Source organism: Brevibacillus sp. JB24b (assembly GCF_051713385.1).
Lineage (GTDB): Bacteria > Bacillota > Bacilli > Brevibacillales > Brevibacillaceae > Brevibacillus_B > Brevibacillus_B laterosporus.
The window spans coordinates 919669-1150354 of the sequence record NZ_JBNVQV010000001.1 but is presented as its reverse complement, the minus strand read 5'-3'; the positions used below and the strand labels follow the sequence as shown (position 1 = coordinate 1150354).

At 40.2% G+C, this 230686-nt stretch carries 163 protein-coding genes, 1 tRNA gene and 1 pseudogene (2 of these 165 running past the window's edge); 43 read left to right on the top strand and 122 right to left on the bottom strand.

Annotated elements, in window-relative coordinates; translation table 11 throughout:
* On the bottom strand, positions 1 to 768 hold the 5' portion of the coding sequence (locus ACQV1I_RS05765; RefSeq protein WP_116333073.1) for a Cof-type HAD-IIB family hydrolase. 15 nt of this gene lie to the left of the window's left edge; the window shows 768 of its 783 coding nt (coding positions 1-768); its start codon is at positions 766 to 768; its stop codon lies off the left edge, out of view.
* A gap of 145 nt (positions 769 to 913) precedes the next feature.
* Here ACQV1I_RS05765 and yunB point away from each other — a divergent pair, with 145 nt between their 5' ends.
* Positions 914 to 1618 (top strand): sporulation protein YunB, encoded by a 705-nt coding sequence (yunB, locus tag ACQV1I_RS05760; RefSeq protein ID WP_018671380.1) that lies wholly within the window; start codon positions 914 to 916, stop codon positions 1616 to 1618.
* A gap of 19 nt (positions 1619 to 1637) precedes the next feature.
* Here the strand turns inward: yunB and ACQV1I_RS05755 are convergent, their stop codons facing one another.
* Positions 1638 to 2201: a DUF402 domain-containing protein gene (locus tag ACQV1I_RS05755; RefSeq protein ID WP_116333072.1), complete on the bottom strand. Its 564-nt coding sequence runs from the start codon at positions 2199 to 2201 to the stop codon at positions 1638 to 1640.
* Between the two features lie 369 nt (positions 2202 to 2570).
* Here ACQV1I_RS05755 and ACQV1I_RS05750 point away from each other — a divergent pair, with 369 nt between their 5' ends.
* From ACQV1I_RS05750 to ACQV1I_RS05715, 8 genes are all read left to right on the top strand, one after another.
* On the top strand, positions 2571 to 4352 hold the full coding sequence (locus ACQV1I_RS05750) for a flavocytochrome c (protein ID WP_116333071.1): 1782 nt from the start codon (positions 2571 to 2573) through the stop codon (positions 4350 to 4352).
* A 282-nt stretch (positions 4353 to 4634) separates the two neighbouring features.
* A complete protein-coding gene (locus tag ACQV1I_RS05745; protein WP_094700579.1) occupies positions 4635 to 5645 on the top strand; it encodes a FecCD family ABC transporter permease in 1011 nt (336 codons plus the stop codon).
* Complete coding sequence (locus tag ACQV1I_RS05740; protein ID WP_116333070.1) at positions 5638 to 6696, top strand: FecCD family ABC transporter permease; 1059 nt, start codon at positions 5638 to 5640, stop codon at positions 6694 to 6696. Before ACQV1I_RS05745 ends, ACQV1I_RS05740 begins: the two co-directional genes overlap by 8 nt.
* Positions 6697 to 6826: 130 nt before the next feature.
* Positions 6827 to 7822, top strand: a complete 996-nt coding sequence (locus ACQV1I_RS05735) for an ABC transporter substrate-binding protein (protein WP_116333069.1) — start codon at positions 6827 to 6829, stop codon at positions 7820 to 7822.
* Positions 7823 to 8230: 408 nt separating this feature from the next.
* Entirely contained in the window at positions 8231 to 9805 is a 1575-nt protein-coding gene (locus tag ACQV1I_RS05730) for a spore germination protein (RefSeq protein WP_116333068.1), read from the top strand.
* Positions 9806 to 9844: 39 nt separating this feature from the next.
* Positions 9845 to 10957, top strand: a complete 1113-nt coding sequence (locus tag ACQV1I_RS05725) for a GerAB/ArcD/ProY family transporter (RefSeq protein ID WP_116333067.1) — start codon at positions 9845 to 9847, stop codon at positions 10955 to 10957.
* The gene (locus ACQV1I_RS05720) at positions 10932 to 12233 is read left to right on the top strand and encodes a Ger(x)C family spore germination protein (protein ID WP_116333066.1); all 1302 of its coding nucleotides are present in this window, start codon (positions 10932 to 10934) and stop codon (positions 12231 to 12233) included. The genes ACQV1I_RS05725 and ACQV1I_RS05720 overlap by 26 nt, the downstream gene beginning before the upstream one ends.
* Positions 12234 to 12367: 134 nt before the next feature.
* The gene (locus tag ACQV1I_RS05715) at positions 12368 to 13228 is read left to right on the top strand and encodes a DUF2087 domain-containing protein (RefSeq protein WP_116333065.1); all 861 of its coding nucleotides are present in this window, start codon (positions 12368 to 12370) and stop codon (positions 13226 to 13228) included.
* Positions 13229 to 13307: 79 nt separating this feature from the next.
* Here ACQV1I_RS05715 and ACQV1I_RS05710 read toward each other — a convergent pair whose 3' ends face one another.
* Positions 13308 to 14255: a nucleoside hydrolase gene (locus ACQV1I_RS05710; protein ID WP_116333064.1), complete on the bottom strand. Its 948-nt coding sequence runs from the start codon at positions 14253 to 14255 to the stop codon at positions 13308 to 13310.
* The gene (locus ACQV1I_RS05705; RefSeq protein ID WP_116333063.1) at positions 14252 to 15229 is read right to left on the bottom strand and encodes a nucleoside hydrolase; all 978 of its coding nucleotides are present in this window, start codon (positions 15227 to 15229) and stop codon (positions 14252 to 14254) included. The genes ACQV1I_RS05710 and ACQV1I_RS05705 overlap by 4 nt, the downstream gene beginning before the upstream one ends.
* A 237-nt stretch (positions 15230 to 15466) precedes the next feature.
* On the opposite strand from ACQV1I_RS05705, the gene ACQV1I_RS05700 reads away from it, so the two are divergent.
* Entirely contained in the window at positions 15467 to 16048 is a 582-nt protein-coding gene (locus ACQV1I_RS05700; RefSeq protein ID WP_116333062.1) for a biotin transporter BioY, read from the top strand.
* Between the two features lie 100 nt (positions 16049 to 16148).
* On the opposite strand, the gene ACQV1I_RS05695 is transcribed toward ACQV1I_RS05700, so the two are convergent.
* A complete protein-coding gene (locus tag ACQV1I_RS05695; protein WP_094700589.1) occupies positions 16149 to 18443 on the bottom strand; it encodes a thiamine pyrophosphate-dependent enzyme in 2295 nt (764 codons plus the stop codon).
* Positions 18444 to 18460: 17 nt separating this feature from the next.
* Positions 18461 to 19483: a 2-oxoacid:acceptor oxidoreductase family protein gene (locus tag ACQV1I_RS05690; RefSeq protein WP_094700590.1), complete on the bottom strand. Its 1023-nt coding sequence runs from the start codon at positions 19481 to 19483 to the stop codon at positions 18461 to 18463.
* Between the two features lie 316 nt (positions 19484 to 19799).
* On the opposite strand from ACQV1I_RS05690, the gene ACQV1I_RS05685 reads away from it, so the two are divergent.
* Entirely contained in the window at positions 19800 to 20909 is a 1110-nt protein-coding gene (locus ACQV1I_RS05685; protein WP_116333270.1) for an acyltransferase, read from the top strand.
* Positions 20910 to 21230: 321 nt separating this feature from the next.
* On the opposite strand, the gene cls is transcribed toward ACQV1I_RS05685, so the two are convergent.
* Both cls and ACQV1I_RS05675 read right to left on the bottom strand, forming a co-directional pair.
* On the bottom strand, positions 21231 to 22676 hold the full coding sequence (cls, locus tag ACQV1I_RS05680; protein ID WP_116333061.1) for a cardiolipin synthase: 1446 nt from the start codon (positions 22674 to 22676) through the stop codon (positions 21231 to 21233).
* Positions 22677 to 23554: 878 nt separating this feature from the next.
* Complete coding sequence (locus ACQV1I_RS05675; RefSeq protein ID WP_094700592.1) at positions 23555 to 24418, bottom strand: LysR family transcriptional regulator; 864 nt, start codon at positions 24416 to 24418, stop codon at positions 23555 to 23557.
* 144 nt (positions 24419 to 24562) lie between these two features.
* On the opposite strand from ACQV1I_RS05675, the gene ACQV1I_RS05670 reads away from it, so the two are divergent.
* A complete protein-coding gene (locus ACQV1I_RS05670; protein WP_094700593.1) occupies positions 24563 to 25519 on the top strand; it encodes a DMT family transporter in 957 nt (318 codons plus the stop codon).
* 119 nt (positions 25520 to 25638) lie between these two features.
* Here ACQV1I_RS05670 and ACQV1I_RS05665 read toward each other — a convergent pair whose 3' ends face one another.
* Positions 25639 to 26580, bottom strand: coding sequence for an alpha/beta fold hydrolase (locus ACQV1I_RS05665; protein ID WP_116333060.1), 942 nt, complete (start codon positions 26578 to 26580; stop codon positions 25639 to 25641).
* Positions 26581 to 26734: 154 nt separating this feature from the next.
* Between ACQV1I_RS05665 and ACQV1I_RS05660 the strand changes: the two genes are divergently transcribed.
* Positions 26735 to 27130 (top strand): hypothetical protein, encoded by a 396-nt coding sequence (locus ACQV1I_RS05660; protein ID WP_104030736.1) that lies wholly within the window; start codon positions 26735 to 26737, stop codon positions 27128 to 27130.
* Positions 27131 to 27170: 40 nt separating this feature from the next.
* Here ACQV1I_RS05660 and ACQV1I_RS05655 read toward each other — a convergent pair whose 3' ends face one another.
* The 4 genes from ACQV1I_RS05655 to ACQV1I_RS05640 form a co-directional block, all read right to left on the bottom strand.
* Positions 27171 to 27932 (bottom strand): hypothetical protein, encoded by a 762-nt coding sequence (locus ACQV1I_RS05655; protein ID WP_116333059.1) that lies wholly within the window; start codon positions 27930 to 27932, stop codon positions 27171 to 27173.
* A gap of 131 nt (positions 27933 to 28063) precedes the next feature.
* Positions 28064 to 28267, bottom strand: a complete 204-nt coding sequence (locus ACQV1I_RS05650; protein WP_018671403.1) for an aspartyl-phosphate phosphatase Spo0E family protein — start codon at positions 28265 to 28267, stop codon at positions 28064 to 28066.
* A gap of 177 nt (positions 28268 to 28444) precedes the next feature.
* The gene (locus ACQV1I_RS05645) at positions 28445 to 28666 is read right to left on the bottom strand and encodes a hypothetical protein (protein ID WP_094700597.1); all 222 of its coding nucleotides are present in this window, start codon (positions 28664 to 28666) and stop codon (positions 28445 to 28447) included.
* On the bottom strand, positions 28663 to 29982 hold the full coding sequence (locus ACQV1I_RS05640; RefSeq protein WP_094700598.1) for a helix-turn-helix domain-containing protein: 1320 nt from the start codon (positions 29980 to 29982) through the stop codon (positions 28663 to 28665). The genes ACQV1I_RS05645 and ACQV1I_RS05640 overlap by 4 nt, the downstream gene beginning before the upstream one ends.
* 214 nt (positions 29983 to 30196) lie before the next feature.
* On the opposite strand from ACQV1I_RS05640, the gene ACQV1I_RS05635 reads away from it, so the two are divergent.
* Positions 30197 to 30451, top strand: coding sequence for a YciI family protein (locus tag ACQV1I_RS05635; protein WP_018671406.1), 255 nt, complete (start codon positions 30197 to 30199; stop codon positions 30449 to 30451).
* A gap of 219 nt (positions 30452 to 30670) precedes the next feature.
* Here ACQV1I_RS05635 and ACQV1I_RS05630 read toward each other — a convergent pair whose 3' ends face one another.
* A complete protein-coding gene (locus tag ACQV1I_RS05630) occupies positions 30671 to 31150 on the bottom strand; it encodes a MarR family winged helix-turn-helix transcriptional regulator (protein ID WP_018671407.1) in 480 nt (159 codons plus the stop codon).
* 224 nt (positions 31151 to 31374) lie between these two features.
* Here ACQV1I_RS05630 and ACQV1I_RS05625 point away from each other — a divergent pair, with 224 nt between their 5' ends.
* Positions 31375 to 32802 carry an NADP-dependent glyceraldehyde-3-phosphate dehydrogenase gene (locus tag ACQV1I_RS05625; RefSeq protein ID WP_438769948.1) on the top strand — a complete coding sequence of 476 codons (1428 nt, stop codon included), beginning with the start codon at positions 31375 to 31377 and terminating at the stop codon, positions 32800 to 32802.
* A 116-nt stretch (positions 32803 to 32918) separates the two neighbouring features.
* On the opposite strand, the gene ACQV1I_RS05620 is transcribed toward ACQV1I_RS05625, so the two are convergent.
* The 16 genes from ACQV1I_RS05620 to ACQV1I_RS05545 form a co-directional block, all read right to left on the bottom strand.
* Entirely contained in the window at positions 32919 to 33749 is an 831-nt protein-coding gene (locus ACQV1I_RS05620; RefSeq protein ID WP_094700601.1) for an aldo/keto reductase, read from the bottom strand.
* A 215-nt stretch (positions 33750 to 33964) separates the two neighbouring features.
* Positions 33965 to 34561: a hypothetical protein gene (locus ACQV1I_RS05615; RefSeq protein ID WP_094700602.1), complete on the bottom strand. Its 597-nt coding sequence runs from the start codon at positions 34559 to 34561 to the stop codon at positions 33965 to 33967.
* Between the two features lie 244 nt (positions 34562 to 34805).
* Positions 34806 to 34994, bottom strand: coding sequence for a hypothetical protein (locus ACQV1I_RS05610; protein WP_161555052.1), 189 nt, complete (start codon positions 34992 to 34994; stop codon positions 34806 to 34808).
* 353 nt (positions 34995 to 35347) lie between these two features.
* Positions 35348 to 35587, bottom strand: a complete 240-nt coding sequence (locus ACQV1I_RS05605; RefSeq protein ID WP_116333056.1) for a hypothetical protein — start codon at positions 35585 to 35587, stop codon at positions 35348 to 35350.
* A gap of 248 nt (positions 35588 to 35835) precedes the next feature.
* Positions 35836 to 36435 (bottom strand): undecaprenyl-diphosphatase, encoded by a 600-nt coding sequence (locus tag ACQV1I_RS05600; RefSeq protein WP_094700605.1) that lies wholly within the window; start codon positions 36433 to 36435, stop codon positions 35836 to 35838.
* An 89-nt stretch (positions 36436 to 36524) separates the two neighbouring features.
* Complete coding sequence (locus ACQV1I_RS05595) at positions 36525 to 37259, bottom strand: ABC transporter permease (RefSeq protein ID WP_116333055.1); 735 nt, start codon at positions 37257 to 37259, stop codon at positions 36525 to 36527.
* Positions 37252 to 38172 (bottom strand): ABC transporter ATP-binding protein, encoded by a 921-nt coding sequence (locus tag ACQV1I_RS05590; protein ID WP_094700606.1) that lies wholly within the window; start codon positions 38170 to 38172, stop codon positions 37252 to 37254. Before ACQV1I_RS05590 ends, ACQV1I_RS05595 begins: the two co-directional genes overlap by 8 nt.
* A gap of 90 nt (positions 38173 to 38262) precedes the next feature.
* Positions 38263 to 39300, bottom strand: coding sequence for a sensor histidine kinase (locus ACQV1I_RS05585; protein ID WP_116333054.1), 1038 nt, complete (start codon positions 39298 to 39300; stop codon positions 38263 to 38265).
* Positions 39290 to 40003 carry a response regulator transcription factor gene (locus ACQV1I_RS05580; RefSeq protein ID WP_116333053.1) on the bottom strand — a complete coding sequence of 238 codons (714 nt, stop codon included), beginning with the start codon at positions 40001 to 40003 and terminating at the stop codon, positions 39290 to 39292. The genes ACQV1I_RS05585 and ACQV1I_RS05580 overlap by 11 nt, the downstream gene beginning before the upstream one ends.
* Positions 40004 to 40162: 159 nt before the next feature.
* Positions 40163 to 40300, bottom strand: coding sequence for a hypothetical protein (locus ACQV1I_RS05575; RefSeq protein ID WP_018673870.1), 138 nt, complete (start codon positions 40298 to 40300; stop codon positions 40163 to 40165).
* A gap of 14 nt (positions 40301 to 40314) precedes the next feature.
* Positions 40315 to 41598 (bottom strand): helix-turn-helix domain-containing protein, encoded by a 1284-nt coding sequence (locus ACQV1I_RS05570; protein WP_116333052.1) that lies wholly within the window; start codon positions 41596 to 41598, stop codon positions 40315 to 40317.
* Between the two features lie 243 nt (positions 41599 to 41841).
* The gene (locus ACQV1I_RS05565) at positions 41842 to 42048 is read right to left on the bottom strand and encodes a hypothetical protein (RefSeq protein ID WP_236645680.1); all 207 of its coding nucleotides are present in this window, start codon (positions 42046 to 42048) and stop codon (positions 41842 to 41844) included.
* Between the two features lie 548 nt (positions 42049 to 42596).
* Entirely contained in the window at positions 42597 to 43766 is a 1170-nt protein-coding gene (locus tag ACQV1I_RS05560; protein WP_116333051.1) for a hypothetical protein, read from the bottom strand.
* Positions 43767 to 44150: 384 nt separating this feature from the next.
* Complete coding sequence (locus tag ACQV1I_RS05555) at positions 44151 to 45182, bottom strand: acyltransferase family protein (protein ID WP_116333050.1); 1032 nt, start codon at positions 45180 to 45182, stop codon at positions 44151 to 44153.
* Between the two features lie 189 nt (positions 45183 to 45371).
* The gene (locus ACQV1I_RS05550; RefSeq protein ID WP_094700612.1) at positions 45372 to 46601 is read right to left on the bottom strand and encodes a cation:proton antiporter; all 1230 of its coding nucleotides are present in this window, start codon (positions 46599 to 46601) and stop codon (positions 45372 to 45374) included.
* Between the two features lie 7 nt (positions 46602 to 46608).
* The gene (locus tag ACQV1I_RS05545) at positions 46609 to 47106 is read right to left on the bottom strand and encodes a cation:proton antiporter regulatory subunit (protein ID WP_018673864.1); all 498 of its coding nucleotides are present in this window, start codon (positions 47104 to 47106) and stop codon (positions 46609 to 46611) included.
* A 316-nt stretch (positions 47107 to 47422) separates the two neighbouring features.
* Between ACQV1I_RS05545 and ACQV1I_RS05540 the strand changes: the two genes are divergently transcribed.
* Together ACQV1I_RS05540 and ACQV1I_RS05535 are read left to right on the top strand one after the other, a co-directional pair.
* Positions 47423 to 49441 carry a methyl-accepting chemotaxis protein gene (locus ACQV1I_RS05540; protein WP_236645679.1) on the top strand — a complete coding sequence of 673 codons (2019 nt, stop codon included), beginning with the start codon at positions 47423 to 47425 and terminating at the stop codon, positions 49439 to 49441.
* Between the two features lie 208 nt (positions 49442 to 49649).
* Positions 49650 to 49988, top strand: coding sequence for a TM2 domain-containing protein (locus ACQV1I_RS05535; RefSeq protein WP_094700613.1), 339 nt, complete (start codon positions 49650 to 49652; stop codon positions 49986 to 49988).
* Between the two features lie 145 nt (positions 49989 to 50133).
* Here the strand turns inward: ACQV1I_RS05535 and ACQV1I_RS05530 are convergent, their stop codons facing one another.
* A complete protein-coding gene (locus ACQV1I_RS05530) occupies positions 50134 to 51483 on the bottom strand; it encodes a methyl-accepting chemotaxis protein (RefSeq protein WP_094700614.1) in 1350 nt (449 codons plus the stop codon).
* A 280-nt stretch (positions 51484 to 51763) separates the two neighbouring features.
* On the opposite strand from ACQV1I_RS05530, the gene ACQV1I_RS05525 reads away from it, so the two are divergent.
* Positions 51764 to 51839 (top strand) — tRNA-Ala (locus ACQV1I_RS05525).
* 758 nt (positions 51840 to 52597) lie between these two features.
* The gene (locus ACQV1I_RS05520; RefSeq protein ID WP_116333049.1) at positions 52598 to 53323 is read left to right on the top strand and encodes a copper amine oxidase N-terminal domain-containing protein; all 726 of its coding nucleotides are present in this window, start codon (positions 52598 to 52600) and stop codon (positions 53321 to 53323) included.
* A 175-nt stretch (positions 53324 to 53498) separates the two neighbouring features.
* Here the strand turns inward: ACQV1I_RS05520 and ACQV1I_RS05515 are convergent, their stop codons facing one another.
* Together ACQV1I_RS05515 and ACQV1I_RS05510 are read right to left on the bottom strand one after the other, a co-directional pair.
* Entirely contained in the window at positions 53499 to 54050 is a 552-nt protein-coding gene (locus ACQV1I_RS05515) for a GNAT family N-acetyltransferase (protein WP_094701976.1), read from the bottom strand.
* A 248-nt stretch (positions 54051 to 54298) separates the two neighbouring features.
* Positions 54299 to 56323 (bottom strand): serine hydrolase, encoded by a 2025-nt coding sequence (locus tag ACQV1I_RS05510; RefSeq protein WP_438769119.1) that lies wholly within the window; start codon positions 56321 to 56323, stop codon positions 54299 to 54301.
* 539 nt (positions 56324 to 56862) lie between these two features.
* On the opposite strand from ACQV1I_RS05510, the gene ACQV1I_RS05505 reads away from it, so the two are divergent.
* Positions 56863 to 57213 (top strand): hypothetical protein, encoded by a 351-nt coding sequence (locus ACQV1I_RS05505; RefSeq protein ID WP_018673857.1) that lies wholly within the window; start codon positions 56863 to 56865, stop codon positions 57211 to 57213.
* A gap of 531 nt (positions 57214 to 57744) precedes the next feature.
* On the opposite strand, the gene ACQV1I_RS05500 is transcribed toward ACQV1I_RS05505, so the two are convergent.
* From ACQV1I_RS05500 to ACQV1I_RS05485, 4 genes are all read right to left on the bottom strand, one after another.
* Positions 57745 to 58140, bottom strand: coding sequence for a hypothetical protein (locus ACQV1I_RS05500; RefSeq protein ID WP_116333048.1), 396 nt, complete (start codon positions 58138 to 58140; stop codon positions 57745 to 57747).
* A 29-nt stretch (positions 58141 to 58169) separates the two neighbouring features.
* Positions 58170 to 58376 carry a helix-turn-helix transcriptional regulator gene (locus ACQV1I_RS05495; protein ID WP_094701970.1) on the bottom strand — a complete coding sequence of 69 codons (207 nt, stop codon included), beginning with the start codon at positions 58374 to 58376 and terminating at the stop codon, positions 58170 to 58172.
* A 222-nt stretch (positions 58377 to 58598) separates the two neighbouring features.
* Positions 58599 to 59636, bottom strand: a complete 1038-nt coding sequence (locus ACQV1I_RS05490; protein WP_116333047.1) for a methyltransferase — start codon at positions 59634 to 59636, stop codon at positions 58599 to 58601.
* Between the two features lie 213 nt (positions 59637 to 59849).
* Positions 59850 to 60872: an aminoglycoside adenylyltransferase domain-containing protein gene (locus ACQV1I_RS05485; protein ID WP_236645678.1), complete on the bottom strand. Its 1023-nt coding sequence runs from the start codon at positions 60870 to 60872 to the stop codon at positions 59850 to 59852.
* Between the two features lie 75 nt (positions 60873 to 60947).
* Here ACQV1I_RS05485 and ACQV1I_RS05480 point away from each other — a divergent pair, with 75 nt between their 5' ends.
* Together ACQV1I_RS05480 and ACQV1I_RS05475 are read left to right on the top strand one after the other, a co-directional pair.
* Complete coding sequence (locus tag ACQV1I_RS05480) at positions 60948 to 61541, top strand: YdcF family protein (protein WP_094701982.1); 594 nt, start codon at positions 60948 to 60950, stop codon at positions 61539 to 61541.
* A 495-nt stretch (positions 61542 to 62036) separates the two neighbouring features.
* A complete protein-coding gene (locus ACQV1I_RS05475; protein ID WP_116333045.1) occupies positions 62037 to 62756 on the top strand; it encodes a thioesterase II family protein in 720 nt (239 codons plus the stop codon).
* A 115-nt stretch (positions 62757 to 62871) separates the two neighbouring features.
* On the opposite strand, the gene ACQV1I_RS05470 is transcribed toward ACQV1I_RS05475, so the two are convergent.
* The 12 genes from ACQV1I_RS05470 to treP form a co-directional block, all read right to left on the bottom strand.
* Positions 62872 to 68115 (bottom strand): SDR family NAD(P)-dependent oxidoreductase, encoded by a 5244-nt coding sequence (locus tag ACQV1I_RS05470; RefSeq protein WP_438769118.1) that lies wholly within the window; start codon positions 68113 to 68115, stop codon positions 62872 to 62874.
* 87 nt (positions 68116 to 68202) lie between these two features.
* Complete coding sequence (locus ACQV1I_RS05465; RefSeq protein WP_094701960.1) at positions 68203 to 69216, bottom strand: aldo/keto reductase; 1014 nt, start codon at positions 69214 to 69216, stop codon at positions 68203 to 68205.
* Positions 69217 to 69350: 134 nt separating this feature from the next.
* Positions 69351 to 70832 (bottom strand): hypothetical protein, encoded by a 1482-nt coding sequence (locus ACQV1I_RS05460; protein ID WP_116333043.1) that lies wholly within the window; start codon positions 70830 to 70832, stop codon positions 69351 to 69353.
* Between the two features lie 19 nt (positions 70833 to 70851).
* Complete coding sequence (locus tag ACQV1I_RS05455) at positions 70852 to 71574, bottom strand: ABC transporter ATP-binding protein (protein ID WP_018673845.1); 723 nt, start codon at positions 71572 to 71574, stop codon at positions 70852 to 70854.
* Between the two features lie 61 nt (positions 71575 to 71635).
* On the bottom strand, positions 71636 to 79111 hold the full coding sequence (locus ACQV1I_RS05450) for a non-ribosomal peptide synthetase (RefSeq protein WP_116333042.1): 7476 nt from the start codon (positions 79109 to 79111) through the stop codon (positions 71636 to 71638).
* A 27-nt stretch (positions 79112 to 79138) separates the two neighbouring features.
* Entirely contained in the window at positions 79139 to 92926 is a 13788-nt protein-coding gene (locus ACQV1I_RS05445) for a non-ribosomal peptide synthetase (RefSeq protein WP_236645676.1), read from the bottom strand.
* 29 nt (positions 92927 to 92955) lie between these two features.
* Positions 92956 to 106809, bottom strand: coding sequence for a non-ribosomal peptide synthetase (locus ACQV1I_RS05440; RefSeq protein WP_116333041.1), 13854 nt, complete (start codon positions 106807 to 106809; stop codon positions 92956 to 92958).
* Between the two features lie 28 nt (positions 106810 to 106837).
* On the bottom strand, positions 106838 to 114430 hold the full coding sequence (locus ACQV1I_RS05435) for a non-ribosomal peptide synthetase (RefSeq protein WP_116333040.1): 7593 nt from the start codon (positions 114428 to 114430) through the stop codon (positions 106838 to 106840).
* Between the two features lie 2 nt (positions 114431 to 114432).
* Positions 114433 to 116358 carry a non-ribosomal peptide synthetase gene (locus ACQV1I_RS05430; protein WP_116333039.1) on the bottom strand — a complete coding sequence of 642 codons (1926 nt, stop codon included), beginning with the start codon at positions 116356 to 116358 and terminating at the stop codon, positions 114433 to 114435.
* A 681-nt stretch (positions 116359 to 117039) separates the two neighbouring features.
* Positions 117040 to 119238, bottom strand: coding sequence for a DNA topoisomerase III (locus ACQV1I_RS05425; RefSeq protein ID WP_116333038.1), 2199 nt, complete (start codon positions 119236 to 119238; stop codon positions 117040 to 117042).
* 180 nt (positions 119239 to 119418) lie between these two features.
* Entirely contained in the window at positions 119419 to 121098 is a 1680-nt protein-coding gene (gene treC / locus ACQV1I_RS05420) for an alpha,alpha-phosphotrehalase (protein WP_116333036.1), read from the bottom strand.
* Positions 121099 to 121172: 74 nt separating this feature from the next.
* Entirely contained in the window at positions 121173 to 122615 is a 1443-nt protein-coding gene (treP, locus tag ACQV1I_RS05415; protein ID WP_116333034.1) for a PTS system trehalose-specific EIIBC component, read from the bottom strand.
* Positions 122616 to 123017: 402 nt separating this feature from the next.
* Here treP and ACQV1I_RS05410 point away from each other — a divergent pair.
* Positions 123018 to 123387, top strand: a pseudogene (locus ACQV1I_RS05410) (VOC family protein).
* A gap of 7 nt (positions 123388 to 123394) precedes the next feature.
* Here ACQV1I_RS05410 and treR read toward each other — a convergent pair.
* Positions 123395 to 124105: a trehalose operon repressor gene (treR, locus tag ACQV1I_RS05405; RefSeq protein WP_094702559.1), complete on the bottom strand. Its 711-nt coding sequence runs from the start codon at positions 124103 to 124105 to the stop codon at positions 123395 to 123397.
* A gap of 198 nt (positions 124106 to 124303) precedes the next feature.
* Here treR and ACQV1I_RS05400 point away from each other — a divergent pair, with 198 nt between their 5' ends.
* Both ACQV1I_RS05400 and ACQV1I_RS05395 read left to right on the top strand, forming a co-directional pair.
* Positions 124304 to 124954: a Gfo/Idh/MocA family protein gene (locus ACQV1I_RS05400; RefSeq protein WP_116333032.1), complete on the top strand. Its 651-nt coding sequence runs from the start codon at positions 124304 to 124306 to the stop codon at positions 124952 to 124954.
* Positions 124914 to 125123, top strand: a complete 210-nt coding sequence (locus ACQV1I_RS05395) for an IS3 family transposase (protein WP_116333030.1) — start codon at positions 124914 to 124916, stop codon at positions 125121 to 125123. Before ACQV1I_RS05400 ends, ACQV1I_RS05395 begins: the two co-directional genes overlap by 41 nt.
* Positions 125124 to 125387: 264 nt before the next feature.
* On the opposite strand, the gene ACQV1I_RS05390 is transcribed toward ACQV1I_RS05395, so the two are convergent.
* The 13 genes from ACQV1I_RS05390 to nrdR form a co-directional block, all read right to left on the bottom strand.
* Positions 125388 to 126857, bottom strand: a complete 1470-nt coding sequence (locus ACQV1I_RS05390) for a lytic polysaccharide monooxygenase (protein WP_116333028.1) — start codon at positions 126855 to 126857, stop codon at positions 125388 to 125390.
* 357 nt (positions 126858 to 127214) lie between these two features.
* Complete coding sequence (locus tag ACQV1I_RS05385) at positions 127215 to 127943, bottom strand: lytic polysaccharide monooxygenase (RefSeq protein ID WP_376786100.1); 729 nt, start codon at positions 127941 to 127943, stop codon at positions 127215 to 127217.
* A gap of 394 nt (positions 127944 to 128337) precedes the next feature.
* A complete protein-coding gene (locus ACQV1I_RS05380; RefSeq protein ID WP_236645675.1) occupies positions 128338 to 129153 on the bottom strand; it encodes a glycosyl hydrolase family 8 in 816 nt (271 codons plus the stop codon).
* Positions 129154 to 129186: 33 nt separating this feature from the next.
* Positions 129187 to 130170, bottom strand: a complete 984-nt coding sequence (locus ACQV1I_RS05375) for an ABC transporter substrate-binding protein (protein ID WP_116333026.1) — start codon at positions 130168 to 130170, stop codon at positions 129187 to 129189.
* Between the two features lie 141 nt (positions 130171 to 130311).
* On the bottom strand, positions 130312 to 130587 hold the full coding sequence (locus ACQV1I_RS05370; protein ID WP_147304243.1) for a hypothetical protein: 276 nt from the start codon (positions 130585 to 130587) through the stop codon (positions 130312 to 130314).
* Between the two features lie 18 nt (positions 130588 to 130605).
* Positions 130606 to 130950: a hypothetical protein gene (locus tag ACQV1I_RS05365; protein ID WP_116333024.1), complete on the bottom strand. Its 345-nt coding sequence runs from the start codon at positions 130948 to 130950 to the stop codon at positions 130606 to 130608.
* Positions 130951 to 130995: 45 nt separating this feature from the next.
* Positions 130996 to 132609, bottom strand: coding sequence for an AraC family transcriptional regulator (locus ACQV1I_RS05360; protein WP_116333022.1), 1614 nt, complete (start codon positions 132607 to 132609; stop codon positions 130996 to 130998).
* Positions 132610 to 132714: 105 nt separating this feature from the next.
* Entirely contained in the window at positions 132715 to 133734 is a 1020-nt protein-coding gene (locus ACQV1I_RS05355; RefSeq protein WP_116333020.1) for an ABC transporter substrate-binding protein, read from the bottom strand.
* Between the two features lie 285 nt (positions 133735 to 134019).
* Positions 134020 to 134973 carry an L-threonine 3-dehydrogenase gene (locus tag ACQV1I_RS05350; RefSeq protein WP_116333018.1) on the bottom strand — a complete coding sequence of 318 codons (954 nt, stop codon included), beginning with the start codon at positions 134971 to 134973 and terminating at the stop codon, positions 134020 to 134022.
* Positions 134974 to 135018: 45 nt separating this feature from the next.
* Complete coding sequence (locus ACQV1I_RS05345; RefSeq protein WP_116333016.1) at positions 135019 to 136209, bottom strand: glycine C-acetyltransferase; 1191 nt, start codon at positions 136207 to 136209, stop codon at positions 135019 to 135021.
* Between the two features lie 571 nt (positions 136210 to 136780).
* On the bottom strand, positions 136781 to 137722 hold the full coding sequence (dnaI, locus tag ACQV1I_RS05340) for a primosomal protein DnaI (protein ID WP_104149489.1): 942 nt from the start codon (positions 137720 to 137722) through the stop codon (positions 136781 to 136783).
* Positions 137723 to 139228 carry a DnaD domain protein gene (locus ACQV1I_RS05335; RefSeq protein ID WP_116333015.1) on the bottom strand — a complete coding sequence of 502 codons (1506 nt, stop codon included), beginning with the start codon at positions 139226 to 139228 and terminating at the stop codon, positions 137723 to 137725.
* Between the two features lie 100 nt (positions 139229 to 139328).
* The gene (nrdR, locus tag ACQV1I_RS05330; protein WP_026315139.1) at positions 139329 to 139817 is read right to left on the bottom strand and encodes a transcriptional regulator NrdR; all 489 of its coding nucleotides are present in this window, start codon (positions 139815 to 139817) and stop codon (positions 139329 to 139331) included.
* 214 nt (positions 139818 to 140031) lie between these two features.
* On the opposite strand from nrdR, the gene ACQV1I_RS05325 reads away from it, so the two are divergent.
* On the top strand, positions 140032 to 141165 hold the full coding sequence (locus ACQV1I_RS05325; protein WP_116333013.1) for an HD-GYP domain-containing protein: 1134 nt from the start codon (positions 140032 to 140034) through the stop codon (positions 141163 to 141165).
* An 83-nt stretch (positions 141166 to 141248) separates the two neighbouring features.
* Here the strand turns inward: ACQV1I_RS05325 and ACQV1I_RS05320 are convergent, their stop codons facing one another.
* The 7 genes from ACQV1I_RS05320 to polA all read right to left on the bottom strand — a co-directional run bounded on the left by ACQV1I_RS05320 (position 141249) and on the right by polA (position 150290).
* Positions 141249 to 143483 carry a YcdB/YcdC domain-containing protein gene (locus ACQV1I_RS05320; protein ID WP_116333011.1) on the bottom strand — a complete coding sequence of 745 codons (2235 nt, stop codon included), beginning with the start codon at positions 143481 to 143483 and terminating at the stop codon, positions 141249 to 141251.
* Positions 143484 to 143713: 230 nt separating this feature from the next.
* On the bottom strand, positions 143714 to 144757 hold the full coding sequence (locus ACQV1I_RS05315; RefSeq protein ID WP_116333009.1) for a glyceraldehyde-3-phosphate dehydrogenase: 1044 nt from the start codon (positions 144755 to 144757) through the stop codon (positions 143714 to 143716).
* Positions 144758 to 145137: 380 nt separating this feature from the next.
* Positions 145138 to 145515, bottom strand: coding sequence for a hypothetical protein (locus tag ACQV1I_RS05310; protein WP_147304242.1), 378 nt, complete (start codon positions 145513 to 145515; stop codon positions 145138 to 145140).
* Positions 145516 to 145557: 42 nt separating this feature from the next.
* Positions 145558 to 146133 (bottom strand): lytic transglycosylase domain-containing protein, encoded by a 576-nt coding sequence (locus tag ACQV1I_RS05305; RefSeq protein WP_018671431.1) that lies wholly within the window; start codon positions 146131 to 146133, stop codon positions 145558 to 145560.
* Positions 146130 to 146732, bottom strand: coding sequence for a dephospho-CoA kinase (gene coaE, locus ACQV1I_RS05300; RefSeq protein WP_018671432.1), 603 nt, complete (start codon positions 146730 to 146732; stop codon positions 146130 to 146132). Before coaE ends, ACQV1I_RS05305 begins: the two co-directional genes overlap by 4 nt.
* Before the next feature lie 27 nt (positions 146733 to 146759).
* Positions 146760 to 147584, bottom strand: a complete 825-nt coding sequence (gene mutM / locus ACQV1I_RS05295) for a DNA-formamidopyrimidine glycosylase (protein WP_116333007.1) — start codon at positions 147582 to 147584, stop codon at positions 146760 to 146762.
* Positions 147585 to 147596: 12 nt separating this feature from the next.
* A complete protein-coding gene (polA, locus tag ACQV1I_RS05290) occupies positions 147597 to 150290 on the bottom strand; it encodes a DNA polymerase I (protein ID WP_116333005.1) in 2694 nt (897 codons plus the stop codon).
* 251 nt (positions 150291 to 150541) lie between these two features.
* Here polA and ACQV1I_RS05285 point away from each other — a divergent pair, with 251 nt between their 5' ends.
* Together ACQV1I_RS05285 and ACQV1I_RS05280 are read left to right on the top strand one after the other, a co-directional pair.
* A complete protein-coding gene (locus ACQV1I_RS05285; protein ID WP_116333003.1) occupies positions 150542 to 151450 on the top strand; it encodes a DMT family transporter in 909 nt (302 codons plus the stop codon).
* Complete coding sequence (locus tag ACQV1I_RS05280; protein ID WP_018671436.1) at positions 151437 to 151562, top strand: hypothetical protein; 126 nt, start codon at positions 151437 to 151439, stop codon at positions 151560 to 151562. Before ACQV1I_RS05285 ends, ACQV1I_RS05280 begins: the two co-directional genes overlap by 14 nt.
* Before the next feature lie 47 nt (positions 151563 to 151609).
* Here the strand turns inward: ACQV1I_RS05280 and ACQV1I_RS05275 are convergent, their stop codons facing one another.
* From ACQV1I_RS05275 to citZ, 7 genes are all read right to left on the bottom strand, one after another.
* Positions 151610 to 152476, bottom strand: a complete 867-nt coding sequence (locus ACQV1I_RS05275; RefSeq protein ID WP_094700635.1) for a YitT family protein — start codon at positions 152474 to 152476, stop codon at positions 151610 to 151612.
* Positions 152477 to 152627: 151 nt separating this feature from the next.
* Positions 152628 to 153572: a VanW family protein gene (locus ACQV1I_RS05270; protein ID WP_104067364.1), complete on the bottom strand. Its 945-nt coding sequence runs from the start codon at positions 153570 to 153572 to the stop codon at positions 152628 to 152630.
* A gap of 161 nt (positions 153573 to 153733) precedes the next feature.
* Positions 153734 to 155512: a two-component system histidine kinase PnpS gene (gene pnpS, locus ACQV1I_RS05265; protein ID WP_104032388.1), complete on the bottom strand. Its 1779-nt coding sequence runs from the start codon at positions 155510 to 155512 to the stop codon at positions 153734 to 153736.
* A 17-nt stretch (positions 155513 to 155529) separates the two neighbouring features.
* Positions 155530 to 156228, bottom strand: coding sequence for a response regulator transcription factor (locus ACQV1I_RS05260; RefSeq protein ID WP_094700636.1), 699 nt, complete (start codon positions 156226 to 156228; stop codon positions 155530 to 155532).
* A 238-nt stretch (positions 156229 to 156466) separates the two neighbouring features.
* The gene (mdh, locus tag ACQV1I_RS05255; protein ID WP_018671441.1) at positions 156467 to 157405 is read right to left on the bottom strand and encodes a malate dehydrogenase; all 939 of its coding nucleotides are present in this window, start codon (positions 157403 to 157405) and stop codon (positions 156467 to 156469) included.
* A gap of 28 nt (positions 157406 to 157433) precedes the next feature.
* Entirely contained in the window at positions 157434 to 158717 is a 1284-nt protein-coding gene (icd, locus tag ACQV1I_RS05250) for an NADP-dependent isocitrate dehydrogenase (protein WP_116333001.1), read from the bottom strand.
* Positions 158718 to 158843: 126 nt separating this feature from the next.
* Positions 158844 to 159956, bottom strand: coding sequence for a citrate synthase (gene citZ, locus ACQV1I_RS05245; protein ID WP_116332999.1), 1113 nt, complete (start codon positions 159954 to 159956; stop codon positions 158844 to 158846).
* Positions 159957 to 160299: 343 nt separating this feature from the next.
* On the opposite strand from citZ, the gene ytvI reads away from it, so the two are divergent.
* Positions 160300 to 161454 carry a sporulation integral membrane protein YtvI gene (gene ytvI / locus ACQV1I_RS05240; protein WP_116332997.1) on the top strand — a complete coding sequence of 385 codons (1155 nt, stop codon included), beginning with the start codon at positions 160300 to 160302 and terminating at the stop codon, positions 161452 to 161454.
* A gap of 199 nt (positions 161455 to 161653) precedes the next feature.
* Here the strand turns inward: ytvI and ACQV1I_RS05235 are convergent, their stop codons facing one another.
* The 10 genes from ACQV1I_RS05235 to ACQV1I_RS05190 form a co-directional block, all read right to left on the bottom strand.
* Positions 161654 to 162058 (bottom strand): FxsA family protein, encoded by a 405-nt coding sequence (locus ACQV1I_RS05235; RefSeq protein WP_018671445.1) that lies wholly within the window; start codon positions 162056 to 162058, stop codon positions 161654 to 161656.
* A 39-nt stretch (positions 162059 to 162097) separates the two neighbouring features.
* On the bottom strand, positions 162098 to 162538 hold the full coding sequence (locus ACQV1I_RS05230) for an acyl-CoA thioesterase (RefSeq protein ID WP_176452404.1): 441 nt from the start codon (positions 162536 to 162538) through the stop codon (positions 162098 to 162100).
* Between the two features lie 106 nt (positions 162539 to 162644).
* Positions 162645 to 164399, bottom strand: a complete 1755-nt coding sequence (gene pyk / locus ACQV1I_RS05225) for a pyruvate kinase (RefSeq protein WP_094700641.1) — start codon at positions 164397 to 164399, stop codon at positions 162645 to 162647.
* A gap of 110 nt (positions 164400 to 164509) precedes the next feature.
* Positions 164510 to 165469 carry a 6-phosphofructokinase gene (pfkA, locus tag ACQV1I_RS05220; RefSeq protein ID WP_018671448.1) on the bottom strand — a complete coding sequence of 320 codons (960 nt, stop codon included), beginning with the start codon at positions 165467 to 165469 and terminating at the stop codon, positions 164510 to 164512.
* Positions 165470 to 165862: 393 nt separating this feature from the next.
* Entirely contained in the window at positions 165863 to 166822 is a 960-nt protein-coding gene (gene accA / locus ACQV1I_RS05215) for an acetyl-CoA carboxylase carboxyl transferase subunit alpha (protein ID WP_094700642.1), read from the bottom strand.
* The gene (accD, locus tag ACQV1I_RS05210) at positions 166823 to 167707 is read right to left on the bottom strand and encodes an acetyl-CoA carboxylase, carboxyltransferase subunit beta (protein WP_116332995.1); all 885 of its coding nucleotides are present in this window, start codon (positions 167705 to 167707) and stop codon (positions 166823 to 166825) included.
* A 20-nt stretch (positions 167708 to 167727) separates the two neighbouring features.
* Positions 167728 to 167910 (bottom strand): hypothetical protein, encoded by a 183-nt coding sequence (locus tag ACQV1I_RS05205; RefSeq protein ID WP_003335246.1) that lies wholly within the window; start codon positions 167908 to 167910, stop codon positions 167728 to 167730.
* A 73-nt stretch (positions 167911 to 167983) separates the two neighbouring features.
* Entirely contained in the window at positions 167984 to 168655 is a 672-nt protein-coding gene (locus ACQV1I_RS05200) for a FadR/GntR family transcriptional regulator (protein ID WP_018671451.1), read from the bottom strand.
* A gap of 70 nt (positions 168656 to 168725) precedes the next feature.
* Positions 168726 to 169967 (bottom strand): NAD(P)-dependent malic enzyme, encoded by a 1242-nt coding sequence (locus ACQV1I_RS05195; RefSeq protein ID WP_104067328.1) that lies wholly within the window; start codon positions 169965 to 169967, stop codon positions 168726 to 168728.
* A gap of 147 nt (positions 169968 to 170114) precedes the next feature.
* The gene (locus tag ACQV1I_RS05190; protein WP_116332993.1) at positions 170115 to 173573 is read right to left on the bottom strand and encodes a DNA polymerase III subunit alpha; all 3459 of its coding nucleotides are present in this window, start codon (positions 173571 to 173573) and stop codon (positions 170115 to 170117) included.
* Between the two features lie 190 nt (positions 173574 to 173763).
* Here ACQV1I_RS05190 and ACQV1I_RS05185 point away from each other — a divergent pair, with 190 nt between their 5' ends.
* Together ACQV1I_RS05185 and ACQV1I_RS05180 are read left to right on the top strand one after the other, a co-directional pair.
* Entirely contained in the window at positions 173764 to 174075 is a 312-nt protein-coding gene (locus tag ACQV1I_RS05185) for a YtpI family protein (RefSeq protein ID WP_162932798.1), read from the top strand.
* Positions 174076 to 174384: 309 nt separating this feature from the next.
* Positions 174385 to 174759, top strand: a complete 375-nt coding sequence (locus ACQV1I_RS05180) for a helix-turn-helix domain-containing protein (RefSeq protein WP_018671455.1) — start codon at positions 174385 to 174387, stop codon at positions 174757 to 174759.
* Positions 174760 to 174900: 141 nt separating this feature from the next.
* On the opposite strand, the gene ACQV1I_RS05175 is transcribed toward ACQV1I_RS05180, so the two are convergent.
* The 3 genes from ACQV1I_RS05175 to mscL all read right to left on the bottom strand — a co-directional run bounded on the left by ACQV1I_RS05175 (position 174901) and on the right by mscL (position 177406).
* A complete protein-coding gene (locus ACQV1I_RS05175; RefSeq protein WP_116332991.1) occupies positions 174901 to 176211 on the bottom strand; it encodes a DRTGG domain-containing protein in 1311 nt (436 codons plus the stop codon).
* 292 nt (positions 176212 to 176503) lie between these two features.
* Positions 176504 to 176845 carry a YlbF family regulator gene (locus ACQV1I_RS05170; RefSeq protein ID WP_018671457.1) on the bottom strand — a complete coding sequence of 114 codons (342 nt, stop codon included), beginning with the start codon at positions 176843 to 176845 and terminating at the stop codon, positions 176504 to 176506.
* Positions 176846 to 176944: 99 nt separating this feature from the next.
* Positions 176945 to 177406, bottom strand: coding sequence for a large conductance mechanosensitive channel protein MscL (gene mscL / locus ACQV1I_RS05165; RefSeq protein ID WP_116332989.1), 462 nt, complete (start codon positions 177404 to 177406; stop codon positions 176945 to 176947).
* A gap of 363 nt (positions 177407 to 177769) precedes the next feature.
* Between mscL and nhaC the strand changes: the two genes are divergently transcribed.
* Positions 177770 to 179185 carry a Na+/H+ antiporter NhaC gene (nhaC, locus tag ACQV1I_RS05160; protein WP_116332987.1) on the top strand — a complete coding sequence of 472 codons (1416 nt, stop codon included), beginning with the start codon at positions 177770 to 177772 and terminating at the stop codon, positions 179183 to 179185.
* Positions 179186 to 179375: 190 nt separating this feature from the next.
* Here nhaC and ACQV1I_RS05155 read toward each other — a convergent pair whose 3' ends face one another.
* Entirely contained in the window at positions 179376 to 180533 is a 1158-nt protein-coding gene (locus ACQV1I_RS05155) for a DUF445 domain-containing protein (protein WP_116332985.1), read from the bottom strand.
* 80 nt (positions 180534 to 180613) lie between these two features.
* Between ACQV1I_RS05155 and ACQV1I_RS05150 the strand changes: the two genes are divergently transcribed.
* From ACQV1I_RS05150 to ACQV1I_RS05120, 7 genes are all read left to right on the top strand, one after another.
* Entirely contained in the window at positions 180614 to 182035 is a 1422-nt protein-coding gene (locus ACQV1I_RS05150; RefSeq protein ID WP_116332983.1) for a YheC/YheD family endospore coat-associated protein, read from the top strand.
* Positions 182036 to 182054: 19 nt separating this feature from the next.
* Positions 182055 to 183155: a YheC/YheD family endospore coat-associated protein gene (locus ACQV1I_RS05145; RefSeq protein ID WP_018671462.1), complete on the top strand. Its 1101-nt coding sequence runs from the start codon at positions 182055 to 182057 to the stop codon at positions 183153 to 183155.
* 6 nt (positions 183156 to 183161) lie between these two features.
* A complete protein-coding gene (locus tag ACQV1I_RS05140) occupies positions 183162 to 184535 on the top strand; it encodes a YheC/YheD family endospore coat-associated protein (protein ID WP_094700649.1) in 1374 nt (457 codons plus the stop codon).
* A gap of 28 nt (positions 184536 to 184563) precedes the next feature.
* The gene (locus ACQV1I_RS05135; protein ID WP_094700650.1) at positions 184564 to 185847 is read left to right on the top strand and encodes a YheC/YheD family endospore coat-associated protein; all 1284 of its coding nucleotides are present in this window, start codon (positions 184564 to 184566) and stop codon (positions 185845 to 185847) included.
* A gap of 340 nt (positions 185848 to 186187) precedes the next feature.
* A complete protein-coding gene (locus tag ACQV1I_RS05130; protein ID WP_094700651.1) occupies positions 186188 to 187687 on the top strand; it encodes a potassium/proton antiporter in 1500 nt (499 codons plus the stop codon).
* A 94-nt stretch (positions 187688 to 187781) separates the two neighbouring features.
* On the top strand, positions 187782 to 188870 hold the full coding sequence (locus ACQV1I_RS05125) for a hypothetical protein (RefSeq protein ID WP_094700652.1): 1089 nt from the start codon (positions 187782 to 187784) through the stop codon (positions 188868 to 188870).
* Between the two features lie 81 nt (positions 188871 to 188951).
* Positions 188952 to 189413 carry a hypothetical protein gene (locus ACQV1I_RS05120; RefSeq protein ID WP_094700653.1) on the top strand — a complete coding sequence of 154 codons (462 nt, stop codon included), beginning with the start codon at positions 188952 to 188954 and terminating at the stop codon, positions 189411 to 189413.
* 8 nt (positions 189414 to 189421) lie between these two features.
* On the opposite strand, the gene ACQV1I_RS05115 is transcribed toward ACQV1I_RS05120, so the two are convergent.
* The 10 genes from ACQV1I_RS05115 to trhA all read right to left on the bottom strand — a co-directional run bounded on the left by ACQV1I_RS05115 (position 189422) and on the right by trhA (position 199253).
* Positions 189422 to 189811, bottom strand: a complete 390-nt coding sequence (locus ACQV1I_RS05115; RefSeq protein ID WP_116332981.1) for a hypothetical protein — start codon at positions 189809 to 189811, stop codon at positions 189422 to 189424.
* Entirely contained in the window at positions 189808 to 190362 is a 555-nt protein-coding gene (locus ACQV1I_RS05110) for a hypothetical protein (RefSeq protein WP_094700655.1), read from the bottom strand. Before ACQV1I_RS05110 ends, ACQV1I_RS05115 begins: the two co-directional genes overlap by 4 nt.
* A 12-nt stretch (positions 190363 to 190374) precedes the next feature.
* A complete protein-coding gene (locus tag ACQV1I_RS05105; protein ID WP_094700656.1) occupies positions 190375 to 190701 on the bottom strand; it encodes a hypothetical protein in 327 nt (108 codons plus the stop codon).
* A 174-nt stretch (positions 190702 to 190875) separates the two neighbouring features.
* Complete coding sequence (locus tag ACQV1I_RS05100) at positions 190876 to 191928, bottom strand: YeiH family protein (protein WP_116332979.1); 1053 nt, start codon at positions 191926 to 191928, stop codon at positions 190876 to 190878.
* A 282-nt stretch (positions 191929 to 192210) separates the two neighbouring features.
* The gene (locus ACQV1I_RS05095; RefSeq protein WP_116332977.1) at positions 192211 to 193704 is read right to left on the bottom strand and encodes a sensor histidine kinase; all 1494 of its coding nucleotides are present in this window, start codon (positions 193702 to 193704) and stop codon (positions 192211 to 192213) included.
* Entirely contained in the window at positions 193685 to 194389 is a 705-nt protein-coding gene (locus tag ACQV1I_RS05090) for a response regulator transcription factor (protein WP_116332975.1), read from the bottom strand. The genes ACQV1I_RS05095 and ACQV1I_RS05090 overlap by 20 nt, the downstream gene beginning before the upstream one ends.
* Before the next feature lie 65 nt (positions 194390 to 194454).
* A complete protein-coding gene (locus ACQV1I_RS05085; RefSeq protein WP_116332973.1) occupies positions 194455 to 195060 on the bottom strand; it encodes a class I SAM-dependent methyltransferase in 606 nt (201 codons plus the stop codon).
* A 108-nt stretch (positions 195061 to 195168) separates the two neighbouring features.
* Positions 195169 to 196314, bottom strand: a complete 1146-nt coding sequence (locus tag ACQV1I_RS05080) for a TolC family protein (RefSeq protein WP_116332971.1) — start codon at positions 196312 to 196314, stop codon at positions 195169 to 195171.
* Positions 196315 to 196682: 368 nt separating this feature from the next.
* The gene (locus ACQV1I_RS05075; RefSeq protein ID WP_094700661.1) at positions 196683 to 198206 is read right to left on the bottom strand and encodes a DEAD/DEAH box helicase; all 1524 of its coding nucleotides are present in this window, start codon (positions 198204 to 198206) and stop codon (positions 196683 to 196685) included.
* A 396-nt stretch (positions 198207 to 198602) separates the two neighbouring features.
* Complete coding sequence (gene trhA / locus ACQV1I_RS05070) at positions 198603 to 199253, bottom strand: PAQR family membrane homeostasis protein TrhA (RefSeq protein ID WP_018671478.1); 651 nt, start codon at positions 199251 to 199253, stop codon at positions 198603 to 198605.
* Positions 199254 to 199469: 216 nt separating this feature from the next.
* Here trhA and ACQV1I_RS05065 point away from each other — a divergent pair, with 216 nt between their 5' ends.
* Together ACQV1I_RS05065 and ACQV1I_RS05060 are read left to right on the top strand one after the other, a co-directional pair.
* Positions 199470 to 199847 carry a DUF423 domain-containing protein gene (locus tag ACQV1I_RS05065; RefSeq protein WP_116332969.1) on the top strand — a complete coding sequence of 126 codons (378 nt, stop codon included), beginning with the start codon at positions 199470 to 199472 and terminating at the stop codon, positions 199845 to 199847.
* Positions 199848 to 199854: 7 nt separating this feature from the next.
* The gene (locus ACQV1I_RS05060) at positions 199855 to 200193 is read left to right on the top strand and encodes an ArsR/SmtB family transcription factor (RefSeq protein ID WP_412679147.1); all 339 of its coding nucleotides are present in this window, start codon (positions 199855 to 199857) and stop codon (positions 200191 to 200193) included.
* A gap of 130 nt (positions 200194 to 200323) precedes the next feature.
* On the opposite strand, the gene ACQV1I_RS05055 is transcribed toward ACQV1I_RS05060, so the two are convergent.
* The 15 genes from ACQV1I_RS05055 to ACQV1I_RS04985 form a co-directional block, all read right to left on the bottom strand.
* A complete protein-coding gene (locus tag ACQV1I_RS05055; RefSeq protein WP_116332967.1) occupies positions 200324 to 203140 on the bottom strand; it encodes an S-layer homology domain-containing protein in 2817 nt (938 codons plus the stop codon).
* A gap of 203 nt (positions 203141 to 203343) precedes the next feature.
* The gene (locus ACQV1I_RS05050; RefSeq protein WP_116332965.1) at positions 203344 to 204192 is read right to left on the bottom strand and encodes a sugar phosphate isomerase/epimerase family protein; all 849 of its coding nucleotides are present in this window, start codon (positions 204190 to 204192) and stop codon (positions 203344 to 203346) included.
* A gap of 5 nt (positions 204193 to 204197) precedes the next feature.
* Entirely contained in the window at positions 204198 to 205181 is a 984-nt protein-coding gene (locus ACQV1I_RS05045; RefSeq protein WP_116332963.1) for a DUF6005 family protein, read from the bottom strand.
* A 45-nt stretch (positions 205182 to 205226) separates the two neighbouring features.
* Positions 205227 to 205514, bottom strand: a complete 288-nt coding sequence (gene asbD / locus ACQV1I_RS05040) for a petrobactin biosynthesis protein AsbD (RefSeq protein WP_116332961.1) — start codon at positions 205512 to 205514, stop codon at positions 205227 to 205229.
* Positions 205504 to 206754 carry an AMP-binding protein gene (locus ACQV1I_RS05035; protein WP_116332959.1) on the bottom strand — a complete coding sequence of 417 codons (1251 nt, stop codon included), beginning with the start codon at positions 206752 to 206754 and terminating at the stop codon, positions 205504 to 205506. Before ACQV1I_RS05035 ends, asbD begins: the two co-directional genes overlap by 11 nt.
* Positions 206748 to 208607, bottom strand: coding sequence for an IucA/IucC family protein (locus ACQV1I_RS05030; RefSeq protein ID WP_116332957.1), 1860 nt, complete (start codon positions 208605 to 208607; stop codon positions 206748 to 206750). The genes ACQV1I_RS05035 and ACQV1I_RS05030 overlap by 7 nt, the downstream gene beginning before the upstream one ends.
* A gap of 40 nt (positions 208608 to 208647) precedes the next feature.
* On the bottom strand, positions 208648 to 210447 hold the full coding sequence (locus ACQV1I_RS05025; RefSeq protein WP_116332955.1) for an IucA/IucC family protein: 1800 nt from the start codon (positions 210445 to 210447) through the stop codon (positions 208648 to 208650).
* A 236-nt stretch (positions 210448 to 210683) separates the two neighbouring features.
* Entirely contained in the window at positions 210684 to 212411 is a 1728-nt protein-coding gene (ptsP, locus tag ACQV1I_RS05020; RefSeq protein ID WP_116332953.1) for a phosphoenolpyruvate--protein phosphotransferase, read from the bottom strand.
* Positions 212412 to 212428: 17 nt separating this feature from the next.
* Positions 212429 to 212689: an HPr family phosphocarrier protein gene (locus tag ACQV1I_RS05015; RefSeq protein WP_018671489.1), complete on the bottom strand. Its 261-nt coding sequence runs from the start codon at positions 212687 to 212689 to the stop codon at positions 212429 to 212431.
* A gap of 31 nt (positions 212690 to 212720) precedes the next feature.
* Positions 212721 to 214595 (bottom strand): PTS fructose transporter subunit IIABC, encoded by a 1875-nt coding sequence (locus tag ACQV1I_RS05010; protein ID WP_116332951.1) that lies wholly within the window; start codon positions 214593 to 214595, stop codon positions 212721 to 212723.
* Between the two features lie 18 nt (positions 214596 to 214613).
* Positions 214614 to 215525, bottom strand: a complete 912-nt coding sequence (gene pfkB / locus ACQV1I_RS05005) for a 1-phosphofructokinase (protein WP_018671491.1) — start codon at positions 215523 to 215525, stop codon at positions 214614 to 214616.
* Positions 215522 to 216277: a DeoR/GlpR family DNA-binding transcription regulator gene (locus ACQV1I_RS05000; protein WP_018671492.1), complete on the bottom strand. Its 756-nt coding sequence runs from the start codon at positions 216275 to 216277 to the stop codon at positions 215522 to 215524. The genes pfkB and ACQV1I_RS05000 overlap by 4 nt, the downstream gene beginning before the upstream one ends.
* Before the next feature lie 514 nt (positions 216278 to 216791).
* Positions 216792 to 218054, bottom strand: coding sequence for a PTS ascorbate transporter subunit IIC (locus tag ACQV1I_RS04995; RefSeq protein ID WP_094700673.1), 1263 nt, complete (start codon positions 218052 to 218054; stop codon positions 216792 to 216794).
* 63 nt (positions 218055 to 218117) lie between these two features.
* On the bottom strand, positions 218118 to 218384 hold the full coding sequence (locus ACQV1I_RS04990) for a PTS sugar transporter subunit IIB (protein ID WP_116332949.1): 267 nt from the start codon (positions 218382 to 218384) through the stop codon (positions 218118 to 218120).
* Between the two features lie 32 nt (positions 218385 to 218416).
* Positions 218417 to 218869: a PTS sugar transporter subunit IIA gene (locus tag ACQV1I_RS04985; protein ID WP_116332947.1), complete on the bottom strand. Its 453-nt coding sequence runs from the start codon at positions 218867 to 218869 to the stop codon at positions 218417 to 218419.
* A 403-nt stretch (positions 218870 to 219272) separates the two neighbouring features.
* Here ACQV1I_RS04985 and ACQV1I_RS04980 point away from each other — a divergent pair, with 403 nt between their 5' ends.
* On the top strand, positions 219273 to 221846 hold the full coding sequence (locus ACQV1I_RS04980; RefSeq protein ID WP_116332945.1) for a glycosyl hydrolase family 18 protein: 2574 nt from the start codon (positions 219273 to 219275) through the stop codon (positions 221844 to 221846).
* A gap of 292 nt (positions 221847 to 222138) precedes the next feature.
* On the opposite strand, the gene ACQV1I_RS04975 is transcribed toward ACQV1I_RS04980, so the two are convergent.
* Positions 222139 to 222798 carry a DJ-1/PfpI family protein gene (locus ACQV1I_RS04975; RefSeq protein WP_116332943.1) on the bottom strand — a complete coding sequence of 220 codons (660 nt, stop codon included), beginning with the start codon at positions 222796 to 222798 and terminating at the stop codon, positions 222139 to 222141.
* A 149-nt stretch (positions 222799 to 222947) separates the two neighbouring features.
* Here ACQV1I_RS04975 and ACQV1I_RS04970 point away from each other — a divergent pair, with 149 nt between their 5' ends.
* Positions 222948 to 223865, top strand: coding sequence for a LysR family transcriptional regulator (locus tag ACQV1I_RS04970; RefSeq protein ID WP_116332941.1), 918 nt, complete (start codon positions 222948 to 222950; stop codon positions 223863 to 223865).
* Between the two features lie 144 nt (positions 223866 to 224009).
* Here ACQV1I_RS04970 and ACQV1I_RS04965 read toward each other — a convergent pair whose 3' ends face one another.
* From ACQV1I_RS04965 to ACQV1I_RS04945, 5 genes are all read right to left on the bottom strand, one after another.
* Entirely contained in the window at positions 224010 to 224555 is a 546-nt protein-coding gene (locus ACQV1I_RS04965) for a GNAT family N-acetyltransferase (protein WP_116332939.1), read from the bottom strand.
* A 460-nt stretch (positions 224556 to 225015) separates the two neighbouring features.
* Positions 225016 to 226377: an FAD-binding oxidoreductase gene (locus ACQV1I_RS04960; RefSeq protein WP_094700680.1), complete on the bottom strand. Its 1362-nt coding sequence runs from the start codon at positions 226375 to 226377 to the stop codon at positions 225016 to 225018.
* Between the two features lie 149 nt (positions 226378 to 226526).
* Positions 226527 to 227600 (bottom strand): HD-GYP domain-containing protein, encoded by a 1074-nt coding sequence (locus tag ACQV1I_RS04955; protein WP_201747381.1) that lies wholly within the window; start codon positions 227598 to 227600, stop codon positions 226527 to 226529.
* Between the two features lie 340 nt (positions 227601 to 227940).
* A complete protein-coding gene (locus ACQV1I_RS04950) occupies positions 227941 to 229386 on the bottom strand; it encodes a BglG family transcription antiterminator (RefSeq protein WP_116332937.1) in 1446 nt (481 codons plus the stop codon).
* Between the two features lie 295 nt (positions 229387 to 229681).
* On the bottom strand, positions 229682 to 230686 hold the 3' portion of the coding sequence (locus ACQV1I_RS04945; RefSeq protein WP_094700682.1) for an ABC transporter permease. It continues 207 nt past the right edge of the window; 1005 of the gene's 1212 nt are visible here — the last part of the coding sequence; the start codon falls outside the window, past its right edge — the gene reads right to left on this strand; it ends in the stop codon at positions 229682 to 229684.

Sequence of the window (230686 nt, the reverse complement as noted above, 5' to 3'; positions counted from 1 at the left end):
CAATTCCCTTAAAGCATGGCTAATACCGCCCTCATCCACATGCTTCGTCACATAGTTGGCATGCGGAAATACCTCTGGATGCGCATTTCCCATCGCTACTCCCATCCCTACATAACCGATCATCTCAATGTCATTCTTACCATCACCAAATGCTACAGCTTCAGATTTGTCTACGGTAAGGTGCTGTAGCAAGGCTTCGATGCCTTTTGCCTTGGAGCCATCCTTTGGCATCACATCTAGGGACACGTTATGCCAACGGAAAAAGCGCACATTTGTCAGAGCATCGTCTTGCTCGTAGACCTCCTCTTCTCCTTCTGCGCAATGAAGCCAGCATTGGTAAATCGGCTTGTCACGGAATACCTCTGCATTCATACCAGGTGGTTCAAATAAAATAGAAGAAACAGCACTATTCACCATCTCATTTTCCTCATGTGTCGCATAAAAAGAATCGTCACTTAAATATACGAGTGCATGATTGCGTTCCATTACAAGCTGGTATAGTTTCTCGATACTTTCGACATCAATAGGGGTAGAATAAACCACTTCCCCTTTGTGCTCTACATACGCACCATTAAAGCACACCAGTGTCTCAATTCCTAAATCCTCCGCGAGTTCACGAACATGAAAGGGGGAACGCCCAGTAGCAATAACCGTATGAATCTCGCTATCCTGTAACTGACGAAGGGCTTCTCGAGTATCCTGTGGAATTTGCTTCTGTTCATTTAATAGCGTGCCATCCATATCAAAAAAGATAACCTTATAGGACATACGCTTCTCTCCTTTTCTCTGACTTATCCTTCATTATAGACGAAATATTCCTACGCATTAAGTGAAGTTCTTTGCACGAACCCTAGGCAAGCTGGCATGTTTCCCCCTCTTTGTAACATATAGTCTACAGATGGGGTGATCCAAGATGGCTATTCGCATGAGACGACGTCGCATTCGAGCGTCAAAAAAGAAAATTTTCTTTATTGCTTTCATTGTCTTTCTCGCAATAATCATCCAGAGTATCGTTTTAGTGGAGCAAAAAATTAAACCTACCTTATTAGTGATCGCCAAACAAAAATCAGAGCAAATTGCCAAAGAAGCCATTGCAGACGCGGTGACCAAAAAGATTGCTCAAATTGATATGAATACGGCTGAGGTTCTAGACATTGAAAAGGATAAAGATAATAAAATACGTGCTATTAATTTTAATTTTCAAGGGTATTCAAAAATCATGGGGGAAGCCAATCAACGCATTAAAAACAGGCTAAAAGAGTTTGAAAGTGAAAAAATTGTAGCGGGTGTCCCTCTCGGATTAGCCTCAGGTAGCTCCTTTTTGTCCGATACGGGGCCTAAATTACCTGTCACCTTTGTACCTGTTGGTTCTGCGAAAACATGGCTTGACCCTAAGCTATCGGAAGCTGGCATCAACATGGTAATGGTAACGGTCTATCTTCAAGTCGAAGTACGTTTGCAAGTGATTATACCTTTTGCAACCGATCAAACCGTCGTAACAACCTCCATCCCCATAACCAACTCTCTTGTCGTGGGAGAAGTGCCAGACTATCTGTACAACAATCCACTAGGAAAGCCAGAGGTTCCTAGAATGCAGGTAGAGCCACAAGCTAAATAACGCAAAAAGAATCCTCTCTTTATTGGGAGGATTCTTTCACTTGAAGAACGATATCTCGCCACTCGCTAGCATGAGCTAGTACCATCTGCGGCAAGGTACATGTATCATTTGCTACTTCCAGAAGTAACCGTTCCATTTCCAAAACTGCCAAATCACGCTCCCACTCACTGATCGTTTTGTTTTGTAAGGCTTCCTCCAATTCATCCTCATCCAATACTTCACTTATCCCAGTAGGAGTCATCGCTAAATCCAGATATAAATCATCGTACCAAGGAACACCATTTTCCCCCATACCATGTCGCAGGATAATATCAAAATAGAAATAGACCACGTTACCTGACTGATCCATCATTGCAGTCATAACATAATGTCGACCCGCTGGAAAACATTGAATCCAGACATACCCATCATCTGCTATACAGATTTCTTGTCCCTTAATGGTTACCCAGTATGGTTCAGCCATTTTTGTTAGAACTAGTCCAGTAATGATCCCGTCAAAGTACTCTCCCCGTTTAGCCAATGGTACAAAATGCTTGTCTAACACTGTTGTCCAACCTGTTACATCTGCATATTTCCGTTTCATGAATAAGTCCCCTTTATATCCTGTAGCAATCATTAGCTCTTATCATTGTAACAGATAGAAGTTTAGTTGGAATTTTGAGACTTATAACATAATTTTTTATCTGAAAATATCGTCAATGGCACTTCACAGATTAAACACAAACCCTTAAAACACTTGATATGAAAGCGCTTTACGATCATAGCTAAAAATTATAGGATGGTATTATCGGTAAATTGTGATTTTTTTCACTTAAGCTTTCATGAATGGTTATTACAATCATGGTGAACCGATCATGGAGTAATCCTGATTGCTATCACGCATTTATGACCTAGATTTTTTTCTAATGCCCCCCTTCTCATTACTATACATATATCCAAGGAGGTTATCATCTTGAAGGGTTTATCAAAAATTTTTATGCTTTTCTTAAGTATGGCAATCATAATAGCCATGGTTGGATGTAGTGGCCAAGGCACCACTCCAGCTAAAGGTGACTCTGTGACAGCTATCGGTCAAGCTGATGGTAAACACGGACCAATCAAGGTTGAAGTAACGTTTACAAACGAAGAGCTTTCAGATATCAAAGTTCTCGAACAAAAAGAAAACGAAGTATTATCCGAACCAGTATATAAGAAATTGCGAGACCAAATCATTGCAAAAAATAGCACGGAAGTAGACGCGATCAGTGGTTCTACCCTTACAAGCCAAGGTTACATCGGTGCTGTAAAGGACGCAGTGAGTAAGGCAGGTGTGACGTTAACTGCCAAAGGTGCAGATGCAAAGGCAACAGCTAAAGAAGAGGCTGTACAGGATTACGATGTAGTAGTCATTGGTGCAGGTGGTGCGGGCTTCGCGGCTGCTATGGAAGCGAAAAAAGCAGGAGCCTCCGTAGTCCTGTTGGAAAAAATGCCATCAATCGGTGGTAATACTCTCATCTCCGGTGCAGAAATGAACGCTGCTAACAACTGGGTACAAGAGAAAAAAGGAATCAAAGATAGCAAGGAATCTCACTACCAAGATACCTTAAAAGGTGGAGATAACGTTGGTAATCCTGCTATGGTGCGGGTGTTGACAGATAATGCAACCAACGCTGCTGAATGGTTAAGGGATGAGGTAAAGGTGGAGTTCTTACCAGATCATTTATTCCAATTCGGCGGTCACTCTGTTCCTCGTGCCCTCATTCCTAAAGGTCACACTGGGGCAGAAGTAGTCACGAAATTAAAAGCAAAAGCAGATCAAATGCAAATTCCCGTGAAAACAGAAACAAAAGCGGAAGAATTATTGAAAAATAGCGAAGGACGTGTAGTTGGCGTCAAAGCAAAAACCGCTGCTGGTCAAGAAATCACTTTTAACGCAAGTAAAGGTGTCATCGTCGCAACAGGTGGATTCGGCTCTAACGTAGAAATGCGGAAGAAATACAACCCGATTTTGGATGAAAGCTATATGTCTACCGATACTCCTGGTACAACGGGTGACGGTATCGTAATGAGTGAAAAAATCGGAGCAGCAATCACTAATATGGAAAGTATTCAAACATACCCAATCTGTAATCCTAAGACAGGGGTTATTTCTCTGGTAGCGGATACACGTTTTGATGGAGCTCTTTTAGTGAACCAAAGTGGTAAACGCTTTGTAGAGGAATTAGAGCGCCGAGACGTGATTTCTCAAGCGATTCTGGCTCAGGAGGGTAAATATGCCTATCAGGTGTGGAATCAAGCTGTAGGCGATATTGGTAAAACAGTAGACGTGCATAAAGATGAGTATGACATGCTTGTAAAAGAAGGCTTACTGATTAAAGCTGATACATTGGAAGAGGCAGCAAAACATTTTAACATCCCAGTAACAGAGTTACAAAAAACAATTGACCGTGTAAATGGATTTGCAAAGAATGGTAAAGACTTAGATTTCAATCATCGTGGAAAATTAATCGAAATGAAACAAGGACCTTGGTACATTGAAAAAGCGGTTCCTTCTGTTCATCATACCATGGGTGGACTAGTCATCGATCCAGAAACTCATGTATTAGATAACAACGGAAAAACAATTGCTGGTCTTTATGCAGCAGGCGAAGTAACCGGTGTAGTTCACGGTAAAAACCGACTAGGTGGTAACGCAATCACTGATATTTTCGTTTTCGGCCGTATTGCTGGTCAGAATGCAGCAGCACAGAAATAATACAGTTTTTTTTACCAGATTGAAAGAACACCAGAAGGCTACCGGAGATTTTTCGGTAGCTTTTTCTTTTTCCATGCACGATATATAAGATACTCTGCTCTTATCATATGCTTCAGATTGTTGATAGTAACAGATCTAGCCCTATCCCATGTAGACAACCATCATCATAGATATAAAAGTTTTCCGCATATAATTGATAACGATTTTCATTGACATTATATTCTGATTTTTTTACAATCAAAATGCCAATATGTACTATTTTTCAAGAGAGGGGTCTCTGTCATGTCCTGTTTATTGCAGAGCCGCCGAGCCAAAGTCTGGGCATTATTGACCGGTATCTTGTTGCTATTAGTCTCTATGCTGATGAGTATCTTGTTCGGCTATCATATGTTTACCTTCCACATGTTATTCGACATGCTATACCAATTTGACGGATCAAAAGAGCATCTGCTCCTCAGAGATGTTCGATTACCAGCAGCTTTTATTGCAGCCAGTGTGGGGGCGAGTTTAGCTATTGCTGGAGTTTTGATGCAAAATCTTACAAAAAATCCGTTAGCTTCACCCTCTTTGTTCGGTATTAATGCCGGTGCAGTGCTTTTTATCGTGCTGACTTTATTTTTCTTTGACTCAGACTTGACCCTCACACAGATGGTCTGGATCGCTTTTGTTGGAGCTGGTGTGACCGCAGTGCTGGTATTGATCCTGGGCACGATGGGTAAAGATGGCTTTTTACCCATCAAAGTTACATTGGCAGGAGCGGCTGCTTCGGTATTTGCTTCCTCATTTACTTCAGGGATTATGCTCATAAATAATGAATCACTAAATCAAGCGTTGTTTTGGCTAGTAGGCTCCGTAACTGGACGAAAAATGGAGCATCTCACCACGGTCTTGCCTTATATGGTGCTCGGCTGGATTATTGCTCTGTGTCTCTCTCACGCTCTCAATTTAATGGCGATGGGAGATGATATGGCAAAAGGCTTAGGTTTACACACTGCTTTTGCTAAACTTCTCATCATTCTTGTGGTCATTTTATTAGCTGGTGGCTCTGTTTCCTTAGCTGGTCCAATTGCTTTTGTGGGACTTATTATCCCCCATATCTGTCGCTATATTGTTGGAGTTGATCATAAATGGCTGATTCCATTTAGCGGAGTATTCGGGGCTATTCTATTGGTTGCTGCTGATACGGCCTCTCGATTCTTATTGATGCCAAAAGAGGTCCCCGTCGGCGTAGCCACCGCATTATTAGGTGTTCCATTCCTTATTTATATCGCTAGAAGGAGTAGTTATGAGTAAACCATCTCTTGTGCATAAATTTATAACCATTCGGAGCAACAAACCAGCCCTGTCCGCCCAGCTTTCTATTCGGGACTTGCTTGTATTCGTTATCTTATTTTTGCTATTGATTGCCTGCACGATTATCAGCATTGCCTTTGGCACAACCCGAATCCCTATTCCTGACATCCTAGCCACATTTGTAGGTGGAGATGTAACGAATCGAATCGTCATCCTGGAATTACGAATGCCAAGAACGTTAATGGCCATTATGATTGGTGCTGCTTTAGGCGTAGCCGGTGCCATCACACAAGGAGTCTTCCGCAATCCCCTAGCTTCACCCGATTTATTAGGTGTGACAGGTGGAGGTTCGGTTGCAGCTGTAGCCTTTATGACATTTAGTAATGGCCAAGCTAGCATTCATTGGCTACCACTTCTTGCGATTGGAGGTGCTTTTGCGACAGCATTAATAAACTATACGTTCGCTTGGAGAGGTGGGGTTTCCCCTTATCGACTAATATTGATTGGCATCGGAATTTCTACTGCCATGTCTGCATTGACCACTTTTTTATTAATAAGTGGCCCAGCTCATCTAGCCTCTCAGATTCTTGGATGGTTAACTGGCACGATTTACGGTACATCCATGAAACATGTGATAGCTATTTTTCCATGGATCGTCATTTTTGTACCGCTCGCTTGGTTGCTTGCTCGCAGACTGAATGTGTTAACGCTAGGTGATGGAATCGCAACCGGATTGGGTAATCCTGTACAGATAACCCGCTTTCTACTACTTATAATCAGTGTAGCCCTCGCTGGAGCTGCTGTAGGACTAGCTGGCAATATCTCATTTATTGGACTAACTGCACCCCATATTGCTCGACGTTTAGTCAGCTCGCTTTATGGAGTATTAATTCCAGCCTCTGCGTTATTAGGTGCTATTATTTTGGTGCTGGCTGATCTTGCAGGCAGAATGCTATTTTCCCCGCTCGATATACCTGCTGGTGTATTTACTGCGATTATTGGAGCACCATTTTTTCTCTACCTGCTCTATCGTGGATACGGGAAAAAGTAATAATATACAATCTGTTCTGGAAATTTTCATTGACATGTACCATTTATTGTATATAAAATATATTTGATAATGATTATTGTTATCATTTGGTGATTGCCAAATTTAGAACAATTAAGGGGAGAATCAATTCATGATTCAAAAAAAATGGTTTCAAATTCCTGTATTGATGTTACTTTGCATGGTATTTTCTCTTCTTGTAACCGGTTGTGGTGGCTCGGCTAACAATGCAACCTCAGCTCCTGCAAATACTACAACAGAACCAGCAACAACACCAGCAGGTGATTCTTACACCATAGAACACGCCATGGGGAAGACAGAGATAAAAGGTACCCCCCAACGAGTAGTTATTTTAACAAATGAAGGAACCGAAGCACTATTGGAGCTTGGGGTAAAACCAGCAGGTGCTGTTAAATCAGGTGTAGGCGATGGTTGGTATCCGCATATTAAAAGTGAAATGGATGGAGTAACCGAGCTAGGTGATGAATCGCAGCCAAACATTGAGCTAATCGCTTCCTTAAAGCCTGATTTGATCATTGGGAACAAAGGACGTCATGAAAAAATCTACGATCAATTGAAAAGCATTGCACCTACTGTCTTCTCTACAGATTTAGCAGGTCAATGGAAAGAAAACTTCAAATTGTATGCAAAAGCTTTGAATAAAGAAGAAGAGGGCAAAAAATCCATGGCTGCTTATGATAAGCACGTGGAAGAGATTAAAGCAAAACTGGGCGATAAAGCTAATATAAAAGTGTCCGTTGTTCGTTTCTTGCCAAATGCAGTACGTATCTATCAAAAAGACACGTTCTCTGGCGTAATGCTAAAAGATTTAGGTGTAGCTCGTCCTGCAGCCCAGGATAAAGATAACTTTATGGAGGTCGTTACCAAAGAACGTATTAATGATTTAGATGGTGACGTCATGTTCTTCTTTAACGCAGACTATGATGAGAAAAAAGGCGGCACAAAGAATCAGCAGGAATGGATGAACGATCCACTCTTTCAAAACCTGCATGTAGCTAAGAAAAATACGGCTTTCCAAGTAAACGAGATTATTTGGAACACGTCTGGTGGTATCAAAGCTGCGAATAAAATGCTAGATGAGTTTGTAACCTTCATTGAAAAATTGTAAGTTCGAAATAAGTGAATAGGTAGCGTTTAACTAGATACCGTTTCTAAACCGGGTGTATCCCTGTAGCTCCTAAAAATAGGAGGACAGTGGAGGCACCCTTTTTTTATTGGTACCCTTTTGGTTATAACGCTATTCGTCTTCAAACTGTATATATGACAACCATACATAGAGTTTTACTACATCCCGGGTTTCTGATAAGTGGAGCCTATTTAGGATTGCATGGAGTGGTTTTTATTATTTCGCTCTATCAATTTGGACTAAGCGCTTTGTTGCTTCTACAACCTATGTGTATATTTCCGAGTTAACCTGCATGTTTTACCTATAAAATACAAATACTTCCTACTAACTACAAGTAAACTAGGTATCTGACTACTCTTTTGTTCATTACTGATATACAAGGGGTTAATTATGTCCACTTTTTTTCAACGTGCAAAACAGTTACGCCAGAACCATTTGTCTACAAAGAACAATTCAAAAGAGAATGTTCCCTTTTCATCAGATTTATCGATATCTCTAGTTCAATTACAAGATGTTTTTGGAAAAAGCTTCGATGTCACTACACGCGGAGTTTACCTGAATCAGTTACAAAAAAAAGCGGCTATTCTCTATGTAGAAGGAATTATTGATAAACAACAATGGAAAGAGTTTCTATCTCCATTTACCTCAAATCAAAAAGAAGCAAAAGATCAATCTGCGCAGACAAACGCGGAAACAAAGTCAGCTCCTTCCATTGAACAGTTGGTTACTACTCTCGCTGTTTGTCGGAAAGTCAAAACACATGAACGGCCCGCTGATTGCGTAGAGGACATTCTTCTGGGATATACGGCACTGCTGATCGACTCGTATGCTTGTGTTTTTCTACTGGATACAGCCTATTTTCCCTCACGTCCAATGGATGAGCCGGTCACAGAATCGGTTATTCGGGGTCCACGGATTGGCTTTGTAGAAACGATCGCCGATAACGTTGCCCTATTGCGCCATCGTATACGAAATCGCAAATTGACCTTCCTCTCTCAACAAATTGGGGAGCTTGCTCCTAAAAAGGTCGTTATCTCTTATTTAGAAGATATTGCAAACCCTGCCTTAGTGGACGAGGTAATACATCGTGTGAGCAACATCAAGATTGATGATCTACAGGAATCCAGCTATTTGGAACATTTGATTGAAGATGATCCTTGGTCACCTTTTCCGTTGATTCAAAGTACGGAACGACCAGATCGTGTGGAAGCTGCCTTATTAGAAGGACGAGTAGCAATTTTGATCGATGGTTCACCATTTATCTTAATTGCTCCCGTTACCTATCCCATGCTGCTACAGTCCCCTGATGACTACTATCAAAAGTGGTATATCGGATCGATCCTGCGATTTCTACGCTTTATTTGCGTAATAATCTCGCTGTTCCTACCTTCTCTCTATGTGTCACTAGTCTCTTATCATCAAGGGCTGATTCCAATGCGGCTCGCCTTTACGATTGCTGGGACACGGGAAGGCGTACCATTTCCAACTATTATTGAGGCATTAATCATGGAGATTACTATTGAAATTTTGCGTGAAGCGGGATTGCGCCTCCCTAAACCTTTGGGGCAAACGATCGGAATTGTTGGTGGACTAGTTATTGGACAATCTGCTGTAGAGGCAGGGATTGTAAGTCCAATTATGGTCGTGGTGGTAGCTCTTACTGCCATCGCTTCATTTACTATCCCCCAATATGAAGCAGGGATTGTCGTTCGTATTTTACGTTTTGCAATGATGTTATCTGCTGCCTTTTTAGGTTTGTATGGAGTTATTTTGTTCTTTATTATTCTTACTTCTCATTTGGTAAAGCTAAAAAGCTTCGGTGTCGATTATCTAGCACCGTTAACACCGATCATGGTCAAGGATTGGAAAGATTTTATTTTACGCCTGCCTCATAAATTGCTAGTAAGGCGCCCTCAAATTCTACACCCGCTTGATACGAAAAGAATAAAGAAAAAAACTCAATAAAATTCTACCAGAAATGAACAAGAAGGAGGTACGAGAAGAATGTCACTTAATTTCCAGCCTAAATTCTCTGGTCTTGATGTGTCCTCTTTTATTGCATCTATGGTCATAGGAGTATCTATTCTGACACTACCACGTGTTGCTGTAGAAGCAGTAGGGACAGCCGATGTCTGGATTGATGCACTGGCTGGGGGAATTTTAGCAATGATAGCTGGTTATTTTTGTGCCAAATTAAGCCAACAATATCCCTCGTATCACTTTTATAAAATAGCGCAAATTCTAGCAGGGAAATGGATAGGCTCACTGCTAATCCTAATCTATTCCCTCTTTTACTTTTTTTTATGTGTCTATGAAGCACGGGTACAAGCTGAGGTCATTCGTCATTTTTTGTTAGACCAAACACCTATTCATGTGACGATCATCTGTTTTTTACTTGCGGGTTTATACTTAGTAATGGGTGGTGCTCATCCTATTGTACGTCTGTTTCTTCTCTTTTTCCCTGTTACGATCCTTATTTTATTTTCGATAACTCTACTTAATTATCAAAACTTCCAAATTGATAATTTATTGCCAGTTCTAAAGCATGGCTGGACACCATTAATTAATGGCTTGGCAGCCACTTCTCCCTCCTACATGGGCTTTGAAGTGATTATGTTTTTGACTTATATGATGAAATCTCCAGCAGATGCCTCGAAAAGTGTGGTAATTGGTCTTGGCTTTGCTACCCTGATCTACACTACCATTACCCTGATGGTTGTCGGGACCTTAACTGCCCATGAAGTCAAAACGCTTACTTGGCCCACTATGGAGTTCGTAAAGCAGATCGAATTCCCTGGAGCCTTCTTTGAGCACTATGAATTGTTTTTTATGGTCATCTGGGTATTTAGCATTTTTACTACTTTTGTCTTTTGCTTTTATTTGGTAAGTCTAGGATTAAGTCTACTTGTACCGATACGACTACGTTTACTACAAATTTTGTTGACCCCACTTCTCTATGCTTTTGCCATGGTACCTCAAAATTTAGATCAAGCATTTTCAATAGGTACAAAGCTTGGTTATGTTTCAATAATGGCATCCGGTGTCATCCCGATATTATTGCTACTCTTGTCAAAATGGAGGAAATCTGCCAATGCCCAACAAGACAAACAAACATAATTGGTTGGCATGTGCGCTCACTCTGTCGTTAACCCTATTGATATCGGGGTGTTGGGATCGTCAGGAGATTGAAGATTTGGCTATGGTCATTGGCGTTGGAATTGATTCTCCCAAGAAGGGAAGCGATTCTGATTCGGAACAAAAGGAAGACGCAGAGGAAGCTGGTTCATCTGATGCTGACTCTGAATCAACACAGCAGGGAGATGATTCCCATGCAGGCACAACAGTCAAACAAAAAGTACCCATTCTCTTAACTCATCAAAATGTTGTTCCAAAGGTTCTTACTGGTACTGCTAAAGTAACCGGTACACAGAAGCAGGCCTATTTCAATATTTCAGGTGAAGGTGACTCGTTTTTTGAAATAATCCGCAATTTTGCTACTAAAAGCTCCCGGCCCCCGTTCTTTCTGCATGTCAAAACGGTGGTAATTGGAGAAGCTATCGCTAAAAAACTAAGCTTGAACAAAATGCTAGAGTACTTTTTACGCGACACAGAACTACGGAGAACTGTACTAGTTGTGGTAGCCAAAGGTCGAGCTATTGATGTACTGAATAAAAAACCACTTAATGAAACACTTCCTGCAATTGAAATCCTTAGCATTCTAGATAATGTGAGAAAAAGTCTAGACATCGCCACCCCTACTCCACTTGGGCATATTTCAGAAAATATGACAACTAAAAGTAGCTTTATGATTCCTCGCATAGAAGTATTAAAAAAGACAATAAAGGTATCCGGAGCTTCTCTTATTAAAGGTGATACAGGGAGGATGATCGGTTGGCTAGGTGATGAAGAGGTACGCGGTGCCAATCTTATCATTGGAAGTGGAAAATCGAAATGGGAAAAGCATGCAGGTCTTATTAAAACTACCTTACCACCACAAAACAGCTTGATTATCTATGAAGTACGTACCGTTTCAAGTAAAATAATCCCTAAAGTCCAAAATGGACAGGTTTCTTTTACTGTAGAGATAAAATTAAATGGGCGGATCGGGGAAGACTGGTCTTCAACGGAAAATAGCTTTGAAGACAGCTATCTTGAGAAAGCTGGAGAGGCATTTGAGAAAAAGATCAAGGAATTAACTAGAAACACACTTAACAAGCTCCAAAAAAAATGGAAAATCGATGTTTTGGGATTTCACAAGGCTCTGTCTGTTCACTATCCAGATGTTTGGGAAAAAATGAAAGACAATTGGGATGAGGAATTTAGCAAGATTCCTATTGACGTTCAAGTAAAGGTGCATGTGAGAGAATTTGGTTTAAAAGGATCAAAACACTAACAACCCATGCTCCATCATAAAAAAGCAAAGCCCACAGGATGCTTCCCCTGTGGGTTTTTATACATAAGTCTTGACTATAATCAAACAAAGAATTAACATGTCTATAAATAAACAAACGAATGGAGAATTCATCTATGGATATTTTAGCTGACATGTTTTGGAAAGCATCTATGGAAGAAATAAAAAACGGCTATGTATACAATGAGAAACAAGAGTGTTTTACATGTCTAATTTGTGGTCAGTCCTATGAGGAAGGCATCATTTACCCAATTAGTGAAAATTGGTTTGAGGCAAAAAAAGCCATGAATCACCATATTCATGCTGCTCACACCTCGATGTTTCACTTTCTTCTATCGCTGGATAAAAAAATGACGGGTTTAACTGATGTTCAGCGTCAACTCCTTGCCCTGTTTTATGAAGGAAAAACCGATGCCCAAATTGTACAAAATGGCGAAGGGCGTAGCAATTCTACTATCCGTAACCATCGATTTATGTTGCGGGAGAAAGAAAAACAGGCCAAGATTTTTCTAGCCATCATGGAATTGCTGGGAGAAGCTAGCCAGTCTATTTCTAAATCACACATTGCTTCAGAACATTCAGCCCAATCCACATCAAATAAGAAAAAAATACGTGAAACGAAAAGCCCTTTTCTTGCTGTTCCCCCTACTATTCGGTTTCAAGACGAGCGTTTTGCTATGACGGAAGAAGAATATCAAGAAATTTTACGTACGTACTTTCCTAATGGATTAGATGGAATGATAAAGGAATTTCCACTCAAAGAGAAGCGTAAAGCAGCTATCTTGCATCATATCGTTGGTCGTTTTGAGCGCAATAAGCTCTATACGGAAAAAGAAGTAAATGCCATACTTACAACCGTGTATGACGATTACGCCATTTTACGTCGCTATCTAATTGAATACGGCTATATGGACCGCAAAGCCGATGGTAGCTCATACTGGCTCATTCCATTTACAGCGAAATCGACAACAGAGTAACAGCAAATCAGATGCTACTACCTGCTCCGACCTGCTGACGAAATAAAAGGTAATCTGTATCGCTTTTCTTCCCTTGTTATTACATTTTCGGTTGCGTAATCACCTGCTGCAAGAAATGGGAAACAAAGCGATTAACATCTACGTTCAAGCATACATCCACATTTGGCGACTGCTTTGGAGAATTCCGTCTGTCACCAATGGTTCTACCGATGGAGGCAGAGCCCTCCGTGTCCACTTGTACGTACATTGGTGTTGTTTTGACAAAGGACGGATCAATAACCACCCCTACTGCTAGTGGATCATGTAAAGCGCATCCTCCGAGGTAGGGGTTAATTTTGGCATAGGCATCCATATAGAATTCACAACAAGAGGCTAGAAACGCGCCTACTGCTGTACCCGACTCCCTCCACATCTGTGTATGTACCTTGGTCAGCAAGGTTTGCATGGTCACATCAAGTCCTACTAAGGTAATCGGTATACCTGATTGAAATACAAGCTCTGCCGCCTCTGGGTCGGTATAAATATTAGCTTCGGCTACCGGAGTTACATTTCCTGGAACCGTTACTGCACCGCCCATAATGACAACTTTCTCTACGAGTGAAACAATCTCAGGGTCCTTCATAATAGCCAATGCCAAATTGGTTTGGCTGGCAACAGTAATAAGCGTCACTTGCTTCGGGTATTTACGAACTTGTTCAATGATAAAATCAGCGGCATGCTGTTCGATTGCCTTCGCTTTTGGCTTGGGTAAATGGGTATTACCAATGCCATCCTCCCCATGTATATGTGTAGCATTCGCTTTTAGAGGGGAACGTAGTAACGGTTTGCCTGCTCCTTTTGCCACAGGGATATCCGTTGCCTCTAAAATCTCTAGCACTTTTAATGTATTTTCTGTCGTGATATCCACAACATGATTTCCAAAGCTGGTGGTTAGACCTAGTACGTGTAAAACAGGCGATTGTATCGCATAAGCAATCGCAAGCGCATCATCAATTCCCGTATCAACGTCTAAAATAACGTATTTCATCGATTAATTCCCCCGCTCGCATCCAACGTTAAGGTAGTAATCCAATGTTGTATGAAGCGCTCACTATCTACATCTACACCAGTCAGCACTTTATGTCCGACGCTTGCTGTTTGTCGCAGATCAGCGATAAGCGCTCCACGTGAGACCTCTCCCTTACATTCCACTTGAACAAAAGTCTCTTTGGTACGAATCAAAGTACTATCTAGTGCTATCCCCACAGCTAATGGACCTTGCATAGCAAATGAGTGCTTGTTCTGCTCACTATCTTCACATTGCCCAAACTGAAAAAGCGCCATCTCTTCTATAAAAGAAAGCATGCTCTCTGTCTGTTCTGTTTTCTTGTTTAACAACTCGACTAGGTGACTAGACGTAAACATCGTTGGTTGAGTTATATCTAAGCTAACTAACGTGATGGGCAAACCGGCTTCTAACACAAATAAGGCAGCCTCGGGATCTCCCCAAAAATTACATTCTGCCGCGGCCGTTACATTTCCAGCTTCACGAATCGCACCACCTGCAATGATTACCTGCTTAATTTTTTTTCCAAGAGAAGGGTCCTTGGCGACTGCATTCGCTAGATTTGTGAGGCGTCCCATGGTTATAATGATCAGCTCATTTTCGCATTCTTTCGCTTTCAAAAGAATAAAATCACTGGCTGACATACTCAAAGCTGTGTGCTTAGGTATAGGTAAATTAGCATTCCCCAGACCATTGGCATCATTATTTTTCCCATATCCAATCTCTTTACGAATCAACGGCTTGCTGGCTCCCTTTACCACTGGTACCTCATACCCTGCTTGTCCTGCTTCGACTACCTGTAAGGTATTATAAGTTGCCTGCTCTAGGCTAACCTGCCCTGCTCCAGTAATAATGCCTTCCACACGAGCCTCCCTAGATTGCAACGCATATAAAATAGCAAGTGCATCATCAATGCCGGTATCTACATCTAGTAACAACCGTTTTTGGTCTGCCATTGTCCCACTCCTGTCGTTAGAAAAAAGCTATTTTGTCCATGATTGTAAAGCCTCGTTAACTCCAAGTGTACCATATTTTCTCTCTGGCATGATCAGTGAAGAAATTGCATTTGGACTTCCTCAAGCATTCAAACTTTTCTTCTATCACATCCCATTATTTACAGCGAAATATTCTTTTGATACAATTTTAGTAAACCTAACTATACTATTCGTTTACATTAAGAATTGAGGTGCCTCATGCAACATCGCAACGAAAATTTACGAACTTATATGGTAATTGCTATTTTCACTGCTATTACTGCTGTATTTGCACAGATTACAATCCCGTTGCCAATCGTGCCTATTACAGGCCAAACTCTAGCTGTAGGCTTGGTGGCAACTGTACTTGGAAGTCGCTATGGTACCATTTCCATGATACTTTATGCCGTGCTAGGAGCGATTGGTGTACCAGTATTTGCTGGCTTCTCCGGCGGTCCACAAGTATTAATAGGACCTACCGGCGGATTTATCTTTGGCTTTATTGCTACTGCCTTTATAATGGGTTATCTTCTTGAAAAAACAAAGTATACCTTCACTATGGCACTACTTGCTAACCTACTTGGTATGGTCGTCACTTTCCTCTTTGGCGTCACCCAACTAAAGCTAGTCTTGAACCTAAGCTGGGCTGGTGCAATGGCTGCGGGGGTAACTCCCTTTATCGCTGGTGGGGTGATTAAGGCAGTCCTAGCTGCTTACGTAGGAATCATTTTGCGGAAACGTTTAATTTCAATTGGAATGCTAAAAGATAAATCTTCAGCCAATCGTCTGGTAACGAACTAAATGATTTCAATCCTGTTTGTCATAAACGATAAGAAATCCCGTCTCTGGTATCAGAACCAAAGACGGGATTTCTCTATTTATGCCCAATGATGAGCTAACTTTATAAATAAGGGCTCTCGTGCTTCGCTTTCAGCATATTCCAGCGACGCTCCACCTCAATTTCAAATTGCTTGAGAGAGGATTCATTCTCAGGACGCAACAGGTGTCTCGTCTTACCCAACAATTGAAGCCACTCCGTCACTGGTACACGTTTGTTTTTCTCTTCCGGATTGAACGTAATCTTAGTTATACCCTTCTCTACTTCATATAACGGGAAGAAGCAACTAGTAACGGCTGTTTCCACGATAGATTTCCCCTTATCCTCTGGGGCTTTCCAGTTTAGTGGACAACTAATTAAAATTTTTCCGTAAACCATACCGACATGCTGTGCATACCATTGTGCTTTTGCTGCCTTTTTAATTAAATCCTGTGGAAAAGCCTCCGTTCCTGTAAAAACGTAGGGAATGTTGGTTGCCGCCATGATTTGTACTGTATCTTTATGATGGAAGGACTTACCTTGTCGCCCTTCTCCAAGATTGGAGGTAGATGTCATATGCCCCATTGGCGTGGAGTACGACATTTGCGATCCTGTATTCATATAGCCTTCGTTATCATATTCCAAGATGATTAGCTTATGATTGCGTAAAGCTGTACCTATCGCAGGTCCCATTCCAATGTCCATGCCACCGTCACCAGAAACCATAATGAAGGTCACGTTGTTCTGATCTACCTCAATTTCTCCACGACGGATGCGTTCCCAGAACATCTCCACGACACCTGAGAGCGTAGCAGAGCCATTCTGGAATAGATTATGGATATAATTGACCTTATGAGCGGAATAGGGATAACCTGTCGTTACAACCATCGCACAGCCTGTGTGGAAAAGAACGACAATGTCACCTTCAATTCCTTTAAAGAACATTTCTAGTCCAGAAAAAATTCCACAGCCTGGGCAGGCTCCGTGACCTGGGGCGATACGCTTCGCTTTTTTGGTCAGCATGCGCATTGGAGGTACTTTTACTTTCAAGTCACCGCTCTCTTCATCTTGAGTAACTGTAATAAATCCACTGGTTTGCTCTTTAGTCAAAGGTTCAATCACACGTGTTGGACGAGCTTGTTCATCGCCAGGCGTAATGCCATGATAGTCAAAAGAAGCTACTTCCCCTCCCTGTAATTTTTGTAAGCACAGTGTAAAGAACGCTTCTGCATCTGTAGCATAAAAATCTTTGCCTCCCAAGCCAAAAATCCGCGTTAGGATAGTCGTATCAGCCTTGGCGTCCAGCATAGCTGCTTTAATTTCGTGGCTTAGATTACCCCCATGAGCTCCGTAGGAATCAGCACGCTCCCCTACTAACACTACTTTTACATGTCGCAACGCTTCCTGCACAGCCTTTTTCGGAAAAGGACGGATGATATTAGGAGAGACAACGCCTGCTTTAATTCCCTTTTTACGTAGGCTATCTACTACATCACGGGCGGTATCAGAGGCGGAGTTTAGTAGAAATAAGGCTATCTCTGCATCCTCCATCATGTATTCATCCAGCAAGCCATAGCTTCGGCCTGTTAGCTCCTCAAATTCTTTAGCCACATCAAGGAACACCTGCTCCGCCTGATACATGGCTTGAGACTGCTGAAATTTATTATTAATATAATCAGGATCATTCATATAGGGACCGATGGTAGTCGGATTTTTAACATCAGTGGAGTCAACATAGACCGTATTCTCTCCAACAAATTGGGAAACAGATTCACGATCCGTAAAATACTGCACGCGACGCTTCTGATGCGAAGTAAAAAATCCATCCGAAGCCACTATTACTGGTAAACGAACATCTTGATGTTCGGCTACACGCAGAGCAAATAGATTCATATCATACACAGCTTGTGGGTCCTTGGCTAAGAGAATCGGCCAGCCTGTGTTAAGTGCATAGTATAAATCGGAGTGATCCCCACGTATATCCAATGGTCCTGACACAGCTCGTGTTACTAGATTTAAGACCATTGGGAAACGAGTACCGGATTGAACGGGTAACTGCTCCAGCATATATAATAATCCATTTGCTGAAGTAGCATTGAATACACGTCCACCCGCCGTAGAAGCTCCATAGCAGATCCCAGCCGAACCATGCTCTCCATCTGCCGGAATCATTACGATATCGTGCTCTCCATTTGCTTTCATCTCATCCAGATATTCAGCAATTTCTGTCGATGGAGTAATCGGAAAATAACCCATTACATGATAATTGATCTGAGCGGCTGCTTTAGCAGCCATTTCATTTCCAGATCTAAAATCAACCGTCTGTGCTACACAGGCTTGGGGTTCTCGTTCTGATGACGTTGTTGTATTTACACTCATGTCCCTAGCTCCTCCCTTTACGCTCTTACCATTGCAAATGAATGTTTAACGGCATGCTCACGTGCATATTGTTCTTCTTCTCGTTCACGAGTTAGCGATCCAGTTGGACAAACCTCCACGCATTTCATACAACCCTTACAATATTGATAGTCGATACCACGTAAAAACTGTTGAGCACGACCACGTTTATCTTCGCCCTCTTCCCAAACAAAACAGTAATCAGGGCAGTGCATTTCACAGGCTGCACAATGAATACATGTCTCTTCGTTAAAATGCGGTAGATAGCCTTGACGAGAGGTACTCAAATCTTTTAACACCGAGTTACCTGGATTTGTAATAACGCCCCCGATCGGCTGTGTTAGATAGCCAAGCACGGTTCCCACGCTGCTTTGAATAGATGGCTTGCTTTCTTGAAGATTTGCTGATGGTGCAAATGTTGTGATGGTACCTTCCGCATACCCTGCATCAAATGTGCGTAGATTAGACTCGACTAGCTTAGGATACTTGGCCTCGAACGTTTCTCGAATCATCTGTTTGACAGCCTCTGGACGTAGAAAATCCACAACTCGGCATAAGGCGCCCATCATCGCTGTGTTAATACGGGTTTTTTCACGCAAAGAAATCCCCAAAGCATCCACACAGAAGATAGTTCCAGAGATTAGCCCTGTTCGTTCTTTAATTTCTTCAGGTGACTTAGTAGTATTAACGATCAGAATACCGTCTGATCCTAGCCCAGAGATACAATTTTGTGTCGTCAGCATTGCTTCATGAAATACACCTACTACGTGTGGTTCGTCGATAGGGGAAGTGGCACGTAATTTAGTTTCAGGGTTGGCAAAACGGACGAAAGCTTTTACCGGGGAACCTTTTTTCTCTGACCCGTAGGAAGAAAAATTGGAACCATTCAGCCCTAAATGAATGACGCCAGCTTCTGCCAGCATTTTACCAGCTAAATTTGCCCCTAGTCCCCCAATTGATTCCAAACGGATTTCGTATAAGCCCAACTCATTCATCTTCGTTAGCCTTGTTTGTGCATTCAATTCTTACACCCTCCCATTGTCCCTATGTAAAAATCCTTATCTATCATTACCTTGTCTTTCCTGATCTAACGTCGGTTAGGAAACTGTTTTTGTAAACACTACTTTTTATCTTTCTATCTTTCGTCATTTTAAGTTTTATTGCTAGGAAACATTGTGAAAAACATCACACAAAATACAGTTAAGCTCCATCTCCTTTTACTTATAGAAGTTAATCGGCCTTTTCTCATATTTTTATTTCCATTAGGTAGATATTGAATTGTGATAGGGGATTTATGTAAAATAGAAAAGTATGACATTTATGAAAGAGGAAACTATTGTGGAGAATCGTTTAAGAGAATATGATTTTATTCGGGTCTTGTGCGTGTTAGGCGTAATTGCCATCCATGTGACATCGCATTTTGTCACTCGAACCGATTTTGCATTTATTTGGAATCAATTGTCACGCTTTGCTGTTCCCATGTTTATGCTTTTATCCGGATTCTTTCTTTTTTATCAAGATCGTCAACTAAAGCTTCACCAACGACCTTCTATGAAAAAGAGAATGAAAAGACTGATTATTCCTTACATCTTATGGACAATCATCTATGCGCTCTATACTCAAAGTGGTTTACTTCAAAATCAAAATTATCTCATGTGGACCGATTATTTATTCAAAACATTATGGCAAGGAAAAGGCTATGTCCATCTGTATTTCATGTTAATTGTATTTCAATTTTATTTGTTGTATCCATGGCTACGCTCTTGGTACTACCGATCACCTAACAGCATGCTCTTCGTTTGCTTTATCTTGACTGTAGGCATTCAATCGCTAATCTATCTCTCACAGCATGCTAATGTAGGATTTAACTTACCAAAATTATGGTGGTCCTATAGCATTCCCATACCGGTCTGGATTTTCTTTTTCTCAGCTGGCATGTTTTTAGCCCAATCCAGAGAACGCTGGGAAAACTGGTTCAAAGGGAAAACCTTTTGGCTGATTCTTGTCTGGGTCCTTGCATCAGGCTTGATCGTGTTAGATACCATATGGTCTCGTACCTATTCCCTGTCAATTAAGCCCAGCATTATTTTGTACTGCTTCATTTGTTTTTTCCTTTTTTATAATCTGGGACGCTTGTTTTATCAGAAAAAAAATCCACTTCATTCCATCTTCAATTGGATTTCAGAGCAATCGTTTTTGATCTTTCTGTTGCATCCCTTGTTACTATCCTATTTGTCCTCACTGGCTATTGCTAATAAACTAGAATTTTTATGGAAAGGGAACCTAGGGATTGTAAATCAATATCTGATTACTGTCATTGCCACTCTGCTAATTACCTACCTATTATCCCGTTTTTCTTGGATACATTTTTTGGGTGGAGTTCCCCCAAAAAGAAGAGCGAAAAGCATATCTACAAATGTGACGACTAAGTCAGAACAAACAACCTGAACAAAACATATACGTTAGATATCAAAGAAAGATGCTTGAAAATGACTACTCTGCATTTTCAAGCATCTGTGTATTATTCTAACTAGCATGATTAGTTATGAATCGCATTGTATTCCTCAATCAGCAGATTTGAATCATAATCACGAGATATCTCCCATTGCTCGCCCTCTTTTACTACATCCATCTGTCCATTCGTTTTAATCACTTTATTCTGTTTTCCATCTGCATCAGATCTTTATTTTATCAATCATTTATATATTTTTCCATTTTTTATACAAAAAGCGTGTCCCTTTTCATCAGGTGACACGCTCATACATTTGTCTATAAAATAGGAGATAATAGCCGTCCAATCGACTCTTGAAAACGGAGTATACGTGGACGATTATGATATTCTTCTAGCGTAAGCTCAGTGCAATGAGGAATATCCTGCAGAAAAAATTTCTCTAGTTTCATTGCCGTTTGACTGTCATAGATAATCGCATTAACTTCAAAATTTAGTTTGAGACTGCGAATATCTAGGTTAGCTGTACCAACGGTTGCTAAACTGCCATCCACCATCATCGTTTTCGCATGCAAAAAACCCTTCTCATATAGATAACAACGAGCTCCTGCCCCTAATAACTCACCTATGTATGAAGAAGATGCCCATTGAACCAATCGATTATCTGAGCGTTTCGGAATCATAATCCTTACATCAATCCCCGAAAGTACCGCTATCTTCAAATCGTTTAATATGCTTTCGTCTGGTACAAAATAAGGTGTTTGTAAGTATAAGCTCTTTTTAGCAGAATGAATCATTTTTAAATAATTATATTGAATACGCTGATATCTGGACGTGGGTCCACTTGTGACTACCTGCAAGGCAACCTTTCCAGACCCCCTCCACTTAGGAAAATGCTCTTCTGTGTAGAGAATGTTTTGACCTGATGCCAAATTCCAGTCAAGTAAAAAAGTGATTTGTAAAGACGATACTGCTAACCCCTCTATTCTAAGATGCGTGTCTCGCCAATCGCCTAGCACTTGGTCCAAACCAAGATACTCATTACCTACATTAAAACCACCAACAAAACCAATTTTTCCATCAACAACAGCGATTTTTCGGTGATTACGATAATTCAAGCGAAAATTAAGATAAGGTATAGGTGAGGAGAAGAAGACTGCTACTTCGCCTCCTGCTTGCTTTAATTCATCAAAAAAATTCTTCTTGATGCCAAGCGAGCCAATATCGTCATATAGTACACGAACTTTAACCCCTTGTTTTGCTTTTTTTACCAGTAGGTCAACTAATTGAGCTCCTAAAGTATCCTGACGAAAAATATAGTACTGCAAATGGATGTGATCTGTAGCCTGTTCCAAGCTGGCAAATAACGCTTCAAACTTCTCCTTTCCACTCGTGTAAATCTCTACTTCATTATCTTGAGTAAGTAATGTCTTATTGGTAGTCACATTCATATAGACGAAATCACGATATGTCTCTACCGATACATCTTGATAAACAAGTTTATCCTGCTGGAGCTGCTGTTTTTGCCATCTGACCATATCATTGAGGGTTTTATTTTCTCGCTGATTGATACGATACAATTTGCGACCACTTAAATTCCGTCCCAAAATAACATATATGAAAAAGCCCAAACCAGGAATAAAAAATAGAACCAAAATCCAAGCCCATGTGGCCGTGGCATTACGTCGCTCTAGAAAGATGAGTGCCATCGCAAGGAAAATGTTAATGACGGATAAAACGAGATAAATTTGGCTGATGAGCCCCATGTATAGTTAACACCCCGCTGACTCATTGTGCCCCTTTATGTTCGAATAAATGAGGGTTTATATATTATTTTCATTTTATCATGTCCTTACATATCATGTATCTAAAAAAGAAGCGCCCATTCAATGAGCGCCTCTCTCTTTCTTTCTAGCAGACAATTTTACAACGACGTCTGCATCTTCTTCTGTGGTGTCTGTGGTGGCGTCTGTGGTGTTTATGGTGATGTCTACGGTGATGTCTATGGTGTCTTCTGTGTCTTCTACGTCTTCTTCTCAAATCGCGAAGAGCGCGTCTTAAGAAGCGTTTCGCTTTACGGATATTTCTTCTCGCTCTACGAACATCTCTGTTACTGACACATCTGCGTCTGCGTCTTCTTCGTCTGTGACATGATGACATAACTTGATCACCTCTACTTGTAGTTTTGGGGAACGTTGGAGATGATTACAATCTCCTAGACACTTCCAAAACTTAAACATTATCCCCAATAACATACAATGCAAGATGTATGAGCTTCGATACAGACAGATATGCTGAGTCAAAGGCCTATTTTTATTTCTACCCACTTATTTTTCAATGGTGCTCGCTAAAAAGAAAATAGGCATAGTCAAAAGCATAGATTTATAGGCTAGGCGAATGAAGATACATTTGTTTATATACATAGAAAAATTCTATTTGCCACTAGAAATAGCAAATTGTGGTATAAACCTTAAAATAACCTTAATAACATAAAGCTATTCTTAATTATTACGTTTTTTTATTGTTTTTATCTGATTTCCTTATATAATTTGCCTTAGGTTGCAATTCTGTCAAAATAAAATTTTGCATTTCTTCTCACAAATAACGTTCGCCATACGTTATTTTTTTTTATACATACATACTGCTACCGATGCTGCTCGTGGAACTGATCAATTTGATGTAAGAAACAACGCATGGTATTTGTCAGAAAGGAATCCTTCCTACGAATGAATACTGTTGTTACCTGATTATATCCTTCAGGTAATGTAAAATGACGGATGTTTCCTTCTGAATGTAGTCGTAACACCGTTGATTTTGGCACTAGCGAAACGCCGAGTCCTGATTCCACTACTGCTAAGATTGTTTCCAACGTGCCAAACTCCATTATTTTAGTGGGAGTGATCCCCTGTGTTGATAGCCACTGAGTCAATCTCGCCCGATACCCGCATCCTGATCGGAATACAAGAAGTGGCTTGCTTTTACATTCTTCTAATGAGAGGATACCCTTTGCAGCCACTAACACAAGCTCTTCCTCCATGACATGCTCCTGTACAATATCTGGATGTTGTACAGGACCGCTTACAAAAGCCCCGTCTAGCTGATATTGCAATACATCGCTTACTAGATGCTGTGTAACACCTGATACTAAGGATAAATCTACCCGCGGAAATTTTTTGTGATACGACGACAAGATAACAGGCAGTGCCGAAACCGTCTCAACCGAGCCAATCAGCAATGGTCCAGAAGGGTCCTCGCTGGTTTGAAACGACTGTTGCATTTCCTCCATTAGGGCCAACATTTTTTGCGTATAGCCTAAAAGCTTACGACCATCTTCATTTAAGGTCACTCCTCGGCGGTGTCGATAAAACAGTGATGTTCCTAGTTCCTTTTCTAGTTGTTGAATTCGAGCCGTAACATTTGATTGGACATAATTTAAGCGTTTAGCTGCCTGACTCACACTACCTTCCTCAGCTACTGTTTGAAAAATACGCAGATCACTTATCTCCATTCCCTATCTTCCTCTTCTCCATCTCACATTTGATATCAATTATAATGATGGTTAATATCAAATTCAATCATTTTACATGATATTCATTTCGACATAAGATGTTCAACGTAAGATTTTTTAGAGAGAGAAAGGTAGAGAGAGAAAATGAAAACAGACAACATCATGAGGGGAGCCTTCCTTTGCTTGGTAGCAAGTGTGGCTTGGGGAGCTATGTTTCCAGTCGCAGAAAGTGCATTTGAATTTATTGATCCGTTTTACTTCTCTGTTATTCGCTATTCTGTTGTTTCCCTCATTTTAATTGGTTTATTAGTCTGGAAAGAGGGCTTCAAAGCGTTACGTTTAGAAGGTCGTGGATGGTCCTTGTGGTTTTTTGGAACAATGGCCTTCACCTGCTATAATCTATTAGTATTCTGGGGACAAAATCAATTAGGAACCTCAGGGGTCATACTGGCCTCCGTCATGGAAGCATTAATGCCGATGCTGTCTGTACTGGTTCTATGGATTTATAAATCAAATAAACCAAAACCGTTTACGATTGGTTGTATCGCAGTGGCTTTAGTTGGAGTCTTTATGGTAATTACAAAAGGAGATGTAAAAGCCTTTTTAATTGGTGGCAGCAGTATATTCGCTGTTCTACTCATCTTTATAGGAGTGTTAGGATGGGTGATCTACACAATCGGAGGCAATCAATTTACTACATGGTCCGTTTTACGCTATTCCACACTCAGTTGCGTCCTAGGCACATTCACCTCAGGACTAGTGGTTCTATTTCTAACCATGCTAAACATTTTACATGTTCCTACTATGACCTCAATATTGGCTGCAGGCAATGAACTTGCTTTTATGATTATTTTTGCAGGTGTGATTGCTTTGATTAGTTGGAACGCTGGAATTAAGCTGTTATCACCAATTAACGGAATACTGTTTATCAACTTTGTACCTGTTACGACATTTATCATTTCCGTCCTGCAAGGGTATAACATGACAATTTATGATGTGGGTGGAACAATGCTAATCATCATAGCCTTAGTATGTAACAACATGTATCAACGTAAGCAAACAAAAGGGGTAGTACCTACTCGTGCGTCTGTAGTAAAATAACTGGGCTATTCTGCTATCATCTTTTAACCCATCTACATCTAAGAAATCCCCTCGACTGTTTTGCTGAGAATGCAAATGCTGATCGGGGGGATTTGTGTATAACCAGAAGTAATAACTGTTTAATCAAGAGTACGCTCCACCTGCTTATTAAGCCATTCTAAACAATCCTGCATGACTTCCTCGCGATTTGTATCATTTAACAACTCATGTCTACCTTGTGGATACAATTTATAGGACATTTGTTGCAATTGTAGCTCCTCATACCTTTTTACAAGCTTGTGAATTCCCTTACCACGCATTCCTACTGGGTCCTGATCACCTGCAATAATGAAGACAGGTAGGTTTTTAGGTATTCGTTGCAAGTATGGCTCCTGTTGAATCTCACGTAGCATTTTAAAAAAGTCACGGTAAAAACTGGTGGTAGATACCCCACCACAGAAAGGATCATCAATGAATTTATCCACTTCAATTGCGTCTCTGCTCAGCCAATCAAATTGTGTACGTGGTGACTTGATATGGCGATTAAATCTACCAAAAGCTAGGGAATCTATCCATGTACTTCGGTATTGTTCACCACGAATAGCTGTAATTAGTTTAGTTACCCCTAATCCAGCAAGTAATTCTATTCCGCGACTCCCATTACTTCCTGACAAAATAATACCGTCTATCAACTGGGAAAATTCATACATATATTTTTGTCCCAAAAATGAACCCATACTGTGAGCAAACAAAAACAGCGGCTGATCTGGTTGTTCATCATGAATGATCTGACTAAGCTGGGCCATATTGTTAACCATCCATACAAATCCATCTCGTCCCACATACCCCAATTTCTCTATACTATCTGCTGTTTTACCATGTCCTCGATGATCATTTGCATACACCATATAACCTGCATCTGTTAAAAATCGAGCAAATCGCTCATAACGTTCTGCTGTTTCTGTCATACCATGAGCAATTTGCACGACTCCCTTTACTTCTTCCTGATTGTCAGGAGACCAATGATAAACAAATAGGGTAAAACCTTGTTTATCTGTAAAGGTAAATGTCCTTGATTTCATATCTGATCCTCCATCCCATATATACCTCACTACAAGTAGTGTATCAGTTTTTTCCAGTAAGCGTAAATGAATGAGGTATAAGCAATAAGCTGTTATGATACGTTCAAATTTTGACCATACTGAAAAGCAAAACGGTTAAAAGGAGCTTTCCGCCATGGCACATTTTCAATTTGTCTGGGATGATCCACTTGTGAAGACCCATTCGCAAATCTGGCAGGGAAATCGCTACCAAATCACCATCGATCCTTATGAAGATCACTCCTATTTATCACTGTGGGAAAACGGACAAATCGTTCGTTGGATTGATCCATCTGGTCCTGCTTTTCATTATCAAACATTACATTTTTTGCCCTTTTCATCACAAGTATTAGCGTGGGGAGAACAAACGGTTACTAAGAGTGTTAAACGCTGTCTCCATTGCCGTAAGTATCATTTATTAGATTCACTTGCAGCGAGAAAAATGCATCCTTATCCACCACTCTGTCGTAGCTGTCGTAGTGCCTCTCTTGCAACAAAATCCTACTCTACTAATCATTACCCTTACCAATAAAGTAGAAAAAGAGAGGATGTGATCTCCTCTCTTTTTCGTTTTACTTCGTTCCTTCATGCTTATGTCCATTCTTATCTTCCCATTTTTTATTCAACATTTTTTCGATCTTACCGCTAACCTTGATCTTAATTTCATCTGCTTTTTCCTGAGAAAGATGACCATCTTCTACGGCTTTCTCAATTCGCTCCATATATGCTTTTTGCAAGAGAGCAGCCACCGCTTGTGTAGAAACTCCTTGACTTTGAGCAATCTCATTTAGAGATTTTCCACTTGTCCAAGTCATTCTTAATTGTTCCCTATCCATTTTTAGCAATGTGAGGAGCTCCTGATTCTCCCACGGTGCAAGCCTTCCTCTCCTAGTATGTTTTCTCTCATGATCACGCAAGGTACCTTCTACAAGGTGTGTCGCTCTTTTCGTAGCATGTTCCTTTACTTTTTCCGCTCGTTCTTTCGTCATACTACCATTCTTAACTGCTTCGTCGAGCTTAGCTATGTGTTGCCTTTTAATTAGTTCGATCACTTTTGTTTTCTCGACACCTCGACTATTGGCGATGTCTGCCAGACTTTTTCCTTTGTCTAATTCAGTGCGTAATTGTTCTCTAGATAGATGTAATAGGGATTGAAGTGCAGGGTTATCTATGAAGTGGTTTCGGTGCATGATCTTATTATGAAGGGGGACAGGAGCAGTAACAGAATAAATCGTACTAGTTGGTAGCATTTTTTGCCTTGCATCAGCTGAGCTTGTACTAAACAAGATCGCAGTAGCAGTAAAAATGAAACCCCATGAAGCTTTATATGGCATAAACAAAAACATCCTCTCTAAGAATAAATAATGGTAATGAGAACAATCCCATCATCTGGGTTCTTAGTTAGGAATGTGGAATTATCAACAAAAATATACGATATTTCAGTTTTGGTTTTTCATGGATGGTATCAACAATGCTCTCTCTCTTGCATTTGTCTACTCTTCTTATACTGCTGAAAGCGTTGACTCTGTAGTTGGAGGACATATTCATCCAGCTCCTTGCTTAGGGCCACAACCATTGGATGAGAAAAACTACCTTTCTCTTGAACTAGAGCAACCAACTGTTGTTGCAATGTGATGACCATATCTTTGATGGGAGGGGCATGCTTCAATATTCCGCTCACCTTATCTCACAAACCTTTCTCCAGCAATTTATAATTTTATATAATGATAAAGTAACGTGATAAGTTACAGGTATTTTCCATTTTTTTATCACTTTTTCTTAGAATAGAAGAAAAAGTGCTGCCACCCAATTTCAAGAGCGACAGCGACACCTATTTTTTACTATTCTATTTTGGTCTAGCTCCGTTATCACAAATGCTTCCCTGTTCTGTACCATTATTTTCTTGCTCTGTCTTGCTCTCTGTACAGTTGTTATCTTTCTCTGTACCGTTGTTTCCAAGCTCTGTACCGCTGCTGTAATCAATCGGCTTAGCACCATTGTCGGCTAGTGCCGCTGTAGGGGTTGTAAACGCCATTACTAGTCCAATAACGATCAACACTTTTTTCATGCGAATTCACCCTCCTTCCACTCTTTTAACAGATTCCAATAGAGATGTTGTTGTTCTTGAGTTGCATGAATTCTATGTGTTTCAAACATGTAAAGCAGCTCTCCTAGTTCTTGTTGCTTTTGAAGAGCGAGCGCTTTATTTATTGCCTGTAGCAATTGATCGATTCCCTCTTTATACAATGCTAGCTCGAAATACATCTGAGAGGCAACCTGAAAAAGATTAAAGCGATATTTGTTAATTAATATATTTTCTTCTGGGGCTAAACACTTGGCAAACATCTCAAAAATATAGCGTGCTAACAGTGCTCTATTAGCATCTAATAACTTCCTGATTACAATCGACAGACCTGATTCTCGCTGATCCTGCTGAGATAACCAACTTACATAAGTCAGAAGATTGTCCAAATCACCAGAGGTAATTTCAATCATCATCCGATTTCCATATCCGACATTTTGAAACGGCTTATACTTAGAGTACAGATCGGTTAGACGCATAGCCTCCTGATAGTCCTCTGTTTCCTTTAAAGCAAAGCTTTTAATCATCAGGCAGTGATTATAGATGTCAATGTTCTGTCCCTTCGCTAGCTTCTCTAGGATATCTGCGTAATGTAATACCTTTTCCCAATCGCTTGCAATATAAAAATACATCATTACTCGATCATACGCTTTGATCTTTTCTTGTTGGGGCAATCGATTAATGACAGATAGCAACATTACTAATTTTTCATAAGATTCTTTCACGTCAAACCGCATGATATAAAAGATTCGAAAATAGCATATGGCTAATTGCTCCGAATGGTAGTCGGCCTCATTGTTTACATAGTAATTATAGAGAAAAAGAGCTTGCTGATATTCTGACTCATTATAAGTCGGAATTCCGGGGTATTTTAGCTCAGCTTGTTCAAAAATTGACTCAGCAATCGTGTAAATAACATCGAGCTTTTTACTATCCTGCTCCAGCAACATTTCTAATAGTTGGAAGGCTATATCATACTTACCAACCTCTAGGCAACGCCGTAGAAACTTTTCGTATTTGTCCTTAATAAATACCAAATGAACACTTTTGAGCCGCTGTTCAATGCACTCTCCAAAAAACAGATGATAAAAAGCCCCTTCTTCCAATTCAAACACCATGGTCAATTTGTCTAAGCTCTCCAGCGTAAACGAATGATTGCCATTAATAGCCTTGGTAAATCCGCTTCTTTCAATGGAAATCAGCTGGGCTGTTTCCGCTTGCGTCAAGCTTTTTTGTTTCATATGCTTGCGGATCGTATCGCGTAATTCCTCACGCGTCCATTCCAGTTCGGAACGAAACACTGTTCATCCCCCCCAGCTCTCTTTTCCTCCAACATAAATCTACTAACCCAGCCTTAATTTTACAATATTTTACATGATTTTGCTACCTTTTTTGATACTTCGTGCCTGTAAACACGCTTTCCTGTATATGCGAAAATAAAGGGCTATCGCATCGCCAAATCTACTGAAATTTGATACAATAGAAAGAAACCTGTTAGCTAAAGGAGATCTCAAAATGGCTCACTTCGCTGCAATTTTACATATGAAAAATCCAGAGAAAAATCAGGAGTTTCGCCCTCACCATCTTGAATTTCTGGAAAAGCTAAAAGCAGAAGGCAAAATCTTCGCCAAAGGCCCCTTTGCCGATGGTTCAGGCGGAATGGTAATCTATATTGCTGATTCGCTAGAAGAAGCCACTCAGATAGCTGAATCTGATCCTTATGTAGTGGAAGGCGTTCGTCGTCTAGAATTGCACCAATGGAATATATAGGGAAAGATAAAAAGGAAAACCGCTCAGCAGTCTCGCTTGAGCGGTTTTTGTGTATGTAAATAAATAATCGGAAAATGCATAAATGCATGTACACATGATTGGATTACTTTTTGAATGGCATGCACAAAGAAATCTAACTGAAAAGAGCACAAAAAAGGAACAACTGTTACCAACCCAGTCACTTCTTCTTCGTGCTTCTTAGCATGTTTTCTAAACCGTTTATTCTTTGTCAGCTTCAATACAGCAGTACGTTTTGTTCTTATTTAATTCATGGATGCGTTCTAACATCGCTTGCATCTGTTCTAGTAGCGGTCCAAATTCCTCCATAGAGATCGCAGTACTTTCCACTAGGGCATTTTTAATCCCATCAGCCCTGCTTTGAAGCTGTGTCCCCTTATCGGTAATTGTAATATTGACGGTTCGCTCATCAGCGGTAGAGCGCTCCCTTTTGACTAACTCCATGGCTTCCAATCTTTTTAGCATCGGCGTCAACGTACCTGAATCCAAATAAAGAAGCTGTCCCAGCTGCTTCACCGTACAGGAGTGCTTGTCCCATAAAATTAAAAGCACTAAATATTGTGGATAGGTAAGTCCCATTTCTTCTAAATGCGGGCGATACAACCGACAAATCTCACGAGAACAGGCATAAATCGAAAAACATAGCTGTTGATCTAGCTCTAGCATTTTCTTGTTATTCATGATTTGTCTCCCCTCTTTTTACACTTCCAATTCAATTGTACGCAATTTAGTTTTTGACAAATTAATCTTATGTCAAATATAATGAACATGTCAATTGATTAACAAGCAATCGATCATGTTAATAAAGTGGTTCATTTTGTACATTAACACATTCTTGGTACCTATGTACCATATTATTCAATACATCATGGAGGGTACAGACTATGACTACAGCACCTAAACATATGCAATTACCTTATTATATCAACGGTGAGTGGAGAACAAGCTCCTCGAATGAAACCGTCAAAATATATTCCCCATATAAAGACGGAGTCGTTGGCGAGGTACAAGCCATCACTCGTGCAGAGGTAGACGAAGCCATCCAATTAGCAGCTGAAGCGCAAAAAGCTTGGGCTGAGTTAAGCATTCGTGAACGTGCTTCCTATCTCTATAAATGGATTGACGAGCTTTTGGCTATGAAGGATGAAATTGCCGACATCATGATGCAAGAAGTAGGTAAAACTTTTGCTGATGCTCAAAAAGAAGTGGAACGCTCTGCCGATCTCATTCGCTACAACATTGAAGAAGCTATTCATATGTATAACGAAAGCATGAATGGTGAGAACTTTCCTGGTGGTTCAAAACAGAAAATCGCCATTGTTGAACGTGTTCCTCTTGGTGTCATTTTGGCTATTTCGCCATTCAACTATCCGGTTAACCTGTCTTCCGCTAAAATTGCACCAGCATTGATGATGGGTAATACCGTAATCTTCAAACCAGCAACACAAGGAGCTTTGAGCGGTATCAAGATGATTGAGGCCTTACACAAAGCCGGAATTCCAAAAAATATTGTAAATGTAGTAACTGGACGTGGTTCTGTGATTGGCGATTATTTGGTCGAGCATAAAGGTATCAACATGATTACCTTTACAGGTGGAACAGAGACTGGTTATCACATTGCAGGTAAAGCAAAAATGGTACCACTTGTGATGGAGCTTGGTGGTAAAGACCCTGCTATCGTACTTCCAGATGCTGATTTGAAGTTGGCAACGGGTCAAATTATCTCAGGTGCCTTCTCTTATTCCGGTCAACGTTGCACAGCAATCAAACGCGTGCTCGTTCAAGATGAAGTAGCTGATCAACTAACTGAAATGCTAGCAGCAGAAGTGGCAAAGCTCTCCATCGGCTCACCTGAAGACAAAGCAACTGTAGTACCCGTGATCGACACTAAATCAGCTGATTACATTCAAGGCCTAATTGATGATGCGATCAATAAAGGTGCCAAAGTCCTGACTGGTAACAAGCGTGAGGGCAATCTGATTCATCCAACCTTATTAGCTGACGTAACACTTGATATGCGTGTAGCATGGGAAGAGCCATTCGGTCCTGTCTTGCCAATCATCCGGATTAAAGACGCAGCAGAAGCGATTGAGATTGCGAACAAATCTGAGTTTGGACTTCAAGCAAGTGTCTTCACGAATGACATTAACAAAGCATTCCATCTGGCGAAAAAGCTAGAAACTGGCTCTGTGCAAATCAATGGACGTACAGAACGTGGCCCAGATCACTTCCCATTCATTGGTGTAAAAGGCTCTGGTGTAGGCGTACAAGGTGTTCCAAAAAGCTTGCAATCCATGACGCGTGATAAAGTTACGGTCTTAAATTTACAGTAATATTCACTACGTTTTAGCAATCAAGTTCTCATTATATAGCATTCAAAAAAACGCCTCTTTTTGATGAAACCTTCTCATCATAAGAGGCGTTTTTCCTTTACCTAATACTGATTACATCAGACTAAAAAGAACTCGTCTGGATTGGGACCAAAACGTTGGTTTTGATTCAGATCATTGATTCTGCCCATATCTTCAGCTGTCAGTTCAAAACCAAACAAAGCTGCATTTTCCTTAATACGATTCTCATTAACCGACTTTGGAATAATAACAACACCGTTTTGCAAATGCCAACGTAGCACGATCTGGGCCGGTGTTTTTTCATATTTTTGTGCCAATTTAGCCAAAACAGGATGGTCTAAATTTCCTTGCATCAACGGACTCCAAGCTTCGACTTGGATGTTGTGCTGTTTGCAATATGTAAGCAAATCTTTCTGGGTTAAGAGCGGATGCAATTCAATCTGGTTCACCATCGGCTTCACTTCTGCTGCTTTAATCAATTCTTCCAGATGATGCTTGTGGAAATTGCAGACACCAATTGCACGAACTTTTCCATCTTTGTATAGTTTCTCTAATGCCTTCCACGTATCTACATATTTGTCGGTACCCGGCCAATGAATCAAATACAAGTCAAGGTACTCCAAACCAAGTTTTTTCAAGCTTTCATCAAAAGCAGCTAACGTCGTATCGTAGCCCTGATCGCTATTCCATACCTTAGTAGTAATAAATAATTCTTCACGGGGAACCCCAGCTTCAGCAATTGCTTGGCCAACCCCTTCTTCATTCTTGTAGATCATAGCAGTATCAATACTTCTATATCCGTGCTGAATTGCTGTTTTCACTGCGTGAACAACCTGAGCTCCATCATCTACTCTCCAAACACCAAGACCAATCCAAGGCATTTTCACTCCATTTTGGAGTACTGTACAATCTGCGAGATGTTTTACCACTGCTGTTCCCCTCCTCAGCTTTTTTAAAAGTGCTGTATGTAACAGCAACAGTTTCATTGTAGCATGTAGAGAAACCGTTTATCACCTATTGTATGTGTTATCTTCTATATTTTTCATACCTCGTAATGTTTTTAGCATATTTTCATAGAAAAAAAGAACCCATATGTCATACAAATGGGTTCCATTGATTTGTTTTTTTCGTCTAAACGATTCTATTATTTAGAAATTAATTTGGTTAATTCCTTCGTTTCAGTTAGACGAATAGGCTTGTCTGTATAGGTTTTACCATCTTCGCTATAATACATTCTGTCACTATCGTTTCCAGAAAAGATAAAGATGTCGCTCTTAGAAGTAACCTTAACAGTAGTGTTTACTTTCTTATCGCCCTGTTTTTCTTTCGCCACAATTTGATGCTCCACTGGCTGATCATATACGTATTCAATCGCTAGACCTAATTTAGTTGCTTTCTCAATACTTAGCTCCGTTTCCTGAGTAGGAACGATTTCTCCCACGATACCCATACGTTTGTTTGTCAGTTCAACAATTTTTTTAAAATCAGCATCCGTAGATTTTAATGTCTTCTTGGTCCCGTAGTTATAAACGTTAATTTGACTTGGGTCCGGTAAACCTTTACTATCCTTTATTGGTTCACCTTTAAAATCATTATTAGCTTTTGTATCAACAGCTGCTGGTGCTGGTGTTCCTTCTGGGTTTACTTTAGTAGGCTGAGCTTTTTCTCCTGAGTTATTGGAGCAAGCTGTCAACATAGCACATGCGAGTAGGACAAGCAGAGTCCCCTTCATTTTTTTCATCTTCCTCATCACCTTTCTTTGGACTGCAACTTCTACAAGAAAGCTGCTGAATGAAACATGCCTTCTATTTTAACATTATTCGCCTGTAATGTGTAACCATCCAAAAACTGCCTTCCACTTTACATACTGAAACTTCTTCCACCTTACTGGCTTGTCGATCACATTTGTCCTATTTACCACAAAAATAATCCCTTTGAATCAAAAAAGGGCTTGTTCTATAACGAAGGGTAACAACAAATTATTTTTATTTCAGTGAAATAGTTTGCAGTAGATGTCCGCTTTGCCCGGGCAATGCTACGACAGAAGGTTGACCCATAATGGGCACACCGCCACCATTGCCTCCACTTCCACCGCAGGCTCCACCTCCACCACCAACAAGGATATGGCCGGTAATACCAGCTACATTACTTCCTCCTATCCCTCCGCCTACCAACAGGCTCCCCGTAATGGTGGGCAAACTCGGGGTGATTAGGTGGATAATACCACCACCTCCGCCGCTTCCATGCTATTCGTAATGCCTATAGCCTATTCTTTCATGAGAAATACGAGCCTAAAATCATGTACAAAAAAGGCCGCTTCTAGGCGGCCCGCTACTCTCTCTATTAATTTGTTCTCGTTGCCGTTTCACAAACCGACCTGTGCCGCTTTTTTTCCCATACATCCATTTACTCTTACTACCTGTATGCATTTTTGTGCTTTACCTTCCCATGCTTGTCTTTCCTTATAGTAACTAGGAGCAACATTTTGCTTTTTGAGGAAATCTTACTGTATGCTCTTTGTTTCGGTTTAAAAATATGCTGAAATGCTACCAACGATATTTTTACCTTTTTCAGGAAACTTTGTGTTGCTTTGATGCCTTGAAGCTTGTCTGTCCCTTACACTAAGATAAGAAAGCGTTTTCGGTTTAAAACGAAGAGATGTTCCTTGGCTTTGGTCGGCGGAAGGGACCTCTCCTTTTTCATGTTCATTTGATTTCTGGGAATTCTTGTTCCTCACTGTAGGTTCATCTGCCCAAACGAGTGCCATCCTAAAATCCTCCTTCTGTCTTGTGAGTTTCGCATTCCGTTACTTTTACATACATGCCACCCTTTACTTCCTGTGAAAAATAAGGTATTTTCTATTTTATTCTAAAGAATGTTCCGCTAAGAATATATCAATTGAAAATGTTGAAACGTATGACAAATTGTGCCATTTTTCGACAATACATCAAAATAGCATACAAACATTCTTCTTTATACATAAGAAAAACCGCGGGATTATCTCCGCGGTTTTTCTTACAGGTTCTTGGACTTGTTTTTGGACGGTACTATTTTTTGTTCTATCTTTTCATAAAGAGCAAGTATTTGTTGTATAAAAGAGACCTTTGGCACTGCCCAATACACAAACAAGGCTGAGATAAAACCTAAAAGTGCCCCTGTTATGACATCAACTGGATAATGAACACCTACCCAAACACGGGAGAGTCCTACAAATACAGCGAGGACAAGCCATAGCCAGCTTGCTTTTTTGCGCATAAGCCAGAATGAAGCGCAAATGGAAAAAAACAAGATTGAATGATCACTTGGAAACGAGTTATCTATGGCATGTTCAACAAGCTGATTGACGTCTTGCAGTACCGCAAATGGCTGGTAGTGGGAATAAAAAAGACCAGCTAATTTGCCCAGAATTTCGGCAAGGATGAAGGTAATCACCGCTTGAATGACCATCATTCTATTTCTGTGGTTACGAGTAAACCAATAGACGACAAGGCCCAAACCTAAAAAATACACCATATATTCTGCAATAAAAACCACACCTGGATTTAATGCAGCATATTGTTTACCCAAATCATTAATTGATCGAAATACATCAATGTTTAACTCAGAAAAACTCATTTTTTACATTCCTCCTATTTTAAAAAACGATAATAACATAGTACCATTACCTTTTAGTCTCCTTATTTCGTTGAAAGATGGGGCAAAAATCAATGAATATCCGCCTTGTTAAAATAAATCGTGGTTACAATGAATCCAACTATCGATGTAATCAAAATAGATAGATAAGAGTACACTGGTGCATATTCAGGAACAAACCCATTAGTAGCTATTACATGTACAGCTGAATAAGGAAACAATACCCGATATTCAGAATTTGCAAGCGCTACGTTTGTCATCGTGATCATTGCAGTAAATATGATCGTTGGGACATAATTTTTAAACAGAAATGTTACAAGCATAGTTGGAGTTGACAAAAGAAAAAGTAGGAAACCACCTATGATATATTGTGTAAAGGATTGTATTAATAAAGTGGAACTCAGACCCTCGAACTGACCAATAAGTCCTAAAATCAAGGTCAGTCCCCAAACCATTATCGTTAATAGTAAAATCCAAACGAGTAGTAAAACTAATTTACTTACAATAAAGCTAGCTCTCGACACGGGAATGGTTAACAGGTTCTTTAATGTATCTTCCACATACTCACGATTAAAGAGATAAGCTGTAATTACTCCATACAGAAGTGTTCCTATTAGCAAAAGCGTATACAAATTCGTATTGTAAAAAGTAGCATGAAATTGAACTGATACATCAGGAGTTTTCATCTTCATATTTAAAAATCCGATAAATACCATGATTGGGGCCGAAGCTGCTCCTATCATGCTGACAAAAAACATCTTCGCTCGCTTCAGTTTTAAAAGCTCAATACAAAACAAATTAACCAATAGTCCCACCTCCAATTAAGTTAGTGAAGTAATCCTCTAGCTTATCTTCGCTCATCGTAATCTTACTTACTTCAATATCATTCTCTACAAACAGCTTGTTAAGCTTTCCCTGTTGACCAAGGTGTGAATACACACGAATAATCCCTTCTTCATGAACTTCGTAATCTGATATTTGAAACTGATCCTCCATGAGCATAGCTGCTTTATTATCGTTCGATACCTGAAACTCAAGATATTTACGATTTCTGACTCTAAGCTCCTCTAAGGAGATTTCCTCAAGTAGCTTCCCCTCATGAATAATTCCTATCTGATCTGCCAGTTGCTCTACTTCCGATAAAATATGACTAGAAATTAAAATCGTAATATTTCTTTCTTGTGCTAGAGATTTAATCAGTCTTCGTATTTCTTTAATGCCAATCGGATCTAAACCATTGGTTGGTTCGTCTAATAGTAACAGCTCAGGGTGATGCAAAATGGCTCTGGCTATACCTAGGCGCTGCTTCATTCCCAATGAGTATTTTCCGATCAGCTTTTTCGTTTCATTTTGAAGTCCGACGATCTCTAAGGCTTCTTCTATTGCATTTTTCTTATGAACACCCATGAGTTTTGCATTAATGAAGAGATTTTCTCTAGCTGTTAAGTTTTCATAGAATCCTGAGGACTCCACAATCGAACCAATTCTTCTTAAGATCTCTTTCCTTTTTTTAAGCAAATTTTCTCCGAATATTTCAATCTTCCCTTGGGTGGGTTTTATTAAGCCTAACAACATACGAATAGTTGTCGTCTTTCCTGCACCATTTTGACCGAGAAAACCGTAAATTTGTCCTTGCCCTACGTTCATCTGAAGGTTATTTACTGCTATCTGAGTACCATAAGTCTTAGTTACATGCGTTGTTTTAATGATTATACTCATGTTGTCCCCCTGCTATAAAAACATTGTCACTAGCCTTTCATAGTTACATGATAAGCAGACGAATTTAATTGCCTCTTAATTTGTTCTTAATTAATTCTTAAATTCCATTTCATGCCTTTGCCTGGGAATAGAAAAGCCAAAAATCGTTTTTATTTCTGGCTCGCTTTCCACCCATATTCTTCCTGAATGCTTTTCTACAAGGCTCTTAGCTATAGCAAGACCCAACCCGCTCCCTCCAAGTAAAGAGTTCCTTGCGCGATCTGTGCGATACATCCTATCAAATACATGAGGTACATCTTCTTTGGAAATCCCTGCACCCTTGTCCCATATACACAGTTGGCACTCTTTTTCGTTCTCAGTCAATTCAATGCCTAGCACTTTCCCCTTTTTCCCATACTGCACAGCATTTTTGATCATATTATTCATAATTCGTAACAGACTCAGGCGATCAGCCACGATTAGACATTTATCTTCAGGAATACAGACCTTCAGCTCCATCTGATATTTTTTTAGCTCAGGCAAAAATTCGATCAATGATTCCCTAGCCATCTCCGCAAAATCAAGCCATTCTAGCTTTAAGGGGATTTCATCCGCATCTAATTTTGCCATATGAAATATTTCATCAATTAATTGTTTCAAACCGCCCGATTTTTTCGAGATAATCTCTACATATTCCCGTCTCTCACCTTCTGAAGTAGCCACATCATCCTTTAGAGCATCAACATATCCAATCATAGATGTAAGAGGAGTACGAATATCATGGGAAATACTAGATAAAAGACTTCTTCTGGCTGTCTTTGACTTTATCGTCTGGACTTGAACTCTTTCTAGCTGGTCAATTAATTCATTAATAGAAAAAATCACTTCATTAAATAAGTGATCGTTTTTAGCCAATAATCTTGTATGAAAGTTTCCATGAATGGCACGTCTTAGCTCTACAACCATACTCTTTACTTTCCTCACGAATTTGAGCCTTATTACAAAAAGAGTTCCGGTTATAACAAATAAAACAGTAAATAACCCGCCTCTCATGAAACCTTTGGGTTGCCCATTTCCATCCATAAATAGTAAGCATACCAAGATTATGAACTGAAGGAGAAGCAGGAAGCTTATTTTGTCATACCTCATTTTTTTCACCTACAAACTTATATCCAATTCCCCATACTGTCTGAATATACTTTGGTTCGGATGGATTAGCTTCGATTTTCATTCTGAGCTTTCTGATATGTACCATCACTGTATTATCGTCTTCTAAGTATTCACTATTCCAAACATTACGAAAGAGTTGTGTCTTCGTAAAAACCTGCTCGGGATGGGAAGCAAAAAATTTCAGTAGTTCAAATTCTTTCGCTGTTAAGCTTATCTCTTCTCCAGCTAGATGTACGGTATATTTTTTAAGATCAATCGTAATACCTCTAAATGTTATCAGTGTGTTCTCATGAGAACTACTATCGCTACCTAGTATTAGAAATCTCCTCATCATTGCCTTAACTCTAGCGACTACTTCATTAATACTAAAGGGCTTGGTAATATAATCATCTGCTCCAATGCCAAGACCCAGAATTTTATCTATCTCATGATCCTTAGCAGTGAGCATTAGGATTGGAATGTTCGTTTTATTTCTAAGCCTTCTACATACCTCTATACCATCAACCTTGGGCATCATGACATCTAAGACCATGAGGCTATATTTATTTTTTTCAAACATCTGAAGAGCTTCTTCTCCATTTACTGCCACATCTACCTGATACAGCTCTCTTTCAAGATATTTTCGTAGCAAATCTCTAATTTCTTTTTCATCATCGACAATAAGTACTCGAATATCTTCCATATTTTCACCCGTTTCTTATCTCTTCTAACGCATTATACCATCTTCAAAGGCATAGACCTTCGCTTTTGGGTGGGAAAGAAGCTACTACGTGATTACTCTAGTTTTTCGCCACTAAAAAAGAGCGCATCAATGTGCGCTCTTACCGAAAACATTATGAAATTAATGACCAGGATCAACTACAGTAGGATAAGCTTTTAAAGCAGTTATGTTTGAACTTGTTGTTTTGTTTAGAGGAACTACATTCATCGCTACTAATAAAGATAAGGATAATACCGTTGCGGCAACAGCTTTTTTCACTCCATTTTCCCCCTCTAGTTACATTTTTTTCTCACAGCACCATTATACACTTCATTTAATCTTTTGACATATTCAATATCTACTGACATTAAATTTTTTGAAAAATATTCAAAGATATGTTTCATACACTCTGTTAACTCTTGGTAGGCATTTACTTTTTTAAAAGTACCTAAACTCAACAGATAGCTCTCTTTTCCTTGTTCAAGAGAACCGGTTTCCATCATGAAATTCCCTTTGAATTGGTAGAATGTTCCGATAGAAATATGCTGATAGGGTGTTTGAGGATTACTAATCATACATTCCTCTTCTAAGGTCAGCAGTTCTGCAATTGAGTTCATGTCTCTTGTTTGAAAAAATACATCAAATAGTTCATTCGCCACGTGTATTTTCAGATCCTTACTTACCTCATCTAGACACTCTTGTAACATTGGAATAGCTACATCAAACTGCTTCGTTTTCGCTTTTACAATAGCACGAGTAATTTTGGTAGCATCCGGTACAAAATGATACGGATACTGTTCGAAAACATCTAAATGATACTCTACTTCATCATAATTTTCTAAAAATAACAGGGAGTTGATCATAGCTAAGTGAGCTCTAGCCTTTAACTCGGTTCCTGGAGTTTCTTCTCTCAGGCCCATCTTACATAACTCGATGCACTCAGCAAATTTCTTCGTGTTATGGGCATGCAATGTCATTCTAAAATAAAGAGTAATTTTTTCTTCATCAGATAAAAAATCAACATAATATAATGATTCTTCTCCTACTTTAAACGATTCTTCCAAACGTTTCAAATCTTCTCTATCAATTAAGTATTTTTGATATAACCCTTTAGCAATATACATCGGTACTCCATGAACTCTGGCGTATGTAATAATGATATTATATAGGGTTAACCGAATCGCTGTATTAGTGTTCTGATTCGCAAGTTTATACAAATGTTCTAATAATGTATATGTATCCTCCTGAGGAGACTCAAGGAGCTTGTTCGCCACTTTTGTGATTAAGGAAAGGTTGGAAATTTCAATGGATTCTGATAAAAATACATCCAAAATACCAACTCGTTGTTCCATTTCAATACAACATTCAATGATCTCTTCGCAAGGGATTTCTAAAACATCTGCGATTGGTTTTAAAGTTCGTAACTCTGGACGCTTAGTCTCACCACTTTCTACTTTGGAAATAACCCCCTTACTAACCCCAGTCACTCTGGATACCTCTGATAAACTGATGCCTAACTCTGTTCTTTTTGCTCTTATCAGTTCCCCGATTGTTTGGGTAGTTTTACTGTCGACCATATGAATCCCCTTCCTATATTTATAGAACGTAGCATTTTTTATTAATTTTAACCCTTCTGTATATTTCTGTAAATAACAATAAAAAATAATGGATTGATTTATAGTATTTTATAGCATTTGGAGGGTTAAAAATAATAAAGACTGCCGATGTCCTCGACAGCCCTTTATTTTGGTAACACATTCCCACACTCGATTACATAATACGTAAGGTTACATTCGTGTTTCCTCTATGCAAGCTATTTCTCACGTATACTCAAAACAAACCACTGCTTTTTTCAAATCTCGATCATAAAACAAATACAAGCTATCTGCTCCATAGGATTGGAAAAAATAACCTGTAAGAGAACCAACATAAGGAAAAGTACGGCAATCTGGTCTTGTAGGAATGTTGATGAGATTAGTATTTTCAAAGCTTTCCATCTCTTCCATACTCACGTCATACTCTTTCATAAATTTTTGCGTTTCTTCAGATTTAAACGCTATATCATCCAAAAACCCATTGATAGCTGGATATTCCAGTCCCCAGCCCTTTTCCTGTTTATCCTGAATATCTTGAACTAATTCCTCTACATTCCGTAGCCTCCTTTAATAAAGTTTGATCCTATAATCCGATATGTACATAAACACTAAACATTTCATTTATTATAAATTCACTAGAAACCAACTAGCAATATTACTATCTAACTAAATTGTTTACAAAAAAGAGGCTTGCTCTTCCCGCAAAAAAATATCCTAAACCTGTCACAAAATCGTTCCTGGCCCTATCCTTATTCGCAATAGTTGGACGACACTTGACAAACAACTACATTTCCTTAGCGTTCCTAAAAAAGTCCTATCAAATGAATGTATTTCGCCGTTTTGAAGAGGAACATAAATATAGCGGTTCTATTCCAATCATACAGTAGTGACAAAAATGACAGAACAAAAGCCAGATGACTCCGTATAAGGGAGCCTCTGGCTTTCGATTCATTTTTGTATAAGCTATTTCCTTTTTCTTTCTACTGCTGCTTCAACTCTGGTAACTGCTTATACAAGTGATATAAAATTTCTGTTCTCGCCTTAACTAGTTCAGAATAAGCATACAGCGATTTCATTTTCGCGAACTTCTGCTGACTTTCTGATGTCGTTTCATTTTGACTAAAATCATGTAGCGTAAACATGGTAAATGTCTCTGCCCAGTCCTCTACTACGTTGGTTATGGCATATTCGGATACAAATTCTTGGTGGTAGGTATCGTAGAAAACCCGTTTAGCCGCTTCATCGGTCTCTACATTCTTCTGTTCCCATTCTTTTTCATACGTCGACCAGAATTGTTGATAAAATTTATGTAGATAGGAATCCTTTTTCGTACAGCCTTCGTTTACATGCAGGCTTTCACACTTCACTTTATTGGCTTCTTGATTCGCCTTTGCTTTCGTATTACTATGCTCGATGTAGCTATGTTCACTGCTTATCTGATCTTCGCCTAGTGAGATTAAATGAGCAGTCTCATGTATCAGTGCTTTTACTAGCTTTGGATTGTCTCTATGTACATCTAGCACATCCATCTCTAGATTCCAGTTTTTAGATTCACCCTCTGATTGAACCATATTAGCAAGGATATGTTGTCTCCCATCGGTCATAACCGTGAAATCTGTAAGCTGTTTGCGTTGGGCCTTAGGAATTAACGCCTTATAGTAGTTCCACATCTTTTGATGTAACATGGCATCGTTTTGTAATTTTTCAATCTCATCGCTATTCATGCCAGTGTTTGCATAAAACTTTTTCCGTTTTTTGGTATCTAATTTTTGTAAATGTGGATCTATTAACTCATCTTTTTCATCAATTTTGTATTTTATCAGCACGTTTGATTCAAGATCGTTTGGTTTCTTAGCGTCAATAGATAATCCTTTCGCTCTGGCTCCCGACTCTGTGTTACCATCCTTCACATACTCTTCCATCGAAAAAAGCTCAGGAATTTTTGCACTGATTTCCTGAACCAATCTATTACCTAGCTCTATACAACCTTGCTCATCGGTACAAATATTTTGTACGTCTGTTTTATTCAACGTTTCTAGCTGTTTGGGTTCAGAATGGGCTTGTTGGGCTTGGTGTTCAACAGACTGACAGCCCAGTAACAATAGGAGCAAGAACGCGGACAGACAAGCTGCCACCTCTTTTTTATTCATGAAAACCTCCATGTTTTTGTCTATGTTTTTGTCTTAGATGATGCCCCGTCTATCACAAGCTGAATGTATTCAGATACGATCCACTAGTAAAGGGGGGAAACAAAAATCACTTATCTATTATAAACGTTACTAATGAAACAAAAAAGAGACTATGAGTTTTTGATTGACATAATCGTATAGCAAGTATAAAGTCTGAATATGCATAATAAAATAACAATTAGATATAACATACCTTGAAGCCTATTTAAATGAACTAACTACGAAGGGAAACTATTTACAAAGAAAGTCTGGAATCAAGGAAAAGCTGTTCAGAACCAAACAACAACTAATGTATTATCAAAAAAAAATGGTTGATGCAGTATGAATACATGCATCAACCATTTTTTACATTTGGCCTTCTATTTGCTTAATCCTCCTCCGTTTATATGCCTCCATCAGATTCATCATTTTAGACAAAATCATAGAAATTCCAAAAGTAATGCAATAAATAATGACTAAATAAATTAGCGTATACCACGTACTTTCAAAAATCCAAGCAATATCACCTAGATAACCAATCAATGTCTTATTTACTAAAATAGTAACAGCTGAATGTGTAAGGTATATGAAAAAGGTCAAGCCTTTACGAAAGGTCACAGGAATATATTCTGCCCAATCGAACAGAAAAAGTAAGCCTGTTAGCAACGTAACAAGCGTCGCTAATACAAACCGCATATGAACCGCTACGTAGGTTGTTTCAGATAATACAAACAGTACTGCACTAAATAAGGAAATTCCAACAAAGCCTACAACAACAGGCTGATTATTCTTCAATAACAGAATGATTTTTTCACGATACCAATAAATGATATGTCCCAAGTAAAATGTGAAAATCCAGGTAGGCAACACATGCCGTGTGCTCAACCCAAGCCAAGGCTGGTGTAAGTAATTAATATACACGTATTGGAATATCATAAACACCCAGATCAACACAAGAATATTCTTTTTGTTAATAATATTCCTAAAAATGTAAGCGAATACATAATATTGGCAAAGCATGAAAATAAAATAGAGCTGCCCACCCGTTTTACCAAGTATGATGTTAAGAAAATCAATTCTGTGCGAAGGAAGCTGTTCCGTTAATAAATAGTGGTACAAAACACCAAATAATAGGAACGGTATAACGATATAAGTAATCTTTCCCGAGAAAAAGCTCCAACCACTCCCTTTTAATCGTTCCAGGGATCTGGCAGTAAAAAATCCCGTAATAATTGCTAAAAAAACAGTTCCATAACGGCTGATTTGATTTAAAGCGATAATCCAAAATGGATCTGTATAGTTGAGCACTAATGCGGTGTAATGTCCAGCAAACACTAGAAATGATGAGAGCAATTGTAGAATAAACAACGATTTTACTATTCTCGAATCCATGTACATATTAGTCTCCGATTTCTGTTTTTGTCTTCGTTTTTGTCTTCGTTTTTGTCTTCGTTTTTATCATTTTATCAAACAAACGTGGAATTCCTGTGGAAAATGAATAAAAAAATGACTTAGTCCAATATTTACTGAACTAAGTCCCAATTTTATCCTTCTATATATTATAAGCCTAAGCCTATATTCTCTTCGTTATGACTTCTCTATCTTCTTCTCTGCCCTTTTTTCTGTTTTTTGACTCCAGCCAAAAATTTTGTTCATAAACTGATAAACGAGCTTAGATTCTTTGGTGAGCAAAGGTCCGAGAATCGCAAGAATCAACACGTATAAGGCAGAAAATGGTTTTAATATAGGCATAAGCCCACCTGCAATACCAAGATTCGCTACAATAATGGTAAACTCACCGCGAGCCATTATCGTTAGCCCGATGTTACTAGACGCTTTATGAGACAATCCTGAGCGTCTGCCTGCAATCATACCGGCAACGTAATTACTCACTATGGTTAAAATAACAACACCTAACGCAAGCCAAATGGCACCGCCTAGTGTTAATGGATCAATACTGAGCCCAAAACTAAAGAAAAATATGGCTCCAAAAAAATCTCGGAATGGAATAACGAGCTTTTCAATTCGTTTACTGTGCTCTGTCTCTGATAATGCTAAGCCAAATAGTAAGGCACCGATTGCCTCTGCTACGTGAATGGTTTCAGAAAAACCAGCAACAAAGAACAAAGCTGCAAACACTACAATAATAAAAATTTCATCTGAAGCAATATTTAGTAGTTTATTTAAGATAGGGGTTCCTTTACGCGCAATCACAAAAAACAGTAACATATATCCGATTGAAATGAGAACAGATAGAATGCTTCCTCCAATCGATGTTGCTCCACCTAACAACAATCCTGACATAATAGAAAGGAATACTGCGAGGAAAATATCGTCAAAGAGAATAATTCCCAGGATAAGTTCTGTTTCTGAGTTTCCCGTCCGCCTCAAATCTACTAAGATTTTGGCTACAATCGCACTGGAGGATACCGACACAAAACCAGCAATAATCAAAGTTTCTAGCAATGGGAATCCCGTCATGTAACCGTAGATAAGTCCCAATACAAAGTTAAGAGCTACATATATGGTCCCACTAACGGCGATAGATTTCCCTGATTTGATGAGCTTACCGACTGAGAATTCTAGCCCAAGATAGAACAGTAAAAACAAAACGCCAATCCTACCCATAAAATCAATGATTTTCTGGGATTCAATAAATGTAAAATCAAAAATCCCAATCGTAGGAGCATGTGGACCTACTATCATTCCCAAGACAATTAAAAACGGAATAATCGAGAATTTTAATTTTCCCGCAATCAATGCTGCAATCGCCACCAACAAAAGCGCAGTTCCAACCTCAAATACCAAATGATCCATCTATATTTTAGTCCCCCTCGTTAGATAATAATTCACGAATCGCCGCCTTTAAATGTGTTCTTTCCCCACTTAGAACTAACGTATCCCCAGCTTCTATGATCGCTTCTGGTCCCGGATTCAGAACATTTTTCAAATTCTTCTTCATGATCGCAATCACAGTTACACTGTACTTATTGCGAATATCCACCTCTAGGATCGACCGATTAACTGCCAAAGCATTTGGTGATACCTTAAACCATTCAATTACTAAATCATGAAAAGCCATTTCAACTGTCTCAAGCGCTTTCGGCTTATAGACAACTCCACCTAGAATTTCAGCCACTTTTCTAGCTTCGGCATCGTTAAAAAGCACACTAGAGATGCTTTCGTCGTGATCTTCTGCATCGAATTGATAAATCTCTCTTCGACCATCATCGTGAATAACGATAACCACCTTCTCATTATTTCTTGTAATCATTTCGAATTTTCGACCGATCCCAGGTAGTTCAATTTCTCGAATATCCATTGTTGTAATGCCCTCCTCACTACATAAAAGTGAATTAGAATATGTAATCAGTGTACCCTTTTTCTTGCTAAACATTACTATTGGTCACTTCTTGGACTGATCACTTTTTTTGTATACGAATCAAGCACGAAAAAGTTTCATAATTCCTATAGGTTTACTTATTTATAAAATAAAAGCACTTACATAGCTTTCGTATATTTTTATTTCTGCTGTTTTTACACATCCGTAACAAATTGTCCATAAATTTTTTAATGTTAAAGTACGAAAAATGTAAAGACATGCTTGTTTTAACAAGTGTAAAAATGGAGGGATTATTTTGAAATTGAAAGGAATCTTTCAGTTTAAATCAATTAAAGGGCAGCTATTATTTATTATTTGTGGCTTGCTGATCATAACCTGCTTAGGACTTACAAGCCTTGCTTTCTTTGAAGCACAAAAGCAAATGGTCACAAGTGCAGAGGAAATGCTTTTGCCTCTTGCCCAACAAGCAGCGGGAAATTATCAGGCTCAATTGACAGATGACATAACATTTGTAGAAAGTTTAGCAGCTAGAGAAGCAGTTAAAAAATATCAAACAGATTCAGAAACAATTAAAAAGAATCTTGATACCCTAGTAAAAGAGCATGGTGCAATAGATTGGGGTATTGCAGACGCTACAGGTAAGACCGTGATTGGTAGTAATGAAGGGAAAGATGTTAGTAAAAAGGTCTATTTCCAAAAAGCATTGACCGGAGCTTCAAATACATCAGACGTATTTATCGCCAGCCAAACGAAAGAACCTATTATCGTGTTTGCTGCACCTATCCGTACGGGAAATCAGATTATTGGTGTTGTATACGTCGTTCGATCTGCTGATGAATTGGTAAAGTTTTTGTCTACGCTTAGTTTCAGTGAAACAGGACAAGGCTTTGTTGTAGATAAAACCGGAACGATTGTCGTCACTGATGATATTCCAAAAATGAAAACACAAGAAAACTTGATTGTGATGTCTCAAACCGATGACAGCTTTAAACAGCTCGCTACCATTTTGTCCGATTTGATTACGGGAAATGCTGGTTCTGGCTCTTATCATTATCAAGGAATAAAAAAATATGTTGGGTACGCCCCGATCCCTCTTACAGGCGGTGGAATTGTGATCTATATCAATTCCGATGATCTACTTAGCGGCGTTGATAGCATGCGAAATTTTTTAATACTAATCTCTATTTTCTTCTTGTTAGCATCTATTGGTATTGCCTATTGGTATGCCCATACGTTAAGTCGTTCTATCCACTCCTTTAAAGACATTCTAGGAAGAATGGCACAAGGCGAGCTAAACACATCAATCGATGCCAAGCTACTCAAGCGTAAAGACGAGTTTGGTGAGCTGTCTCACATGCTACAAAATATGAAAAACTCCTTTAGTAATTTAATTGGTGTTGTACAAAAGCAATCGACGGAAATCGATCAATCTTCTCAAAGCCTAAGTAACATTTCCAATGAAATGAGCACCGCTACGGAAAGTGTATCTATCTCCATTCAAGATGTAGCAACGGGTGTTACTTCCCAAACAGAAGATTTGATTGAGATCGGTGAGACACTCAGCTCGTATGGTACACAATTAGATGAGATGGTCCGTTCAATTGAAGAAGTAGACTCTAACGGAAAAAATATTCATGCGTTAGCAAATGAAAGTAACCAAAACCTGAATCAACTCGTCACATCGGTCGATGAAGTAAATCAGGTATTCCAGGATTTCATCGGGAATATTGTCACAGCCAACGATAACCTAAAAGATGTTCATCATATCACTACTGTCATTAATCAAATTGCTGAACAAACAAACCTGTTAGCCCTAAATGCAGCTATTGAAGCAGCCAGAGCAGGAGAATCAGGCAGAGGCTTCGCTGTCGTAGCCGATGAAGTGCGTAAATTAGCAGAGCAATCCCGACAATCTTCCCAAATGATCGCAGACATGATTAGCGCTGTGTCCGCAGATTCAGATCAAATGTTGATGAATGCAACATCAATGAAAGAAGCTATCTCTGGGCAAAAATCAGAAATGGATATAGCCACTACCTCTTTCCGTAACATCATGGCAGAAATTGATGGCATTAATCCAAAATTGGAGCAGCTTAGCCTCTCTGCTCAGCACATGCAGCAACAAAAGGAAGATATTATAGCAAAAGTGGAATCCAGCTCCAGCATCTCGCAGGAAGTCGCTGCCTCTTCTGAGGAAATTGCAGCCACATCCGAGCAAGCCTCCGCTTCTGCTCAGGAAGTACACGCTACCGCTAGCACATTAGCCAACATGACTAAGCAGATGCAGGACGAGCTGAAGCGATTTAAAGTTTAGGTGTAAAGAAATACTACTCCTTATGTAAACATGTGGTTCATTTTGCGATTTTGAATATTTTTAGACATAAACAGCAAACAAGCAAATTTGATTATCCCCCCTCATACAATAGATGCATATGCCCGAAGAATTTGACAGCCACCAGCTGTCAATTCTTTTTCATGTTAAAAAGTTTTGGGTATGTGCTCATTTTGTTGGGAGGAATGTCATGGATAATTTGACTGCAAGACGAAGCTTAACCACCAATCAACAACTCATGGTAAATGTAGAATTTGACAAACGAAAAAAGTCAAAGGTAATTGCCTATCTTCTGTTGATTTTTTTAGGTACCATAGGAGGTCACCGATTTTATAGCGGTGACACGGGGATTGCTATTGGTATGATTGTCGTCGGGATCATCAGTTGGTTTCTCTTGTTTATTCCAATTGCTGTTTGGGCAATTATTGACGTATTTCTCATCGGAAAACGCATCGATAAGCTTAATGAACAGTTGGAAACAACTATTATTCAAAAGGTAAAAATGATCAACATAGTAACAACTACATAAGGTTGTGAAGGTAATGTATAGTAAATGAAAGTAAATAATCAGTATAGCTGATAAACGAAAAGCTCTCTGGACGTTTTATAGGTCTAGAGAGCTTTTTTGATGGGTCATCAACATGTTTGATAGTAGAAATATGAAATTTTTGCTGTTACATCATTTTTTCAATAAATTGTACGACTTCACTAGAAGCGCGTTCTAGTTCCGCTTGGTAAGCTTTAGCTCGATGCTTATCCCCATTCTGAAGGGCGACAGCAATTTCTTTTGCTAAGCGATGAACATTATGGTGTGCTTTCTCAAAATCAGGCTTTAATGCTACTGGTACACGATCTTGTTCTAGCTTATACCAATTCCCTAAACGACATGCCGTATGATCTATGACTTCAGAGGGATTTAATACCTCAAACCCATAAATGGCATTGTACACCTTCCACACCCACCAAAGATGATCTTGAATTACGACCCGTTTTAACAAATCCGGATGATCATGCCATTCATGTTGCTTGCCATACTCCTCAATGTTGTACAATCTATTCTTGTTTATCTCTTGCGAAAGCGCATTCACTTCTATTCCCATATTACGTAAGGATTCACTAGATTCTGAAATCTGTTCCACGATATTATGTATATGCTCATCAATTTCCCGAGTAGCTGCGGCTTGTTCCTCCGTAATTGATGCGATATTACTAGTCTGTGTCTCGATGCTACGCATTTCGTCAATCATATGCCGCAAAGAAACCTCCGCCTCCGTAGCCTGATGAGCTCCCACTGCAACCTGCTGTTGTGTTACTTGCACCTGTTCGCGCATTGTCAGAGATGTTTTCATTACTTCTTCCATATGAGTAGAAATATCCGCCAGAGCATGCTTGGTATCCTCCGCAAGCTTCCTCACCTCTTGAGCTACGACTGCAAACCCTCGCCCATGCTCGCCTGATCTTGCTGCCTCAATCGAAGCGTTCAGCGCTAGTAAATGAGTTTGGTTAGAGATACTCTGAATGGTATCGACAATTTTATGTGTTGAAGTAATCCCTTGTTGCAAGCTATCGAAGGTATTGTTCATTGAAGAAACGGAATTTTCTACTTCACGGAAAATAGCTAGGGATTCACTGATACTCTTTCCACTTTTGTATGCCTTACTTGTTGTCTCTTCGGTAAATTGAGCCATTTTACTTGTACTTTCGGCCACGTCCACTACGGAACAAGCTAATTCTTCTGATGACTTACTCACGTGTATGGCCCGTTTCGTCGTCTCTTGTAGATCATCCAACAGCTTGCCGCTTTGACTTAGCTTCATGTTCTGTTCGTAGAGATTAATGCTTGTGAGCAAGTGATGGTATGTATCATTGTTTATAAGTGAACCTGTATGGGATGCAGAACTTATTTTTGTAGATGCTATAGCTTGTGAAGCCTTGGAAGACAGGAGACTGTCCATCTGCTTTTTATCTACTCTTGATGATTCAAGTGTTGGTGATGGGTCTTTTTTATTCCAGATTTTAAACAAGGTAATTCCTCCTTAGACTTGGGGATGATCGTTATTCGATCGTAACTCGTTTATTTTTTACTTTGGATTGGAAGTCGGAATTTTATGGTCGATTATAACAATTAAGTTAGTAAGAGGTATATTTCCGTTCCTTTCCAGTTGTCATCAATGTTATCGGAATATTTCGGTCTTATATTTATAATATGTACATGTTTGGATGATAAATGGCAAAATTTTAAGTTTCTGAGTTGCATAGAGGGGACACGCTATGCTATACTTTTTCCATAACTTCACAAAATATGGGCCCTTAGCTCAGCTGGGAGAGCGCTTGACTGGCAGTCAAGAGGTCGTCGGTTCGATCCCGATAGGGTCCACCATTTTTGATTTCTGCGTCAAACAATGTAGTACACCTATAGAAGCGATAGTAAACCGTCTTTGATCCGTTAACTTTACGGAAATGAGACGGTTTTTATTTTAGGTAAACAACCTGGACGACGTATTAAAAACAATCTAACCCACGCGAAGAACTCAGTTATTTCTAATGGAGCTATGTATACATGATCCACATATCGTGGGCAGCATTGAAACAAATGATAACTATTTGGATGAGATTCTAGATTTCTTCAAGCCATTCTCGTTCTAACTACTAGCCAAAATAGAAGATTCCCATTTGCCCATCACCGTGTACGCAGATTCCATTACTAGTAAAGTGAGATCGGATACAGGGTAGGAATATAAAAAGGAACTTGTAAATGAACTAAAAATCACTGGGCTTGCTAGACTTATCTAGCAGCCCATTTTTTTATCTCCTTAGCTGAGTTGGCTTTCTATAATCAATTAAAATACTGTTTTTCACAAACAAAAAGGGTAGCCCAAATTCACATACCAATCAATGATCGCTTCGATCTCGAAATAGTTAATTGGCATACATTTCCTAAAAAACATTTCTTTTTGACATCTACATGACTTCTTTCTTTTGTAAAATGACAGAGGTTAGCCAAGGAGTTGAAATTCTAAATTGTGAGAACCGGAAAGAATTTCAGCATTTTTCTGTTCTTAAAACAGACAGACTTCTTGCTTTGGTAAAAAGACAAAAATTCAGCATTAGAAAGAACGATAACTTGGAGGGATCCTGATGTTTAAAAAGAAGGCAATTCTAGTATTATCCTCTGCCCTATTAATTGGAGCACTACCTGCGACAACTGATGCAGCGGTTATGAAAAAAAATGTGCAAGCTACGTACAATAATGTGAAGGTAAAACATAATGGCTATGAGATTTCAACACCTACCGAACCATTTATTGTGAATGGTACAACTTACATTCCAATTCGTATGATGGCAGATGTGTTCAACAAAAATGTTGATTGGGATCAAGCAACTTACACCGTATCTGTAACAGATCGTGATGACCCAACCTTCTCTTCATTGAAATCTCAAATAGCTACCAAAGACGCTAAAATTGCTGATTTGGAAAGAGAATTACGGGATGCTCAAGATGAATTGGATAAAAAAAGCAAAAAGAATAGCAATAGCGACGATTTAGACGATCTTGAATATGATATCCAGAAAAAATATGGAGACTGGGAAGATATTGACTGGGATATTACCTTATACGGTGATGAAGATGATATCGAGATCACGATTGAGTTCGATAGAGACGAGGACGGAGACCTTTACGATGATCTAGATGAGGATGACCTCAAGGATTTTGTAACAAAGATTTGTAAGATGGTCTGGAAAGATTCTACCTTTGAAGATGCAGACATTGAAGGTACCATTACTGATACCGATGAAGATGAAGATTTGTATGATTTCAAAGGAAAAGCATCTACTGGAAAGATTACGCTTACGGAAAACTAATAAAGCTAACATTTTATGGCGACCTATTGGGGTCGCCCTTTCTCATTTTAATTTCTTATCCCCACAAAAAATTCCCCTTTAAGTAACAGGAAGGTACTTCTCTTCCTGGTTACTTAAAAGGGATCATATTAATTATTTATGATACTTTTTATATGCTACTCTCAATAGAAATCCTTTATTTCTTTTCAAGATACTCTTTTTTCAGTAACGAAAATATGTGTAAATCAACATACTTTCCTTTGGATTTTTGGTGTTCTCGTAGCAGTCCCTCGTGAACAAAGGAGAGCTTATTTAGAACCATCTTTGAGTTGACATTCTCGGGTTCGACCTTTGCCTCAATTCGATTAAGCTCATGAGCATCAAATCCATAACGAACTAGCGCCTCCAAGCCTTCTCTAGCATAGCCCTTCTTCCAAAATGGTCTACCCAAATCAAAGCCAATCTCAGCTCGATTATCTTCTCGATCTATATAATTAAACCCGCAAGTTCCAATTACCTCGTTTGTTTCCTTCAATACAATAGAATATCGGCATGCTTTGTCTTCCTTCCCTAAATCAAGTAAGAGTTGTATCATTTCCTTAGCTTGATCAACACTAGTAAAAGAAGAGACATTCATATGCTTCGTTACTTCATCATCTGACCAATAGCTGTATAAAACCTCTGCATCTTCAAGGGTCATTTCTCTTAGTAATAATCTCTCTGTTACAATACTTGTTTCTGTTTTCATGGTCTTACCTCCAATGTTTTATACGGTTAGTAAGAAAAGACCATCAGCTACCTGGCATAATTCATTCCCTTCGTAATAAAAAATGTAAAGCTACAGAAATTATTACTTATTTATACTCCTATATCAAGTTGTTTTTCCAAATTATATGATTTTTTCTGATTTTTCTCATAACCCCACTACAATTTAAAACTCCACAGAGAGTCCGTCTGCTCTCTGCGGAGTAATGTGACAAAAGAGAATATTCTCGTTTACTGTTCGTTGGAGATAAATCGTTGTGAAAATAAACTTAACAGTGCAGCCGCCTCCTGGCGAAGCATTGGCTGCTTGGATTTATAATCGATTTCTCCCCGACTATTAGGTTTTACTTCTGGACCGTACAGACCTTTTGAGACCACATACTGAACTCCATCCACAGCCCAGGGATCTGTTTGGCCAATCAAAGCCACTTTTGTAGAGACAGGTACTTGTTTTTTATTGGCAACTCGCCATATGAGCATTGCCGCCTCTTCTCGGGTAATTGCTTTATTCGGCTCAATTCGTTGATTATTGGGTTTTTCCACAAGGCCAAAATCGAGAGCACTTTGAATGTCTCCAGCGTATTGGTTACCAGTTAGATCCATAGACGCAGTCATTTTTTTAGAGGGTGGAACTCCTAAGACTCGCAGTAATTGCGCAATAAATTCTCCCCGAGTAATTGGCTCTTCTGGATGAAACTTATTGTCGGGAGTTTCTATTAGATACCCAAGCTGTTTTACATCGTAAATATATTTAGCATATTTGTGATCTTTATCGACATCACTATATCGTTTTGGCTCCAGTCTCTTTTGCGCCCAACTATCTACTTTATGGTAGTAAAAATAGTCGATCGAGCCATTCGGATTTGCTTTAAACGCTGCCTTCATTCCCTGTTCATCTTCAAACAAAAGTGGGTCCCTTTGCCGAAGCTTATGTGTGCCTAAAGGGTCTTTAATCATTAGTTGTCCGTCGTCCAATACGGTTACTCGAAATACCCAATAAGGGGATCGTAAGTCTTGATAAACACCTACAAATCTATTCAGCTGTTTTTTGGTGCTTTTTACATTTACTTTATCTTCCACTGGTTTTGGATAGTAATGATCCATGAACGCTTTGAACAGCTCTTCACGAAAATTTGCTCCATCTCCATTAAAAACGACAAATCCGCCTATCTTCTTTTCTGGTAAAAGCCACATCCAAGAATGGTATCCAGGCAAATCTCCGCCCTTGCCAATTACAACTTGATGATTATAATTGTTTTGGAAAAAAGTTTCGAATCCATATGCGCCATTTTGAATTTTTGGATGTAGGTTATGGCGAATTTGATGCATGGTTTTCGCCGTTTTTTCTTGCAAAATCTGTTTTCCTTCAAACTTACCACCATTAAGATGAGCAATCATGAACTTAGCCATGTCACTTGCAGTCGATAACATACTCCCATCTGGTGCATTCGTCGGAATTAATCCATACTCAGGAATTGGCTTTTTCTTGCTATCATACGGTGTAGCCAAATTAGCATGTATATCTGGTTTCATTATGAAACTACTACTATTCATACCTAAAGGTTTAAAAATATTATTTTCCACATACTGATGAAACGGTATACCGGTTATATTTTGGACAATGTATCCTAGCAGGACGAAAGCATAATTGTCATATCGATACACTTCTCCGGGATTGTGTACAACACTCGGTGCATTCTGTTTAACAAATTCATCCAATGAATAATATTTTTCCGGGGAACTGTTATCCATAGAAGGGAGATCGACATAATCAAAACCAGTCATATGTGCCATTAAATGATCCAAGGTGAGTTTTTTGCCTGTCTTATTGTTGATGTTGAAATCCTTCAGGTACGCTTGAACGTCCTTATTTATGTCTAATTTGTTTTGTTCCACGAGTTGCATAGCTGCTGTGGACGTGAAGACTTTGGAAATAGAAGCTATACGAAATACCGTAGAATCTGGATCTACCGGTCGTTTCTTCTCCACATCAGCGTAACCATAGCCTTTCTTGAACAATACTTGGTCATCCTTTACCACTACAAATGCAGCACCTGAGAGCTTATCTTTGATTTGTGGAAGGTTGAAAAACTGATCAGCAAACTTCTCCACTTCTTTTGAATTTGTTGGTCCTAGTGGTTTTACTTTCGTTTCTGCTGCATAAGCCATCGGTGTAGCAATAAGAGAAAAAATAAGCAGGGTCCAACCTAGTACCTTAAACATTTTTATCCGAAGTAGTACATGGATAGGCATCATAGATACTCTCCTTTTGGTTATGTCTTCATGTACATGGCCGTATCGTCCGACATTCAATTCATTCTGAGTTCGCCCTAGAAGATCACTCCTTTTGTAAGAACTGGAATGCGATACCATTTTGTGGGTTGTGAGATTTCTATCACGAAGCTACCAAAACAGCTGTCGTAATCCCGAGTGACAAAGCGTCATAACCATACAGTTCCAAGATATTGATCTACTCTAGGCAATAAATAGTCCCGTTCATAGTATGCTGATCAAAGTCGTAAAAATGTGTTTTTTCCTAAATCAATGGGTTATTTACTAGCTGACGGTGTAAGGCTTTTTCTGAGCTATCATATGGGGTATAGTCGGGGTCAAATACATTGTTTTTTGCTCCTTGCTCTGTATTATTAATCTGTTTGAGTGCGAATGAATCAGTTTCCTGCAATTGTCCGTTTGGTTATAGTGGGGTTTTACAATTTGCATGTATATATTTACAATATTTGGTTTTAAAGGTAATCTATTGTTGTAACATTCCAAATGATAGGAGGGCTTCGTTGATGAAAAAAGTTGTCTCAACATTATTCGCTTTATCTTTAGCTTTTGGAATAACAGTCACACCACTTCTACCAGTATCAAGTGCAAGTGCAACACCAGCCAAACATCCTGATAACGTCTCAGCATCACTCCGCACCTCTAATGAAACATGGAATATCGGTTCGCATATAAGAATAAGTACGAAGGATGGATGGTCACAAAAAGTGTTTCAAAGTCGTGAGGTTATAAAAGTTGAATACGACAGTAGTACCCAGTTTAATAAATTTACCGCAGTTCAACCTGGATCTGCATCCATTTATGTCTACAAATACGGTACCTTAAATTATATAAGGAATATAACTGTGCCTTATTAAATACCGTTGCCATAATGGTATCCTGATATAAGAAATTTCTGATTCTGATAGCTAGATTTCCAGTTTTCGACTTTTAAATCCGCTTTCATAAATTTTTCTCTGTCAAACGTTTCGTTATGTGGACTTATTTTTTTCTCCATTTGGCTTCGGGCTTAGTCTATTAATGGAAAATAGGTGTTCATCCAAACCCGATTACAAAGTTGAGCATATCCTCTAAGTGTAAGAGAGATAAGGGAGGTATGTGAAATGAGGCGGCGTAAGTCGGAGTGTTGTGAATGTTACTGTCCCCCTAGGCATAGAAAATATGATTATCCTATGCGTTTGGACGACATGGAAGATGATCCCCCACTAAGGGGCGGTAGAGGCTTTGGTGGAAGAGAATTTGGCCGCAGGGGGTTCCGCGAATCACCTTTCTTCCGTAGAGAGTCACCATTTTTCCGGCGGGAATCACCTTTCTTTGGTTCGCCATTTTTCTTCTAGTAAGAATCAAATATGTAGAGTCCTCTTTCGCAAATGGAGGACTCTACATGATTAACGAAATCTTCTACAAACAATATATTCAACGGCCGGTAAAATAACTGTTGATGCACAAAGTACAAGAAATAATGGCATATTTTTTATTGGCTGATTAGAGTAAAACGGAACTTCTACGAATAGGAATATAAGCAGAATAATCAACATCAGAACAAAATAACTAATCTTTGCACTTTTGAATGTAATGAACTGACCTAGTTCGTCCCGTTGGTCTTCAGCTGAATTCCAAGAAATCGTATTGAAAAAAAACATCAAAACAATCGGTATGCTGATCAGGTCACTGAACCCCAGCTGCTGACCCTGTACGTACTTGAAAAGGTTATAGCACACGATTGCAAGCACTGCGATCCCCGAAATAATTCCCCCAATAAGTTTCTTATTTGCAATTGGCATATTGCATTCCTCCTCATCACTTGATGGTGTCATAGCTCTTCATTTTTTCTAAACATAAACATTGTATCCACAGTCCCACCTAATACATAGGAAAGCTGGAAAGCAAGAACTAGGCTGGGGTCATACTTATTATTTTCAATTGCATTTATCGTCTGCCTTGATACACCACAAGCTTTAGCTAAATCATCTTGTGACAGCCCTAGCGATTTCCGACACTCTTTTATTCTATTCTCCATGAAATCCCCTCTCAAAAATGTAAAACACATTTGACATCATCTTACAAGGAGAGGTACATAAATGTCAAATATATTTTACATCCCCTCGATTTGTCTGAATACTATCCAATCATAAGATAATGAATGATGAATAAGCAAAATAAAACTGCCTGAGAACGAAAAATCCTTCGTCTCAGACAGTAGCATTAGCACCTCAACTCGTCCTATTCTATTTCGAACATTCTACATCCGATAAATCTCCAGTAAAGACATCCCCATCGATGTTTGAATCACTCTATGCAAAACCAATCCGCTTGCCTTACATAATTGAGAGTGTTCTTCCTTCGTCCGTTCCTTCCCACCCAGTAAAAGTAGCATCTGTAGATCAAGGAATTTCATCATATCTCTAGTGTTTCCTTCTTCAAGGACTGATTCAATAACTAGGAGTTTTCCACTATCACCCATTGCTTCTCTACATTGCTTGAGAATCTCAATAGCTTTATCATCATTCCAATTGTGTAGAATATGCTTCAAAATATAGAGATCTCCGCCTTTTGTAATCTCTTTGAAAAAATCACCTATTACAAATTCACAGCGATCAGATACTTGTTCCTTATCTAGGTTAGCTAGAGCCATTTCACGAGCATAAGATTGGTCAAATATGATCCCTTTACTATCTGGGTTTTCCTTTAAAATCGCAGTAAGCAGTTGTCCGTGATTACCCGCTACATCTATTATTTTAAGATAGGAGGAAAAATCGTAATTGACTAGGATTTGCTCGATCTGTCGTTGTGTATTATGATACATTGCTAGATTAAAGATATCTCCAGCTTTTTTGTTTTCTGATTGACTTAAATATTCGTAAAATGGTAGCTTGAAAGTTTTCTCGAAGGATGATTCGCCTGTTTTTACACTCGTTAGTAAATCCGGTAAAATCCTCCACATCGGTTGTCCACCTAGCATCAATACCATGGAATGCAGTGAACCCTCCACATCACTTCTTAACCATTCAGCCATTGGTGTCAGCTCGAAGATTCCCTTCTCGCCCTCATTGAAAATTTCCATGCTAGATAGTGCACGTAGTACACGATAAAGAGCTGCTTCATCTGTCTGTGTTACACGAGCTAGTTCACCAACACTTTTTGACCCATCTTTTAGATGATCGGCAAGTTGTAAATCCGCGGCTACATAGATCGCTTGAAACATGAAGGGCATAAATAGTTTCTCAAGAAGAGCCACATTTGCCGGCATTTCGGCTGTATCCTTTTCTTTTAAAAACATGAACAAGCACCTCCTATTTATTTGGATGAAACATATCATAATTATAACTACATTGGGATTAAATGTATATTTTTAAAAAACAAAAAAAAGACGAACAAGAATGAGAATAGGTAACTTCTTCATGTAAAATCCATGTTACATGTTTTTTTACATAAAGACGTTACGTTCATCATCTCTGTTACGTCTTATTATTTGTCAGATGTTTTGTTACTTTTAGTCCAATGCAAGCTTCTTCATAATCGAAACAAACTCTAGTAATTTGTCCTTTGGAGCGAGATCCGTACCAGCTTTTGCTATCTTAACAGCATCTAGTCGCTTTTCCCATACGCGTAGCGCCCTCTTGATTATGACTTTTCCAAGAGCTGGCACCCTAGACAATACAGATTCAGCAGCAGCTTGCTTGCTAACAATTTCACCGGTATGCATCGTGTGTAAAATCCGACACAGCGTTAGCACTACAAAAACCTGGTCATTCAGACCTTTATGAAAATAATGCTCCATATTTAATTCAAAATAAAGCAAGTTTCCCATCATGTTATTGGCTAACTCCTGAGATGAGACCTCTGGTATTATTTCAGATGCATCTGGTCCCAATAAAGGAATTCCACGACTACGTAATAATAGTAATGTAATGGCGTTCCAATCTCGGGGCGATTTTAGTAAATAAGCCTCCTCAAAACATTGAGCGCATTCGCATCGATTATGTAATGTTAACCGATGAGATGCGAGGAAATTCCCTTCTAGCTTAGCGAGAATGGGATGTATAGCCATCTGTTCGAAAAATAGCTTTTCGATCAACCACATATCTACCTCTTGTAAATCGCCATCTGTAACACAGAGGAAATCAATGTCACTCTCACCGGGAATATATGCATCTAAGGCAATAGAGCCATATAGATAAAAACCGACGAGCTGTGAGCCAATAAGATTTTGTAGCCCATTCAGAAAGCTTTGCAGAGGACGCTCAATTTCGTTGGGTAGCTTTTTTACCTTTCCAGTAGAGTAAGATGTAACAAGCTGATCATGAGAATGTGACAGACCAAATGAATGGTCAGCATTTCGATAGACCGCTGAAGACGAAAATCCTTTTCTTTTGTTTCCACGCCTCAGTGTATTGGGAACGAAATGAGTGGAAACCAAAGAAGTATTTAAATCATCTGGTGTCGGCTGATCGGACAAGTCCCCGAGTACGTTTGTGGTTACATATGCAGTTTTACCAGGTTTTGACCAAGTCATTTCCATCACCCTATAATCCTTTTGAATAGTGAGGCGAGCAATTTGTTACTTTTCCTTAAAAAAGGGATGCTACGCGTGGGAGTTCCCGTTATTGTAATAATCATCCTATGGTTTAGCTTTATCTTTTACAGGATGGCTCAAGTAGAACGCTCGGCTGTGCCACAATCTGCCGATGTTGCGATTGTCCTTGGTGCTGCCGTCCGAGGTGATCAACCCAGCCCAGCCTTGGCAGAACGTTTAGAAAAAGCATACGAACTCTATCAACAAAAATACATAAAATCCATTATTGTTAGTGGCGGAATTGGAAAAGGGAAAGAACATAGTGAAGCTGATGTTATGAAAGCATATCTTATAAAAAAAGGAGTCCCTGCATCCAGCATCTACCTTGAAAAAAGGGCGGTAAATACGTTAGAAAATCTCAGCTTTAGCCAGCAAATCATGCAGGAGCATGGATATCACACAGCACTGATCGTAAGCCATAATTACCACTTAATGCGTGCTATGGAGATGGCGAATATATTAGCTATGGATGCCCATCCGGTTGGAACCGACTCTGCAAACATATATATCCCTTACTATCGTGTAAAGGAAGGTTTCGCGTATACAAAATGGACATATCATAAGCTTTTTGTACTGCCTACCCAAGAGAAAGCGAAGGGAAATAAATAATTTCCCTTCTTTCATTTTCGGTCAGATTTCTTTTCAACAACAGAGACTGAATTCCCATGAATACATGCAAAAACAGCTATGTAAAAACTGCCAACTTATCATATTCTTTTAGAATATCGTACTTTTTTTACTTTAGCCGCTATTTTTTTCACTAAAAGTGTATTTTAACTAGTTCTTTACTCATATTAACTACCCACCGAACTAAAAAAAAATCGTAGTTCTTTTGAATTAGAATGCCTATCTCCCCTTGTATTTCAACACTAAGCCATCCCCTTCTCCGATATTAATTCACATTTTATTTTTCCTCTTGAAATGAAATTCCTACCCGTAATTTTCACTACACTCCCTCAACTTCGGTGTTGATTCATATTTCAAAGCACAAAAATGAGCAAAAAAGTAAAAATTACCCTTCATTTATTGTATAATGTAAAAATACTGATTTATCAAAACATACATCCTGCAACTAGTACTGGTAGGAAACCAAGGAGGTTACAAGTGTCAACCAAAATGAAATTATTTTGTATCCCTTATGCCGGGGGATCTGCTAGCGTATACTCCAGTTGGAAAAAAGCTTTTCTCCCAAATATAGAGCTCATCCCTATTGAACTTGCTGGAAAAGGAAGTCGTTTTAACCAACCTCTGTACGAAAATATAGAGCAAGCGGTATCTGATATTCTTTCGATCATGCAAAGTAAATTAGATTCTAGCCCGTATGCATTGTTCGGTCATAGCATGGGTGCCTTACTCAGTTTTGAATTGCTCCATGCTCTAAAAGAACAAAATGCGCCTATGCCAATCACCACATTTTTGTCTGGAAAGAATCCTCCTCATATCACTCCCACTACGAATCGTCACAAGCTTGATGGCAGAGAGTTTTGGGAAGAGGTTAGATCAATGGGGGGAACTCCAGCCGAACTGATGACAAGCACAGAGTTAATGGAGCTATTTACACCTATACTTAAAAGAGATTTTAAATTAGTAGAAACGTATGTACCTAATCTGAATAGAGAGCTTATAACCTCACCCGTTACAGTGCTCTATGGCACAAAGGATCAAACAGTATCTGTAGATAGAATGGCAGAATGGAATAGATATACAAGTGAAGAGATCAGCTTTTACAACTTTGATGGTGGACACTTCTTCATCCAAGAGCACGAACAGGCTGTTATCACCCGAGTAAATCAAAGCTTACTGTCAACTACGATCAAGGCATAAAACCACTTCGCTTCTTAGCTACTCAATCATACCTATAAAAAAGGCATTTCCTGCTCTATCTCAGGAAATGCCTTTTACGTATATATGATATTGATGATCGTTTTTCTAGCTGGGATTATCCTGTGTGTACCTTATCGTTGGTGATCACTTGAAGAAAATTCAGGTAATGCCCTAAGAATGTTTTCATTGTCTCCTCTTCAAATAAGTCTGTATTGAACTCCAGCTTTAATCGTAATTGATGCTCTTCTTCATAGACATGTAAGCTTACATCGTACTTAGAGGTCTTATTAGAAACAATGTCCAAGTAGGTTTTCATTTGTTCGTTCTGGTATAGATGCTGTACAGCGTTTTGCATCGTGAATACAATTTGGAACAAAGGCGCCATATCCGCAGTATGCCTTACTTGTAACTCACGTAAAAGGGTTTCTAATGGGACATTCTGATTATCATGCGCCTCTAGCGCCATTCCCCTTACCTTATCTAGTAATTGGTCAAAGGTGAGCTCTTCTTTAAAATCAAAGGATAGCGTGACCGTATTAGCCAGATAGCCGATTATTTTCTCTGTTTGCGGCATATTCCGATTTGCTAGAACGGTTCCCAGACGGAACGTATCCTGTCCAGAATAGCGGAATAGTAGGGCGGCAAATGTAGACAGCAAAAACATATAAGGTGTAGACTTCATGTTTTTACTCGCTTCTATGATATTTTCCGTTAACTCCTGGGTCACTAATTGTTCAATGGTCATTCCTTGGTAGCTTTGAATAGCTGGACGTGAGAGTTGGATAGGTAGGGATAATGGTGCTGTTTCATTTGCAAGAATTTCTTTCCAGTAATATAGTTGATCAGCATATTCTGGGTTCTCTTTTGTCAGCCATTCTTTTTGGTCTAGCAGATAGTTTGCATAGGTATAATCCAACTCTTTAATATCGACAACACCGTTTTCTTGTAGTTCCTTGTAAAAACGTAATAACTCTTTGGTAAATACATGTATCGACCAGCCGTCTGAGATAATATGATGCATACTTCCCAATAAAATGTGAACATTGTCACCAACATGGATAAGAGTAAATCTCGACAGAGACTCATTCATAATCTGAAAAGGAGTATTCGCTTCCGTATCTATCAAAGCTGCCAGCCTTTGTTCTTTTTGTTCCAAAGGATAGGATGATAGGTCTATAATCGGTATCCCCACTACATAGGTATCGTGGATAAATAGCTTTGGATCATCCTCGATCATTCTAATTTCGGATCGTAATGCTTCCTGCGATTGAATAACTGCCTGTATACTTTTTAACAAAGATTGTCTATTTACATTTTCCTCGAAGGAAAGAGTAAATGTGATGTTATAAAAAGGACTGTCTGAACGCGTTTGATATAAGTACCATTGACCTCTTTGCGATGGAGATAAGTCGATGATCTTTTCCCTCTTTTTAGCTGGCTCATACATTCGCGTGACGTTACTCTTGCTCTCAGCTACATTCCCCATGCGATGAATTAATCCTTTGATTGTAGGATTTTCAAAGAATACCTTTAGTGGAATGGCCACACCAAAACGTGACTGTACAGCGGATAGTAATTGAGTTGCCTTTAAGGAACTTCCTCCTAAATCAAAGAAACTATCAAAAGCTTGAATCTGGTCTACCTGTAAAATTTCAGACCATAGCTGTTTAATTTCCTCTTCCATTCGTCGGTTATTATTTACAAGGTGGTCCTCAACCTGATCTGAATGAAGCTGATCGACCTGTCTAAAGATAAGCTTTGTGTAATCGCCTTTCTCATCAATGGTGTGCTCTCTGATGGTACTGTACATTTCGGACAAGGAGAATTGATTATGGGTAGTAGAGAAATAAACAGTAGTTACTATCTCCTTTTCAATCACTTCAGAACATAGCGTGGCAATCTCGGAAACTCCTTTATTTAACCCGATATACAGCATATTATGTTCAAGCATCAAACCTAATTCGAATGAGAAGAGTCCTTTTTGTGGAGAAATCGGTTGATGTCCTCGTCTCATCAATAAATCTTTCATATCTGTAAATTGTTGCCCCAAACCGATATCGTTCCATAAACTCCATGCGAAACATTGTACTCCACCACGTTTTTGTGCCAAATAATCCGTAAATGTCTCCACAAACATATTGGCTGAAGTATAGGCACCTACTCCATAGCCTGATAACAAGCCACTTGAGGAAGAGGAGGTAACAAGAATAGCTTCTGGATATTTTTCCACCAGTTTCCCCAATAGATAGGTTCCAGCTACTTTGGATTCAAACATATTCTCCAGTGATTCAATAGATTCTTCCAATAGTGGTTTCTCATAGTAAATGCCAGCTAAATGAATAATTCCATCCACTTTTTGAGCATTCATGCATAGCATTGACTCATGTACTGCCTTTTCTATTACCGCTAAATCAGATAAATCAGTGCTTTTATAGATAATTTGATCCTTCCGAGTAGCCAGCTTCTCTAATTCCTGTAGTACTCGATATCGTTCATTCTGTGTACCAGCATCCTTGTTATTTTCGCTAGGAAGCGAGGTCTTTCCGAGTAGTAAAACATTTGCATCAAACTGTTGAATTAGGTATTGAGTAATTTGCTTGCCGACTCCGCCAAGACCACCTGTAACTACATAAAACCCTTTTTCTACCAATGGCAATGGCTTTTTGTTTGCTTCTTGAAGATTTACCTGTTGCAGTTTCGGGACAAATCGTTTCCCCTTCGAATAAATAACCACACTTTCTTCATCCGGTAGCCCCTGCTCCGCTTGTAGTGCTAATAATGGATGATAAGGGCGATGATAGGTATCTATATCTACAAATTTAGCAATTGTATTAGGAAATTCGTGCTTCATTGTCTTGATGATTCCTGGAATTGTTGCTTTCTCGTAAGCTGAATCTTCGGCATTTTCTAACGAGAATACATTGGAAGAAACGAACGTTAAGGTTTTTGGCATACCCAATTGTTTATGTAAAGCTTGTAACAGGAATATAAGGCTAAAGCTACCTAAAAATTGACTTTCTTTTACATACGACAGTTCTTTTTTCGCCTTGTCCAAGTCTTCCTGATACGTCCATAAATGGAGGACATGATGAATGGTTATTGATTCGCTTTTTAGCTCCTCACACAATAACTGATAATCCTTTTGCTCATGTTGGTTTATTTCGTAGTGGAACCGTCCTCGTTTCTTAAAGCTTTCTCCTTGATCAACTATAATCATCGTACTAGCACCGTGTTGGGACAAGGACGACCATTGATCTCCCAGCCCTAGTTTGTCTCGAAAAATTAGATACGTCTCTTGAGGAAGCGGGGAGGCTAGCACTGAAATGGGACGCTCTTCCCACTTTCTTACATACATCCATTCTGGAAAAGTTTGATGCACATCCTCATTTTGCGTCTCTATTTGTTTAATAACATCATCAAATTCGCCAGCATATAGTCTCTCAGTGAACTTATTTCGTTGAATTTTACCAGATTCCGTTTTGGAAAATGTTTCTTTCCGAATCGGAATGATATGCTTCGGTGTTATGCCTAAATTCCTACTTACTGTTCGTCTAATCTCCGTAATGATAAATCCTAAGAATTTTTCATCTATATCATTTATAGGAGTAAAGAAGATAGCTAACTCCTCTACACTTTTGGAGGTATCAATAAACGCTGCGGCAGCCACGAACGTAGATTGAACTCCATAGACGCTTTCTACTAATGATTCAATCTCGTAATTATAATAATTTTTACCATTCATAATAATAATATCTTTTTGACGACCAGTAACTGTTAATCGTCCTTCATTGAGGAAGCCCAAGTCCCCTGTAAAGAACCAACCATCTCCAATAAAAGCTTCCTGATTGGCTTCTTGATTTTGATAATAACCAGCCATAATCGTAGGGCCTGTAACTTGCACTCTACCAATATGATTTTCTTGTAGCAACTGATTACTATCATCAACGATTCGAACACTTACACCCGGAATAGGTCCTCCTACCTCCGTAAAGCAAATATGTTCTTTTTCCGTATCATCAACAAATCGAAGTTGGGTTTCAAATGAAATTTTATCTACATAATGAACGCCAGATTGAGGCTCGCTGCGGAATGTTTTAGAAAATACGATACCGGAAGAGGTTTCAGACATTCCAAAAGAGGGATACATGCAATCGTCACGGAGTTGATGTTTACTCAATATGGATAAAAATCGCTTGGCTGTTTTAGCAACAATCGCTTCTCCACCATTTAAGATGTGTTTTACACTGGATAAATCCCAGCTTCCTTCCTCAATAACCTTTTCTTGGTCATTTACTAGAGAAAATGCGAAATTCGGAGCCCATGTTAATGTCGCTTTATACTTGTCCATCCAATGCAACCAGTTCAATGGTTGAGAAATAAATGAATCTACTCTTGGTAAAATTTGTTGGCAGGCTAAATAAACGCCTAAGATATGATACATGACCAATCCACCAACATGCTCTAATGGCATCCAGCATAACAGAACCTCTTCGCTATCAAATTGGTTAAATTGTGCCGTAGCCATTGTGCGTGCGACCAGACTGGCATTTCTATGCTGCACGCATTTAGGTAAACCGGTACTACCCGATGTTAACAAATATAAGACGAAATCTTCCTCTTGGTACGCATAGAATTCCTGTTCCTCATCATTCTCCATTAATTGCTCAGCAGTGCTGATGACAAACTCATCTGTTTCCCATACTCCCGATAGCTTGTTAACTTCCTTCACCAAATCTTCATCAGTTATGATGACTGGCTTATCTAGCATGTTCCAGATATTATATAGCTTGGTGGTATCGGCATTCTTTTCTGCATACGAGGTAGACGTAGCAATCGGTACAGTAATATACCCACCTAACACGCAGGCCCAAAACATAGGGACGTAGTTTTGATTTTTTTGAAACTGGAAAATCACTGGATCTTGAGGCTTGATTCCCATTTTTCGTAGGCCCTTTAATAGACGCTTCGCTTGCCCAAATAATTGTCGATAGCTAGATTCTATTTCATCTCCGTTGTCCAAAACATAGATGATTCCCCTATCTTCCAACTTGGCAGCGTTAATTAATACATCAATCAACGTAGTAGGACTACTAGCCGTTCTCTCTAATTCAGCTCCATGACTGATTGCTAAGGGTAGGGAGCTTTCTATCCGTTCCGTTTGTCGAAGCAACTCCGATTTTGGTGTATTTACTTTTACTCTGTCGGTTTTCATCATGGTTGGGATTAAATCTTTTGCATGCAATGTTCTGTTGCCTTTATTTTTTTCTTCCCGTACCACACGAACTTCATCGATGTATTCTAGACCCTTGAGACCCTTCTCCATATCCAAAATGATCTGAGATTGCTTTTGTATACTCATTGTCTCCTCCTGCTCTATGTTCGTATCATGAAAATTCTATACAGAAATACCTTAGTCCATGAAGAAGAACTAAGGTATTTTCTTTTTTTACAGAACTCCCATCTCCTGCCACTCTTCCTTCGTAGGTGGTCCCATTGTCGGATCATGGAATGGATCATGAAGGGATTCTTTTATGATTTGATCAATTTGGTCTAAATCCTGTGCAGAGAGAGTCCATCCCATTACTCCAGATACCTCATCTAACTGAGCCGGCTTCCTTGCTCCCCAAAGAGATACGCTAACTCCAGGGTGATCTAACGTCCAGCGTACAGCTAGTTGTGCCATCGTTTTTCCTTTTTCTTGTGCTATTACTTTTAAACGATCCACTGCCTGTAGATACTGATCAAAATATTCTGCCGCAAACAAAGGATATCCATGTCGTAAATCGTCTTCAGCAAACGTGGAGTCTTTCGTGAATTTTCCTGTCAATAAGCCTTGTGCCAATGTTCCCCACGTCAGTGTATTAATATTATTCTCAAAGCAATAACGGAAGGTATCCTTATGCTCTGTTTGAAGTACATTAAGTCTTGTTTGGCTACTGTGAAGTGGAGCAACTTTTCGCCACTGCTCGATTTGTTCAATGGAAAAATTACTTACACCAATCGCTCTAATTTTCCCTTCTTTATACAGTTGTGCAAAAATATCTGCTGTTTCTTCAACCGGCAATCCAGGATCAGGCCAATGAAGCTGATACAGATCAATATAGTCTACTTGCAAACGTCGCAAGCTATCCTCGAACTCTTGAAGAACACGCTCTTTAGAAGCATTGCACCAGTATACACCTTCTTCTCCAACCCACTCTATACCAGCCTTGGTGGCGATATGAATTTTGTCTCTTTGGCCAAATTCTTTAATTGCCTTACCGCATATTTCTTCAGATAAGCCAAAACCATAAACAGGAGCTGTATCTAGCGTATTTATCCCTATATCGAAAGCACGATGGATCGCTTGAATGGCATCTTTTTCATTTGTACCTCCCCAAGCCCAACCACCAATGGCCCAGGTTCCTAATCCAATACGTGAGCACTTTAACTCTGATGAACCTAATTGTACGTAATCCATAAAACGACCTCCACTATCATATTTTTCACTCTCTAATGATAATTAGACAAATACAGTAGAAAACAACTTGTTTTAATATTTACATTTTCGTCCTTAAAAGTCAATTTATGACACAGAAATACATTATTCTCTTTTTATCTCGCGCTATAGCGAACTCCAATCAGGCTTACTAGCATTGTAAGAAGCACAATTGTTACTAGAATGGGAATTCCAATATTTATCCAAGATAACCAAAGACACACACCTAGATAAATCAATCCCATAATAGACGACACAATTGCAATTGGATTTTTAGGAGATTGTTTAAGCATTTCTTCTTCTTCCGAGCCTTCTTTAAGATTGACTCCACCTCTACCCTTCTTATCAAGTGAAGCTATACTTAATTGAACAATTACAGTACCAAAGGTAAAGCTAAGAATCAGTAATCCTCCTAGTAGCCACTCCATGAAGGAGAATTGCATGACAATGGATAACACGAGATGACCAATGACCGCTGGCGCTACCACCAAGAGGGAGGCTGTCATTGTTTTTGCCCAGAAAATCGTACTTCCTTTTACAGCCGCTACATAATAAAGAATGTAGTTTTGTTCTTCTAATTGGTAGAGGGCTGATACAATCTCACCAAAAATGAGCGCTGTGAGTAGGGACACGAACAACAATACATAAAAGGATTGATTTGCTTCAGTCAAAAAGGAACTTGCCATTCCTGACCTACCTACCACTGCTCCACAGATAATCGCAATCACCCAGAACCAGAATCGGATTTTTGTGATTGGATTTCTTATAAGTAGCGTTACATCTTTAAAAACGATGGCATCATAAGCACTTTTAACTAAATTAGATAGATTTTCTTGGGTTTCCGGTTTTGTTCTATCAAGCGACTCCGCATGGTTCAGCCAGCTTTCATAGTAAAACTTCCCAATTTGTTCAGAGAATAGAAACAACGTTCCAAGACCTACCAAGAAAATACACACAACATATATCATACAACGCTCTAAATTTTGCCAAGCCTCTGGAGAAATTGTTTCAACCTGAATCAATGCCCACACCAATAAACCAATCAGAGCAACATAGGCAAGTGAGGAGATGCCTACGAACGTCTTTACAATAATAGGGAAGAATCTCATGGTAAGAACCATTAAAAATCGACTCATGATGTCTGTTAACCAAATCATTAATAGAGAAACGATTAGGAATAACAAAACATACAGAACTCTTTCCGTAGCGGAATAGCCAATCGTTAATGGAATAGCAATCATAATTGATGACCACGTGTATAGAGGTAGACTTGAAGTAGATTGGCCAAGAATCATACGAAACGGAGAAACTCCTGATACATGGAACAAAGTCAGTAATCGATCAGAGTACATCTGTTGTGTCAATGTGTTCATGCCTCGAAGCAGACCGACGAAAATACATTCCCCTATGAGAAGCATCAGTCTCGCACTAAGACTGGCATGTAAGAGAAGCTGTCCAAAATTCTCCGAAAAGTACATAGCGATAGCAATGGTTGCCAAGACCACATAAATGATCCATTTAGAAGGGCTATGGATAAAAAAGCGATTAAAGAAGGGTCTTGTGTAAAAGAAACTCATCCATTTCGTTTGTATCCACATACAATTCTGTCACCTCCTGTTACTCAATAGCGGATAAAAAGATATCTTCCAATCGACCTTCTTCATTGCCTGCCACTTGACGCAATTCTTCCATGCTTCCCGTCACCTTGATTTTCCCTTTATGCAGAATGGAGATCGTATCGGCTAATTCTTCAACAATATCCAAAATATGGGTTGTTATAAAGACAGTACCACCCTCTTCTTTGGCAAAGTGTCGAATATAATTTTTCACTTCGCGGGTCGCCTTTGGATCTAATCCATTGGTTACTTCATCTAATAACAATATCCTTGGGCGATGAATCAATGCGCAAGCGATCGAAACCTTTCGTTTCATTCCTAATGAATATTCTTTGATGAGTTGGTCTGCCTTATCTGCTAGATCAAAATGTTCTAACAACGTATCTACACGTTTATTAATGTCTTCATTACTATCATAAAGAGCACCCACAAAGCGTATCATCTCTCTAGCTGTCAATCCTTCATGAAGAAGTGGAACGTCTGGAGCATAACCTGCTATTCTTCTTGCCTCACGATCTTGCCAGATATTGCGCCCTAGAAACCGGACCTCCCCCTCTGATGGGTTCAATTGGCCCGTCATCATTTTAATTGTGGTTGTCTTTCCAGCTCCATTGCTACCTAAAAACGCATAAATATGCCCTTGAGGTACTTCTATATTCAAATGATCAACAGCATAGACCTCATTATACTTTTTCGTAAGGTTTTTTAGTTCAATGACTGCCATGGGTTCCCTCTCCTTCCTTTAGCTATTCATATTTAGGTTGGGACCAGTCGTTAGCATAGCGCTAACGACTAGTTCCTATCTTTTCATCAACAGTATGATTAGGAGTAACAAACCCAACTTTGATCATATGCATAGCCAGCTTGCGCATATACTCACCATCAGGAACAGGATAGGTAAATGAAGAATCCTCTAATAGCTGCAAGGTCCTACTAGAATCGACTGCAACATTAAATTGTTCGGCTCGCTTAGCATCCTTCAGCATTATGGTCATAAGTCCAGCCAAAAACTGCTTTTCATTACCCTGAGACATCATTACACCTAGTTCATGTGTAACATCCTCACGACTCTGTATTCGTCTTGAAAAACCAAGCTCTTCAAATACACGATACATATCATCGTATGTTACGAAATGTGGATTTTGTAAATGGAACACTCTTTCCTGAATTCCTTTACTGGTGATCACGTGTATAATGGCTTCTGCACATATATCAATAGGGGTTAAATCAACCATACCCTGCATAATCTCCTGATCAAAACCTCCAAGCTCAAGAAAAGCTTTTGATAGGAGATAAAACATATTTTCGTTAATGTTTTCTTGGAACCATCCGTCTTGAAAACGTCCTGTTAAGTTACCAACCCGATAGATACGTGCATCTAGGCCGTTTTCCAATCCATTGACAATCACGGCTTCCGCTTCAAATTTACTTCTCAGATATACATTTGACTCATAGTTTTGACCAACATAAAAATCTCTTTCGGTAAATTCCACAAGCTCCGTCGCACCTTCAACGCTGGTTCCCGAAACGCTTAGGGTAGAAACATAATGCAGTGGTAATGTATTATTCAAGCAAAAGGTAACTACATGCTGAGTTCCATGTACATTCGCTCTTTCAAACTCTTCATAGTATCCGTAGTGCTTCACCAATGCAGCTGTGTGGATTACAGTGTCAACCTTAGTTCCTAACGACTCGTAACATTTTGCCTCTAACCCAAATTTGGCTTGCGTAATATCACCGTGAATAATCTGGATGCGATTAAACCATTCATCAATTTGTGAGCTACTGTATTGGGATGTAAAGTAAAAATCTATTTTTTTGCGTAGACGCTGCATAGCAGTCTCATCATCTTTTGCACGAATCACGCAATGAATTGTTGCTTCTGTTTTTTGTAGTAGCTCATGTAGCAAATGAATACCCAAGAAGCCTGTAGAACCTAGCAATAAAACATGCTCCATCTCTTTTTGTCTATCGTGGACTGGCACTACCGGGATCGGTTTCTTCTCACCCTGTTTAAAGATCGAGCCATTACTAGACAGTTCTTGATTGTCCTGCATATCAGATACTTTGCTTGCTACTTCCTCGAAATTTTTACAATTATAGAAGTCTTTCATTTCAAGCTTCCAATTTAATGTATGAACCTTAGCTAGAATTCGTAAAATAGTCAGTGAGTGTCCACCTAGTTCAAAAAGATTATCGGTAATACTTATTTCACTGGCTTCTAATCCCAACACTTCAGCAACTATATTAACTAACTGCCTTTCAGATTCATTCTTTGGAGCAACAATTTCTCTTGTCAGGTGCAGATTGCCTTCTGGTTCTGGCAATGCTCGTTTGTCGACTTTACTATTTGAAGTAAGTGGCAATTTGTCTAAGCCAATAAAATAAGAAGGTACCATGTGTTCTGGCAAAGCATCTCTTACATGTTTACGTAATTCCCCCACATTCCATTGGTCATGTGCAACAATATAAGCGCACAGGTAAGAGCTTCCCTGCTCATTTTGCTTAGCTATAAGGACCGTTTCACTGATAGCAGGATGCTCCAATATTCTTGTTTCAATTTCACTAAGCTCAATTCGATGTCCCCGGATCTTCACTTGTTCATCCTTGCGCCCTACATATTCAAGGACTCCATCTGGTAACCAACGAGCCAAATCCCCTGTGCGGTACATTCTTTCTCCTGGTACAAATGGGTTTTCAACAAAGCGTTCCATCGTTAACTCTGGGAGATTAAGATAACCGCGTGCCAATCCTTCACCGCTGACACATAGCTCTCCAATGACTCCAATTGGTTGCAACTTGTCTTCAGAACTTAAAATATGGACCGTTGTATTATGTAGCGGTCGGCCAATTGGTATAATCCCCCACTCCTTAATGCGTTCATCCACTGTGTAGGTTGTAGCAAAGACCGTCGTTTCTGTCGGACCATATCCATTCACTAATCGTCCATTTCCTAGGAAATCCAACGCTTTTTCCACATGCTTAAACGAGGCTTTCTCTCCTCCAAATGCTATTTTGCGCATGTTTTTGAGACTACTTAAATCCAGTTCCACTAAAGCATTAAACAATGAGGTAGTCATAAAAGATACGGTAATATGCTTTTCACGTATCAATGTAACCAGGTCTACTGGATTCAAGATCACTTCTTTTGGTACTAGTACCAGCGTAGCCCCATGTAATAACGAACTGAATATATCAAAGGTAGAGCCGTCAAATGCGTAGTTAGATAACTGCAAAAAGCGATCCTCAGCCGTTATCTCGATATATCCGTTATTGCATACGGTTTTGACAATGTTTCGATGAGTAGTCAGGTTCCCCTTAGGTTTACCTGTAGAGCCAGATGTGTACATGACATAGGCCAAGTCTTGCGGCTGATTAATTAATTCTATGTTAGATACGGGTTCATCTCGCCATATATCATCCTCTACTATCAAAACCTCTCCCTGATAGCCTGCTGGAACCATGTCTTTTTGTTGTACCAACAAGAGGTGGGTTTGACTGTCTTCGAGCATGTATTGAATTCTTTCCTCAGGATAAGTCGGATCGATTGGCAGATAACTGCCACCTGCCTTTAAAATTCCAAAAATACCTACAATCATCGCCAAAGATCGATCCGTAATTAGCCCAATTACCTGATTTGGTTGAACGCCTTCTCTTCTTAATACGTGAGCTAACTGGTTAAATTTCACATTTAATTGTGTGTAGGTAAACTGTTCCTCTCCACATATAAGAGCGATTTGATCAGGATTTTTAACCACTTGTTCTTCAAACAGTTCTTGAATTGTTTTTTCTCTAGGATAGTCGACTTTTGTCAGATTAAATTCTTCAAGTAAGATATTCTTTTCAGCATCTGTCACGAATTCTAGATGACCAATGTTCTCTTCTGGATGCGCAACAATTTGTGCTAGTAATTGTTCAAAATGACTTGCCATGCGCTGAATGGTTTCTTGTTTAAAGCATTTTGTGCTGTACTCAATGGTTATATAAAGGGATTCCCCTTCCGATATTAACCAACTTAGGGAGAATTTTGCATTTCTTTGCCCAGTTTCATAAGGGAAAATTTCTAAATCACTCATTTGAAACTCAGACATTTCTATATTTTGCAAAGAGAACAAGGTATCAAATAGCGGATGGCGACTCATGTCTCGTTCTAAATTGAGTTTTTCAATCAGCTCTTCAAATGGATATTCTGCGTTTGCATATGCTTGAAAAACAGTCTCTTTTACCTCATTTAAATAGGAAAGGAATGATTGGTCTGCTTTTGGTTGACCGCGTAAAGCTAATGTATTTACAAACATTCCTATAATGTTTTCCAAATCGGCATGAGAGCGTCCAGCAATTGGAGAACCCACAATGATATCTTCCTGTCCAGTATATCTAGCTAAGAAAACCTGATAGGCAGCAAGAAGAGTCATATATAACGTGGTACCTTGACTCGAGCATATTTGTTTCACCTTCGCTAGAAGATCAGCATTAATTTCAAACGTCCATTCATCTCCGTCAAACTGCTGTATAGCCGGGCGTGGATAATCTGTTGGTAACTCTAAGGTAGGAAGCTCGTCAGAAAAACGATGTAACCAGTAATTTTCCTGCTCTTTTAATCTAGATCGCTGCTCGTCTGATTGTTGCCATAACGCGTAGTCTTTGTATTGGATAGCGAGGGCTGGCAATGCTTCTCCCTGATATAGTGTCATGAATTCCTGTAAGAACAGGTTCATAGATACCCCATCTGAAATAATATGATGCATATCCAGGCTCAGCAGATAATGATGTGAATTCAAGCAAATTAAATGAGCTCTGAAAAGCGGTGCCTCGCTTAAATTGAACGGTCTGATAAATTCCTCTAGCTTTGACTGAATTTCTGACTCCCGAGCTTCTATTACTTCTAATTCCCATGAAATATCTTTATTTATTTTTTGAACTAGATTTTCATCAATCATATGAAACGATGTACGGAGACTTTCATGTCGTAGAACAAGAATCTGCAACGTTTCTCTTAGCTTGTCCAGATGTAGTTTTCCTTTTAGTTCAAACGTAAACGGCATGTTATAGCTAGTCGTTTCACTATCTCTCATTTGTTGCACAACATACATTCTTCTTTGTGCAAAAGAAACAGGATAGTAGGGCTGTTCTTCCACTGGTTGAATCGCTGTGTAAGCTGAACCATTCATCTGATCTATGTATGCAGCTAGATCTTTAACCGTTGGACGAGCAAACATCTCATTTAACTGCACATCCACACCTAACTCTTTGTGCATACGAGACACAAGCATCATCGCCTTCAACGAATGTCCACCTAATTCAAAGAAATGATCCTTAGTACCCACACGCTCAAGTCCTAAAATTTCTTGGAATAGTTGAACTAGCTTTTCTTCCGTCTCTGTCGAAGGTGCCTCATACTCGTTCATTCTTTGTCGATCAGGTACCGGTAGCGCTCGCTTATCTACTTTTCCATTTGCAGTAAGCGGCATTTTTTCCACTTCCATCATGTAAGCTGGAACCATGTATTCGGGTAGCGTTTCTATCAAATGCTCGCGTAATGAAGATACACTCCAAGTACCCGTTGCTACCACATAAGCACATAGATACGTATACCCTTGCTCATCATTTCGAGCCACGACGAGTGCCTCACTAATAGAAGGATGGTCAAGTAGCTTGGCCTCGATCTCACCTAACTCAATTCTGTATCCTCGGATCTTGACTTGTTCGTCAATCCTTCCCAGATATTCGATGCTGCCATCGATTCTCCAACGAACTAAGTCCCCTGTGCGATACATTCTCTCTCCAGGTACAAAGGGATTATCAACAAAGCGTTCTACGGTGAGTTCAGGCTGATTAAGGTAGCCTCTTGCAAGCCCTGCACCACTGACGCACAGCTCGCCAGGTATTCCGATCGGCTGTAGATGTCTGTTCTGATCTAAAATATAAACGCTGTGATTAGTGATCGGCTTTCCAATAGGGAAGACATCCTGCTCAGGATGCAGTTGACCGCTCGTCGTGACTACTGTATTTTCGGTTGGACCGTAATTGTTTATGATTTGATACGATGTCTCTTTAACCTTTTGGGCTCGGTCACCGCCAATGAGTAACACACGCAATGTACTACTTGTAAGCTCCATAAATTGTTCAGCTAATTGAGTAGGTAAGAAGCTAATCGTAATTGCATTTTTTTCGAAGTATTCATGTAGAGCATAAATATCGCCACGTCTCGATTCATCTAGCACATGTAGAGTAGCTCCCTGTATGAGGGGAGGAAATGTTTCCCATACCGATGCATCAAATCCAAAACCCGCCAATTTAGTGGATTGATCCTTCTGAGTTACACTAAATGCATCGTTATGCCACATGACTAAATTAACCAAAGAATGATGTTCAACCATAACTCCTTTAGGTAGTCCTGTTGAACCTGAGGTATAGATAATGTAGGCTAAATCATTAACGCCCGTAACAAGAGGTAAATCGCTCGTACTCTCCTTCGCCCAACTCTCTTCTGCTAGCCATAACGTACTTCCCTTATATTCCTGTGGCATATTCAAATGCGGCTGGATAAGCAATTGCTCTGCTTTGCTATCCTGTAACATATGGGCGATTCTTTTTTCTGGATAGGATGGATCAATAGGAAGATAGGCCGCACCCGCCTTTAAAATCCCAATTACCCCCACCACCATCTCAAGTGAGTGCTCTGCCATGATCGCAACGATATCATTCGGCTTTACTTCCCGTTTTCTTAGCATCCATGCCAATTGATTGGCCTTCTCATTCAACTGACGATAGGTTAATGACTGCCCTTTAAAAACGATAGCAGTCTGCTCTGGATTGCGTAATACCTGCTCCTCAAATAGCTGATGGATGGTTTTATCCATTGGAAACTCTGACTTGGCTGGATTGGAATAGCTTACGAGCTGATGCTTTTCTTCCTTAGAAACAATGGCTATCTCATCCACCTGGATATCTAGGTTATGGATGATAGACTGAGCAATCTGTTGTAGGTGATTAAAAATATTATCAATAAAGCTTTTATGATAAAGATTTTGATTATAAGAGATTTTTACTAGTAATTCTGTGTCCATCTGTACCTGCACATTAAAATCAAAGTTGGTTTTCTCATGATCGTCAATGACATTCACAACTTTCAATTCTTGTGAATCGGACTCGCGAGAATCAACGAAGCTATCCGAGGCAACAGGGAAATTTTCGAACGCCACAATATGATGGATAAGTGCATGATTTGATCCTGTAACAGCTTGTATATCAGCCAGTGTTAGATAGTTATACTTTTCAGAGTTTACAGATGCCTCCTGAACCTGCATCAGCAATTCTTTGAAGGTTTGTTTGTCCAGCGTCCGAATTCGAACAGGAATGGTATTGATAAAGATTCCCACTATTTTCTCCACATCGGGAATCTCTGGTGATCTTCCTGAAATGACAGATCCAAATATGGCTTCCTGAGAGTTATTATATTTTTGTAGCAAGATACCCCACATTGTTTGAAACAAGGTACTTATCGTCACTTGGGAAGCTTTTGCTACTTGAACCAATTCCTCCGACAGCTTTTTATCGAAGTGAAAGGTTACCTTATCAATGATGCATACTTCCTTCTCTCCCTTAGAATTTTCCTTAGGGATTACAGATGCACCCTCGAAATCTTGAAGATAATTACTCCAATAGGTTTTTGCTTCCTCTTCATCCTGCTCTTCTAACCAACGAATATATCTGCTGTACGGAATCGATTTCTCAGCAGGGATAGGTTGATTTGCTACGAAGCATTGATAAAAATAGAACAGCTCCTGGTGCAAAATCCCTGTGCACCATCCATCAAAGATAATATGGTGGCTACTGATCACTAATTCGTATTGTTTAGGGGCGACTTTTAATAAAGATAACCGCATGAGGATGTCCCGGGAGAGGTCAAAGCCCTCGTCCCGGTCCCTCTGTTTTGCTACACGAAGAGCCTTTGCTTTATCCGACTCGCTCTTCATAGAGAAATCCTCATAATAAATACTTGCTGTTCGTTCTTTTAACACAACTTGCATCGGCTCTTTTAATTTCTGATACAGGAAGATCGTACGTAGGACATCATACTTGCGAATCAGCTCGTTAAAACTTTTCTCAAGAGATTCGACACATATGTCACCTTCTATTTGAAAAGTTGTCTGATCAAAATAGGCAAGGTTTTCTTTGTCTTTTAATGTATGAAATAACATTCCTCGTTGCATCGGGGATAAGCTATAAATGTCTTTGACGTCTGAGGTATTAATCAAGTTAATCTTCTCCTCCTCAGGATACCTTTATAGATTTTTAAGTGTTGCAAACACGTCGTCTAAGTCCTCTAAAGAAAGCTTCTTCGTACTAAAATCACTAGGTGTTCGCTCTGTCTGCTCTCGTTGAACACAATGATCGAGGACTGCTTTTAAATTGCTCTTATAACGATCTGCCAGACGTTGAATTGTCTCCTGTTCGTAACGTTGCGGATTATAATCAAAAGTAACAAGCAACGTATTATTCATTACAAGGCAAGTCATATTAAGCGAGCTCGGATTTGCGTTCATTGGGCTTATCTGGTCTCCTGTATTGATAAGGACTCCATTATCCGTCTCAGACTGACTAGCGGAATCTTCTCCCATCTGACCTAGGTAGTTAAAGCTTATGTGATGAGAACTTAATTGGCTCTGGCTTACATCAGAATGAGACATGTGTTGTAAGATCCCAAAACCAATACCATTATTCGGTACATTGCGCAGCGTTTCTTTTACATGTTTAATCACGCTGGAAAGTTGATGGTTGTCTACTTCAAACAGAACTGGATAAATTGTCGTAAACCAGCCAATCGTACGGCTCAAATCAATGCCTTCGACGATCGTCTCACGGCCATGACCTTCCAAATTCACTATGATATCGCTTTGCTTCGTCCACTCATTTATGCTAAGAACCAACGCTGCCAGCAATAAATCATCCGCTTTTGTCTTATAAGCATGGTGGGCATTCGCAAGCATGTCTTGGGTATCATTTCTATCAAAGGTAAGCTGTACTTCTTTTGTATCTCCAAAGAGGAACGTATCGCTTGATTCCTTATCTGAAGGTAGCTCTCTTACGGATTTATTCAACAACCCTTTCCAGTAGCTTGCCTCGTCTTGTAGTTTTTTGCTACGAGCATATTCCTTTAGCTGCACAGCCCACGTCTTAAAGGAAGTGGTTTTCGCCGGTAGCTCACCCTTTTGCTCATAAAGCGTCTGGAAATCCTCCAGCAGGATGCGCCATGAGACACCATCTATTAAGAGATGATGTACGACAATCAGAAGATAATCGCCATATGCCGTATGGTATAAGCCAAGCTTTACAAGAGGGCCTGTTGTCAAATCAAAGCTTGCTTGGAGTTGATTAGCTTCTTGTTCGATGCGCATTTGCCAGTCTTTTTCCTTAGTTACATCTACCTCATGCAGGGTAAAAAACTCTCCCTCGATACCCTGATTTTCTTGAAGGATCTTCTCTTTAAACTGGTAGTTCATTCTCAAGGCATCATGGTGTTTAACAATGGTTGTAAATGCTTGTTCTATTCGTTGACGATCCCAGCCTTGTTCATTTGGCAGAAGCATAGATTGATTAAAGTGGTGTGGATGCACAAAAGGTTGTTCAAAGAACCAGGATTGAATCGGTGTAAGCGGCACTTCGCCTTCAATTGAATCTTGTTCAATCAAAGCACCTCTTTGTTCAAGGTAAGGAGCCAGCATGGAAATCGTTGGATTTTTAAAAATAAGTCTACTATCCAATTTCCGATTATATTTGCTAAGTCTAGCTACGATTTGCAATGCCTTAATGGAGTCTCCGCCTCGTTCAAAGAAGTTGTCCTCTACCCCAATCGGTTTGATCTGCAGGACTTCTTCCCATACCTGAACTAGTATTTCCTCGTCCTGAGAAGAAGGGGCAACGATTTCATGGCCTGTTTGTGCTGAAATGAATTCGGAAGGGTCAGGTAATGCTTGTTTATTTACCTTTCCGTTTCCTGTCAATGGAATATGATCTACTTTAATAAAGTAAGCAGGAATCATAAACTCAGGTAGAGCTTTAGCCAAATGATGGCGCAAATCGTTGACTTTCACTTCTTTATCCTCGATGAAATAGGCGCATAGTGTCGTTGCTCCATGTGTATCGACTATTGGTACAACAACAGCTTCTGTAATCGAAGGATGCGTAAGTAATTGGCTGGTAACCTCCCCAAGCTCGACCCGATTTCCGCGTACTTTAACCTGATCATCCATACGACCTACATATTCGATATTGCCATCAGGTAGCCAGCGAGCTACGTCTCCTGTTTTGTACATACGCTCACCAGATGCAAAAGGGTTTTTTACAAACTTTTCTTGTGTCAGCTCTCGACGATTCAAGTACCCACGGCTTAACCCAGCCCCTGCTATGCAAAGCTCACCTGGAACCCCGATTGGTTGTAGCTGTTGATTTTCATTGATGATATAGGCCTTTTGATTAGGGAACGGTTTACCAATCGTGATACGCTTGTCCTCTGCTGTAACCACACCAAAGGCACTGCAAACAGTTGATTCTGTAGGGCCGTATCCGTTTATAAAGGTGCGGTTTTGCCCCCAAGTTTGCACAATGTCAAATGTGCAAGCTTCTCCGACACTAACTATGCACTCTAAAGCTGGCAGTTCCCTATAAGGAACGGATCTTAATAAAGATGGCGGCAATGCTACTGTTGTTATTTGATTCTCAAGTAAGTAGGGAACTAAATTGGTTAATAGCTCCTCTTTCTCTTCTATATATAAAGTTGATCCAGTTAAGAGAGCTGGAAAGATCTCTGCTACCGAAGCATCAAAGCTGCTTGAGGCAAATTGAAGAACTCTGCTTCCTGCGCCCATTTTATAGGGGTGAGAAATATGAATCAGATTATGTAATGAACGATGCTCGATCATTACTCCCTTGGACTTTCCAGTAGAACCTGATGTGTAAATAATATAGGCCAAATCCGTGGGCTGATTCATACTAGATAAATCCGTAGCATCCTCATGATAAATATCAGCTTGATCAGCGAAGAGAACTTCCCCCGAATATCCTGTAGGTATTTGAATTTCTTTTTGAGTTAACACCATTGCGGTCTGGCTATCCTCTAGCATGTGCTCAATCCGATCAAGCGGGTACGTTGGATCAATTGGCAGGTATGCTCCTCCTGCCTTTAATACGGCTAGGATACTAATGATCAGCTCATGTGAACGATTAATCATGACCGCAATTATTTGATCACGCCCGACCCCATGCTTTCTTAATGTACGAGCCATCTGATTTGATCTTTGGTTAAGCGCACGATAGGTTAGCTCCTGACCCTTACATACAAGCGCCACTGCATCAGGTGTCTTCATAACCTGTTCTTCAAATCTGTTTTGAATGGCCTGATCGTAGGTTATTTTGGTTGGTTGATGATTGAATTCCTCTAAGATTTGGACCTTCTCATCTTCTGTTGCCAACTGAATATCAGCTAAACGAATTTGAGGATTTTCCATAATCTGCTCGATGATATGTTCAAAGTGTCCGATCATTCGCTGAATCGTGTTGCGCTCAAATAGATTTGTACTATACTCCACGCCAATTTCTAGACCGTCTGCTTCAAATACCATCCAGCTCATATCAAACTTGGTGTTAGTCCAGTCAATATCCAATGGTTCTATACCCCAATCGGGTAACTCCACGTGGGATGTCTCCAGATTTTGTACACCAAACATTGTGTCAAATAGCGGATGTCTGCTTGTATCCCTTTGAACCTTTACTTTTTCAATTACATCTTCAAATGGATACTCCTGATGACCATAGACCTCTAGCATTTTATTTTTCACATTTGCTAAAAATTCTTCGAAGGTTTGCTCAGACTCCAACTGATTTCGGACTGCCAGCGTATTTACAAACATACCGACAGTGGACATGACATCTGGATGCGGTCGGTCCGAAACAGGCGTACCAACAATAATGTCGCGCTGATTCGTGTATTTGTGCAGAAGAACGTTGTATGTCGCAAGCAGTACCATATATAGCGTTACTTCGCGATTTTTCATGAAGGCTTTTACACTTGCATGGAGATCACCGCGTAGGCTTTGGCTTACATAATCTCCTTCCAATCGGCGAATTGGTGGACGCGAATAATCAGTAGGTAGCTCCAATACCGGCAACTCTCCAGAAAATTGCTGCATCCAGAAATTTTCACTTTCTTTTAAACGATCCTGCTGGGACAATTGCCACACGGCGTAATCTTTATAGTGTATCTTCACTTCAGGTAACGCTTGCCCTTGATACAACTGGATAAGCTCCTGGAACAAGATCGTAGTCGATACGCCGTCTCCTACAATATGGTGTACATCCATCATAAGAATGTGCTCATCTTTATGAATCGTAAGAAGACCGGCTCGGAACAAAGGAGCTGTACTGATGTCAAACGGTTGGATAAACGAATCCTTTAATCTTGAAACATCATTGGCGCTGACGGTTTTCATGTCCATTTTCCATGAAACCTGTTCGTGAACCTTTTGAACTAGCTGCTCCTCGGTCATATGAAAGGAGGTTCGTAATGATTCGTGCCGATCAATTAATGTTTGGAAGACCTTCTCTAATTTCTCAGCATCTACAGAGCCTTTTATTTTATAGAAAGACGGCATATTGTAGCTCGTACCCTGAGCCTTATCTTCCAATGATTGAATGACATACATCCTTTTTTGTGCAGAAGAGACAGGGTAGTATTCCTGTTTTGTTGCGGGCTGAATTCCGACGTATTCTTCTTCATCCCGACCATCGATAAATCGCGCCATTTCTTTTACTGTCGTATGCTTAAAAATCTCACGCAAAGGCAGATCAATCTTTAATTCCTTATAAATGTTGGAAGTAAGCATCATCGCCTTGATAGAGTGACCACCTAGCTCAAAGAAGTTATCCTCTATCCCTACTCGCTCCATGCCCAGCACCTTTTGCCAAATCTGTACAAGAATCTCCTCAGTTGGGTTCGTTGGAGCAACATATTCGGTTTGCAGCTCTACTTCTTTTTCTGGTTCTGGCAAGGCTTTCTTGTCTATCTTGCCGTTTACTGTGACTGGAATCTTATCGACTTTTATAAAAAACGATGGAATCATATAGTCTGGTAACGTTTGACTTAATTCCTTACGTAAGGCTGAAACCTGCAAATCGTTGTCCGTCACCAAATATGCGCATAGGTATACCTGCTTTTGTACTCCTGAACGTGCTAGAACCACTGCCTGCTTTACAGATGGGGCTTGGTTTAGCCGAGTTTCAATTTCTCCAAGCTCAATCCTAAATCCACGAATTTTTACTTGGCCATCCATACGGCCTAAAAATTCGATTGTCCCATCCGGCAACCATCTAGCTAAGTCCCCCGTCTTATACATTCTTTCGCCTGGGGCAAATGGATTATCCACAAATTTCTCTCTAGTTAATTCAGGGCGGTTCCAATATCCAGGAGCAATCCCTACTCCACCGATGCATAGCTCACCCGGTACCCCAATTGGCTGAAGTTGATAATCCTGATTAATAATGTAGGCTTTTTTATTCAACACAGGCTTACCAATATGCGGCTTATCCTCTGGCGTACATAAGCCAATCGTTGCATCTACTGTTGTTTCAGTCGGACCATATGCATTTAAAAAGATTCGATCAGTTCCCCATAATCTGACTAAATCTACAGGTAATGCTTCCCCACCTGTACTGATATATTCCAATGCTGGTAAATCCCCATACGGCAATGCACCCAATGCAGAAGGCGAGATAAACGGAATGGAAGTTATCTCGTTTACTCGTAACCATTCAACAAATTCAACGCCAGCCATAAGCAGGTTGCGATCCATCAGGTAAAGAGTGGCTCCATTTGTAAGGGTATGGAAAACCTCTCCTACAGAAGCGTCAAAGCTAAAGGAGGCAAACTGTAGAACGCGACTATTCGCAAAGATTCCATAGGTTTGGGCCATTAAGCATAGATTACATACTGCTTGATGATCAATCATTACTCCTTTAGGTTGACCTGTAGAACCTGAGGTATAGATCATATACGCCAAATCTTGAGCTGTATTGACGATCCCCACATTCGTATCAGCCGCTTGGTACCACTGCATCTGCTCAATTAATATCCGATCACCTGTGAATTCTGATGGGACCTCATGCTTTTGCTGGAACAATAATAGTGATGCATGACTGTCTTCAAGAACATACAGCTTTCGATCTAAGGGGTAATCAGGATCAATTGGAACATAAGCTCCTCCTGCTTTGAGAATTCCCATCATTCCAATAACGGTTTCTATAGAACGATCCACCATGATTGCAACAAATTGATTTCTCTGTATTCCTTTGTCGATCAAGCAACGTGCCAATCTATTTGCACGTTCATTAAGCTCGCGATACGTGATGGATTGATCCTGATAGACAACAGCTATCTGTTCTGGCGTACGTTCCACTTGTTGCTCGAATAGGCTATGAATGGTTTGGTTATCAGGGTAATTGGCCCTAGTATCATTAAATTGCGTTAAAATCTGTTCAATCTCTGGCAGAGTAGCAATTTTGATTTCAGCCAAACGAATGGTTGGATGCTCAATAATTTGTTGTAAAACATAGGTGAAATGTTGAGCCATTCTGCTAATGGTTTCTTTTGTATACAGGCTTGTACTGTATTCAATAGCTACCTTGAGTGTTTCTTCCTCAAGCATTGTCCAATCCATGTCAAACTTGGCATTTTTCCATTCAAAATCAAATGCCTTGAAGGTCAAGCCTGCCAAATCAATATCAGACATCTCCATGTTTTGCAAAGTAAACATCGTATCGAAGAGTGGATGGCGACTCATATCTCTTTGTAGATCGAGCTTCTCAACCAATTTCTCAAATGGATACTCTGCATTGTCATAAGCTTGTAAAACCTGTTCCTTAACTTGTGCCAGATAGGAAATAAACGTCTGCTCTCCTGCAGGCTGTCCACGTAAAGCTAGCGTGTTGACGAACATACCGACGATGCTTTCTACATCCGTGTGAGGGCGTCCGGCAATTGGTGAACCGACAACAATATCATCTTGACCGGTATACTTAGCCAGCAACACCTGATAAGCCGCCAATAGAGTCATGTATAAAGTAGAACCCTGACTCACTGATAATTTTTTCAACTGGCTGAGAATGTCAGCATCAATCTCAAAGGTCCATTCATCCCCTTCGAACTGCTGGACTGCTGGACGCGGGAAATCTGTCGGCATTTCTAAGACAGGAGCTTCCCCGGCAAATTGATGTAACCAGTAGCTTTCCTGATCTTGTAAGCGGGCCACTTGAGCTTCAGTTTGTTGCCACACAGCGTAATCTTTGTACTGTATCGTAAGCGGAGGGAGATCCTTTCCTTGATAGAGCTGCGTTATATCCTGGAACAATACATTCGTAGAAACTCCGTCTGAGATGATATGGTGCATATCTAGCATGAAAAGGAATCTCTCAGGGCTAATCCGCACTATGCCTGCACGGAACAATGGAGCTTGGCTGAGATCAAACGGACGTATAAATCCTGCTGTGATGCTTGCAAGGTCTTCTTCCGTTCCATCCATTATCTCTAAGTCCCAGGCCACCTCTTCATGCACCTGCTGCATCAGCTCTTCGTCAACCATATGAAATGAGGTTCGTAGCGACTCGTGTCTTTCAACCAATCTCTCAAGTACTAGATGAAGCTTATCAATTTCTAAAGCTCCCTCCACTTCAAGGAAAAGCGGCATATTGTAGCTGGTTGTTTGGACATTTCCTAAATGCTGCACCACGTACATCCGTCTCTGCGCGGAGGATACAGGATAGAACTCCTGCTTTGGAGCAGGCTCAATCTCTGAGTGGTCTGATCGATCAAGAAGGTCGATCGTTGCTGCCAATTCCTTGACAGTAGGATGTGCGAATACCTCTTTCAAAGGCACCTCGATGCCCAGTTCTTTATTCATTCGTAAAACTAGCATCATCGCTTTTAGCGAATGACCACCCAGCTCAAAGAACATGTCCTGTGTACCAACTCTCTCGACACCCAAAATCTCTTGGAATAACTCTGCTACTTTTGCTTCTGTCTCCGTTTCTGGGGCCACATATACACTGGTAATTTGTCCTTCTGGCTCTGGTAAAGCACGTTTGTTCACCTTCCCATTAGAAGTGAACGGTATCTGCTCTAGTTCTACAAAATAAGTAGGCACCATGTATTCTGGCAAAGCCTCACTTAGATGCTTACGTAGTTCCGCAACCGTCCATACCCCATTTGCAACGATGTAAGCACATAGGTACGAATGCCCTTGCTCATCTTGCTTTGCTAGTAAAACCGCCGCGCTTATAGAAGGATGCTCCAATAATCTTGTCTCTATTTCACCCAGCTCAATTCGGTAACCGCGTACCTTAACCTGCTCATCCATCCGTCCTAAATACTCAATGCTTCCATCCGGCAACCAACGTGCTAAATCACCGGTACGATACATTCTATCTCCTGACACGAAAGGATTTTCCACAAAACGCTCTGCTGTCAGCTCTGGACGGTTTAAATATCCACGTGCAATTCCTGCTCCGCCAACGCACAATTCCCCTGGTACTCCAACCGGCTGAAGCTGATTATTCTCATTTAAGACATAGACACTCGTATTGTTTAACGGACGTCCAATCGGTACGATTCCCGTTTCCTTGATGCTAGAATCCACCGTGTATGTGGTAGCGAAAACGGTTGTTTCTGTAGGGCCGTATCCATTTACCAAACGGCCTTCTCCGAGATAATCCAGAGCCTTTTCTACATGCTTGTATGAAGCCTTTTCCCCGCCAAATACAACCTTGCGCATGGATTTCATACTAGTCACGTCAAGCTCCACTAGCGTATGGAACAAGGACGTGGTCATAAACGAAACCGTAATATCCTGCTCGCGGACGATCTTCGCCAGCTCCATTGGATTTAACATGACCTCTTTTGGCACCAGTACAAGAGTGGCTCCATTTAATAGCGCACTGTAGATATCGAAGGTAGAGCCATCAAAAGCATAGTTAGATAACTGTAATAGGCGGTCTGTTGGCGCGATCTCGATATAGCCATTGTTGATGATGGTGGTCATAATGTTTTGGTGAGTCGTCATGTTGCCCTTTGGTTTACCAGTAGAACCTGAGGTATACATGACATATGCCAAATCCTGTGTTTTATTGATCAGCTCCAAATTCGATGAATCTTCATGCATCCAGCACTCTTCCGCTAGGAGTAATACCTCCCCCTGATAGCTAGCAGGGATCATTTCTGTTTTTTGCACTAATAACAACTTAGTTCGGCTGTCCTCTAGCATGTGCTCGATCCGATCGATTGGATAGGAAGGATCAATTGGCATATAAGCTCCGCCTGCTTTTAGGATGGCGAAAATCCCTATCATCATCTCAATGGAACGATCAGTGATTAATCCAACCGCTTGATCCGGCAGCACACCTTTCTTTCTGAGTACCCGAGCTAATTGATTTACTTTTGCATGGAACTCACAGTATGTGAGCTGCTTTTCTTTAAACACAAGTGCCGGCCGATCTGAAAAACGCTGTACTTGTTGTTCGAATAGATGGCAGATGGATAAATCCTGTAAATCATCAGTAGCAGTGTCGTTAAATACCGTCAGTATTTGCTGTTTTTCTTCGTCTGTTGTGAGTTCTAAATCTCTGAGTAAGCAATCCGGATGCTTAGCCACTTGTTCTACTAAATAAGTGAAATGCTTTTCTAGCCTTTGAATGGTTTCATGTTTAAACAGGCTGGTGCTGTACTCAACCGAAATCAATAGATTATTTTGTTCGGCAATCATCCAGGTCATATCAAATTTTGCATTTTTCCAGTTTAAATCACGCGAATGAAGTTTTAGACCAGAAATATTTATCTCGGACATATCCATGTTTTGTAAAACAAACATCGTATCAAACAATGGATGACGACTCATATCTCTTTGTAAATGTAGCTTCTCTACCAACTCTTCAAATGGATGATCAGCGTTGGCATAGGCTTGTATTACGTTTTCTTTCACTTCTGATAAGTAGGAGATGAAAGATTGCTCTTCTTTTGGTTGACCACGTAAGGCTAGTGTATTAACAAACATCCCCACAATACTCTCTGTGTCTGCATGAGGTCTTCCTGCAATCGGAGTTCCGACAATGATATCGTTTTGACGGGTATACTTGGCTAACAGGATTTGATAAATCGCCAACAGAGTCATATACAACGTAGTTCCTTGCTTAGCTGACAATTGCTTTATGCTGTCCAATATTTTGGCATCAATTTCAAAGAACCAGGAATCTCCGTCAAACTGCTGTATGGCTGGTCGTGGATAATCAGTTACCATTTCCAAAATTGGTAGGTCACCAGAGAATTGGTTTAACCAATACCTTTCCTGCTCCTGAAAACGGACAACCTGAGCCATGCCTTGTTGCCACACCGCAAAATCCTTGTATTGAATCTTGAGAGGACTCAGCTCTATACCTTGATACAACTGCGTTATATCCTGAAACAATACATTCATCGATACCCCATCTGAGATGATATGATGCATATCCAGCATCAATAAATGTCGCTTCGGATTGATTTGAATGAGTCCCGCACGGAATAATGGCGCCTTAGCAAGATCGAAAGGACGCATAAAGGAATCGGTAAACTGTTGAACTTCTTCCTCTACGGCATGAATCATTTCCATCTCCCATGCGACTTCTGTATGTACCTTTTGCATCAGTTCATCATCAACCATATGGAAGGAGGTTCGTAATGACTCATGACGCTCAATTAGTTGTTTCAAAGCTAGAGATAGCTTTTCTACCTCAAGAGCACCCTCCATTTCTAAATAGAAAGGCATATTGTAGCCTGTTGTTTCTACATCTCTCATTTGTTGAACAACATACATCCGTCGCTGTGCATTAGATACCGGGTAGTATTCTTGCTCCATGGCCGGTTGGATTTCGCTGTAATCCGAATGTTCAGCCTGTCTGATATAGGCTGCTAATTCTTTAACGGTTTGTCTGGCGAATACTTCTTTTAACGGAACTTCTATTTCTAATTCCTTGTGTATTCTTGAAACCAGCATCATTGCTTTTAGGGAATGTCCACCCAATTCAAAGAATGTATCCTGCGTTCCCACTCGTTCTACAGCTAAGATTTCTTGGAAAAACTGAACTAGCTTCTCCTCTGTCTCATTCACTGCCGCCACATACTCATTGGTAATCACTCGGTCTGGTTCAGGCAATGCACGCTTGTCTGCCTTGCCATTTGAAGTGAGCGGCATTTTATCTATTTCGATAAAATAAGATGGCACCATAGAATCCGGCAATGTTTCCTTGATATGCTTGCGAAGCTCTGCGACTGACCAGGCACCATTTGTCACCAGATAGGCACATAGGAAGGAATGCCCCTGCTCATCCTGCTTCGCCAGCAAAACGGTCTCGCTAATAGCAGGATGCTCTAGTAATCTAGCTTCAATTTCACCTAATTCGATCCGATGTCCCCGAATCTTAACTTGTTCATCTATTCTACCTACGTACTCAATGCTTCCATTCGGTAACCAACGCGCTAAATCCCCTGTGCGATACATTCTCTCTCCCTGTACAAAAGGATTTTCAACGAAACGATCAGCAGTCATCTCTGGAAGATTGAGATACCCGCGGGCAAGCCCTTCCCCGCTCACACATAGCTCGCCTAATGCACCTATCGGCTGTAATTGATTGTCTGCTCCTAAAATAAACACCTTCGTATTGTTCAACGGGCGACCTATCGGCATAATCCCCGTCTCCTTGATCGTATGGTCCACCGTATAGGTAGTGGCAAAAACAGTAGTTTCTGTTGGTCCATACCCGTTGACCAAACGTCCAGCTCCCAAATAATCCAGCGCTTTTTCTACGTGCTTGATCGAAGCCTTTTCTCCTCCAAACACCACCTTACGCATGTGTTTGAGACTAGTCACATCCAGCTCAACCAGAGTGTTAAATAGAGATGTTGTCATAAAGGACACGGTAATATGCTGGTCTTGAATGACCGATGCCAAATCAGTCGGATTCATCAGTACATGCGTTGGTACTAAAATAAGAGAAGCTCCGTTTAACAATGCGCTGTATATATCAAAGGTAGATCCATCAAACGCGTAATTGGACAACTGGAGAAGACGATCATTTGGCGTAATCTCCATGTAACCATTGTTAATAATGGTCTTGACGATATTTTGATGGGTTGTCAGATTCCCCTTTGGTTTACCTGTTGAACCTGAGGTGTACATGACATAGGCCAGATCTTGTGCTTGGTTGACCAAATCTAAATTGTCTGTCTTCTCATCCATCCAGCTATCTTCTGTTAACAGCAGTACCTCACCCTGATAATTGGCTGGGATCATTTCAGCTTTTTGCACCAATAACAAATGGGTGCGACTATCTGCTAGCATGTATTGAATGCGTTCACTCGGATAAAATGGATCGATAGGCATATAAGCGCCACCAGCTTTAAAGATGGCTAGAATGGCTATGATCATTTCTAAGGAACGATCCGTAAGTAACCCTATCACCTGATCAGGTAAAATCCCTTGTTTACGTAAACCACGGGCCATTTGATTCGCCTTTTCGTTCAGCTCGCCGTATGTTAGTTGAGTCTCGCCAAATACGAGTGCGACTTGATCAGGGTTCTTGTCAACCTGCTCTTGAAACAGCTCATGAATCGTTTTTTCTCTTGGGTACTTTGCATCAGTACGATTAAAAATGGTTAAAAGCTTATCCTTTTCCAAATCGGATACAAACTCGGTAGCTGGGTCAAAGATATCTTGCTGCTCAATAACCAAAGAGACCAGCTTTTTAATATTCAGCTCTAAAAGATTGAGGTACTCTTTTGAATAAACACTTTCGTTATACATAAACTTAAAGATTAATTCCTTGCCAGGAATGACTAGCACGGTCAGATCATAGTGCGTCTGCTCAAAAGTGTGGGCATCCTTCACGGCAAATCCGAGTACGTTTTCCTGATTGAATGTTTCTTGATCCATCGGGAAATTTTCAAACGCTAAAATATGATCAAGCAATTGATGCGTATAAGCTGCGCTCGCCTGGATATCGGCTAAAGAAAGATATCCGTATTTTTCTGCCTCCAGCGCTGTTTGCTGTACGTTTTTCAGCACTTCCCCAAACGTTTTTCCCGCTTCCTTTTTAATACGGATTGGAATCGTATTACTGAATAACCCCACCATTTGTTCAACATTGGGCACCTCGGCGGGTCGTCCGGAGACAACCACACCGTAAGTCGCGTCATTCGTATTATTGTATTTTTGCAATAACGCTCCCCAAATTGTTTGCACAACTGTATTTAAGGTTACCTGATACTTTTGAGCCGTTTGCGTTAGTTTTTGTGTAGCTTCCTCTCCCAAGGAGAAAATGAATTCCTCTTGCTTGTAGGGATGATTGCCAGACCTTAGACACGGGATACCTGTAAGGTTGTCAAATCCCTGTAGATACTCTTTCCAAAATGCCAATGCTTGTTGGTCATCTTGTTTCTTTAACCAACGTATATATTCGCTATATTGAGGAGCCACCTCTGGAAGCAAGGCCTGTCCTGATAAGCGACGTTGGTACATTTGAAATAAATCCTGAAAAACGATACCCGTGCACCAGCCATCCATCAGGATATGATGATGACTCCACAGTAATTCATACCGATTGGCGGCTGTTTGAAACAACGTAAAACGTAGCAGGATATCCCGGGAAAGATCAAAGCCTCTTTCCCGGTCTTTTTTTCTATATTCCTCAATGAATTTCCGTTGCTCTTCTTCATTGATTTGAGTAAGGTCCTCAATCTGTAAATCTATTTTGCGTTCACTAAGCACAACCTGAACAGGGTCTACTTTTTTATAGCGGAACACACTTCGGAACATGTCGTATTTTTGTACGAGTCCCTGAATACTTTCAGCCAAATAGGTTGGGTTTACAACCCCCTCCAGCAAAAGGGTAACCTGCTCGAAATAGGCATCGCTTTGCGGGTCTTTAATAGAATGAAATAGCATACCCTTTTGTAACGGAGAAAGTGAATAGATATCTTTGATCTTGTCTTTTTTTTGCACGATATATGGCACCACCTATCTCATTGTGATTACAGATCATCTATGTCTTCAAATAAATCATCTAATAGATCGTCTAGCTGTTCTTGGCTTAATTCCTTTTCTGTAAAATCAGTAGGTGTAAATTCTACAGTATCCTTTTCCAAGCAATGCTGAGTAATGAGAAGTAAATTGTGCTTGAAGCGCTCCATCAGGATTTCAACAATCGCTCGATCAACGGCTGCAGGAGCAAATCGGCAATTTACATGCAACTGGTTATTCGAGACCGCTCCATTAAACTCCAACAGGTGCGTGTCATAATATAGCGGGCTGATCGGCTGACCAGTAGGAATCCCAGCAGATTCGCTCTCCTCCTCTTGTTGATCAAATACCCCCAGATAGTTAAAGCTGATCTCTGGGCGAAGCGAGAAGGTAATATCCTGTTTGTTCGCATCGCTTGTCAGATGCTTGAGTATGCCGTATCCCATGCCCTTATTAGGAACTCGGCGCAGGGTTTCTTTTACCGATTTAATGATGAGAGGCAATTCGTCATTTTCTAAATCAATCACGACTGGGAACAGTGAGGTAAACCATCCAACAGTGCGGTTGACATCTACCCCTTCCCCTATTTCCTCACGACCATGACCTTCTAAGTGGATAGCCACTCGATTCTCTTTTGTCCATTCCTTATTGGCTAATCCTAATGCAGCAAGCAACAGATCATTAATCTCCGTTCGATAAGCTCGATGTACACGAGTAAGAAGATTTTGGGTTTCTTCTTCTGTTAGACTCATCGTGGCATATTCGCTATCCTTCACATAGTATCTACCGTCATTGTTTCCTTTTTTAGGAAGAGGGATGATAGATATTTCCTCCATCTGCTTCCAATATGGAATCTCGTGTAAAAGAGCATGACTATTTGCATATTCATTCAAGCGCTCACTCCATGTTTTAAAGGAGGTCGTTTTTTCAGGAAGTACAATTGCTTGACCTTGAATGACTTGCTGATAAGCAGTATGAAAATCCTCAAGCAAGATACGCCAAGAGACGCCGTCAATCACCAGGTGATGGATCACAATCAGTAAATAATCCCCAGCCTTGGTGGTAAATAAGCCAAGTCGTACCAGAGGTCCCTTTTCTAAATCAAAGCCTGCTTGCAATTGAGTAGTGATTTGCTCAATTTTCGTTGCCTGCGTATCAGTTGGTTCTTGGGTAAAATCGAACACCTGCAATGTGAACGCCTTCTCCTCAAGTCCCCTGTTGATCTGAGTCACCTTGTCCTCGGTATGCGGATACACCATTCGCAGGGCATCGTGATGCTCCGTTATTTTTTCAAATACCTTCTCGATCGCATCTTGGTTCCAGCCATTCGAGCTGTACAGTAACGAATCCTGATTAAAATGATGCGGCTGTTCCTGATTTTCTTCAAAGAATGTTTTTTGAATTGGCGTGAGCATAACTTCGCCTTCAACAGTTCCTTGTTCAAGTAATACCTGACTGGTTTGCATCCATGGAGCAAGCTCTGCAATCGTTGGGTGCTTAAATAGATGGCTGATTTCCAGCTTGCGATGATGACGACGCAATCTTGCTGTGATTTGAATTGCCTTGATTGAGTCACCGCCCAGCTCAAAGAAGTTATCGTAAATACCGATCCGCTCAACGCGTAACACCTCTTGCCAAATCTCAACAAGGATTTTTTGGTTTTCGGTAGTAGCCTCTACGTACTCCACTCCCGTTTGTATTTGTCCATCAGGCTCTGGCAAAGCTTTTTTATTCACCTTCCCGCTTGGTGTCAAAGGAAACTCCTCAAGCTCGATAAAATAAGCAGGAACCATATAATCGGGCAGTGTTTTTCCTAGATGTTTGCGCAGTTCTGCTACCGTCCATTCATTTGCTGCTACCAGATAAGCACACAGATAAGCTTGACCTTGTTCATCTTCACGAGCCAGCACAACCGCCTCTATTACCTGCTCATGCTCAAGAAGCCGCGTCTCAATTTCACCCAATTCAATTCGGTGTCCACGAATTTTCACCTGATCATCAATTCGCCCTAAAAACTCAATATTTCCATCAGGAAGCCAACGTACTAAATCCCCTGTCTTGTACATTCTTTCGCCTTGGGCAAATGGATTATTCACGAATTTCTCAGCTGTTAATTCAGGCCGGTTCCAATATCCAGGAGCAATCCCTACTCCACCGATGCATAGCTCGCCCGGTACCCCTATCGGCTGTAACTGATAATCCTGATTAATAATGTATGCTTTTTTATTTAACACTGGCTTTCCGATATGCGGCTTATCTTCAGGGGTGCATAAGCCAATCGTCGCATCTACCGTTGTTTCTGTCGGACCATATGCATTTAGGAAAATCCGATTGGCTCCCCATAGTTTGACTAAATCAACAGGTAATGCTTCTCCACCTGTACTGATATATTTCAATGCAGGTAACTCCTCATACGGCAATGCGCGTAATGCAGAAGGCGAGATAAACGGAATGGAAGTTATTTCGTTTTCTCTCAACCATTCAACAAATTCAATCCCTGCCATGAGAAGATTGCGATCTACTAGGTAGAGAGTAGCTCCATTTGTAAGAGTATGGAAAACCTCTCCTACGGACGCATCAAAACTATAGGAAGCAAACTGTAAAACGCGACTATTAGCAAAGATTCCATAGGTTTGGGCCATTAAACATAAATTACATACTGCTTGATGATCAATCATTACCCCTTTTGGTTGACCTGTCGAACCTGAGGTATAAATCATATAAGCCAAATCATCAGCTGTATTGACTATCCCTACATTCGTATCAGCCGCATGATACCATTGCATCTGTTCAATCAATATGCGATCACCTGTGAATTCTGATGGTACCTCATGCTTGTGCTGGAACAATAATAGCGATGCATGACTGTCTTCAAGAATATATAGCTTTCGATCTAGAGGATAATCAGGATCAATCGGAACATAAGCTCCTCCTGCTTTGAGAATTCCCATCATCCCAATGACTGTTTCTATAGAACGATCCGCCATGATTGCAACAAATTGATTTCTCTCTATGCCTTTGTCTATCAAGCAACGTGCCAATCTATTTGCACGTTCATTAAGCTCACGATACGAAATAGATTGATTTTGATATACAACCGCGATCTGTTCTGGTGAACGTTCGACTTGTTGCTCGAATAGGCTATGAATGGTTTGGTTATCAGGGTAATTGGACCTAGTATCATTAAATTGCGTCAAGATCTGTTCGATTTCTGGCAAGGTAGCAATTTTGATTTCAGCCAACTGTATTGCTGGATGCTCAATAATTTGTTGTAAAACATAGGTGAAATGCTGAGCCATCCGGCTAATTGTTTCTTCCGTATATAAGCTAGTGCTATATTCAATAGCAACCTTGAGTGTTTCTTCCTCAAGCATCGTCCAGTCCATGTCAAACTTGGCATTTTTCCATTCAAAATCAAATGGTTTGAAGGTCAATCCAGCCAAATCGATATCAGATATCTCCATATTTTGCAAAGTAAACATCGTATCGAAGAGAGGATGGCGACTCATGTCTCTCTGTAAATCAAGCTTCTCAACTAATTTCTCAAATGGATATTCTGCATTGGCATAAGCTTGTAAAACCTGTTCCTTAACTTGTGCAAGATAGGAAATAAAAGTCTGCTCGCCTGTAGGTTGTCCACGTAAAGCTAACGTGTTTACGAACATACCAACAATACTTTCTACGTCCGAATGAGCTCGTCCAGCAATTGGTGAACCGACGATAATATCATCTTGACCGGTATACTTGGCTAACAAGACCTGATACGCTGCTAGCAATGTCATATATAGAGTAGAACTCTGACTTGCCGATAATTTTTTCAGTTGTCTGAGGATGTCAGCATCAATCTCGAAAGTCCATAAATCGCCTTCAAACTGTTGGACTGCTGGACGTGGAAAATCTGTCGGCATCTCTAGTACAGGAGCTTCTCCAGCAAATTGGCTTAACCAATATCCTTCCTGATCTTGCAGGCGAGCCACTTGAGCATCAGTTTGTTGCCACACAGCGTAGTCTTTGTACTGTATCGTAAGAGGAGGCAGATCCTTTCCTTGATAGAACTGTGTTATATCTTGGAACAATACATTGGTAGAAACTCCGTCTGAGATGATATGGTGCATATCCAGCATGAATAGGAATTTCTCTTGGCTAACACGCACTACGCCTGCACGGAACAATGGAGCCTGACTGAGATCAAACGGACGTATAAATCCTGCTGTGATGCTTGCAAGGTCTTCTTCGTCTCCATCCATTATCTCTAAATCCCATACCACATCCTCATGTACCTGCTGCATCAGCTCTTCGTCAACCATATGAAATGAGGTTCGTAGCGACTCGTGTCTTTCGACCAATTTCTCAAGTGTTAGATGAAGCTTTTCAATTTCTAAAGCTCCTTCCACTTCAAGGAAAAGTGGCATATTGTAGCTTGTTGTTTGGATATTTCCTAAATGCTGGACCACGTACATCCGTCTTTGTGCAGAGGATACAGGATAGAAATCTTGCTTTGGAGCTGGTTCAATCTCCATGTGGCCTGATCGATCAAGAAGGTCGATCGTTGCTGCCAATTCTTTGACAGTAGGATGTGTGAATACCTCTTTTAAAGGCACTTCCATTCCTAGTTCTTTATTCATTCGTAAAACTAGCATCATCGCTTTTAGCGAATGACCTCCTAGTTCAAAGAACATATCTTGTGTACCGACTTTCTCTACACCCAAAATCTCTTGGAATAACTCTACTAATTTTGCTTCCGTCTCCGTTTCCGGTGCCACATAAACGCTGGTAATTTGTCCTTCCGGCTCTGGCAAAGCACGTTTGTTCACCTTACCATTGGAAGTGAACGGTAACTGCTCCAGTTCCACGAAATAAGTAGGGACCATATATTCTGGTAAAGCTTCACTGACATGCTTACGCAATTCCGCAACTGTCCATACCCCATTTGTAACCACATACGCACATAGGTACGAATGACCTTGCTCATCTTGTTTTGCCAGTAAAACCGCTGCACTTATCGAAGCATGCTCCAGTAATCTTGTCTCTATTTCACCCAGCTCAATTCGGTAACCGCGTACCTTCACCTGCTCATCCATCCGACCTAAATACTCAATGTTTCCATTCGGCAACCAGCGAGCTAGGTCACCGGTACGATACATTCTATCTCCTGAAACGAAAGGATTATCCACAAAGCGTTCTGCTGTCAGCTCTGGACGGTTTAAATATCCACGAGCAATTCCTGTTCCACCCACGCATAGTTCTCCTGGTACTCCAATCGGCTGTAGCTGATTATTCTCATTTAAGACGTAAACACTCGTATTGTTTAGAGGACGCCCAATCGGTATAATTCCTGTATCCTTAATGCTAGAATCCACCGTATAGGTGGTAGCAAATACCGTTGTTTCCGTAGGGCCATACCCATTTACCAGGCGACCTTCACCTAGATAATCCAGGGCTTTTTCTACATGCTTGAATGAAGCCTTCTCCCCACCAAATACAACCTTGCGCATGGATTTCATACTGGTCACGTCTAACTCCACCAAAGTATGGAACAGAGAAGTAGTCATAAACGAAACTGTAATATCCTGTTCTCGGATAATCTTCGCCAGCTCCATTGGATTGAGCATGACCTCTTTTGGCACCAGCACAAGAGTTGCCCCATTTAATAGAGCGCTATAGATATCAAAGGTAGAACCATCAAAAGCGTAGTTAGATAACTGTAATAGTCGATCTGTTGGTGCAATCTCAATATAGCCATTGTTGATGATGGTTTGCATAATGTTCTGATGAGTCGTTAGATTACCCTTCGGCTTACCGGTTGAACCTGAGGTGTACATAACATACGCCAAATCCTGTGCTTGATTGATTACCTCCAAATTAGACGCTTCTTCATGCATCCAGCTTTCTTCGGCTAAGAGTAGTACTTCGCCCTGATAGCTAGTAGGGACCATTTCCGTTTTTTGCACCAATAACAACTTAGTCCGGCTGTCCTCTAGCATGTGTTCAATCCGTTCTAGTGGATAAGAAGGATCTATTGGCATATAGGCTCCGCCTGCTTTTAAAATAGCAAGAATTCCTATCATCATCTCAATAGAACGATCAGTGATTAATCCAATGGCCTGATCAGGCTGTACACCATGCTTTCTTAGTACCTGAGCTAATTGGTTCACTTTTGCATGTAACTCACTGTATGTGAGGTGCTCTTCGCCAAACACAAGAGCCAGGTTATCTGGAAACTGCTGTACTTGTTGTTCGAATAAATGACAAATGGATGAATCGTGTAGATCATTAGTAGCTGTATTGTTAAAGACCGTCAGTATGTGCTGTTTTTCTTCGACTGTTGTGAGTTCAAAATCTTTTAGTAAGAAATCCGGATGTTTAGCCACTTGTTCTACTAAATAAGTAAAATGCTTTTCTAATCTTTGAATGGTTTCTCGTTTAAACAGGTTCGTACTATACTCTATCGAAATATACAGATTAGTCTGTTCGGCTATCATCCAGGTCATATCAAATTTTGCATTTTTCCAGTTTAAATCACGCGAATGAAGCTTTAGACCAGAAATATTTATCTCGGACATATCCATGTTTTGTAAAACAAACATCGTATCAAACAATGGATGACGACTCATATCTCTTTGTAAATGTAGCTTCTCTACCAACTCTTCAAATGGATAATCAGCGTTGGCATAGGCTTGTAGTACGTTTTCTTTCACTTCTGATAAATAAGAGACGAAGGATTGCTCTTCTTTTGGTTGACTACGTAAAGCTAGAGTGTTTACAAACATCCCAACAATACTCTCTGTATCAGCATGAGGTCTTCCAGCAATCGGAGTTCCAACAATGATGTCGTCTTGGCGGGTATACTTAGATAACAGGATTTGATAAATAGCCAACAAGGTCATATACAAAGTAGTTCCTTGCTCGGCTGACAATTGCTTTATGCTTTCTAATACTTTGGCGTCAATTTCAAACGACCAGGAATCTCCGTCAAACTGCTGCAAGGCTGGCCGTGGATAATCTGTTACCATTTCCAAAATCGGAAGGTCACCAGAAAACTGATCCAACCAGTACCTTTCCTGCTCCTGAAAACGAGCAACCTGAGCCATTCCTTGTTGCCACACCGCAAAATCTTTGTATTGAATCTTGAGAGGAGTCAGCTCCATACCTTGATACAATTGGGTTATATCCTGGAACAATACATTGATTGATACCCCATCTGAGATGATATGATGCATATCCAGCATCAATAGATGTCGTTCAGGATTTATTCGAATGAGCCCTGCACGGAATAATGGTGCCTTAGCAAGATCGAAAGGACGCATAAAGGCCTCAGTAAGCTGTTGAACTTCTTCCTCCACGGCATGAATCATTTCCATATCCCATGCGATTTCTGCATGCACCTTTTGCACCAATTCATCATCAACCATATGGAAGGAGGTCCGTAATGACTCGTGACGCTCGACCAGTTTTTTCAGTGCTAGAGACAGTTTTTCTATTTCAAGAGTGCCCTCCATTTCTAAATAGAAAGGCATATTGTAGCCTGTTGTTTCCACATCTCTCATTTGTTGAACAACATACATCCGTCGCTGTGCATTGGAAACAGGGTAGTACTCTTGCTTTATAGCCGGTTCGATTTCGGTGTAATCCGACTGTTCAGCCTGCTTAATATAGGCTGCTAATTCTTTAACGGTTTGTCTGGCGAATACTTCTTTTAACGGTACCTCTATTTCTAATTCCTTGTGTATTCTTGAAACCAGCATCATTGCTTTTAGGGAATGGCCACCCAATTCAAAGAATTTATCCTGCGTTCCCACTCGTTCTACAGCTAAGATTTCTTGGAAAAACTGAACTAGCTTCTCCTCTGTCTCATTCACTGCCGCCACATACTCATTGGTAATCACTCGGTCTGGTTCAGGCAATGCACGCTTGTCTACCTTACCATTGGAAGTAAGAGGTAGCTTTTCAAGCTCAACGAAATAGGATGGTACCATGTACTCTGGCAGAGCCTCCAGTAGGTGTTGACGTACCTGGCCCACCGTCCATTGATCCTTACTTACGACATAAGCGCACAGATAGGAATGACCTTGTTCATCACGTTTTGCGACAAGTACCGCTTCACTGATAGCAGGATACTCCAGGAGACTTTTTTCAATTTCGCCCAGTTCAATTCGATGGCCGCGAATCTTCACCTGTTCATCCATTCGTCCGATGTACTCAATGTTGCCATCTGGTAAGAATCTAGCCATGTCTCCCGTCCGATACATTCTTTCTCCGACAAGAAACGGGTTATCCACAAAGCGCTCTGCTGTCAGCTCTGGACGGTTTAGATAACCACGAGCTAATCCCTCCCCACCAATGCATAGCTCTCCTACTACTCCAATTGGCTGAGGCTGTCCATCTTTATTTAAGATGTACGCCTTCGTGTTATTAATCGGTCTACCAATGGGAACAGCTGCTTTCGTCAACATGGAGTGATCTACAGAGTAAAACGTAGCATACACTGTAGATTCCGTTGGTCCATATACATTGATAATCCGGTGCTCGTCCAAATAATCAAGGGCTTTTAGGACGTGCTTGACCGAAGCAAGCTCTCCACCGAATAATACCTTTCGTACCGATTGAAAGCATGTGATGTCCAAATCAACCAGTGTATTAAAGAGAGCGGTCGTCATAAAGGAAACCGTCACTTGTTCCTTCTTGATAAGATGTGCCAGCTCATTCATATTTAGAACTGTCTCTTTTGGTGCCATAACTAATGTAGCTCCATGTAATAACGCCCCATAGATTTCAAAGGTAGAGCCGTCAAAGGCATAATTAGAGAGCTGAAGCAAACAATCTCCTGGCGTAATCTCAATATATCCATTATTAATGACTGTCTTAATAATGTTTTGATGTGTTGTCAAAATGCCCTTAGGCTCTCCTGTAGAACCAGAGGTATACATCACATACGCCAAATCCTGAGCATCATTAATCAACTCTAAGTTGGACGCTTCTTCCTGCATCCAGCACTCTTCTGCTAGAAGCAATACTTCGCCCTGATACCCCTCTGGAATCATAGCGGCTTCCTGCACAATCAAAAGCTGTGCCTGACTATCCTCTAGCATGTAGGTAATCCGTTCTAATGGATAAGAAGGATCAATTGGCAAATAGGCTCCGCCAGCTTTTAAGATTGCCAAAATTCCTATCATCATTTCAATGGAACGATCAGTGATTAGTCCAACCGCTTGATCCGGCTGCACCCTATGCTTTCTTAATACGCGAGCAAATTGATTTGCTTTTGCATTCAACTGTCCGTAAGTAATTTCCTTATCTTTAAATAACAACGCTATCTGATCAGGGTTTTCCTCTACCTTCTGCTCAAATTGCTGATGGATCGTTTTATCACTCGGATAATCAGCTTCTGTATTATTAAACTCCTCCAAAAGCTGGTACACTTCTTCATCCGTTGCCAATTCCATATCTGTAAGGCTCAAGTCAGGATTTTTTGCCACTTGATTTAGCAAATGGGCAAAATGCTTCGCCATCCGCTCGATTGTTTCTTGCTTAAATAAGCGGGTACTATATTCAACTGAAAAATGTAAGGATTCTTTCTCTACAGCCGCCCATGTAAGATCAAATTTTGAATGCTTCCATTCCATGTCTTTCGTTATGATTGAAAGACCTTGTATCGCAACCTCTGTAATATCCATGTTTTGCATGACAAAGATTGTGTCAAATAAAGGCTGGCGGCTTAGATCGCGACTTGGATTTACCTTATCAACCAGTTCTTCAAATGGATAATCTGCATTGGATTGAGCTTGAAGAACCAGTTGTTTGATCGTAGAGAGAAACTCGCGGAATGTCTGAGTTCCCTCTGATTTAGTGCGGATAGCCAGCGTGTTAACAAACATCCCAACAATCGATTGCAAATCAGCATTTGTCCGCCCTGCTATCGGGGAACCTATCACAATATCGTTTTGCGACGAATACTTGGAAAGCAAGACATGATAAGCCGCCAGCAATATCATGTAAGCCGTGCAGCCCTCTTTAACAATGAGCTGTTGTAATTCCTTCCATACTTGCTGATTTAATGCAAAGTCCAATACGTCACCATCAAACTGCTGTATCGCTGGACGTGGAAAATCAGTAGGAAGCTCTAGTACAGGCACACTCTCTGAAAATTGTTTCAGCCAGTATTCCTCTTGTTCTTGCAGACGAGCAAGCTGAGCCTCTCCTTGTTGCCAGACGGCGAAATCCTTGTATTGAATTCGCAGGGCAGGCAGCTCTCGTCCACGATATAATTGCGTAAAATCTTGAAAGAGTATGTTAGTAGATACGCCATCTGAGATAATGTGATGCGTATCTAGCAGCAGCAAATGACGCTCAAAATTAACACGAATTAATCCTGCTCTAAACAATGGAGCTTGACCGAGATCAAAAGGACGAATGAAGGATTTTGTCAAAGCATAAACCTCTTCCTCGGACGCTTCCATCTCCTCCATTTCCCATGCCGCATCATCATGCACCTTTTGCAGCAAGGTCTCGTCAATCATATGGAATGACGTTCTCATTGATTCATGACGCTCTATCAATTTCTTCAGAGTTTGTCTTACATTTTCCCTATCAAGAGCCCCTTCTATTTCTAGCAAAATCGGCATATTGTAGCTGGTTGTATTCGTATCTCTGATCTGTTGCACAACAAACATTCGTCTTTGAGCAAAGGAGACTGGATAATACTCTTGTTTGGCGGTTGGTTCAATCATGCTATATGTAGAGCGATCCGTCTTATGAATATACGCTGCTAATTCTTTGATGGTAGGACGTGTGAATATCTCTTTTAACGGGACTTCGATTCCCATCTCTTTATGAATCTGTAAGACCAGCATCATTGCCTTAAGTGAGTGACCGCCAAGCTCAAAAAATGTATCCTGCGTGCCAACCCGCTCGACACTCAAAATTTCTTGGAAAAATTGAACCAGCTTTTCTTCTGTTTCGTTCTCTGGAGCAACGTAAGCACTCCCCATTTTTCTGTCTGGTTCAGGCAATGCTCGCTTATCTACCTTACCGTTTGCAGTAAGCGGTAGTTTTTCAATCTCGATGAAGTAGGAGGGTACCATGTATTCAGGCAGTGATTCCATTACGTGTTGACGTAGCTCTGTAACGGTCCAAAATGCCTGACCTACTACATAAGCGCACAGATAGGAATGACCTTGCTCGTCACGTTTTGCTAGAAGGACTGTTTCACTGATAGCAGGGTGCTGTAAGAGAACTTTTTCAATCTCGCCCAGTTCAATCCGATGACCACGAATCTTTACCTGTTCATCCACCCGTCCTATGTATTCAATGTTGCCATCGGGTAAAAAGCGGGCTAAATCTCCGGTACGGTACATTCGCTCACCTGAGACGAATGCATTATCCACGAAATGTTTCTGTGTTAGCTCTGGACGGTTTAGATAACCACGAGCTAATCCCTCCCCACCAATGCATAGCTCTCCTACTACTCCAATTGGCTGAGGCTGTCCATCTTTATTTAAGATGTACGCCTTCGTGTTATTAATCGGTCTACCAATGGGAACAGCTGCTTTCGTCAACATGGAGTGATCTACAGAGTAAAACGTAGCATACACTGTAGATTCCGTTGGTCCATATACATTGATAATCCGGTGCTCGTCCAAATAATCAAGGGCTTTTAGGACGTGCTTGACCGAAGCAAGCTCTCCACCGAATAATACCTTTCGTACCGATTGAAAGCATGTGATGTCCAAATCAACCAGTGTATTAAAGAGAGCGGTCGTCATAAAGGAAACCGTCACTTGTTCCTTCTTGATAAGATGTGCCAGCTCATTCATATTTAGAACTGTCTCTTTTGGTGCCATAACTAATGTAGCTCCATGTAATAACGCCCCATAGATTTCAAAGGTAGAGCCGTCAAAGGCATAATTAGAGAGCTGAAGCAAACAATCTCCTGGCGTAATCTCAATATATCCATTATTAATGACTGTCTTAATAATGTTTTGATGTGTTGTCAAAATGCCCTTAGGCTCTCCTGTAGAACCAGAGGTATACATCACATAAGCTAAAGCTTGCGCTTGATTAGTAGGAGGCAGGTTGGATACTTCCTCGTCCATCCAGCTCTCCTGTGTTAAAAACAATACCTCTCCCTGATAACTGGCTGGTAGCATTTCCTGTTTTTGTACCAATAAAAACTGCGTTTGATTATCCTGAAGCATATATTGAACGCGTTCAGTTGGATAAGTAGGATCAATAGGCATATAAGCCCCACCTGCTTTATAAATCGCCAAAATGCCTATTATCATTTCTAAAGAGCGTTCGGTGATTAGTCCAATTACATCATCAGGTTGTACACCTTTCTTTCTTAACACATGTGCCAACTGATTTGCTTTCGCATTTACCTCACCGTAAGTAAGCTTCTCTTCTTTAAACACAAGTGCAACCTGATTAGGGTTTTTCTCTACTTGTTCCTCAAACAACTGATGTATGGTTTTCTCTCTCGGATAATCTGCATAAGTATTATTAAAACCATGAAGGATTTGATCTTTTGTATCAGTTGTTAAAATATCGATTTCTTTTACGAGTATGCTAGGATTAGCAGCAACCGTTTCAGCGACAGTGACAAAATGGCCAATCACATTTGCTATGTATTCTGATGAATAAAGCTTGGAATTATATAAAATTTTAATGGATGATTCATCACCGATCTGAGCTTGCACACTTAGATCATAATTTGTTTGTTCATGATGGTCTGTGGCGAATGCGAGTGAGAATCCCAGCTCTTTTTTATCTGCCAGCTGATTAAAGCTGTCCATATCGATATAAAAATTTTCAAAAGCAATAATATGATTGATGAAATCCCCAGCTTCTGGATGAATATCTGCCAACGAAAGATAATCATATGATTCTGAAGCCAGGGCCATTTCTTGTACTTTGGTTACTAACGTCTCAAATCGTTCTTGTTGATCTGCCTTTATTCGTACTGGGATTGTATTAATAAATAAGCCAACCATTTTTTCAACATCAGGAATCTCTGCTGGTCTACCTGAAACAACTGAACCAAATACTACATCGTCCGTATTGTTGTATTTTTGTAATAAAATTCCCCAAATCGTTTGGAAAACAGTATTAACTGTAACCTGATAGGCTTTGGCTATTGCAATCAATCGATCAGCAGTTTCCTGATGTAATTTCACAATACTTTGCCCATGAGCATATTCTTCATGGTTTGCCCGAACCAGTTGCTGTGGAACACCTGTTACTTTGTCGTATCCTTCTAATAGCTGTTGATAAAACGTCTTTGCTTCTTGATGATCCTGTTTTTCCAACCATTGAATATGCTTGCTGTAAGGTGTCACATGCTCGAATGGAACAGGAGCATGATTCACGATCCCTTTATACATACGTAAGAAATCATTAAGTATGATTCCAAGGCACCAACCATCCATAATGATATGGTGATTACTCATAATTAACTGATACTGTTCCTGATCGAGTTTAAACAATGACAGTCGGATGAGAAGGTCCCGGGAGAGGTCAAACCCCTTCTCCCGATCCCTCATTTTAAACTGCTTGATGTAATTATCTTTTTCATCCGCCTCAAGATGAGAAATATCTTCAAAATAAATAGTGGAATTTCTTTCCTTCAATACCATTTGTACGGGTTCTTTTACTTTTTTGTAACGAAAAACAGTTCGTAAAATATCATGCTTTTTGATTAATTGATTAAAAGCTTCTTCCAAATATTCAAGCTCTACCTTGCCTTCCAAAGTAAAGATCAATTGATCAAAATAGGCATGATTTTCTTTATCTTTTAAGGAATGAAATAAGATCCCTTTTTGCATAGGAGATAAGCGATACAAATTTTGCACATTACTTCTGCTAAACATATCTAAATCACTCCATATTTTTGCCTAGTTATTTGTAAACCTCTTCTTCCAGGTCATCAAAAATATCATCTAGCTCTTCCATGGTGAGATCATTGATATCAAAATCGCTTGGTGTATGCTCTACCCCTTCTTTCGTCAAGCAATGACTAATAATCTCAAGCAAATAGGATTTGAAGTTTTGAACAAGGGATGCGATCGTTTCTGGATAGTAAGCGCTGGCGTTGTAACTAAAGTGCATTTGTAATCTGTCAGCCTCTATACTTCCATTGATATCTAGGGAAAGTTCACTAGTATTCTCTCGACTAATCAGATCACCCATCAAAGAAGAGTTCCCCTCTTCCTTATCTGTAAATTGACCTAAGTAGTTGAAGCTGATTTCTGGCTTAACCTCGAATGTCTCTTTTGCCAAATATTTGAGAACACCAAAGCCAAACCCTTTGTTAGGTACACGACGCAACGTTTCCTTCACCTGTTTAATTGCAAACGAAATATCTGTTTTCGTAAGGTGAATGGCAACTGGATACTCCGATGTAAACCAACCAATTGTACGGGAAATATCTACGTTTTCTAGAATCTCTTCGCGTCCATGCCCCTCCATGCTAACTAGCAGTTGTTCTTTATTCGTCCATTCTTTCAAAGCCAAAGCGAGTGCAGTGAGTAAAAGATCGTTCATTTCAGTCTGGTATGCCTTATGAGCTTCAGTTACCAGCTGTTGGGTTTCTTCTGTTGATAAGGACATCGATACAGTTAAAAAATCCTCATAGGTTGCCTTACTTGAGCTTGCTGTTTCTATATCTTTGATCAATGTGTAGTCCGTGATAGTCTCATCCAGATTGCGCCAATATGGAAGCTCCTTTTCTAGCTCTTTACTCTGGACATACTCTTGGAGCTTTTGAGACCATGCTTGGAACGAAGTAGTTTTTAATGGTAGAGAATCGTTTCCTCTATACAAATGATAGAAGTCTTCTAATAGGATACGCCAGGACACTCCATCCACTACTAAATGGTGAATAGCAATTAACAAATAATCTCCTTCATTTGTACGGAACAATCCGATTTGTACCAAAGGCCCCTGAGCTATATCCATATTTGCCTGTATCCGATTGGCCTCTGTTTTCCATTTCAACTGATCGTCCCCATCTTGTCTTACATCAATAATTTCGAAGTGATAGTTCGAGCCGTCCAATCCCCGATTGCGCTGTACGACCTCTTGATCGTCTAAGCTATATACCATTCGCAGTGCATCATGATGCTGCGTTAGAATCTCAAAAGCTTTGTCTACTTTCTGATCATCCCAGCCTTCAGCATTATAGAGAAGAATCGATTGATTATAATGATTGACCTGTGGGAATGTTTGGCTAAAGAACCAATGCTGGATCGGTGTAAGCGGAATATTCCCTTCTACTACTCCTTGGTCTATCTCCTGTACAATCTCTTGTACAAGCAGACTTAGCTCAGCAATCGTTGGGTTCTTAAACAATTCCCGCATTTTAACCTTTAGATTATGCTTATTGAGTCGAGCTGAAATTTGGATGGCTTTAATCGAATCTCCACCAAGTTCAAAGAAATTATCATGAATACCTATATTTTCATTACCAAGGACATCAGACCAAATCTGAGATAAAATGGATTGTACAAGGTTAGTAGGGGCTACATAATCTTGCCCTCTGTGCATTTGCTTTTCTGGTTTTGGTAATGCTTTTTTATCAACTTTTCCGTTAGGTGTCAGCGGTAACTCCTGCAACTCCACAAAATATGACGGTATCATGTAATCCGGCAAAGAAGCCTTCAAGTACTTACGCATATCAGCAGCATTCCATAATCCTTCTACAATCAAATAACTACATAGATATGTGGCTTCAGATTCATCAGAACGTGGAATGACAATCGCTTCTTTAATTGATGGATGCTCTAATAGCCTTGTTTCAATCTCTCCTAGTTCAATACGGTGCCCTCTAATTTTTACCTGATCATCTAATCTTCCGTAATATTCAATCGTTCCATCAGGTAGCCATCTGACTAAGTCACCAGAGCGATACATTCTTTCACCTGGGATAAACGGATTGGAAACGAATTTTTCTTGAGTTAAATCAGGTCTGTTTAGATAGCCAAGTGCAACCCCTTCGCCGCCAATGCAAAGCTCACCAGGAACACCAATCGGTTGTAATTGATTGCTACTATTCACTACGTACACCTTTTTATTCTTAACGGGTCTTCCAATATGCGGTTTCCCCTCTGGTGTACATATTCCTACGGTGGCATCTACAGTGGTTTCCGTCGGACCATATGCATTTAAAAAGATACGATTTTCTCCCCAAGCTTTAACTAGATCGGCCGGCAATGCCTCACCACCCGTACTTATATACGCGAGATCAGGTAAATCTTCATAAGGGAGCATTCGTAGGGCAGATGGTGAAATAAAAGGAATCGAGCTAATCTTATTTTTCTTTAACCACAAAACAAACTCGTTGCCTGATAAAAGTAAGTCTTTTTCTACCAAGTACAAGCAGGCGCCGTTTAATAATGTATAAAAAATTTCACCCACAGATGAGTCAAAACTAAAAGAAGCAAACTGTAGGACACGACTCGTAGGAGATATACCAAAGGTTTCAGCAGTAAGCTGCATGTTTATGACGCATCGATGGTTAATCAATACTCCTTTTGGTTTCCCTGTTGATCCGGATGTATAAATAATATAAGCCAAGTCAGATGAGCTATTGACCCTGGATACATTTTCTACGTCCATCTCAAGCAATTCCGGAGTATCAATAGAAATTACTTTACCCTCAAAGGAAGCAGGTGCTGTTTGTTCACTTTGCTTTAAGAGAATCTTAGCTTTGCTATCAGATAACATATAATCGATTCGATCCTCGGGATAATCAGGATCAATAGGTAAGTAGGCTCCGCCCGCCTTCAAAATACCTAGCATACTAATAATCATCTCAAGCGATCGATCTACCATTAAACCAATAAAATCATTAGCTGAAATCCCGTTGGCACGTAACAAATGCGCTACTTGGTTAGCACGTTGGTTTAATTCCTGATAGGTCAATTGTTTGTCTTTAAAAACTAGAGCCATGCTATCCGGGGTTTTGTCTACCCATTCTTCAAATTGTTCCTGAATCGTTTTTTGTCGGTCAAAGTATTTATCTGATTGATTAAATTCAATCAAAATCTGTTGTTTTTCTGCTTCGGTCAGTAATTCAATATCAGAAATAGACAGTTTTGGATGCTCTATTATTTGCTCCAAAATATGCTCGAAATGTTTAGACATTCGTTCTACAGTCAATCGATCGAACAGGCTCGTGCTATACTCAACCAAAACTTGAAGTGATTCACCTTCCACCACTGTCCAATCCAAGTCAAATTTCGCTTTCTTCCAATCAAACAAACGTGGGCAGAATCGTAATTCATCGAATTGTACAGCAGATGGCAATTTCTCTACGGAGAACATAACATCGAATAAAGGATTACGGCTTATATCTCGCTGAACCAGCGTTTTTTCAACCAGTTCTTCAAATGGATAGTCTGGATTTTGATAAGCACCTAGTACCGTTTCTTTGACTTCAGAAAGATACTCTAAGAAGGAATAGTCTACTTTTGGAGTTGTTCTGATTGCTAACGTGTTTACAAACATACCAAATACCCGGTCTAAATCTGCATGTGGGCGACCAGCAATCGGTGTCCCTACGATTATGTCCTCTTGACTTGTATATTTGGTCAATAGAACGTTATAGACGGTCAGCAATACTGTATATAGCGTCGTTTTTTCTCTAATCGCTAATTTTCTCAGTTTCTCCGTTATATCAACAGATAACTCGTATGTGAACAATGCTCCAGCAAACTGTTTATCAACGGGACGTTGGTAATCTGTGGGCAATTCCAGGACAGGAATTTCACCTTGGAATTGACGTAACCAGTATTCCTCTTGCTGTTGCAAACGCTTCTGTTGTTCTTCGGAATGCTGCCAAACTGCATAATCCTTATATTGTATCTTGAGAGGTGGTAATTCCTCGCCCTGATACAGCTTAGTCAGTTCCTCAAAAAAGATTTGGTATGAGAATCCATCAGAAATAATATGATGCATATCTAGTAGCAAAACATGCTGATTAGCATTGACACGAAGTAGCTTAGCTCTAAAAAGAGAAGCTTGACTCAAATCAAATTTGCGAAGGAACTGAAACATTTTATCTTCAATTTCTTGCTCCACAGCCACAACTGGCTCTATATCTATGTCTAAATCCCACAATACATCTGCATGTATCTTTTGCATCAATACTTCATCGATCATATGAAATGATGTCCGTAAGGCCTCATGCCTTTCCACAAGACTCTTTAGTATCTGTTGTAGCTTGTCTACTTGAAGAGGTCCTGTAATTTCCATCATAAACGGCATGTGATAACTGCTGGTTGCTTCGTCAGCTTCCCATTGTTGCGCGATATACATACGTTTTTGGGCAGCTGTAACTGGATAGTATGTTTTCTTTTCCGCTGCTTCAATTTCTATATAATTTGCTTCTTCTGACTGAGTCAGGTACGCAGCCAATTCCTTCACAGTCGGACGACTGAACACTTCCTTTAGTGGTATCTTTACGCCAAAATCCTTATGAATTCGAGAAACCAGCATCATTGCTTTTAAGGAGTGCCCACCTAGTTCATAAAAGCTATCTTGTGTACCAACAAGTTCTACATCCATAACCTCCTGGAATAGCTGAACCAATTTTTCTTCCGTCTCATTCTCCGGGATGGCATATGCTTGTAAAGCCTGGGATTCCGGTTCAGGCAAGGCTCTCTTATCCACTTTCCCATTAGAAGTAAGTGGTAGGCTATCTAGCTCTATGAAGTAGGAAGGAACCATATACTCTGGCAAGGTTTCCATCAGATAATTGCGTAATTCCGTTACAGGGCAGAAGTTGTCTGTAACAAGATATGCACCTAAGAAGGAATGGCCTCTTGCATCCTGTTTTGCAACTAGCACTGTTTCGCGAATAGAAGGATGTTCGAGCAGCTTTGCCTCAATCTCCCCTAACTCGATGCGATGCCCACGAATCTTGACTTGTTCATCAATCCGCCCCATGTACTCCATTACACCTTCAGACAACCAACGTACTAGGTCACCTGTACGGTACATTCTCTCACCTGGTTTAAGTGGATTTTCAACAAATTTTTCTGCTGTTAAGTCTGGTCGATTGAGATACCCTAGTGAAATACTTTCCCCAGCTACACATAACTCACCTGGTACTCCAAGTGGTTGTAATTGGTCATCGAGTCCAAAAATATATACCGAAGTGTTGCTCAAAGGACGACCGATCGGGACACTTCTCAGCTTTTTAATCGTATGATCGACTGTATAGCTAGTGGCGCACACCGTCGTTTCTGTCGGACCATATTCATTTACCAGACGTCCCTCACCCAAATAATCTAGTGCTTTTTCTACATGATAAAATGAGGCCTTTTCCCCACCAAATAAAACCTTACGCATGTTTTTGAAGCTGGTTACATCCAGATCAACCAACGTATTAAACAGAGAGGTTGTCAGTAAACATACCGTAATGCTGCTATCTCTCATGATTGCTAACAGGTCGGCTGGATTCATTAGTGTTGGCATTGGAATTAACACAAGAGTAGCTCCGTTTAATAAAGCACTGTATATATCAAAGGTTGACCCATCAAAAGCATAATTAGATACTTGCAGGATTCGATCTGTTGAAAAGATATCGATATAGCCATTGTTGATTATCGTTGTCATAATGTTTCGATGGGTTATCAGGATACCTTTTGGTTTTCCTGTTGTTCCCGATGTATACATGACATTAGCAACATCCTGCGGTTGATTGACCAGCTCCAGGTTCTCTGTCGTCTCACCTTCCCACAGTGCCTCTGTCAGAATAAATACTTCCCCTTGATAATCGGCTGGAATCAGATCTGCTTTTTGTACGAGTAAGAGATATGTTCGGCTATCTTCGAGCATATAGTTGATACGCTCAGAAGGATACGTGGGATCTATAGGCATATAAGCTCCACCTGCTTTTAATATCCCAAGTACACCTATTATCATTTCTAGTGACCGCTCTGCAATTAGACCAATTACCTGATTAGGAAGCGTATTATGTTTTTGTAATACACGTGCCAGTTGATTCGCTTTAGCATTCAATTCTCCATAGGTAAGCTGCTTTTCCTCAAACACCAGTGCCACATGATCTGCATACTTTTCCACTTGCTCTTCAAATCGTTTATGCAGCGTTTGCTTGTCTGGATAATCAATAATTGTTTGATTCCATTCCTCTACCAACAAGTGGCTTTCCTGTTCATCAAGAATAGATCGTTTATCTATTTTTTCATCAATTTGAAGAGCGATCTTTTCTAAAATTCTTTGATAATATTTGATTAGTTTTACAGTTTCTTCCTCTGGTAGTGCTGATACAACTCGCACAAAATAATCATCCATTGTGGTGGAAACGGAAAAATCAAACATGGTGTTCGTCTTCTCATATCCGTCTAACCAGAACTTAACTTTATGATCTTTTATCCCTTTAAATACATGGAAATCGACAAAGTTAAAAAGACAATCAAAAACCGGATTACGCTCGCTTCCCGTCTCACCAATTCCTTCAATAATCTTTGCAAAGGAAAGCCTTCCATATGTTTTAATCTCAACAAGCTTTTGCTGTGTCTGCTCTAAAAGCTCTTTCCAGCTCATATCCTTTTTGATAATGGCGCGAAACGGAACGGAGTTGAGAAAACATCCCAGCACCTTTTCAGCATCTTCCGTAATCGGTCGATTATTCTCAATGAGTCCCACAGTCAAATCTCTCTCATAGGAAATCATATGCATCATAGAGAGAAAGGCTGTTAGGCATACGGTCTTTAAAGGAATGTGATGAGCTTGTGCAATCTCCCTGCATTTATTTATGATATCGGGGTCTAATTTCTCAACAACCGTAACGTGAATACCGCCATTTTCATCCATTTTTACTGGTAGTTGTAGCCGTTTGTAATCTTTTAATTCGTCTATCCAAAATTCACGGAGCTCATTTTGCTCAGATAGTAGCATCTGATCGATAACATAATCCTTATAGGTAGTCTGTAATGGCTCTACAATTAAATTTTTTTGCTTTAATTTGAAATAAACATCAATTAACTCCGTAATAAAAGATGCAACGCTCCATCCATCCAAAATGGCATGATGAAAAATCCAGACAAGAGCAACTTGTTTTGCATTCAGTTTAAAAACTCGCATTCTCCATAAAGGAGCTGTTGTTACATCAAAAGGTGATAGCCGATCCTCTGCCAAATAGCGATGGATATGTTCTTTTTGTTGCTCTTCCAAATGTGTAATGTCTATTTCATCAATCTGAACAGATACATCCTGGTGCACTACCTGAACCGGTGTAGAAAATTCCTCAATATGAAAGCTTGTTTTTAAGATGTCATGCTTATCAACCATCATTCTCATCGCTTGTTCTAGCACATGAACATCAAATGAATCATCATCTACTTGATAAACAAATTGATCATGGTATACAGCTTCATGTACATGTTTTAATGAATGGTAGACCATTCCTAGCTGTATATCGCTCATTGGAAATAGGTCTTTAGCATTGCTTAGCTTATCCGACATGACTATTTATCACTTCCCAAAATTTTCTCTTTTAGACGGTCCAATTCTTGAAGTTTCAACAGTTTTTGATTATTAGATTGCTTACCTTTTTCGCCAATTTGCTGACCCATTTCTCTAATGGTTCCATGCTTATACAAATCTCCAATTTGGAAGCTAATCTGAAATTCTTTGTTTATAGCGTGCAATAGCTTAATTGCTTTGATGGAATCGCCACCTAAAGCAAAATAATTATCATCTATGCTGATAGGTTCCATTCCGATATTTTCTTCCCATATAAGGACTAATTGCCGTTCTGTAGGTGTTTGTGGAGCTGCATACGTTCCTGTAGAGCTTTCTTGAAGTGATGGTTCTATTCTACGAAGTGATTCTTTATCAATTTTTCCATTTGGCGTAATAGGCATATGCGACACAAATATAAAATGAGCTGGAATCATGTACGAGGGTAATGTTGTAGTAAGTTGATTACGAAGATCTGCTGGTGCCCAATCTTCAGTAGATGTTAAATAGGCATGTAATTGTGGTTGTTCATTTTTATCATTTGTAACTAAAACTACTGCTTCCTTCATCCCTTTTTGCTTCAAAAGCTCGGCTTCTATTTCTCCGAGTTCAATGCGATAGCCCCTGATTTTTACCTGTTGGTCAATCCTGCCTAGGTATTCTAGCTCTCCTTCAGGTAACCATCTAGCCAAGTCACCCGTACGATACATTCTTTCTCCGGGAACAAAGGGGTTATCCATAAATCGTTCTTCCGTCAATTCAGGTTTGTTTAAATAACCGCGGGCTACTCCTTTGCCGCTCACATACAGTTCACCTTTCACCCCTATTGGAGCTAGGTTTCTCCTAGAATCTAAAACATAGGTTTTTAACGTAGGGATAGGCTTTCCAATATTACTAATTGTGCTGTCCATATCATGTAAGTCAAATTCCTTATAAGTCACATGAACAGTTGTTTCTGTAATGCCGTACATATTAATCAAGGCTGTGTTTGGATATTTTTGCTTCCATGCTAGTAACTGTGACGGTGTTAACGCTTCTCCACCAAAGATGATTTTACGAATCGATAAATTACTATCAGAATGTTGCATCTCTTCAGAGGAGAGTTGATAAAAAGCTGTAGGGGTTTGATTCAAAATCGTAACCTTTTGCTCTTGAAGTAAATTTCGGAACGCATGTGGATCTCTCGCTATCTCAAAGGAAACGAGGATGATTCTTCCTCCATACAGTAAAGCCCCATACATCTCCCAAACTGAGAAGTCAAAACAGAACGAATGGAAAACGGTCCAAACATCGTCACTAGTAAAATCAAATAGATTTCTGTCATTAAATAACAAGCGAATCACATTGCGATGTTCAATCATAACCCCTTTTGGTTTACCAGTGGAGCCAGATGTGTAGATAATATAGGCCAAATCCTCAGGCTTATTTACATGTACTAAATTGGAGATTTCCTCGTTTAATAGAGCCGTATCATGCAAGAAGATCAGCTCTGCATTGCAGCCTTCTAGAACCATCTCTCTATCTTCGGCAAGTACAATCTTAGTTTGGCTGTCATTGATCATATAATGAATACGTTCTGTAGGATATGTAGGATCAATAGGCATATAAGCGGCCCCAGCCTTTAATACACCGAGAATTGAAATGAGCATGTCAGTATTGCGATCTGCTAGAATCCCAACAATTTCGTCTGGAACAACTCCATGCTTCCGTAAGCTATGTGCCACTTGATTTGCTCGTTCATTAATTTGTTTATAGGTCATACTTTGTTCATTAAAAATTACCGCAGTTTGATCCGGTCTTTCTTGTACCTGCTTTTCAAACAATGCATGAATGGTCATCTCCTGAGGAAAATTAGCGTCCGTATCATTGAATTGATTCAATAACTTATGCTTTTCTGTTTCATCCAAAAAATTTAATGTAGATAAATCCATCAGGACCACCTCTTTGTCTTATAAAATGAAAAACGAAAAATTCTGAACCAACTTTGGTTTATCTTCCTTTTAACAGATAACAATTTGTTCACATCACCACTAACATTTACGCTACCAATTATGCGACAAAAAACTGCATTATAATACATAAAATTACAGGGTTATTTTTCAATACTACCAATAATGGTCATTTTCTTCAATATTTTTCTAGCACATTTTATTATTATGTTTTTATTATGTAAAAATAATGACTTTGTTTCTTGTAGATTAGTAACAATGTTATTTATCGATCATATTATTGTTATTTTTTTGATATATTGCTGTTTTTTATTAGACTAAAAAAAGAATTCGCTTTCAAATTGCGAATGTAGACGTAAAACCTCGTGCCTATAGCCTTCTTGTATAGTGAACAGTGTTCTCTACCATAAATATGCCAATATATAAAAACACTTACATTTTATAGAACATACTAATCTATCAACCAATTTACTTTATGAATAAAATATATGTATGTACTTCTCTCAAGAGTCATTAACATAAAAATAATAAATTCTGAAAATACCTCTCTACTTTGTTATTGTCTTTTTTTCGAGTAAACATAGACACTAAAATAGGCGCCCTTTCTCACGGATAAATGAAGAGAGGGCGCCTATACATACAAGTACATTTTTTATTATAAAATTACTGATCTAGCTTAAAATTCTTCAATGCCTCCATCAAAGCTGGATTACCTATGTCTTTTTGGTCGTGTTGCTGTTTTTTCATATATTGCGCTACATCTCGCTTGGAAACATTCGTCTGTTTCTCTTTGCCACGTCGGTCGTTAAACGCAGACAATTTTTCACGATGACCGCATTTGCATACGAAGATCTTGCCTTCTCCTTCACCACGCATCTCCATCTTTTTCCGACATTGTGGGCATCTTGCGTTTGTAACCTTGGATACATTCTTACGATGACCGCACTCTCGATCCTGACAAACCAGCATTTTTCCTTTTTTACCATTCACCTCGAGCATCAGCTTTCCACAATCCGGACATTTGGAGCGAGTCAGATTGTCATGACGGAATTTTTGCTCGCTACATTTAATTTGTTGAACGATTTGCTCGGCATACTTCTTCATTTCCTGTATGAAGCTGTTTTTAGCTAAGCTTCCTTTCGAGATAGCCCCTAGCTTCATTTCCCATTCGGCAGTAAGAGCAGGAGAGCGGAGTTCTTCTGGTACAAGCTCCAACAACTGCTTTCCTTTAGATGTGATATGAATATGCTTGCCACGCTTTTCAATCAAGAAGCTATTAAACAATTTTTCAATAATATCTGCGCGAGTGGCAACTGTTCCTAATCCACCTGTGTCACCCAATGTTTTGGCTACCTGCTTATCAACCTGTCCCATATAGCGGACAGGATTCTCCATAGCGGAAAGTAGTGTAGCCTCTGTAAATGGCTCTGGAGGTTTTGTTTCCCCTTTCGTAAGAGAAACGGTTTGTACAGGCATTTGCTCACCTTGTTGTAGCTTTGGTAAAAGCTGCTCTTTTAATCCATCTCCGTTTTCCTCTTCATCAAAATGGTTGTCGTAGATTTCTTTCCAGCCTTGATTCGTGATCGTCTTCCCTTTTGCTAAGAATTCGCCATCGCCAATGCGAGCACGAATACTAATTTGTTCATATTCAAAAGGTGTATATAGCACAGCCAGAAAGCGTTTAACAACAAGGTCATATATTTTACGTTCCTTGTCGCTAAGCTTATTCATCAGCACAGATTGCTCAGTTGGAATAATCGCATGATGATCAGATACCTTGCTATCATCCACTACATGTTTACCCGCTCGAATCGGTTGCTTTAACAGCTTAGCAGCAAACGGAGTGTATGGTTTAACCGAAATAGCCCTCAATCGATCAGGTATTGTTTCGACAATATCTGATGTCAGATAGCGAGAATCTGTGCGCGGGTACGTGAGCACCTTATGTGTTTCGTACAATCCTTGCATGACGGAGAGGGTCTCCTTTGCCGAAAAACCAAACCGCTTATTCGCATCACGTTGTAGCTCGGTTAGGTCGTATAAAGCTGGAGCAAAGCTTTTCTTGTTAGCCTTCTGGATATCAATAATTTCCGCTTGTTTATTTTTACTGCTTTCGACAATTTTCTCGGCCTTCTCTTTGGTAAACGTCTTCATATCTTTTGTCTGCTGATCCTGCCACGTAAGTTTTAAACCATTGCCTGTTATCGCTTGTACGCCATAATAAGGACGAGGAACGAATTTTTGAATCTCCTCCTCACGTTTAGCAATCATAGCCACAGTAGGAGTTTGAACACGTCCACAAGAGAGCTGAGCATTATGCTTTGTTGTAAGAGCACGGGTGGCATTGATACCGACAAACCAGTCGGCTTCAGCACGAGCAACAGCAGAAGCATAAAGATTCTCGTACTCCTTGCCATCTCGTATCTTTCTGAAGCCATCCGTAATTGCTTTATCAGTCACAGAGGATATCCACAAGCGCTTCACAGGCTTTTTCACGTGCGCTTTTTCTAAAATCCACCTCGCCACCAACTCACCTTCACGTCCAGCATCCGTAGCAATAATCACTTCTGTAACATCCTGACGACCTAACAATTTTTTAACAATCTGATATTGCTTAGAGCTCTGTCTGATGACTGTCAATTGCAGGCGAGATGGCAACAGCGGTAAATCCTCCAGCTTCCATGATTTATAGGTCTCTCCATAGACTTCAGGATCAGCTAACGTAACAAGATGACCAAATGCCCAAGTTACTACATATTTGTCGCCTTCAAGGTACCCATTCCCCTGCTTGGTACATTTCAAAACTCTGGCGATATCTTTACCCACTGAGGGTTTCTCTGCTAAAACAATCTTTTTACTCATGTTGTCATCCTCTCAAAACCGGATTCTATCGGTTGAATATGACGATCTCATTATGTCAACCATTCTCCTTCTTATGATACCGCTGTCTGGCTCTGAGTACAAATAGAAACAAAAAAACAAAATGCCCATTTCCCATTTCAATCTGGAACTGGGATGTGAGCATTCTGTTTCAAAGCTACCTTACTTTATTAAAATCGCAAGCGACTCATATGGACGCAATGTGAATTCATCCAGTGTTGCCGGCACATCTGGATAGTTGGTCAGAATAACCTCCCTATGTGCTTTTCTATCGATATCCTTCGGCAGTACAAATTCTGTTGGTTCAGCATAAAAATTACTAATCACTACTACCTGCTCAGAACCATATTGGCGAACATAGGCATATATCTGGGGATGCTCTGGATACAGCATGGTAAAATCACCATATGCAATGACATCATGTTTTTTGCGTAGCTGGATCAATTTTTGATAGTGATACCAGATGGAATTCTGATCCTCCTGTGCTCGCTGTGCATTGATTGACAGATAATTATTAGCTACGTTAATCCAAGGAGTACCTGCCGTGAATCCACCATTTGAAGCATCCGACCATTGCATTGGTGTACGTGAATTATCTCTGGATTTTTGTTTGATCGCCTTCATTATCTCCTGCTCAGAAATGCCTGTCTCACGGAGCAAATGGTAAGCGTTAATTGTTTCTACATCACGGTAATCCTCGATATTAGCATACCCAGGATCAGTCATGCCAAACTCTTCACCCTGATAGATGTAGGGAGTACCTTGCATAAAATGAAGAGCGGTCCCCAGCATTTTCGCAGATTCATTATGATATTTCTGATCATCACCAAAACGAGTAACTACACGCGGCTGATCGTGATTGCACCAGAACAATGCATTCCAGCCTTCACCTGCTTGCATTCCAACCTGCCATTCATTGAGAATGCTCTTTAATTTTGCAAAGTCAAACTCACCTGTAGCCCACTTTTGTCCGTTCGGATAGTCGACCTTCAAATGATGAAAATTAAAGACCATACTTAGTTCTCTCTCGTCTGGATTGGTATAACGGATGCAATTATCAATCGTTGTAGACGACATTTCTCCTACTGTCAATATCTCTGGATAATGAGCAAAAACCTGCTCATTCATTTCTTTTAAATATTCGTGGATGCGAGGACCATCAGTATAAAAGCGTCGTCCATCCTCCATTGGGCTTTGTAGCGTATCGTTTTGGAAAGTCTGATCCTTGGAGATAACATTAATTACATCTAAGCGGAAACCATCAACGCCTTTTTTCAGCCAAAAGTGCATCATATCATAAATTTCGCGTCGTAGAGTAGGGTTCTCCCAATTCAAATCAGCTTGCGTCACGTCGTACAAATGCAGATAGTATTGCTCTGTTTGTTCATCCCATTCCCAAGCATTCCCACCAAATTTGGATTGCCAGTTCGTTGGAGGATTGCCATCTACACCATCTTTCCAAATATAATAGTCACGATACGGGTTATCTTTGGAAGACCTTGCTTGTTTAAACCATTCATGTTCAATAGATGTATGGTTCACTACGATATCCATAATCAGCTTGATCTTCCGTTGATGAGCTTCATGTAACAGCTGTTCAAACGATTCCATAGTTCCGTACTCAGGATTGATCGTATAATAATCGCTGATGTCGTAGCCATTATCTTTTTGTGGAGATGCATAAATAGGAGTTAACCAGATCACATCCACACCTAATTGCTGTAAATAATCTAATTGTCGAGTAATTCCTTCCAAATCTCCGATACCATTCCCTGTTGTATCAAGAAAGCTTTTTGGATAAATCTGATACACAACCGCTTTCTTCCACCATGTTTCTTGCATTGCTTACACCACCATTTTCGTAAAGCTTAGTCTCGTTGTATGTGCACTACTTACGTGTCATAGTAAGTTACTTGTTACGCTACGGCCTTTGTCCCCTTCTCTTCTACCTTTTTGCTGCGCATTTTGCCAAAAATAATAGTAAGGACAAAAGGTACAACTAATGCGACTGCCATTCCGACAAAGAACGGTCCCCAGTTTTGTGGGAAGATGGACAAGAAGCCTGGCAAACCACCTACACCAATTGAAGCGGCTTTTACCTTATTTATCGTAATGTATACGGCACCGAGTGCAGATCCAATCATCGCAGCGATAAATGGATAGCGTAACCGTAGATTTACCCCGAACATAGCTGGTTCCGTAATTCCTAGGAAAGCAGAAATCGCTGATGTAAGTGACAATCCCTTGCCCTTTTCGTCACGGATCAAAAGCATCGTAGCTAATGAAGCAGAGCCCTGAGCAATATTAGAAAGTACTAGAATTGGCCATAAGAAGGTTCCGCCTACACTTGCGATCAATTGCAAATCTACAGCAAGGAAGGTATGATGCATGCCTGTTACAACCAGCAAGGCATAGAATCCACCATAAATGAGACCACCAACCCCTGCAAAATTATCAAAAATGCTCACAAAGGCATTAGTAATTACATTTCCGATTGAAAAGGTTAACGGACCGATCACGATGAATGACAGGAAGCCTGTTACTAATAACGTCACAGGAGCTACTAATAATAGCTTAAAAGCGTCTGGTACACGTTTATTCATGAATTGTTCTATCTTCGCTAAACAAAACGCTGAAACAAGAACAGGTAACACTTGACCTTGATACCCAATTTTTTCAATACTTAAGCCAAATAAATTCCAGTATGGCACCGTTCCTTTTGCAACCGCATCTCCGTATCCCCAAGCATTTAATAAATCGGGGTGAATGAGCATTAATCCAAGCACCATCCCAAGAAGCTCACTACCACCAAAGCGTTTTGCAGCAGACCAGCCGATTAATGCCGGCAAGAATACGAAGGACGTATTGGCAATGAGATTAATGATATCTGCTAAATCCTTCCATTGGGCATATACCTGAATCAGTGATTGCTCTGGGAAAAAGATCCCTTTTCCTGTCAAAACATTATTAATCCCCATTAGCAAACCAGCGGTCACAATTGCAGGTAAGATTGGAATGAAAATATCAGCTAATGTTTTAATTGCTCTTTGTATCGGATTTAAATTTTTTTCCGTAGCATCCTTGAGCTCCTGCTTAGAAGCCTTATCTAAACTAGTAAGCTCTAATAAATGAGCATAAGCTTTTTCAACCAGACCAGGACCAATTACAACCTGAAACTGTCCATTGGCAGAAAAGGACCCTTTTACCAGATCAAGAGTATCTAGCTCTTCCTTCTGGACCTTCCCCTCATCTAGCAAAGCAAGACGTAAGCGCGTTACACAATGTGAAGCGGTTACAATATTTTCTTTACCGCCAAGTGCTTCAATGATCTCCTCTACGGACTTTTTGCTAACACTCATAGATGTACCTCCCTTTGGAATCGCTTTCATCCTTGTTTATTGACCTTAGTATAACTTGTATAAACAAGTTTGTAAACACTTGTTTATACAAGTTATACTAAATAAATTATTCTTAGGATACCACTAGTCAATGTTCTTCATTTCTTTATAAAGACACCAATACGGCTAGAATGCAGACTAAAAACAGCCGGCTCACTATAACGTGGTGATAACCAGCTGTTTGGTTGACCCATTATCTTACAATTTATACTGACTGATACTTCCCTGAAAGTAACACTGAAGCATTTTCATTTCATTTGAAAAAAAACAGGATGAAATATGTTGATTAGCGAAATCGGTAATCTTACAATCGAGATCGTTTTATAAAGAAGGTCATATTTGATGTAAGACAAGGGGCTTCTTATGAGAATGTTGGGAGTCATTCCAGCATTACCTGTGACAGACATTGTGAAAAGCGGGGATTTTTATCATGATAAACTTGGTTTTACCCTAGTCTGTCACGAGGAAGGATTCGCTATTGTTGAGTGTAATCATGTTCAAATTCATCTTTGGGTAGCCACTGATGAGAGCTGGCGTACTCGTAACGTTCTCTCCCCGATCGTTTCAGGTGCAGAATCGTTTCTTGCAGGTACAACCAGCTGTCGAAGATATTGACGAACTTTATCAGCGTACTCAACCGCTGGGTATCCTACCCTCCAATGGTCATCTAAGAGATCAGCCGTGGGGTGATCGCGACTTCAGCGTACTAGACCCGGACAATAACCTCATTTAACTATGATTTATCGCCTCCGTGCGAAATCAGTAAACACAAACCGATCTGGACGATGGCGCGACTCTGTGTACTCAAATATCGAACCGTCATACAAATGCACATAGTTGCGAACCACTACGACAAATCCAAATGCTTTCATATCCAGATATTCTCTGTCTTTTCCTGTCGCTTGCTCTACTTGAATCACTCTTTGTGCAAACCCAATTTTTAATTCCAAATCATGCTCGATATACTCATAAATGGACTTCTCAGCTATTTCAGGAGTCAAGCCTTCACATTTTTCTTTGCTAAAATAGTTAATATCTAATATGACTCTTTCCCCATCCAGCTTTCTTACACGATATAAATGATAAACGTTTATACCATTTGGAAGATGAGTTTTTTGCTCCAATTTTTCATCAATAACAAGCTCCGTAAAGAAAGGAACAGTTGTAGAAAAGACCTGTCCACTATTTTCATTAGCTTCTTTAAAACTGACCAATCCACCAAAGGAAAAGCTAATCGTATTTTGATCTAAAACAAAGACACCTTTCCCATGCATGCTGTTGACAAGTCCTTCTTCTGCTAGCATATCCAAAGCACGGCGAATCGTACCTCTACTAGTCTCAAACTTTTTGCAAAAATCATTTTCAGAAGGTAATTTTTCCCCTGGTGGATACACTCCTTCAATAATTCCCTGTCTAATCTCCTCGTAGATAGCAAGATATCTCCTATTCATTATTCGTTCCTCCGTGTATCTGTAGCCCTATCAGTGCTTTTTTCTATACTCTCTTATCCATACTACCAGAAGTTGTTAGGGATGAAAAAGAAATGGATGTAAATGACAAAATCGACTATAGACAATCATATCTATTTCTAGGATGATAGATATTTTCTTTATAATGTGTGAAACAGAAAGATAAGGAGAGGACTTGCTATGTCGACATCTAAATTAAAAGTGGGGATTATTGGAACAGGCTTTGGTGCCTCAGTCCATGCTCCGCTTTTTCAGGCTCATCCACAGTTTGAGGTAATTGCAATTACGAGTGTATCAGGAAGAAACACTGAGCAAGTCAGAAAAGCAACAGGCATCTCGAATATTTATTCCGATTGGAAAACCATGTTAACCTCAGAAGCTCTCGATCTTGTTTCTGTTACTTCAGCACAGTATCAGCACAAAGAGATGGTTTGTGACGCCTTTGCTCATGGGTATCATGTGCTATGCGAAAAGCCAATGGCACTCAATCTCAATGAGGCACAAGAAATGATTGCTGCACGTGATCACGCAAATCGATTCGGAGCCATCAACTTTGAATTCAGATATCTACCCGCTCGGTCAAAGGTGAAAGAAATCATCGAAAGCGGACAATTAGGCCGAATTATACATATTCGTTACCAAGGAAACGCCTTAAATTATCTTTCTCACCATTCAGGCTATAAAAGCTGGAAAGAAGATAAAGCGTTAGGGGGAGGCACACTTAACTCAATCGGTTCCCACATGATTGATTCCATACAATGGTGGTTTCAAGAACCAATAGCCTCCGTTTTTGGACAAACTCCTATCCACTCTCCTGAACGCCTGTATTGAGGGATTCTTTGGGCATCTAAAAACAGAGTGTTTGTATCTTCATTCGTTTCAAACAGATAAAGAAGTGGAAGAAGCTCTCCACGGTTACATTAATTTCTATAATCAGCAACGGTTTCAATCTCGATTAAAAAACCTGAGTCCGATAGAATACCGAACTCAGGTTGCCTAGATGGGGCTTGTTTAAAGTTGTCTACTTGACAGGGGTAAGATCAGAGTCATCGGATAACCTTGGGGATTTTTCCAATGTCTACTCCAAGGGGTGCACTTCAATTAAGATGGGCGCTTAATTTCTTGGTGTTGCCATTATTGTTATTTCTCCTTATCGTGTAAACATTCTGTCCTAGCACGCCTCGGCAAATACAAAAAGGGACCATTCAAGCAAGCTATTGAATGGTCCCTTTCTCTTATCCTATTCTGTTACTGCCCAAACTACTTACTGTACGAGTGTCCATACAGATGATGTACTAGGCTCTTCCCCTTTTGTCCACCATTCTGCTTGATATGTTTTACCCTCGTAGGAGACTTTTGCTCCACCCTGGTATGCTTTCTCGCTGTTCCATTTTTGTACGACATCGCCCACTTGTTTCCATACATCAGAGCTGTCGGGACGGTCACCGCGAGTCCACCATTGTGCTTCATATTCTACGCCTTCATATATAACTCGATCGCCATTATTATAAACATTGTCTTTGTTCCATGTATCACCGGTGTTCCCATCCTGCTCTTTTTCAGTACGCACTGTTACTTTTTGAGAGAAAGCAGATTTATTACCAGCATGGTCAACAGCTACCACCATATAAGAATATGTTGTGTCTGCTTTTAAATCCTTGTCTGTAAACGTTGTTTCTCTAGTCGTTCCTACAAGTCCGCCATCACGATACACTTCATAGGCGTGAATCCCATGAGGAGCTGTGGAAGCTGTCCAACTCAAATCAATTGTAGATTTGGTTTTTGCAGGCGAAACAAGATTACCTGGTGCTGTTGGCAATTCTACTTGTTCGTCTTCTTTACTTGTTTTCACTGTGAACGGCTTGGACAGTTCAGATTTATTTCCAGCAAAATCAACGGAACGAACTGTGTATGTGTAAGCTGTATCAAGAGTCAATTCTTTATCTTCAAAATACGCTTGGCTAGTTGTACCTACTAGACGACCATTACGATATACTTCATATTCTTTGATCCCCTCAGAAGCTGTCGAGGCTGACCAGCGCAACTCGATACTTGTTGTTGTCTGTCCTGGAGAGGTCAAGTTGCTAGGAATTGTCGGTAATTGTACCTCTGGCTCTGTTGGGTTACCATCGTTTTTCAAATTTACGTCGATGGCTTGATAAAAAGCATTCCCTGTGTCAGCGATTTCCCATACACCAAGAATGATATGGTAGCCACTTCGATCGGTCGGTACATTAACGTTGTGAGACACTGATTTAGGCGGAACTTTTCCACCATCGTTAAATTTTGCAATGAGCTCAAGATCATCGCGGCCTAATGGTTTGTTCGGATTCCAATCTTTTTTCGTTATATAATATTTCCAGTCACCTGTAGAATGTGGAGCAGTCAAATACCATGTAAAAGTGTTTTTTCCGCCCTTCATGTCTACTTTTTTCCATCTACTATCTGTTTGAGCGAAGAGTTCCGTATATTTTCCTGCCCCTGTGATCTCACCATCCTTAGGCCCAGATTGTGGAAAATTACCTTTCCCTTCTACACTTTGCGGTTCATATTGAATTTGACCGCAACCAACATTTTGTCCTTGCTTACACAGCAAAGCTCTACTCGTTGGTGATTCAATGTAACCATGTGCTGACGCACTACTTGCAAATACCATCGTACCAGCCATAGCTGCCAGCGTTATTCCAAAAGCTACAGAGCTCTTCCCAAAAACCGTTTTCCATTGCAAAGCCATTCTGTCTACCTCCTAGTATGTGATGTTCTAGGTTATACGAAATACTTTGTAACATTTGTTATTTTATTAAAATTGGTAGCATTTTAGATAGATTCTTTACGACTGAATCATCACACTACAATAGTCACATTTTAAAACGGCTCATTTTTTAAAGCGGAGAACTGATTTTTGAACAAAAGGTAGTAAAAAGATGGAAACTCTCAACATTTCCTGTATGCGCTTTCTATGTACACTACTTTAGGCTGAAAGAACTACATTTATGTTATTACTAAACTATTTTTTTTGCATAGGTTTTTTGACTCAAAAAAACCGAATATTAGGCGTTTTAGTGACACCCATTATTCGGTCTATACCTAATCAGTATGGTGCGCGCAAATCATCAGCAAACCATTGATCACGCGGCAGAATACTTCCCTGTGTAATTTGTTGTACCGTAGAAAAGATAGGACTTACCTTTCCCATTTGAGGAGCTTGTTGGTCTACAGTAGCCTTGCTCAAATCAATAGAGACTTGCTCAGTAGCAGCGCTTTTGACCAGATTAACGTCTATCACTTGATAAAAAGCATTCGTGGTATCCGCAATCTCCCACACGGCCAGAATAAGATGATAACCACTGTGATCAGTTGGTACATTACATGTATGAGTCACCGTAGTACCAGGTCTGTTCCCACCATCGTAATAGTAACAAAACGGAACTATGTCTAAGTCGGAGCGAGCAAGTGGTTTATTGGGATTCCAGCCATTTTTCGTAATGTAATACTTCCACTCCTTCGTGCTATGCGATGCTGTCAATCTCCACTTAAACGTATTGGCTCCACCATGCATTGTTACCTTCTTCCAACGATCAGCGGTTTGTGTATACAGATCGGGATAGCGTCCGGCCCCTGTGATTTGTCCATCCGGTGGGCCAGATTGTGGAAAGGACCCTTCCCCTTCTACGCTCTGAGGCTCATACTGAATGGGACCACAATTAATGTTTTTGTCTTGTTTACACATATAAGCTCGGCTTGTAGGTGATTCAACATAGCCGTGAGCTGATACACGTTCAGCAACGAACATAGCCCCTGCTATCATTAATACCAGCATCCCAAAAGCAACACATACCTTGATTGCCATCCTGCTCATAACGCTCTGTTCTGTCATTTAATGACCTCCCATGATGTGGTAAAGCAAAGTTCTGACACGGCCGAAATGCTCACCTCCGTTTATAACATTAGTGATATTATAAAAATGAAAGTCATTGTTTAGAACGTATACAAACTATTTTTTGACAATTTATTAGCGTTTTGATATTTTTTGCTACATTTGCGAGGTGTAATTACCTAATTATTCTGTCAACCGCCAATTTCCTGAAGCTATGATCATAGTCAATAAGCGGATACTATTGTCAAAATACTCATTTGACTTGATGGAAGAGCTAGCCATATGTGGTAGGCGCCAAGGTACTCGACACGCATTGTAATAGTAGTTACCATCATTCTTATCTTCTAATAAATTTGGAGGGGCAGGCACATAGGAGGACGATTTTTTTAACAGCGAAATCTGGCAATAGTCCAGCCTTAGGGCTATTTTTTGTATAGAGGGTATTCTGAATATGATACGTTTTATCAATGACCTTACTCCATTTACTATTACCGGTCGCTTGTTCAAAGGCCTTTAAATGACTCAACATGAAGTCTGAAGTACGTGTCGCTTTACCGTATTTGCTGTCGCTATTATCTGCCCAATCCCCCAGTTTTAAAATTCCCTCCGAATAATTGACTTCGTGTTTCATGATGGCATTGATTACATTTTTGGCTTGGGAAAGATAATTGATTTCTCCAGAGCTACCCCACTGTTTGTCCGCTAATAACAAAGCATAGGCGATGTCCATATCTCCATCCGTGGCTGCCTCATTACCTCCATCTGGGTTGTCAATGATGTTTCCTTTGCTATCTTTCACTTGTTGCCAAGCCATTAAAGCGGAATTAAAGACACTAGGATGAGCTTTGTAATAACGGTACAAACCGTCAAAATAAGTTTTAGCTTCAGAATCATGTCCTGCCATCAGAACTGTTGCCAGCATCCCATATCCATGACCTTCTGAAGAAGAAACGGCATTGTCTGGTTCAACCGTCTTTTCTAAATTGTAAAATACATAGTACTGATTGCTTGCCTTTGGATTCTTCTTTATATACCTTTCCTTCCACTCGTCGTATATACGTCGTACGTCATTATCCAACTCAGCTTGACTAACATGACTAGGCTTAATAGAGCCCGATACATATTCGGTATGTTGAGGAAATGGTCTAGCCACATTCGCGAGCAATGTCTCTTAGCATTTATCGAATTATTTTTTGTGAGATTTCTCAAGTAACTCTGCAACTTTTTCTACTTGAGCTTTAATCGCAATCGGATCATACGGCCAAAAATAGTCTGTATCTAAATCAAAGACACGGTTGTTCTTTACTGCTTCTAACGAGTTCCAAAATGAACCATTTCTCTGGAATTGTCCGTTTTTTCCTGATTCCAAAAATATATAATCCCCGGCAAACTCAGGAATCGTTTCAAATGAGATTACTTTAAAATCCTCTTTTGCATCAATTAGCTTCTGAACTCGCGGGGGAGGAGTTAATTCCAGATGTTTGTATATAGCTTGAACTCCACGCCATATCCCAAAGGAATAGACATATATTTCTTTGTTAAACTCCCCCATAACAGAAACGGTCTCATTCTTAGCAACAATCCCTTTAATTTTTTCCTTAGCGGCCTTTACTGTTTCATTAAACTCGGCAATCCAAGCTTCGGCTTCCTTTTGCTTTCCAAGGAGCTCTCCAAACGTTTTTATTTCGTCCCGTGCATCATTAAAGGTATTATAGGGGTAAACAACTGTGGGTGCTATTTTACTTAACTGCTCATACATAACAGGATCATCAGATAAGGTGACGATAAGATCAGGATTTAGTGCTAGTATTTTTTCTACACTACCCAATTCGATTTGGCCAATATCTTCAATTCCCGCAGTAAGATGCTTAACGTGTGGAGAATCGATATCCCACTTGGGAGCGCCAACTGGTTTCACATTAAACGCAAGAAAAGTACCCAAATAACCCTGAGCTATCACCCGTTTTGGCTCCGCTGGTATCGTAATATCCCCTTTAATGGTTGTAATCACCCTAGTGGGTTGCTTTTGTTTTCCATTTTCATTTGCTGTCAGTAGAGGCTGTGCTTCATTCTGATTCGTTTCTCGATTTGCATGGGTGCAAGCGGTCAATACTATCATGAGCAAAGCAAGCATGGTCCCTATCCATAGCTTTCTTCTTACCATCCACATCTTTTTCTACTCCTCTTTGAAATAGGCTTGGTTTTAGCTTTAAACAAATGATAATCATTATCATTAACTTCCATGTTCATCATAACAAGTAAGCGTAAAGCCGTCTATTTCAAAAAGTTATCATTTGGGTATGGATAAATGTTAGAATTTGTTACCTGAAACCAACAAATCTACTTGTTTATCCAACTGTCTCTCCAGTAAAAGACCATCACAGCACCAAAACTCTTCTAGTCTAAGAGGATAAATTCGATCTCGTCGAACGGCAGGTAGATTGCTCCACCCCGCGCTGCTAGACACTTGTTTCTTCATCTCTTGGTAAGAACCATTGCCTTCACACACCACAACAAACATATGATCAGCAGCATATTCCGGCAGGGATGCCTCTGAAATATACAGATGATTGCTTGGATTTAGCACTTCTTGTTGTACACGTACCTAAGGAAGAAATTCAGTCATCCAGCCGCTTGGAGGCAAATGATCATGATTCTTGCCATATCGTATATTTTCTTCCGTATATTCGACAAGCTCATAATACTCAAAACCAACTTGATAAACCAGAGGAGCAGTATCCTCATTATACTCCACTGTTATTGCATCATTCGGACGTAAGAACATGACGTTTCCCTTTGATAGTTGATAAAGGGTTGTGCCGATTACGATTTGAATCTGCCCTAGAGTAGTAAGTAAAGTCGGTGTTTCAGCCGTAAACGTGATAGAAGATACGCCATCCTCCCATAAAAATACCTGTGATTTCTTTACGATCTGTATAGAAGAATCCAAGATGCATCTCCTCCATCACTTCCGGTGTTTAGTATCCATGTAAAATTAATAAGCAAGCACCCTCATCACATCATCAATCTTCCTGCTATTGGCAATAACTCCATGGCTCATCCATGTCATGAAATCCACCTCATACACACGGTTTTTCTGAACAGCCGGAATGGATTGCCAAGTGGGATGATATAGTTGCTTTTTTTCTGCATCTTCACCTTCATCATGCCATTTGTCAAATGTGTAGAATAGATGATCTGCGTCCAACTCAGAAAGGTCTTCCCATGACAAGCATCTTCTCTCAGATACTCCTCTTAATTGGCTAACGAGTGGATGTGGTTTCATCCCCAAATCTCGATATAATACAGGACCCGTGTAAAGGTAATCTATACTAATATAATTGGCTGATACCCGCAGGAAAGCAAATGTCTGTCCTTTTACAGATCGAGACAATACTTCTTTAGCCTTTGCGACTTTATTCTCATACTGCATAATTACTTGCTCTGCTATATTGGTCCGCCCTAGCATATCCGCCACGGTACGCAATGTGGAACGCCAATCATCCACAGGGTGATGAATGACACTAGTACGTGCAATCTGCCGACATTGATCGTAGATACCTGCTAAGCCTTGACCCCCTTGTCTGACCATAATAAAGTCTGGGTTGTAGTGGGATAATTGATGAATGTCCTCTGTCAGGACATCATGCGTCGGGATATGCTGTAAACCAAGATAATCCAGCTTCCCCCATCCCCCATGCGACCACTGTACAATCGGAGTTACACCTAATGCCAGTAAATAATCCTCCAAAAACAATGATACGATCCGAAGGTCGCTACGCTGATTATCCCGGTATTGTCCTGGGGCTACACCAACCATTTGTTTAAAACGACGATTAAAATAGAATTCATTGTTGAATCCAACCTGCTCTGCTATTTCATGAATCCGATCGTCCGTCCTACTAAGTAATTGTTTAGCTCTGTCTATCCGCAATTTATTTACAAAATCAAGTGGAATATGCCCCGTCATTTCCTTAAAAATACGCGTATATTTATAACGAGCGACGTTAGCATCAGCCGCCAGTTGATCCACTGTCATCGGTTCATTATAATGTTTTCGCACATGTTCAACAGAGCGCTCCACCGCACGGCGTATGTCCAAATGACTCTGAGAAGTATTTTGTTGAAAAACGAAACGGAGTAATTCCTCAAAACGTACGTGGTTATAAAATCTTTCCATGTCATCAGCATCATTTCGATGACAATATATCGCTTCCACCAAATCAAGACATTTGGAAAAAGGAGAGCAAGTTACAGCTCCAAGGAAAGGAAATGAATCACTTCTCTCCTCCTTCTTCTGTGTTAAAAGAGAAGCTGTAGCTTGAATAGACAGCTTATTGAAAGTTAATTGATAGAAACATAGAGACGGCTCTACAGCTTGAATGAACAGAGATTGCTCTGGTCCAATTAAGAAGCAGCTTTCCCGATCCATCTGAAAGTGCTCTTCTTCTATTTTCAGCTTTCCCTTCCCATCAGTCACAACAATCAAGCTATAATTGCTTGTGTCATTATCTTTCTGGTGATGACCAGTAGGGAGCGTGCAATATTGGATATCTACTAAGAGAAAGAGGGCACTTGGACTACTTATCAAGCTTGCTACCTGGCTCATCATACCACTCCATTGATAATAATTCTCATTTAAAATATTATAAAACAAAAAAGAAAGTTCTTCAACATAAGCTGAAGCCTCTCTTCTTTAGCGCAGATAGACCTGCTATTTGGTTTTAGTAGAAAATATTTTTAGTACGTCATTAATCTTCATCGTATTAGCTTTAATTGACCCAGATTGCCAATGTGTTCTTTCCAATTGATACACATGCCCATTCTTAACCGCGGGCAAAGCCTTCCATAATGGGTTATCCAGTAATGCAAAAGCTTGTTTATTCTCCTGGGATGTCCATGTACCATTGGATGGGAATATAATAATATGATCAGCAGTAAACTCTGGTATCTTCTCTAATGACATAATTTCGTGAGTTACAATCTTTTTCACAGGCTCATATGGCTCTAATCCTAAATCTTCATAGATCATTCTTGTATAAGCGTTTTGGAGTCCAAAAAGAGCCAATGATGGCTTCTCACCAACATTTAAACGAATAACCGCTACTGTCTCCCTGCCTACTGACGAACTCAGCTTCTCTTTAGCATCAGTAACTTGTTTCTGGTACTCTTTCAATACACTTTCGGCCTTTTCAGGCATGCCTACTATATCTGCTACTCTTTTCAATGTTTCTACAGCATTTTTATTAATGGAATCTGGTACTCGATAAGTAGGAGCTACCTTGGAGTATGCTTCATATTTGGTCGCATCTACTCCTCCATCAACAATGATTAAATCAGGATTAGCTTCAATTAAAGCTTCTATACTGCCCGTTATATCGAATGTTGGTACATCTAATCCGAGATAATCCTGCTTACCCCATGCTGGATGGTACCATTGCACAATTGGAGTAATTCCTAATGCGACTAAAGGATCTTCCAAATAAATGCCGGCTATTCGTTCAGGATGGATCGGAATCTCCACTTCTCCAAACTCGTCCTTAACCACACGTGTTTGTGATTGCTTCGTTGTTTCCTTGTCATTGGCCTGACTCTCACTTTGCTGTCTATTCTCCACACTCTTCTGAGTCTGTGTAACTGCTTCCTGTGGTTGTTTTCCGCACCCAGCTACAAGGTACATCACGACAAGCAAAACAGCCACCCAAGCAGCCATGTTCCAACGTGACCTTATCATAATCCTTACCCTCTCCCATACAATTACGATTTGCCGAAAAAGCTTCTGTATGATAGTGATTATCATAATGATCATCTATGCTTTTCACAATGCACGTTCGCTACTATTTTTTATACAAACTCTTGTGAACGTACCCTGTAAGCTTATATGCATAGCTACTTTTTTCTCGTTCTACATGAAAATATAAAAAAAGCAGAGGATTATCTCCCCTGCTTTCTTTCATCCACACAATAGACGATCACACTATATCTGCTGTTCAGCTATTCCAGCTCTAGCTACTATCGCTTAGATGCCAGCTGCTACTTGCAATTTATCCCGAAGCTTAGCCAGCATATCAGTTGTCATTTTTTCTAAATTATATTCCGCCTTAAAGCCCCACTCCACTTTAGCCGCTGTGGCATCAATTGAATTTGGCCAACTGTCTGCAATACCTTGTCTAATTGGATCAACTTGGTAATTCATCTCAAATGTCGGAATATGCTTCTTGATCTCCTGTGCAATTTGCTCTGGCTCAAAGCTCATTGCTGTGACGTTAAAGGCGTTACGGTGTTGTAATGTAGACGCATCTGCTTCCATCAAATTAATAATAGCGTTGAGTGCATCTGGCATGTACATCATATCCATATAGGTACCTTTTTGAATGTATGAGGTGTAACGTCCATTTTTAATTGCCTCATAATAAATTTCTACAGCATAGTCGGTTGTTCCCCCACCTGGAGGTGTTACGTAGGAAATCAGCCCTGGGAAGCGTACACCGCGTGTATCTACTCCGAATTTTTGGTAGTAGTAATCACACAACAATTCTCCAGAAACCTTATTCACCCCATACATGGTAACAGGACGCTGAATTGTGTCCTGAGGTGTATTATCTTTTGGTGTTGTTGGCCCGAATGCACCGATTGAACTTGGTGTAAAAAATTGGCAATTAAGTTCTCTTGCTACTTCTAGTGCATTCACCAGTCCGCCCATGTTTAAATTCCAAGCGAGCAATGGCTTTGCTTCCGCTGTCGCAGACAACAGAGCTGCCAAATGCATAATGGTATCCACCTTGTACTTTGTAGCAATATCGTGCATAGCCTTTGCATCTGTTACATCTAAAATCTCAAATGGCCCCTCTTGCCCCTCAACCTGGCGAATATCAGTGGCAATCACGGATTCTGTTCCGTATACACTCCGTAATTTTGTGACCAATTCGGAGCCAATTTGTCCAAGCGCTCCTGTTACCATTATTCTTTTCATATGGGTTGACCCCTTTCGTCCTGTTGTTCCTTTTGCTCAGTAGGATTAAATGATTCCCATTTCCTTACCTACTTTTTTGTAAGTGGCCAACGCTTGATCTAACATTTCTTTCGTATGCGCCGCAGTTGGCATATTGCGGACACGTCCCGTTCCTTTAGCAACCGTTGGGAATACGATAGCTTTTGCATAAACGCCTTCTTCATACAATCGCTTACTAAATTCCTGTGTTTTTATTTCATCCCCAATAATGCAAGGTGTGATTGGAGTCTCGCTCTCTCCGATATTAAAACCGAGCTCTTTCAAACCCCTTTTCAGGTAATTACCATTCTCCCAGAGGCGATCATGTAATTCGGTGCTTTCTGTCAAAATGTTAATTGCTTTGGTAATCGCTGCGACATCTCCTGGTGTAAGTGCAGTGGAGAATAGGAAAGGTCTACTACGTACTTTAAGCCAATCAATTAGCTCTTGTTTACCAGCTACATAACCACCTACTACCCCAATCGCTTTTGACAGCGTTCCGATCTGGAAGTCTACCTTGTCAGATAAGCCAAAATGCTTAACGGTTCCCGCCCCTTTACCAAGAACGCCAGATCCATGAGCATCATCCACATACGTGATTAAATCGAATTCCTCAGCAATCTCTACAATTTCTGGTAGCTTGGCAATATCTCCATCCATAGAGAAAACACCATCTGTAATCACCATGATTTTATTGTACAGACCAGATTCCTTCGCCTCTTTTGCTTTTTGACGAAGATCATCCATGTCAGAATGGTTATAACGGATCGTTTTGGCTTTAGATAGACGGCATCCATCGATAATGGATGCATGGTTTAATTCATCTGATAGGATTGCATCATTTTTATCCATCACGGCTGAAATGGCAGCCATATTACAGTTAAACCCAGACTGGTAAGCAATAGCCGCCTCGGTATGTTTAAATTCTGCTAATGTGTTTTCTAAAGTAATATGGATATCCAATGTCCCGTTAATTGTACGAACAGCACCTGCTCCAACACCATACTTTGCAATCGCTTGGTATGCTGCTTCCTTCAAGCGTTCATCTGTTGCCAAACCCAGATAGTTGTTGGAAGAAAGGTTAACCAGTTTTTTGCCTTTAATGGTAATAACAGGCCCGTTGGCACTCTCCAAAGGATCAATAACGTTATATAGGCCCTTGCTTTTAAGTTCTGCTAAATTTCCTTGTAAAAACTCTTGCAACCCTCTGCTGGACATCCTTTTATCCCTCCATAGGTATCTTGGTTTTTTATCTTTTCATAAATACGATACTACCATTACATTTGGTAAGGAAGACAGGATTACCACTCTTCCCAGAGAAAACAAATGTCCTCACTGTACGTACATAATGATGTTGTTTTAACCGCGTAATCATCTTCCTATTCTAGTTTTAAAAGTACCACATGATCCCCATAATGTCCACACACCAAACACAATATTTTTCAGTATCATCAGTTAATTCGCAGTAATCAGTCACTACAACCCTTTGATAGCAAGCGTTTCACTCCACTAATCTGTTTTCTGAATAATCAAATATCATTCTTGGTATGTATTTCTAAGGAATACATTTGTCTTTTTTATTTTATCTCGTCCCGTTTTCTATATAAGCTTTGTATGTCTTTTTCAAAAGGACATTTTTGACAAGACAACTAGGCTACCAATCACTAAAACATTTCCATAAAATGACCCTAATCCAGACAAAAGAACCCAAGTAAAGGACTTATCTGCATGTCCAATACTTGGGCTGCCTGCCAAACAATATGCTCCTAGGCACTTACCCCGGCATAGGCTATCTTTTTCTACGGTTCATTCCTTCAATCTCTACAACCTCTACATAATGACGAATCCGTTCCAGAATTCGGCGCGCCTTCGTTACTTCGATACGTGAACCATTACTGATGGCAAAATGCTCTTCCAATTCTTCGAGAGAATAGTTAGAAGCAAATAAAGTTGGTAGATGATTGTTAATTCGCTGATTTAAAATGACCCCAATCACTTCATCACGAATCCATGGAGTTACATTCTCCGCTCCTAGATCATCTAGGATCAACACAGGAATCTCTTTTAGTAGTTCCAGTTTACCAACATAGGATTGATCGGAGAGGGATTCTTTCAACTCTCTAATGAAGTCTGGGACATAGACCATTAAGGAAGAAATGTTACTCTCCGATAGTTCACGTGCGATAGCAGCCATCAGATAGCTCTTGCCAACCCCAAAGCCCCCGTGAACATACAGGCCTCGTGCTGCTTGCTTCTTATCGCCTTTCATTTCTCGACAGAAACGCATCGCCTGACGAATCGCTTCTTTATTGGAATCATCCATATCCATATGATGAAAGCTAGCTTGAAGTGTTTCTTCAGACACATAGTAGCTTCGCATCATTTTACGTGTACGAAGTGTCTCATCGTAAGCTAATTGCTTTTCACAGGGACTTAGAGCGGACACAATGTGTTTGTTTTGCACCTGCAGCTTATTCGTATGCCCCTTTACCAAATTAGGACATTCAGACAGCCCAGGACAATTCTCACAATAATAGTGCTCCTTCACCGATTCATACACTGCTGAAAGAGAGCGAAACAAATCTTCCCTAGTTAATTCAGGATGCTTCTGCTGAAAGGATTTTAGATAGAGAGACGAACGCATCATTTTATCCAATTGTTCATCTGGACTTAAAATATGACGTGGAGTTCGTTTCGCCAACTCCTCCATAAACTGACGCAAAGGTTCCATCTAATGTTCGTCCCCCTTCTTCGGCTGTCGTAGTGATTCGTACAATTCTTTCAGCTCTGGATCATCCATAATGGTTTTTTTCACTTGTTTAACGCGTTTTTTCCGATCAGTATCAACTGCCTCTGCTTCCTCACGATCCAGCTGTCGCTGTACAGCAGCAGGTAGCTTATCCTGCAGCAATGCTCGCGAATTACTGCGCCGCCCCCGGTTAGAGGATAATCCACCTTTAGACGACCCCACTGGAGATTGAGCAGTTTGATTCTCCATAGCCTGATTCTTGGCTTCTGCCCGCTCTAAAATGACCCTCACTGCTTCCTCCACGGTGGAAATCGCTTTAGCTTTCCAGCTATCTCGAATGGTTTCTACGTAAGCTTTTGGTAGTTCCATTTTCGTTTCACGCATCGCGTATAACAACAAAGCATTTACGACCTCTGCCGGCATTGAATCTCCGAAGACCAAGCTCTCCGCCCGTTCTAAATACGCACGTGAAATTCTACCTCCCACCGCTTGTTCTAATATGATCAGCGGTGAAAGCTCTCGACAGACTCGTAGAAAGACTTCCGTTCCCGGAGCTGGTATTTTCCCAGGGCAGAGATGTTCCAAATAGCCATCAGCTAATGAACGTCGCTCACGCGTCAGCTGGTTATCTACATATCGCTCGCGTAGTCGTTTACGCAATAGTTCTGTGCTCAGAGCTCCTTTTGAATCAAAAAGATTCCAATCCCGTAGCTCTTGACTTAATAAATAGCTGTCCACTTGATAAAAAGAGAGTAACTGATAAAAAAACGGAATGGTTTCCTGCGTTACTACCTTAGAGGCTTGTACATGACTAGGTAGGCTAGCTCGTAAAAAGGATAAATCCAACTGTTTATCTGGCTCCGCTTCATAATGATTAGCCAGAGAGGCTGTAGGGTGCTTTTCTTGCATGTGAGCAAAAAATCGATCTGTTTCCGATCCAGGACGTATTTCCAGCTCAGAGGCTGACAAGTTGTGATATACCTCATAAAAACGCTTGGTTACATCTTCTTCATACGGATACTCCTCCGCTAGATTACTCCATAGCTGGTCAGCATAGGTACGACGAAGCTGTTCGTATTTGACTTTTCCAACTTGATTGAGCAACATAACAGGAAGGATATCTTCCTGAAAAAATTGAGCGGGAGTTAGCGGTGGCAAGACGATATACTCATAAAAAAAGTCATGTTCGCGATTCTCACGACGACGGACCTTTAATAAATCCATCGCTTCTAGACGTTCTCTGGCTTGCAATAGGCGATCCAACGGCAAGGATGTCATCATCATCAGACTCCGGTGCGTCCCTTCGCTTGCTGCTCCACTCTTTTCATCCACCTCGTGCATTAATAATTGATACAACGAATAGGATGATACCCCTAGTAAGGGCAAATAAAGATGGGTAACGAATCCCATCTCTATCATACTCAGCGGCCTTATGAATCTCACTAAATAGCGATCGTTGGGCGCAAGTTCGTTCCACATGACACGCATCGACCAAAACCCTTCCTTACGTTCATAGTTTCTCTATTATATCATTTCTTCTGTCGTGTTACGTAGGAGAGGTTTGGAAGCTTAGAGAAAAAAATGCTTTTTATTCTGGTTTATTCATTTTAGGCGGCTGATTCCGCGCTTGTTCTAAAAGCTCTTCCAATTCTCGCATAAATACGTTAATATCTTTAAATTGACGATAAACGGAAGCAAAACGAACATAAGCTACCTCATCCACATGGTAGAGGCGCTCCATGACCATTTCTCCTACTTCTTTACTAGGAACCTCAGCTTTTCCCTGGCTACGTAGTTCTCGTTCGATTTCATTTACAATATTCTCTAATATCTCCAATGTCACAGGCCGCTTTTCGCAAGCACGAATCAACCCACGTAAAATTTTATCACGGCTATACTCTTCTCTTGTTCCATCCTTTTTAATAATTAACAGTGGTGTTTCTTCCACCATTTCAAATGTAGTGAATCTTCTGCCGCAGTCTTCGCACTCTCGACGGCGTCTGATTGATTTGTTGTTATTAAATGGGCGGGAATCCAATACCCTTGTCCCATTGAATTCACAAAATGGGCAACGCATTAGCCATCATCTCCAAAATGATTACTCAGTTAGATCAACATCATTCTAAAAAAGAAAGACTTGATTTTATAAATTTGCGTGTAAATTATTGAAGTTTTTCTTTAGAGTCCCATATCCAGTAAGGTTAGTCAAGGGAAAAGCGAATATCCTATTCCCATTTGTCCATAATTTTTTTAAAATGAGATAGTATCTAACAGCAAGGGAGGGTTCTTGCATGCGCCTAGTCTCGTTGCGACATGTTCAACCTGGGATGAAATTGGGAAGGACCGTTTTTACAGATGATGGAAAAGTCCTGCTTGGGGCAGGTATGCAGCTGAGTGAAAGATTGGTAAGTGGTCTACAACGCATGGGAATTGATTCCGTCTATATTGATGACCCGCACACATCAGATATTGAGGTAGAAGATGTTATACGACCAGAGACAAGGCAAGATGCTTTGGAAGTCATACATAAAACCGTGCAACAACTGCGTAATACCAATAAAGTTGCTCGTCGGGTCTCTGTCAAAGATATGGGTATGCATTTCCAGCAGGTCTTTCATAAGATTTTAAATGATCTATCTGGTGCAAAAGATGTCATGATTCATCTAGCTAACATCTCCTCTCACTCGGGAGCAATGTATCATCACAGCGTTAACGTCGCCGTCATGGCTACAGCTGTTGGCATGTCACTTGGCTACAACACGACCCAATTACGTGATTTGGGGATCGGGGCCCTGTTACACGACATCGGAAAAACAGCTTTGCCAAAAGAATTGTTGGACAAGAGCGACCGTTGGAACGAAGCTGAAATGGAGCAGGCCAAAGAGCATACGCGTCTTGGATTTGATATCATTCGAAAACAACACGATATTTCGTTATTGTCTGCTCACGTTGCTTTTCAGCATCATGAACGGATGGATGGAAGTGGCTATCCGCAACAACTGCAGGGTGACAAATTCCATGAGTATGCTCAAATCGTAGCCATTTGTGACGTGTACGATTCTTTAACTACCCCTAGACCTTGGAGAAAACGCTATATGCCACAAGATGCCCTTGAATACCTGCTTGGTTCAGGTGGCTATTTGTTCCAACATCACTTGGTGGATGCCTTTCGCAAGCATATCGCTGTCTTTCCACTGGGTAGCGGCGTCGTACTTAATAACGGAGAAAGCGGCGTAGTCTGTAAAGTAGATCCAGAATGCTGCCATCGTCCAACGATACGCATTTTGCGGGATGGGCGTGGCAATGACTTGCTTACCCCGTACGAAGTTAATTTGAAATATAATTTAAAATTATTTATTACGCAATTTGAAGATGAAACATTATTTACTTTTATGGAATCTAAGCATATTGCACCGGAATTTTAAATCATCTAGTTAATTTTACAATCAGCAAAACTCCCTCCTAATTGATAATGAGAGGGAGTTTTGTTTTGTTTGACTTAGATCAATTATCGTTGGTTTTGCTGATAAAACTGATACATTAGCTCTGCCGCTTCTGCGCGCGTTATGATTTTATTTGGCCCTACATTTGTTCCTTTTGGTGCTTTCAGATAACCTAACGCATACGCTAGCGTATAAGCAGGTACTTGTTCTGCTGTTACGTCTGGATAAGGGGATTGAAAGACATCAGGCTTGGATAGTAGCGGTCCAAATCGTAATGCTTTCATGAAAATTTCTAGCGCTTCATTACGTGTAATGGCACGATCAGGCTCAAAGCGAGCTGTGGGTGGAATGATTTTAAGTTGAGAGGCCTGGGAAATAGCACTGTAATATGGATGGGTTGTAGGTACATCCGAGTAAGTATAGGGCTTCTCATCATCATCATCTAACATATGCGCCCGAACCAACTCATTTGATATTCCAAGCATCCATCCCACAAATTGAGCTCTAGAAACTTCTTTATCTGGCTCTAGCTTTCCATCTTCCAAGATGAATAAACCTCTATTTAGCATATCTTGCAAGGCTTCCTCACTTTTGTGTCCCTCGATATCACTAGCCGATTCATCTCTACTAAATCCCCATGGTTCTACTAATTCTCCAGTTACTCCGTTTACATGTTTTTCCTCCCCTACATAACGATAGACGAGCTGTATAGGAATCTCTTCAGTTGACTCCTTCTCGGATGCCTCTACCTTTGCAATATAGAAAGGAGCTTTATAATACGTAAGCATTAGTTTTTTCTCTTTGATCTCTTTCTCTATCGCTTCTTCCTTGGATAACGTATTCTCTTCGAAAGCATCACCGTTTCGCCAAGGTGCACCATTCTCTTCCCGATTTAGCCAAATAGAACTTACTTCGTTATGATATTTATCTACTTCAACCTCAATCCCTAGGTCATCAATTGGGATACCTTTATATAAATAACCAAATGTGAACGAGTAAGCTCGATCCTCGTCGCTTATACCAAAATGCCCTTCATCTGTTCTTAAATAAAGCTGCCCAGTATGATCAGGATAGATGCTTTTGATCAGTTCGATAGCAACCTTTTCTGCTGCTTGTTTATCAACTGCTCTTTTCTCTGACTCTTGAGAATTTCTGCTATTTCCACGTGAACTATTCCGTTTTGAATAATTAATCAATTGACCGTTGTCATTTATTTTAATTCTAATCTCATCACTTTGATCAGTAGAAATGAACCTGAATCCCCAGTCCTGTATTTTAGCACCAGTAGAGTCTACACTGGAGCCACCCCCACTCGAACCATTTAATATCCAACCGTTAGCTAGTTTTTTCCCCCATTCGATAGCAATTTTTTCTGCTTGCTCTTTGCTGATTTTTGAAGGTGCTTGATTTTTTTCATAAGTGATTTGATCGCCTAATGGAGTTATTTTATTTCTAGCTTCCGCTTTAGCACCATTTGGACTAATCGCCTCTCCGCTATTTGCATCTAAGAACCTGGCACTATTGTTACCATATTTATAAACAGGAGTATACGTTATGTGTCCGCTCTTCCTGCTTTGATACCTGTCCAATTCCATGTATCGTACCTGTGGGTCTAGTAGACTCTTTAGTTTTTTCTCTGCTTGTTCTATGGAAATAGATGACTTGGAAGAAGGAATTTTTCCGTCATCCCACGTAAGTTCATAGGACGTGATTTCACCATTAGCATCAATTTTAATCGTTACTCCATTTTCAATGAATGGAATTCCATCAGACATACGTGTATAGACAAATGTGAAACTTTTGTTGTTTGTCAATGGGACAATTTCATTTGCTTTACTCAAAGAGTCTTTTTTCGCTTTAGCCACCTTTTCAATAAAAGCCCCTGCCGTTTTTTCTGCTTCTTTCTCACTAACTGTCTTTTTAGCTGGTTTATTGTTGCGTTCATATTTATGAAATCTAATTAGTTCTCCTGTTTGAGCATCTACTGTTGTATAAATGAATTTGTCGCTTTTTTTATCACTTGTCTCCCAGCTTATCGACCAGTATGGTGAGTTTGTCAGCTCGTCATCTTTTTCAAATCGAGAATTTCTGATTTTGTACTCCGCAGGAATGGTAATCCATTGTTGCACACGTTCTTCCACTTCTTTTTGTGTTAATAACTTGCCATAAGATCCTTTCTTCTCCTGTGCATACAATACAGAAGCGCTTCCAGAAATCTCAAATGGAGCCAATAACACACCAGCAGCCAGCACACATCCACTACTGGTGGCTATCCACTTACGTAATGTTAACCTATTCATCTAATCCATCCTCCCTTTCTTGTACATTACATTGCCAACCATATAAATTATAACAATATTTTACAATATAAGGACAAATTAAATTCTGCAAAATCAATCACCAGAATGATTATGCAAGATTTTTGGGAAAGGACATGAAAAAGCTGATTTCAGCACTTATGAAATCAGCTTTTTTCTAAATTCAAATAACAATTATTTTTCAGAATTAAAATGCCAAATGAAGCCAAAGATTATCCGTGTGTACTACCTGTCAAAATACGTTTCGATTGATTTACATGCTCTGACACATGCTTTACCAAATCAAGCACACGGCAGGAATACCCCCACTCATTATCGTACCAAGCAATAACTTTCACGTGCTTATCACTCATCACCATGGTAGACAGGCCATCGATGATTGAGGAATTTTCATTGCCATTAAAATCAGTAGAAACAAGAGGTGCATCTGTATAGCCTAGATAGCCTTTTAAAGCCCCTTCGCTTGCTTCGCGCAATACCCGATTGACCTCTTGTGTAGTGACATTTTTAGAGATTTGTACCACCAAATCGACCACGGAAACATTTGGTGTGGGCACACGTAAAGCAAAACCATTTAGTTTACCATTTAGTTCTGGCAATACTTTACCTACCGCTCTCGCTGCTCCAGTTGTTGTTGGAATGATGGATTGGGCACAAGCACGTGCACGGCGTAAATCCTTATGTGGATTATCTAGATTCACCTGATCATTCGTATAGGAATGAATGGTAGTCATAAGCCCGGATTGGATCTGAAAGGCCTCATGCAACACTTTAGCTACAGGCGCTAGACAATTGGTCGTGCAGGATGCATTTGAAACAATATGGTGTTGTTCATGATCGTATTGATCTTCATTGACACCCATTACAATAGTCGCATCCTCGTCTTTGCCTGGTGCAGTAATAACTACTTTTTTGGCACCACTTTTTATATGCTTCTCAGCACCTTTACGATCTGTGAATTTTCCGGTTGCTTCCACAACCACCTCCACTCCAAGCTTTCCCCATGGCAGGTTCAAAGGATCACGATCGGATAATACCAGAGTGTTTTTTCCATTAATGACAATGCGATTACCATCTACAGTAACGTCATGAGCTAAGGTCCCATGAACGGAATCATATTTTAATAAATGACCCAGAGTTTCGGGAGGATAGCTAGCGTTAATAGCCACAACCTCGATGGATGGATCTTGGATCGCTTTGCGAAAAACCATGCGCCCAATACGTCCAAACCCATTTATCCCGATTTTAATTGTCATTTTATGTTGCCCCTCCCTGAAATAAGTTACTCTAATCACTATTAATAATATATTAAGTATGTCATATTTGACAATGTGTTTTACTTAAAAACAACAAATTTGGGCAGTTGGTTATTTTATCTGTCCAGGTAACGATAATAAGCTACTCTAAAAAAGAATGAAATCACTAATCAGTAAAAGCAAACACCAGAGAATTGATCAAAATACTACCCCAATCCCGGGGCCTATGAGATGGGGGTGGATTATAACATCATTCACCACGGTACATGTTCAGGCTATCCTCGTTCTAAACAACCTCATCCAGAAGGATTTGGCACGATGATGCAGATGTTTCAGCCACACAAATATCGAGGTAAGCGCATACAATTAACAGGATTTATTCAAACGGAGTCTGTGACAGGCTGGGCAGGCTTTTGGATGAGAGTGGATGGAAGTGAAAAGGAGATATTACAGTGTAAAAGGGGATAAATAAGTTTTTCAACATCAGCTAAATGAGCTAGCCAAAAAGGAAGGTTATGACTACGACCAAATAGCCTCTCTACTGGATTATCATTATTTATTTGAAGCTCTGTTACATTTATTTGGTGCAATGCCGAGAAAAAATCTGCAGGTTGTTTAGCTAGATTCTTTTTTTCAGTAGCTGATAATGTGTCAAAAAGCTCTCTATCCAAAGGCTGCAAGCTTTTTAGTAGTCTTTCTTCCTTCTTGATCTGTACGCGAAGCTTCTTTTCTTTAGCAAATCGAAATACCCTTCCCAACTACTCGGTTCCATAATAAAACAGCTCCCTGACCGATTACCATCAGGGAGCAAGATTAGGAAAGCTATTCTTGTACACTTCTTTATATCGATCTTCATAATACAAAACACGTTGGACATAGTGGCGTGTCTCCCCAAACGGGATATCTGAGATCGTTTCACGTGTCCCTTCCCACCGCTTATTTTGTATCCAATTTTTCACATTCCCTTGCCCTGCGTTATAAGCAGCTAATGCAACTACTTCATTACCTTTAAACATTTGTAACAAATAAGCTAGGTACCAGGTTCCTAAATTAATGTTAGTTGCAGGATGTTCTAAATCAGCAGGATACAACATTTCCAGCTTGCCCTGAGACTGTATCCACTCTGCTGTGTTTGGCATCAATTGCATTAAACCGACTGCTCCTTTTTTCGAAACCAGGTCCGGCTTAAATTTCGATTCAGATCGAATAACCGCAAGCACAAGGTATGGATTTACTTCATATTTCTTACTAACTAATTTTATTTGTTCCTCATATTTGATCGGGTACATCAATTTCCAAACAAAGGAGGAGTTTAGTAACAGATAGATGATAATAAAAACGGAAAACAAGAGAATAGCAGAGCGTAGCGTTTTCATGGGATTATCTCCGAAAGCAAGCTAGTCACCAAATCATCAACCTGCTTCTGAGTGTCTGAGCGGCTCCCTTGGTTGTCGATTACATAATGAGCTATTTTACGCTTTTCTTCAATATTCATCTGAGCACGCAAGCGCTTTGTCGCCTGTTCCTCGTCAAATTCATCACGTTCCATTAATCGTGTAAACTGTACGGATTCCGGTACGTAAACAACCACAACTCTGTCTACCATATAGGTAAGCTTGCTCTCATACAATAGCGGAATGTCCATAAAGACAAGCCGCTCCCCACGTTCTTGTGCTAGAGTAGCTTGTAGACGCATCTCTTTGCGTACTTCTGGATGAACGATTTCATTTAAAATCATTCGTTTTTCTCTATCGCTAAAGATAATTTCCCCTAGTACCGCACGATCTAAAGCACCCGTCTCATCCAAAACACTAGTGCCAAAGTGCTTGACGATGCCTTTATAAGCGGGCTTGCCCACCTCTACCACTTCTCGGGCAATAAGATCCGCGTCGATAACGGTGACTCCCCGTTCACGCAACATGGCTGCAACAGTGCTTTTTCCGCTCGCAATTCCTCCTGTTAGACCCAAAATCACGCTATCTCCTCCTTCCCGATAAGCGGCCTATTTTTGACAAGATGGGCAAAAGTGCGTTCCGCGTCCTCCTACAACAATTTTAACAATTTCTGTGGAGCAACTCGGACACAACTCTCCTTTTTTCCCGTAAACCTTTAATACTTGTTGGAACATCCCCATTTCACCTTGTCCATTTACATAGGATTTAATGGAGCTACCCCCAGCATCAATCGCTTCTTGTAGGGTCTGTACAATACTTTTATACAAATTCTCTATTTGATCATCAGTCAATGTATTTGCTATCCGCTCTGGATGTATATTAGCTCGGAAAAGAGCCTCGTCCACATAGATATTCCCCAAGCCCACCATAAATTCCTGATTTAATAACAACGGTTTGATTTTAGTAGTCTTACGTTTTAACATGCTTGTAAGTAAAGTAGGCGTAAAGGCTTCATCTAAAGGCTCGGGTCCCAGCTTTTTAAGTGGCTCCACCTCTTGTTCCTTACCTAATGGAATAACATCCATCGTACCAAATTGACGCACATCCCGATAGCGTAGCTCCGTTCCATCCGTGAAATGAAAAATCACATGCGTATGCTTTTCGATCTCTTCGGAGGCTTGATAAACTCCATATCTTCCTTCCATACGCAAATGTGAAATCAACACATCCTGATCGAGAATAAATTTAATAAATTTGGCTCGCCGTTCAACAGCATGAATGGTTTGTCCAATCAAAACCGATTTAAATTGTTCCACATCGGCAGGACGCCGAATAATCCGTGGCAATAATACACTCACCCGTTCAATCGTCTTGTCCAACACCAGTGTTCTCAGTGTGCGAACGACGGTTTCTACCTCTGGTAGTTCTGGCATCAGATGTCCCTCCTACTTGGCGTCATACCAGGTTTCCCCATAATTTACATCTACTCTAAGTGGAACGTCCAGTTGAAGAGCGTTCTCCATTACGTTAGCTACCAGCTTTTGCATCGTTTCTAATTCATCCTCTGGGACTTCAAACACCAATTCATCGTGTACCTGAAGAAGCATGCGACTTTTTAGCTGATTCTCGGCAAGGGCCTCTTGCATCCGGATCATCGCAAGTTTAATAATATCAGCAGCCGTTCCTTGAATAGGAGTGTTCATAGCGGTACGCTCTGCAAAAGAACGTAGATTAAAGTTTTTACTTGCAATATCCGGTAGATAACGACGGCGGTGCAGTAGTGTCGTCACGTAACCATCCTTTTTTGCCTGATGCTTAATCTCTTCCATGTAATTCTGAACACCTGAAAAAACATCAAAATAGCGGGCTATAAATTCTGCCGCTTCCTTACGCGATATATTTAAATTCTGCGATAAACCAAAATCACTAATTCCGTAAACAATTCCAAAGTTAACAGCCTTCGCTTGACGACGCATCATGGAGGTTACTTCGTCTTCACTTACTCCGAATACATCCATCGCTGTGCGAGTATGAATGTCCATGTTATTTACGAAAGCGTCAATCAGGTTTGGATCCTTCGAAATATGCGCTAAAATTCGCAGCTCGATCTGTGAATAATCAGCAGCGAGAATATAGCAGTTTTCGTTTGTTGGCACAAATGCTTTTCTGATTTTACGCCCCTCTTCCAAACGGATCGGGATGTTTTGGAGGTTCGGCTCCGTGCTGCTAAGCCGTCCGGTAGCAGTTGTGGCTTGATTAAAGCGCGTATGCACTCTACCCGTTTTGCCATGAATCTCTTTTAATAGCCCTTCAATATACGTAGAACGTAGCTTGCCTAATTGACGATACGTAAGAATATCTATAACGATCGGATATCTTTGAGCCAGCTTCTCTAGTACATCTGCGCTGGTAGAATAACCTGTTTTGGTTTTCTTCTCAGGTGGAATTCCCATGCGTTCAAACAGTATCTCACCTAGTTGCTTCGGAGAATTTATGTTAAACGTAGTACCCGCTTGCTCATAAATTTTTTCAGTCAAAGCCTCTAATTGTCTATCTAGCTCTTCGCCCATCTGATGCAGCTGCTCCCGATTAACCAGAACACCGATCTCTTCCATATCGGCAAGTACGAGACTAAGGGGTTGCTCAATATTTGTGTAAAGCTCTGTTAATTGGTTAGTCGTTAGCTCTTCTTTTGCTTGAAGGACGCTTTGCCACAAAGCCTGCGCCTTACGTGCTACGTGTTCACTAATGAGTTCCATGGACGGCAGGCTTCGCTTTGCCCCTTTACCATAGATATCCTCATCAGATGCTACCTTTACAGACGAGAATTTGGCAGTAGCATCTGACAGAGTAGGATTGCTCTCGCTTGCATTAATTAAATAGGAAGCAAGGAATAAATCAAAATCAATTCCCTTTATATCCATTTCATGCCAGCAAAGACCTACCGTTTCACGCTTTCCATCGAAGACCCATTTTTGTTTTGAAGCATCTTGTAACCATTCTGTAAAGGCTGTCCAGCTTTTAGCCGTTTCATAAGGAATGAATAAAGCTTGTTCTTCTGTAGCTAAGCCAAATCCAACAATTGGCGCATAATGATAGTTCTCTCCGTCCATCTCTACCACCAAGCTCATTGGAGATCTCAATAGAGGCTCATAATCGGCCAGATTAGCTTCTTCGACCATGGTATAAGTAAAAGGCTTATCTGATAATGAAGGGTTCGCTGTAGAGCCTTCAGCCGCTTCTGCGCTACCTTGTCCATAGCTATCAGCAATGCTGCTACCACCTTTTACCTTAGACAGTAGCGATTTAAATTCCATCTTTTTGAAGAACTCAATTAGCTCATCAGGCTGGTATCCTGTGTATTGTGAATCAGCAATACTCATGGCAACCGGAGTATCTCGCATAATGGTTGCTAGTGATTTACTCATTTTTGCTTGCTCTACATTGTTGCGTAGATTTTCCTGCAATTTTTTGCCAGACACCTGATCAATGTTAGATAGAACCTCTTCAACAGAACCAAATTGGTGCAATAATTTAAGTGCCGTTTTCTCTCCTACCCCTGGAACACCTGGAATATTGTCGGAGCTATCACCCATTAACCCTTTCAAGTCAATGATCTGTTCAGGCTTTAAACCATATTTTTCAAAGATTTCTTCTGTAGAATATAGCTCGATTTCACTTATACCTTTTCGAGTAATAGCTGTAGATACATGAGGAGACACCAGCTGTAGCATATCTTTATCCCCGGTGATTACAGTTGTTTTTATCTGTTCATCTTCCGCACGCAATGTTAGCGTTCCAATGATATCATCAGCTTCATAGCCTTCTAATTCAAATCTTTTTATCGAAAACGCGTCTAATAACTCGCGAATTAATGGAAATTGCTCGGATAATTCAGAGGGCGTCTTAGCGCGTCCTCCCTTGTACTCTGTATATTCAGAGTGGCGAAATACCACTTTACCTGCATCAAAAGCTACTAGAATATGAGTCGGTTTCATTTCATCTATTACTTTTAGCAACATGGTCGTAAAACCAAGTACTGCATTCGTGTGAAGTCCTTGTGAGGTGGACAGTAGCGGCAACGCATAAAAGGCACGGTTGGCGATACTATTCCCATCAATCAGCACAAAATGGCTCATGTACGTCCGACCCCTTTCTGTTAATTCATTACCTTTCATCTTACCACAGGTAGACCTAAAAGAAAAAAGGAAACTGGGTAATCACGTAACCAAGGAGAGTCCGTTACATATCAGCTTTTCATCATAGTTGTGAGTTGGTCTTTCCTCTTGTAAAATAAGGGCAGACTTCATATGGTCTGACCACTGATTTCAGCTTGTTTTTTCATTTTTTACATAACTATAACCGTCGTGACTGAGAGGATATTGCAATCATGGAGAGACCCATCATACCGCCTTATATTGCCTTATTTTTAGCTGTTTTAGCCATTTCAACTTCTGCTATCTTCGTTAAACTATCATCGGCGCCTGCACCAGTCATTGCCACCTATCGCCTGTTGTTTTCCGTTGTATTGACCGTACCCTTTATGTTTATAAACAAAGGTACTTGGCGCGAAATCATTCAATTTACCAGAAAGCAATGGATATTAAGTATTCTATCTGGAGGTTTCCTAGCCGCTCATTTCCTGCTCTGGTTTGATTCGCTGAATTATACTTCCATCGCTAGTTCTACAGTACTCGTTACGCTCCAACCTCTATTTGCCTTTATCGGTGGCTATTTTCTATTTAAAGAACGCCTGAGTAAACTAGCTATGGCTGGTGGCATTTTTGCTATCGTGGGTAGCTTCGTAATTGGTTGGGGAGATTTTCGTGTAGGAGGAATGGCCCTATACGGAGATTTGCTAGCATTACTTGCAGCATTTATTGTGACAATGTACTGGCTGATTGGACAGTATCTTCGACGTGGTGTTTCATCAACAGCGTATAGCTTTGTTGTCTACCTCATTAGTTCGGTCTTTTTACTTGGACACAGTTTATTTTATGGTCATCCACTTACAGGATATCCACTCGCGGACTGGGGATGGTTTATCTGTTTAGCTCTCTTCCCTACTCTGCTTGGCCATTCTATTTTGAATTGGGTCATTAAATGGTTAAATACAACCACGGTTTCCGTAGGGATTCTTTTTGAACCGATTGGCACCTGCATTCTTGCTTATATCATATTTGGTGATATTGTTACCTTGCCACAATGGATTGGCGGCTTCATCATTCTGTTCGGAATTTTCCTTTTTATCCGCTTTAGCAAGCCAAAGGAGGAGCTGAATCAAAATGAAACGACGTAATTTTAGTAAAGGAATGGGTGAATATATAGCTAACCTTCCCAGATGGGGAAAAGTGATTTGGACAATTGTGCTTGGATATATGGTCGCCCGAGTGATTCATTTTTTATGGTGAAAATAGTAAAAATCCCTTGTTTTTTGACAAGGGATTTTTGTTTTTGTCTAATGAATATCTTTTTTGGCAAAATTACCACCAGTTACATCAGAAACATGCTCAATGGCGATGAAGGCATTGTCGTCAATCTCTTGAATAATGGCACGAAGCTTAGCCACTTCCAAACGCGTCACCACACAATAGATCATTTGTGTCTCTTCCTTGCTATATCCGCCTCGTGCATAGACATAAGTTGTACTACGCCCCAAACGTGCATTGATCGCCTCAGAAATCTCTTCGTATTCTTTCGAAATAATTGTGACTGATTTGGATTCGTTTAAACCCTCTACGACAACATCAATCAGTTTAAAGGCTATGTAATACGTAAAAATAGAATACATAGCAGAATCCCATTCAAATACAAAACCAGCCATGATAAAGATAAATACGTTAATAAACATGATGAGCTGCCCAACAGGGACTCTCGTTTTTTTAGATAGGAGAATCGCGACGATTTCTGTTCCATCTAATGTACCCCCAAAACGGATAACAAGACCTACACCCACCCCGAGAATAACTCCACCAAACAAAACGGCGAGCATTTTTTCATTCGTAAATGCGGGTACATGATGGAGCATGGAAGTCGTTAATGACATGATTGCGATTCCATACAAAGTAGAAATAGCAAAGGTTTTACCGATTTGCTTGAAGCCTACAATCAAGAATGGCAAGTTGAAAAAGAAGAGAAATAATCCCAATGGTAAATTGGTAATGGAAGACATCATAATGGAGATACCAGCAATTCCTCCGTCAATCACTTTGTTAGGAACAAGGAATAGCTCCAGTGATACAGCCATCATAATGGCTCCAATGGTAATAAAAATAAACTTTAGTAAAAACGAAGATAGGGTCGTTTTTTTGTGCTGCTTAGCCATAGGTTTTCATCTCACTCCCTCTTTCTTTTGAATCGTCTCTAGTAGAAACCTAGTAATAATGATAGAAACATTTATAGTTGATTGCAACTTTTTTCAATTATTAATTATACTTTGCTTATAACCTAGGCCTTTTAAGAGAGTGGAGGTTTACTTAGTGTATTGGCAGTTTTTGGTGTAATTTACTACTTTCATTATCCAACGGTTGATCGGTTTCTTCAGGCAATCGCTTACGAACAGTAGGTACTTCGCGCGGATCATAATCTAAATCAGAAAAAGAAAATACCCGCACAACCATCATGCCATGAATAGCTTTTGCTCGTATAAGGATTGGGTATGCGTAGCGATTTTGAAAACGAAAATCGGGACCATCCCAGCTAACTGTCGCGTCTCTACCTGGAGGTACATAAGCAACATTACGACTATGGGCATAACGCTGTAAAATTTTTAACCCCGACTTGTCCACTGCATTATATAAAGTAGAAGAAACCTGACAAATTCCTCCACCAATTCCTTCCGATAATTCCCCACGAACAATTACTGGAGCAGGTAAGTATCCCCTTTTTTTTGTTCTTTCTCCGACTGTTTGGTTAAAAGAGAATGTTTCTCCTGGGAACAACACCACATTGTCGATGGCTTTACTAGAGAGGGCAATATTACTAGCTCGATTCTTATTGCGAGGATTATAATAAGTAACATAAGCCCCAATCTGTTTTTGTGAAACCTCTTTCAATAATGAAGTATCTACTTTAGGTAGGACCGTACGAGTGGGGATTTGTAATTGAGTTTGTTCATTGGAATAAAAATAGGAAATAAATGATTCCATAAAAGCTTGACGATCTAAACGTTGTCCACGTTTTTCTGGGATGATTTTCCCATGTTCATCCCATCTAGCATTCACTGGAGCACGATACACTTGTCCCTCAAGCCTCGACATATGCGCTTCCAGTTTATAAATATCCAAAATAGGCAACTGTGTAAACGGAAGCATAAACGCTTTTCGGTCTATCGAGACGACATCCTGATTCATACTATGAGTAACTGGTACATTTCCTTGCAATTGTAAAACCAGCATCAAGCCTGCCATCAAACTAATCACAGAATCCAGCACCTCCCTCCTGTAGTATTAACAAGAGGTGATTATTTCACTCGATAGCTGATTACTCAGGAAATCTTTTTAACGTACAGGAAATCTTTTCAGTCAAAAATAGAGTGCTATAACTGTACTGGCAGTTTGACACTCTATTTTTACTTTCATCATTATGAGATTGGATTGTCCAACGGTAACGTAACAGAAAACACAGAGCCAACACCCTCAGTACTGCTTACTGTAATTGATCCATGTAAAGACTCACATATGTGCTTCACAATAGCTAAGCCTAAGCCGGTTCCACCAGAGTCACGTGATCGTGCTTTGTCGACACGATAAAATCGCTCAAAAATACGCCCAAGATCACCTTCTGGAATTCCTATACCCGTATCAGCCACATCTAAGTAAAGATAATCCTCGTCTCTTTTCAGTTCAATCGTGATCTTGCCGCCCTCTGGTGTATAAGCAATCGCATTAGCCAGCAGGTTAAGTAAAATCTGTTGCAAGCAATCCTTATCAGCCCTTAGCATAATTCCTTGATCGGAAGGTAAAATGAGCTGAAGCTCTTTTCGTTGTAGTTGTTCCCGAAGTAAGACTGCTGTTTCTTGTATTAGCGGGTGCATCTCCACCTCGGTGTATGTCAGTGTTATTCGTTTCTGCTCAATTTTTGATAAATCTAGAATGTCACTAATTAATCGAAAAAGACGCTCACTCTCATCGTAAATAATTTGCAAAAAATGCCTGCTAATCTCTTCATCTTTAAGCGCTCCGTCTAATAGCGTTTCCGTGAAACCTTTAATAGAAGTAATAGGTGTTCGTAACTCATGTGAAACATTGGCAACAAAATCACTGCGCATCTTTTCTAATCGGCGGATATCTGTAATGTCATTTAACACAGCCAGGACGCCTTTAATTTCTCCACGGTAATTCACATAAGACGAAAAATCAGCGTAGATTATCCGCTCTGTTGGGTAAAAAATATGAATCTCATCCCGCTTCCGTTCCCCCGTGCGCATTACGTCATCAATATGCTTACTAAAACCGTAATTATGCCCTGCTTCAAAATGTAATTTTCCTACTAATTCAGAACTAGATATGTTCAACATTTTTTCAACTGCATTATTAATAAGCTCAATTCGCCTATTCTCCGCGATTAAAATTACGCCGCTTGGCATCGTCGCCAGCACCCCTGTTAAGCGTTGCTGATTCTCCGATATCTGATACATCTGTTGCTCCAAGCTAGATGCCATAAAATTAATCGCTGTTGCCAATTGACCTAATTCATCACGTGGTTTAATTTTGACGCGACTCTCATATTGACGCTGCGTAATATTTCTCGCTACACGGATAATCTCCTCAATTGGTTTTGTAATACCATGAGAGATATGTGAACTGACAATGCTCCCGATAATCAGAGTAATTACAAGTCCCATGACCAAACTAAACCACATCTGATGGACAGATTGAGTAATGGCTTGCATTGACATAGCTGAACGGACAGCCCCAACAACTTGTCCTGTTTTATTATCCTTTAATGGCACAGCCACATAGATCATCTGTTGATGCAACGTATCACTTTCCCGATGTGCGATTCCTACTTGCCCACGGAGGGCCGCTTCAATCTCTGACCGATGTGCATGATTTTTCAGTTTTTGGTCTACACCTGAGGTATCCGCCATTACTACTCCTAAAGGATTAACAACAGTGATACGTACCTCCATAGATTCAGTAAAATGCTGGATTTGGGCTTCTAAACGCTCTTGCTGAGTTAATATTTTTGGATCAATGATCGTTTCCGAGATAAATAAGGCTTCTTTTCTCAAAAGATCATATTGCATCTGTAAATAAGATTGTTCCATCACTTTTCCAATAAATATCCCAATCACAATAAGAACAAGCGAAATTAAACTTAGTATTGTAAAGGTAAGCTTCAGGCGAAATCGATTCACTGTACCCTCCCTGTGGCCTAGCCTTCTAATTTATATCCGAGACCACGTACCGTTTTAATATAACGTGGGTTTTTGGTATCATGCTCCAATTTTTCCCGCAAATGGCTGACATGTACGTCTACAATGCGAGAATCACCTACAAAATCATAATTCCATACTGCATTAAGCAATTGGTCACGTGTTAAGACGCGTCCAACGTTACTTGCAAGGTATTGAAGCAATTCAAATTCTTTAGGTGTCAATTCCACCTTCTCGTCACGGAGGAAGACCTCATATTTTTCCGGATAGATTATAATTTCTCCAAATGAGTACTGACGTTCTTCTTCTTTTTCCTGATCTGGTTCTGGTTTAGCATTGAAACGACGCAGAATCGCTTTGACTCGAGCGACTACTTCTCTAGGGCTAAAGGGCTTTGTGATATAATCATCTGCTCCCAATTCAAGCCCTAAAATTTTGTCTAGCTCATCTTCTTTTGCCGTCAAGATAAGGATAGGCGTATTAATTCGTTCCTGGCGAAGTGTTTTGCAGACATCTAGACCATCCATATACGGAAGCATTAGGTCTAAGATGATAAAATCTGGCTTCTCTTCACGCGCCATTGTTAACGCCTGTCTGCCATCAAAAGCGGTAATAACCTCATAACCCGCCTTTTCCAAATTAAATTGAATCAATTTAGAAATAGATACCTCATCTTCTACTACCAAAATCTTCGTCACTATGCTTCCCCCTACATGTAAGTCTCAACTTATCTCTTCAATAGTATTACCTTTATGTTTGGTATTCTAGGCTTGTAATCTCAGTCTGACAGATGACATTTAGCGGTGCAAGTAATTTTCTTGTAAAGAATTGGTTTTCTTCCTGTAAGGATTTATGGATGGCTTAGTTGAGGGAGAGATAGCGGTTACAAACAAAAAGGAGAGCAACGATGGCTCTCCTTTTTGTTTATTCTTTTTTCTATTGAAGAACTTTGATGACATTACGAACAGCGTCAGCAGATTTTTCCAAAGCTGCTTTTTCGTCTTCTGTCAGTTCTAGTTCATAGATTTTTTCGATACCATCTTTACCAAGCAAGGTTGGAACACCTAGGTATAGATCTTGGTAGCCATATTCACCTTGCAATAAAGCAATAGATGGAAGAATGCGTTTTTTGTCTTTTAAGATTGCTTCTGCCATTTGTACTAAAGAAGCAGCCGGTGCATAGTAAGCGGAACCATTACCTAGCAAGCTAACGATTTCACCGCCACCTTTACGAGTGCGTTCCACGATTGCATCAAGGCGATCTTTTGGAATTAATGTTTCTAGTGGGATACCACCAGCATAGGAGTAACGAACAAGTGGAACCATGTCGTCACCGTGTCCACCTAGTACGAAGCCTGTTACGTCTTCTACAGATACGTTTAACTCTTCAGCCACGAATGTACGGAAACGAGCTGTATCTAGTACACCTGATTGACCAATAACGCGCTCTTTAGGGAAGCCAGATGCTTTATAGAATGTGTAAGTCATTGCATCAACTGGGTTAGACAATATGATAATTGTTGAGTTTGGAGCATAGATTTTTACGTTTTCTGCTACTGATTTCATGATACCAGCATTGGTGTTTACCAAGTCATCACGGGACATACCAGGTTTACGAGCGATACCAGCAGTAATGATAACCATATCAGCACCTTGGATATCCGCATAGTTAGAAGTACCTGTGATTTTAGAATCAAAGCCTAGCACAGGGGAAGATTCCATCATGTCTAATGCTTTTCCTTTTGTAGGATTCTCTAGTTGAGGGATATCAACAAGAACAACATCGCCCAATTCCTTTTGAGCTAGGATAAAAGCTGTTGTTGCACCTGTGAAACCACTACCGATGACTGCGATTTTTTTGCGTTGGAAAGACATGTAATAGACCTCCTCAAGTTTTCGATTCCTATAGATTTTTGATTAAGGCATCTGCAAATTCAGATGTTTTCAGTTCTTTTGCACCATCCATCAGACGGGCAAAATCATACGTTACTTCTTTTGATGCAATTGTTTTCTCCATTGCTGCTATCAACATATCAGCTGCTTCATTCCAACCTAAATGACGAAGCATCATTTCACCAGACAAGATTACAGAAGATGGATTTACTTTATCAAGACCAGCATATTTTGGAGCTGTACCATGGGTTGCTTCAAAAATGGCATGACCAGTCAAATAGTTGATGTTGGCACCAGGGGCGATACCAATACCTCCAACTTGTGCAGCTAGTGCGTCGGAAATGTAGTCACCATTTAAGTTCAATGTAGCTACTACATCATATTCTGCCGGACGAGTCAAGATTTGTTGCAAGAAAGCGTCTGCAATAACATCTTTTACGATTAGCTTGCCTGCTACTTCTGCTTCTTTTTGAGCTTGATCGGCATCTTTACCTTCCGCTTTTAAACGGTCGTACTGTGCCCATGTAAATACTTTATCACCATATTCCGCTTCAGCAACAGCATAACCCCAGTTTTTGAATGCGCCTTCGGTAAATTTCATGATATTACCTTTGTGAACAAGTGTTAAAGATTTACGGTTGTTTTCCAAAGCATAATCAAGTGCAGCGCGAACTAAACGCTCTGTACCATCTTTGGAAACAGGCTTAATACCAATACCAGAAGTTTCTGGGAAGCGAATTTTCTTTACGCCCATTTCACTTTGTAAGAATTGAATAACTTTTTTAACTTCATCGGACCCCTCTGCCCATTCTACACCAGCATAAATATCTTCTGTATTTTCACGGAAGATCACCATGTCAGTAAGCTCTGGATGTTTAACAGGAGATGGTACTCCGTCGAAATATTGAACAGGGCGTACGCACGCATACAGATCAAGCTCTTGACGCAATGCTACGTTGATAGACCGAATTCCACCCCCAACTGGAGTTGTCAAAGGTCCTTTAATTGCGATCAGATATTCACGAACAGCTGTTAATGTATCTTCAGGCAACCACTCACCATATTGATTAAATGCTTTTTCACCAGCAAATACTTCAAACCACGCGATTTTTTTCTCGCCCTTATATGCTTTTTCCACTACTGCATCTAAAACGCGAACAGATGCATTCCAAATATCAGGTCCAGTTCCGTCCCCTTCAATAAAAGGAATAATTGGATTGTTAGGTACAACCATTTTGCCATTATCTACGGTGATTTTTTCTCCATGTGTTGGTGCAGAAAGATTTTTAAACAAAGGAACCCCTCCATGTTTTTATAATCTGATCTATTTTTATAATACATGAAAATCCTGCCAAAAGACATGCCCAGAACCACCAAATCTACAACGATTGGCAGTTCCAGAATTTTCATTACGAGTCAACTATCTTTGATCGATCAGTACAAAGTTCTGATTTACTGGCCCAATATAGTCCGCACGAGGGCGAATTAAGCGATTATTTTCATATTGCTCCATGATGTGAGCTGTCCAGCCGGACATACGGCTGATCGCAAAAATAGGAGTAAATAGGTCAATAGCTAGACCTAGTGATACGTAAACCGAAGCAGAATAGAAGTCTACGTTTGGTTTTAATCCTTTTTCACCTGTAACCAATTCTTCAATCTTCACTGACATTTCATACAATTCCGTTTTGCCTTGTTGTTCAGTCAATTCTTTAGACATACGACGCAACCATTTTGCACGCGGATCGCCATCTTTATAAACACGATGACCAAAGCCCATGATTTTTTCCTTATTATTCAAAGCCTGACGAATAAAAGGAACGACCTCGTCTACAGATCCGATTTTTTTCAGCATGGTAGCCACAGCTTCATTAGCTCCTCCATGCAATGGTCCTTTCAAGGTTCCGATCGCTGATACCACCCCAGAATAAATGTCTGTCAAAGTTGCGACTGTCACACGTGCTGCAAAAGTAGAAGCATTAAATTCATGGTCGGCATGTAGAATTAACGCCGTATCAAATGCTTTCACTGCCGTATCCGATGGTTCTTCTCCGCTAAGCATGTACAGGAAATTTTTCGCAATGGAATACTCCTCTCTCGGTGCAATCGGTTCCAATCCCTTACGAAGACGGTCATATGCCGCAACGATAGTGGGCGTCTGAGCGGTTAGTCGGATTGACTTACGATAATTCGCTTCCTTTGACATTTCCTGTGCCTCTTTGTCGTAGAGCGCTAGCGAAGAGACAGCTGTGCGCAATGCCGCCATAGAGTGAACGCCTTCTGGAAATTTACGAATGCTTTCAATTAGCTCTTGAGGGATTTGGGCGCTTGCTCCTAATTCCTTTTTGAAGGCTTCCAGCTGATCGCGCTTCGGTAGGGCTCCATGCCAAAGTAGATATACCACTTCTTCAAAGGTAGCGTTTTCAGCTAATTCATCAACATTAATACCTCTGTAGCACAATACGCCATCAATGATTGAACAGACTGCTGATTGAGCAGCAACAACACCTTCTAAACCTTTAGTAGCTGTCATATGCGTCTCTCCTTTTCTGTATAGGTTAATTGCTATTTTTCTTGATAAATCTTCTCCCCCTATAACTCTTTTGCGAAAAAAGCGAAAAAAATGAATTTTCTTTTTGCATAAACTTTTGCATAAAGTAAAAGGCAGGAAAGTAAGACATAAGATATATAACGGGTAAACTAGAAAAGAAAGAGTAAAACAACATTTCGACACCAATTATAAAAGATATTGACGATTTTGTGAATGATAAAAATTCAAACAGTTATACTTTAGGGTCAAAATGTCTTAAAACTTGCGTAAAATGTATCTCTTCCTGCATAATAATACGTGACAGAAAAATCGACAGTTTGATGAATTGATAGATCGGGAGGGAACTACACTGACCCCAGAAACTTGGCTAACGCGCCTTTTTCAAGGCATTCGTTTTTTATGGGTGATTCTTTGCATCGTTGCCTTGTATTTTGCAGTCACAAAGATCACTCCTCTTATTTACCCGTTTATTATCTCTTTAATCATTGCGCTCATTGTAAACCGTCCCGTCAATAATTTAACTGAACGGCTTCGATTTCCCCGTTGGCTCTCCGTAACAGTAGTTTTGCTACTCTTGTTACTTATTGTCACTGGGGTTATTACATTGGTGGTCAATACGACCGTAAATGAAATCGGAAATTTGGTCAAGTTATTACCTAGACTTTCCGTAGAGTTTACTGGATATATCCAAAATTTTCTAACCCACGATTTTATCGCAAATTTATATCAGCGTTTCCAGTTTTTCTATACACAACTGGATTTAAACTCTCAGACCACTATTGATTCTAACTTGAAAGAAGCACTTCATACGATTAGTAATAGCTTTCAAACGATTATCGTTGGAGCATTATCTGGCATCAATGCCTTCCTTTTGTCACTGCCAAGCTTAGGTACGGTATTTGTCATTTCTTTGTTAGGTGCATTTTTCTTGAGTAAGGATTTTTATCTGTGGAAATCACGCATGCTCAGGATTTTACCCACAGGTGTTAATCACCGAATGGATCAAATCATTCTAGACTTGCGTTCCGCATTAGTAGGCTTTTTAAAAGCGCAGCTCACTCTCATCTCAATTACCGCAGCCGTTGTAATTATCGGTCTTTTAGTCTTACGAGTGGAGTATGCTGTTACGATAGGGTTATTAACCGGTTTAGTTGATTTACTGCCATATTTGGGCACAGGTACAGTATTTGTCCCATGGATCATTTTCTTATTCTTTAAGGGGCAATATGGGCTGGTTGTAGGCCTTTCTGTTTTGTATGGCATAGTTGTGATTTTCCGTCAGATTATTGAACCAAAGATTGTTGCTGAAAATGTAGGACTAGACCCCTTGCTCACATTGGTAGCCTTATTTGCGGGATTAGAATTGTTTGGGGTGTTAGGTTTGATCATTGGACCCGTTAGTCTAGTGATTATCAATGCTTTAGTTAAGGCGAAAATCTTTGAAGATTTATGGATGTATGTGGTAAAGGGTAAGTTGTAGATCATTTGATTTGTAATATGTGTTTACTTCCTAGAGTTGAAGGCGCCTCCTACATATGGACTTGGCGCCTTTTTCATGTTTCAAACAACGCAGTAAGTACGCTACCTACTTCTTTAGCAACTCCAGCTAGTCACCCCACAATTTTCTATTCAACAAAAATAGAGGCCCGTCTCCCGTCAGGTTGATGGCCCCTATCCCATTATCTTCTAAAATGAATAAACTTTATCATTTTCCCAGAAGCAATCATCGACATAATCCATGCTTTTAAGAAATAACGTCCTATCATTCTCGTGTATGGTATTAAAAAGATAATACCAATTATATCGGTGAAAAACCCAGGAAAAACAAGTAAAAAACCACCAAATAAGATAAACAATCCATCCAACAACGCGTCGGTTGGCATTTGCCCTCGTGATAGCTGTAATTGTAACAATTTTAAAGTCTGCGTTCCTTGTTTTTTAGCAAGATATGCCCCTACCACTGATGTTAAAATAACCAAAAGGATCGTCCATGGTCCTCCAATCATTTTTCCTACTGCAATGACTCCCCAAATTTCCAAAATCGGTATGATTAAAAAAAGCACAAACAAAATTCGTAACCACATGGGCATATCACTTCCTCTGCCTGATAATCAAACCAACTATTACGTGAGACATTTTTCATACTCAGATTGTAAACAGGAATACAGTTCTGGAATCACTTTAGGAAGACGAATTGGTTTTATTTGTGGATTCGTAAAAACATGCTCCGTTTTCCCTGTCACCAATAATTTATTGTCATTTACTCGATAAATCTCATAACCAAGATTCATACGAATGGGGGTTAGATACTCAATAGACGTACGAATCTCAATCTCATCGTCGTATCGAGCTGGTGAATGAAAAGACAGAGTAGCGTTGGTTACTGGTAAAAGTACTCCTTTTTCTTCTACCCCTTTATAGGATATTCCAGCTATTTCTCTAATATATTCAGTTCGTCCAAGTTCAAACCATGTTAGATAGTTTGTATGATACACGATTTTCATTTGATCTGTTTCGCTGTAGCGAACCCGAAGATGATAGGTATGATAAAAAGCTGGATTCATTTCATTATAGCCTCCTATCTTTGTAAAACCTTTTCTCATATAGTAGCACAAAAAGGACCATCGAATAATCTCGATAGTCCTTTTCTTCATAAGAAACGAACGTTTGTTACAGTACAGGAGCCATGCCAGTAAAGATTTTTCCACGTTCTGAATCAACAGTTACTTCCATGCCATCCTTAAAGATAGCTGTAGCATTGTTTACACCGATTACAACAGGTGTATTTAAGTTCAAGCCAACAATAGCTGCATGAGAAGTGAGTCCGCCTTCTTCTGTGATAACAGCGGCTGCACGTTCAAATGCAGGAATCATATCAGAATCAGTACCTAGACATACCAAGATGGAGCCTTTTTGTACTTTTTTCATTGCCTCTTCTGCTGTGCGAGCAACTACAACATTACCAGTTACTACTTTTTGCCCAATTCCTTGTCCTTTGGCAAGTACATCGCCAATCACATGGATTTTCAATAGGTTTGTTGTACCTGTTTCGCGAACAGGAACACCTGCTGTGATTACAACCAAATCACCATATTTAACCATACCTGTTGTCAAAGCTTCACGTACAGCGATGTCAAACATTTCATCTGTTGTTTCTGCTTGCTTCGTTACAACTGGATACACTCCATACATTAGAGAGAGGCGACGAGCAACACCTTGATGTGGAGTTACTGCGATAATTGGTGCCTTAGGACGGTATTTAGAAACAAGACGAGCTGTATGTCCACTTTCTGTAGAAGAGATAACAGCCGCTGCATTTAGGTCTAGAGCGGATTTTACTACTGCTTGAGAAATTGCGTCTGTTACTGTTACACGGTTGCAGGAAGCATGAGCTTTCATTACTTCACGATAGTTCAAGCTTTGCTCTGCACGAAGAGCGATGCTGTTCATTGTTTGAACAGATTCTACTGGATATTTACCTGCTGCTGTTTCTCCAGATAGCATGATAGCATCTGTACCATCATAAATTGCATTCGCTACGTCACTTGCTTCCGCACGAGTTGGGCGTGGGTTGCGTTGCATAGAATCCAACATTTGTGTTGCTGTGATAACTGGTTTACCAAGCAAGTTACATTTTTGAATCATCATTTTTTGGCAAACAGGAACTTCCTCAACTGGAATTTCAACACCAAGGTCTCCACGAGCTACCATTAAACCATCGGATACTGCCAAAATTTCATCGATGTTGTCAACACCCTCTTGGTTTTCGATCTTGGAGATGATGTCAATTTTCGCCCCATGTTTATCAAGAATTTCACGGATTTCCAATACGTCAGAACCCTTACGAACAAAGGAAGCCGCGATAAAGTCAACGCCTTGCTCGATACCAAATTTGATATCTGCTGCGTCCTTCTCTGTAATACCTGGCAAGTTGATCGAAACTCCAGGAACGTTTACACCTTTTTTACTTTTTAATGTACCACCGTTTTTGATAACACAAATGATTTCAGTACCTTCAATTTTTGTAACTTCCAGACCGATCAGACCATCATCGATTAGAATTTGGCTACCTACTTTTACATCGTTAGGAAGCTCAGGATATGTGATTGATACACGCTCAGTTGTTCCAGCCATCTCTTTTGTTGTTAGGGTGAAGGTATTGCCTTCTACTAGCTCTACGGAGTCTACAGACATGCTACCTGTACGAATTTCAGGTCCTTTCGTATCCAACAGGATAGCTACCAATTTCCCTGTTTCTTTTGCTGCCTGACGAATATTTCTAATACGAGCTCCATGCTCTTCAAAGTCACCGTGAGAAAAGTTTAAACGCGCTACGTTCATACCCGCGCTAATTAGTTTTTTTAGTGTTTCCACCGATTCTGATGCCGGTCCAATAGTACATACGATTTTAGCCTTGCGTAACAAAATAATCCCTCCAAAAATTGCTTAGTATTACAAAAGAACAGGGCGTTCCTAACCTAAATAGTTCCATTAGAACGCCACTGAAATTTTTATGCTTCTTGAAAAGTTACCAATTAAATGGATAGAGAACGCGCTAATTGGTAAACGGACAAGTCAAGTTGATGTTTTTGATCAAGCGCTTCATCAATGTCAACGTCTACTATGTTATTGTTCTTAATTCCAACCATACGATCCGCTTTGCCTTCAAGTAGCAAATCGACAGCAGCTGCACCTAAACGACTTGCTAACATACGGTCGAAAGCAGTTGGAGAGCCACCACGTTGAATATGTCCCAGAACAGTTACACGAGTTTCCCAGCCTGTTTCTGCCTTAATCACATCAGCGAACTGTGAAGCTTGACCTACCCCTTCTGCAACAATGATGATGGAATGCTTTTTACCACGGCGATGACCTGAACGTAGACGCTCCAGAATATCTTTCATATCCGTATCTGCCTCAGGAATGATGATGGATTCTGCTCCGGCAGCCAAACCAGCCCACAGAGCCAAGTCACCTGCATCACGTCCCATAACCTCAACAATGTACGTACGCTCATGGGAAGTAGCCGTATCGCGGATTTTGTCAATGCATTCTACTACAGTGTTTAATGCTGTGTCAAAGCCAATTGTAAAGTCAGTGCATGGGATATCATTATCAATTGTACCTGGAACACCAATGGTTGGGAATCCAAGTTGGGTTAGTTTTTGCGCACCGCGGAACGAACCATCTCCCCCGACAACAATTAGCCCTTCGATTCCATGTTTCTTTAATTGTTCAACCGCTTTTGCTCGTCCCTCTTCCGTTCTGAACTCGTCACTACGAGCTGTGAAAAGCATTGTACCACCACGATGAATAATGTCACCTACAGAACCAAGGGTTAATTCCTTGATGTTACCGCTAATAAGACCATTATATCCATTGTAAACTCCAAAAATCTGAACGCCTTTGTAAATAGCTCGACGTACCGCAGCACGGACAGCCGCGTTCATACCTGGAGCATCGCCACCACTAGTTAAAACAGCAATTTTTTTCATAGTACTCACCTCTTCATTTTCTCCTTTCCTTAGGATGGCTCTCTGCATCATTTTCTATTGGTAACGAAAATGAGAAACCTGGGGAAAGTTTTGTAAACAAAAAACCTGCCTACATGTTACAAAACACCATATTCATACGATCGAAACAATAAATATTTACCCAATAATTTGGTAATCATGATGGTGTTATACCAATTCGGTAAATTAGTCACGCAGTATGTATAAATGGCGTATATTAATAGGCTGTTATACAACAAACTTCCGGTTTTAGCCATTCCATTTTGGAATTTGTGACATACTTTTTGTTAGTTTTTCTTTTTTTGCCAAGTTCGTCTTCCGAATACTGATTCTAACAGATTTTCAGCGTCTAAAAAAGCAAAAAACTCCCCTTTTTTATGAAAGGGAAGTAAATGTGCCAATTTGTTTAAATTTGTTATAACGATGCTGTACTAATTCATTAGGATACAGTTTTTCAAGCTCAGTCAAACCATTAAGCAATGACTGTTTAATAAAGCCAGCTTGTTGGATTAAATCACGATGTGCCCCACCAAATGGTTCCGGAATAATTTGATCGATAATACCTAATTCTAATAAATCTGGGGCAGAAATTTTCATGGTTTCTGCTGCTCGCATAGCAAGACTAGAATCTTTCCATAAAAGAGCTGCAGCTCCCTCTGGAGAAATAACCGAATAAACGGAGTTCTCTAGCATATAGATATGGTTACCGACACTAATGCCTAGAGCCCCTCCACTACCGCCTTCTCCGATGACCACACAAATAATAGGAACCGTAAAGTTAGCCATTTCAAGCAAATTCCGAGCAATCGCTTCACTCTGTCCGCGCTCTTCTGCTGCTTTACCTGGATAAGCTCCTTGCGTATTAATAAACGTAATGATCGGTCGACCAAATTTCTCGGCCTGCTTCATTAACCGCAACGCTTTACGATAGCCCTCTGGATGAGCCATACCAAAATTACGACTAATATTTTCTTTGGTATCTTTCCCCTTTTGATGACCGATAACAGTGACAGGTCGACCTTCCAAGCGTGCAATACCACCAACAATCGCCATATCATCTCCATAGGAACGATCCCCATGTAGTTCCATAAAATCAGTAAAAATATGCTTGATATAATCAAATGTTGTGGGACGCTCTGGATGACGAGAAATCTGTACGCGTTGCCACGGGGTTAAGTTCCCGTAAATTTGCTCAGCCAAATCTTTCGCTTTTGCCTCCAGACGCTTTACTTCATCTGTAAAATCAATCCCTTTTTCTTCTGTAAACTTACGGAGTTCTTTAATTTTATCGTGCAGCTCTACTAATGGTTTTTCAAATGAGAGATCTGTTGCCATTTATTCTACCTCCCTATTTGTGTGCAAAGCGACCAACGTACCTAAAGTCTCACGCATATCCTTGCGATGCACCACCATGTCAAGCTGTCCATGCTTTAATAGAAACTCCGCAGTCTGAAAATCTTTAGGAAGCTCCTGACGAATCGTTTGCTCAATAATACGACGACCTGCAAAGCCAATCTGTGCACCTGGCTCGGCAATATTAAAATCACCAAGAGACGCAAAACTAGCAGATACACCACCGGTAGTTGGATGAGTTAATACAGAGATATATAACAATCGTTCATTCGCCAATTGAGCCAATGCAGAGCTTGTTTTAGCCATCTGCATTAGACTGATCATTCCTTCCTGCATACGTGCTCCACCAGAAGCAGAGAACAGGATAAATGGCAGCTTACGCTCAATAGCGCGTTCAATCGCCCGTGTAATCTTTTCACCAACAACTGCACCCATGCTTCCCATTCGAAAACGTGAATCCATGACACCTAATACAACAGGTATCCCCTGAAGCAGACCCTCTCCCGTAATAACCGCTTCATTCAAATTTGTTTTGGTACGATCTTGTTCTAATTTATCTTCATAACCCGGAAATTGAAGAGGGTTATCTGAAATTAACTCAGCATCAAATTCTTCTGTAAAACTACCATTATCCAGTAGCGATTGAACACGCTCTGGAGAAGACATAGGAAAATGATGCTGACAGCCTTTACAGACTTTTAAATTTTTCTCCAAATCCTTGGAATAATGGATCGATCCACAATGGGAACATTTATGCATAAGACCTTCTGGAACCTCTTTCGGTTCAACAGTCGGAGCTTGTTGCGTCATTGACACGCTAGGTACAGTCGCAAATTTGCGCTTTTTCCCAAAAAGATCTTTGAGCACACTATCACCTCACATTTGTTTCAGTGAAGAACCGTGCCGAGAACCTCTTGCACTTCGGACAGTTCGCCCTCTGGCACCAGTATCTCATATTGTTTGGATACTTTAGCCTCACGAACCTTCACCAGAAATCCTTCACTTGTTAAACGGTGTTGAATACGTTCGGCAATCTTGGCGCTAGGAGCGATGTAGATGACAGTCCACATGATAATCCTCCTTACTGCTGTAAATCTGACAATCTGTGCCTCATCATATCACAGCCCCTACAGCACCTGCAATTTATAACATGCTGTTGTCAAGATGTACCTTCATATATTCCATCGCCTTTAATTCATTACCTTCGCGGATTGCCTCCATAACTTGCACATGTTCCTGATGAGCAATACGCGCTCTTCCCTCACGCGCTAAAGAGTCTTTGCGAATTCCGCCACTATATTCCACGAGTGGAGCCCATATTCGGTGTAAGACAGAATTGCGGCTCGATCTACATATGACCCGATGAAATAAGTAATCTTCCTCCCATGGAATGTCTCCTTGCTCCAACTTATCCCAAGCAGAATCCAGAATGCGTTCCATTTCCTCAAAGTGCTTACTACCTGCTCGGGTGCACGCAAGACGTACAGCATCCAGTTCTAGAATCTTGCGCATTTCTACGAGATCTTTTTTTGTTTTTGCGTCCCGTAGAATGTAAGAACCTAATAAATCGATCAACCGGTTATGCCGATAATGCTTCAAAAAGGTGCCTTCCCCACGTCTCGTCTCTATTAGACCCAACAGCTCTAAAGCTCGGAGCGCCTCACGTACAGAGGAACGCCCAACACTTAATCGCTCGGAAAGCTCTCGCTCTGAGGGGAGTTTATCCCCAGGACGTAAATTCTCTTCTGCAATGATTTCGTTCAATTGCATGAGAATTCCTTCATACACTTTCCGATTGGTGGAGGAGTCTGTCATAGTACTCCACTCCTTCGGCTAAAAATCAGTAGAAGGCGATTTCTATCGCCTTCTCTTATACAGCTACTTGCTATTCTTGATATGAGAAAGCAGAAAGTTTTACTGTTTTTGCTTTTATTTCTTCTAGATCAACAGTTAGACGAGCTACACCGCTATCCATCGCAGCTTTAGCAACTGCAGCTGCTACGTTCGAAGCAACACGAGCATCAAACGGAGCTGGGATAACAAAATCAGCATGTAACTGATCTCCATCGATTAAATCAGCGATAGCATAAACAGCCGCTAATTTCATTTCTTCATTGATTTGAGTCGCCCTTGTATCCAACGCACCACGGAAAATACCTGGGAATGCCAGTACATTATTAACCTGATTTGGGAAATCTGAACGTCCTGTTCCTACCACTGCCGCTCCTGCCTTTTTAGCCTCTTCCGGCATGATCTCAGGTGTAGGGTTAGCCATTGCAAAAATAATAGCATCACGGTTCATAGATGTAACCATCTCAGGAGTTACAGCTCCTGCTGCAGAAACACCAATGAATACGTCAGCGCCAACCATTGCATCTGCTAAATCGCCTTGCATTTTTTCACGATTCGTTAGCAAAGCAATTTCTTCTTTTACTGGATTCATACCAAATTGGCGACCTTCATACACAATTCCTTTTGTATCGCACATAATTACTTCTTTTACACCCATGCTAATTAAAAGTTTAATAATTGCGATACCAGCGGCACCAGCACCGTTGGCAACTACACGGATATCTTGTATTTTTTTATTCACTAATTTTAAAGCATTGATGAGACCCGCAGCTGTTACAATTGCTGTTCCGTGCTGGTCATCGTGGAACACGGGAATATTGGTTTCTTTTTTTAGACGTTCCTCGATTTCAAAGCACGCAGGTGCTGCGATATCTTCTAGATTCACGCCTCCAAAAGTCGGCTCTAGAAGTTTTACTGTTTCAATAATCTTCTCTTTGTCCGTTGTATTCAAGCAGATCGGAAACGCATCTACACCAGCAAAAGATTTAAATAATACAGCTTTCCCTTCCATAACAGGCATGGCTGCTTCTGGACCGATATTACCAAGTCCTAGCACGGCTGTTCCATCGCTAACTACGGCAACCAGATTGCCTTTCATGGTATATTCGTAAACTTTGCTAGGGTCGTTAAAAATCTCTTTGCAAGGCTCGGCTACACCAGGCGAGTATGCTAGGCTTAAATCATGTGCATCGCGCACTGGCACCTTCGTAACTGATTCTAGCTTTCCTTGATGTACTCTGTGAAGTTCAAGAGCTTCTTCTCTTAAATTCGACACCTAAATCACTCCATTCTCGCCTGAGTAAATTACCCATATTGTTGTATGTCGAAGTGGTCAGACCACTCAAACGCCGTTACTGTTCATTATATCAAATCATTTCCAACTGTAAACCTGCTATAAAGCGCAAAAAAGGGAGGACTTCGTTCATCCTCCCCCATTTATGGGCAATTCTTTCTGAATTACACACTCATCTCCCACTATTTCTTTCATTTTCTCCAGTATTTCCGTATTTGCTTCTACTCGATATTCGTTTGGTAGGCGTAAAATTTGTTTTTTCTGTTCGTAATAAAGGAGAACTGGGGTCAGCCCATTGTGTTTAGTAAACAATTCTTTTAAACGAACCAGAGCATCGTCTCTTTCATGTTCTGGAGAGATTTTAATAAATAATACACTTTCCATCTGTGGCTTGGGCAATGTTTTTCCGTCCCAGATTCTGTTAGCGATCAATTTAGGTGTATCTCCCTGACGATCTATTCGTCCTTCAATAACAACGATTGACTCCTTGTATAAAAAGGTTTGGGCCAATTGGAATATTTTCGGAAAAACAACAACCTCTACTTGAGCCATTTTATCTTCTACCTGTAGAAATGCCATTGGGTCGCCTTTTTTTGTTTGGATTCGCTTAGCTTCTGTAATCATCCCTACAATTTTTACCACATGCTGATGGGGTAAATCATCCAGATTGGGAATCATGCTTACTTCCTTATGCTGTGTTAGATAAGAATAGGGATCGAGTGGATGACCAGACAGATAGACACCTAACAGCTCTTTTTCCTCTTGTAAGCTTTGGATATGAGAGAAGGGAGGTACCTCTGGATATTCTAGCTTCTCTCGATGATTGCCTTCATCATCACGGGTGGCTTCACTTGTAAATGCAAACAAATTTAACTGAGCAGCCTCTTTTTCTTTTCGACGTGTACCACCCTTCTCCATCGCTTCATCAAGCATCAATAAAAGCTGAGCCCTATGACCTGGCAATGAATCCAACGCACCACAAATAATCAAAGACTCAATCACACGGCGGTTAACTAATCTACTGTCTACTCTTGAACAAAAATCAATCAGATCCGAAAACGGAGCTTTTACCCGTTCTTTGACAATTGACTCGATAGCACCGTAACCTACATTTTTAACAGCAGCCAATCCAAAGCGGATCGCCTGTTTATCAGGCTCTACGCTAAATAACGCTTCGCTAGCATTTACGCAAGGAGGGAGCACTGGTAGACGTAGGCGCTTTGCTTCTTCTACATATTCAGCAATCCTCCCTTGGCTACCAATCGACATCGATAGTAAAGAAGCCATAAAAGCTAATGAATGATTCGCTTTTAAATACGCCATCTGGTAGGCAATAATCGCATACGCGACTGAATGGGCTTTGTTAAAACCGTAATCAGCAAATTTAACAATCAGATCATAGACTTCATTGGCAAGCTGCTCCTCATATCCTTGAGCAATGCTCCCTGCCACAAATTTCTCACGTTGTTCCATCAATAGCTCACGTTTCTTTTTCCCTACGGCCCGCCGTAAAATATCAGCCTCACCTAGAGTAAATCCAGCCATTTTCGAAGAGATCTGCATGATTTGCTCCTGATAAATAATAAAGCCATGCGTCTCTTGCAAAATCGCCTCCAAATCGGGATGAGCGTAGTGCACTGGAGTTTTACCATGCTTGGCTTTGATATAATCCGGGATAATTTCCATAGGACCTGGACGATATAAGGCAAGAACAGCGACGATATCGCCCAAACAGGTTGGCTTTAAATCTCGAAGCACATTGCGAATTCCCGCCGATTCCAATTGAAACACCCCTGTTGTTTCACCACGAGTTAACATCGCAAAGCTTTTTGCATCCTCTATCGGCAATGAGTCTAATGACAATGGAACGCCCTGACGGTTCATTTCCTTTAACGTTTCCTGAATAATGGTCAGGTTGCGTAGCCCTAAAAAATCCATTTTTAACAAACCGACCTGTTCTAAAATATCCATTGGAAACTGTGTAAGTAATAGCCCCTCACTACCTTCTTGCAAGGGAACATATTCTGTTAAAGGTTCACGTGAAATGACCACACCAGCCGCATGGGTAGAAGCATGACGCGGTAATCCCTCCAGCCCGCGCCCTAACCGGATGAGCTTAGCTACATCCCGATTCTCCTCCGTTAATCGCTCTAAGTCAGGGTTAAGCTTGAATGCTTTATCAAAAGTCATAGACGGAGATTGTGGTATCATTTTCGCTACGCGATCTACCAAAGCAAGTGACAATCCCAAGGCCCGGCCAACATCGCGAACAGCAGCCCTTGCAGCAAGTGTACCAAAAGTAATAATCTGCGCTACCCGATCATGACCATATCTGTCAGCTACATAATGAATAACCTCATCACGACGCTCCACCGCAAAGTCAATATCGATATCAGGCATAGTAATGCGCTCTGGATTGAGAAAGCGCTCAAATAGCAGATTATGAGCAAGCGGATCTACATTGGTAATGGAAAGAGCGTAGGCGACCAAGCTGCCTGCCGCTGATCCTCGACCCGGACCAGTTGCTATTCCTTGCTCGTGAGCATATTTCATAAAATCCCAAACGATTAAAAAGTAATCTGTAAAGCCAGTCCCTGTTATAACAGATAGTTCATAATCAAGGCGTTCCAGCACCTCAGCATGTAGGGCACCGTAGCGCTTGACACACCCTTCTTCACATATTTTGCGCAAATATTGCTCCGCCTCCACTCCCTCTGGTAACGGAAACCGTGGCAAAATGTGCTGATCTAATTGAATCTCCACCCGACAGCGCTCTGCTATACGAAGAGTGTTTTGTAGTCCCTCTTTAGCGTAGACAAACAGACTAGCCATTTCTTCAGCTGATTTAAGATAATATTCTTCCGTCTCGTAGCGAGCTCGGTTAGCATCTGTAATTGTTACACCTTGGCCAATAGCCAGCAGAACGTCGTGTAGCTCTGCCTCCTGCTTTTCCACATAATGCACGTTATTTGTGACTACTAGTGGAATTTGTGTCGCCTCATGCAATCTTAATACACGTTGATTCAGACGACGTTCTTGTTCTGTTCCATGATCCTGAAGTTCCAAGTAAAAGTGCTGTGGGCCAAAAATATCTGCATACCAGCCGGCAGCTTGTTTCGCTGCCTCTAAATCGCCCGCTAATAATAGCTGGTTAATCTCTCCTTCTGTGCAACCACTTAGAGCAATCAGGCCATTTGTATATCGTTTTAGTCTTTCCCGATTTATGCGTGGTAGCACTTGCGCTCCCTCTGTATGAGCAATCGTAGATAACTGAATTAAATTTTTATAGCCTTGCTCGTTCTCTGCTAGTAACGTCAAATGATAGGGAGCCTTGGTATGTCGTGTTACCCGATCACGCAAATCTCCGTCAATTAGGTAAATTTCCATGCCAATAATGGGTTTAATGCCTTTATCTAGACATGCTTTATAAAAAGGAATGACTCCGTATAGATTAGCATGGTCTGTAATTGCTAAGGCTGGCATCTTAAGCTCAGCAGCCTTTTCCACCAATTGCTCAATCCGTGCGGCCCCATCTAATAGACTAAATTCGCTATGCACATGTAAATGAACGAAGGATGCTGTCATCATCTTGCTCCTTCCTATCCTACTGATCTTCGTATATCCCTATTATACCCGAAGGAGCTATTGAGGCGAACCTTTATTCGTGTAATAGAAAGCTATAACTTGTAAGAACATGCGGATTTTTCCGTCAATAAGTATGCTATAATACAAAGGTCTTGATTTTTTAATTTTAAAAAATAAGGGTAGGTGTTACATTATGTGGTTTGCTATTTATTTTACCGGCATGATTGCCTCCCTCATCATGGGAGTCTACTATAGCATTAACGCTCGTCGCCGTGGTCTTCATCCATTGCAATCCCGTATGACACTTGGAAAAATGAATATCTCCTTAGGCTGCCTGCTCATCTTATTTGGTCTCAATCAATTTTCCTTTCAAGATTTGGATGCCGTTCGAATAGGTGTTGCTTTGGTAATGTTGTTGGTAGGTATTATTAATCTCGTGCTTGGTGCGAAACACTATATCCGAAATAAACAAGAATGGCTACGAGTAGCGGAGACACTAAAATAAAAAGCTATATAAAGCAACGAAAACCTGACACTCCTTCCAAGTTGAAAAGAATGTCGGGTTTTTTACTATTGTTATTACGAATTAAATGTAGTAACGTTTATTAATATTTACAATCAATATACTTAACATAAATATAAAAATCTTCTACCTCTTTTACTCATAAAACAATATAATGGAGAATGTTTGAATTTTTTTTAGGGACATATGTAACAGGAGGTTTGATTCACTCGTCATATAATGAGTAGAAAATCAGGCCTGTTCATAAGTGTGTATGCAAACATGCGAGAATTTTGTTTAGGAGCAATTTGTATGGAGAGAATTGGGTTCGTTATGAAAGAAGCACGGATTTCAAAAGGGATAAGCCTAGAAGATATTCATAAAAAAACAAATATCCCTTTGTCTTATTTGGAGGCAATCGAACAAGAAGAATTTTCTAAAATTCCTCATCAAGTGTATGTCCAAGGATTTGTGAAAAGTTACGCTAGCGTTTTAAAATTAGATGTCACAGCTTATATGGACCAGTTACCAAAGCCAGAGCCCTCCGCTCCGCCAAACTATATTACGCATCAACGAAAATGGAAATTGGGTAGTTTTTTCCTTTCTGGTACAGGATTTTGTCAATTACTTGTAGTGATCTTTATGTTATTCATCGCAGGTGTAACGTATATGGGTTTTCGTATGTAAGAGATTCTTGGCACATGCTCATTTGATTTTAGCAAGAACGGTAGTTCCTACTTCTATCAATCCCCAAAATTTCATGTTTCCACAGCGCAAAAAACCGGAGAAGGATATGAATTCCTTGCTCCGGTTTTGCTATAATCTGCACTATCTTTCCAGAACCTGCGCTGTAACCATTGCTTTTCCTACCATTTGATCGCGGTGGAACACTTCTACCTCTACCTTCCCAAAGCGACGACTAACATCTAGCAAACGCGGTTTTATCTTTAACTGGCTTTCAATCTGAACTGGTTTTAAGAAATATACGGTAATGTTCTCTGGCACCATATCTCCACGTCGATGACGGCGCAATTCATTACAGGCTACTTCTGTCATGACTGTGGTCAATACACCACTTGCAATCGTTCCCAGATGATTGGTCATCTGAGGAGTTACTTCGCCGATATAGGTTACTTCATCCCGATCCTTTTCTTCACGGAACTGACTCATGATCATATTGGGAAAGGTTTCGCTTAATTGCGGTTGTTTTTGCATATATTGCAAGGCCTTCAGAACTTCTTGGCGTGTGATGACTCCCAGTAGCTTTTTGAAATTATCCACAACCGGTAACAATTCGATGCCTTCCCACGCCATCAGATGAGCGGCGGAAGCAACAGATATCCTTGGTGACGTTGTAATTGGGCTACGTGTCATCACTTTATCCACAGTAACATTGTCTTCATTACCTATGATATCTTTAGATGTAAGAATACCAACTAGCCGGCGAAATTCATCCACTACAGCGAAGCGTGTCTCTTTATATTTTTCTGTGTACAAATGCCATTTTTTCACTTGATCTGTAGGCAATAATACGGGAACCTCATCCAATGGTTTTACAATATCCTCTACCATGACAATCTCTTTTTTGATGAGACGGTCATAAATAGCGCGATTTAATAAAGAAGCCACACTAAATGTATCGTACGTCGTAGAAATAATCGGTAATTCCAATTCGTCTGCTAGCGCTTTAACTTCCTCACTCGTATCAAATCCACCTGTCACTAATACAGCAGCACCGTTTTGTAAGGAAAGTCGATGAGCCTGCTCTCGGTTTCCGACAATTAATAAACTACCAGGTTGAATATATTTGACCATGTTTTCTAACTTCATGGCACCTATCAAAAATTTATGTAAAGTCTTATGTAAGCCTTCTTTACCACCCAACACACTACCATCCACAATATTTACTACTTCGGCAAAAGTTAAACGATCAAAGTTTTCCTTATGCTTTTTCTCGATCCGGACGGTTCCTACCCGTTCAATGGTACTAACATATCCTTGTACTTCCGCCTCTTTGATCGCTCGATAAGCCGTTCCTTCGCTTACTTCGAGATCCTTGGCGATCTGTCGGACAGAAATCTTAGTTCCGATGGGAAGGCGATCAATATGTTGTATGATTTGTTCATGCTTTGTTGCCAAGTTAGCCACCTGCCCTTTTTTTACCGTTTTTACCAATGAAAAATGCTATATGATCATCATACGAGTCGTATCGTGTATGCACTTCATTAACTTAAAAAGGCTCCTTGCAACAATTTTACCCCATGCCTAGACAAAAAAAAAGGGTGTAACGGCGCCCGTTACACCAAATCACGTATATAATTTAAGGGGGTTTTCATCATGTTTTTATCATATCCCCTTAATATTACAGGAATGTTACAAACCAATTACAAATGCATTTCATTTCAGTTAGTTCTTCGTTTACAAACAGAAATTACTTTTCAATACCGTATAAAACCTGTAGAGGCTCAGCAATGATGCGATTAACATCTTCCATAATTTGCCCAAGAACACGCTCTGCTTCAAGCACCTTACGGATATCTTGATGAATCTGAACCGTTTCATACAACTTTTGAATTTGTTCAATATCTTCTTGTCCCACTTCTTGTCCGCTCATTTGTTTCATTTGCAATTCAAATTGTTTTTGACGGAAATCAGCTAGCATGCGACTAGCATCTGGGTCTGCACTCACGTTTTGCTGAGCTGTAAGAAATGTTTTGTACTCGTCGCTATCTTTAATGGCACGTGCCAATTCATGTGCTTTATCGTAATTCACAGTATTCCCTCGCTTTTTTAATAGAATGTATTGTAAGTAGTGTAACAGATTTGCTTTTAAACTGACAATCTTTGGTTACTTACATGTTCCTCTTAGCTTTTACGCTGATGGATGTCCATCCACTAATTGAGAGGTGCATGCTGGACAACGCTTTGCCTCTAAAGGAATGCTAGAAATGCAATATGGGCACTCTTTGGTTGTAACTGCTTCTTCTTTTTTTATTTCTTCCTTGTTCTTACGCAGTTTATTTAACTGTCTAATCACAATAAAAATACTAAAGGCTACAATGAGAAAATCTAAAACAGAATTCAGGAACATACCGTAGTTAAGCGTTGCTGCACCTGCTTTTTTTGCCTCTGCTATCGTATTATAATGATCCCCCGATAAATTTATAAATAGATTAGAAAAGTCGATACGTCCTAAGAGTAAACCAACTAATGGCATAATTAAATCATTAACAAGAGAGGTAACGATTTTACCAAAAGCTCCTCCTATCACAACACCGATCGCCAAATCTACGACGTTGCCTTTCATCGCGAATTCACGAAATTCTTTCCACATATTCATCACCTTTCTTCTGCATTATACATTGTAGTATTATGACCAAAACCAAAGGATGAAACAACTACCAAACTCTCGATTTCCTCCATCTATTTACTAGTTATAAATAAAATGACGAATCAAAAAAGTCTGACCAATGTTTTTTTGACTTTACCTGTTTCGCCCCATTAGTTGTAAGAAATGAAATAGAGGTTACAACCCTTACAATTTACAGAAAACAAAAATTATTTTAACCTAATTGTAAACTTTCTATTTTTCAGGTAAAATAATTTTATAAACAGTTAACTTTAGTGCTTGAAAGCGTATAAGCGTTAAAGTGACACTAAACATTTTTTACCAATAACAGAAAAAGGAGGTACTCAGATGCAGCATCAACCATCATCTACTTGGACAAAAATTCCAGATTCACTCGCTCTTATTCTCATTTTATTGGTGGTGATTGGTTATCTAGTGCTCAATCTGCAGGCTCCTCCACAAATCGCTATCTTATTGTGCATCATGATCTCCGTTGCCTTTGGGTTTTGTAGAAAAATACCTTGGAAGGTAATGGATAAAGGAATTCGGGAAGGAATTATTTCTGGTATACCTTCTATAGTAATTTTTTTGCTGATCGGGGTATTAATTGCGGTTTGGATTGCCTGCGGTACGATTCCAACCATGATTTTATACGGATTCTCTCTTATTTCCGTTAACTACTTTCTGGTTACAGTCTTTATTATGTGTTCACTCGTTGGAACTAGTATTGGGAGTGCCTTTACGACAGTAGCTACTATCGGTGTTGCCTTTCTTGGAATGGGTAAATTGTTAGGAATTGATCTGGCATTGATTTCAGGTGCGATTATTTCTGGAGCATTCTTCGGAGATAAAATGTCTCCGTTGTCAGATACAACCAATCTGGCTCCTGGGGTCGCAAAAGTAGATTTATTTGAACATATTCGTCATTTGCTGTGGACAACCATTCCTGCTTTTATCATTTCTTTAGTACTATATTTTTACCTAGGAAGCACTGTTACTAGCCAAGTTCCACTAGATTTTGAAACCATGCGCAAAGGCTTGGAAATGAGTTCGTTTATTCACTGGAGCACGTTCCTGCCACCATTACTTTTATTTATTATGGCTTACAAACGGATTCCAGCTATACCTGCTCTATTTGTAGGCATTGTATCTTCTTTATTATTGATCATGATTACTCAACCAAATCAATCGTTGGTCTCTCTATTAACGATTATGCAAAGTGGCTTTGTTTCAACAACAGGACAAGCTGCAGTGGATTCTCTACTATCACGTGGGGGTCTTCAAAGCATGCTTTCTTCTGTCTCGCTTATTTTATTAGCGTTAGGCTTGGGCGGGATCCTATATGAAATCGGTGTGATTTCTAATTTGGTTTCCTGTATCCAGCAATTTGTGAAAACTCGTGGGCGATTGATTTTTTCTACCGCCATGTCAAGCCTCAGTATCAATGTGTTAGTTGGGGAGCAATATCTCTCCATTATTTTACCGGGAAGAGCCTTTCTACCAAGCTTCGAAAAGTTAGGGTTAGCCCGTAAAAATTTGTCACGTGTGCTAGAAGATGCAGGAACAGTAGTTAATCCACTAGTTCCCTGGAGCGTGTGTGGGGTCTTCTTAACTGGAGTGCTAGGAGTAGGAACCTTGGAATATTTGCCCTATGCCTTCTTCTGTCTACTGTGTCCAGTTATTACTGTCATTCTCGGCTTTACTGGAATTGGAGTTCCTAACGAGGTACCTACATCCAAGACACAAAAGCCATCAGGAATGTAAAAATAATGAGATATTGATTTTAAGAGAAAACAAGCGATTTGTCATTAATTTGGCAAATCGCTTTTGTTTTCAAAATAAATATTCTCTACCATAACGAAAGAGGAAGATGCCCCACCAAAATTTTATTTCTTCCATTGGTAAAGGGTACTCTCTTCATTACTTGCCCCCCTCTTACATACCTTCCAGTGGTTTACGTTAAAAAGTTAAGTAAACCTTGCACAAGTCCAATAATTGCTCCCAGTACAAAACCAAGTACTGTAATCATGCGGAACTCCCTACCCGAAATACCAATTATCATTTCCTCTAAACGCTCTAACGGAAATCCCTCTACTTGTTTCGTAACAATTTCCTTGATATGAAGCGAGTCGAACAATCTATCAACATTTTCCTCTAATTTCACTGTAAACCAATGGGCGATTCTTGGTAACCAGTATGTAGATATTTTTTCCTCGAAGTTACTCAGCATCTCTCCCACACGCTTGTCCAACAAACCAATTCCTAGCTCTTCACCTTTAGCGAACAGCTTCTCTTTCCACTTGTCCAATTCTTCTTGGCTCAGCATGTCAAGGAAATCACCTATCGGGCGCTCCAATTGCTTATTCGTTTCTACATGAAGCGTCGATTTTAATTTATCAATAAGCTGTGGGTTGCTTAGAATGGATTCCAAGTGTGGCATAATCTTGGCAACTAGCTTTTCGTCCCCTAAGAACATGCTCACTAAGCCGCCAAACATACCTCCGCTTCCCCCTATAAATTGACGAATCAACGCTTGAATCTGAGCTTGACCTTCTGGTGCTTGTAGATAGTCCTTTAATCGGCTAATCAACATCTCTCCAAATTGATCTACAAGTACCTCCACTTTATCCAAAATTTCCGTGGGTAGTAATGACTCTACGGTCCTGCCTTCTATGCCTTTTAGCCAATTTGTTACACGAGCATCGTAGGCTGAATATATGCCTTTTCTCATTTGTGAAGCTAGCTTATCTCCATCTAATAATGCACCTGGCATAAATTTTTCGATTAGCTCACGAAAGGTTACATCACTTGCTATCCATTTTTGCATGAAACTCTCTGCTATTTGAATAAGCTTCTGTTCCATTCCTGCTGCTCGTAGTCCCTGTCTAACCCCTTCTCTCGTTAGCAAGTGACTCTCCACCAATTTTCCCATTTCAATTGAGATTTGCTGATGCCGTCTTGGGATAAGTCCTGGAGTAAATGGAACCCGAAATCTGCCTATTTTTCTTTCACGATGTGGGCGAAACAGCATACGGATAGCCAGATCATTCGTGATGCCACCAATAGCTGAGCCAATCCCTACATTGAGAAGTAATGTTATCCAAGCATTCATGTTTCTACTCCTATCTGGAACCAATTATTTTTAAAACTCATAAGATAGACTAACCTAACGCCTATGGAAAGGGGATCATCATGTCATATGTTCGCACTATCATTGAAGCATCTATACCCATAGAAGCACGGTCTGATCTACAGCTCCCCCTTCATGTCATGAAGAGTCTAGACATTCCCTCAGGTGTCTCCATCACCGTTTGCTTTGGCGTATCAAAGGCGCAAGCAAACGTTACAGGAGTAGATCAGGCTTCACATGTCATTATGTGTCCTTCCCTTGTTCGTGCTCTCCATATTCCTACCGGAACCAAATTTCTCATGCGATATGATTCTCAACAGCAAACGCTTTATTTCGGCCCCTATTTGGGGATTTTACTCACTAGCTATCAACAGGGTCATAAACAAGAGCCTTTTGGTTCCCTCTCTTCTTTTATTAATGAAGTGGTTGATACGTTCAATCAGAAAGGTGGCTTCGCTTGTATCTTTTCCATAGATGACGTTGATTGGGAGAATAAAACGGTTTCCGCATTCGTTAGGCAGAAAGATCTCTGGCAGAACCTTACTCTTCCGCTCCCCCATTCAATCTACAATCGACTATCTTCTCGACAACGAGAGCAGAGTGAAAAGGTAGTAGATTTTGTGGAACGCTGTAAATTATTGAAGATCCCCTTTTTTAATGAGCGTTTCTTAAACAAATGGCAGGTCCATAAAGCCCTACGCAATGATGTAGCCGTCTCCACTTATTTGCCAAAAACCACGTTATTTAGCCCAAACGGTGAGCTATCAACTATGCTACAAACCCATCGTATCGTGTACGCCAAACCGGCTAATGGCAGTTTGGGAAAGGGTATTTTTCGCCTGATACAAGCAAATGGTGAATACGGTGTTCGATTTGTATCAAAAGGCAAGGTAGTCTCCTTAAGGCAAAAAAATCTCTACTCTTTGCAAAAATTCCTACGTAAGCGTTGTAAAGGAAAACCTTATGTTTTACAACAAGGCTTAAACCTTATTGGTATCGACTCCAATCCAACCGATTTTCGCGTTTTGGTACAAAAGAACAATCGAGGCATTTGGGCAACCACCTCCATCGTTGCTCGAACGGGTCAAAATTCTATTGTCTCAAACGTCGCACGCGGTGGTAGTATCATGACTGCTAAACAGGCCCTGCGAACATGTGGCCCATGGAACCGTAATAAAAAGCCAACTATTCCCAAACTCAAGAGAGTAGCTCTGCTCATCGCTGAACGGTTAGAATACGCTTTACAAGGTGAATTCGCAGAGTTCGGTATTGATCTAGGTATTGATACAAACGGAAAGGTTTGGCTATTAGAGGTTAACAGCAAACCATCCAAATGTATTACCAGTTTACGATTGCGCGAAAACGAAACTGTTCCCCGACAGGCAAGACCTTCCGTTCGACATTTAGTAAACTACACCGCTTTTTTACATGGCTTTACCCAACCAATCTGTCAAACACCACCTTATAGAAAGAAGAACAGATAAGACAGCGTAGGTGATCAGAATGAGAAATCAAGAAAAAACATTAGGAATTATGGCCATTTTCAAAGGATCGCCAAACCAGCCAACCTTCCGGGAAAAGTCTTATTATACCACCTTAACACGTATTGGAAGCAAGCTAGGTATACGCATAGTCGTCTTTTCTCCTCGTCAGGTTGATTTTACCTCACGTACCATAATAGGTTTTGAACTCATCGAACAAATTTGGAAGCGCATAGAAATTCCCTTTCCACAATTAATTTATGATCGGTATTTTATGGGACCCCATGTGGCTAAATATAGACCGATTATCGAACGCTTGCAAAATGATCCAAAAATCACTTTCTTAGGTCGTGGATTATCGGGAAAATGGCAAGTGTACAACATGCTGATAAAATCAAACGATTTACAAAAATGGTTACCACAGACACAACTCTTTAACCCTACTCTTCTTGAAACAAGTCTGGCTGAACAAGGGGCTGTCATTATAAAACCCATGGCTGGGACCCATGGTAGTGGAGTAATTCGTATCTCTTCTGTAAAAAAAGGGTATGAACTGATAGGTAGAACTCGGGATAATAAACCCTTTACACGAACCCTGCGCACTAAAAAAAGTCTTCTCACCTGTATTAAAAAGATAACAACGGGACGTAAGTACATCTTGCAACCCTATTTGAGCCTACACACCACAGATGGATTACCCTTTGACATACGTATTTTAGTCCAGAAAAACGGGAGAGGCAATTGGACAACAACCGGAAAGGCTGTACGAGTAGGGAAGAAAAAAAGCATTACCTCTAATCTACACGGTGGGGGAATCGCCGTACCATTAGAAGATTTCCTTCTGAAACATTATCCACATGACTTATGTAATCAAATCATAGAGGAAGTGGGTATGCTTGCTCAACTCCTTCCCCCTTTTTTAGAAAAAAATCATGGTCGTTTGGTAGAGCTGGGAATAGATGTAGGGGTCGATACGCAAGGGCATGTATGGATTATTGAAGTAAATTCACGACCAGGTCGCACGGTATTCCGCCAAATTGAAGATGGGAATGCCAGATTACATTCGGTCGCACAGCCAGTAAAATACGCTGAATATCTCTTGAATAAGCGTATAGGAGGTTAGGAGTACATGGAAACCATCTCAGTACGGTTACGATTTCTTACCTACTCCCGTATCAAAGGCATCGTGCTCCCTTCCCATCTATGTCGGGACTGGGGATTTAAGAATCGACAACGAGTTGCTTTCTCGCACGGGCAAATAACGGTACATGGAATCATTATTGAAGATAAAAAGCAAAAATCCGGTAATCTAGTCAAAGTAACATCACCACTAAAAGAAGCCTTATCCATCCCTCATACCGGTATGATCCATTTAAAATACGAAGATGGAACAATTCGCGTCGGCCCATCCATCGGTATCATCACCACAGGTATACGCGATGGAGGTAGAGCACCTATTGGGCCTAGATCTGGCTTTTTTCAAAAATTATTGTCTGCTCAGAAAGGAAAAGGGGTCTATTACTTTATCTTTTCACCCAATGATGTAGATTGGTCATCTAATCGAGTATACGGCTGGTTCTTGCGCTCTTCTAATAAGGGGCAGTACGTATGGAAAAGATTTTGGACTGCCATGCCAGATGTATTGTATGATCGCGTTCCCTCTCGTGCAGCGGAGCGCCAGGAGTCCGTCAAGGATTTTAAATCTCGCGTAGCCAATGAAAATTATGTTCCCATGTTTAATATTGGATTCTTTGACAAATGGGGCGTTCATCAACGCTTGTATCCTATGCCGGAAATAAATGAGTTCATTCCAGAAACTCAAGTAGCTCCTACACTCACCATGTTAAAAAGCATGCTTGACAAATATTCTATGGTCTATCTAAAACCGAAAGATGGTAGTCTCGGGTATGGAATATTAAAAATAAAGCAACTTACAAAGGGATACCAGCTCTCTTACCATAGCGGAGCAGGTAACGTCACCCGACGCTTTCAGAAATTACCCAAATTGTATCAGCATGTGTTTCAAACACGCCGAGCAAGTAACTACTTGATTCAGCAAGGCATTGATTTATGCACCTATTCAGATCGTCCTCTTGACTTCCGAGTTCATTTGCATAAAAACGTGGAAAATAGTTGGGTCGTCTCCTGTATAGCTGCCAAAGTAGCTGGTGTTGGAAGTGTCACTACCCACGTTCGCACTGGAGGAAGGATCATTCCAGGTAAAGAACTACTAGAGACTCTATTCCCAGAACAGCATCACACTTTAGAAAAACGCGTTCGTGAAGCTTCTATTCGCTTAGCCAATGCGATTGAGTTTGCTTATGGCACGAATCTAGGTGAACTCGGTCTAGATATAGGTATCGATAAGAAAGGGAATATTTGGATGTTCGAAGCTAACTCTAAACCAGGACGTTCTATTTTTAAACATGCCCGTCTAAAACAAGCAGATGAAATGTCGCGTAGTTTACTCGTTGATTACAGTCGCTATTTAGCTAATTTTTAACACGGGCTGAAGGAAGGAGGAGTTTCTAATGTCCCACTGGCAATCCGGTTGGCTGACCATACTCCCCTCAGGACAATGGTATGTAGAGGGTACCCACTTTCCCATCCCGCTTAGTACCACACAACGTATCACCGTGCCATTGGGTCCGCTCCACGTCGAGCAAACATTAAACCTAGGATTAGTTCCTACTGTAGTAGGTCGCTATCGTACCCGCATCAGATGGAGCATATATAACAATGTGTTGCAGATTGCTCCTCTTATCGGCATTCTTACTTCTGGCAAAGGCGAGTCATTTAAAGGAAATAGGGAAAATTTTCAGGAGATAAGTAAAACGGGACAAAAGCTAGGAGCACTCGTGTTTGTATTTACTCCAGACGGTATAGACTGGGAAACTTATAGAATACGAGGTTACTTATACGATCAACGTAGAGAATACTGGCAAAGGTTTGAAACTCCCTTTCCTCATGTTATATATAATCGAATTCCAACACGAGCAGTGGAGGAAAAAGAGCACATGCAGGAAACTCTCAAACGCATCTCACAACTGAAGAACGTGACACTCTTCAACCGTCAGTTTTTCGATAAGGAAAGCTTATTTACCTTCCTACAATCCAGGAAGGAAATCGTTCCTTTCTTGCCCGATACTTATACATTAGATTCATGTGAGCGATTGAAGTCCTTTGCTAAAAAACATGATGTACTTTACCTAAAACCTATACGTGGAAAAGCTGGGCGAGGAATCATGCGTCTTGAAAAACACGATAATATCTGGATTTTACGCCGTGTTCATCAACAAAAATCACTATACAGATCATTTTACGATTTAGATGAACTATGGACATATCTTTGGCCAATTCTGCAGCGGAAACCCTATATCATTCAGCAGGGCATCATGCTTGCTACCTATAATAATCGACCATTTGATGTGCGTGTCCTTACACAAAAAAATGGTCAGGGGCATTGGGATATAACTGGAGTAGGCATTCGCCAAGCAGGGGCCCGAAGCATTACCACCCATGTCCCACGTGGGGGTACTATTCTTTCGCCAGATAAAATCCTTCCCAAAATTTTTGGGGAAGAGTGGGCCATTTACATCCAACAAAACATTCGAAATATTGTACTCGTTATAGCTAAAGCCCTACAGCAGAATATGAGAGATCTTGCTGAGATGTCTATGGATTTAGGAATAAATTCTGAGGGTGATATCTGGTTTTTCGAAGCAAATTCCAAGCCAGAAAAATTTGATGAACCAGATATTCGCCGCGCCTCACTACGCAACATTATTTATTACTCGCAACACATGTGTAAGTGAAAAAGGCTCCTTACATGAATTCAGCCCTTCCCTTCCTATTAGGAGGGGTATTTTTCTATACCTACTCTACTACCATTATAATAATGAAATTATCTTTACATAAGCTTTACGTTTTTCATCAAAAATAGGGTGTTATGTTACGCTTAATTAAGAGATCACAACAAAAGCCAAGGTATAAACGTTCTTTTTTATGAGATCTATTATAAAAAAGCACAAAAGTCCATCTAAAATGTTGCATCTCCCTTAGTTTCGTGTACATTTAAAAGAAAGGCTATCATGTAACAAATATCACACAGATCATTTTCTTACTTATATTTTATCTAAAGGAGTTGGTGTATGGTTGATTTTCACAACGGATAATATCATTTTGCTCCTCGCTGTTCTATTGGTTACTGGCGTTGTTACGGCCAAATTTTCATCACGGATCGGCCTTCCTTCCCTTGTTTTTTTCGTTGGAGTCGGAATGGTCCTGAGTAAATTCATTTATTACGATAATGCCTCGTTAACACAACTTTTCGGTATTCTCGCCCTTATCATTATTTTGTTCGATGGTGGCATGCAGACGAAATGGACTGACATTCGTGCTGTGGCCAAACCCTCTCTCTCCTTAGCAACCATAGGTGTTGTTCTTACCACTTTTCTGATTGGTGCATGTGCCAAGTTTATTTTAGGTTTGTCTTGGACTGAAGGTCTATTATTTGGAGCAATTGTTGGTTCTACAGATGCCGCTGCCGTCTTTGCTGTATTAGGCAATAAAAATATAAAAAAGCGACTGACTTCTGTACTGGAAGCAGAATCAGGCACAAATGATCCGATGGCCATGTTTTTGACCATCGCCCTTATAGAATTAATGCAGCATCCAGAAGTTAATTTATTCTCAATGATAGTAGAATTCTTATGGGAAATGGGTTTAGGTCTGATAATGGGTTATTTCTTAGGCAAAATCTCCACTATGCTCATTAAAAATATTAATCTGGATTCATCCGGTCTCTATCCCGTACTGTCTATTGCACTGGCAGTTCTAACTTACGGTGCCACCTCCATATTGGGTGGAAGTGGATTACTCGCTGTTTATGTGATGGCTGTCTTTGTAGGAAATGTAGAAATTCCCTATCGACACTCTATCTTACGCTTTAACGAAGCTTTTGCCTGGATGATGCAAATCCTGATGTTTATCCTGTTAGGTTTGTTAGTTTTTCCATCAGATTTATTACAAGTGATTTGGCAAGGCATTGCACTTTCTTTTCTACTAATGTTTGTAGCACGACCTATCGGGGTTTATATAAGCACGCTTGGTATGAAGTTCACTAGTAAAGAACGAACCTTTATTGCTTGGTCAGGTTTACGCGGTGCTGTCCCGATCGTATTAGCTACTTATCCATTGATTGCTGGGCTAGCGAATGCTCAGTTAATCTTTAATGTGGTCTTTTTCGTTGTCTTAACCTCTGCTCTCATTCAAGGGGCAACTATTTCGCCTCTCGCTAAATGGTTTGGTTTTTCTAAAGGAGAAAAGAAAGTAACTCCCTATAGCCTAGAGCTGGTTTCTCTTGCAAAAACAAACGCTGAAATGATTGAAGTTCACATTCGGGAAAACAGCAACGTAGTGGGTACCAATCTACTCGATCTACAATTGTCTGACCAGGCATTGGTAAACGCGATTATCAGAGGTAAAAAATTGCTAATCCCTAAGGGAGATACCATTTTAAAATCAGGCGATATCTTGTACGTACTTGGGCCTAAAACGGAGCAGGAGAGGATTAAGCAGCTATTTTCAGAAGAGCGTTCTGATCGAGAAGAACAGCTTACAAAACAAGAAGAAGAAAAAATTGATATATCCTAGAACAACTGGAATGTAAGATAAAAACGAAATTTTTTTCCTTTGTATGCATTGAGTTTCCTCTGTTGGTAAAAACTGAAGGTAGGAGGTGGTCAACATGACCTACAATCAAAATTATAATGCTTCTGCTTACAACCAAATCTCTGGACCTGCAAGCTCGATCTTCAACCCAAATTTCGCTGGTACAAATGTGCAGGAAGTAAAAGCTTTGAACAATAGCTTTTATCCAACAAACCAATCCTTTAGCCAAGTATCGAATCCAGCATTTGGGACACAAAGCGGTTTTGGATCCGCTAACAGTGTCTATAACCCCGGTTTTGCTGGTACAGATGTTCAAGAGGTTCGAGCTCTGAATGCAGGTCAACCTGCTCCAACTTTAGCAAATCAAGCTTACGGACAATTCTCTTCTTATGGTAATCAAAATTATGGAACACAAGGTGGATATGCTGGTGCAAATAGCGTATTCCAACCTGGTTTTGCTGGTACCAATGTTCAAGAGGTTCGAGCTCTCAACGCAGGTCAACCTACACCAGGTGTTGCAAACCTAGCAAACCTTGCCTATGGACAATTCTCTTCAGGTAACCAAAACTATGGAGTACAAGGCGGATATACTGGTGCGAACAGCGTATTCCAACCTGGTTTTGCTGGTACCAATGTTCAGGAAGTACGTCAATTAAACGCAACTCAAGCAGGAACTGCATTATCTCAAGGCTTGAACAGTAACATTAACAGTGTGTTTAATCAAGGTTTTGCAGGTACGAATGCAAATGAGGTACAAGCGCTTAATGCCGGTTATTCCCTGCCTGCTGTAGCTCAACAGCCGTACCAATCCTACACGCCACAAACACAATCATATCAATTCCAGACTCCTTCCTATAGCAGTCCAGTGAGCTATGCTGGAGCCAACAGTGTATTCCAACCTGGTTTCGCTGGCACAAATGTTCAAGAAGTACGTCAATTGAATGCAAGTCAACCTGCTTCTGCTGTTACTCAAAGCATGGGCAGCGGTATTAACAGCGGATATGCAACCCCAGCTTTTTCTCAGCAAGCTCAACAAAGCTATCAAAACTATAGCTCTCCTGCTCAAAACATTTTCCAAAATGGATTCGCAGGTACCAATGCTCAAGAAGTAAGAGCTCAAAACGCTGGTGGATACGGTACACTACACTCTTATAGCGGCTTGTAATTCTTACCCTATTACCTAGTCGTAAACAAAAAGACCGCTCTCGACAGGCGGTCTTTTTTATACTTAGGAAGGAGGCTGAATATGAAGCCGTATGGAGACTTTCGCAAACTATATAAATCTCTTAGGCGCTACGATTCACAACAGATTGCTGTTCAATGTAGTGAGGATCTGTTAGAAATTGAAGAAATCTGGCACTTTTATGAGACACTCACCGTTCATGAACTGCGCATTCTCTGTGCTGCTATCAAAAAAACAGAAGCTCAGCTCGGATACATACCGTTTTGTTTTTCTACCGTACCTATCGTCTTCATCATATTTTCCAGCAAGCTAACACATTACATTGCTAATAGCATCCCTTTGCTCTCTGTCCTTATTGTTGGTTTTGTCACGTTGTTAGTCTTTTTGATTTTCCGGCATTTCCGTAACAAATCATATAATGCTCTGCACTTATATATCGTGGAAAGTCTATTGCAAGTTAAATCGAAAGAAAAGAGCTCTGAAGACGAGCAAGGCTGTCCGATTACAGCTTCACCATTGATATAGAGATGGGTCTATCCTTCCCTCTCCTTTTCGAGAGGGTTCGCCGTCTTCAAGATAACATACTTGCCAGTCCACATGTTACTTGTAATCACCTGTTTTTGGCCATTACGTTCAAAAAAGTACCCTCCCCCTTGTTGCTCTATAAATTGGTATCCTCTTTGAGCCATTTGCTGTTTTAATCTTTCTGCCGCCTCTTTTTGAGTTCCTTCCATCATATAATACTCATATCCACCTTCTTTTCCGAGGCTGACCAGCTGCTCAGGATGTTCCTTTACCATAGCCATTGCTTGTTCGACCGGTATGGATGCAATGGGTAACGGAGGATACGGTAAATGAATGATCCACAGATAAACAACGAAAATACCTAATAGTACACTGCTCACTTTCCAGCCCATTTTCATACGTTTCCTCTTTTCTCCATAATGGCACGATATAGCTCATTAAGTGTATGTAGACTAGTCGTATCAACAGTAAACAGTTGGCCATCAAACCAGTAGAGATCATTTGCAAGCTGACTTAAATCGCCCTCAGTGTGTTCCATTTGAGCCAAAACACACGCTTGCGTATCATCTACACAATGCCGTACAGCAAGATGCCTTTCTATGTCATCGGAAAAACGTTGCTTCAATCGACAAAACACAGATCCATTCTGGTGGTTACATAAGCGATGTAGCGCTAGGTCAATTTGCAACCAACATGTCACGTAAAAGTGAAACTCAAGAAACAAAGTAGTAAGCGCTTTTTGAACCAACTCCTCCGCTTCTAATTCGTCGTTACTTCTTGTCTCTATACAAGCCTCCCATTCAAATACAGCTAGACGTAGTTGTTCTTTAGCTAGCTCAATGACCGGATAATGACTTACAGCCCCACGGTAAAATTTTTGAACAATCTGAAATAACAAAGCAGGGGGCCGCGGAGGTAGGTTTCCGTATCGGCTATTTGTATCACGCATACACTCATCCCCTTACTCGATGGCTGTTCCTTGTTCTTTCAAGCGGTCGATAATCTCATCAGCCCACTCTTTAAAAACACGAAGAGCTGATTCAATATCGGTATGTATCTCCATTTGTAAACATGTGAAATCAGGAAAATCTGTAATTTGATTCTTCTGGACACGAACCCCATCTTGTATAATCTGTATCTCCAAAAAAACAGGTACATTTTCGTCCACACCATACGTATTTTCTACATATTCATAGGTACGAACCCATTCAAGAACCCTAATTTCATTTGGTTTTAAATGAATGGCTTGCGTTATCGACATAATCGTTTCATTTCCGTAGTAATGCATACCTTATACTCCCCTTTAATACTTCCGATATTTGAAGCATACAGCAAACTAATCTTGTTCACAAGCTTGTAACAGCTAGAATTGCTGTGAAATAATGTTGGGAGAAAAATCCCGTTCAATTTACGTCCTCCTAGATAAAAAAACTCCACTCCCAATGGGAATGGAGACACTTTATTAAGCTAAATGAAAAGCAAACGTCATTGCAAAACCAAATAAGGAAAGTAATATCGATCCAACTAAACCCGCTGAAAATGATTTTAGTCCCATTCGTTTAAAGGCAACCAAATCTACATTTAACCCTAATCCTGCCATGGCCATTGCGATTAACAAATATGCGATATTGACGATTTGTGTAGCAATTTCTTGAGGAATAATTCCTAGTGAGTTAACAGCGCTCATCGCCAAAAATCCAAAGATAAACCACGGAATAGGTAACGACCTCCAGGAAAACTGTTTATTTGTTTCCCCGTTCATTTTTTGTTCCAAACGACTGCTCCATATTCCTATGCCAATCGCGATAGGGACAAGGAGAGCAACTCGAGTTAATTTGACAATGACAGCAATATCTACAGCACTATTTCCGCCAGGTGCCGCTGCTGCAATCACGTGTGCTATCTCATGGAGGGTAGCACCAGAGAAAACACCATAACCATTTGGTGTTAAGCCAAGAAAAGGATAGAGAAGTGTATACAGAAGCGTGAAAATAGTACCTAAAATAGCAACGGTAGCCGCTCCAATCGCTGTTTCCTCATCGTTAGCTTTGATTTGCGGAGCAATTGCTACAACCGCTGCCGCACCACAAATAGCCGTTCCACATGCCGTTAAAATCCCTAATTTCTTTTCTACTTTAAACCAGCGTGTAAATAGATAGACTACACTTAATCCAAAAATAATGGCTAATACTGCCATAGCAAACACTTTAGGACCTGCATATAAAATATCCATCAAATTTAATCGCATACCAAGTAAAATAATACCGACCCTAAGCAATTTTTTGCTAGAAAAATTGGTACCTGTAATCGTTTGTTGTGGAACACCAGCCACTGCACGCCATGTAATCCCGATCAAGATCGCAATTACCAATTGCCCCATTATACTTAAAAAAGGAAATTGAGCTAGATATCTAGCTACTAAAGCGATAAGTAAGGTAATCACTAATCCAATGATAAAACCAACTGTCCGCTTCTCTTGTTTGACAAGCCCTTTGGTTTTTGTTTTGACTTCCATTGTATCTCTCCATTCTGTCTATCAAGGAACTTCCCTTATCTGCTTCCACTATAAGTTCTTTTGATTGACAAGTGAAATACAGATATACAATGCTTATCATTAGAAAAACTTATCATTAGAAACAAATCACTTTCATAAAAAACGCATGCCCCCCTTTCCAAAAGGAATTACATGCGTTTTTTATCATACGATTAGTCCATGTATTTGTTTGTATTAGGATCTAATGTCCAAATAGTCTTTTCGTATCCTGAGTAGCCGCATCGATTATTTTTAACAGATATTTTACTCCGGCAATTCTACGTAAAAAAAGATCATATTGTCACGTGATTCAGCCCAAATTTTCCCACAATGCAACTCAGCGATGCTCTTAGCAATAGCTAGACCTAATCCAGATCCTTCCTTTGCCATACTCCGCGATTCATCAACCTTATAAAAACGTTCAAATAAACGATCTAATTCCATGGGAGTCAGATTGGGGCCTTTATTACCAATTGAGATACGAATAGAACTTCCTAGTTGTTCTGCGCTTATTAAAATTTCACCTGGTTTTTCACTATATTTAATAGCATTTATTAGTAAATTATCAAACACACGTACTATTTTATCTGCATCTACATGTACTAACAGATGGTCTACAGCATAGTTTTTCCGAAAGACCAAACCTTCTTCTTCCGCTTGAGGTACAAGCTCCTCCATTAACTGTTCTAACATTTCTAATATATCAACTCTCTGCATTTGCATTCTTACACCATTATTAGATAGCTTGGTATAATCAAATAAGTCCTCAATTAAACGCTTTAATTGTTCCGACTTATTAACAGCAATTCCGGCATACTCTTCCAATTGTCCCTCACTATGATAACGCTTATCCTGAATCAGTCGTAAATAACCCATAATAGAAGTAAGTGGAGTACGTAAATCATGTGAAACATTGGTGATTAGCTCATGCTTGGTTCGCTCTGCCTTACGTTCTTCCTCTCTAGTATGATGTAATTGCATTGCCATGACATTAATATTATTAGCCAACTGTCCCAATTCATCGTTACTGTTAACTGGTACACGAATGTCAAGATTCCCCAGTGCCATTTCTTGAATGCCTTGTGAAATACTTTGAATTTGGTACATTTTTCGCTTTGTTAGATAGTAAAAGGAAAAAATAAATACGCCAAAACCAATTAGTCCTGGTAACTGACTATAGCCTGTTTGATAGACGATAGACGGTTCTGGCATACCTCGTACTATTAAATAAAGTTTTTTATCCCCTACATCCACAGGATAGAAGGAAACAAACTCTTTTGCCTCATTCTGATAATCCTGACGATAAATACGCAGATCCATTGCATTTTGGATAACAGAATGAATATCAATCGTAGCCTCGGAGGTTTGTTTACTTTTATATAAGACTTTTCCTTGTTCATCAACCAATAAAATGTGATATTTCCCGCTATTCGAACGGTCATCGATTATTTCTTGCAACTCAAACCGATATGAGGGATTTTGTTGTTTATTTTCATTTTCTATTCGGAGAGTGCTTATCAAATTACGAGCATGATTATCAATGCTTTCCATCCCTGACGTATAATCAATATATGCCCGTTTCGTTAGCATATAGGGATTAAGAACACTGGCTACAAAAAATCCAGCCAGTACACATATCCCAAAAGCAGCAATCAATTGTATACGTAAACTTGATTTACCCTGAGCAATCATTTTTTTCGAAAGCTTATAACACGTATAAAACGTATATGGTATTAGCCTAAATGGATTCCATTTCAACTTTATAACCTACTCCCCAAACGGTTTTGATATAGCGAGGTTTACGTGGGTTTTGCTCAATTTTCTCCCTGATTTTACGAATATGTACCATGACTGTATTATCAGATTGATAAAAAGGCTCATTCCAAATTCGTTCGTAAATTTTTTCTGCACTAAACACAATTCCTTTATGGCGAGCCAATAATTCTAAAATAGCAAATTCTCGTGGAGTTAGTTTCACTTCTCGCCCATCTATCTTCACTTCATGCGTCGCAACATTGATCGTTAAGTCATCGACTACGAGTTCGTCAGTCCTCACTTCTGAAAAACCGCTTAACCGCATGTAACGTCTTAACTGCGACTTTACTCGCGCCAACAGTTCCATCGGGTTAAACGGCTTTGTCACATAATCGTCGGCACCAGTAGCTAACCCAATAATCTTGTCCATATCCTCCGCTTTGGCGGACAGCATGATGATCGGGACATTTTGCTTTTCCCTGATCCTCATGCAGGCAGCCAATCCATCCAATCTGGGCATCATAATATCTAAAATAATTACGTGTACTTGATTTTCCTCCAGGATTTGTAACCCTTCTAATCCATCAGCCGCCTTCAAAACACGGAAGTCCTCGTTACTCAAATAGATATCAATCAAATCACGTATTTCTTTTTCATCATCAATGATTAAAATCGTTTCTTTCATCATCGGATTCCTCCCGTGAACAAATAGCATCTTATGTTCATTCTATTTATTTCTCATCGGATTGTCTGTTACTTACGACACCGATATACAAATGCAGGAGGGATGTTTAACGGCTCAAAAGAAATAGATACCTCACGAAAGGTCTCTTTCAACTGTTTTCTCATTTGTAGGGAATATTGGAAAGCGACAAAAGCACCGCCTGGTTTTAACGATTGCATAATCTCCGCTACGATCCGTTCACGTAATTCCTGTGGAAAGTTCATAAACGGTAATCCACTAATGATGACATCTACCTGTTCTACACCTGCCTGATTTAAGTCTGCAGACAAACACTGAGCATCGCAATGATGGTGAAAAGAAGGAAATCTCTCTTGTAAATCAGCTCGAAGTTTTACATCTTGTTCATATACAAACACTTTTGTATGAGATGAAATTTTATGTTTCAGTTTTTGCGTAAACACACCAGTACCTGCACCTAGTTCAACCACTGACGTAACTTCTGTCCAGTCGATTCCATCTAGCATTCTTTTAGATAAGCGTGCTGAGCTAGGAGTAACACTCCCTACCTCACGTGGTGATTTAACAAATGTAGTAAAAAACCGAACTTTATCTCTAACATATCGTTGCATAGCTAGACAAGTGGTCGTTTCTACAGCGCTTTTATTCGCTTTCATTTATGCTCTTCCTTTCTTGTCTGATCCTTTGTCCTATTTTATAAGACGGATCTTAAAAAGAAAGGGTACAAGTTCTTAAAAAAAACTTAAAATTTATACACTTCTTTATTAAGAAACAGGTCTTCCCATTGAGTTTTTATAGGTGAGATAGGCTAATCGATAATTGTGAGTAGCTGTTTCATATTCGTTTTCTCGCTGTGCTAGCTCCTCCTCAGCAGACATAAGATCCAGGGTAGTTGCAAGACCATGTTCATAGCGTAATTGTGTTAAACGATAATTCTCTTTGGAAGCTTCTCTGGCTTTTTCAAATGCCTCTATACTTTGTTTAGCGGAAGTCAAAGTTTCATAATTTCGAGTAACTTCTAACAAAATATCGTTTTTGGTTTGTTCTTTATTCACTTCTGCTGTTTCCAAATCATTTTTGGCAAGCTGTCCTTGGAAGGAGGACAAGATTGAATATTTCTCTATCGTTTCAACATTCTTTTTCGCTGCTTTTACTTCTTCGTCAATTTTTAGAATCTCAGCACGTTGGGCAACAGCTAAACGCTTGGCTTCTTCCAATGGAGTAATCTCTTTGTCGCGTATATCCTCTTCAGGTATAGATAGCTCCCATTCTTTAGTCAAATCTTCCGCCAAAAATTGATTTAGTGAAAGCGTAGAAATGCTAACCTGATTACGGGCTGCTTCATAATTAGCTTTTGCTTGGGCTAATCCTGTTTCTGCTTGCATCACATCATTTTTGGATTTTACTCCTGCTTTATATAACGTATTTGCCGTATCTACCTGTTTTTGTGCACGAGTTAAGCTTTGTTCCTTCAACTGCAACTCTTGCTTGGCATGCCACAGCTCATAAAAAGCTTTCTCTGCACCTAGCTTGGTCTTATCCTCCATTGCTTGTAACATATATTTGTGGCTGTTTCTGGCGGCTTCCGCTTTAGCTGTTTGCACATATTTCTGCTGAGCTTCACCGAGCGATGAAATATTTGATTCTTTCATCTTTACTGAACTATATATGGCTTGGTTAGCATTAATATCAGCTGTATCGACATCAAGGCGGAATTTCTTTAGATCGATATTTTGTTTCAATGCCAACTCAGCAGCTTTTTCAGGAGTTATTTCACGTTTTTCTTCACTATTTTGGGAATGTATAGCCTTCTCATCTGTTGCATGAACCATTGCTGGATAACTAGAAAACATTAGCGAACCTATAATCACTATCAATAACCGGATTTGTTTGGTATCGGAAACACTCATTACTTGCTGGTTCCTCCTTTATATCTTTTGCTACGCTACATAAGCTATTAAATTCATAAGCAAATTCTAATATTCTCTGCTTATTATCCACCCGTATTATGTAACCTTTCAATCAGTAAATGTTTCATTTCCTACCAAGACAAACCCAGAAAACCCAGCTTATAGCATGATTGTTATTAAAAAATAGCTTACTTGTTAAACTTCCTTTTCATTTCCTCTGTCTTTTGATAAGTTAAAATCATATTCTGAAAAATCTACCTTTAAAAGCATACAAAAAAGACGTGTAGATAGCCTTTGCTCCTTTCGGAGTCGGGCAATCATACACGTCTTGTACATCTATTATTAGCTGTTTAGAGTTGAATCAACTACTATACGCGAGGTTTTCTACCTTCAGATGATGGTCTGCTAGGTGCTCTACCACCACTGCTACGACGACGGTCATCACCGCTACTGCGACGACCACCTTCTGAACGGCCACCACGATAGTTGCTACTACCGCTACGACGCTCGCCATAGCCACGGCGTGGACCACTACCGCGTTTATCATCGCCAAAAGGACGGCGTTTTTTAGAACGTAGAGGTGCCTCCTCAGTTAAACGAATTGGAGTTACATCCGGCTCTTTGGTCAGCATTTTCAGAGCAGCTGCCACCAATGTAACAGAATCATTTTCTTGAAGTAGAGTTTCTGCCAAGCTATGGTAATCACGGTAGTTTTCTTCACCGATTACAGACAATAATTTGTCAACTGTAATGCGTTGTGCACCTTCAATTGCTTCCGTTAATGTTGGTACAGGACGACGACTCATTTTACGTTTTGTAACCTGTTCAATCATGCGCAAGTGATCAATCTCGCGAGATGTTACAAATGTAGTCGCAACACCTGTCTTACCTGCACGACCTGTACGACCAATACGGTGAACATAGCTTTCAGGGTCTTGTGGAATATCAAAGTTATATACGTGTGTAACACCACTGATATCCAAACCACGAGCTGCTACATCTGTTGCAACTAGAATGTCGATGGTGCCTTCTTTAAATTGACGAAGAACACTGTCGCGCTTTGCTTGTGTTAAGTCACCATGGATACCTTCCGCAGAATAACCACGTTTGTTCAGGGCTTCGCTCAATTCATCAACGCGACGCTTCGTACGGCCAAACACGATAGCTAATTCTGGGGACTGTATATCTAATAAGCGAGTCATTACATCAAACTTCAATTTTTCCTGAACTTCCATGTATACTTGCTCAATGTTTGGAACCGTTACTTCTTTTGCTTTCACGGTGATTTTTTCTGGGTTTTTAAGGTAGCGTTGTGCCAAAGATTCGATTTGGCGTGGCATTGTTGCTGAGAACAACAAAGTTTGACGCTCATCTGGAATTTGCTCTAAAATGCTTTCGATTTCTTCAATGAAACCCATGTTTAGCATTTCATCAGCTTCATCCAATACCAAGGTTTGAATGTTTTGTAGACGGATTGTGCGACGGTTGATGTGGTCAATTAGACGGCCAGGAGTTGCAACGATAACGTGAGGGTTCTTTTTCAATGCGCGTATTTGACGCATGATATCCTGTCCACCATAAATTGGCAAGGTTTTAATACCTGTGTATTGACCTAGTTTGATCAATTCCTCAGATACCTGTACAGCCAACTCACGAGTTGGAGCCAATACAATACCTTGAATGTGGTTAGAAGAGGTATCAATCTTTTCAATCATTGGGATACCGAATGCTACGGTTTTCCCTGTTCCTGTTTGAGCCTGACCAATCAGGTCTCTTCCTGTTAATGCAACTGGAATGGTTAAAGCTTGGATTGGAGTCGCTTCTTCAAAACCCATGTTACTGATGGATCGAAGTACGGATGGACTCAATCCTAGTTCATTAAATGTAGCCAAATTTTTTCAATCTCCTTTATTTACGGATGAAATCCTACATGCTTTATACACGATAAGTGCCAGAAAACCTAACATCTATAGTCTGCCACTTTATTGTGTATATAAGCCTCTAATATTTTATTTGCTTCTGATAAACCTATCAGTGGAATGATCGTCTGTAAGCACTCGTTTTTCACAAAAAAAAGCATTAAGCAGAATTCACACTTAATGCCTGCACATTCTCGTGTTTTATAAAAAAATGGCAATCATTAAAGATGGAACAACAAGTCCATCGCCATTGGTTACTCGCGAATTTCCCACGGATATAGGCGTTTCATCGCAACGTATTAACAATATCATGTCTTTTGATGAAAAGCAACTAATTACAACACAATGGAACCCTTATAAAAAGCTTTATTAGATGGGAACAATGTACTTTACTACCATGATAAAATGAAGCGTGGTTCCTGCCATCACGAACAAATGAAATATCTCATGAAACCCAAAACGATTGGGGAAAAAATCAAATATTTTGGTCGCATAAATGATTGCTCCTATCGTATACATTACGCCACCAATGATAATGAGAGCAATCGCTCCAATCGGTAAGTGATTGATTAGTTGGACAAACGGAACGACCGCAATCCAGCCTAATGTCACATAAAAAGCCGTAGATACATAGCGCGGAGCGTGAATATAGAAAATTTTCAGGAACATTCCGATCAATGCTAATGCCCACACAGCACCGAGCATACTCCATTTCCAGCCACCCGATAAACCATAGTAAAACACGGGCGTATACGAGCCTGCAATGAGGAAATAAATAGCGATGTGGTCAAATTTCTTGAGCATCATCTCTTTTGCTGGCGTTGTCCTTACCCAATGATATAAGGAGCTTGCACCGTATAACAAGATGATACTAACACCAAAGACTGTTAATGTAATCAGCTTGGAAACACTGTGACGGGACAAAACGATCAAAAACACAAGACCAACAATACCAGCCAGGAACGTAATAAAATGCGTCCATGTATTAACCGGTTCTTTCATTTTCCAAAAACGCTTCATCTTTCCTCTCTCCCTTCCTTCGTACCGGACTTTCATAATAATAAGCCCTATTGTATCACTCCATAAGCACATCGAATAGAAATACTTTCATTTTTAACAAAACATTCATCTTAATCAATAAGATACTTCTTGTGATGTGCTTGCGTTGCTGTGGTTTTCCTTATTATTGATGTACAATATTTGTAAATCAACGGTTTAGAGAAAGGAAGACTAAAAATGGCTCAAACCTTCATGATACTAGGCGGCATAGGCGGTTTTCTCTCTGTGGCGCTAGGGGCATTTGCAGCTCACGGTTTAAAAGGAAAACGAAGCGATAGCATGCTGGCCAATTTTCAGACCGGTGCACAATATCAGATGTACCATTCTCTCGCTTTAGTGATGACAGCGATTTTGATCAAAGTCCTAGGGACGAGTGCACTACTTACTGCTGCTGGATGGTTGTTTGTTGTGGGGATTGTCCTCTTTTCGGGAAGTTTATATGCGCTGAGTTTATCAGGTATTCGTAAGCTTGGTGCTATTACACCACTAGGTGGGCTTGCTTTTCTAGCAGGATGGGCTTGCCTATTCATCTGTGGGTTTACTTGGTCCGCGTAATTGTTTTTTGCTAAATAAAAAACTTGCAGATAATACCTATTTTTTGTATTATTTTTCCATGTCTAATATTTTAATTAAAGATAAACAGCGAATAAAAATTTTAAAAGCATTGGCGGATGAAACACGCCTGCAGGTCATTCGGGTTCTTTTTCAAAAAGAACAAGAGGCAAAGTGCGGGGAGGTCGGTGAACTTTGTCACATGTCAAAATCTAATGCCTCTTATCATTTTCGAACCTTACGAGAAGCAGGGCTCATCCATATGCGCAATGAAGGCCAGTCTAAATTTTTACGTATTAATCGAGAAACCTTTGAACAATATTTACCTACATTCCTCCAAACCTTATAGGGTAAGAGCATTTTTTGTCCAGGCTATGCTACCGAGAAATTAATTCGGCATACTCGATAAAAAAGCATACGAACCGGGCGACGTTTACTAATTCCCGATCCGTATGCTTGTCTTTTATCCCTACTTATCTCTACAACAAGTTAAGTTTTCCAATCATTCGTTTGATCATTACGGCACAATGAGATCGTGTTGCATTTGCCTGTGGTTGTAAATACCCGTAGCTGACACCTTGAATGAGTCCAGCGTAATAAGCCTCTGCTAGATCACGTTTTCCCCAAGCAAGCTGGCCTAGATCATGGAATAAAGTACTAAAAGTAGCTTGTTGACCGGTAGTAATCTTTACACGAAGCCCCCGTTTTTCTAATATGCGTTTCATAATAACTGCCATTTCCTGACGAGTAATGGTTTTGTTTGGTCCAAACATTCGATTTTCGTAACCAAGAACATAACCTCTGCTCCTTGCTGTCTCTACAGCACCAGCATACCATGCGGATGAATAAACATCGCTAAAGCGTGAACCACTTCCTTCTTGTTCTCCAAGCGCTCTTATTACCATCGCTACAAATTCAGCACGGGTAATTGGTTGTTCTGGTACGAAATAATTACTTGACTGACCATAGATCATTAGTTTATTTGCTAACAATTCCACATCATGACGTGCCCAGTGTCCATACATATCTCGGAATGTCTTTTTGAAGGTAGCAAGGGCAAAGGTTCCAGTCAATCGCTGATCCCGTATTTTGACTCTAGTTTCGCTACGTACATACTCAAAATCAGCCGGTACATAAGACAAGCGATTCTGTTTGTCATCATAGTGAAACACAGCCGTTGTGCTTATATCTATTCTCCCATCTACTGTATAAGAAAAGTTATCTTTTTTATCAAAATGAACAACTTTTGAAATAACCCTACCGCCTTCTTTTTCAACGGCTCTTATCATTTCACGTTGCCACTCTTTATTGTTCTCTTTGTCTTTACGAGAATTTGCTCCTGAACCTGATGAAGAATCATCCTCTACAATTACTTTAACTCTATCCTCCTTATCTCCATCATCAGAAATAACATAAACATAAGTGGTCCCTTCTCGCTTTCCTTTAATTTCGGCTTTACCCTTCCCTCGGTCTTTTACAGTCGCAATCCGTTTATTTTTACTTTTCCATTCTACGTTTTGATTGGTCGCATCCTTAGGAGAAACAGTAGCTCGAACCGTAACAGTATCCCCCTTATCCAGTTTGATTCTTGATTTATTTATCCGAATGCTCTTAACCTTCACATCTTTACCGAATACATCTCGTGGTACTTTTGCAGCGAAAACAGTTGGCTTGTTCAGCTTTAGAGCTTCCACGATGACCGCTGCCGTATCCATTGTGGAAATAGAATTTGGATTGTTACCTGTCTTTATATCCGGTCCTGATACTGCCCATGTCAGTTTGTTAAACTTGTTCGTAGAAGTAGGGTAATCAACATCAGCTCCTTCATCTGTTACCAAAAGAATTAAGGATTTATTTTTCTGTTTCTGTATCTCTAGCGCCTTTAGTATAAGTCCCACTTCCTGATCCACTTTCCGCACAGCTTCTGTATATTTTGCGGAATGATAGCCATATTGATTCGCTACTAGCTTTGGGCCTTGTAATTGAACAAACGTTAATCTATTTTTATTCCCTTGATGTAAAATATACGATGCCGCTTGCTTGGCTACTTCTGCATCAGATAGATTTTGACTACCAGTGTTCATGGTAATTTGGTCGACTTTTGCTAACTCTTCTTCTAAAATCCCTCGACGGATATCTGCGTTAGCTGTAAAAGCCCCGATATGAGCTTCCGGTCTTTCTTCATGTAGCCACCGAATCACAGAAGCATGTGGACTATATGTCGTACGCGAATTAGTATCTACATTACTGCTAGTAATACCATGTTCCTCAGGAGGTACACCAAGTAGGATGCTTGCCCAGTTTTCTGCACTTTTTTGTTCAGCTACGGGCTTGGCTGCATACGTATAGGTCCCGTTCTTAATCAAGCTATCCATATTTGGAGTAAAAATCTTTTTGTTAGCGTTACCAAGTCCACTAATACCAATCAAAATCACACGTTCATACGACTGTAAATGTTTGTACTGATCAAGCTGCTGTTGCACCAATTTTTTATCATGACTATCAATCCTGCCATCCCGATTGACATCAGCATTTTTAATTTTTGCCCAGGTAGGATCTTTCTTATCTTTGCCCATATGTTTTTGAACGAACGCTACATCCTCAGAAGTTAGTAGCCCATCTTGGTTTACATCCGTATTTGCATATACTTGCACTTCACCGATATATGTGGGAGCCATTTTATCTATGAAAACATAAAAACGGGCTTTACCAGGGGAGTTCCCTTGAATACGCAATCGATTATCAGCTTGTTTGGTAATAGTAGCAATGTCTGGGTTATCGCTCATTACTTTATAGTCTAACTCTATAGTAGGAGCTACCAAAGTCACATCCACACAGTGGTCTACGTGAACATTAAGCTTTTCATGTGTTAGGGAGAACTGTGATAGGAGCTTCTTTGCATTTTTCAATGTGACCATATCAGTTGTGGAAGCGTTATTCTTTGCGGGGAGTAGTGGGGCTAAGTGTATATCCTTAGATTGATCCTTGGACTTTTCTTCCGATTCAGTAAAATCTACTGGGATCGTAATGTTTGGTTTTTGTTGCCCTGTCTTTGACTTTGTTTTTGTTTCGTTAGATGGATCTGGTTCTTTTTTTGAAGTAGACGTGTTTTGATCAGCTGTAGTTATGTCTTGGTCATCTTTGGTATCTGTGGTCGGGTGATTTTTACGTTTGACTTCGTTAACCGATACAGTCACCTGTGTCTTAGATACTGCCAATACGTCTACGGGTACTGTGGATAAAAATAAAGCGAAGGCTGATCCAGCAGAAATCCATTTTAAAACGCAGTTAAACATGGTATCCTCCTTTTACTTTGTTGTTTCATCACATTTCATTAGAGATAGCGATACAACAGTTGTTAACCTCAAAGGTTCTTAACCATGTTATGCGTTTACTGAAACGGATTATGCTTTAATCAAGTTTTTACATGCAAAAAGATAGCCTGGATGGCTATCTTTTTATGTTATAGTACTACCTATTTTCAATTTATATTTACTTGCTATAAAAGACTTAATGACTGAGCTGGTACTTGTTGGCGCAACCATTTCATTTCTTCACCTAATACCTTAGCTGGGTTAGGACCAAACCACTCGATCGATGCAAAATGATCTGTCTTAGCAATAACTTCAAGAATAGAACGATAGTCTACTGCTCCATATGCTAATGGGACAATCCCTTCGCGGCTTCCACTTGGCGAGTAAACATTATTTGGCAGAAAAACTCCCAAATGCTCAGTAGAAACGATATTTTTCAGGTGATAATGGCGCACCCATGGCTGTAGCTTTTCAAAGCTGTCAATTGGATCAGCACCGGATTCCCAGATATGCAAAAAGTCCAGGTTGATTGCTATCGATGGATGGTTAATTTCTTCTAATAGGGTCAGCGTAGATGTGAGATCATCAGTCAATGTGTTGGGATGTGTCTCTAAGAGCAGTTCCATCCCATTCTCCCCACATAGATCGCACAGTTCGCGCAAATGCCCTACATATAACGCTCGCTCGCTTGCCGATACCTCAGCACTTGCCTTCTGCCCAGCAAACGTCCGAATGCGATTGCCCCCTAACCACTTCGCTAAGGAGATTAATCGTTTCCCTTTATCGAGCGTTTTGGAGAATGATTGATGAGAGGATATATCTAAATAGTCGCTTAGCATCGATATCTGCATTTCATGCTTTGTTAAGATACGAAGCTGTTCTTCTGCTTTTTCTCGATCCCCATCATACAAGTGCTGAGCATGAATCCCCCATAATTCGATACCGTCAAAATCATGTCGCCTGGCAAATTCAACCATATCCGCAAAAGAGATTAGCTGATGGCGAAAAGAAATCGTGCATAGTGAAAATTTCATCAACCCTACCTCCATTCCTCTTCATTAAGAGTCACAGCTGCTCTATCCATCAACGTCCATTGTACAAACTGGCTCTCTAGCTCTTCTTTAATCTGTAATTCAATCGTATCGGCTTCCTCAAGGGCCTCAATGATCGGAGGTAGCAGTACTAGATTCTTAGTCATAGACATTTTTACCGCCAGATATTGCGCCGTGGTGAAGGCTTGTACAACATCTTCAATCTGATAAGCTAACCGTAAAAATTCATCACGGGAATATTGAAGATAATCTTTAAAAAACATGAACGCATACTCGTAGCTATATTTTCGGATCGCAATCACTTTCACCTGTTTCACAGCAGGTAGTAGCATATCGAGAGTATATCCATTCCTCTCCTCTGCCATATCTGAGATCAGTGCTTTCAGACTACTAGTAAATTCATTATGACTCCGTTGAAAAGTGGCATGAAAGTATTGCTCCGTTTTTTCATAGGAGGGTGCTACGATATTCCTAGCATCAAATAAATAGCCGCCTCCGAATGGATTTTGTAGGAATGCTTCTATGACTGTTGCCTTTTTTACATTTCCCTCCCAGCGAAAGTCTGGGTCGAACATAAACCATTCGTCCTCGTTCTCTGTTTTAGAAATCATCAAAAAATGAGGAAAAGGCTTTAAAGCGAATTTATTATCACGTTCAGGAATAAGTGACATATCAATCTGTACAAGCACAAACTGATGCTCGTTGCGAGAATCAAGTAGCTCTAAAAAGGTTTGCAAATTACTCTCTTTATCTTTATTAGAATCGTACCATTCCTGTACGTTAGCACTAAAAAGGTGTTCAAATCCATTTATAATCGGCTCATGATTGTCTGTGTAGTAGGTTAGAACTCCGTCTTCTTTTTTGACAAAATCAGCATCCCAAACCCCAAAATAATAGGGACGGTAATCCACATGGGTATATCGTTTGATTACTTCACAAAAGCAACTAATTAAGCAATGAACCTTAACCATGAAATCCCCCTGAGCTGTACGTATTGGTACAAAATCGTTAAAAATCTATTGCGTAGGAGTAGGCGATAGAGCAGTAGTATTAACTGGCTGTAACTGCTCGATAAAGTCAAGCAAAGATCCTACTGTAAGAAAAGTACGTGGGTCCAATTCTTTTGCTGGGACCATCAATTGCAATTCTTCCTCAATATAAACAATCAACTGAAGAAGCATGATTGAATCAATCAATAAATCCTCCTGTAATCGTATGGATTCATCTAAGGTGACGACGTGAGTCAATTTTAGCTTCTTGGTCACTATTTCTTTTATCTGTTCCATTCGTTCCTCACGCTTCATGAACAACTTCCTCCATTTCTAACAAGCGACGACTTACTTTACCATTTGGTGTTTTCGGGATCCTTTGTACACAAGTAATTTCAAAAGGAACCTTGTAGGCTGGCAATCTGGGTAAGCACCAATCTCGAATGCTAGAAGGGGTGATACTCTCATCAGCTACGACCATCGCCTTAACTACCTCACCCATTACAGGATGCTGGCCTCTATAAACAACAACCTCTTTTATCCCGTCCATTTTTAAAATCATTTCCTCTACTTCCATAGGAAACACCTTCAAACCTGATACATTAATTACATCATCCATTCGGGCAACAAATTGAATATGGCCTGCTTGCCAATACCCTAAATCCTGTGTATAGATTGTCTTATTATTGATCGTAGCCGTAATCTCCGCCGGGCTATCCATTTCCACTCCTGCTGTAAGCGTCACATGTGATAGAGGCTTTCCTAGATCAACATGAGAGGTCATCTGTTCACTGATACTTATACATCCCGTCTCTGAGCAACCATACTGTTGCATCATCGTATCTGTCATGCCTTGTAGCCTCGTAAATAATTGCTCCGGCATAGGAGCACCAGAGGTCATGATTCGATGAAAACGAACCGCTTCACTAGTAAAACTGGATAAGACGTGGAATAGCAACGGTACCCCATAAACGATGTGCTGTGGTGTCTTTTTAATAACCTCCCAAGCAAATTTGGGATTCTTATGAGTAACCACCAATGGCTTACTTCCTCGTTCCAAAGTAGCCAATACCCCGCAAATCAATCCATAGGAATGAGTAACGGGCGCCATTACTATCGGAACTAAGTCCTCATATGCACGAAATACCTGGTTATATGCTGACATTTCTACGTTGATTTCTTTCCAGCTACGTCTTACCAACTTTGGTTGACCAGTCGTTCCCGAGCTGTATTGATAAACAGAAGGTTCCTGCTCTGTCGCCCCTTCTTGTGGGACCAACACAAAGTTTTCTGGAACATGGTAGATAAGCCCATAGCATTGACCGTCCACTGCCATTTGATAAGCTGTCTTTTCTGGCGTTTCACCATGAATAAGCAGAACCGAAGCACCATGGTCACGTAAATAAAGGACGAGACTAATAATGTCTAACGCATTGGACATGCATAAAGCGTATCTTTTTCCCTCTGGTTGTTGAAAATGGTGCATTCCTAAATAGCTCAGCAGTCGAGAATCAAATTGATTTGAACCGATTTCATTTTCATTGATGATCAACATGGTTTATCACCTCCTACAGGGATAGCTCGCAAGCTTTCTCTAGCTTGATATAGAGCATTGGGTACTTGGTGTACATGCGTCACGTTATCAGAATAAAGGCGTCGCTTAGTTAATTGCTCTGCCATGATGCTTGGAACAAATAATTGAAAAAGCTCAAACCGTTCCTTCAGCTCAGGAAAACGATTTTGGTGCTGCTCGATCATTTGAGCTATTAGCATCCAAAATCTACTTTCTGCAAAATCATAATGTTCAGCCAACATAAGCGCCAATTGGCCTAAATTAATTAAAAATAGCGTTTCTAATGTTAAGTCTCGTACAAGCGAAGGATCGTCCATGTGGAACATGACATTAGGCTCCACAGTTGCATAAAATTCATGTACATTCGCAAAATCCGGACATGCCTCTGGATCGTTCAGATATGGTTTACAATATATCAAGTCCTCATGAAAATCTTTTAATGCAACTCGCACGGGAACCCCTTTGCGATGGATCAGTATCATGTTTTGAGCGTGAGACTCCAGCGCAATCCCATGCTTAACCAGTAAATGGACAACTGGTAGTACACTTTTTTCAACCAATTGTCTCAGCCAATTCTCAATACCATACTCACGTATCCATGGATCAATAAACGGGACTCCATCTAACTCTCTTGCAGATAAAGCATTGAAGGGAACAGCTTCTTCATCAGGCTCCAGGTATTGATGCAGGCTTTCTCTCCACATGCATCCAATCACACCAAACGTCACCATCTCAACCAAATCTGCTGGAGGTGGTGGATCATAGGAAACCGTCGCAAATTCTCCAAGCATAACTAATTTGATCTCATCTTTGAGATATGGGTCTGTATCTCGCATTCCCTTTAACCAACGGGAAATGAGTGGCGCACTAGCAAGCGAATGCGGGGTTAAGTGACGAGCTGCGGAAGTGTTGACTACATTTATCGCTAGCTTCACATAAGGTTTGATTCGATTGCTGCTGTTGGCAAACGTCCGAATTGATTGCTGTGGTCGATAACGATCGTTGGAGAGCCCCAGCTCCACGATTCTTTTGGCATGCAAATCAGCCTGAAAAGCGGGAACGATATGTTTGCGCCACTGCCACGGATGCACCGGTAACATATCATACTCCTCAGGATCGCATCCTTGTTGTACGAAAACCGAACGAAAAGCTTCTCTCTGTTCTACTCCCAATTCATCCAAAAATAACTGCTGAGTCTCCATATCCTGATCTGTTTTTACATGCGCATACTGTTTATGTATGCCTATCCATAATAGCTGCACTTCCTGTTTAAACTCTGGTCCATATGCGTAATGATCAAGGTAATCGAATCCTAGCCGAGATTTGTAGCTAGGGTGATATGGGTGACCGTCCATCAGGTCGCCCTCCAGTTCGTCGTAGCTCTTTCCCCTTAGCCATACTTTCCGTTCTGCCCGACTATACTGTGCAAGTGTATCTTTAAGCAGGGTTTGTTCCAATTCTTGGGCAAACGAGGCTAGCATTTGCTCATTTACGTCTCTTTTGCGGAATATATCCATTAAAAAGCGCGTAATCGACTCTGCCTCTTGCTCCGTCTTACCATCAACACGCATCAGCGGTTTAGATGGTAAAAGCCGGATCATTCCAAATGTAATGGTCCGTCGCGCCCAGCATTGGTAAGCTACTGGTTGGTCATGTTCATCCCACCCCGTGATGGTGATACGTGTAGATGTTTCTTCTAGCTGTGTTTCAGGAGTCAAAATTCCTTCGTAGATCATGGATTCAATACACTGACGAAATACTCTTCTTCGCACCTGCAAGTATTGTTCGGAGCGAATGGCTTCCCCAATGTTCACATCGCAGTCAGTTACTTGCATTACCAAAGCCTCCATTATCAACAGTCATTTTTCCGTTTTGTTAACGTAGCGCCAGTTGGTTTTCAGTTTTGAGTTCTATTTGACGCTTACTTGCTTTTGCAAGCGGATTATCGATCTGAACAAAGATAGCAGAGTTGCTCTCTTCACCCTCTAGTTCATCTACATCATGAAAACGAGTAAGTAAATTCGCCTTGCAAGCAAGCTTTTCTGACGTCAGCAGACTATGTAAAAATTGAGATGGTTCTCTATTTAACGGCAAAAACTCTTGTAACACAGTGCGCATCTCATCTAATAACTGCTGTTCATCTATTAATCCTGCGGTACCAAAGCCATTAATAAGACCAAGCATATGATTAAAAATCAGATAATAACGTAACCGTTCGTCCACCAAGCTGTCTTCAGTTACGTTTTTGCTCGTTTCACCAAGATTAGGAAAATTTCGAGATAACAATTCCTTCATTGATTGACAGTAATAATATCCTTGATTATCCCTGTAGTAAAATTGGCTAGGATATCCGTCCTGAAGCTTAACAATACTATTCTGCTGATGAGCTTCTAAGCCAATTCCCCACTTGAGATAGAGCCATACCATTGGCTTGAGTGAAATTTCCAGATAACGCCGGAACCACTCAAGACTCACCTCTGATGGCGTCCGCCCCTCCTGCCTCGCAAGCTGTAAAATAATCACAGCCAGTCTACTTTGTTGTCCAGGTAATGGGTCCTGAATTAAAGCAGCGAGCACTGTAGTATTGTTAGCCTCACTACCCTGAAAGGGATTATGGCGTAAGATGACCTCAAATCCTGACTCATCCTGCTCGTCCAGCTTGAGTGTGATATAAGCGGGATCGTGTATAAAAGCAAATCCTGGGTATTTTTTGCTCATATCCTCCGCAATTGTATCCAGTACCTTTTTTGCCTCTACTCCACTTTCTAACTCTGATCGTTTGTTAACACGTAAAGAATTAGTCACCTTAACAGGAATAGAAAGCTTTATCATAAAGCTTTTATCTGGATGGTAGACCGTTCGCAATGAAGAAGTAGCTTGATAAAATTCACCTAGAGGGCCTAGATTGTGCAACAAACCACGCTTGATGTACTTCTGAACGGAGTGTTGATCCAACATCCATTCCGCTTGTAGCGGATGCAGAGGGATAAGTGAGTAATTTTCATTCCTTGCATATTGTCTAATCCCGTCTCGATCTAGCACTTCCTGCCCTAGCTCTGCTTTGATAATCTCGGTAGCAGATTGTTCGAATCCCGATCCTTCTAAGACTAAAGAGTGATGGGCCGCAAAATAGTGTAAAGGGAAGGCTCCTTTTTGCTCTGGCGAAAAAATAGCCTGCTTTGTATCAGGAATTCCTTGCCGACTCTTTGGTGTAGGATGGAAAAGGTGTCCAAAGAGTAAAGCTTGCTCAGCCGTAATGAAATCCATTTCAAAGCCATATAGCTCTTCCCCGTCGTCATAGCGAGCTGCTAAGTATCTCTCCATATTTTGGCAGCTTTGAATAACTCGCAATACCAGCTCGTCTGGTACTGCCTTCGTTCCATGCTGTAACGACAGTTCCTTAACCAATAATACAGTCATCGTGACATAATCAGCTTCAACTACTGGTGCCTCTTCTCTACTCTGATAAAAGGCAGGATAGTCAAATAGATGCCTTCCTGTCGGCGATTGATAGCTGGCCTTGACGTATAAATCCATTTTCTGAGACACCAACGGCACATGAAGATAATTTTCTCCATTTGTCGTCATCCACCTACCGTTTCCTGTTTCCCGGAGATAGCAGTTCAGAAAGCTTTGCATAGCTGCGTGTTCGGCAATATCTTTAACATGCTTCATATTGCATCTCCTTTTGCTTGCTACGCTTTTTTTACCAAAGAAGTAGATATTTAGGTTTTTTAATAAAATTTGAAAGTACTCACATATAAATGTAAACGATTATCATTATCAATACAAGAGAAAAAAGGGATATTTTTCATTTTTTATGTAAAATATCTACAAAAATTTCTACCGACTTATTTGTAATAAAAAAACAGGCCATTGAGAGTTATCTCAACAGCCTGCTTACGTTTTTCTTATAACTTGTCCAATACATTAGTCTTGATGTAATCACGAATTTCTTCGCCACTTTCCAAGCTAAGTACGTGCTCAGAAACAGCTTGAAGTTCCTTATAGCTTAGTTGTTTTAGCATATGACGTGCACGCAATACAGAAGGTGCACTCATGCTAAATTCATCAAGTCCAAAACCAAGAAGGATTGGCAATGCATATTCCTCTCCTGCCATCTCTCCGCACATACCAGCCCATTTGCCTTCTTTATGAGCAGCATCAATCACGTTTTTAATCAAACGCAATACTGCTGGATTATACGGATCATACAGGTAAGAAATTTGTTGGTTCATACGATCGCATGCCATGGTATATTGAATTAAATCATTTGTACCAATACTGAAGAAGTCAGCCTCTTTTGCCAATTGATCAGCGATGACAGCTGCTGCAGGAATTTCAATCATCATTCCCACTTCAATCTCCTCGTTAAAGGCAATACCTTTACCGCGAAGCTCTACTTTTACTTCTTCTAAGATTGCGTTTGCTTGACGCAGCTCTTTTAAAGTAGCGATCATTGGATACATAATTTTAATGTTACCAAATGCGCTTGCTCGTAAAAGGGCACGCAATTGCGTTTTAAACAAGTCCACTTGATCTAAGCAAATGCGGATCGCACGGTAGCCTAGGAACGGGTTCATTTCATGCGGCAATTGCAAGTATGGAAGCTCTTTATCTCCACCGATATCCAACGTACGAATAACTACAGGACGGTTGTTGTCCATCGTAAGTGCTACGGCTTTATATGATTCAAATTGTTCTTCCTCAGTCGGGAAGTTATCACGGCCCATGTACAAGAATTCTGTACGGAACAGACCAATACCTTCAGCGCCTGCTTTATCAGCTACTTCAGCGTCATGAGGGTTACCGATGTTCGCAACTAATTCAACATGATGACCGTCTTTTGATACAGATGGTTCATTGACTAATTGTGCCCATGCAGCTTTTTGTGCCTCGTACTCTTCTAATTTTTTCTGGTACGTAGCAATGAGCTCTTGCTCAGGATTTACGTATACATCACCTGTCTCACCGTCAACAATCAACATATCACCGGTTTGAACTTTCTCTGTGATATCGTTAAGACCAGTAATCGCAGGAATTTCCATCGTGCGTGCCATAATTGCAGAGTGAGAAGTACGACCACCAATATTGGTTACAAACGCTTTCACTTTGCTCTTATCAAGTTGTGCGGTATCGGATGGTGTCAGGTCATGAACAACCAGAATTACTGGTTCTTTGGAATCACCAACCAAAGTGTCTTCCACACCAAGCAAGTTCTTTAGAATTCGTTGGCTTACGTCACGCAGGTCTGCTGCACGCTCGCGCATATATTCGTTGTCCATGCTCTCAAACATACCTACGAACATGTCACGAACATCTTCTAAAGCTGCTTCAGCGTTCACTTTATCATTCTCGATGTTACCTTCCATTGCTCCAACGAATTCTGGATCTTCCAGAAACAGTTGGTGAGCTTCGAAGATTTTTGCTTCTGCTTCCCCAATGTCACGAAGTGCTTTTTGTTTAATCACTTCTAATTGGGAGTTGGTTTTGTTCAAAGCCTCTTTCAAACGTGCCACTTCCGCAGCTACTTCATCCGCTACAAGTGTTTTACGTGTATAAGAGAGGGTTTCTTCTACCTTTACCAAAGCTCGACCAAGAGCGATCCCTTGGGCTGCTGCAATACCTTTACAAAGCAAGACGGATCATCTCCTAACTATTCTTTTGCACTTTCTAGGATCGCGCCCAATTCCTCAAGAGCTTGAGCTTCGTTTTCGCCACTTACTTCAAGTACGATTTCATCGCCTTTTTTCGCTGCAAGTGTCATAACACCCATGATGCTTTTGCCGTTAATTTTTTTTGTGCCTTTAATTAAATTTACATCGCAAGAGAAAGAAGTTGCCTTTTGTACGAACATTGTTGCTGGACGAGCATGCAAGCCAGCAGGGTTTTGAATTACGCAAGTTTTTGTTAACATGGAATATTTCTCCTTTTTCTCGTTAATTTAGTTATTCATGAACTTCTTTTTTTAGTATATTGATCATCAAGGCAGTAATCAATGTCCCTACCAAAATTGACACAATATACATCCCAACATTACCTACAACTGGAAGAACAAACATTCCTCCATGAGGAGCTGGTAGTGTACATCCAAAGAACATCGACAAGCCACCTGCTACAGCGGAGCCCAGAACTGTTGCCGGAATTATGCGTGTTGGGTCAGCTGCTGCAAACGGAATTGCACCCTCCGTGATGAAGGAAGCTCCTAAAATATATGCGGTTTTACCTGCTTCTCTTTCCTGTGCAGTAAATTTCTTTTTGAACAAAGTCGTTGCCAATGCAATTCCTAATGGAGGTGTCATACCAGCAGCCATTATTGCTGCGTGTGGACCATAGTTTCCTGCTGCAATCATAGCGATACCGAATGTAAATGCTGCTTTATTCACAGGACCGCCCATATCAACAGCCATCATGGCACCGATTACAATACCAAGAATGACAGCATTTCCTTGTCCCATATTACTTAACCAAGCTGTTAACCAGTTATTAAGTGCTGCGACCGGTTGTGAAACAACGCCAAGCATGACTAGACCTGTTAGCAAAATACCAAACAACGGGTACAACAGAGTTGGTTTAATACCTTCAAGAGACTGAGGCAAACCAGAAAACACTTTTTTCAATCCTACCACCAAATAACCTGCAAGGAAACCAGCAATTAATCCACCTAAAAATCCAGAGCCTGTTTCCGCGGCTAGCCATCCACCAACTAAACCAGGGGCTAAACCTGGTCGATCAGCAATACTCATGGCAATATAACCCGCTAATACAGGGATCATCAGTTTGAAAGCGGAACCACCACCGATGTCACTCAGCAGCTTGGCAATCGGGCTAAAAGTGGGATCATTCGGATTGGCTGCATTAATCCCAAACATAAAGCTAATAGCGATGATGATACCTCCACCAACCACCAATGGTAGCATGTTGGATACACCGCTCATCAAATGCTTGTAAAAACCTGATCTGCCTGACTTATCTTCAGAGGAATCTGCGGAAGACGTGCCACCTTGGTAGACTGGGCCATCTTGATTTATTGCTCGTGTAATCAAGTCCTCTGCCTTACGAATTCCATCAGCTACCGGCACTTCAATCACTACCTTGCCCTTAAACCTGTCCATATCGACCTGTTTGTCAGCAGCAACGATTACCGCATCTGCCTGTTCAATCTCTTCAGATGTCAATTTATTCTTTGCACCACCGGAACCATTTGTCTCTACACGGATGGCTATGCCCATTTCTTCTGCCTTCTTTTTCAAAGCATCGGCTGCCATATATGTGTGAGCGATCCCTGTTGGACAAGCTGTCACGGCGACAACTTTTACTCCTCCTGTTTCACCTGGTAAAACAGAGGGCTCCTCTACATTATGACTTTCCTTTTCTTTTCTCGCAATCATTTTTAATAATTCTTCCTTGGTCGTAGCCTGAGTCAATTCTTGTCGGAAGGACTCGTCCATGAGCATTTCAGACAGGTGTGCCAAGGTTTCTAAGTGCGCCTGGTTAGCATCGGCAGTAGCTGCAATCATGAAAAATAAATGCGATTTTTGTCCGTCCAATGCATCGTAATCTATTCCTTCACGGGAGTAGCCAAACGCAATACTTGGTTTTTTTACCGCTTCGGTTTTGGCATGGGGAATAGCAATTCCTTCACCAATTCCTGTTGAAGCATGAGCTTCACGAGCTAATATTGCTTCTCTCATTCCTTCTTTGTCGTTCAGGCAATCTGCTTGGTCCAATTGGTCAATCAGTTCTTGAATGACCTCTGCCTTGGAGGTTGCAGATAGGTGCATAACAATAGTATCTGCTCGCAGCATGTCTAAGATACGCATTTCCTTGTCCCCCTGGTTCTATATTTTTGCCACTTGGATGGTTGGCAAGTATTTAGCAATAGTCGTTGGTGTACAAAAACCTTCGGACAAAGCTGTTGCTGTACCACAAGCAATCGCAAATTGAAAGGCTTCTGCCTCTTGCATCTGCTCGCTTTTAGCGTATAAAAATCCTGCAACTACAGAATCTCCGGCTCCAATCGAATTAACAGGCTTACTCTCGGGAAATTGGGCAACATAAGCGCCTTCCTGATTTACAAAGACCGCTCCTTTGCCTGCCAAAGAAACAATAACGTTCTCCACTCCCTGATCAACTATTCGCTTGGCATGCTGATAGGCTTCTATCGGTGTGGCAATGGTTACTCCACACAATTCGCCTAGTTCATGATGGTTGGGTTTGATAAAAAATGGCTTCTTGGTAATGCCCCTTTTTAGAGCATCTCCACTAGCATCTAGTGCAATTTGCAAACCTTTATTTGCAAGAACGTCCATCATTGTTTCGTAAGTGTCACTGTTAAGGCTTTTAGGTACACTACCTGCTAACACTAAATAATCATCTTTGTGCAAACTCTGGATTTGGTCCATCAATTGCGCAAATGCTGCGGCAGGAATCTCTGGGGAAACACCACTGATATCTGTTTCTGTCTCCGCTTTCATCTTGACGTTAATTCGTGAATCTCCCTCTACTTTGATGAAAGAAGTTGATATATCAAGCGCTTCCATTTCCTGAGCAATAAATTCACCTGTAAATCCACCAATAAATCCGAGAGCCACCGATTCTTTTCCTACATTCTTTAATACTTTAGAGACATTAATTCCCTTGCCTCCAGCCATTTTTATTTCTTTTGTTGCTCCGGTAATTCTTCCTACTTGCAAGCTTGGCAACCAGATGTGATAGTCTATCGAAGGATTAAGACTTACCGTATAAATCATAATTTCACCACTTTGCATCTTGTTAGTTTTCTTACTTTCTCTGCTTCTGCCGGATTTATGCGATCATCTGTAATAATCATCGCTTCGTTTATATCCGCTACTTTGGCAAATGTCACCTCTCCATACTTTTGTGAATCGCACAGCACATACTTCTCATCTGAATAAGAAAGCGCCAATTGCTTGATATAGGCCTCCTCTGGATCAGGAGTAGTAAAGCCATGTGTGAGATCAAAGGCATTCATACCAAGGAAGCATTTATCAAAGCGATATTGCCCCATCCCGGTTGCAGCCCCTCTACCAATCACGGCCATCGTACCTGCTTTTAACTCACCACCGATTAAAATGGTCTTACAATCATATTGTCGAGCAGTCAGGGCAATATTAAGACCGTTCGTAACAATTACGATCTGCTTAGCTGTGATGTGGGGAATCATCTGTTCTGTTGTCGTACCTGCATCTAAATAAATGGAATCCTTATCCTTGATAAGAGAAGCGGCATAAGCAGCAATCGCTACTTTTTCCTGTTCACTTTTCTTTACTTTTTCTAGCACAGTCGGTTCTTCGAGTTTGCGATGCAAGATAGAAGCCCCACCATGAACACGTTTTAAATAACGTTTTTCTTCTAACTCACTTAAATCCCGACGAATAGTTGATTCAGATGCATTCGTGGTATCTACCAATTCATGAACAGTAACCACTTCTTTTTCTTTGAGCAAAGCCAAAATGAGTTGATGTCGTTCTGGAGTTAACATTCAATTGTCGCTCCTTTAGTAAAAATCACATATTTGATCGATTGTGATTAATTTACGATCGTTTTTAATTGTTTGTGATTGTTTTTGATTATATACATAATTCTTCTACAAATCAACTGTAAGCTCTTACAAATATCGTCCATTTCTTGACAGCCTATCATTTGCTTGCAAAACTTGGATGTCTGTCATTTTTCATTTGCAAAGAGAAATATGCTTTTGCACAATTTGCACGGTCATTTTTATAGCCCTTGCACAGTTGCCATTATAATAGGAAGAAACTCGTTTTTTTAATTCAAAAAACAGCTTTAATCATCTAGGAATAAAGCTGTTTCTCTTGTATGTTCACCCTATTTTTATACCTGTATTTCACTTAAATGTTGCAAACTTCCCCCAATAAATACCTGCGTGGTCTCAAACATACATTTTTTATTTGAAATTTTGGTCCTTCAATTATCAAAAAAGCTAGTTTCACATAACGTGAAACTAGCCTACTAGTATTTGTTACCTTTTTTATCTATTGAAACAACGTAATCATTTTTCCAAGAATAATCCCTACAATTCCAAAGTCAGCATCACCAAACGTAGAACCTTCAAAACCTAGTCCACCCAGTACCGGTAATAATAGAGCTGGTAAGAGAGAGATCAATAACCCATTTACAAAAGCACCGATGATCGCACCTCGTCGTCCACCTGTAGCATTTCCGTAAACACCTGCGGCGGCACCTGTGAAGAAGTGACCTACAACACCAGGAACGATAACCTTAAGACCAATCACTGGCAAGATAAACATGGCGATTAGACCTGCCACAAAACTAGCTAGGAAACCAATAATAACGGCGTTTGGTGCAAATGGAAATATAGTTGGGCAATCGAGCGCTGGTTTTGCATTTGGTACAATTTTATCGGCAATCCCTTTAAAGGCAGGAATAATTTCTGCAATCAACATCCGTACCCCAGCTAGAACAATATACACACCAGCTGCAAAAGTGATTGCTTGAATAAAGGAGTATACAATGAAGTTTTGTCCGTTAGAAAGTTGGGTCTCGATAAAGCTTTGCCCAGCAAATGGTGCAATAATCAAATACAAGAGTGCCATCGTCAAAGAGATAGAAATTGATGTATCACGCAGGAAACCAAGAGATTTTGGAACTTTAATATCTTCTGTAGATTTTGCTTTATTGCCAAACTTTGCTCCAATAAAGCCAGCTGTTACGTATCCAAATGATCCAAAGTGACCCATGGCGAAATCGTCAGAACCGGTTACTTTACGTGTATATGGTTGTGTAATCGCTGGAGATAAAACCATCAAAGCTCCCAATAAAACCGATCCAATAATAACTAACGGTGCACCAGTAAAACCACCTGTGGATAATACTGCGGATAACAAACAAGCCATGAACAGCGTATGATGACCCGTTAAGAAAATATATTTAAACGGGGTAAAACGTGCAAACAAAATATTAGCTACCATTCCGAAGAACATGATCATCGCTGTTTCTTTCCCAAACGTCTGTTGAGCAATGGCTACAATCGCCTCGTTGTTTGGAATAACCCCGTTAATATGAAAAGCTTCTGTAAATATTTTGCTAAAAGCGTCTAAAGAGCCAATTAAAATGCTAGCTCCACCACCTAGGATAATAAAGCCCATAGTGGTTTTCAAAGTACCTGCGATGATGTCAGCAATATTTTTCTTTTGGAGCAACAAGCCGAATAAAGCGAAGAGTCCGACCAAGATCGCAGGTGTTCCTAAAATATCGTTCATCAGAAAATCTAGCATGGGCAATCCCTCCACTTTTCTTTTTTCATGGTGCAATAAAGAGGAATCCAAACACTTCTAGCGTTAGAAGTGTTTTTTCAGGACTTGACGAATTTCGTTTTGATCCAAAATGTTTGTTAATCCTTCAACAACACGTGAACCATCTTCAAGATTTCCCACGATATCTTTAGAGCCTAGATATAGATCAGCTCTCTCTGTTTTGCTAGAAGCCAAATCGGTATGTGATACTTCCGCTTCAATGCCTAACTCACCTAGAATCTTTTTCACGTTCATTTCCACAATAAAACTACTTCCTAGACCGTTTCCGCATACCACCAAAATCTTTTTCATAAATGATTCCTCCTCAAATGTAATTGTTATATTTACTGATTATTTTTTACCTGAATAAGCTGAAAAACCTCTTCGATAGAATCTGTTGTTAACAGGGTTTGTAAAGAATTTGGATCAGATAATACTTCTGTTAATTGAGATAGTGCACCTAAATGGGAGTCATTATCCGTAGCTGCCAGCACAAAGAATAATCTGACCTGATGCTCTGCTTTTTCTGAAAAGGAAACCGGTTTATGACATTTCAGAAAGCTCATGCCTACTTTATTTACGCCATTCTCAGGACGCGAATGAGGAATCGCAATGTCTGGTGCAATCACTATATACGGCCCCAGCTCCCTCACATTATGAATCATAGCCTGAATGTAGGTGTCCTGAATGCTTCCATCATCTAGTAATGGCTGAGCAGCTAAGCGTATAGCTTCCTCCCACGTAGGGATTTCTTCAATAACTTGAATGTGGTCTCTGGTTAATAGTTCACTTAGCATGGTGATCCTTTAACCTCCTTCTCCATGTCCCAGTGTTTCTTAGTGCTTCATTCTTGTTAGCACTATATCTACATCTTAATAACAAAATTAATGTTAGCGCTTTCTATACATATTTTATAATTATATCAATCGCTTTATGGCTTTATTATATCGCCTAGCTAGTGAAAGTTTTAGTCCAAATGTTCGTTATGCATTTGTGCAAGAATTAGACTGGAAGTTTTCGAATCATTGCACGAAACTTTACTCAGGTCTCTACTATCTTTTTCTCACAAACTGTTTCATTTCACAAAAATACACTTTTCATTTAATTCAGTCTATTGTATATTTAAACGAACCAATCTAAAATAAACAACAATGACATGAACTGAACTAAGTAAAAAATGAAAGTTAGGAGATGAAAAAGATGTATCTACGTATTCCTGCTATTCGTTCAGTCAGAAAATTCAGTTTTTTGTTGTTAGCCTTCGTGCTTTTTGCAAGTATCTTCCCGGCAATTCTATCAGCTAAGGCATCTGGAGCAACGATTTGCTCTGCTGCATGGGACAGTAAAATGATTTACACAGATGGAAAACAATCTTCTTACAACGGCCATGAATGGAAGGCAAAATGGTGGACACAAGGTGAAACGCCAGGTACCAGTGATGTATGGCAGGACCTTGGTGCCTGCTCTACAGATCCCAGTACTCCACCTGATCCTTCTAACACTCCCCCTACCGTCCCTACCAATGTAGCTGTAACAGCAAAAACCTCTACAAGTGTCTCTCTTACATGGAATGCTTCTACCGATGACAAACAAGTGATAGGCTATACGGTTTATTTTAACGGCGGTTTGGAAGCGGTTACAGAAACCAAAGCTACGATCACGAATCTGACCCCCAATACCACATACACGCTCACAGTAAAGGCAAAAGATAATCAAGGATTAGAATCTGAGGCTAGTCAAGGAATCGAAGTCACTACAGATAAAGACACTTTACCACCTGATCCAGCAGTGCCCTGCCGTCCAGCAGGTCTATATGATTCTGGCGTAAAAAACATTCCTTATTGCCAAGCATATGACCAAGATGGACGTGAAAAGCTAGCTAATGATTCAAAGCGGCGTATAATTGGTTACTTTACTAGCTGGAGAACAGGGAAAAATGGACAATCTAAATATTTAGCTTCCGATATCCCATGGAAAAATATAACGCATATTAACTACGCCTTTGCCCATGTTGACAGTAGTAACCGCATATCTGTTGGTTCTCCTACTGATACAACGAATCCAGCGTTAGGTATGACTTGGCCGGAGTATCCGGATGCATCTATGGACCCTTCCTTACCCTATAAAGGTCACTTCAATTTGCTAACACAATTGAAGAAAAAAAATCCTGGCGTAAAAACCCTTGTTTCCGTTGGTGGATGGGCTGAATCAGGTGGTTACATTGATGAGAGTGGAAAGCGAATTGCTTCTGGAGGCTTTTACACGATGACAACGAATGCAGATGGTTCTGTTAATCAGACTGCAATTGACACATTCGCTACCTCTGCTGTTGAATTTTTACGCAAATATAATTTTGAAGGAGTAGACATCGACTACGAATACCCAACTACAATGAACCAAGCGGGCAATCCATTAGATTGGCAATTTTCCACACCACGCTTAAAAGGGCTAATGGCAGGCTATGACGCCTTATTAAAAACCTTGCGAGTCAAGCTGGATCAGGCATCCGCTGAGGACGGGAAATATTATATGCTAACCGTGGCATCCCCCTCTTCTGCTTATTTATTACGTGGAATGGAATCCTTCCAAGCCTTGAAGTATCTGGATTATGTGAATGTAATGTCCTATGATCTTCACGGAGCATGGAATGAATTCGTTGGCCCTAACGCTGCGTTATTTGATGATGGAAAAGATGGAGAGTTAATCAAATACAACATCTATAATACACCTCAATATGGAGGTATTGGCTATCTCAATACAGATTGGGCTTACCATTACATGCGTGGGATGATGCAGGCAGGACGAATAAACATCGGGGTTCCCTACTATACTCGTGGCTTCCAAAATGTTGTGGGAGGAACAGATGGATTATGGGGAAAAGCTGTAGGCAAAAATTGTCCAACTGGACAAACCACTTGCGGTGATGGTGCTACAGGTATTGATAACATCTGGCATGATAAAGATGAGAATGGCAAAGAAGAAGGGGCAGGTTCAAATCCAATGTGGCATGCCAAAAATCTCGAAAAAGGGATTGCTGGCTCCTATTTGAAGGATCATGGGATTGTAAATCCAGTGTTGACTGGTACCTATAAGCGTAACTATGATTCTACTCTTGTTGCCCCATGGCTTTGGAATGCTGAGAAGAAAGTTTTTCTATCTACTGAGGATGAACAATCTATTAGTGCCAAAGCAGATTATGTAATGAAAAATGGAATTGGTGGAATCTTGATCTGGGAAATGGCAGGTGACTACGACTGGTACAAGGATCGCAATGATGGTAAAGGAGAATACTACATGGGTTCTACTTTAACGAAATTGATGCATAGCAAATTTGTGGCAGCAACGCCGTACGATACTTCGAACAGCAAGACCCCTCTTCCAGCCGATAAACTAGCCCTACAGATAGAGGTAACTGGATTTCAACTAGGCGATCAAAATTACCCAATCAATCCTACGCTAAAAATAACCAATAACAGTAATCTAACGATCACAGGTGGCTCTGTCATTGAGTTCGATGTGCCTACTTCTACCTCAGCCCAATTTAGTAGCTACAGTGGGGATAGTGTAAAACTGATTTCTGCTGGTCATACGGGGCCAAACGTTGGTGGATTAAAGGGTGATTTTCACCGTGTGGCAGTAACCATTCCTACCTGGAAATCAGTAGCTCCTGGCCAAAGCATAGATATGAGCATCGTCTATTACGTGCCAATAAGCGGGCCTACCAATTATACCATTACAATTGATGGCAAAAAATATGGCATTACAGATAAGTAGGAATTTGAGTGCTTTTGCCGATATGACTGAGTCTGGAAATTGATGATGTGAACTGCTCTAAGCCCTATTTGACACGCACAAAGCCGGTATCCTTGTATGGAATACCGGCTTTTATTTATTTTTTCCTTTTAATTTCAAATCTTATCTTTGATAAGTAGTTATATAATCCTCCTTCCCGGCATAGCCTTAGTATTTTGGAGGGACATCGCTTTATCGTTATTTTAGTTGTTTGCCGCCTACAATACCTTCTCCACTATTGCAGGAGTTTAATAGCACTTAACTACAATTAGTTTTAATTCTGGAAATATTCAATATCATTTTTGTAATTGTCATAAGCTACTTTATACTCCATAACGCGAGCTACTTCAGAGATAAAGGTTTCATCATAGCCGGCTCTTCTCAACAGATGAAAGCCCATTTCCATACCAGAAGCAATACCACCTGCGGTCACAATTCTGCCAGCGTCGACTATACGAGCACGGCTGATTTTGCAAGCTGGTGCAATCTCAGCTAATCGATCGATTGGTACCTTGCCCATGTCTGTAGCCTCCAAATGATCTGGCTCTTTCCGATTGGTTGCAGGAATACCATCCAAGAGTCCCATCCTACCGTAAATCCATGAACCCGTACATACACTTGTAAGCAAAGTTGTTTCAGGAAGAGATTGAATATATTGATGTAATCGTTTATTATTCGTTTCCTGACGTGTGCCAAAGCCGCCAGGAATTAAAAATGCATCCAAATCAGGCATATCATTGAAGCTGTAATTAGGATGTACAGTAAGACCTGCTTGAGTCTGAATTGGTTTCATAGCGTCTGCTACAAGAAAAACATCCAATTCAGGATCAAATCTTCTTGCTACCGAAAATACCCCGTACGGAGCTGCGTAATCAATAACCTCTGCGTCTTTGAAAACATACACACCCAATCTAAATCCTTGCTTTTTATTCATAGTTTGTTTCCTCCTTTGGATTATCATACTTTGTGGAATCGTACTTTCTTCTGTACGAGAGTTACTATATCATTGAATTATCGATTTTACTTATGAATGTTTACGATACAATCCATTTCGCTTTTCGATATCAAGGAGGTTGTTATACTATGATTGAATTACTAGAAGGGAAGTTTTTTAAGACGTTTATTGCAGTAATGGAAGAAAAGAGCTTTAGTCGAGCCGCAGAGAAATTAGGCTATGTTCAATCTACTGTAACTACTCATATTCAGTTATTGGAGCAAGCCTGCAATCAAAAATTGTTTCATCGACTATCCAGAGGTGTAAAACCTACAGAAGCGGGTGTTAGACTTGCTACATTTGCGTATCAATTTATACATTTAGGTATGTCCTTAGAGCATGCAATGAACGAATTGGATCAGCCGCAGGGAACGATACATATTCGTATGCAGGAATCCTTTTTCTTAACACGTATGTCCTCCTTTATCCAACAATTTATTAATCAATATCCACGGATAAAAGTAAGACTAGAAGCGGGATTTCAGCCGGATATTCTGAAGAGGGTTTTAGATCACGCTGTAGATTTTGGTATTGTTCCGCAAAATCCCCATCGTAATGATCTTATTTTTTATCCATTACTAGAGGAAAAGTTAGTTTTTATTGCCTCAGATGCATTGATACAAGGAGTTGAATCTAGTGGATTGAAGGCTTTAAATGATGAAATCCTAATAAGTTTCGGCAAGAGCTGTTTATACCATACTCAGGCTAGTAAGATTTTGCAGGAAGCTGGAATTGAAGGGAATAGTGCATTAGAGTTTCCAAGTATCGACATGATAAAACAATCTGTGAAATGTGGAATTGGTTTTGCATTACTTCCAGAAATATGTGTAAGAAAAGAACTTGAAGAAGAAGATTTCAAAACGTTGCCATTATGCCCGCCAATTTTCTCGACACACGGACTTATTGTCCATAAAGATCGGGAATTACATTTCCCTGCCAAATTATTTAAGTCTCAAATAGTTGATCATTTTTCTACTGAAACCCTCCATGCTCACAAAAGATTTTAGCAGGACGATTTGAATTTATCTGGCTAAATCGATGAACTTGATTTTGATACAAAGATATGAAAATAAGGGAAAAAAAATAGAGTGCCTCCAGTAGCTTCAACTGGTTATCGCACTCTATTATGTATCCGACCGTTTTATAAGGGATCATTCACTACATCTTCCCATAACAATGGTGTTATAGTATTTACCGTCAGAGTGGAGCTTGTCTTTTTTTAATATCCCTTCTATTTCAAAGCCAAGCTTTTTATAAATCGTAATGGCTTTATCATTTGTTTCTAAAACATTCAAAGTGATTTTTTTAATACCATTGGAATCAGCCCAAAAAATCGATTCTTTTAAAAGATTTTTCCCCATACCGTACCCCCAAAAATCTTTTAATACGCATACTCCGAATTCTATTTTGTGAGAGAATCTCTTCAAATGATTTCCTTCGCATCGTGAAAACCCGACTATCCGATCATGAACTACTGCAACTAAAAATAAGTTCCTTTTATTTTCAGTATCTGTTTTAATTATTCGTTCAAAACCTGGTACATCTATGAACGCCTCTCCTTTTTCTCTGTCTAAATTTTCGGTCTCTCCATCAATCTGTAATCTTAATTCTGACAAATCTTTTGCATCCTTTTCGATTGCAGATCTAATCGTATAATTGATCCCGTTCACACAAAATTCTTGTTTGTTAATGATCATGATATACTCCCTTCATAAGTAAGTTGATTCAGAAAATAAAACAAGGGGGATACGTTGTAATGTTTTAATTTTCTAAAGTTCATATCTAATAATCTGTCCCCGTTTGCCAAGTCCCAATATCTCAACTAATCCGAGAATTAGTTACTCCTTGCAAGGTAATACAGGCAGGCCCCGCCTAAAAACGCAAATAAGCTCCCTCTCATTTTTTCTCTCCCTCGCTTAGATTCTCTATTATTAAATAATAATCCATATTTTTTGGAAAGGACATATGTCCTCAGCTTGTTAAAATTGCATCTAAAGGGTGGTTTGTTACATCTTTCGAGTTTATAGCTTTGACAACAGATGACAGAAAAAAATAGAACTCTTCTCAAAGATAATCGAGAAGAGTCCTCTATATATTATACGTATAAACAGCACATGCCAGAAGGATACCCTATCAGTATCCCTCGATCATTGGTCACTAGCTGAAAATTTTTCCTGGATTTAAAATACCCTTAGGATCAAAGGCTTTTTTGATTGTAGCCATTGCATGATATGCTTCGCCGTGCTCTGTTTGCTGGTATTTTCGTTTACCCAGCCCTACTCCATGCTCTCCCGTACATGTACCACCTCGTGCCAAGGCGTATTCAACTATACGGGTATTCGCCTCCTCCGCACGTGCCAGTTCTTCAGAATCAAGTGGATGTAATAAAATCAACGTATGGTAATTACCATCACCGATATGTCCAACCACTCCGCCCTCTAATTTTAAATCCTGTACGATTTGTTGGGCATTGTGTACTGCACCAGTCAGCTCGGATAACGGCACACATACATCCGTCGTCATCACACGCTTACCTGGTACGGAATGGGCAAAGGCGTAGTACAAATGATGCCTAGCCTCCCATAATTGCGCCCGAGCTTTTGAATCTATCTCCTGCTGAAACTGAAGGCATCCTTTATCTAAAGCTAGCTCTCTAGCAAATTGTGCATCCTGCACCAATCCTGCTGTATTTCCATGGAACTCAATGAATAACGTAGGTGTTACTTCGTATGATGTATTCTTGTGACTATTAATTTTTTGAATGGATAATTGATCTACTAGCTCAATTTTAGCAACAGGTATCCCTACAGAGAGAATGGTCACCGCTGTCTGGACAGCACTTTTTACATCAGGAAAAGTAGCTCTAACAGCCATGATTTCTTCAGGGATTCCGTAAACACGTAAGGTTAGCTCTGTAAATACACCCAATGTTCCTTCTGAACCAACAAATAGACCATTTAGATGGTACCCAGACGATGATTTTGCTGCTAAACCACCGGTATGAATGATGCTTCCATCAGCTAACACTACCTCTAAGTCACGTACCTGATCACGCATAACACCATATCGAACCGCAGTAGTCCCACTGGCATTTGTCGCTGTCATTCCACCAAGCGTAGCATCTGCCCCTGGATCAACAGAGAAAAACAAACCGTATTTTTTGAGTTCTTTATTTACTTCGGTTCTGGTTATACCTGGTTGGACACGTATCAACAAATCATCTGGTCGAATCTCTAAGATCTGATTCATTCGTTGAAAATCTAAAGATATTCCTTTGTGTACAGGGATCGCATGTCCTTCTAAGCTACTTCCGATACCAAATGGGACCACAGGTATCTCACGGTCATTCGCAAAAGCAAGCAAACGTGATACATCCTCCCTGGATTCAGGAAACACCACTACATCAGGTAAGACAGGCATGTGATATGATTCATCCTTACTATGTAATTCCAAAACGCTCTCACTTACAGAAACTTGATCATCTCGAAACAGTTGCCGCAAATCATTTAGGTAATTCATTTGAATTCCTCCTAATTGCTTTTGACAAGTAGCACTAGATGTTAGTTCTATTATAAGGGATAGAGGAATGTTTCAGATATACTTTTCGAAATATTCTTTCATGTATATAGTTAACTAAATTGATTTATTATTTCCTCGCTTTTCAATCCTTATCCAATTGCTTTGCAATCAGAAATAACCAAGTTCAATTCGCTGGACAAATCGATTTCATATGGGGGTAATGTAACGTGGGCTTCATTTTCCAATATGCGAACAATAGGCCGTGATGACATGCCTGGGTTATTCTTGACAATAACACCTGAGTATCCTGAGCTTAAGGTTACAAACATGCCTACAGGATATAAATAGATGGAATTACGAAAAGCTTGCAATACCTTCTGACAAAACTGAGTACCCGAGCCTGCAAACAGAAATTCCATGGCATCGTGTGGTAACATTGGCTTTCGATATACACGCTTGCTGGTCAAAGCCTCGAAGACGTCACACACCCCAATTATTTTCGCAAATAAGTGAATATCTGCTTCCTGTAAGCTACGGGGATACCCTTTTCCATCCATTCGTTCATGATGCTGATAGGCGCATTGCGCAACCACCTCTGGAATTGCTGGCAGTCGCTGTAATAGTGCAAATCCCTTACTTGCGTGCGACTTCATCAAGTCATATTCTTCATCGGTTAATTTCTCGGCTTTATGAATAATCTGAGTTGGGATCATCAATTTCCCCACATCATGTAAGAGCGCACCTAAGCCTACATCTGTGAGTTGCTCCTTATTCAAGCCCATTCTCAATCCAACTAATACACTATAGATCATTACATTGAAGGAATGGACAAATATACTTTTATCAAAAACACAAATCCTTCCTAGCAAATCCATGACCATGGAGTTATTCTTGCATGTATAAATTAAATTCGCCAGCATATCCTGAGCGCCTGAGCCCATTTGTTCTCCTGCGATAGCTTTAGAGTGGGAACTATCAAATGTGGTATGCACAAAATCTATGGCTTCCTTCCTTGCTTGTTCAGATATAACATCCTTAGCAGGAGTATCCGCTATATCTTTATGTTGAACATGGATGGAATTGATATTTAATTCATTTAGTCGTTCAATCATACTTTGAGTTAAAGTTACCCCATTACCCACTAAAACCGAACCATTGCTACTATAAATATTGCGTGAAAGCTTCATACCAGACTCACAGTGATTAATAGAAAGTAACTGCATGTATATTTATAAATCCTCCCTAAAAGCTGACATTACATAAGACTTTATACCTAAGTCGTAATACATATATTACATATGAACTGATTTTCCTATCAAGTGCATTAATTACCGTTACTAAAGGTAATTTTTTTACCTCCTTGATAAAGTCATCTCCAGCTATCCATTTTCACGATGCCTTTCCTGTACATAAGATAATACTTTTCCACTTTTTTTAGCATTCTGATCATGATCTCTAACAGAAATAAAAAAGACGCTTCTTCTCATGTTATTAAAAGAGAAAACGTCTTTTTTGAGTTGGATCCTTCAAGCTAAACGGACTCATTACTTGGCAATCATAAATTTAATTATCGTTAATAAATTGCTGGAGGGTATGAAGGTTACGCTGAGATAAAATGGATTGAACTCGAATAACCGGGATGGATTGTATATCAATAGGAATGGTAGTAATAATTATATCTATATCTAACGTTTTGATTTGCTCCTCTGTTATATCATACAAATACTGATCCGATACTTGTAATTTTTCTCCAAACCTTTCTCTTAGAATAGCCTCCATATATCGTTTCCAGCTTGTTCCTTCTCCAGATATAATAAGAGCCTTTTTCGATTGAGGTTTAAATGAGATCGTAGCTTCTAGTTGCATCGTTACATTAGCAATTTCATCATCAATGATATGATCAGCTATACCGTATTTTTTTGCCCATTCGTTATATACTTCTTTAACTAGTAGAAACGTTTCTCGATGTGTCTCCTTAATATATCTGGTAATGGTTTTTTCTCTTACTTGTATTGTAGAGAAATACTTTAGGGTATATATGGTTCTCTTAAAATAATCAATTAGGGTAAAAACAAATTCCTCATCATGGATCAATGATTTTTTGATTCGGTTCTCCAGCATGTGAATGAAATCCTTCATATATATAAATACTTGTATTTTTCCTTCTTGAAAATATTGAAGTGCTTCCTTTTTTACTTTATGGATATCCTTATACACATGCTTGGAAGCCTTAATAACAATCGTTATAACAACTTTGTCCTCTGTTGTTAAAGAGATATTATAATCCGATGTTAACTGATCCAGTATCGTTGATATTGTATGGTAATAAGGTGTTCCAATATTATATTGTGAAAATTGATTGCCTAAATTGATCTGATAGCCTTGTTTTTTCCTAATTAATAAAATAGCTATATAATAAGATAGCTTATGCCTATCACATACATCAAAAGTGATACCTAATGCTTCTTCAACCTCATCTAGGTACTGTAAGCATAATTCCTCGTATTCTACAAACGGCCATTCTTTATTGGTATAGGAGCTAGTATATAGTTCAAAAAACATCATGATGATTTGAAGTTCATTGCCTACAATTTGGAGGGGATTTCTCTGAAGCTGTAATTTATATGTCTTTAAATGTTTCCCAACTCTTTTTAGAACGTTTTGAAGAGAAGGCCCTTGGATAAATAAATTCTCGGCTAATTGGGAAACGGTTTTACTATTCCCTTCGAGCAATTGCTGAAACACTTGAAAAGTGAACGAATCTCTCACAAGTAAAGATATCACTTCATTTATAGAGGAGCTTTCCGGTAAAAATAATTGGACTCCCTTACCTTTTACAGAACAAATCTCCCAGCCAGGTGGCAAAAAATCTTTCATGATGGAAATTTCCTTGGCAACAGTTTTATATGAACAACCTATTTTTTCCGATAATTCCTTAACTGTAAACCATCTATTTTCTCCACCAAGGAGCTTCATAATTTGAATTTGGCGATACTTTTCTTTTCTCATGTCCTTCTATCCCTATAGGATCTCCTTTCTTATGGTAAAAATAGCTTCTACCAAATGAATCAAATATAATCTGTCATTTTCTTGTGCGTAATAAATTCTTACTATCTTAATACAGAATAAATAAGAAAAGGTTTCAGTTTTATTTAACTAAATCATTATATAAGAAAAAAAACCCCTTTTTCTTGTTTACAAAACAAGGAAAAGGGCTTACCTAATTCTTCATACATTTGCATGAGTAGTATATATTCTTCTTTACGATTCAATTCTAAGATATGTAGTAGGTACAAATGTATTTTTATTCATATCTCAATGCGTCAATTGGCTTCATCTCTGCAGCCTTTTTAGCAGGATACACGCCAAATACCACACCAACAAATAAAGATGATAAAAAGGCATACAGCATGGGAGTTATTGTAATTGCAATCTCCACCCCACCGAGCTTGTTCACGATCCAAGCAGCTCCAATTCCCAGCAGAATTCCGATCATTCCCCCTAAGAAGCTCAGAGTAACTGATTCAATCAAAAATTGTTGCATAATCGCTAGCTTGGTTGCTCCGATGGCTTTGCGAATCCCAATTTCACGAGTACGCTCCGTGACTGAGACCAGCATGATGTTCATAATGCCGATACCACCCACTACTAAAGAAATTCCAGCAATTCCTGATAACAATGTTGTCATTACGCTGGTTACGCTTTGTGCAGTTTCCAAAATATCTGATTGCGAACTTATGGTAAAATCATTTTCCTGACTAGGCATTAACTTGTGCTGAGCTCGCAAGGTTTGTTGAATATCAAACTGTGCCTGAAGCATTTCATCTGCTGAAGTAGCCGAAGCATAGATTGTCCGAATGCTGCTTTGTCCTAGACGCTCCATCGCCGTTGTAATTGGAATGATTACCTTATCATCATTATTGGTCATGCCTGAGCTACCTTGGCTTTTTAAAATGCCCACCACTGTAAATGGAATTCGATTAATTTCAATCGTTTTGCCAATTGGACTTTCATTGGAGCTGGCAAAAAGATTTGTGACAACCTCTGAGCCGATCACCACCACATTTGCCTGCTCGCTTACCTCAAAGCTAGTAAAAAATCTTCCCTCTTGTAAGCTAACATTACGTACTTCTGGAAAAGCTTCTGTCGTGCCTTCCAGACTGGACAAATAGTTGTCACTCTGATACACCAACTGCGCTCGCGTGCTAACGGCAGGGGTAACATCTGCTATGGAATCCTTTTGTTGAAGGGCTTTAGCATCCTCTAACCGGAGTGAAAGCGAACCTGCCCCCAAACTAATGCCACCTTG

Coding starts and splice junctions, on each gene's coding strand:
- yunB (WP_018671380.1), top strand. CDS start 914: ATGGCTATTCGCATGAGACGACGTCGCATTCGAGCGTCAAAAAAGAAA.
- ACQV1I_RS05755 (WP_116333072.1), bottom strand. CDS start 2,201: ATGAAACGGAAATATGCAGATGTAACAGGTTGGACAACAGTGTTAGAC.
- ACQV1I_RS05745 (WP_094700579.1), top strand. CDS start 4,635: ATGTCCTGTTTATTGCAGAGCCGCCGAGCCAAAGTCTGGGCATTATTG.
- ACQV1I_RS05740 (WP_116333070.1), top strand. CDS start 5,638: ATGAGTAAACCATCTCTTGTGCATAAATTTATAACCATTCGGAGCAAC.
- ACQV1I_RS05735 (WP_116333069.1), top strand. CDS start 6,827: ATGATTCAAAAAAAATGGTTTCAAATTCCTGTATTGATGTTACTTTGC.
- ACQV1I_RS05730 (WP_116333068.1), top strand. CDS start 8,231: ATGTCCACTTTTTTTCAACGTGCAAAACAGTTACGCCAGAACCATTTG.
- ACQV1I_RS05725 (WP_116333067.1), top strand. CDS start 9,845: ATGTCACTTAATTTCCAGCCTAAATTCTCTGGTCTTGATGTGTCCTCT.
- ACQV1I_RS05720 (WP_116333066.1), top strand. CDS start 10,932: ATGCCCAACAAGACAAACAAACATAATTGGTTGGCATGTGCGCTCACT.
- ACQV1I_RS05715 (WP_116333065.1), top strand. CDS start 12,368: ATGGATATTTTAGCTGACATGTTTTGGAAAGCATCTATGGAAGAAATA.
- ACQV1I_RS05710 (WP_116333064.1), bottom strand. CDS start 14,255: ATGAAATACGTTATTTTAGACGTTGATACGGGAATTGATGATGCGCTT.
- ACQV1I_RS05705 (WP_116333063.1), bottom strand. CDS start 15,229: ATGGCAGACCAAAAACGGTTGTTACTAGATGTAGATACCGGCATTGAT.
- ACQV1I_RS05700 (WP_116333062.1), top strand. CDS start 15,467: ATGCAACATCGCAACGAAAATTTACGAACTTATATGGTAATTGCTATT.
- ACQV1I_RS05695 (WP_094700589.1), bottom strand. CDS start 18,443: ATGAGTGTAAATACAACAACGTCATCAGAACGAGAACCCCAAGCCTGT.
- cls (WP_116333061.1), bottom strand. CDS start 22,676: ATGGGGCTCATCAGCCAAATTTATCTCGTTTTATCCGTCATTAACATT.
- ACQV1I_RS05675 (WP_094700592.1), bottom strand. CDS start 24,418: ATGGAGATAAGTGATCTGCGTATTTTTCAAACAGTAGCTGAGGAAGGT.
- ACQV1I_RS05670 (WP_094700593.1), top strand. CDS start 24,563: ATGAAAACAGACAACATCATGAGGGGAGCCTTCCTTTGCTTGGTAGCA.
- ACQV1I_RS05665 (WP_116333060.1), bottom strand. CDS start 26,580: ATGAAATCAAGGACATTTACCTTTACAGATAAACAAGGTTTTACCCTA.
- ACQV1I_RS05660 (WP_104030736.1), top strand. CDS start 26,735: ATGGCACATTTTCAATTTGTCTGGGATGATCCACTTGTGAAGACCCAT.
- ACQV1I_RS05655 (WP_116333059.1), bottom strand. CDS start 27,932: ATGCCATATAAAGCTTCATGGGGTTTCATTTTTACTGCTACTGCGATC.
- ACQV1I_RS05645 (WP_094700597.1), bottom strand. CDS start 28,666: ATGAAAAAAGTGTTGATCGTTATTGGACTAGTAATGGCGTTTACAACC.
- ACQV1I_RS05635 (WP_018671406.1), top strand. CDS start 30,197: ATGGCTCACTTCGCTGCAATTTTACATATGAAAAATCCAGAGAAAAAT.
- ACQV1I_RS05630 (WP_018671407.1), bottom strand. CDS start 31,150: ATGAATAACAAGAAAATGCTAGAGCTAGATCAACAGCTATGTTTTTCG.
- ACQV1I_RS05625 (WP_438769948.1), top strand. CDS start 31,375: ATGCAATTACCTTATTATATCAACGGTGAGTGGAGAACAAGCTCCTCG.
- ACQV1I_RS05615 (WP_094700602.1), bottom strand. CDS start 34,561: ATGAAAAAAATGAAGGGGACTCTGCTTGTCCTACTCGCATGTGCTATG.
- ACQV1I_RS05605 (WP_116333056.1), bottom strand. CDS start 35,587: ATGGCACTCGTTTGGGCAGATGAACCTACAGTGAGGAACAAGAATTCC.
- ACQV1I_RS05600 (WP_094700605.1), bottom strand. CDS start 36,435: ATGAGTTTTTCTGAGTTAAACATTGATGTATTTCGATCAATTAATGAT.
- ACQV1I_RS05590 (WP_094700606.1), bottom strand. CDS start 38,172: ATGAGTATAATCATTAAAACAACGCATGTAACTAAGACTTATGGTACT.
- ACQV1I_RS05585 (WP_116333054.1), bottom strand. CDS start 39,300: ATGAGGTATGACAAAATAAGCTTCCTGCTTCTCCTTCAGTTCATAATC.
- ACQV1I_RS05580 (WP_116333053.1), bottom strand. CDS start 40,003: ATGGAAGATATTCGAGTACTTATTGTCGATGATGAAAAAGAAATTAGA.
- ACQV1I_RS05570 (WP_116333052.1), bottom strand. CDS start 41,598: ATGGTCGACAGTAAAACTACCCAAACAATCGGGGAACTGATAAGAGCA.
- ACQV1I_RS05565 (WP_236645680.1), bottom strand. CDS start 42,048: ATGAAAGAGTATGACGTGAGTATGGAAGAGATGGAAAGCTTTGAAAAT.
- ACQV1I_RS05560 (WP_116333051.1), bottom strand. CDS start 43,766: ATGAATAAAAAAGAGGTGGCAGCTTGTCTGTCCGCGTTCTTGCTCCTA.
- ACQV1I_RS05555 (WP_116333050.1), bottom strand. CDS start 45,182: ATGTACATGGATTCGAGAATAGTAAAATCGTTGTTTATTCTACAATTG.
- ACQV1I_RS05550 (WP_094700612.1), bottom strand. CDS start 46,601: ATGGATCATTTGGTATTTGAGGTTGGAACTGCGCTTTTGTTGGTGGCG.
- ACQV1I_RS05545 (WP_018673864.1), bottom strand. CDS start 47,106: ATGGATATTCGAGAAATTGAACTACCTGGGATCGGTCGAAAATTCGAA.
- ACQV1I_RS05535 (WP_094700613.1), top strand. CDS start 49,650: ATGGATAATTTGACTGCAAGACGAAGCTTAACCACCAATCAACAACTC.
- ACQV1I_RS05520 (WP_116333049.1), top strand. CDS start 52,598: ATGTTTAAAAAGAAGGCAATTCTAGTATTATCCTCTGCCCTATTAATT.
- ACQV1I_RS05515 (WP_094701976.1), bottom strand. CDS start 54,050: ATGAAAACAGAAACAAGTATTGTAACAGAGAGATTATTACTAAGAGAA.
- ACQV1I_RS05510 (WP_438769119.1), bottom strand. CDS start 56,323: ATGATGCCTATCCATGTACTACTTCGGATAAAAATGTTTAAGGTACTA.
- ACQV1I_RS05505 (WP_018673857.1), top strand. CDS start 56,863: ATGAAAAAAGTTGTCTCAACATTATTCGCTTTATCTTTAGCTTTTGGA.
- ACQV1I_RS05500 (WP_116333048.1), bottom strand. CDS start 58,140: ATGCCAATTGCAAATAAGAAACTTATTGGGGGAATTATTTCGGGGATC.
- ACQV1I_RS05495 (WP_094701970.1), bottom strand. CDS start 58,376: ATGGAGAATAGAATAAAAGAGTGTCGGAAATCGCTAGGGCTGTCACAA.
- ACQV1I_RS05490 (WP_116333047.1), bottom strand. CDS start 59,636: ATGTTTTTAAAAGAAAAGGATACAGCCGAAATGCCGGCAAATGTGGCT.
- ACQV1I_RS05485 (WP_236645678.1), bottom strand. CDS start 60,872: ATGACTTGGTCAAAACCTGGTAAAACTGCATATGTAACCACAAACGTA.
- ACQV1I_RS05470 (WP_438769118.1), bottom strand. CDS start 68,115: ATGAGTATACAAAAGCAATCTCAGATCATTTTGGATATGGAGAAGGGT.
- ACQV1I_RS05465 (WP_094701960.1), bottom strand. CDS start 69,216: ATGGATTACGTACAATTAGGTTCATCAGAGTTAAAGTGCTCACGTATT.
- ACQV1I_RS05460 (WP_116333043.1), bottom strand. CDS start 70,832: ATGTGGATACAAACGAAATGGATGAGTTTCTTTTACACAAGACCCTTC.
- ACQV1I_RS05455 (WP_018673845.1), bottom strand. CDS start 71,574: ATGGCAGTCATTGAACTAAAAAACCTTACGAAAAAGTATAATGAGGTC.
- ACQV1I_RS05440 (WP_116333041.1), bottom strand. CDS start 106,809: ATGTTTAGCAGAAGTAATGTGCAAAATTTGTATCGCTTATCTCCTATG.
- ACQV1I_RS05435 (WP_116333040.1), bottom strand. CDS start 114,430: ATGTCGGATAAGCTAAGCAATGCTAAAGACCTATTTCCAATGAGCGAT.
- ACQV1I_RS05430 (WP_116333039.1), bottom strand. CDS start 116,358: ATGGATTTATCTACATTAAATTTTTTGGATGAAACAGAAAAGCATAAG.
- ACQV1I_RS05425 (WP_116333038.1), bottom strand. CDS start 119,238: ATGAGTAAAAAGATTGTTTTAGCAGAGAAACCCTCAGTGGGTAAAGAT.
- treC (WP_116333036.1), bottom strand. CDS start 121,098: ATGCAAGAAACATGGTGGAAGAAAGCGGTTGTGTATCAGATTTATCCA.
- treP (WP_116333034.1), bottom strand. CDS start 122,615: ATGAGTGTTAGCAAAAAGTCCGTAGAGGAGATCATTGAAGCACTTGGC.
- treR (WP_094702559.1), bottom strand. CDS start 124,105: ATGAATAGGAGATATCTTGCTATCTACGAGGAGATTAGACAGGGAATT.
- ACQV1I_RS05400 (WP_116333032.1), top strand. CDS start 124,304: ATGTCGACATCTAAATTAAAAGTGGGGATTATTGGAACAGGCTTTGGT.
- ACQV1I_RS05390 (WP_116333028.1), bottom strand. CDS start 126,857: ATGGCTTTGCAATGGAAAACGGTTTTTGGGAAGAGCTCTGTAGCTTTT.
- ACQV1I_RS05385 (WP_376786100.1), bottom strand. CDS start 127,943: ATGCTGGTATTAATGATAGCAGGGGCTATGTTCGTTGCTGAACGTGTA.
- ACQV1I_RS05375 (WP_116333026.1), bottom strand. CDS start 130,170: ATGTGGATGGTAAGAAGAAAGCTATGGATAGGGACCATGCTTGCTTTG.
- ACQV1I_RS05360 (WP_116333022.1), bottom strand. CDS start 132,609: ATGAGCCAGGTAGCAAGCTTGATAAGTAGTCCAAGTGCCCTCTTTCTC.
- ACQV1I_RS05355 (WP_116333020.1), bottom strand. CDS start 133,734: ATGATAAGGTCACGTTGGAACATGGCTGCTTGGGTGGCTGTTTTGCTT.
- ACQV1I_RS05350 (WP_116333018.1), bottom strand. CDS start 134,973: ATGAAAAGAATAATGGTAACAGGAGCGCTTGGACAAATTGGCTCCGAA.
- ACQV1I_RS05345 (WP_116333016.1), bottom strand. CDS start 136,209: ATGTCCAGCAGAGGGTTGCAAGAGTTTTTACAAGGAAATTTAGCAGAA.
- dnaI (WP_104149489.1), bottom strand. CDS start 137,722: ATGGAACCTTTGCGTCAGTTTATGGAGGAGTTGGCGAAACGAACTCCA.
- ACQV1I_RS05335 (WP_116333015.1), bottom strand. CDS start 139,228: ATGCGTGTCATGTGGAACGAACTTGCGCCCAACGATCGCTATTTAGTG.
- nrdR (WP_026315139.1), bottom strand. CDS start 139,817: ATGCGTTGCCCATTTTGTGAATTCAATGGGACAAGGGTATTGGATTCC.
- ACQV1I_RS05325 (WP_116333013.1), top strand. CDS start 140,032: ATGCGCCTAGTCTCGTTGCGACATGTTCAACCTGGGATGAAATTGGGA.
- ACQV1I_RS05320 (WP_116333011.1), bottom strand. CDS start 143,483: ATGAATAGGTTAACATTACGTAAGTGGATAGCCACCAGTAGTGGATGT.
- ACQV1I_RS05315 (WP_116333009.1), bottom strand. CDS start 144,757: ATGACAATTAAAATCGGGATAAATGGGTTTGGACGTATTGGGCGCATG.
- ACQV1I_RS05305 (WP_018671431.1), bottom strand. CDS start 146,133: ATGAAAACGCTACGCTCTGCTATTCTCTTGTTTTCCGTTTTTATTATC.
- mutM (WP_116333007.1), bottom strand. CDS start 147,584: ATGCCAGAACTACCAGAGGTAGAAACCGTCGTTCGCACACTGAGAACA.
- polA (WP_116333005.1), bottom strand. CDS start 150,290: ATGAGCCATTTTGTGCTGATTGATGGGAATAGTATCGCCAACCGTGCC.
- ACQV1I_RS05285 (WP_116333003.1), top strand. CDS start 150,542: ATGGAGAGACCCATCATACCGCCTTATATTGCCTTATTTTTAGCTGTT.
- ACQV1I_RS05280 (WP_018671436.1), top strand. CDS start 151,437: ATGAAACGACGTAATTTTAGTAAAGGAATGGGTGAATATATAGCTAAC.
- ACQV1I_RS05275 (WP_094700635.1), bottom strand. CDS start 152,476: ATGGCTAAGCAGCACAAAAAAACGACCCTATCTTCGTTTTTACTAAAG.
- mdh (WP_018671441.1), bottom strand. CDS start 157,405: ATGTCTTTCCAACGCAAAAAAATCGCAGTCATCGGTAGTGGTTTCACA.
- citZ (WP_116332999.1), bottom strand. CDS start 159,956: ATGACAGCTACTAAAGGTTTAGAAGGTGTTGTTGCTGCTCAATCAGCA.
- ACQV1I_RS05235 (WP_018671445.1), bottom strand. CDS start 162,058: ATGTGGTTACGAATTTTGTTTGTGCTTTTTTTAATCATACCGATTTTG.
- ACQV1I_RS05230 (WP_176452404.1), bottom strand. CDS start 162,538: ATGAATCCAGCTTTTTATCATACCTATCATCTTCGGGTTCGCTACAGC.
- pfkA (WP_018671448.1), bottom strand. CDS start 165,469: ATGAAAAAAATTGCTGTTTTAACTAGTGGTGGCGATGCTCCAGGTATG.
- accA (WP_094700642.1), bottom strand. CDS start 166,822: ATGGCAACAGATCTCTCATTTGAAAAACCATTAGTAGAGCTGCACGAT.
- ACQV1I_RS05205 (WP_003335246.1), bottom strand. CDS start 167,910: ATGTGGACTGTCATCTACATCGCTCCTAGCGCCAAGATTGCCGAACGT.
- ACQV1I_RS05200 (WP_018671451.1), bottom strand. CDS start 168,655: ATGACAGACTCCTCCACCAATCGGAAAGTGTATGAAGGAATTCTCATG.
- ACQV1I_RS05190 (WP_116332993.1), bottom strand. CDS start 173,573: ATGATGACAGCATCCTTCGTTCATTTACATGTGCATAGCGAATTTAGT.
- ACQV1I_RS05185 (WP_162932798.1), top strand. CDS start 173,764: ATGTGGTTTGCTATTTATTTTACCGGCATGATTGCCTCCCTCATCATG.
- ACQV1I_RS05180 (WP_018671455.1), top strand. CDS start 174,385: ATGGAGAGAATTGGGTTCGTTATGAAAGAAGCACGGATTTCAAAAGGG.
- mscL (WP_116332989.1), bottom strand. CDS start 177,406: ATGTGGAAAGAATTTCGTGAATTCGCGATGAAAGGCAACGTCGTAGAT.
- nhaC (WP_116332987.1), top strand. CDS start 177,770: ATGCAGCATCAACCATCATCTACTTGGACAAAAATTCCAGATTCACTC.
- ACQV1I_RS05155 (WP_116332985.1), bottom strand. CDS start 180,533: ATGAATGCTTGGATAACATTACTTCTCAATGTAGGGATTGGCTCAGCT.
- ACQV1I_RS05150 (WP_116332983.1), top strand. CDS start 180,614: ATGTCATATGTTCGCACTATCATTGAAGCATCTATACCCATAGAAGCA.
- ACQV1I_RS05145 (WP_018671462.1), top strand. CDS start 182,055: ATGAGAAATCAAGAAAAAACATTAGGAATTATGGCCATTTTCAAAGGA.
- ACQV1I_RS05140 (WP_094700649.1), top strand. CDS start 183,162: ATGGAAACCATCTCAGTACGGTTACGATTTCTTACCTACTCCCGTATC.
- ACQV1I_RS05135 (WP_094700650.1), top strand. CDS start 184,564: ATGTCCCACTGGCAATCCGGTTGGCTGACCATACTCCCCTCAGGACAA.
- ACQV1I_RS05125 (WP_094700652.1), top strand. CDS start 187,782: ATGACCTACAATCAAAATTATAATGCTTCTGCTTACAACCAAATCTCT.
- ACQV1I_RS05120 (WP_094700653.1), top strand. CDS start 188,952: ATGAAGCCGTATGGAGACTTTCGCAAACTATATAAATCTCTTAGGCGC.
- ACQV1I_RS05115 (WP_116332981.1), bottom strand. CDS start 189,811: ATGAAAATGGGCTGGAAAGTGAGCAGTGTACTATTAGGTATTTTCGTT.
- ACQV1I_RS05110 (WP_094700655.1), bottom strand. CDS start 190,362: ATGCGTGATACAAATAGCCGATACGGAAACCTACCTCCGCGGCCCCCT.
- ACQV1I_RS05105 (WP_094700656.1), bottom strand. CDS start 190,701: ATGCATTACTACGGAAATGAAACGATTATGTCGATAACGCAAGCCATT.
- ACQV1I_RS05100 (WP_116332979.1), bottom strand. CDS start 191,928: ATGGAAGTCAAAACAAAAACCAAAGGGCTTGTCAAACAAGAGAAGCGG.
- ACQV1I_RS05090 (WP_116332975.1), bottom strand. CDS start 194,389: ATGATGAAAGAAACGATTTTAATCATTGATGATGAAAAAGAAATACGT.
- ACQV1I_RS05085 (WP_116332973.1), bottom strand. CDS start 195,060: ATGAAAGCGAATAAAAGCGCTGTAGAAACGACCACTTGTCTAGCTATG.
- ACQV1I_RS05080 (WP_116332971.1), bottom strand. CDS start 196,314: ATGAGTGTTTCCGATACCAAACAAATCCGGTTATTGATAGTGATTATA.
- trhA (WP_018671478.1), bottom strand. CDS start 199,253: ATGAAGCGTTTTTGGAAAATGAAAGAACCGGTTAATACATGGACGCAT.
- ACQV1I_RS05065 (WP_116332969.1), top strand. CDS start 199,470: ATGGCTCAAACCTTCATGATACTAGGCGGCATAGGCGGTTTTCTCTCT.
- ACQV1I_RS05055 (WP_116332967.1), bottom strand. CDS start 203,140: ATGTTTAACTGCGTTTTAAAATGGATTTCTGCTGGATCAGCCTTCGCT.
- ACQV1I_RS05050 (WP_116332965.1), bottom strand. CDS start 204,192: ATGAAATTTTCACTATGCACGATTTCTTTTCGCCATCAGCTAATCTCT.
- ACQV1I_RS05045 (WP_116332963.1), bottom strand. CDS start 205,181: ATGGTTAAGGTTCATTGCTTAATTAGTTGCTTTTGTGAAGTAATCAAA.
- asbD (WP_116332961.1), bottom strand. CDS start 205,514: ATGAAGCGTGAGGAACGAATGGAACAGATAAAAGAAATAGTGACCAAG.
- ACQV1I_RS05035 (WP_116332959.1), bottom strand. CDS start 206,754: ATGTTGATCATCAATGAAAATGAAATCGGTTCAAATCAATTTGATTCT.
- ACQV1I_RS05030 (WP_116332957.1), bottom strand. CDS start 208,607: ATGCAAGTAACTGACTGCGATGTGAACATTGGGGAAGCCATTCGCTCC.
- ACQV1I_RS05025 (WP_116332955.1), bottom strand. CDS start 210,447: ATGAAGCATGTTAAAGATATTGCCGAACACGCAGCTATGCAAAGCTTT.
- ACQV1I_RS05015 (WP_018671489.1), bottom strand. CDS start 212,689: ATGTTAACAAAAACTTGCGTAATTCAAAACCCTGCTGGCTTGCATGCT.
- ACQV1I_RS05010 (WP_116332951.1), bottom strand. CDS start 214,595: ATGCGTATCTTAGACATGCTGCGAGCAGATACTATTGTTATGCACCTA.
- pfkB (WP_018671491.1), bottom strand. CDS start 215,525: ATGATTTATACGGTAAGTCTTAATCCTTCGATAGACTATCACATCTGG.
- ACQV1I_RS05000 (WP_018671492.1), bottom strand. CDS start 216,277: ATGTTAACTCCAGAACGACATCAACTCATTTTGGCTTTGCTCAAAGAA.
- ACQV1I_RS04995 (WP_094700673.1), bottom strand. CDS start 218,054: ATGCTAGATTTTCTGATGAACGATATTTTAGGAACACCTGCGATCTTG.
- ACQV1I_RS04990 (WP_116332949.1), bottom strand. CDS start 218,384: ATGAAAAAGATTTTGGTGGTATGCGGAAACGGTCTAGGAAGTAGTTTT.
- ACQV1I_RS04985 (WP_116332947.1), bottom strand. CDS start 218,869: ATGCTAAGTGAACTATTAACCAGAGACCACATTCAAGTTATTGAAGAA.
- ACQV1I_RS04980 (WP_116332945.1), top strand. CDS start 219,273: ATGTATCTACGTATTCCTGCTATTCGTTCAGTCAGAAAATTCAGTTTT.
- ACQV1I_RS04975 (WP_116332943.1), bottom strand. CDS start 222,798: ATGAATAAAAAGCAAGGATTTAGATTGGGTGTGTATGTTTTCAAAGAC.
- ACQV1I_RS04970 (WP_116332941.1), top strand. CDS start 222,948: ATGATTGAATTACTAGAAGGGAAGTTTTTTAAGACGTTTATTGCAGTA.
- ACQV1I_RS04965 (WP_116332939.1), bottom strand. CDS start 224,555: ATGATCATTAACAAACAAGAATTTTGTGTGAACGGGATCAATTATACG.
- ACQV1I_RS04960 (WP_094700680.1), bottom strand. CDS start 226,377: ATGAATTACCTAAATGATTTGCGGCAACTGTTTCGAGATGATCAAGTT.
- ACQV1I_RS04955 (WP_201747381.1), bottom strand. CDS start 227,600: ATGCAGTTACTTTCTATTAATCACTGTGAGTCTGGTATGAAGCTTTCA.
- ACQV1I_RS04950 (WP_116332937.1), bottom strand. CDS start 229,386: ATGAGAAAAGAAAAGTATCGCCAAATTCAAATTATGAAGCTCCTTGGT.